Below are 223,337 nucleotides of genomic sequence, written 5' to 3' on the forward strand. Positions count from 1 at the left end.
CTCCAAGGGGCTGTTCGCCTGGATCGGGTTCGACTCGATCATCTTCGAGTACGAGAACGTCCAGCGCGAGGGCGGCGGGCGGAGCCGGTGGTCGTTCCGCAAGCTGTTCGAGTACGGGCTGGACGGGCTGCTGTCGTTCAACAACAAGCCGCTGCGGGCGGCGATCTACGTCGGCATGCTGCTCACCACGGTCGCGGTCCTCTATGCGATCTGGGTGATCGTGGTGGCGGCGACGCAGGGCGTGGAGATGCCGGGGTACGTCACGCTGATCGCGGCGATCACCGGGCTGGGCGGGTTGCAGATGGTGATGCTCGGGGTGATCGGCGAGTACATCGGGCGGATCTACTACGAGTCCAAGCAGCGGCCGCATTACCTGGTCAAGGAGAGCAACCTGACCCCGCCCGGCGTCGTACTGGGTGGGGCGAGCACTTCGACGTACAGGCTGCACAGCCGTACCGACGAAGTACGGCTTGATCGAGAGTGAAAAACGGCCCCGGGGTTGAACCCCGGGGCCGTTCTACTGTTGCTGCTGTCAGGCGGTGAGACGCTCTTCGGTCGAAGCCGAGAACAGGTGCAGCTTGTCGGTCTGCGCCTCGAGGTGGATCAGCGAGCCCTTCTCGACGTTCATCCGGGCGCCGATCTTGGCCACGATCTGCTGGTGGTTGCCGTCGTGCTCGGCGGTGCCGTAGAGGAACGCGTCAGCGCCGAGCTCCTCGATCACGGCCACCTTCACCGGCAGGCCGTTGTCGGAGACCTTGAAGGCCTCCGGGCGGACGCCGATCGACACGGTCTTGTCGTTGCCGGCCTTGGCCAGGATGGCGCGCTCGACCGGGATCGTGTAGTCGCCGACCTTGACGCCGCCGTCGACCAGGTCGCCGGTCAGCAGGTTCATCGCGGGCGAGCCGATGAAGCCGGCCACGAACAGGTTCTTCGGGTTGTCGTACAGGTTCAGCGGGGTGTCGACCTGCTGGAGCAGACCGTCCTTGAGCACCGCGACCCGGTCGCCCATCGTCATGGCCTCGACCTGGTCGTGGGTGACGTAGACGGTGGTGACGCCGAGACGCTGCTGCAGCTCGGCGATCTGGGTGCGGGTCTGGACCCGAAGCTTGGCGTCGAGGTTCGACAGCGGCTCGTCCATCAGGAAGACCTGCGGGTTACGCACGATGGCGCGGCCCATGGCGACGCGCTGACGCTGACCACCGGAGAGTGCCTTCGGCTTGCGGTCGAGGTACTCCTCGAGGCCGAGCAGCTTGGCGGCCTCCTGGACCCGCTTGGCGCGGTCCTCCTTGGAGACACCCTGCATCTTCAGCGCGAAGCCCATGTTGTCCGCGACCGACATGTGCGGGTACAGGGCGTAGTTCTGGAACACCATCGCGATGTCCCGCTCTTTCGGCGGGCGGTGGGTGACATCGCGGTCGCCGATGTAGATGGAACCCTCGTTGACCTCTTCGAGGCCCGCGAGCATCCGCAGCGAGGTGGACTTGCCGCAACCGGACGGGCCGACGAGGACCATGAACTCGCCGTCCTCGATCTCGAGGTTGAGCTTGTCGACGGCGGGCGTCTCAGAACCGGGGTAGACCCGGGTCGCCGCCTTGAACGAGACAGTAGCCATGACTGTGTACCTTCCTTCACCGGCAGGAACGTGCCGGACGATCCGAGTAAAGGCCCCCAGGCGGGGGTGCGCCCATCCTCACCTGCGGGCCAGCTCCTGACAAGGTGCAGGGTGTGTGACGTGTCCGGTTTGTTCACTTGGTGGACACTTCCGCGCAGACCCGGTCTGCAATTTCTTGCAGCTTCTTGCTGCAAGATGATTGACCGGTGGGTAAGGTGCCGCCGTGAGCAGTAGAGCGAGGCTGGCGGACATCGCGGTCAAGGCCGGCGTCAGCGAGGCGACGGTGTCCCGGGTCCTGAACGGCAAACCGGGCGTCGCGGACGAGACCAGACAGGCGGTACTGACCGCCCTCGACGTCCTCGGCTTCGAACGCCCGACCCGGCTGCGCCGCCGCTCGGCCGGCCTGATCGGGCTGGTGATGCCGGAACTGATCAACCCGATCTTCCCTGCCTTCGCCCAGGTGATCGAGTCGGCGCTGTCCCAACGCGGCTTCACCCCGGTGCTGTGCACGCAGTCCCCGTCGGGCGCGACCGAGGAGGAGTACGTCGAGATGCTGCTCGAACGCGGCGTCTCCGGCATCATCTTCGTCTCCGGCCTGCACGCGGACACCGGCGCCGACCACGCCCGCTACCAGTCCCTGGTCGACCGCAATCTCCCCGTCGTCTTCGTCAACGGCTGGCTCCCCGGCGTGGAGGCTCCATTCGTGTCCTCGGACGAGTACGCCGCGATGGAGCTGGCCGTCTCCCATTTGGTTGCCCTAGGCCACCGCCGCATCGGCTTCGCCTCCGGCCCTGAACGCTTCATCGTCGTCCAACGCAAGCTGGCCGGCTACCGCACCGCCATGAAAGCCCAACTGGGCCTGACCGATGCTGATCTGGGTGACCTCGTCCAACTCAGCATGTTCGGCGTAGAAGGCGGCCAAGCCGCAGCCCAACGCCTCCTGGACGCAGGCGTCAGCGCGATCGTCTGCGGCTCCGACATGATGGCCCTAGGCGCAATCCGAGCCACCCGCCAACGCGGCCTCGCAGTCCCCACCGACATCTCAGTAGTCGGCTACGACGACGCCCCCATGATGGAGTTCACCGACCCCCCGATGACCACGGTCCGCCAACCCGTCCAAGCGATGGGCCTGGCCGCAGTACAAGCCCTCCTGGAAGAAGTCCGCGGCCACACCACCCCCCACACCGAGTTCCTCTTCCGCCCAGAACTAGTAGTCCGCAACACCACCGGCCCCCACCACCAGTAGTAGGCGAAGCGCAAGAGCAACAACAAGTACAACAGCAAGAGCAAGAGCAAGAGCAAGAGAAAGAGCAAGAGCAAAGAGCAAGAGCAAAGAGCAAGAGCAAAGAGCAAGAGCAAAGAGCAAGAGCAAGAGCAAGAGCAAAGAGCAAGAGCAAAGAGCAAGAGCAAAGAGCAAGAGCAAGAGCAAGAGCAAAGAGCAAAGAGCAAAGAGCAAAGAGCAAAGAGCAAAGAGCAAAGAGCAAAGAGCAAAGAGCAAAGAGCAAAGAACAAGAGCAAAGAACAAGAGCAAAGAACAAGAGCAAAGAACAAGAGCAAAGAACAAGAGCAAAGAACAAGGATAATAGTGCGCCGCCCGACCTGTGGTCGGCTGAGTGCCGCGCCGCCGCTCAGCGGTCAAAACAGGAACGTAGAAGGCGCTGCCGCGCAGGGACCCACGGGTGAGCCCGCGAGCGTGCGAACGAGAACCAGGGCACGGACAAGCGCGGGACATAAGAACAAGACGAGATCAAAAGAACAAGAACAAGAAGAAATGGTGCGCCGGCTCCGTGGGTGGCCGAGGCGGTGCCGCGCTTGCAGTCAGCGGTGGATAGCAAGTGCGCCCCGTGTTGAGACTCTTCAGTTGAGCTTGCCGTCGGCAGCGTTGGGGGCCAGAGGCAGGAGAGACCTCATCGCATCGAGCGATCTATGGCGTTGAGCCGCGAGGATGCGAATAAGCGTGTGGTGCCGCGACTCGTCGAGCTGGTCTGGCGCTTCAGGACAGTCGGGTGGCCGCCGGGTGCGGGTTATCCCGTTGGTTCGCCACCCGTGCGGTGTGTGGCGGAAGAGGTTCGAGGCCACGCAACCGGCCACCCCAAGTTCCTCTTCCGCCTAGCACTCGTGATCCGCGGCTCAATGGCCGTTGAAGTAGACAGGCTCTCAGCTGGCGTGACGCTGATGGACCTCCCCGGCAGCGATTGCCGCCTTGAAGGCGGCCCACTCCGACTCGTTGAACTTCAGCGCAAGCCCGGAATCGGCAGCCAAGAAGACTGATACGTCAGTCGTTACAGCCTCGTGGGTGAGGCGTCCAGGCGCCGCGTCCCCAGCCAGCACAGCCGCTGTGAACTCATCCCACTCGAGATAAGAAACGCGAAAGGTAAGCCCCTCGGCGTCCTTGCTGTCCCCGACGTACACGCCATCCATCGCGTGAGCCCACTGAACGCAGTCACTGGTGGTGCTGAAGCTGCTCTTCCGGAACACCAGCGGGTGAAGCGACATCGTGTTTTCTCCTAGAAAGTTTGCATAATCCATCGACAATGCCCTACCTAATAACCGGTGATACTACGCGGGCATCGCCGCCATGATCGTTTCTTGCTCTGCTCGCGCCGGGCGTGTCGTAACCGCCTTGATTGACGCTTTGATGGTGCGTGGTTCCTAACCCGGCTGGGCTGGGGCGGACATCAGTCCACCTCCTGCTCAGTCCGTGAAAACCGTTGACGCCGGATATCCACGAGTTGGTCACTGAACGACGGAAAATCGCCGGCCCTCTTGTGAAGCTCGGCGAAAAGCTCGCGGTAGTACTGAACCTCGTCAGGCTTATCGATGCTGATGGTCTCGATATTGGCGCCTTCGCGGTACAGCGTGTCGGGCAGGTCGTCGTCGTCGAACTGGAGGATCGTGAAGGCGGTGCCCATGCGCGGATGAGCGCCGGCTGCCAACGGGAGCATCGACAGACTGATGTCGCTTTCCTTCGCCCGTTCGAGCAAGTGGTCGAGCTGCTCGAGCATGACCTCGTTGGTGCCGATCTTTCGGCAGAGCGCGGCCTCCTCCAGGATGAAGTTCAGTTCCGGCCGAGGGGTCGACTCGAGCACGTTGGCCTGGCGCAACATGCGCAACTCCACCTGGCCTTCGATCTGCTCCGGACTGAGTTTCAGAGCTTGCGACAGGTTGCTCGCGTAATCCTCAGTCTGAAACAGGCCGGGAATCACCGCCGGCTCGTACTTGTAGATGACCTTCGCGCCCGTCTCCAACCCCATGAGCTCTTGGTACTCGCGCGTTGCGATCTCGCTGCTGATTGCTTCATAAATCATCGGCCCGCGAGCCTGCTTCGCCATCTCGACCTGTGACTCGATCACCGCTGGGTCCGTCACCCCGTACAGAGACATGAGCGCACGGATGCCAGAAGGCGTGATCGGAGATGCCCCCTGCTCCAGTCGCAACAACTTGCTCACCGACCAACCGAGCTCTCCCGCTACTTCCTTCTGCGTCAACATGGCGCTGGCTCGGTACTTGCGAATCGTCGTCCGCAGCCTGACGCGCGCGAACTCCGCGCCACCACCTGGCACTGCTTCGGTCACGCCGGTCACCTCGCCCCCTGCATCGATCTGCTCAAACCCGGCCCGCAGTCTAAGTCCGGCGAGCACAGCATAGTGCCACATCGCTAGCTGCTCATACCCTAATTGTGACCTAGTCTAGTGCCATGCAGTCTTGTGCTACATAGCATCAAGCGAGCTAGCATGGAGATGCGGCCACCGTAGCCGGTGCGCGGCGACTCAGCGTCCTCTCGAGATCACATAACGCTGCTGGGGGCAGCCTTCCTGAAGCCAACCGCGCACCCGAATAGGGCGTAGGCCCGAGGGGAGGCGACCATGTCAGAAGCCACCCCACACGGCAGCGTCGCTCCTGCGCCGGCTGCACTTCCTGAGCGCACCCCGGGATCACGCTTGAGGGCTCTTGTCCGCAGCCTCTACGAAGCAGACGAAGAGTTCCGTTCACTCAGGACAGCGCGTCGTAAGTCCAGGATCGAATGCCGTGAAGAGATCCGGCAGGCCAAAAAGGCCGTCCGCGCCCAGCAGGACGAGATTGCCCGTCAGACCGAACTTCAGCGCGCTCGCGACAAGGCAGAACAGATCAAGCTGGACCGTCAGAGTCGTCAACCACTGATCCGCACTCACGAGCACCCGCTGTTGGTCATCGTGAGTTCGCGACACATGACCGTGAATGCCGTCCTGGCGTACCTCGGAATCTTCCTACTTCCGGTGCTCGGCATCGGGTCAGCGGCTTACGCCATCTGGGTGCACACAGGAGGTGTGGACGTCACCATCGTGCTCGGAAGCGCCGGCGGCACGGGCGCGATGCTGGCCATGGGATTCAGCGTGCTCAGCTACCGCCGACGAGCCGGGAAGAAGAATGCGGTTGGGTCCGTGCAGACGCCGAACAACGCCAAGCCGCGTCAGGATGACAAGGTGGCCGATCCGCCCGAGAGCGGGCCCTCCGGTAGTTCTGCAAAGTAGGACTACGGCCCGGAGCCGCCCCCAGTCGGACGATGCCGAGCCGAAGGCCCAGAGGCTGCTCACCACGACGATTTACAGGCGACGCGGTGCGCCTGCCGCTGCAGATCGGTGTCGGCGTTGCTGCCCTCCTGGCGGAGACTTGTGCGGTACGTGGCTCCTCGTTCAGAAAGGCTTGGTCGGCTTCGAGTGGAGTTGAGCCGACCGATCGTCAACTCGCCCGGAGTTCGATGGCGAACCCCGGATCTGTGCGTGACTCGTCTTGAGACGAGTTAGCCCGCCGTTCGCTCGGTCCGCGAGAACCGGTAACGCCGGATCTCGCCGAGTTGCTCTGCGAACGGTGGGAAGTCATCTGTCCTCTCGCGAAGCTCGGCGAAAAGCTTGCGGTAGTACTGGACGTCTTCAGGGTTGTCGTTGCTGATGGTCTCTACATTTGCACCTTCGAGGTAAAGCGTGTCAGGTAGGTCGTCGTCGAACTGGAGGATCGTGAATGCCGTACCCATCCGCGGATGGGCGCCGGCTGCCAGTGGAAAAGCCGACAAGCTGATGTCGCTGTCCCTCGCCAATTCGAGCAAGCGATTGAGCTGTTCGAGCGCGATCTCGTGGGTGCCGATTTTCCGGCAGAGCGCCGGCTCACCCAAGATGAAGTTCAGTTCTGGCCGGGGGGTCGACTCGAGCACATTGGCCTGGCGCAACATGCGCAGCTTCACTTGGCGTTCGATTCGCTCCGGACCGAGGTCCAGGGCACGCGACAGGTGGCGTGCGTAGTCCTCGGTCTGGAAGAGGCCGGGGATCACTGAAGGCTCGTATTTGTAGATGACCTTCGCGGCCCTCTCCAACCCCATGAGCTCTTGGTACTCACGCGTTGCGATGTCGCTGAACTCTTCGTAGGTCGTCTGCCCGCGAGCCTGCCTCGCCATCTCGACCTGTGAATCGATCACCTCTTGGTCGGTCACGCCGTACAGAGACATGAGGGCACGCATGTCAAGAGACGTGATCGCAGAGGTCCCCTGCTCCAGTCGCAACAACTTGCTGACCGACCAGCCAAGCTCCGACGCCGCATCCTTCTGCGTCAGTCCGGCGTTGGCTCGATATTTGCGAATCGTCGCTCGCAGCTTAACGCGCGCGAACTCCGCGCCACCCCCAGGTCCGACCTCGGTCACGCCGGTCACCTCGCCCCTGCATCGATCTACTCAAGTGCTGTCGCCGTCGATATCGAAGGAAACAACGTTGTTCCCTTTCGCTGGATGGTCTTACTTGAATTGTGACATGACCTTCTCTTGTGCGTGTTCGGCAACTAATGATGGTGAGTCGCATAACGATGCTGGGGCAGATCCGAGGGGGAGACGACGTGCCAGGGCGGCGCCGCCACCCCGTTCTGTGAACAGGCTTGAGCGCTTTCTTCCGGAACCGGGGCTGAACGTAGGACTCCGGCTCGGAGCCGTCCCCTGCCGGGCGGGTCCGAGCCGGAGGCTCAGTGGGGGTGGGTTAGCGGGAGACGTGTACCGGGGCCTTGGTGTCTAGGGTGGTTAGGCCGTTGGCCCAGAGGTTGTTTACCTGGGCGCGTTCGGTGGAGTCGGGGTTGGGGTTGGTGCAGGAGGGGCCGGGGCCGCCGCCGGACATTAGTTCGGAGCAGGGGCCTGAGTAGTGGTCGGGGAGGCCGAGCACGTGGCCGGTTTCGTGGGCGGTGATTCGGGTTGGGTCGTACTGCTGGGCCTGGGCGTAGTCGAGGAAGATGTAGCCGCTGCCGTGGCCGTCGGTTGAGGCGTACGAGCCCTGCGGGTCGTTGCCCTCGGTGTAGTAGAAGTCGTAGTTGCTGCCTTCTACCAGGGTCACGTTGCTGACCGAGGAGTTCCAGATCGAGGTGCTCGCGGCGATCTGGGAGGCGAAGCTCGGGGCGTCGACCGCGTAGGTGACGGTGACGGCGGCGAGCTTGTTGCCGGACTTGGCCTGCTTGGCCTTCACCGACTTCATCACCGCGTCGTAGAACGCCTTGGTGGCGGCCTCGTCCTGGGGTGATCCGGTGTACGTCGAAACGTGGCTGGCCTGGGCCGGCTCGGGTGCTGGGGCGGCGGCTGCTGGGCCGGCGGCGAAGGCGGGGACGGCCAGCGCGGCTGCGGCCAGGCCGGCCAGGGAAGTCAGGATACGGCGATGCGACATGGGAGGGCCTCACTCCGTGATCTGTGGCGGAAAGCGACCGGCGGATTACTGATCGCTACAGATCGGGAGCTTGCCAAGCATCCAGGAATTCCACACCAGATCGGCGGAAAGGAAGGGGTTAACCCTCGTTCACCGACGCCGACGGTATGACAGTCATAACTCGCCGGGTATGCCGACGTTCAGAATGCGGGCACCCGGTCCACGCTCGGCCAGCCGGTCGGCCTTGTTGTAGAGGTTGCAGCGCTGCAGGCTCAGGCAGCCACAGCCGATACAGCCGTCGAGATCGTCGCGCAGCCGCTCGAGCTCGGAGATCCGGTCGTCCAGCCGGGTCCGCCAGGACTTCGACAACTTGCTCCAGTCGGCGCGGGTCGGAGTACGGTCGTCAGGCAACGAATCCAGGGCCGACTTGATCTCGGCCAGCGCGAGGCCGACGCGTTGCGCGGCCTGGACGAAGGCGATCCGCCGCAACGTACTGCGTAAGTACTGTCGCTGGTTCCCCGCGGTCCGTCGGGAGGCGATCAGCCCCTGGTCCTCGTAGAACCGCAAGGCCGAGGCGGCGACACCCGATCGATGGGCGATCTCCCCGATCGAAAGCCAATGGTCCTTGCTGGGAATGGTGTCTTCCGCCATACCTTCACAGTAGATCGCCCACACAAGAGCTGAAGGACACTTGAGCCTCAGTCCTGCAACAGTGCCAGCCGATCGGTGATGGTCCGCAACAGCCCGTCCGGCCAGGGAAAGAGCGACGCGGCCGTCTGCAGCTGCGCGAAACCGTGCAGCCCGACCCAGAGCGCCGCCGCATCCGCGGTCGGATCCGTGCTTGCCGACCGACCCGCCGCGGCGCAATCAGCAACAGCTTCGACCAGTACGCCGAAAGCCCCCATCCCCAGCACTTCGAGATCCTCCGCCATTGCCGGCACCCGATCAACCGACTGCCGCGCATCCCAGGCCGCCCCGAACAGGATCCGGTACCGCCCCGGCCACCGCACAGCGAAGTCCAGGTACGTCGCACAGACCGCCCGCAACCGCTCGACCGGATCGCCGAGCCCCAAAGCCGCCTCCCGCAGCGACCCTTCCAGCGAGGCGAACTCGAACTGCGCGACCGCCAGCAGGATCGAGTCCCGGTCCGCAAAGTGCGAGTAGATGGACGGCGCCGTGATCCCCGCCTCCCGAGCCACCGCCCGCAACGTCACGCTCTGCTCGGTACCACCGTCCAGCAACCGCGTGGCCGCCGCGACGATCTCCTCCCGCAGCTGAGCGCCTTCCCCCCGCTTGTTCCGCTCCCGGCCAGTCATGCCGATCACTTTACACGCGTTTACTCAACCCGTAAGGTTACGCCCGTAAGGTTACGCAAGTTAACCCAAGGAGCCAGTCATGACCACCGCCCGCACCTCGAAGTCGGTCCTCATCTCCGCCTGCGCCGTCCCCGTCCTGGTCGTCGGCCAATTCGCGATGCTCGCCATCGTCCCCGTCGCCCTTGTGGTGTCCGGCACACTCCGCAACCAGGCCCTGCGATCGCTGCGACCCTGGGCCGCTCTGCTCGCCGCCGTCTACGCGATTCCCCTTGTCCTGTGGGCGATCGGGCCTGACCGCGCGCCGAGTCTGTCGAAGGATATGCATCCTGTTTTCGTCCCGGTGATCTCCCTCGCGGCGATCGCGGTGATCGTTGCTTTCGCAAAGCTGAGCCGCCGGTCACCGGCCGTGGTCAAGGCCTGAGCTGGTTTCGGGTATGCTTGGAGGCGTCGGTGCGCGAGTCGCGTCACCAGAGCATTTCCCAGGCGCTCCGACCCGTCGGTTTCAGCATCCCGCTGATGGACCACCGGCGACATGGGTGCAATCCGCGATAGCACCCGCAGGTCGATGCCTATCTCCTGCCCAGCACGGTTCAGTCCGGCCAAATGATTTTGGCCGGCGCTCGCGTGCGGGTCCGATCCGGCATCAGTCCGTGACGTTGAGAGAGAGATTGCGTGTCCCAGCACGACCAGGACCAGTTCGTACCCGCCGATGGCGCCAAGAAGCCGAGGCACAAGAAGTTCCAGACCCAGTCGTACGGCGAGCGGATGGCCGCTGAGCTGGACGCACCGACCACCCCCGGTACCGAGCGCAGCTCAGCCCGGGTCGAGAAGGTTGCCCCCGCTCCCGAGCGTCGCGGCGGCCCCTCCCAGTACTCCGACCGCGGCAGCCGCGGCGAGCGTCGGGACGCCCCGGTCAAGGGCTACCGCGCAGCCGAGCGGACTCCGAACCGGAGCACCTCGTCGTACCCGAAAAGCAGCTACCAGGGCTCCTCGGACAAGCCGGCCTTCCGCAGCAACGACCGTGACAGACGTGGCTTCGACCGCGACCGTCCGGCCCGTACCGACGACCGCCCGGCCCGCACGTTCAACCGTGACGACCGGCCCGTACGGAGCAACGACGACCGTCCGGCGCGCAGCTTCAACCGGGACGAGCGTCCCGCGCGCAGCTTCGACCGTGGCGAGCGGGACAACCGTGGTTTCGACCGCGACCGTCCGGCCCGCAACTATGACCGCGCCGACCGGGCGTACGACCGCCCCGAGCGCAAGTTCGACCCGATGGAGGACCTCGGCGAGGTTGCCGAGGGCAATGGCTTCGCGGCCCTCGGGCTCGCGCCGCGGCTGGTGCAGCGGATGGCCAAGGACGGCATCACCCAGCCGTTCCCGATCCAGGAAGCGACCATCCCGGACGCGATGGCCGGCAAGGACGTGCTCGGTCGCGGTCAGACCGGCTCCGGCAAGACCCTCGGGTTCGGCCTGCCGACGCTGATGCGGCTGGCCGGTGGCCACACCGAGTCGCGCCGTCCGCGCGGCATGGTGCTGGTACCGACCCGCGAGCTCGCCATGCAGGTGCACGACGCGCTCGAGCCGCTCGCCCACGTGATGGGTGTCTCGATCAAGCTGATCGCGGGCGGTCTGCCCTACCCGAAGCAGATCGAGTCGCTGCGTCGCGGCGTCGACCTGCTGATCGCCACCCCCGGCCGGCTGATCGACCTGTGTGAGCAGGGCGCTGCCGACCTGGGCGCGGTGGAGGTCGCGGTCCTCGACGAGGCCGACCACATGTGCGACATGGGCTTCATGCCGGCCGTCACCACGCTGCTGGACATGACCCCGAAGGAAGGCCAGCGGCTGCTGTTCTCGGCGACGCTGGACAACGACGTCGACAAGATCGTGAAGACCTACCTGAAGGACCCGGTCACGCACTCGACCGAGTCCGGCCAGGCCACGGTCTCCACGATGGAGCACCACCTGCTCGTCATCGAGCCGGGTCACAAGCAGTCGCTGACGGCCGAGCTGGCCAGCCGCGACGGCCGCACCATCGTCTTCGTCCGCACCAAGCTGGGCGCCGACCGCGTCGCCACCCAGCTGCGCGACCGTGGCGTGATGGCCGCGGCGCTGCACGGTGGCCTGACCCAGGGCGCGCGCAACCGCACCCTGGACCAGTTCAAGGACGGTTCGGTACCGGTGCTGGTGGCAACGGATGTCGCGGCTCGCGGTATCCACGTCGACGACGTCGGCCTGGTCGTTCAGGCTGACCCGCCGGCCGAGCACAAGGACTACCTGCACCGCGCCGGTCGTACCGCGCGCGCCGGTGGCAAGGGCGCCGTCGTCACGCTGCTCCTGCCGCACCAGCGTCGGGGCATGATGCGGATGGCCGAGTCGGCCGGTGTCGAGGCCGAGCCGGTCCGCGCCCGTCCGGGTGACGGCCTGATGACCGAGCTGACCGGTGGCACCAAGCCGTCGGGCTTCCCGGTCAAGCTCCCCGCCCCGAAGCCGGTCCGCGGTAGCGGCGGCTTCAACAAGGGTGGCAAGCGCTTCGGTGGCGGTGGCGGTGGCTACCAGGGTCGCGGCGGCAACGGCGGAAGCCGTCGTCCCGAGCGCTCCGGTAGCGGACGTTCGTTCCAGCGCTAAGTAAGCAGACAACAAACCCCGGTGGCCGAAAGGTCGCCGGGGTTTTTGTTGCTTAGTCTGCCTTCTCTGTTGCCTGCAGCTCCATGGCCAGCCGGGTCAGGATGATCTCCAGGTCATCGGAGTCGAGCGGAACCAGCTCGAGGATGAGCTGACCTTCCAGGCTCTGAGCTGTACTGACGTAGATCGCCGGCGTCCCGTGCTCGAGCTCGGCGGCCAGCGTTGTGGCATCGATTCCGCCGGAGACGGTCAAGAGCACCCGCGACAACGGCAGGCCAGTGGGATCAGCCAGTACTTCGGCAGCCAACCCAGGCAGCTCATTGGCTGCACCCACGAACGAGCTCACCTTGGCAGCCTGATCAGCCTCCCACTTGGCCCGATCCATCGCGTGCCATTCCTCCAGCGCCGCGAGCACCCCGACTGTCGCTTCCTTCGTCGGCTTCATCCCGCGCCCGATCCCCTTCTCCTGCGCGCGAACCGCCCGCACGAGCCGATGCGTCCCGACGACCAGACCAGCGGTCGGCGCAGCCAGATACTTCTGCGCGCTGACCAGTACGGCGTCCGCCCCCGTCGCGAGCAGGTCCGCGGTCCGGGGGAACTGCGCCGCGCCATCGATGATCGCGGGCACGCCTCGACGGTGCGCAGCCCGTACTGCGGCAGCCAGGTCGACCGGTTCGCCAGTGACGAGTCGGGACGACACCAGCAGCAAGCACGCGACGTCCGGACCGGCCAGTTCATCGTCCAAATCGTCAATGCTGCAACGGTTTTCGTCCCCCGCGACGGTGACACTGGCTCCCGCCAATCGCACGGCCTGCGAGATCGACTGGCCGTAGCTGACCACATGGCCGGCCGGCAGTACGACCCGGTTGTGCATGTCGCTCGTGTCGGGCAATGCGGCGATCCGCTCGGGATCGGTACCGGCCATCGCGGCGGCGACGCACAGGGTGATAGCGGCCGACGTACAGTGCGTGACCGCGCCGGCCTGGGCGCCGGTCGCGTGGGCGAGGGCCTCGCTGGCCCGGTCGGCGAGCTCGTCCATCACGAAGAACTCGGGAAGCGCCTCCGCGACGGCAGCGGCCACGCCGGCCGAGCTCCGGGAGACCCCGAGCGGTGTGTACGTTCCCCTGGCGTTGATGACCTCGGTCAACCGATGCCGCTCATGTGTGCCCATGGTGCGAATCACCATAGTGGCTGACAGCATCGATCTGCCATGCCTTCGTCACTAAAAGTTGCGACCTGACTTCAGGCCACGGGCAGGTTATGGTCGGGCGATGGGGGAGAGCCGGTGGGGACGCTCAGTACTGGTCTGTGCCGCAGTCGGTCTGGTCGCGGCCGCCGGGGTGACGGCGGTCCGGATGTCTGGTGCCGACGACGACCAGCCGGGCCGGGTCCTGTCCACGGTCCGTACTCCGCTGGCGCCGGCCGCGCCGTCCGGCGTACCGGAGACTGCTGAGCCGACCGGGCCGACCGCCGCGCCGCCGCCCAATCAGAACAAAGCGCTCGTCCTGCAGAACAAGCTGTACAAGGTCGGCCGGATCCCTGCCTCGAAGTGCAAGGAGCCGACGGTCAGGGCGACGTCGCTGGCCAAGGTGAAGCTCTACTACACGCAGTTCCTCGGCTGTCTCAACAAGGCGTGGGCTCCGGTCGTTCGCGAAGCGGGCTACCGGTTCTGGGCGCCCAAGCTGGTCGTGTACGCCGGCCGCTCGACCAACACCTTCTGCGATCTGACCAGCACCGCCGTCTACTGCGACGGCACCATCTACATGAGCGCCGACTACGACCTGAAGAACCAGGCGACTTACGACCCGCTGTGGACCAGGACGACGATGGCGTTCCTGATCGCGCATGAGTACGGGCATCACGTCCAGGCGATGACCGGCATCCTGCAGGCGTCGCACGAACGCGAAATGGTCCTCAGCAGCACCGCCATGCAACTGCTCGAGAGTCGCCGGCGCGAACTGCAGGCGTCCTGCCTGAGCGGGGTCTACCTGGGTGCCGACAAGCAGTACTTCCCCGCCCGCGGCTCCTGGCTGCTGAAGTGGAATTGGACCGTCCGCAACCGCGGCGACGAGTGGAACCCGAAGCGCACGCACGGCAACAAGACCAACCACAGCCGCTGGTCGCGGGCCGGTTTCGCCGCCGCCGACCCCGCCGCCTGCAACACCTTCACGGCCAAGCAGACCGCCGTCTCCTAGACCGCCAACCCCAGCAACTGATCGGCGAACATCTCAAGAGTCTGTACTGCGGAGGCCGTGTCCCGGTCCGCGAGCCAGCCGAGCGTCACGCCATCGGTGATGGCCAGCGTCATCCGGGCGAGCTGTTGCGCCGGGAGCTTCCACTCGCAACCGGTCGCCGCCGAGATGTCCGCGAGGATCGCCTCGATACCGGCCAACTGGCTCGCGCGTTGCTCCTTCGCCAGCGGCTCAGTCTCCGCGTTGCGCAACGCCCAGGAAGTCAGCTCATAGGTCAGCAGTTGCGCCTGCGGCGTCGCCTCGACCAACTGCCAGAAGCCGAGAAACGCGTTCCGTACGCTGGTGGCCACGTCGCCCCCGGGAACGATCGCCGCGCGCGCTGCCACTAACTGGGCTTCCGCGATCACCCGGATCACCTCGTGCAGCAGCTCTTCCTTCGAGCGGAAGCAGTAGTGCACGATGCCGACCGAGATGCCGAGCTCCTGCGCGATCCGGCGCGTGGTGGTGGCCGCCAGACCTTCCCTGGTGGCGACCTGGATCGCGGCCTGGACGAGGTCGGCGCGTCGTTCCTCAGCTGGTACCCGAGCCATCGGACTCCCTTCGGTCGCTCTCACGGTACGTGGAGTAGGTCAAGTGTCCAAGACTCTTGACCTGATGCTACTCGTGAGTCATTCTCAGTTTTTGACGACCACCCCCAGGGAGGACCAGTGACGCGCCCCCGCCCCACTCCGCTCGCCCGTGTTGTCCGTACTGCGACTGCCGCGCTCGCCGTGAGCGCAGTACTGGCCGCTGGACTGTCCAGCACCAGTCAGGCAAGACCCGCGGCCGCCGCTGCTGCCGCGCCGGTCGATTACTGCGCCGGCCAGTGTGCCGACATCGTCCCACCCGGACAGAACGGTAACGCGACCTTCACGGATCTCCTTCTGTTCAAGGGGTTCGGGACCAGGCCCGCGCACTTCAGTGACACGGTCAAGCCATACGAGCGACTGGTGTGGAACTCCCAGGGCATCACCGACGACGGACTCGATCCGTACTACGACGACTCCTCCTTCGGCGTGGCGCCTGGTGACGTCGCGTCCACCTTCAAACCGCGGGCCGACGTGACGATCGTGCGCGACAAGTCCCGCGGCATCCCGCACATCACCGGCACCACCCGCGAGGGCACGATGTTCGGCGCCGGGTACGCCGGTGCGCAGGACCGGCTCTTCGTGATGGACGTGTTCCGGCATCTCGGCCGCGGCCAGCTGACCCCGTTCGCGGGCGGCGCGGCGGCGAACCGGGCGTTCGAGCAGGAGTTCTGGCGGACCGCGCCGTACAACGAGGCCGATCTGCAGAAGCAGTTCGACGACGCCGACGATCTATACGGCGCCAACGGGCTGAAGATGCAGAAGGACATCCAGGCCTGGGTCGACGGCGTCAACTACTACATCAACACGGTCGGCATCGCCTATCCAGGTGAGTACGTCGCGCTCGGGCTGCCGACGCCGCAACCGTGGAAGGTGACCGACGTGGTCGCCACGGCCGCCGTCGTGGCCGGCATCTTCGGCAACGGCGGTGGCGGCGAGATGGCGTCGGCGCTGGCGTTGCTGGAGGCACAAGCGAAGTACGGAGTTGCCCAGGGCACCAAAGTCTGGGAGTCGTTCCGCTCCCAGAACGACCCCGAGGCGAACACGACCGTGCACAACGGAACCTCCTTCCCCTATGGGGTTGTCGGCGCGAACCCGGCCGGCCGCGCGATGCCGGATCGCGGGTCGGTGACGCCGGAGCCGGAGGTCGTGGACCAGACGGGATCGGCATCCAAAGCACTCGCGAAACCCAAGAGCAGCACGGGCGTCAAGCCGCCTAACAAAGCGCAGAGCAAGCAGGCGTTGAAGGGCATCTTCGACGGTGGCGTCTTCCCCGAGGGCTTCGGTCCGAAGGGCATGTCGAACGCGCTGATGGTCTCCGGCCAGTACACGCAGAGCGGCAACCCGGTCGCCGTCTACGGCCCGCAGACCTCGTACTTCGCCCCGCAACTCCTGATGCGCCAGGAGCTTCAGGGTCCCGGCATCAGCTCGCGCGGTGTCGCCTTCGCCGGCATCAACTTCTACACGCTGATCGGCCGCGGCGCCGACTACTCGTGGAGCGCCACGTCGGCCGGTCAGGACATCACCGACACGTACGCCGTACCGCTCTGCGAACCCGATGGGAGTACGCCGAGCAAGACCTCGACCCACTACGTCTTCCGGGGCCAATGCACGCCGATCGAGAAGCTCGAACGGCACAACGCGTGGTACTCGAGTCTGGGGTCGTCGGAGCCGGCCGGTTCCTACACGCTGGTCGCCCAGCGGACGAAGTACGGGATCGTGACGCATCGGGGCACGGTGGCGGGGAAGCCCGTACTGTTCACCAGCAACCGCTCGACGTACGGGAACGAGGCGGGGTCGGCGCTCGGGTTCATGTTGCTCAACGACCCGGATCAGATCCACTCGTCCGCCGACTTCAAGAATGCGGCCGCGAACATCGGCTACACCTTCAACTGGTTCTACACGGACAAGACCGACATCGCGTACTTCAACTCCGGCGACAACCCCGTCCGCGCTGCCGGCGCCGACCCGAACCTGCCGACCTGGAGCTCGTACGAGTGGCAGGGCTGGAACCCGGACACCAACCGGGCGACCTACACGCCGGCCGCTCAGCATCCGCAGGTCGTCAACCAGGACTACCTGACCAGCTGGAACAACAAGCAGGCACCAGGATTCTCGGCCTCCGACGGGAACTTCGGCTACAACTCCGTGTACCGGAGTCAGCCGCTCGATGATCGGATCAAGGCTGTGATCGGGTCCGGGCAGAAGTTCACCCGGGGCAAGCTGGTCGAGGCGATGGAGGACGCCGCCACGGTCGATCTGCGTGGCGACCAGGTCCTGCCGTATCTGCTCAGGGTGCTGAAGAGCGCGCCGATCACGGATCCGGCGGTGGCCGATGCAGTGGCCAAGCTGGAGGCGTGGAGGGCGGCGGGTGCGCATCGCAAGACGCCGAATGAAGCGTCCAAGACGTATGACCACGCCGACGCGATCCGGATCCTCGATGCCTGGTGGCCGATCCTCGTGCCGGCCGAGTTCCAGGGGCTCGGGCCTGATCTGTACAACGCGCTCGTGCATACCCAGAAGATCGACGAGCGGCCGAGTGCGCAAGGATCCGCTTTCCAGAACGGGTGGTGGGGTTTCGTTCAACGGGATCTGCGCAAGGTGCTCGGCGATCAGGTGAAGACGGCTCAGCCGGTGACGTTCTGCGGCGCCGGTTCGCTGGCGGCTTGCCGGACGGTGCTGTCCGACTCCTTGCTCGCGGCTACGAAGGTACCGGCGACGACGACGTATCCGGCGACTGGTGACTGTGCCGCAGGGGATCAGTTCTGTGCGGATCAGATCGTGCATCAGCCGATGGGTGGCATCACGCAGGACCGGATGGCGTGGGTCAACCGGCCGACGTACCAGCAGGTCATCGAGTTCCCGGCGAGGCGTGGGGATGACGTCAGCAACCAGGCGGTGGGGAAGACCGCTACCGCGAGCAGCTACGAGCGTGGGGTGTTCAACTCGCCGCCGGCCAATGCTGTGGATGGTGCTTTGGGGACTCGGTGGGCGAGCGACTGGTCTGATCCGCAGTGGTTGAAGGTGGATCTCGGGAGTGACAAGCCGGTTGGCCGGGTGGTGTTGCAGTGGGAGGCCGCGTACGGGTCGGCGTACAAGCTCGAGGTGTCGCGGGACAACGTGAACTGGCAGCAGGTCTACGCGACGACCACCGGCAACGGTGGGGAGGACGTGGCGCGGTTCGCCCCGGTGACGGCACGGTACGTGCGGATGACCGGGACACGCCGGGCGACTTCGTACGGGTACTCGCTTTATGAGCTGCAAGTCTTCAGGCAATGATTACGCCATGAATCAGAACTTCCCACCGAACCCGAACCAGCCCTACCCGCCGCAGCAGCAGGGGTACCAGCAGGGACCGCCGCCCGGTTACCAGCAGGGACCCCCGCCGCAGCAGTACGGGTATCAGCCGCCGCCGCAGCAGCAGAACGTGCCGCATGTGGCGCCGCAGGGATCGCCGTACCCGGTGCTCGTCTCGACGATGAACGACCTGCCGGGCTACACCGCGGAGATGGTGTTCGGCGAGGTGTTCGGGCTGACCGTGCGGAGTCGCGACTTCGGGTCGAACTTCACCGCCAGCTTCCGGTCGCTGGGTGGCGGTGAAGTGCCGGAGTACACCCAGATGCTGGCCGAGTCGCGGCACGTCGCGGTGATGCGGATGTGCCAGATGGCGCACCAGATGGGCGCGAACGCGATCCTGGCGATGCGGTTCGACTGCAACGAGATCGCCCAGACGATGAGCGAGGTGGCGGCCTACGGGACGGCCGTCATCGTCAGGCCGGTGGACAAGCCCAGGCCGCAGGACGCGGTCGACGACGACAAGGATGCCAATGACAGCTGAGCCGCTTGCCTTCGGCCCCGATTTCCTGTGGGGCGTGTCGACCTCGGCGTACCAGATCGAAGGGGCCGTGACCGAAGACGGTCGCGGGCCCTCGACCTGGGACACCTTCTGCGCCGAGCCGGGGCGGATCGCGAACGGCGACACCGGGGAGGTCGCGTGCGACCACTACCACCGGTACGCCGAGGACGTCGGGTTGATGAAGGAGCTCGGGGTCGACGTCTACCGGTTCTCGTTCTCGTGGCCGCGGGTGCAGCCGACCGGCAAGGGGCTCGCGAACGGCGCCGGGCTGGACTTCTACGACCGGCTGATCGACTCGTTGCTTGCTGCTGGCATCAAGCCGGCTCCCACCTTGTTTCATTGGGATACGCCGCAGGAGCTGGAGGATGCGGGCGGCTGGCTGAACCGGGACATCACCTATCGGTTCGCCGACTACGCGAAGATCCTGGCCGAGCGGTTCTCGGACCGGGTGCCGATGTGGATGACGATCAACGAGCCGATGGTGCTGACGCTGATCGGGTACGCCGTGGGCGGGCATGCGCCGGGCAAGCAGTTGGGGTTCGAGGCGTTGCCGGTCGCGCATCATCAACTGTTGGCGCATGGGCGCGCAGTACAGGCTCTGCGGGCGGGTGGCGCGTCGAACATCGGGATCGCGTCCAACCACTCGCCGACCTATCCGGCCAGTGACAGTGCCGAGGATGTCGAGGCGGCCGGGCTGTACGACAACCTGATCAACTGGATGTTCGTCGACCCGATCCTGCTGGGGGAGTACCCGAACGGGATCGGCGACGGGATGCCGGGGCCGGTCGCCGAGGACCTGAAGATCATCTCGACGCCGATCGACTGGTTCGGGCTGAACCACTACGCGCCGGCGCGGGTCGGCGCGCCGACCGGGAACCCGGACATCGCCGCGACCGACGGCATCCCGATTCCCGAGGGGCTGCCGTTCGAGCCGCGGGCGTTCGAAGGCGTCGAGAAGACCGACTTCGGCTGGCCGATCGTGCCGGATGCGTTCGGCGAGATCCTGCGCACTTTCCAGACCCGGTACGGCGACAAGCTGCCGCCGATCTACATCACCGAGAACGGGTGCGCGATCAACGACGGCCCGGTCGACGGCGTGGTGAACGACCAACGCCGGATCGACTACCTGGATGCGTATCTGCGGTCACTGAAGTCGGCGATCGGCGACGGGGTGGACGTCCGCGGTTACTTCCAGTGGTCGCTGCTCGACAACTTCGAATGGTCCGTCGGCTACACCCAGCGCTTCGGCCTCATCCACGTCGACTACGAAACCCTCGAACGCACCCCCAAGGCCTCGTACCACTGGTACCGCGACCTGATCGCCAAGCAGCGCCCATGACCCACCAGCCAGCTGCCACCTCCATCCCCGCACTTGCTGAGCCGTCGGTTCCTGTTCGGGGACGCTGGACGGCTGCGGTTGTGCTCGCCAACGTGGGTGTCTTCGCCGCCTTTCTCGGACCGATCCAGGTGTTGCTGGCCAAGCAGTCGGATGTGATTGCTCCTGGCAACAAGGAGTTCGTGTTCGGGTTGGTGACCGGGATCGGGGCGGCGGTCTCCGTCGTCGCCAACCCGGTCGCTGGTGCTGTCTCGGATCGGACGGCGTCGAGGTTCGGGCGGCGGGTGCCTTGGGTGCTTGGTGGCGCATTGGGTGGCGCGGCCGGCCTGCTGGTGCTCTCCGGGGCGTCGGCCGTCGCGGTGATGGTGGTCGGTTGGTGCCTGGTGCAACTGTTCTGCAATGCGTTGCTGGCGGCCATCACCGCCGCAGTACCGGATCGGGTACCGAAGGTTCAGCGCGGTGTGGTCGGCGGCTGGGTCGCGCTGGCGCAGACGATCGGCGCCCTCATCGGCGTGGGGCTCGCCACCGTCGTCGGCGGGATCACCGTCGGCTACCTCGCCTGCGCTGTCTTCTTGCTGTTGTCGGTGGTTCCGTACGTGGTGGCCAGCGGTGACCAGCGCCTGCCGTCGAAGGAGCCGCTGGTCTGGCGGGAGTTCCTGAAGAGCTTCTGGATCAGCCCACGGAAGTACCCGGACTTCGGCTGGGCCTGGCTGACCCGCTTCCTGCTCAACGTGGGCAATGCGCTCGGCACGCTCTACCTGTTCTTCTACCTCCAGGACGCGGTCGAGTACGGCGACCCGGATTCCGGCGTTCTCATTCTCACCGCCGTCTACAGCCTCTGCACGATCCTCACCGCCGTCTGGTCCGGCAGTTGGTCAGACCGGACGGGCAAGCGCAAGGTGTTCGTCACCTGGGCCGGCGTCGTGATGGCGGCCGGCGCCCTGGTGCTCGCGATCTGGCCCACGTGGATCGCCGCCATCGCCGGCGCGGTGGTGCTCGGGATCGGCTTCGGGGTCTACTTGTCCGTCGACTTCGCCCTGCTCACCGAGGTCCTGCCGAGTGCTCGTGATCGTGCCAAGGACCTCGGCGTCATCAACATCGCCAACTCGCTGCCTCAGGTGATCGCCCCGGCCATCGCGGCGCCCGTCGTCAAGGTCCTCGGGGGCTACCCGGTCCTCTACACCTTGGCCGCGGCCGTCACTCTCGCGGGCGCAGTACTGGTGAGGAAGGTTCGGTCGGTCGCCTAGTCTGGCGACCATGCCGCTGTATTCGTTCGAGGGCGTCAGCCCCACCGTGCACCCGGAAGCCTGGATCGCGCCGACCGCCACCCTGGTCGGCAACGTGATCGTCGAGAAGGACGCCTCGATCTGGTACGGCGTGGTGATCCGCGCCGACCTCGGCCAGATCATCATCCGTGAGGGCGCCAACATCCAGGACAACTCGGTGCTCCACAACAACACCGGGATCTGCGAGATCGGCAAGAACGTGACGATCGGCCACCAGTGCCTGGTCCACGACTGCACGATCGGCGAGCAGGCCCTGATCGGCAATGGGGCGATCGTGCTCGACGGCGCTGTCGTCGGTGCGCGGACTCTCGTCGCCGCCGGCGCTACTGTCACCCCTGGCTCGGTTATCCCGCCGGAATCCGTTGCCCTCGGCAGCCCGGCCAAGAAGATCATTCCGCTGGAGGGCAACGCGAAGCTCTTCGTCGACCACAACGCGACCATCTACCACGAGCTGGCCAAGCGTCACGCCGCCTCCGTCGAGCAGGTCGGCTAGGCCTGGTAGACCTCGGTGATCAGGGCGACCGCGTCCTGAGTCGCCGGGTGCGGGTCGTGGCGCGGCCAGATCACCCGTACCGCGACCGGCGGCGCATCCCGGAGCGGACGGAAGACGACTCCCGCTCGCCCGTACTGCGTGGCGGTGCTTTCCGGAGTGATGCTCACGACGCCGCCGGCCGCGATCCTGGCCAGGCAGTCGTCAACGTCGGCGGTGTCCTCGAGCTTGGGCTGGCCGCCGGCCGGCCAGAGGTCGGCTGTCGTAGTACCGGTTCTGCGGTCGCACAGCACCGTGCGGGCGCGGACCTCGTCGAGCTTGATCGAGCGGCGACGGGCCCACGGATCGTCGACGGCCATCGCGACGAAGCGATGCTCGAGGCCGACCTCGGTGACCGCGAAGTGCTTCTCGTCAGGCGGCGTTCGGACGACGGCGAGATCGCAGGCGCCCTCGGCCAGACCGCCGCTCGCAGTGTTGGTGCGGACCAGCAACAGGTCGACGTCGGGATGGAGCTCGGCCCAGCGACGCTGGAAGGTCGCGGTGTGCCGGCCGAGCGCCGACCAGGCATGGCCGACCCGGAGGCGGGCGTGGCCGGAGGTCGCTTCGCGGACCAGTTCGTTCATCTCCGCCAGTAGTCGACGGGCGCGCGGTACGAGCTGAGCGGCGGTCGGAGTGAGGGCGATCGTCCGGCTGGTCCGATGCAGCAGCCGCACCTTCAACGTCTGCTCCAACGCGGCCAGCGTCCGCGAGACGGCTGCCTGCGAGACGCCGAGATCCAGGGCGGCATCGGTGAAGCTACCGGCATCCACGATCGCCACCAGCACCCGCAACTGCTTCAGCTCGACATCCATGCCGCTAGCGTATAGATGGTTAGAAGATGCATTTTGCGTATTGCTTGCTCAGGCACATCCTGCCGGTATGACAGTTGAGGCAACCGTCCGCCCGGTGGCCGTAGCGCCCGACTCAGGTAGGGCCAGCGGGGTGCTCATGATGCTCAGCAGCGCCTTGTCCAACCAAGTTGGCGCAGCGACCGGATCGCTGGCCTTCCCAGCGCTGGGACCGGCCGGTGTGGTCGCGGTCCGCCAATGGGTGGCGGCCGTTCTGCTGGTCGGCATCACCCGCCCACCCTTCCGTTCCTTCACCCGCCGAGAGTGGTTGCCCGTACTCGGGTTGGCCGCCGTCTACGCGGTCATGAACCTCACCCTCTACACAGCGATCGACCGAATCGGCCTCGGCCTCGCGGTCACGCTGGAATTCCTCGGCCCGTTGGCGATCGCGCTGACCGCATCCCGTCGCAAGCTCGATCTCCTCTGCGCGCTCGTCGCCGGCGCGGCAGTAGCCGTCCTCATGAGACCCCAACCAACCACCGACTACCTGGGCCTGGCCCTCGGCCTCGTCGCCGCGGCCTGCTGGGCGGCGTACATCCTCCTCAACCGCACCCTGGGCACCCGACTCCCGTCAGCTCAGGGCGCCGCCGCCGCATCCACGGTCTCCGCTCTGGTGTACCTGCCGGTCGGCCTGTGGATCTTCCTCCACCATCAGCCTTCGCTCCGGTACGTCGCCTACGCGGTAGCGGCCGGCGTCCTCTCCTCAGCTGTCCCGTTCCTGGTCGACCTCGTCGCACTGCGCCGGGTCCCGGCCGGCTTCTTCGGCCTCTTCATGAGCGCCAACCCGCTGCTCGCAGTACTGGTCGGCTGGGTCGTGCTCGGCCAGACCCTCGGCCTGGTCGAGTGGCTCGCGATCGCCGCGATCGTCGCCGCCAACTCGGCCAGCGTCCTACGCGGACGGTTCCTCGAGTAGTACCAGCGGGATCTCTCGCGCCGTCCTGGTCTGGTACCCGGCGTAGTTCTTGTGGTCGGCAACGACCAGCGGCCAGAGACGGTCGCGCTCTTCCGGCGTCGCCGCTCTGGCGTGCATCCGCTGGGTCGGTGCGCCCTGAAAACTGACTTCCACCTCGGGGTTGTCGCGGAGATTGAGGAACCAGGCCGGATGGGTGTCGTCCCCACCCCGCGAGGCCACGACAACGAGAGTCGAGCCCTCCTGGATCGGCGAGGTGAGCATCACCGACCGCGGCTGGCCCGACTTACGGCCGACCGTGGTCAGCCGCAGTACGGGCATGTCCAACGCTCGCCACCCGACCTTGCCCCCGGTGAGTTTGAGGAAAACGCGGTGGACCGCGTTCATGGCTTTGAGAGAGAAGTCGCTGGGCATGTCAGCTCCGATGGTTGGGGGCGAACCGAAGATAAGGGTGGCATAAGGGAAATCCTTGATGCGCGCAATAGGTGTGATCGGGTTGAATCTGAGGAGTAGTGACGTCACTGCGTGAGCGGGCCGGGGATCGACCTCCGGGGGCGGAAGGTTCGAGCTCCGGCCCGCATTAACGCAATCGATATCCCACGCCGGGAACGGTCTCGATCAGGCCGGGCGGGCCGAGTTTTCGGCGCAGTGTCATCATCGTGACACGGACGGCATTCGTGAACGGATCGGCATTCTCGTCCCAGGCCTTCTCGAGCAGTTCCTCGGCGCTGACCACGACGCCGTCGGCGCGCATCAGGACGTCCAGTACGGCGAACTCCTTCGGCGACAGTTGGAGGAACCGGCCCTCGCGGCTGGCCTGGTGCCGGGGGAGGTCGAGCACGACGCCCTGCCATCGTCGTACCGGTGGAACCGCGCGTACCGACCGGCGGCCGAGAGCCTGGATCCTCGCCACCAGCTCAACCGTCTCGAACGGCCGGGACAGCACGTCATCGGCGCCGATCGCGAGGCCTTCGACCCGGTCCTTTGCCTCGGTCGAGTGGGTCAGCAAGAGGAGACGCGGTCCCTCCCCGGACGCGACCACCTTCCGGACCAGCTCGTCGGCGGGAACGGACGGCAGGTCGGCGTCGAGGACCACGACGTCGTAGTCGTGCAGCCCGATGCGTTCGAGCGCGCCGCCACCTTCGTGGCAGACGTCGACCGCCATCGACAGCCGGCGCAGTTCACGAGCGGTGGCGGCCACGAACGACTGGTCCACCCCTGCAATCAGTACTCGCACCGATAAAGCTCCCCCAGTTCCATATCCCCGAGTATCACCGAATTCCGGCCGCCCCGGGTCGCGTCTCAGCGCGCCACCTGGCGGTATACAAAATCACAGTGACGCAGAACACAGGAAATCATTGACGCATTAATCAAAGAATGAAAGAAGACATCAGACCTCATGCTCAGTGGTTTGTTCTAATTGCCGCAGCGCGGCCAGTACCGTGAGCACAGCGGGCCGCGGCGGCGCATCCCGGCGTACGACGGCAGTGATCGACCGCGTCACCGGTACGACGAGACCCGTCGGCCGGTCCGCTCGAGCAGCTTGGTGTGGGTCTCGAGCCGGTGCGGAAATGTGTGCTGGACGCGATGTTTCTTCGGACCCTAGCGTCGGGGGCATGGACCAGCATCTTGTGCGCTACCTGGGTCCCGGCGCCTTCAGCCCGGATCTGATCGACCATGCGGCCGGCAGCTTCCTGTTCACCGAGGACGGCCGCCGGATCCTCGACTTCACCTCCGGGCAGATGAGCGCGATCCTCGGGCATTCGCACCCGGACATCGTCGCCACCGTCCGGCGCCAGATCGGCGAGCTCGACCATCTGTTCAGCGGGATGCGCCTACGTCACCAGGCAACTTCGCCATCCCGGTGCCCGTCGGCAAGGTTGGGCCGCTCGACTGGCAACAGCAACTGGACCTCGGGTTCGAGCTGATCGACGCGCAGTCCGTCGGCAGCCTCGCCGCGTGCATCGTGGAGCCGATCCTCAGCTCCGGCGGCATCCTCGAACCACCGGTCGGGTACCTCGCCGCGCTGCAGCAGAAGTGTCGCGAGCGGGGAATGCTGCTGATCCTCGACGAGGCGCAGACCGGGTTGTGCCGGACCGGCGACTGGTACGCGTTGCAGCGCGACGGGGTAGTACCGGACATCCTCACCCTCTCCAAGACCCTCGGCGCCGGCTTTCCGCTCGCCGCCGTGATCACCACGGCCGAGATCGAATCGGCCGCCCACGACCGCGACTTCCTCTTCTTCACCACCCATGTCTCCGACCCCTTGGTCGCGGCCGTCGGCAACACCGTCCTAGACGTCCTCACCCGAGACCACCTAGACGAACAAGCCGCCAAACTCGGCGCCTACCTCCGCGCCGGCCTAGAGGAACTAGCCGGCCGCCACCCCGTCATCGCCGACATCCGCGGCCGCGGCCTCCTGCTAGGCGTGGAACTGGGCGGCCCCGAGGCCGACCAACTAGGTGCCGCCGTCACCCGCCGCTGCCTCGAACTAGGCCTTCACATGAACATCGTCCAACTCCCCGGCATGGGCGGCGTCTTCCGAATCGCCCCACCCCTAACCGCCACCGAGGAAGAACTCTCCCTAGGCCTCGAGATCCTGGATCAGGCCCTGGACAGACCTCGATAATGCTCGGCATGCCTCAGATCAGCGTTGAGTACTCCGAGTCCCTGACCGACACGTTCGACCGGCGCGGATTCGCGTTGGCTCTTCACCCGGCCGCGGCCGAGCTGATCGGTAGTGCCCTGCCTGGCTTCAAGACCCGATTCCGTACGACCGGCGAGACCGTCATCGGCGACGGCAACCCGGGCCAGGCGATGATCCACATCGAGCTGGCGATCCTCCCCGGCCGCGACGCCGAGACGAAGGCCCGCCTGGGCGAACTGACCCTGGCCCTCCTGTCCGACCACCTCAAGCCCACCAAGGACCTGAACACCCAGCTGACCGTCGAGATCCGCGACCTCGCCAGCTACCACAAAAAGGTCCTGGCCCCCTGAAGGACGGCCAGCGGTTACGGCACGTGTGGTCTTGGTGACTGCGAGGCGACCCCTTGCTGGTTAAGGGCTCTGATGCTCGCGCAGGGGCCGCGGGAAATGGTAAGACGGCGAGATGCAATTGCCCTCAGCATCCTTTCTCTCGGCTGCCGCGGAGCCGCTTTACCGTGCGGCCGTCGTGGGCGGGAGGACGAGCTTGGAGGTACTGGCCGAGCGTGCCGGTATGGACTGCGCGGCTGCTGCGGACGAGGTGAAGGCGCTGGCCGCCATCGGTCTACTCGAAGTGAGTGACGGCGGGATCGAGGCAGTCGCTCCGCGGATTCCGTTGGAGCAGGTGGCGGCTGAGCATGTGAGGGCTGCTGACGCCACTCGTCAGATCGCCTCGGTTTTTGCCGACATCTGGAGCGAGGCCGGCGACCGCTCGAGCTTCGTGGAGGTCGTCACGGACGAGGCGCGGTGCGTGGCAGTCGAGGCCAAGCTGATGGATGACACTGTCTCGACCGTCGACGGTTTGTGCATCGGCCCGGTCTCGCCGCGGAAGGCCCAGACCGGGATGGAGATCCCGCGGCCTGGCGTGGTGGTCGGATTCTTTGCGGCGATGGAACGCGGCGTGCGAGCCCGCGGGCTCTATGGCGTCTCGGTTCTCGAGGACTTCGAAGGACTTGCCGCAGTTCATCAGTGCATCGCGGTCGGCGAGCAGGCGCGGGTCTTCGCCCAGGTACCGCTCAATCTCATGCTGTACGACGACAAGCGTGCGCTGCTGTCGGTTCCTGGCCAGAAAGGGGCACGGCGGTCACTCATCATCGTCCACGAGTCCGGCCTGCTCGACTCCTTGGTGGGCCTCTTCGACGTCTTCTGGCAGATGGGTGTGCCGCTGTCGGCGGAGTCTCAGGTGGTCGACGCGTTGGGTGGTCCGGGTTCGGGCGAGCAGCAGCTATTGTCCTACCTGGCAGCCGGTCTCACCGATGAGGCGATCGCCCGCGACCTGGGCGTGAGTGCTCGTACGGTCGGCCGGCGGATCGCTCGGCTCGAAGAGGTACTCGGCGCTCACAGCCGATTCCAGCTGGCCATCCAGGCGAGCCGGCGAGGCTGGATCTGAGTCAGTACGACAGCGCCTCCCCGAGCCCGAGGGGCTCGAGGAGGCGCCACTGCTCAGCGTCGTACCAGGTCTGCGATCACTCCGCCACGGTGGCCGTGAACGCGCCCGATCCGGAGTCGGCCTTCACCACGAGGCGGTAGGTGCCCGCCGTGTTGTTGTAGGTGAACGACTCGTCCGGGTTCGGGGTGATGCCTTGGGCAACCGTCACCCAGGAGAATCCGGACAGCTTCTGCAGGTAGACGTCGAAGTCGGCGCCGGTCGGCCCGTCGAGGCAGACCTTGAGCTGGCCCGCATCGCTGTCGCTGAACGCCGGGAACGTCTTGCTGCCGCCTGCGGTGAGGCTGCCGTTGTAGCTGAGCGCGCCGGTGCACGCCCCGCCACCACTGCCGCCGGAGACGACCCACGAGAACGACACGCTGGCCGTCTTGCCCGCGGCGTCAGTGACCTTCGCCGCCACGGTGGAGGTGGCTGCGGCGGTCGGAGTACCGGAGATCAAACCCGTCGAGGCGTTGACCGTGAGGCCCGCGGGGAGACCCGTCGCCGACCACGAGTACGGAGTGGTGCCGCCCGTCGCTGCGAGCTGCAGCGTGTCAGCGGTACCTACGGTGCTCGTCTGCGCGCCGGGGTTGGTGACCGTCGGGGCGCCGGGGTCGGGGTTGCCCGTGCCACACGTCTCGGTCGTCGCCGCAACAGCGATGGCCGTGAACGCCTTTTCGACCGCAAGACACTCTGCCGAGCCTTGGCCGTAGAGGTCCTTGGCGGACTTGATCGCGCCGGTCCGGGCGTTGGAGTACTTGCTCGACGACGTCAGGTAGGTCGACAGTGTGCGGTACCAGATCTTCTCGGCCTTCGCGTGACCGATGCCGGTCACGGCCGCGGCGCCGGAACAGGTCGGGGAGTTGTAGCTGACCCCGTTGACCGTCTTGGCGCCCGAGCCCTCGGAGAGCATGTAGTACCAGTGGTTGAGTGGGCCCGAGGAGTAGTGCGGGTCGAGGGAGCCGAGGGTCGAGGACCAGCAGTCCTTCGACGCTCCGTCCTTGCTCGGCTTGTCCATGTACCGCAGCGGCGAGCCGTTGCCGTTGATGTTGATCTCTTCACCGATGAAGTAGTCCGGCACGTCGTTGGGGTTGTTCACGTAGAACTCGATCGCCGTACCGAAGATGTCGGAGTTCGCCTCGTTGAGACCGCCGGCCTCACCGGAGTACACGAGTCCCGCGGTGTTCTCAGTGACGCCATGGCTCATCTCGTGCCCGGCGACGTCCAGCTCGGTGAGCGGAGCGGCGTTGCCCGCACCGTCGCCGTACGACATCTGCGTGCCGTCCCAGAACGCGTTCACCATCGCGTTGGCGAAGTGAACCCGCGAGCGGGCCCCGCGGCCGTCGTCCCAGATCCCGTTCCGGCCGAGCTGGGTCTTGTAGTACTCGAACGTCTTCTGCGCGCCGTAGAGCGCATCGACGGCGGCCGACGCACGGTCGGAGTTCGCCCCGGTACCCCACTTGTCGTCGGAGTCGGTGAAGATGTCACCGTCCGGGCCCTCACCCGTGTTGGGGTCGCCCTGGTTGTGGACGTCGGTGGCCGTGTGGCCCGCCGCGTCCCTCATCTCGAAGCCGCCGCCCGACTTGGCGGTGGTGTTGATGGTGACGTTGCCGACGAAGATGCCGTTGCCGGTACCGGTCTTGATCTCGTCGTCGGTCAGGAGCACGGCGCCCGTACCGGCGTCGACGTACGTGTGCAGCCGGGTCGGAACCTGGTTGGCACGAATGCCGGTGGTCAGTACGTCGTACGCCAGCTTGGGACCCTGGTCGGTGACGAGGACGACCAGCTCGTTCCCGGCGGCCTTCTCGTCCTTGGTGGCCTTTGACGTGGCGAGACCCTTGGCCTGTGCTGCCGCCTTGGAGATCTTCGGCGTCCGCGACGCGGGGGCGATGCTCTTGCGGCCGAGGTTGTAGGTGACGTCGGTGACCGCGCCCTTCGCGTCCTTGTGGGTGACCAGGTCGCCACCGATCACGCGCAGTCTGTCGAGCGTGCGCTGGTACCGGACGTGCGTGCTGCCGTCCGCATCCTCGATGACCGTTTTGACGGTCAGCTTCTCGCCCGCGGCCAGGCCCAGCGCGAAGGCACTCGCCGGGGCCTGCGCCTGCTCGTCGGCAGTCGAATCGTGGGCGGCGGCGCCAGGAGTTGTCTGGTCGGCGTGGGCGGCGAAGACCGGCGTCATCACCAGCCCGGCGGCGAGTAGACCGCTGGTCGCGATCAACCTGGTTTTGGCTCGTTTCACAACTGCTCCTTGGGGCGGGGCCGACGATCTGCCGACCTGGGGTGCACCAGCCGCGTCCGGGACATGTCAGCGGCGATGGCGATTTGGGTGCTCTGAGTTTGAGCACGCCCCACCACCAACGGAAGGCGTTCTCCCTGGCGGACATCGGCACCGCCGATTTACGACATCCCCTGGGACGGATGCGGCATCGTTGCCATAAGCACCAAGCCGGCACCCAGGCGAAGCTGGTAGCGGGAGTAGCGGCGATGGCCGCCCTCGGAGCGTTGCGGGGTGATCAGCTTCGCTTCGTCCAGGCTGCGCTATGCCGAAGGGCCCCGGTGCCGAAGCACCGGGGCCCAAGGGGTTGTTGGATTGTCACCATCTACCGGCCGTGAGGCCGGCCTTGCATGTCCGCAGCGCGCCACGTGAAGGCCATCGCTACGGGGATCGCTGAATGCGTAACCGAAGACCACCTTCCTTCTTGATGGAACCACGGCACCCGCCCGGCGAAATACTGGCACTGGCGGGCGATCCGACGGCGTAATCCGTTCCCTTCTCTCTCGAACAACTGCTTCGATCCGTCAAGCCTGGAACCCCGATCGACCACTGGCTCCACAGACTCTGACCTTGGCGCGAAACCCGAGCCCCTTCACTGATCGGCCCGGCGGAGTCCGCCGTCGTACCTACTGCACAACTCCTACTGCACAAACTCTCGGACAGGTCGTTGGCTGTCCACGTCAGCTTCGCTGTTCTTCTCTGTCAACACGAGGAACATTACACACGCCACACCCCAATGTCTAACTCCGCCACGATAGGTTTTACGGGGATCTCACAACAGCTTCGCTGTCCCCTCCGCGCGCACTGAGCATCACGCTCAGACCGGCTCGCCGAGGTCTTGTGCCATCCAGCCGGGCGTGTCCAGGCGTACGGGCTCGGCACCGACCAGCTCCGTCAGTTGCGCCTCGAGTTCGGTGAGCTGAGCGGCGCCGATCTGGCGTGCCCATCGCTCGCGCAACTCGTCGAAGATGGCCTCGGCTTCCCGAAGCATGTCGAACCCCCGCGGGGTCACCTGAAGCCGTTTGCGACGGGCGTCCGCGGGATCCACGTCGCGCGCTACATAGCCACGTTCCTGCAGTACCGCGATCGTTTTGGCCGCCGCCTGCTTGGAGACCACCATGCGCCGACCCAGCTCGGAGGCGTTGTCGGCGCCGGCGGCAATCGCGCGGATCGCGAAGTCGTGGACGGGGCGGACATCGGCGTGACCGCGGCTGGCCAGCTCGGTGTGTGCCGCGTCCACCAGGCAGCGAAAACCTCCGAGTAGTAGCAGTGCGAGGTCGGCACCAGAGCGAGACATGGGCCTCAGGTTACGGTGCCCGGCTGGACAACGACAACCCAGTTGTCTATTGTAATGGACAACTAAGTTGTCGAATACGGAGGATGTCATGACTACCCCCGAGATCGCGTCACTGCCCGGGATCACGCACCACTACGTCGACGCCAACGGAACCCAGCTCCACTACGTCGAGGCCGGCACTGCCGGGTCCCCGATCCTGCTGGTTCACGGCTTCCCCGAGACATGGTGGGCGTTCCGCAAGCTCATCCCGCTGCTGGCGGCGGACCACCGCGTGTTCGCTGTGGACCTGCGTGGCTTCGGTGACTCCGGCAACGAGGCCGGTCCGTACGACAGTGCGACCTCCGCCGAGGACCTGCACCAGCTCATCGGGCACCTCGGTCTCGGTCCGGTGCACCTCGCGGGACAGGACATCAGCGGGCAGACCGTCTTCCGGCTCGCGGCCACGCACCCGCAGGACGTTCGCAGCTTCACCGCGATCGAGACGGGACTTCCCGGGTTCGGTATGGAAAAGCTGGCCGATGTCACCCACGGAGGCGTTTGGTACATCGGCATGCTGACCACCCCGGGCATCCCGGAGATGCTGCTGGCCGGTCGGGAGCGCGAGTTCCTGGCTCAGTTCGCCGGCCCGCCCATGACCGTGACGCCGGGAGCGATCACCGAGGCCGACCTCGCCGAATTCGCCAGGACCTACTCGCGGCCCGGCGGGCTCCGCGGCGCGATCGGCCTCTACCGGTCGATGCTCCAGGACGGCGCGGACATCACGGCTCTCGCCGCCGAGCGCCCGCTGGACATGCCGGTGCTGGCGGTCGGCGCCGGCGGTGGTGACTTCACCAGTGCCACCTTCACCAAGGTCGCGGCCGGCGTGGTTCGGTCCGTCTCGCTCGAGGGCGTCGGCCACTACGCCGCCCAGGAAGCCCCGGACGAGTTGGCAACCGCTGTTCTCGCCTTCCTCCGCGACGTCGATGCGGCCTGACCGGGAACGTTGTCAGCGCACCAGGAGATCGACGGCGATCTTCATCCGTTCGAGGTAGAACTCCCGCGATGGGGCCTGATGCTTGAGGCCGATCGAGGCGCTGATCATCGTCTGTGCGACAGCAGCGGCCGTCTCTTGTCCCGATTCGACGGCGATCGCGTCCGTGATCAGCTCCTCGAAACGGCGCGGCGCGGTTTCCGCGATCTGTCCGAGCAGGTCGGGGTTGTCCTCGATGACGGCCGTGACCTCGCGAGCCAAGGGGCCGGTGTAGCGGCCCGTCCACTGGTCGAATGCCTCGACGAGGCGCTTTGGAAGGGGGCGGCCGGTGTCGGCCAGGATCTGCTCGACCGCTGCGATGTCCCGCTCCAGCGACTGGGTGACCGCGGCACGGAAGAGAGTCTCCTTCGAGGAGAAGAGAAAGTAGAGCCCGGGCCGGGAGATGCGCGCCGCCCGCGCGACCTCCTCCATCGAGGTTTTCCGGTAGCCGAACCGCGCGAACGTGGCCATCGCGGAGTCCAGAACCATGCTGCGGCGATCGGTATCGGCGCCCGTGGACAGGCGCTGGCCGGAGTCGGGACTGCTCATGAGGCGAGCATACGAGCGAAAATCAAACTATACAAGTTGAGTCTAATGCGTATAGTCGATGACATGAACCAGCTCATCTCCACGCCCTTCACCGCCGCCAGTACCGCGGACGAGGTGCTGCGCGGCGCTGATCTCACCGGCGTCCGCGCGATCGTGACGGGAGCTTCCTCCGGACTCGGCATCGAGACGGCTCGGGTACTGACCGCTGCCGGGGCGGAAGTGGTCCTCGCCGTCCGGAACGCAACCGCAGGTGATGCCGTCGCCGAGGCGATCGAGAAGTCGACGGGAGCGATACGGCCCCGAGTCGCCCGGCTCGACCTCGCCGACAGGACCAGCGTCGCACGGTTCGTCGACGCGTGGAGCGGCCCTCTTCACCTGCTGATCAACAACGCGGGCGTGGTCACCAGTGGCCTCGAACGAACACGCGAGGGCTGGGAACTGCAATTCGCGACAAACCATCTCGGTCATTTCGCCCTGGCTGCCGGCCTTCATGACGCCCTGGCCCTGGGAGCGGCCGACCGCGACGGAGCACGGGTGGTGTCGGTCAGTTCGACGGCGCACATGCGTTCCGGCATCGACTTCGACGACCTTCACTTCGAGCGTCGCGACTACGACCCGCAGATCGCCTACGCCCAGTCGAAGACGGCGAACTCGCTCTTCGCCGTCGAGGCGACGCGCCGCTGGGCGTCCGATGGCATCGTCGCCAATGCGGTGAACCCCGGCGGTGTCGCGACGGGACTGCAGCGGAACTTCACACCACAACAGAAGGCGTCGCTCGACGCGGCCGAGGCCGCTGGAGTCTTCACCTATAAGACGGTTGAGCAGGGAGCCGCCACCAGCATGGTCGCGGCCGTCGCCCCCGAGTTCGCTCACTCCGGAGGGCACTACCTTGACGATTCGCAAGAGGCCTACACGGTGCCGAACGATGCCGACCTCGCGCAGCATCCGCACGGTGTCAAGGAATGGGCGCTCGATCCCACCACAGCCCAACGCCTCTGGACCGTCTCGGCCAACCTGCTCCGCGGCTGACCTAGACTCATTGAAACGGACGATCTCGTCCGGTTAGGTTGATTGGAGTCGGCAATGAGCATGGCCTATATCGCGCAACCGCAGCAGCAACAACAACTCGAATGGCTGGACGGGGGCACCCTGGCGGTGCTGCTCGACGGGCTGGCCACGAACGGCCAGTTGATGATGGGCCGCTTCGACGTCGAGGAGGGCGAGGCGCCGCCGTACCACCAGCACACCAACGAGGACGAGATCTTCCTGCTGATCAAGGGGACCGCGCTGGTCTGGTGTGACGACGAGGAGTACGAACTGGCCGAGGGGGGAGTGGTGTTCCTGCCCAAGCAGATACCGCATGCGTACCGGATCACTTCCAAGAGGGCCGACCTGCTGATGATCAACACCCCGGCCGGTATCGAAGGGATGTTCCGCGAAACCGGCCGGGACAAGTCCACACCGCGTCCGCCCGGTCACGAGGTCAAACCCGATCCGGCGATCGCCACGAAGTACGGCAACGTCATCGTCGGACCACCACGCTGATGACCGCCGACCACAACAGCCGGGTGATCGAGGAATTTCGCGCCAACAACGGCAAGGTTGGTGGGAACTTCGAAGGAGCGCCACTCCTCCTGCTGCACAGCACAGGCGCTCGTTCCGGCGAGCCGCGGATCACTCCGATGATGTATCTGCTGGACGGAGGACGCTATCTCGTATTCGCCTCCAAGGCGGGCTCCGACAGCAATCCTGCCTGGTATCACAACCTGCTCGCCCATCCCGAAGTACAGATCGAAGTCGGCGGCGACACGATCGCCGTCCAGGCTGTCGAACTGCGTGGCGACGAGCGGGACATGTACTTCGCCGAACAAGCCCGCCGCTACCCAGGCTTCGCCGGCTATCAGCAGAAGACCGATCGGATCATCCCGGTGATTGCCTTGACGCCTCTCGCCGACTCCGACAACCCGAAGGAGACGGCCCGATGAGCCGCCAGCAACGCGAGCAGCTCGACCAGATTCTGCGGCACGGCGAGTTCGACATCGGTGGAGACGTCGACGAGCAGCGGGTGATCTTTCACGAGATGATCTCCTCGGTGCCGCTGGCCGACGACATCGTCACAACGCCGGGCGAGCTCGGCGGTGTACCGGTGATCACGGTCGAGACTCCGGACAACGATCCTTCGGTCGTCGTGCTGTACTTCCACGGCGGTGGATACGCCCTCGGGTCAGCGCGGGACTCGGTCGGATTGGCGGCCGACGTTGCTCGGCGGGTCGGCGCGCGTGCGATCACCGTCGACTACCGGCTCGCTCCCGAGCATCGGTATCCCGCCGCGATCACGGACGCGGTCGCCGCGTATCAGGCACTGCTCGACAGCGGCGTGCCGAATTCCCGGGTCGCCTTCGTGGGGGAGTCGGCGGGCGGCGGTCTGGTGGTAGCGACACTTGTCGCTCTCAAGGAGGCGGGTTTGCCGCAGCCATCATCGGCAGCGGTCTTCTCGCCGTTCGTCGACCTCACCTTGTCCGGTGAGAGCATGAAGACCAAGGCCGAGGTCGACCCGGCCCTGACCCTTGACGGTCTTCGCCGCCGGGTCGGCGACTACTTGGCCGGCGGGGATCCTGCGGTCGGGACAGCGAGCCCGATCTTCGCCGACCTCACCGGTCTGCCGCCGCTGCTCATCCAGGCCGGCTCCCACGAGATCCTTCTCGACGACGCCACCCGACTTGCGGCCCGCGCCGCCGCGTACGACGTACCGGTCCAGCTGCAGGTGTGGCCGGAGGTGCCGCACGTCTTCCAAGGCTTTGCCGCACTTCTCGACGAAGGTGCCACAGCGCTCGACTCCGCTGCAGCCTTCACCAAGGCGCATTGGGTCACCGAATAGCCGAAGAACAACCGCGGCAGCCTGCGCGAGCCGAGCGCCTCGCAGGCTACGGGTCGTCGCGCTGCTGCGGGACCGGGGCTTGTTCGACGATCTGCCGTAGCGCTTGGACGTGGCGCAGGAACTGCTGCCGGCCCTCGTCGGTTGCTTGAACCGTGGTTTTGGGAACCCGTCCGAGGTAGGTGCGTCGTTGCTCGATCTTGCCGTCCGTCTTCAGGGTCGTCAGCTGCTTTGACAGTGCGGAATCCGACAAGGCCACCGCGTCACGCAGGAAACCGAAGTCGCACCATTGCGTTGCGCAGAGCACCGACATGATTGCCAGGCGCGTCGGTTCCGACAGCAGACGATCTAGCTCTGGCGGGCGACCTGACGGCACCGAAGAGGTCACAGATCCGCGCGTCGACGCGATGCCGCGGTCAGAAGATGACCAAGGCCGAACAATGCGGTGAACGCGATCCCGTAAACGATTCCGGCCGCGGTGTTCGGGTAGCGACCGAGGCCGATCGCGTTGGCAAGATCCAGGGTTACGTCGCCTCCGTACCGCGAGATCAACCAAGCCCCGACTCCGCCGGTGAACGCCACCAGACCAAACGCCCACGGGCTGATGGACCGCTGCGGCTCAACTCCCCGAAGCCTCCCGAGCAGCGAGACGTCAGCTCTGCTCGTCGCAAACACCACGGCCAGTCCCACCAGAACCAGCACCGCTGTCAACTTTGCGCCCGTGAGATCGACGAGGTCGTTGAGCGCCGACCCGGCAGCGGTCACCGCGAACACCGCCGCGTAGACCCACCACGGCAGTCGTGCGCGCCGCCGCGTCCGTTCCTGGTGAACACGAACCGCGGTTAGTGCCTCCGCGGCGCTGCGCCGTTCGTTCTGATCGCTCATGGTTGCCTCCTCGACTGTTTTCCTCTCTAGAAACTAGTCACTAGTTTCCCATAAGGCAAGTAGCGAGAGGTGCGGTCAGGGCTGAAGGCCGGCGATGAAGATGTCTGCCAGGCGGCGGGCCACCTGGGTCCAGTTTCCGGCCTGCGGGAGTTGCTGAGTCAGCAGGGCGCCGAACACGACGACATCGGCCTTGCTGATCTCGGCGCGGATCGTACCGTCGTCGCGGCCCTGCCTGAGCAGCGATTCGAGGGTGCGGTGCACCTCGGCCATCACTGCCTTGGTGGCGGGGTCGGTCAGCGGCTGACCACTCTGCATCGGGAGAACGAGCTCCCTGCCGTGCCTGATGGTCTGGTAGAGGAAGGCACGAATGGCATCGAGCGGTGGCCTGTCGCCGGCGGCAGCTGAACGCGCGGCGTCCAGGACCATCTCGGCGGAGCGGTGTGCCAGGGCTCCGAGGAGCGCATCGCGGGAAGGGAAGTGGCGGTAGACGGTCCCGACGCCGACGCCGGCGTCCGCCGCGATGGTCGCCATAGGTACAGCGGCACCTTCACGGCGGACCGCGATGGTGGCGGCCACCAAGACGCGGTCACGATTGTCGAGCGCATCGCGCCGCGGTCCGCGCCGACGTCCGGCAGCCTTCGAAACTGGCTCGCTCACGTCGCAATGATCGCAGACCAGGGCTCCGGGTCGTCGGCTATCCAGCGGCCCAACGCGCCTTGGTAAAGGCGGCAGCGGAGTCGAGCGCCGCGGCGGCAGAGCACGCAGGTCAGCTGAGCTTGAGCAGCAGTTCGGTGAGTTCGGCCGGCATTGTGATCATGCAGTCGTGACCGGTGGGCAGCTCCCAGACCTGTGCGGGGTCGCCGTTGGGCTGGAACGGGGCCACCGGCCGCCGGTCCGGCGGGGCACCGACAGTGCACTCGATGTGCGTACGGGGAATCCTCGTCGTGGCAGGGTTGTCCAGCCGGACCGGCTGCTGGAAACAGCCGACCGCGTCGTCGGAAAGCATCGTGCGCAGCCAGGCCTGATCCTCGGGGTCGGTGACGCCGAACAAGCCCGCGGGCATCTCAGGCAGCGGCGGGATGCGCCAAGGGGTGTCGGTCGTGGCGGCCTGGTCGATCAGGAATTGAGACATGGGGACGACGTCGACCGCGGACTCGCCATCCTCGGGGACCATGGCGTCCAGGTAGACCAGGTGCTTGATCCGCTCGGGGACCTCGTTGACGACGGAGGTGATGACGAGCTCGCCGTAGCTGTGACCGACCAGCACCACGTTCAGAGAGCCGACGAGGGGACCCGAACCCCTAACCACCGCTTTGCCTTCCCAGACATCTCGATGATTGCCAAAGTTGTCCGAACATGCCGTGACCTGCAAAGACTCCCCGCCAGGGGAGTCATCGATGCGCATCGCCACGCACCACTTGCCATCCAATCCGGTCAGTAAAACGGCCAGTGGCCTCCATCGGATCGGCTCGCGCTCGGCGCAGCGCACCGACGGAACCGGCCTGCGATACTCCCAACGATGACGCCTGCTCCTGGGGAAGTCGCCATGGCAAATCGAGAGAGCATCGCTTGACATGTCTCTCACAGTGGCATTGGCCGACCCGAAGAGCCCGGTCAACACCTTCTTCGACGAACACCTCCCTCACCACGAGCCGTTCATCCGCCCGTGGTTGAAGACTCTCCTACGTCGTCCACGCGGGAATCCCATGCCAGCGTCACCGGCGCCAAACATCATCGGAGCCGCCATCGAGTTCCGCATTGGATTCGACCTGGCCAAGTCCTTTCCGTACGCCGCTCTTGCGGGCGACATCTCCTTGACGGCAGGGATCGACGCGTTCAGATCCCTGGGCTACGAACCTTCGACCGGCAGCGGCGAGTTGTCGATGTGGCAAAAAGTTGCGTCAGACAACGACCGCGACACTTCCAACGATCACGACCAGCAATTTGCTGCTACAAGGCTGTGCTGGCAGATGGCCTACCTCGAATCCATCGCCTACGAACTCCCGAAAACGGAACTCAACACCCCAGAGAACCTGACCGCGTTCTGGACCCACCTTCGAACCGAACCATCTAGCGAAGCCGTCCAGGTACTACTTGAACTCTGGCGGCGGTACCTCGGCCCAGCACGATCCACGCTGACCGGATTCGGCGACCCCATAGCGATCAGACCCACCTTCGCCAATCGTTTTGCCGCAGGCGATCTACTACTCGGCCGCACCCTCATCGAAGTCAAGTGCGAGCTACGCCCTGAAAACTCACTCCCTCGAACACTCCGCCAAGTCCTGGCCTGTGCACTCGCCGACTCCGACGACGAACTGTCGATCGAAAGCATCGGCGTCTACCACGCATACGAAGGATCCATCGTCCATTGGCCCCTAGCCCGAGCTCTCGCGAGCCTCTCTGCCACTGGTCACGCCTCGCTACCCGAACTCCGCGCACGTTTCGCCGACACCGTCGCGACAGAACGCCGATCAATCGAGGAGCGCCGACGCTGATCGGCCCCGTAGAAGAGGCGTCAAGGACGGCGACACTCCCGGTTGCGGTAACAGAGAGTCGCAATTTGCGATATCAAGGAGGCGGGAGTGAACAAGCTGCGAATCGAAGCGGGCACCTGCCCGCGCCGCCCAAAGCGAGGGAATGTTGTGTGACAGATCGGGTCGGCACTGCAGAGGCCATGCGACTGCGCCTCAGCAGTGCTCAGGCCTGGCTCGAACCGCAGACAGCATCTAGATCAGATGGAAAAGTGGTGCCACTCATTGTCAAACCTCTATCGGCAGCAGATCCAAGGAAGGCAACAGTGTCGGTGGAGCGAAGTAGTCTGAGGCCTCTATGACACCGGCCGATGATCCTGGGCGGGTCGCGGCGGAGCAGCGCGCTCGCGTCCTGATCGACAGCCAGCTCGACGCTGCGGGGTGGAAGGTCCAAGACAAGAAGAACCTGAACCTGTTCGCCGGCCAGGGAATCGCAGTCCGGGAAGTAGTGATGAAACTTGGGCACGGCCGGGTCGACTATCTGCTGTACGTCGACAAGGCGGTCGTCGGTGTCATTGAAGCCAAGCCAGTGGGCACCACACTCTCTGGTGTGGAATGGCAGTCGGCTATGTACGCCGACGGACTCCCCGCCGACGTCAGGCTCGCTGCGAAGGCCAAGGACGGACGTCTACCTTTCGTCTTCGAGGCTAGCGGGATCGAGACCCACTTCACCAACGGCTTCGATCCCGAGCCGCGAGCTCGACTGATCTTCAACATTCCCAGGCCAGACACACTGGCTCGGCTACTCCGAGACGCCGACGCCGAGCCCGAGGTACCGACGTGGCGGGCCAAGGTCGCCAGGCTGCCGGAGCTCGATCACAGTCCTCTTCGTCCGGCGCAGATCGAAGCGATCAACGGGATCGAGCGAAGCCTCGCCGAGCAACGGTTCGACCGATCGCTAGTGCAGATGGCCACCGGGGCCGGCAAGACCTTCGCCGCGGTAACGCAGTCCTATCGGCTGCTCAAGCATGGCGGGTTCAACCGGATCCTTTTCCTAGTCGATCGCAACAACCTCGCCGACCAGACACTCGCGGAGTTCCAGAACTACCGCACCCCTGACGACGGCCGTCGCTTCACCGAGCTCTATAACGTCGCCAAGCTCTCCAGTGCAGGCCCGCTCGGCTCGACGAAGGTGACCATCTCGACCATCCAGCGGGTCTACAAGTTCCTGCAGGACGGCGAGGTTACCGACGCTGATGACCCCGGTCTGGACGAGTTCGTTCCGGACACCCCGGTCACCGTCTCCTACAGCGACGTGTTGCCTCCCGAGACATTCGACCTCGTGATCGTCGACGAGGCCCACCGCAGCATCTACGGCGTGTGGCGCGGCGTGCTGGAGTACTTCGATGCCCATGTCGTTGGCCTCACGGCCACTCCGGGCAAGCAGACGTTCGGATTCTTTCGGCAGAACCTGGTGTCGGAGTACACCTATCCGCAGTCGGTGGCCGATGGAGTCAACGTTGACTTCGACATCTATCGGATACGTACCAAAGTCAGTGAGCAGGGATCGACCATCGAGGCCGGCACGATCGTACCCACCGTTGACCGACGGACCAGGGTGCAGCGACTCGAAGCGCTCGACGAGGACCTGGAGTACCGCGCTCCACAGCTCGACCGTGCTGTGACCGCCACGGATCAGATCAACACTGTACTGGAGACCTTCCGCGACCGTCTCTCCAGCGAAATCTTTCCTGGCCGCACGACGGTCCCGAAAACACTGATCTTCGCCAAGGACGACAACCACGCAGAGGAGATAGTTACCCAGGTCCGGCGGGTCTTCGGAAAGGGCAACGACTTCGCAGCCAAGATCACCTACAGCGCCCGCAATGCTAAGGAGCAGCTCCAGGCGCTTCGCACGTCGCCAACCCTTCGCATCGCGGTCACTGTCGACATGATCGCCACCGGGACGGACGTAAAGCCGCTGGAGTGCGTGTTCTTCTTGCGCGACGTCCGCTCCGCGCAGTACTTCGAGCAGATGAAGGGCCGCGGCGCCCGCACCATCAGCCGCGCAGATTTCCAAGCCGTTACTCCGGACTCTGAGAACAAGACACGCTTCGTCATCGTCGATGCAATCGGCGTCACCGAGCACGGGTACGTCGAACCCCCGCTCAACCGGCAGAGGAGCGTCAGCCTCAAGAAGCTGCTCGACAAGGCTGCCGCACTCACCCTCACAGAGGATGAAGCCGCAACCCTCGCATCCCGACTAGCCAAGCTGGGACTCGACCTCACCGAATCAGAGCGCAACGAGCTCGATGCCGTGGCTGGCCAGCCCATCCACGACATCGTGCGCGGGCTCGTCGATGCCGTCGACCCGGACACCGTTGCTCGGACTGGAAGATCTGCAACGGATCTGGTGGAGACCGCCATCGAACCCCTCGCCGCTAACCCTGAGCTTCGCAACCGGATCCTCGAACTCAGACGTGCTCACGACCGAATCATCGATGAGGTCACCCGCGATGAACTGCTTGAAGCCGGCGGCGTCATCGACAAGAGCCGCGCAACGTCCATCGTGGAGTCCTGGCGCGACTACCTGAATGAGCATCGCGATCAGATCACGGCGATTCAACTGGCCTACGAGGCCGGCGAACGCCGCATCGAGTTCGCATACATCCAGGAGCTCGCCGACCGGATCGCTCGGCCGCCGTACAACTGGACCCCAGATATCATCTGGAACGCATACGTCGCGGTCGAATTCACGAACGTCCGCAACAGCTCCACCCACACCCTGACCGACCTGGTCTCCTTGATGCGCTACACCGTCGGCACCGACGACGAACTCGTTCCCTATGCTGAACGCGTGCGCGAGAAATACGTCGGATGGCTAGCCCAACAGGAGCAAGCCAGCGTCACCTTCACTGAACGCGAACGATGGTGGCTCGACCGCATGGTCTCGGTCATCGCGAACTCCGCCGGCATCCGGCGCGAAGACCTCGACGACGCCCCCTTCACCGAACGCGGAGGCACTGACGGCGCCCTGCGTGACCTCGGCGACCGTGCCGCCGACCTTATTGACGAGCTGAACGAGGAACTCACCGCGTGACTGTGCTAGGAGACATTTCTAAAGTTGTCGATTGCGAGCATCGAACGGCACCGGCGACCGAGGGAAAAACCTTTGGGTACTCGATCGGAACTCGAGCCGTGCGGAATGGGCGGATATCCCTTGATGTTGCTAAGCCAGTCGACGAGGCTACGTACCTGGATTGGACACGCCGAGCTATACCGGTGCCGGGTGACCTAATTTTTTCCCGCGAGGCGCCAATGGGTCAGGTCGGTGCCGTACCTGTGGCCGTCCCCGTCTGTCTGGGACAGCGCACCGTGCTACTTCGTCCCGATGATGAGCGCGTAGACGGCAGGTTCTTGCTGTACTTGCTCATGGCACCGCAGTCGCAGGCCTGGATCAACGCAAATGCCGCGGGCTCGACGGTTCTGCACCTCAATGTGGCCGATGTTCGACGCATACCAGTTCCGTTCGTTCCGGAACTCGATGAGCAGCGCCGCATCGTCGATCTCCTCGAAGACCATCTGTCCCGCCTCGATGCTGCGATTGGGTCGCTGCGCGCAGCACTTCGCCGCGCTAACACGATGGTGATGTCGTCACTCGCACATCAGGTAGGTAGAGGCCGTAGGCGTGGATACATGTCGACCATTGGTGAGCAGGCCGAGGTGATCCAGTATGGCTCAGGAGCGAAATGCGGACCCAGTACCGACGAAGATGACGTGCCGGTGCTCCGCATGGGCAATGTGAGGGACGGGGCGCTCGTCTGGAATTCACTGAAGTACCTACCTTCCGACCACCGCGATTTCCCCAAGCTATTTCTCGAGCCGGGGGATCTTCTCTTCAACCGTACAAACAGTGCAGAACTTGTGGGGAAGTCGGCAGTCTTCGATTCCGATCGCACTGCGTCCTTTGCCTCGTACTTAATAAGGGTTCGACTTCGCACCGGAGTACTTCCTGAATGGGCCAACATGGTGATCAACAGTCCGGTTGGTCGCGAGTACGTCGCGTCCGTGGTCTCTCAGCAAGTTGGCCAAGCCAACGTGAATGGGACGAAGCTAAAAGCTTTTCCCTTACCGGTTCCCCCACTAGAGGAACAGGCGCTGCGTGTGAGCGAACATGCCGTAGTCGTTGAAAGCCGAGAGCGGCTCGAAACGGCCCTCGGCACGGCGATAGCTCAGGAAGGGGGGCTACGTCGCTCGCTTCTTGCCGCCGCGTTCTCGGGTCGGCTGGCCGACGACCGTGGACTGTTCGCGGTTAGAGGGCTGGTCGGCGCGTGATTCCAGACTTTCAGACGTTGATGCGACCGGTGCTGGCTCATCTCTCGGATGGGGAGTCGAAGCGCTCTCGCGCGGTCAAGGACGCGATGGCCGCGGAGTTCGCTCTGACAGATGGGGAGCAGGCCGAGTTGCTCCCGAGCGGGCGCCAGCGGACTATCGACAATCGGGTCGCCTGGGCCCTGACGTATCTGTCGCAGGCAGGGTTGGTGGAGCGCCCTCAGCGTGGCATCGTCCGCATCAGTGACCTCGGCCGGCAGGCTCTCGACGCGAACCCGGAGCAAATTAGCCTGAAAGTGTTGGAGAAGTACCCGGCATACATTGCGTTCCGCAACCGGACCCGAGAGGTGGAAACTCCTGCAGAAAAAGCTCTACCGGCTGCCGAGCCGTCGGCGACACCGCAGGATCTGCTTGAACAGGCGGTGAGGGAAAACGGAGCCGTCATTGAGAACGAATTGCTCCAGCGTGCGCTGGCACTTCCCTCCATTGGGTTCGAGGACTTGGTGATGAAGCTGCTCGCCGAGATGGGATACGGTCACGCGGGTCGGGTTGAGCGCACCAGGGCGAGCGGCGACGCGGGGATCGACGGAATCATCAGCCAGGACCCGCTGGGACTGGACCGCATCTATGTGCAGGCCAAGAGGTACGCGACCGACAAGGTCATCCACCGGCCAACGATTCAGTCCTTCGTCGGCGCTCTCATGGGCGCACAGGGTGATCGGGGCGTGTTTATCACGACCAGCTCCTTCAGCTCCGGGGCACGCGAGGAAGCGGAGCGAGTGGCGTTCCGGATCGAGCTCATCGACGGCGCCAGGCTTGCCCAGCTCATGCTGCGTCACGGCGTCGGCGTTCAGGCAGAGACCACAGCAACGCTCTACCAGCTCGACGAAGACTTCTTCGAGGCACTCTGATGGCAACAACTTGGCCGACAGTCGCCAGCCAAGAAGGTCGGATCGAGTAGTGGCGAAGGAGACAACCACGTGATTTGGGGCCGGGACGAGCTCGAGTGGAGCGAGCTCATCGACGCGACTGGCGACTTCTTGGCCGAGCGGGGGCGCATCCGCCGCACCACCTCGTATTCAGAGCTGAACTCGGTCCTGCATCGGCGCACAGGTGCTCGTCCGTTCGACTTTACGAAGGACAGCGAGCGCGCCGCGATGGGAGCACTGCTAGGGGAGGTCGCAAAGAGGGATCTGTCGAAGGTGGGCGCGCTCGTCTCGTCGATCGTGCTCTACCTAAACGAGAACGACGCCGGCACTGGCTTCTATAGCCTAGCTGCACAGTTGGGCTCCTCGCTTCAAGGCCGACAGCAGACCAGCGGCTCATCTTCTGGACCAATCAAGTGAAGGCAACCTATGACTACTACTCCTGACGCACGTCGGCTCGTCGACAAGCTGTGGTCCTATTGCAACGTATTGCGCGACGACGGCGTCGGTGTCATCGAATATACCGAGCAGCTGACCTTCCTTCTGTTCCTGAAGATGGCGCACGAGCGTTCAACCCGGAGATTGAACCCGCAGCAGATCGTTCCGGACGAATACTCGTGGCAGCTGCTGCTCGATGCAGAGGGAACGGCCCTGGAGCTGGAGTACACCAGGATCCTCGTCGGCCTGGCGCAGCAGCCTGGAACGCTCGGCACCATCTTCCGCAAGGCGCAGAACCGCATTCAGGATCCTGCGAAGCTCAAGCGGCTCATCGTCGACCTCATCGATCAGGAGAACTGGTCCGCCTCTGGAACCGACCTCAAGGGGGATGCGTACGAGGAACTGCTCTCCAAGGGCGCATCAGACAAGGGCTCTGGAGCTGGTCAGTACTTCACGCCGCGCGACCTGATTCGGGCGATCGTCGATGTCGTCGACCCCAAGCCGGCAGACACCGTCGTCGACCCAGCCTGCGGCACTGGCGGCTTCCTTCTGGTTGCTCACGAGCACGCCTCAGAGGGTGCTGAAAACCTCACGCCGACGCAGCGCGAGCACCTGCGCGACCGGTTCGTCTCTGGCATCGAACTGGTTGACGGAACTGCGCGATTGGCCGCGATGAACCTCCTGCTCCATGGCATTGGTACACCGGACGGCGACTCGCTGATCGACGTCCGGGACGCGCTTATCGCGGACCCCGGCCAGCGGTGGTCCGTCGTGCTGTCCAATCCGCCGTTCGGCCGGAAGTCGTCGTTGACAATGGTCGGCGCGGACGGACGCGAGGTGCGTGAGGACCTGGAAATCGAGCGGCAGGACTTCGTCGTCACGACGGGCAACAAGCAGCTCAACTTCCTGCAGCACATCATGACGACGCTCGACATCAACGGACGCGCTGCGGTCGTGCTGCCGGACAACGTCCTCTTCGAGGGCGGAGCTGGCGAGACCCTGCGCCGCAAACTGTTGGCTGACTTCGATCTGCACACGATGCTTCGTCTGCCGACCGGGATTTTCTACGCCCAGGGCGTGAAGGCGAACGTGCTGTTCTTTGACAAGAAGCCTGCGTCAGAGCTGCCGTGGACAAAAACATTCTGGGTCTACGACCTGCGGACCAACCAACACTTCACCCTCAAGCAGAACCCGTTACGTCGTCAGCACCTCGATGAGTTCGTCGACTCCTATCTCACCGGCAAGGCTCGCGACGAGCGGGTCGAGTCTGAGCGCTGGAAGCCATTCCCGTACGACGAGCTCATCTCTCGCGACAAGGTCAATCTCGATATCACCTGGCTACGTGACGACTCGCTCGAGGACGCTGACAACCTTCCCGCGCCCGAGATCATCGCCCGCGAGATCGTCGAGGACCTTACCGCAGCGCTCGTGGAGTTCGAAGCGGTAGCGGCTGCACTCGAGAACGCGGTCCCGGAGTAGGCGGCTCCTCACCGCCATTGCCGACGTGGTCCTCGTCCAAGACTTGGCGAGGGGCACTTCGACTATGTCCAGCGCCGAACCGGCGCTCCGCGACATGCTCGCTCGCCGACCGACCCCTCTCGCCGCCGTGGCTTGGTCACTCGTAACAAGGCATTGGCTGTTGCCTCCTGATGACTTGGCTGAAGATCAGTCTGGGATCGCGCTGCGGCGGGGGCTGCTGGCCGAAACACGTCAGACAGACGGTGATCGTCGACCGGCGGCTGATCCCGCCCGATCAGACCCAAGTCCCGGCGCAACTCTGCGATCGAGAACCGTCGTGGCTCGACTAGGCGCTTGCGGGCCTGGGAGTCGGGGCTGCCCGCGATCTCCTAACCTCCCTCCAGGTCCGATGGAGGACTCTGAATCCATGAAGCATCGCTAGTCAGGTAGCTGTCGGATCTCTTGAGGATCGCCGACGACCACTGCGCGGTGGAATTCTGTCAACTGGTGAGGTGAATTGGAGTTCGCGGCCGACAGAAGGTCAGCCCGCCAGTGACGCTGCGCTGCGTGGTCGCTCATCCGTTGGCCTTGAAGATGCGCCGCGGCCGGAGGCGCGGAAATCCTGCGACGAGGTCGCGTGAGATTCGATGCGTCGGAAACCTGTGGTGGAAAGCATCCTGGCGCACGATCTTGCAGATTCAGATCGTGTCGCCCATTCTGGGGCAACGGAGTGTAGCGGTGACGACACTCGATTGGCGTCCTGCGGCGAGGGGAGCAACCAGGGTTCTGCTGGTAGTCCGCAAGGAGGGTCCGTGGGGCGTACTGACGAACGAAAACACGGCAAGGCGCGCGCTGGCGCCGACCCGGTCGACGACTTCGGGAGGCGCTTGGATGAGGCCGTGTCGAAGTTTGGTTCGCTTGTTGCGCCCAAGTTGCGTGCGGGCGTAGGTCAGTCGGAGGCAAACCTCACCTCAGCAGTAGAAGCGCTCTTGCTTGATGTCGCTCGCCTGCTCGGTTTGCAGGCACTCGTTCACAGCGAAGCTCCTGAACGTTCTTTGGGGATTCGACCCGATCTGGCTGTAGACGTGGCAGGCGCCCGGATCGGGGTCGTCGAACTGAAGGCTCCGGGTATGGGCGTGCCGGGCGGCACGCGATGGGGAAAGACGCGCGATCGCTCGCAGTGGGAACGCTTCAAAGCCTTGCCGAACGTCATGTATACCGACGGTTCCACCTGGGCTGTCTATCATTACGGGCAACCTATCGGCCTGCCGATCGTACTTGAAGGGGATCTGACTCGCGCTGGATCCAGACTCCGACCGCGCGATAGCGGATTCGCTTCCCTGATGAGCACTTTCCTGCTTTGGGAGCCCACGGCGCCGCGAGATCTACGGACGCTGATCAAGATCTCGGCGGGCCTGTGCTCCTTCCTGCGGGAAGAAGTGAGCGAATCAGTGCGCAAGGAGCGCAAGGGCGATTCGCGGCCGTTATTCACGGAGCATCTTGCGGACTGGCAGGAGTGGCTCTTCCCAGATCTCACTGACGACGAGTTCATCGACGCCTACGCTCAGACGATTACGTTCGGGCTCCTCCTTGCGAGACGAGAGGGGGTGATCTTCGAGGGCCTTGAGATCCCGGACGTTGGCGAACGCTTGGCGAAGCGCCACCTGTTGGTAGGCCGGGCCCTGTCTATCCTCACTGCCCGCCCGGATCGCGGACTTAGCGTCGAGGAACGTAGCGTTGCACTACAAACCATGAGGCGGGTAATCGGCGCAGCCGATTGGAGTCGGTGGCCCTCCGCCGGCTCGTACCACTGGCTCTACGAGGAGTTCCTCCAGGCCTACGACCCGGCGCTGCGGAAGCAGACCGGTGCCTACTACACGCCGGCCCCTATTGCCGACTTCATGGCACGCTTCGTGGACGAGGTTCTGCGGACTCAACTCCGTATAGGGACCGGCCTCTCGGACCCGGCCGTCGTCGTACTAGATCCGGCTATGGGCACCGGGACTTTCTTGCAGAGCGTTCTCGACCGGGTCGCTGAGACTACCGCCGGCGAGGGTGGTGATGTCCCGGCATCGCTGAGGGCGCTGCTCAGCAGGATGATCGGATTCGAGCGCCAGATCGGACCGTACGCGGTAGCGGAGTTGAAGCTGGACCGAGCTTTGGATACCCACAACGCCGAGGCGAAAGGCGAAGACTTCCGGCTCTACGTGGCCGACACGCTTGACGATCCGAATAAGGTTCCACTTCCCGTGCGAGCGCGGCTGTACGCACCTCTTGCCGATTCACGCCGGGCGGCAAACAAGGTGAAGGCCGAGGAACAGGTGATGGTAGTCCTCGGTAACCCTCCGTATCGCGCACGAGCGAAGAGCTACGGGAAGTGGGTACTTCACGCCGACCGGAAGGGGAGCGCGTTGCTGGACGACTTCCGCGAAGAGAGCAACGGGAAGCATGAGCACAAGCTTCATGACCTGGCCATCTACTTCTGGCGATGGGCTCTGTGGAAGGCGTTCGAGTCGACCCCGGACTCGGCGGCCGGGGTGGTCGCGTTCATCACGACCCAGGCCTATCTCGACGGACCGGCATTCGCTGGCATGCGCCGCTACCTGCGGCGGCAGGCCGACCGAGGGTGGATCATCGACCTTTCGCCGGAGGGCCATCGGTCGAGCATCAACACTCGTGTGTTTCCCGGGGTCCCCCACCCGGTGTGCATCGGAATTTTCGTAAGGCAAGCAACCGCGAATCCGACCGTACCTGCCACGATTCTGCACACGTCGGTGCAGGGCACGCAGGCGGTCAAGTTCGCAGCGCTCGACGACCTCGGCGCGTCCACCGAGGGTTGGAGTGGCTGCGCACGAGACTGGACCGCGCCACTTCGGCCAGTCAGGCAAGACTCATGGGCTCAGTACCCGCAAGTCGGAGACCTGTTCCCGGCAGGTTCCTTGGGGTTCACGACCAACAGGGCCTGGGTGCATTCGCCCAGCGCCACGATTCTTCGGGAGCGGTGGCGTCGCTTCGTGTTGGCGTCAGCGAACGAGAAGCGGGGGCTTCTCAAGGAGACCCGAGACAGGACGATAGATAAGGTTCTTCCATCTCACCTCGTCGGCAGGCATCGCGTGTCTCTGCGCAACGAGAAAACGCGTTCGACCAACTTGTCCGCTGTCGGATACCGGAGCTTTGATCGGCAGTACCTCATTTCCGATCAGCGCGTCATCGATTTTCCACGGCCGGCTTTGTGGAACTCACACAGCGAACAGCAGGTCTATTTGGTGACCCAGGTCAACGATCCGATCACCGGCGGACCAGCAGCAGTGTTCAGTCGGTACGTACCAGATGTGCACTTCTACAAAGGCCGAGGCGGCCGGGTGCACCCTCTGTATTGTGATGCGACCGCCCTGGTGCCGAATATCGCTCCCGGGCTGACGAAACTGCTTCGGAAGGTGTTGGCTACCGCCGTCTCCGATGCAGATGTCATGGCGTACGTCGCGTCTGTCATCGCGCACTCTGACTATTCGAACCGCTTCCGCGACCAACTTCAGCAAGGTGGGCCTCGGGTGCCGATGACCTCGGATCCAAAGCTGTGGCGAGAGGCAGTCGAGATCGGTCGAGAGGTCATCTGGTTGCACACCTACTTCGAGTTCTTCGAAGAAGCTGTACCCAGAGCGGCACAGGATGCACACCTGGCCCGGCGACCTGCAGTGCTCACACCGATCCCCGGCTCAGCGGAAGAGATGCCCGACACGGTCGAACACGCCGGGGATGACCGGCTTCTGAAAGTTGGCCTTGGCCGGATCGGACCTGTCAGTGAGGCAGCCTGGGATTACGAGGTCTCGGGTATGCGCGTTATCAAGCACTGGTTCGACTACCGGAAAAGGACCCCCGCTGGTCGGCGTGGTGGGTCCGACTTGGACACAATAGTCGCGGATCGATGGACTCTTGCGATGACCGAGGAGCTTCGTTCCCTTGTCGCGGTGATCGAAGGCTGTGTGGCTCTCGAATCACGTCAGGCGGATCTGCTACAACGAGTCCTGGCAGGGAGACTAATCATGATCGGAGATCTGACGGCTGCTTCTGTGCTTCCTCCACCAGCGGCGGCGCGACGGCTGACGATCGCTGGCGACGATCGCCTGTTCTGAGGACCTCAATTGCTTGCCCGTTACCCAACGCGCATGTCGTCTTTCCTGCTCACCGACCCGAGCTGTCTTGCGGTGAGCCCGGAGGCGAGCGGATCCGCGAGGCAGCGGGCGAAGACAGGTCCGCAACGTCTTGCCCTGGCGTGTAGATCAGGTTAGCCGAATGGACTCGTCAACGCTGGACTGGGCATATTGACATCTCGCGGGGCGCGCAGCTCCTCGTGGGCTTCCATAGCTCTGTGATTCGGACCTCCAGCCGATCGAGCGCTGCGCGGATAGCGTCAAAAGGCTGCTGGATGCCTGCGCCGCATACCGCCAGGCAGATATCGCAGCTTCGCCAATGGCGGAGGCGACACAGATCTGTGCAGAACTGCTAGTCAGGTCTCTCGGCGATGAAGGCCAAAGCAGTGTGCTCTCACACTCGTCTTCGTGCATCGGCGATGGCAAGATGCTTGCTCGAGGCGCGGGGGCCGAAGAGTCCAGCGGATCGTTGAGTCTGCGCCGATAGAGCCAGCCCGAATGTTTCGCCAGAGTGAAACCTGTGGGGAGAGTTGAGATGGCCAAGACATTCGAAAGCGGAGACGTGCCGCTGGCGGATCTACTGAACCAAGCGCGTCAGGGGGTACTGCAACTTCCGGACTTTCAACGCGGATGGGTGTGGGACGACGACCATATCGTCAGCTTGCTCGCGTCGGTCTCTCGGTCGTTTCCGATCGGCGCAGTGATGACGCTGGAAACTGGGAACTCTGATGTGCGTTTTCTCCCCAGGCTGTTGGAGGGGGTCGAGTCTCCCACGGCGATGACCGAACCGAAGTATCTGTTGCTCGATGGACAGCAACGTACGACGTCGCTCTACTTGGCGCTCCGTTCCGGGTTGCCGGTCCGCACCCGGGATACTCGGAAGAATGAGGTGGAGCGAAGGTACTTCGCCGACATCGACGCCTGCATCGACCCGGATGCTGACCGGAACGATGCAATCCTGTCTCTTCCGGCTGACAGACGGCGGCTCAGCTCCCGCGGGGAAGTCCTGGTTGATGCCTCGACCACCGAAGCGCAGGTAAGAGCGGGCAAAGCCGGACTTTTCCCGCTCGACATTGTGCTCGATCAGAACGCCACCCTTGATTGGCAGTATGCCTTCTTGCAGGCAGGCGACTCGATGGACAAACAGTTGCAGGTATGGAAAGGGTTCCAGGAGGCGCTGATATCGCCCTTCTTGCACTACAGCGTTCCTCGGATCGCACTTGACCAGAAGACCTCCAAGGAGGCCGTCTGCCAGGTCTTCGAGAAGGTCAACACGGGTGGTGTTGAGCTGACGGTCTTCGAGCTACTGACGGCGACGTTCGCCGCTGAGAACTTTCGGTTGCGCGACGACTGGGAACGGCGGCAGGCGACCTGGGCTGAGGAGCCGCTGCTGGCAGACCTGGACGCAACGACCTTTTTGCAGATCGTCACGTTGCTCTGGACGCGGAGCCGTTGGGAAGAACGCACGCGGGATCGTGTTCGGGGGGACCGAGTGCCGGCAGTATCCGCCAAACGCCGCGAAATGCTGTCCCTGCCGCTAAGTGGATACCGGCGCTGGGCTGATGCCGTCACCGAGTCGCTGCAGCGCGTAGTCCGTTTCCTTCAAGGCGAGCGCATCTTCAGGGCTCGTGACCTTCCCTACAGCACTCAACTCGTCCCGTTGACTGCGATCCTGACGCTGCTCGGCGATGGCGCATTCACACCCGGTCCGCGGGCGCAGCTGCGGCGGTGGTATTGGTGCGGCGTTTTCGGTGAGCTGTATGGCGGCACCACCGAGACCCGGTTCGTCAATGACCTCCAGGACATGCTTGCCTGGATCCAAGATGAGGCTGAGGAGCCGCGCACGGTTCGTGAGTCGCAGTTCCAGGCGGAGCGGCTGCTCGGCCTTCGTACCCGGAACAGTGCTGCGTACAAGGGCCTTTACGCGCTCGTGATGAAACGTGGAGGTCGCGACTTCCGCACTGGTGAGACGATCGATGCAAAGGCTTACACCGCCGACTCAATCGACATTCGCCACATCTTCCCGCAGAAGTGGTGCTCCGCGAACGGTATCGACAGCGCGTTCGCCAACTGCATCGTCAACAAAACGGCCATCGACGGTCAGACCTGGGGATACATTGGTGCAGGCGCTCCGAGCGGATACTTAGCCTCGCTCGAGAACGGTGTACCGGTGACTCCGCAAGACCTGGACGCGATTGTCACCAGCCACGACATCGACCCGGTAGCGCTGCGGCAGGACGACTTCGCTGCCGTCTTCGATGCGCGGTACGAGCGCCTGATCCGCCACATCGAGGATGCGACCGGCCGACCGGTGAACAGGGGAGACGAACGGGGCAGCCCATTCGTCTCGAACCGGGGCGGTGCTGCGCTCGCGCGGGGGATCCAGTCACTGATCAAAGCCGGCGAGAGCAAGGTCATCGAGTTCAAGTCCACTGGCCGGAAGAACTTGTCGACCGGGCAAAAGGATCGCGCAATCGAGTGGGCGGTGATCAAGACGGTCGCCGGCTTCATGAACGGTCACGGCGGGACGCTCCTTGTTGGCGTCGAGGATGACGGGTCGGTGCTGGGTCTGGAGGAGGACCTCACCATCTTCTCGAAGAAGAACACCGACGCGTGGGAACAGTGGCTGACCGAACTGCTCGTACAGGACTTCGGGAAGGCTGTGACGGCCAACGTGACGGTTAGATTCGGCAGCGTCGACGAACGCACGGTGGCCCGGATAGACATTGCGCCCGCCTCCGAACCGGTCTACACCCGCCGAACAAAGCTCGGGGCGAAGGGAGCAGTCTTCCTCGTCCGGCTGAACAACACGACGCACGAGCTCGACGGACCTGATGCCTATGCTTATCAGCACAATCGATGGTTCAAGTAATCGCGTGCGCGGTCGGTCGGCGTCGGCCGAAATCGCGCCGACGGTGACTGCGTCGTTGTTGTCAGACGCGGAGGCTGGGTGCGCTGTGCTGACGGGGGGTCGAGGACCACGATCCGTTAGGTGGTATCTGACGGCGGGTGGAAGTCTCAAGTGTGTGAGCTCGGATCAGCCGCCTGAAGAGGCGTAGTTCGCCCCGTCATCGTCTCGTCCGAAGGTCTGCGGGCATTCTCGAACCGCTTATGGCTAGGTAGTTGAGACGGTGTCGACTCCGGTCGCTATGGGCGAAGGTGGATCTTCGGCCTCAGCTGGCGCGCAGACGTCGCGGAGGGTTGCTGGCCAGTTTTGGGCAATCCAGGGCGACCGTGGATGACTACATCGACCGGCGGATGGGAATCCGGAGGTGGCGGAGCAGGTGGAGGACGCGTTGCGGAGGATCCACGAGCAGGGTCAGCCAGTGTTGGCGGAGATCGCGCCCTGGCAGTATCTCGCAACTGGGTTCGCCCAACGGCCAGTTGCTATGAGGCCGGGCTGGGCAGTGCGGTTGATGGCGCGCGGAGCGCGCAGTAGGCGGGCGCAGCCCGCAGGAGGTCGGGTGGGCGGGAGCGGGCGTAGCTGGTGCGACGGAGGAGCGCCTGCGGAGCGCGCGTGGGAAGAAGTATTTTGAGCCGACGAGGGGACTCGAACCCCTAACCACCGCTTTACAAGAGCGGTGCGCTGCCAGTTGCGCCACGTCGGCGGGTGCACCGGAGTGCGGGTCCATCGTAGTGGATGGGTGGCGGGGGGTGGGTTGGGGTTAGTTCGGGGTGTTGAGGGTGGCTATGGGGCGGCGGAGGGCTTGGGCGCCGGGGACTGCGATTAGGGCTACGGCTGCCATCACTAGGAAGGCGGGCTTTGGGTGGTTTACGAGTAGGCCTACGAGGGTGGCTACTAGTAGGCCGCCTAGGTTGCCGGACATCCAGATTAGGCCGGCGGCTGTGCCTTCTGCTTCGCCGGTTCGGCGTTCTACCAGTTCTAGGACTATGGGTAGGGCGGGGAGCAGGAGGAAGCCGATCAGGGTTATGGCTATGAAGGCCATGGCTTGGCCGGGCCAGAGGGCTAGGGCGGCGCAGGCTAGGGCGGTGAAGGAGAGGCTGGCTACCAGTAGGGCGGCTTCGGCGTGGTGGCGGACTACTAGGACTGGGACTACGGCGCTGCCCACGACTCCGGCTACTACGTTGACTAGAAGGATTGTGGAGGCGGTGCCGGCGGAGACGCCAGCCGGTTCCAGTAGGGCCTGGGAGAAGGTGGTCATGGCTACGAAGACGCCGAAGGGGAAGATCGCTAGGACGCAGAGGCGGCGGATCAGGGGGTCGGACCAGGCGATTTTCAGGGCGTTGCGGTCTGGGCGGTGGTGAAGGGGTTTGTGTTCGCCGGGGGTGCGTAGGGCAACTATTAGCCAGGCGGCGGCGATCACGGAGAAGATTGCTGTTAGCCACAGCATGGTGGGGAGGTCGTTGCTCTTGGGGAGGATTGCTGAGAGGGCGAAGGCGATGACCATGCCGGCGAAGATGCTGGCGGTGCCGGCGGCGATGCCGGTTGGGCGGTCTTTTTCGGCCAGGTAGCGGCCGGTGATGCCGGTGACGGCGTTGAGGACGAACGGCTGGGCGACGGAGGCCAGGATCTGTCCGGCCAGCAGCCAGCCGTAGTCGTCACCGACGAGTCGCAGGAGCGCGCCGAGCGCTGTCAGTACGGCGCCGAAGATAAGGCCGCTGCGGAACCATTTGTCGAGGATGAGGCCGGCGGGGATTGCCAGTACGACGTACAGGAGTGGGAAGACCTGGGCTAGCCAGCCGATCGCGCTCTCTGAGACGTCGTACCGTTCGGCGGCGACCGTTGTGACGCCGGCGAAGTTCAGCCAGACGAGTTGGGTTGCCGCTCCTACGACCGCGAATGCGGCAATCGCTCCCCAGCGACTGCGCAGCTTGACCTCCACCATTCGACTGCTCCCTCCCCAATGATTACCGCAGAGTAGCGCGCACTCGGCGGTCGATGAACCGGCGTACGACCGGTGCGAGCAGTGGACCGAGCCCGGACAGTGTGGCGATGCCGGGGTCGGAGTAGACGGCGAAACGCCGGTGTTCGATCGCGCGGACGATGTCGGAGGCAACCTTCTCGGCGGTGATCGGTTTGATCGTGCCGGAGATGGCGGCGGTCTCGGCGGGCTTGTAGAGGTTCTCCTCGGCGAGCTGCGGCGTGTCCACATCGGGCGGGAAGACGCACGCGACATGCACCCCGGCCGGTTTCAGCTCGCTGCGCAAAGCCTCCATCAAGCCCCGTACTGCGAACTTCGCCGGCGCGTACGCCGAATAGCCGAAGAAGCCGAGTAGGGCGGTACTGGAGCTGATCGCCACGATGGAGCCACGGCCCCGCGAGACCATTCCCGGCGCGACCGCGCGAATGGCATACAGCGTGCCGAAGTAGTCGACCTCGATCATGCTCCGGAACACCTCGTCGGACAGCTCGAGGAAATGGCCGGGCCGCGCCAACCCGGCCGCCGTGATCAACACATCGCATGGCCCTGCTTCAGCGACGAAACCGTCGATAGCCGCAGTCAACGCAGCCTGGTCGGCGACGTCTACGGCCGCAGTGCGGACAAGGGCCCCGCCTGAGCGCAACTCGAAAGCCGCCGACTCCAAGCGGTCGGCGCCGCGGGCGATCAGGGAGACCGAAGCACCCCGGGAAGCCAGCAGCCGGGCCGTCGCCAGCCCGATTCCGCTCGATCCGCCGGTGACGACAACATGAGCGTTGCTCACTTTTGTCATGGAGAGACCCTGCCACGGAACTCAGCCTTCTGGATAGAAGAGAAACAGAACGCAACCTTCCCGGGACTGCGGGACGTGGGACGAGCCGGCCGGGGCGTGGATGAAGGAGCCGGCGGGGTAGTCGCGGATGCCGTCGTTGAAGACCCCGCTGACGACGAAGACCTCCTCCGGGCCCGGGGCATGGACGTCGATGCCTTCCCACACTGAGCCAGGCTCCATCTCGAGCACATGGGCGGAGGCGATGTCGCCCTTCCAGAGGGTCCGGAGGTGGATGCCTGGGAAGAGCTCGCGGGCGGGCATGTCGGAGGCCAAGGCGCATTCGAAGTTCTGCATGGCCACGATTCTTCAGTTATCCACAGGGTTGTCCCCAGTGTCTGGATAGTCTCGATCAGGTACTTTTCTGCCATGGGAACTCACCGGGTTGTTGCGCTGGTGACGGCGCCGCAGGGGAGTTTTGAGTTGGGATGTGCGGCGACGGTGTTCCGGGACGAGCGGTATTCGTTCGAGGTGTGCACCGAGCGGCCGGGGGCGGTTGCGACGCTTGAAGGCTTCGACATGCTCGTCACGGCTGGGTTGGAGGCGATCGGAGGTGCGGACACGGTTGTCGTGCCGGGGTGGCTGCCGCTCAATCGTGAGCCGTCCACGGCCACGCTGGAGGCGCTCCACCGAGCGCACGGGCGTGGGGTGCGGTTGGTCAGCATCTGCTCGGGGGCGTTTCTCCTGGCGGCGACCGGGCTGCTTGATGGGCGACGGGTCGCCACCCATTGGCGGTACGCCGATGAGCTCCAGCGCAGGTTTCCCGCAGTACAGGTCGATCCGGATGTGCTCTACATCGACCACGGCGACATCGCGACGAGTGGCGGCTCGGGTACCGGGATCGACCTGTGCCTCCAGTTGGTCCGAGCCGACCACGGAGCCGCCTATGCCAGCCGGATTGCGCGGCGGATGGTGATGCCGCCGCATCGGGAGGGCGGCCAGGTCCAGTACCGGGCGGAGCCGGATGCGGCGCCAACAGAGTCTCTTGGTGAGCTGCTGGACTGGGCGGCCGAGCACCTGGAGGAGCCCATGAGCATCGATGACTTGGCAGCCAGGATCAACGTCTCCGCACGAACTCTCGCGAGACGGTTCGCAGTGCAGCTCGGCATGCCCCCGGGGCAATGGTTGCTGGCCCAGCGGATCGCCCGGACCCGCGCGTTGCTGGAGGAGACGGACCTGCCGATCGAGACGATCGCCACCAGGGTTGGGCTGTCGTCGGCAACCAACTTGCGGCGGCGGTTCTATGCCGCAGTACGGACGACTCCCAGCGCGTACCGCCGCGCCTTCAGTTGACGATGGGGAAGGCAGCAGCGAGGGTTGGGAATTGATGATGCGGCCAGGGGGATGAGTATGGGTGGAGCCCGGATCGACCTGTCTGTGGTCGATGGCGGTGGAGCGGTGGTGGCTGTGGCCGGGATCATGGACATTCCGGTCGCAATGGCCCTGCGCCGGGTGCTCCTGGAGGCCGCCGAGATGCGGGCCGGTGCATTGCGGCTCCAGCTGGACATTCCGGTCAACGGGGCTGAGTTGCTGGCGCAGATCCTGCGGGACGCGCAGGCGAGGTTCCGAGCCAAGGGCCGCAACCTGGTCGTGGCGACGCCCAACCCCGCGGTCGCGAAGCTGCTGGCCGGCGCCAACGTCGCGGCGGAGCTCGAATAACCCTGGGTACAGGACGGCGTGCGGCTGAGAAGAGTCAACGTCGACCGGCCCGGCTTCACCCGGCGCAAGCGGGGTACCGGATTCAGCTATCTCGATGCTGAGGGCAACGTGATCCGGGACGCCGAGGTGATCGAGCGGATCAAGTCCCTCGCGATCCCGCCCGCGTGGCAGGACGTCTGGATCAGCCCGCACCCCAACGGGCATATCCAGGCCGTCGGCAACGATGAGGCCGGCCGGCGCCAGTACCTGTACCACGACGAGTGGCGGACGGCTCAGGATGCGGACAAGCACGAGCGGGTACGCCGCCTAGCGCGCCGCCTGCCCACCTTCCGCAAAGCGGTCGACCGCGATCTGTGTTCGCAAGGCCTCACCCAGGAGCGCGTGCTCGCGGTGGCGCTCAGGATGCTCGACCATGGCGTGTTCCGGACCGGCAATACGCAGTACGCCGAGGAGTACGGCAGTCGGGGAGCGGCGACCCTGCTGCGAGCAGATGTGAAAGTCCGCAAAGGCCTACTGGTCTTCGACTTCACCGCGAAGGGCGGAATCCGGCGGACGCTCGAGCTGGAGGACGCCAAGCTGGTCACGGCGGTCACCGCGCTCAAGCGCAGCCGGCACGAGAGCCCACACCTGCTGGTCTATCGGGACCGTGACGGTTGGCACGATCTCGATGCCGATCAGATCAATGGGCGCTTCCAGGAGTTGGTCGGCGACGACTACACGGTCAAGGACCTCCGTACCTGGACGGCGACCGTGCACGCTGCCGTCGCGCTCGCCAACGCGGATCCGCCGGACACGAAGAAGGCGACTACCGCGGCGGTCAAGGCGATGCTCAGCGACGTCTCGGAGCATCTCGGCAATACGCCGGCGGTGGCGCGGGCGTCGTACGTCGATCCGCGGGTGATCGCGCAGTACGAGGAAGGCCGGACCATCGCCCGGGCGATCAGCCTGGCGGGCTCGGACAACCTCAACCGGGCCGCTGTTCGGCTGCGCTTGGAGCGTTCGGTCGCGCGGTTGCTGGGTACCGGGGCCGCAGGATGAGAGGAGTACCACCATGCCCGCAGGGTCGAGCAAGAAGCGTGAGCGGCAGTACGAGCACATCAAGGCCGGGCTGAAGAAGCGTGGTCGCAGCGAGGACACCGCCGAGGAGATCGCGGCGCGTACGGTGAACAAGGAGCGCGCCCGCGCCGGCGAGGCGAAGCAGAAGAGCAAGACCTCCACCGACGACATCTCCTCGAGCCGGCGCGGCGGCCTGCGATCGCACAGCGGGCCGCAGGGCCGGACCAAGGACCAGCTCTACAACGAGGCCAAGCAGAAGAACATCAAGGGCCGCTCGAAGATGAACAAGGCCCAACTGGAGAAAGCGGTCGGCCGCTAGCGCAGGAAGGTTCGCAAGCTGCGGACCAGTTCCTCGGGCGCGTTCTCCGCGATGTGGTGGGTCGAGTCGATGCCGTGGCCGACGATCTGCGGGCACCACGGGTGCCAGACCTCGAGCGGGTTGCCGTAGATCTCTTCCATGTCGTCGCGGGTCGACCACAGCATCATCGTCGGGCAGCCGATCTGGCGGCCGTCTCGGGATCGGCGCAGATGACCCGCTCGGCCGGCTTGGCGGTCTGGGCGAAGAACCACCAGTGCCACCACATCGCGGCGAACTTGTCACCGCACCGCTCCAGCGCCTCGACCACCGGCACACCGTCCATCACGACCAGCTTGCTCACTCGCTCGGGATGATCGAAGGCGGTGCGGTAGGCGACCTGCGAGCCACGGTCGTGCCCGACCACGGCGAAGCGGTCGTGCCCGAGCTCGGACATCAGACGGGCGACGTCGCCGGCCATCGCTCTCTTCGAGTACTGCGTATGCGCATCGTCCGCCGCCGGCTTGTCCGACTGCCCGTAGCCACGCAGGTCGGGGCAGACGACGGTGAAGTCAGCGGCCAGTGCAGGAGCAACCTGGTACCACGTGGTGTGCGTCCGGGGATGTCCGTGGAGCAGTACGACGGCGGGCCCGGACCCGCCGTGCCGAACCCGCAGGCTGACCTCGCCGACATCAATCCGGTCCATCGTGAATCCATCGAACATGTCAGCTGGCCACCTTCGATCGGGCGTCGGCGTTCCAGCTCGAGAGGAGCCGCTGGGCGAGGAGGTTGTCGAGGCCCAGGCAGCAGGCTGCTCCGAAGAGGATGTCGGGGATGGCATCGGGGTGGTCCGACGCGTAGTTGTCGCAGAGGTCGTGGGCGGCGATTTGTTCGTGGACTGCGTCGGCCTCGATGTGTTCGGTGAAGTAGTGGGCGGCAGCGGGGTCGGCGCCCAGGCGGGTTGCGCCGGCGGCGTAGCGGCGGTTGGGGAGGGTGGAGGTCATCTCGAGGGCGGCCAGGTGGCCGAGGAGGGCGCCGGTCCAGCGGCGGTGGAGGGCGAAGTAGGACATGACGTTCGAGAGCGCGAGAGTGACGGCCGGTACTTCGGGGACGTAGTGGCCGTAGGTGTCGTCGAGGTTCAGCCAGCGCATCGTCGTACGGAACAGCTCGGCGTGCATGCGGTCCGGGCGGCCGCCGCCGTACTCGTCGGCCTGGATCTCTACCAGGGCAGCCTTTGTGGCGCCGTCGAGGCGGGGGATGCCGAAGCTGTGGGGGTCGGCCTCTTTGAGTTGGTAGATCGATCTGTTCAGGACGAACTCCCTGAACTCTTCGAGCCCGGCGTGGCGTTGGAGGTAGGCCGCGAGCGACGGGCCGTCGTCGTTGTCGATCAGCTCTCGCAACAGCTGTGAAGGCTTGCCGTCAACGACAGGCCAGTACGTGGCGCGCAGCCAGTCGGACCAGCAAAGCTCGAGCGAGGCGCGGAAGGCCAGGACGCTGAGGTCCCACTCCGCATCCGGGTCGACCTCGTCGAAACCGCGGTAGTGGAGTTCGTAGCAGCACCACAGCGCCAGTTGGAGATCCTCGTCCGCCCACGGCTCGTCGGACGCGACCGGCGGACTGGGAGTGTCCGACTGGTCGAGCAGGTGGTCGATCAGCCAGCTGCTGAGCGGTCCACGGGGTGGGGGGAGGTACATGGTGGTTCTCCTTCACGGCTTCGCGCCGGGTGTGGCGCTGGGTACCGGTACCCCGTGCATAACTTCGATACTGCCGAGATCCAGGCCTATGCGGACGGGCCGTTGATTGTCCGAGGCAACTTCGAGCTCCGCGACGAGAACGGCGAGCTGATCGACCCCGGCCGAGCCACAATCGCCTTGTGCCGCTGCGGAAAGTCGGCCCGGAAGCCGCTGTGCGACGGCACCCATAGCCTGATCAAGAAGCGCCGTTAGGAGTAAATCCGTGGATCCGAGGAGTATCGACGCGACTTCGGGCTCTTTGTCGATGACCTCCGTGCGGCGGCCGCGTTACTTTCCTGAGCGGCGCAGCTCGGGCAGGACCTCGTCGCGGTACAGCTTCATCATGTCGACCGAGTGCGGGCCCATGTTCGCCACGTAGATCTCGTCGAAGCCGGCCTCGACGTACGGCTTGAAGGCCTCGAGATGGTCGTCCGCCTTCGGGCCGGCGGCCACCGACTTGGCGGTCTGCTCTTTGGCGACCAGGTCGCTCGCCTGTTCGAAGTGCCGTGGGGAGGGCAGGACCTGGGCCAGTTCGCCCGGCACGCCTGCGTTTCGCCAGATCCGGTGGGCCTGCTCCACGCCTTCGTCAACGGTGGGGGCGTAGCTCACCTTGAAGCCCGCCTGTGCCGGTTTGGCCCCGCCGCCGTTTGTACGGAACCGCTCAAGCAGCTCCTTGTCCGGCATCGTGGTGATGTAGCCGTCGGCGATCCGCGCGGCGACGTCGGTCGCCTCCGGCCCGAAGCCGGACATGTAGATCGGCAGCGGCGAGTCCGGCCGGGTATAGATCCGTGCGGTGTCGACCGTGTAGTGCTTGCCACGATGGTTGATGAAGCCGTCCTCGGTCCACAGTCGGCGCATGATCTCGACGGCTTCCTCGAGCATCTCCAACCGGACATCGACGGTCGGCCAGGCGTCGCCGAAGATGTGCTCGTTGAGCGCCTCGCCGGTACCGATCCCGAGCCGGAATCGTCCGTTGAGCAGGACTGCGCTGGTCGCCGCCGCCTGCGCGATGACGGCCGGATGGATCCGTACCGTCGGGCAGGTGACCGCCGTCGTCACGGGCAGCTCGCACACCTGGGAGACCGCCCCGATCGTCGACCAGACGAACGCGCTCTGCCCCTGCTCGTCGTTCCACGGATGGAAATGGTCGCTGATCCACAAGCCGTCGAAGCCGGACTCCTCGGCCAGCCGCGCCTGTTCGATCAACTGCGCCGGGGTGTACTCCTCGCTGGACAGGAAGTAGCCGATCTTCACGTCGCCTCCAAGATTTGGTCGGTACTTCCCCGGTGCCCCGCTCTATTCATGAGCACGCATAGCAGTGGGTACTGATCCCGCGTGCGACGAGTCATCGGGTGGTGCGGCGTTGGTTGCCTGACCATCGCGATTGCGGTCGGCTGCGGTGACCCGGACCAGCAGCTGCGCTCCGAAGGCGCGCGAGCGGCCCGAGAGGCGGCATCGGCAGCCGGTACTGCGGAACTGGCCGGCCAGTCGTTCCTCGACCACAAGCTCTGGTCCCAGCCGGCCACCCAGCTGGTCAGCGAGGCCGAGAAGGCGTTGGGCCAGGTCAGCAGCACCTTCGACCAGCAGCAACCCACGACCCGGGCCTCCCGCGAGACCTACGACCAGGTCTCCAAGACGCTGGATGATGCTGCGGGCAACGTCACCGACCTCCGGATCGCGCTGACGAACGGCGACGAAGGCGGCGTGGCCGAGCTGGTGAAGGAGCTGGCCGGCACCACCGAGGGACTGCGCCGGCTGGGGGAGACGGCGAAGTGAAGAAGGTCTTCGCCGTCACGCTCGGCATCCTGACCGCGATCGGCGGTTTCGTCGACATCGGCGACCTGGTCACCAACGCACTCGTCGGCGCCCGGTTCGGGATGCGGCTCAGCTGGGTCGTCATCGTCGGCGTGATCGGGATCTGCCTGTACGCCGACATGTCCGGCCGGGTCGTCGCGGTGTCCGGCCGTCCGGTGTTCGACCTGATCCGCGAGCGGCTCGGCCGGCGTACCGGCCTCGTCACGCTCGTCGCGTCGTTCCTTGTCACGCTGCTGACCCTGATCGCGGAGATCGGCGGTGTCGCGCTGGCCTTCGAGCTGGCCAGCGGGGTCAACTACCTGCTCTGGGCGCCACTCGCCGCGCTCGCGGTCTGGCTGGTCATCTGGCGGGTCAAGTTCTCCAAGCTGGAGACGGTGTTCGGCCTGATGGGACTGCTGCTGATCATCTTCGCCGTCGCGCTCTGGAAGCTCGGCCCGGACTGGGGCCAGCTCGTCCATCAGGCGGCCAACCCGCATCCGATCGGTCACGAGACCTGGGCGACCTACGCGTACTACGCCATCGCGCTGTTCGGCGCCGCGATGACACCGTACGAGGTGTTCTTCTTCTCCTCCGGTGGGGTGGAGGAGAAGTGGACGAAGCGCGATCTCTCCACCGAGCGGTCGAACGTGTTCATCGGGTTCCCGCTCGGTGGGCTGCTGTCGCTGGCGATCGCCGGGTGTGCGGCGGTGCTGTACCTGCCCGCGGGCATCCACGTCGAGACGCTCAGCCAGGTGACCCTGCCGGTGGCTGTTGCCTTCGGCAAGCTCGGGCTCGCGGTCGTGCTGATCGGGGTGTTCGCAGCGACCTTCGGGGCGGCGCTCGAGACGTCGCTGTCGTGTGGGTACACGATCGCGCAGTACTTCGGCTGGCAGTGGGGCAAGTTCGTCCGGCCGCGGCAGGCGTCGCGCTTCCACTTGGTGATGATCATCTGCCTGTTGCTGGCGATCCTGACCCTGATGACCATGGTGGATCCGGTGCTGGTGACGGAGTACTCCGTGGTGTTCGCCGCGATGGCGTTGCCGCTGACCTACCTGCCGATCCTGATCATCGCCAACGATCCCGACTACATGCGGGACCAGGTGAACGGCCGGGTGCGGAACTTCCTCGGCCTGATCTATCTCGGCTTGTTGCTGGTGGCATCGATCGCGGCGATTCCACTGATGATCATCACGAAAGCGGGGCGATGACGGTGGCCGGAAAAGTGTTGCACGCGCAGTTGCATCTACTGGATCGGCAACTGATCGACCAGGCGTCGGGAGAGTTGCTGGGCAAGGTCGACGACGTCGAGCTGGACCTGGCGGCCGACCCGCCGGTCGTCTCGGCGCTGATCGCCGGACGGGAGCGGATTCCCGCAGTACAGGTGATGGAGGTCGACACGGCCGTCAAGATCGTGCGTGGCGACCTGGACCTGACCCGCGGCGACGACTGGGTCGAGCGGCACATCATCGACAAGATCCCTGGAGCCGGCCATGCGCCTGAATGAGCTGCTCGGCAGGAGCGTGCTCGACCGCCAGGGTGAGCGGATCGGCGGCGTCGCGGATGTCCGGCTGGTCCAGGACGGACCGCTTCCCGCGGGTGGCAGTCAGGCTGCGCTGAGGGTGGACGGCCTGATCGTCGTCGAGCGGCACGTCACCCAGCTCTTCGGATACGAACGGCACGTGGGTCCGGCACTGCTCCGCGCGATCGTGCAGAGCAGGTTGGGCGAGGTCTGGTACCTGCCCTGGGCGGACATCGCGCGGATCACGGAGGAGGCGGTCGAGCTGTCGTCCGCCCGGACGGAGCTCCGGCCGCTGGCGGAGCTGGCACGCTACTGAGCACGTAGATTGAAGGCATGACAGACCGTGCGGCGATACTGGCCCGGCTGGTGCGGCTTGCCGCGGACCGAGCGCGGGAGCGGCATCTGGCCGAGCGGCTGTGCGAGGCGAGCCGGCTGATCCTGAACGTCGACGCGGCCTCCATCACGGTCAGGAACGACAGCTCCAGCCGGCTCACGCTGGCCGCGACCAACGAGGTCGCCGCGCGGCTGGAGGATCTGCAGGACGTACTGGGCGAAGGACCGTGCCGCGACGCCTACCTGACCGGTACGCCGGTCCGCACGACCCTGGACGCGGAGGCCGGCCGGCGCTGGCCGGAGTTCACCCGGGCAGCTCGCAGCTCCGTCGGGCCGGTCTCCATCTACTGCTTCGCCATGCGGCCGGGCGAGCAGGTGTTCGGCACCTTGAGCCTGTACCTCGAACAGGTACCGCAGATCGCGGAGTCCGACGAGACGGCGCAGTTCATCGCCGACGCGGTCGGAGCCGCCTTGCTCCGTGACCCGACGGCAGGCGACGGTATCGCCGACAGCGGCGCCTGGTCGTCGCGCGCGGGCATCCACCAAGCGACCGGAATGGTGATCGCCCAGCTGCGGATCGGACCGGACGACGCCCTGGCGATCCTGCGCGCGCACGCCTATGCCCACGACACCACGTTGGCTGAGATCGCCGAGCAGGTCGTCGACCGTCGGCTCGACTTCTCCCGGGAAGACTGATGACCTCGACGGCCGGGTCCGGGGTCAGTGGGGGAGTTTGCGGGTGTCGATGAGTTGCTGGGCGACGTCGCGGAGTTTGGTGTTGGTGTCTTGGGAGTAGCGCTTGAGGATGGCGAAGGCGCGGTCGCCGTCGACGTCGAAGCGTTCCATCAGGATGCCCATGGCTTGGCCGACGAGTTTGCGGGCGTCGACGGCTTGGCTCATGGTTTCTTCGTGGCGTGCTGAGGCGACTGCTACTGAGGCGTGGCGGGCGAGGATGTGGGCGATGGCTTCGTCGTCCTCGCTGAAGGCGTCGGGCTCGGCGGAGTACAGTCCGAGTACGCCGATCGTCGAGCGGGTGCCGTTGCCGGTCGCGAGGGGGACGTCGAGGACGCTGCGGACGCCCAAAGCGGCGACCTTCGCGGCCCATTTCGGCCAGCGGTCGTCGGTACCGGTGTCGCGTACCAGGACGGTGGTGCCACGCTCCAAAGCGCTGATCAGCGGGCCGGCATCGCTGTCGATCTGAAGGCTGTACGCCTCTGTGACCATGGGATCGGTGACGGCGGCAACCTCCGGAGTGCCGCGGCCTCGGAGTACGACGCCGGCGTGGCTGCAGTTCAGCGCCTGCAGGGCGAACTGGACGACGGCATCGATCGTCTCCTCCACCCCGGGCGCGTCGTGCAACTCGATGGCCAGGCGCGCGAACGTATCCGCAGCCGATTCACTGGCAGCGCCCATCCCATCGTCCTGCGGGAACTCCATGCAGAAAGTATGCCCACAAGGCGCCGCTGATTGCCGGTGGTGACCGTGGGTACCGGGGGCGCGTCAGCAATTGGAGGTACTGCGATGAGCATTGACCCCATTACCCCGGTCGGTCCGGGGAGCGATCCGAACGAGAATCCGGATCTGGTCGACCCCGGGACGGAGAACCCGGATATCGGGATCCGGCCCGGGGACGACAGTCCGTTGTCGATTCCGCAGCCGACGCCGAACGAGGATCTACTGTCCTCGTAGGGTGTCGTTTCGCGGGGTGTAGCGGAAGTACTGCGGGTCGGTGAAGGTGCCGGGGACCTTGCCGAGGTTCTTGATGACCGTGTTGGTGCCGTTGACGTGGCCCATCGAGTACAGGGTCGCCGACTTGGTGTCGCGGTCGATGCCGAGGATCAGCGTGCCGGAGCCGCACGGCGCGGCGATCAGCTGCTCGAACACCTGCCAGCTGGAGGTTCGGATCGAAGTCCCGTACGTCGACATCGGGTAGACGCCGAAGACCATCACGGTCATCAGCCGGCCCGCCCGGTTGTTCAGCAGGAACACGTCATAGCTGAACTCCCGGGCGATCAGCGTCATCGACTTGGCCGCGCTCAGGCCGCCGATCCCGCCGGTACCGTGCCAGCCGGTCTCGTCGAGCGTCCAGCGCTTGAGGATGCCGGCCGTGTCCTGGGCGTAGAGCGTGGTCCGCTTGGGCTCGAGCGGGTCCACCGGGTTGTGGATCGACTCGTCGATCCAGCGGAACGCGGACCAACCGCCACCGATCCGGCTTTCGGTGACCGGGTGGGCCGGGTCGATCTGACCGTTGGCGAGAGTGGAGAACGCCGTTGAGTACAAGGCGTTTCCGTGCACGGTCATACCGGACCGAGCGGCGCCGGTGCCGCTCGGGATGTTCCGGAAGGTGCTGATGTGCTGGACCGGACCCGGCTGGAACACGCCGGGTGTGGTGGTCACCGTGCCGACGCTGACAGGCGCCGTCGCGGAGATCGTGCGAGAAGTCTGTGCTCCCGCGGCGGTGACGGAGCCGAGGTTGAGCGAGCAGGTGGTGGCGGCTTGCGCTGGTACGACGGTCGAGCAGAGCGCGAAGGTCAGTACTACGGCCCCCGCCAGGCTAATGGTCTTGGTGCGCATGATGGATCCCCTCCCAGGTTCCACGAGAGCTCCCCTGTGGCCCTCGTCACATTAGAAGCCGCTCAGGCCCAGGAAGTTCACTTCAGCCGGCTCAAGGTTCCATCAGGCTGTACTGCGATCGTCGTGTGCAGCGTCCCGACGGTGAGGTCGATCAGGTACGTCGACCCGGTCGTGCGGGTCGTGTAGCTGACAGCGGCCTTCGAAGCGGCGGGAACGATGAGGGACAGGATCGTCGCGGACTTCCCGTTGCGGTGGAAGCCGACGGTCGGCGCGGACACCTTCTGCGTCGCCTTCGGGAAGTGCCAGCCCTGGACCGGGTCGTCCTTGCCCTGCTCGACGGTGATCGCATCACCCGGAAGATCAACGGAATAAGGGATCTGCAGCAACACCGTCTTCACCTTGTCGCCCGGCTTCTGCGCGACCGCCTGCGTCGGCGAGGAGACCGTCACCTGCTGCCCCTCCGCCAAGTGCCACAGCGTCTCGAACGGCTGGTCGTTCTCGGCGGTCGCCCGGTCGAGAGCGACGATCAGGTCCGGGTCCTTGAGCACAAGGACCGAGCGGTTGCGGGTCATGCCCGGCGCCGGCTCGTCGGCGAGCTCGTAGAACTCCGACGTCGACTTGATCTCCGACCGGAGCAGCTTCGTCTCGACCCGGTGCCCTTCCATCTCCGGGCTGGTCATCACGTTGTGCGCGGCCTGGCTGTGCACCCAGTCGCGCCACTTGTCCTTCTGGTAGCCGGAGTGCCCGCCGTCGATCAGGATCTGCCGCCCGTGCGAGGTGTAGGTGATCGACATGTGGTCGTCGTGCCCGTGCAGGGTGGGCGCCGGCCCGAACCTGATGCTGTACGTCGATTCGAGCGCGAGCGGCCGCTTCTCGCCCCACCCGGTGTGTCCGAAGATGTAGCCGGCATCGAAGATCCCGACCCGCTCCGCCGGGTGGTGACCGGGAAGCGCCTCGATCACCTCGGAGTCGCCGAGCTGGTGGAGCTTGCCGAGCGAGTCGGTTGCCATCACGAGCCACTTCGCAAGCGCTGCGCGGCGGGTGTTGATGTTCGATCCGGGGTCGGCGCCGCATTCCTTCAGCGCCTTCGCCGCCCGGCCCCAGAGCGAGTAGTTGAACTGGGCGTACCCGGTCGACTGCTCGTTGGTCGACCCCTGCTCGTCGATCGCCTCGGTGATCGCTCGCGCCAACCGCCGCTGGGCGAGCTCCTTGAGCGGTTCGCGGTCGAGCGTGCAGCCGATCCCGAACATCGCGATGCTCTCGTCGGTGCCGTGGTTGCCGGGTCCGCCGAAGTTGATCTCCATGAACCTCGCGTGATCCAGCAAAGCCTTGTCCAGCCAGGCATAGCTAGCGGGCAGCGTCTTCACTTTGAGCCCGGACAGGATCGCCTGCCGGGTGCAGATCAGTACGTTCGTGCGGTGCATCGTCGCCTCGTGCGCGCCGACGTCGACCTTCCAGTCGTACGGGTTGTCGTTCACCCAGTCGTGGATGATCGTCGTGACGCGGGCCATCGCCGCCTTGTCGCCCTTCCCGGCGGCCTGGATGCCCTGGCCGAGCCAGCGCAGCGAGTGCAGCCACATGTACCAACTCGGCTGGTTGTACGGGTTGGAGCGCCAGTTGATGTCGCCCTTCCCGTTGCCCACCTGGTACGCCGGGTAGATGCCCCACTTGAACTTGTCCTGGTAGAGCGTCGACAACGGGTTGGGAGTCTCGACGCCGCTGAAGCCAGGGCACGTGTACTTGTTCGCCTTCACCGGTGCCGGCTGGCCGGGCTTCGGCGGAGTACTGAGGTTGGTGGAACTCGGGATCGCCCTCACCACGGTCTTCGGCTCGCCGCCGGGGTGGAAGGACCGCTGGGGTGAGATCGTCACCGTGACCAGGGCGATCACCACGACGACCACCGCCGCGGTCAGGAGCGGCAGCCGCTGCCGCCGAACCTGCCGCAGGGCGTGCTGAAGTCTGTGCCGTCGGGGCGCCATTGCCGTCCTCACTTCGCTCTCGGGTCTTGACTATTCAGGTCTAGACCGGTATTGAGGGCGGGCGTTGCCCCGGATCAGGTCTGCTGGGTGTTTTCGAGCCGAAAATGTGCGGCTCTACCCGTATAGATGCCGGGAACCACCGAAAATGTTGGATCCGTTCGGGCACAAATAGAAAACGCCGCCGTGCCCCCTTGCTGGGGTATACGGCGGCGTTGGCCCGGATTCAGCTCAGCGGCTGAAGCCTGCGGTGAGGCCGCTGAGGAGCTGGCGGCGGCCGAGTGCGTAGAGGATGACGATCGGCAGGGTGGTGAGGACGACGGACGCGAGGACCGCCGGGACGTTGACGGAGTACTGGCCCTGGAAGGTCCACAGGGCCAGAGGCAGCGTCCGCTTCTCCGGGCTCTGGGTCAGGATCAGCGGGAGCAGGAAGCCGTTCCAGACGGCGAGGCCGTTGTAGATGCTGACCGTCACGAGCGCGGGCCGGGTGAGTGGCAGCGCGAGGGTGCGCAGCATGCCCCACTCGGTGGCGCCGTCGACCCGCATCGACTCGAAGAGCTCCTTGGGCACGTCGCGGATGAAGTTCGTCAGCACCAGCACGGACAGCGGGATCGAGAACGCGATCGACGGCAGGATGATTGCCAGCAGGCTGTCGTACAGGTGCATCTTGATGATCAGCAGGTAGACCGGGATGATCGTCGCCTGCAGCGGGATCGCCAGGCCCATCAGGAACAGTCCGTTCACACCCGCCAGGAATCTGCTGCCGGCGCCGCGGACGATCGCGTACGCCGCCATGAAGGCGATCGCGACGGCGGGCAGGATGGTGCCGGCCGTGACGATCACGCTGTTCATGAAGTACCGCGGGAAGTCGGACTCGATCACCAGCTTGTAGTTCTCGAAGGTCGGGTCGGCCGGTAGTGCGAACGGGTTCTGGATGAAGAACCCGGCCTGGTCCTTGAAGCTGCTGACGACGATCCAGTACAGCGGGATCATCACGATCAACAGCCACAGCCAGCCGGCCGCGCCGCCGAGCCAGTTCCGCCGGATCAACCGCATCTCAGGCACCTTCCTGCTGGCTGGCCGTGGTGCTGCCGCCGAGTCTGCGCAGGATCAGCGCCAGCGCGAGACCGATCAGGACGAGCAATACGGCGATCACGCTGGCCGGACCCATCAGGTTGGCCTGGAAACCGCGTTTGTACATGTCGAGGGCGAGCACGCGGGTGGCGTCCCCTGGGCCGCCCGCGGTGAGTACGAAGATCAGGTCGAAGAAGGTCAGCGAGCCGACCACCATCAGCGTCGACGAGGTGATGATCGTGTACTTGAGCTGCGGCAGCGTGATGGAGAAGAACTGCCGGACCCGGCCGGCGCCGTCGATCGAGGCGGCCTCGTACATGGTGGTCGGGATCTGCCGCACACCGCCTTGGTAGATCAGCGAGTGGAACGGGATGAACTGCCAGGAGACGACGAAGATCACCACGCCGATCGCGAGATTGGTCTTGCCGAGCCAGTCCTGGGCCAGGAAGTCGAGATGCAGGCCGGCGCCGAGCCCGAAGTTCGGGTCGAGCAACGCCTTGTAGGTAATGGCGATCGCGGCCGAGCTGAGCAGCAGCGGGACGAAGTAGAGGACGGCGAGAAATGCGCGATAGCGCTGCCGGCCGGCCAGGAAGACGCCGAGCAGCAGGCTCATCGGCGTCTGCACGGCCCAGGACAGGATCATGATCTCGAACGTCACGAACAACGCGTGCGGCAGGCCTGGATCGCTCAGCACCGAACGCCAGTTGGAGATTCCGGCGGGGTGGATGGCGCCGAGACCGTCCCATTGGGTGAAGCTGAGCAGCAGCACTCCAACCAGTGGGACGATCCCGAACACCAGAAAGATCGCGAGGGCGGGCAGGGCCATCCACGCGACCGATCCGCTCCGACCGGCCCGTGAGGTCGTCCGCCCTGCGACCTTGGCGACAGTCGGAGCGGCCGCCGTCACTTGCCGATCACCCCGTTCATGCTGTCCGCGAACTGCTGCGGCGAGATCGACAGCTGGAAGAGTTTGGCGATGTTGTCGAGCAGTGTCTCGGCCGCGGTCGGGCTGAGCGCCTGGTCCCAGGACTGGGCGAAGTTCTTCGCGTTCGCCGCGGTGTCGTAGACGAAGTTCAGCCACTCGGCGTCGTTCTTGTCGGTGATGGAGGAGAGCTTGTCCTTCGCGCTCTTCACAACCGGGATGCTGCCGGACTTCACCCAGGCGTCCACGGTGGCGTCGTCCAGTGTGTTGGTGGCGATGAATTTCTTCGCGGTGTCCTTCTCGGCCTGGGTCGCCTTGGCGGAGATCGACATGTACTGACCCGGGTTGCCGACCGTGTCGCTCGGGTCGCCCTTGCCGCCTTCGTACGGCGGGAAGTTCATGTAGCCGAGGTGGCCGCCGGTGACGAAGTCCTTGCCTGAGCCCTTCATGCCGCCGTAGGTCCAGGCGCCGTGCAGCATCATCGCGGCCTTGCCGGTGTAGAGCAGGGCCTGGTCGGCGTTGGAGTCGGCGGTGATCGAGGAGAAGCCCTTGATGAAGCCGTTCGCCTTGATCAGGTTCTGCATCTCCTCGAGCGCCTTCAGCGCGGACGGGTCGGACCAGCCGTCCTTCTTGCCGTCGAAGATGTTCTGGAAGACCTCGGAGCCGCCGATCCGGTCGAACAGGAACTCCAGCCACATCATGTTGGTCCAGCGCGACTGCCCGCCGAGCGAGAACGGCGCGATGCCCTTCTCGTTGAACCGGGGCACCAGCGACATGATGTCCTGCCACGACTTCGGGGGCTCGGCGCCGATCTTCTCGAACGCGCGCTTGTCGTAGAACAGCACGATCGGCGTCACGGTCTCGCCCGGCACCGCGTAGATCTTGCCGTTGACGGTCGCCGCCGTGAACGCGGACGGGAAGATCGAGCTCTTCAGCTCGGCCTGGTCCTTGTTGAGCCAGTCGGTCAGGTCCTCGACCTGGCCCGCTTCGACGTAGGCCTTCAGGCCGCCGCCGCCCCAGCCCCAGATCAGTGTCGGGCCCTGGCCGGCGCCGATCGCGGTCTTGATCTTCTGCTTGAACGCGTCGTTCTGGAACTCGTTGGTCTTGAGCTTGGTGTCCGGGTTCGCGTCGTTGAACCGCTTGACCTGCGCCTCACGGATCGCCTGCTGGGGCTGACCGGTGAGGAACCAGTAGGTCGCGCCGGAACCGGTCGCGCCTGCTTCGGAGGAGCTGCCGGAGCTCTTGGGACCGGAAGTGCCGCACGCCGAGAGCCCAGCCGCGATCGCGGCGCTGCCGGCGGTCAGGCGAAGGAAGTTGCGCCGAGATGTCGTCATGTTTCGTAACGTAGATTTCGGGAGTATTGCTGTCAAGAGCTTGAATACCTCGCATTTGTGGGTGAGATTAAGCGTTATGAACGAGCCGACATCAGCGAAACATTTCGAAACTCAGCCGTGGCGTGATGTCGTACTTCCGGCCGAGAAGCGCGCTGACTTGCTTTTGCAGGCGATGACGCTGGCCGAGAAGGTGGCGCAGCTGGGTAGCCGCTGGGTCGGCAACGACATGGCCGAGACTGAGAAGCCAGCCGAGGAACAGCTCAATGTGGCGCCGCTGCAGGACGTGTTCGCAGCGGGTGGATCGGTGTCGCTGGCCGACGCGAGCCGGGACGGACTCGGTCACCTCACCCGCGTGTGGGGCAGCGTTCCGCTGTCGGTCTACGAGGGCAAGGCGGAACTACTGCGCCAGCACCGCGTGGTGCTCGACCGGTCGCGGCTCGGCGTACCGGCTCTCGTTCATGAGGAGTGCCTGACCGGGTTCACGACGTACGGGGCGACGGTTTATCCGACCGCGCTGGCCTGGGGTGCGACGTTCGATCCCGCGCTGGTGGAGCGGATGGCGGCGGCGATCGGGCGCGACATGGCGGCGGCCGGTGTTCATCAAGGGTTGTCGCCGGTGCTCGATGTCGTGCGTGACTATCGGTGGGGCCGGGTCGAGGAGACCATGGGCGAAGACCCTTACCTGGTTGGGATGTTGGGTTCCGCGTATGTCCGTGGGCTGCAGAGCTCTGGCGTGATCGCGACCTTGAAACACTTCGCTGGGTACTCCGCCTCACGGGCTGGGCGCAACCATGGGCCCGTATCGATGGGGCGGCGGGAACTGCTCGACGTCATCCTGCCGACCTTCGAGCTGGCGATCGCCGACGCCGGGTCCGTGATGACGTCGTACGCCGACCTGGACGGGCTCCCGGCTGGAGCGGATCCGTGGTTGTTCACGCAGGTGTTGCGGGACGAATGGGGATTTGCGGGGACGGTGGTGTCGGACTACTGGGCGGTGCCGTTCCTGGCCCGGATGCATCGGGTCGCGGCCTCGGTCGAAGAGGCCGGGGCGCTGGCGCTTGCCGCGGGCACCGATGTCGAGTTGCCGGACACGATCGGGTTCGGCGCCGGCCTGATCGAGCGGGTCGAGTCGGGTGAGCTGTCGGAGGATCTGATCGACCGCGCCGCTCGCAGAGTCCTGCTGCAGAAGGTGCAACTGGGGCTGCTCGATCCGTCGTGGACTCCTGAGGGTTCGGTTGGCTCGTGCGATTTCGATTCGGCCGAGAATCGCGCGCTGGCGTTGGAGATCGCTGAGCGGTCGGTGGTGTTGCTCGACGCCGGGAGTGCGCTGCCGTTGGAACGCCTTGCTGCCAAGCGGGTTGCGGTGATCGGGCCTTGTGCTGGTGACCCCAAGACGTTCATGGGGTGTTACGCCTTCCCCAATCACGTGTTGCCGCGCTATCCGGAGCGCGGGCTGGGGATCTCGGTGCCGACGCTGTTCGATGCCTTGAGCAACGAGCTGGCCGGGGTCGAGTGCGTCTACGAGCACGGGAGCGCTGTGCTCGGAGACGATCGATCCGGGTTCGCCGCGGCCGTTGCGGCGGCCCGCGAGGCCGATGTGGTGATCGCCTGTGTGGGTGATGTGGCTGGGCTCTTCGGTCAGGGATCCTCTGGTGAAGGGTGCGATGCGGAGGATTTGCGGCTGCCCGGAGTACAGGGGGAGCTGGTCGATGCTCTGCTCGAGACCGGTACGCCGGTAGTCGTGGTGGTCGTATCTGGGCGGCCCTACGCCTTGGGTGAGATCGCCGGGCGGGCCGCTGGATTGGTACAGGCGTTCTTTCCTGGCCAGGAAGGTGGAGCCGCGATCGCCGGTGTGTTGAGTGGGCGGGTGGTCCCGAGCGGCAAGTTGCCGGTGCAGATCCCGCGGCATGTCGGTGGTCAGCCTGGTACGTACCTGCAGCCGGCCCTCGGGAGTGTGGAGAGCGCGGGGATCAGCGGGCTGGAGACGGTGCCGCTGTATCCGTTCGGCTACGGCTCGTCGTACACGACCTTCGAGGTGTCCGGGCTGGAGCTCAGCGCTGAGGAGATCGCGACCGATGGATCCTTCAGTGCGACCGTGCGGGTAAGCAACACGGGTGCTCGGCGGGGTGATGAGGTCGTGCAGCTCTACCTGCACGACTTGGTGGCGCAGGTGGCTCGGCCGTTGAAGCTGCTGACCGGGTTCGCCCGGGTGTCGTTGGAGCCCGGCGAATCGGCGGAGGTGGCGTTCGAGGTGCATGCGGACCGGGCCGCTTACAGTGGGGCCGATCTGCGCCGCATCGTCGAGGCGGGCGAACTCGAAGTACTGGTGGGGACTTCGTCGGCGGACCTGCCGTGCAGCGCGCTGGTGAGGGTAGTCGGTGCGACGCGCGCGGTGGGGCACGATCGTACGATGATCACCCCCGTTGTCGTGAGGAGATGCGCTTGACCGGTCGGGTCACGTTGGCCACCGTCGCCGCCACTGCTGGAGTGTCGGTCGCGACGGTCTCCAAGGTGCTCAACGGGCGCAGCGATGTGTCCGAGTCGACCCGTGCTCGGGTGCAGGAGATCCTCCGCGCGCACGAGTACGTCGGGCGCCGGCCGGAGCAGGTCGAGCGGATCACGGTCGAGCTGTTCTACCAGGGGTTTCTCAACAGCTACTCGGTCGAGGTCATCCAAGGGGTCGTCGAGGCGGGTCAGGCGGCTGATGTGGATGTGGTGCTCGGTTCGCGGCCGCATCCGACGGGGTCTCGCAGTACCGGCCGGGCGGCGGCTTGGATCCGGGAGTTGACCGCGACCGGGCGGCGGGCGGCCATCGGGATCACCTGTGAGCTGACCGATGCGGACCTTGCGGCGTTGTCGCGGGCCCGGTTGCCGCTGGTGGTGGTGGATCCGATCAGCATCGCGCAGCCTGACGTGACGAGCGTCGGCTCGACGAACTTCGCCGGCGGGATGGCGGCGACGGAGCACCTGCTGTCGCTCGGGCACGCGCGGATCGCATACCTGGGTGGGCCGCCGAGTTCGGGCTGCAATCAGGCTCGGTTGAACGGCTTCCGCGGCGCGATGGAAGCGGCGGGTGTTTCGGTACCGAGGGATTACGTGTGGCTTCGCGAGTTCCTGTACGAGGACGGGCTCGCGGGTGGGGCCGAGTTGCTCGACCTACCCGAGCCGCCGACGGCGATCTTCGCGGGGAGCGACGAGATCGCGCTGGGGGTGATGGAGGCTGCCCGGGCGCGTGGCCTCCGGGTTCCTCAGGACCTCAGCGTCATCGGCTTCGACGACACCCAGGTCGCGCGGCTCGCTTCGCCGCAGTTGACGACGATCCGGCAGCCGCTGCGGGAGATGGGCGCTGTCGCACTTCGTACTGCGCTTCAGTTGGCCGCCGGCGAGAAGGTCGACTCGCATCACGTCGAGCTGGCCACCCGGTTGATCGTCCGAGACTCAACCGCCGAGTTGGCCCGCATTCCCGTCAGCTGATCTCGCGTGGGGTAGCGCCGGGGCCGGGGCGGAACGCGACCTCGCGCGGTGTGGGGGTGTGGCCGGCTTCGCAGTGGAGGGTGACTTCTACGCGGCCGCCGCAGCCTCGGTGCTCGGGGAGCAGGGGTGGGCCGCCGTCGAGAGGCAGGTACTGGTCGCCCCACTGGACCAGAGCCACCATGACCGGGTACAGGTCGAGGCCTGCCTGGGTGAGGCGGTATTCGTAGCGTTCGCGCTGGCCGGGGATGCGGTAGGCCTCGCGGCGGAGCAGGCCGCGGTCGATCAGGGCGGTCAGCCGGTCGGTGAGGACCTGGCGGGGGATGTTCGCCCGGGCGCGGATGTCCTCGAACCGGCGGACCCCGACAAAAACCTCCCGCAGGACGTGGAACGTCCACTTCTCGCCGAGGATCTCCATCGTCCGGGAGATCGTGCAGTTCTCGGTCGACCAGTGCATGGCCTCCGGTACCGCCGCCTGGGTGCTCATATTTCCCAGGCTACGTCTACTTGACAGACTCAGCCAACCCAGGTGAAGCTGAATCCGTGAATCAGACTCAGGTGGGGCCGCAGCAGTTGGTACTCCGGCGAGCGGGCGATCCCGACGTCGAGTCGCTGGCCGGGATGCTCGACGGCATGCCTGACTTCAGCCTGTACATGCGGTTCCAGACCGCGATCGGCAAGCCACCGCGACCGGCGTTGGTGCAGCAGCTCGTCTGCCCGAACGGCGCCGCCTGGGTGGCCGAGCGCGACCGCGAGGTGGTCGGCCACGCGATGTGGGCCTGGGTCAAAGGCGCGACCGTTCCGACGGCCGAGCTGGCCCTGATCGTCGCCGTACCGGAGCAGCGCCGCGGTCTCGGCGTACGGATGCTGACCGAAGCCGCCCGCGATGCGCTGGCCTCAGGCGCGGCTCAGTTCGTCGTCATGGTCAGCGCCATGAACGACAAGGTCCTCCGGATGGTCCGCCGTCGCTGGCCGACCGCCGCCGCCGAGCGGGACGGCGCGCTTCTCAACTTCACCATCCCGGCCGCTGACTTCTTCGCCAGCGTCAACTAGTTCTCAGGAGAAGTGCGTGACCGGGCGATCGATGGCCACCCCGTCGATGGTGATGTCCACCTTCTCGTTGTAGAAGGCGATCAGGCCGGCGATGGGTTGCAGGGCGAGGGTGGGGAAGTCGTAGGCCCAGGCGAGGTCCTTGTGGAGGGTGGAGCCGGAGCGGACGGACCAGTAGCCGGTGGTGTTGCCCTTGTAGGGGCAGGCGGTCTGGGTGTCGGTCGGTTCCAGGTGGGTGAAGTCGACCTCGGTGCGGTTGAAGTAGTACCGGGTCGGGAGGCCGGTCTCGAAGACCATCACGGTGGATGAGGAGTCGGCGAGGACCAGGCCGTCGAGGGAGACCTGGAGGTGGCGGGTGGAGCGCAGGGAATCGACTCGGGTGTAGGGGTTGCGGGGGTGGACGAAGATCTGCTCGTCTTCCTCGAACCACGCGTCCAGGGCGTCCCACTCGAAGCGGACCATGCCGGACAGGCCGCTCATAGCGTCGTCGCCGTAGACACGGGCGGCGGCCGCGCGGTGGATCTCGCCGACTTGGAGCGCGTGGCGTCTCGCAGTACCGCGCTTCAGTTTCTGGGGATGGTCCTCGTCGACGAGTACGCCGGGCGTCACGTCGGCGACGGGGATGTAGTACTGCGGGTAGTTGGGCCATTCCCACAGGTAGACCGCTCGAGTGGTGTCCAGTACGACCTGGGACCCGAGCATCGCCCGGATCCGCCGTGGTGCCGGCTCGATGTGGTCTGTTTGAGCGATCGACGCGGGGTAGTCAGGCATACGTCCAAGCTACTGCCGAGCGGCGGCTCCACCAGCCCGTGGAAGCTTACGAGTATCGATCAGCTCCTGGGCCACGTCGCGGAGTTTGGTGTTGCTGTCCTGGGAGTAGCGGCGGAGCACCTCGAAGGCCCGGTCGCCGTCGAGGTCGAAGCGCTCCATCAGGATGCCCATCGCCTGACCGACGAGCTTTCGGGCGTCGACGGCCTGGGCCATCGTCTCCTCGTTGCGGGCGTTGGCGACCGCGATCGAGGCGTGCCGGGCCAGGATGTGCCCTACAGCCAGGTCGTCGGGGCCGAAGCCACTGCGCTGCTCACTGAAGAAGCTGAGCACCCCGACCGGTCGCTCGGCCGAAGTCAGCGGCAGGTGGAGGATGCTGCGGATGCCGATCGAGTCCGCCAGCCGCGACCACTCGGGCGACCAGCGCTCCTCGGCCGCGACGTCGTCGACCCAGACCGGCCCGCGGGTCTCGAGGCACGTCATCAGCGGACCCTCGGCGGCCTCGAGTTGCAGGTTGTAGAGCTCGCAGATCACCGGGGCGGTCACCGACGCGATCGAGAGCTTTCGGCCGTGCTCGTTGAGCACCACTCCGGCGTACCGGCAGGACAGGGCCTGGACGGCGAACTGCACGACGGCCTCGACGGTCTCGCCGACACCGTCGGTGTCATGGAGCTCCACGGCGAGCCGCGCGAACGCATCAGCCGTGGGGTGCTGCTCTGCGGTCATCGGCCTTCCTCCCCTTCCGGGCGGCGGGTCCTGCGCTGGAGGGCAATTCGTACGGCGCTAGCTTGCTCGCTCAGGTCGGAGATCAACCGGGCCAGCCGCGGATGGTCCTTGCGGAGCCCTTCGCCGGCGCTGGTCAGCGGGTCGAGCAGCGCGGTGGTGTCGTCCTCGCCGAGGGCATCGTGGATGCGCTCGACGCTCGCCCGGGTCGAGGCGTCGAGGTCGTCCAGCGCGGCGACCTGGCCGGCCAGCGCGCGCAGGTTGGCCGCGTTGTCCCGGGCCCAGTCGGCGAGGGCGCGTTCGCTCGCGCGTTCGTCGCGAGTCGCCTGGATCCGCTGCTCGCCGGTCATCCCGGGGTCGTCCTCGTTGGGTTTCAGGCGGAGGTACCGGCGTTCGGCGGCTTGACGGCTGGCGACTCCGAGCGCGGGCGCGAGCTCGGCCCAGCTGGCGCCGCTGTCGCGGGCCGCCTCGATCAGGGTCGGCTCCCAGCCGGCCAGGTCTTCGCGCAGCTCCCGCAGAGTGGTCAGCGCCTTGAGCAGGTCAGCCGGTTCGGCGCCGTTGCCGAGCCGGCTCAGCGTCGTCCGGACAGCCTCGAACGAGGCAGCGATGTCATCGTCGCTCGGCATCTGTACCTCCCCAGGCGTCACCGGTTCCCGGCAGTGTTCTAACACGTCATCGAATGGGCGACAAGTGGTGATGTCATCCAGACGATGACATTGAGATCACGACTATCCAGCCGGACGTCCGAGGGGCAAGCTGGAGTGCGTCCCGGGAGAGAGGAACCACCTGATGTCCGCCGCACTCGCACCGCACGGCCTGCACCACGTCACCGCCATCGCGGAGGATCCGCAACGCAACGTCGACTTCTACACCACCGTGCTCGGCCTGCGCCTGGTGAAGCAGACCGTCAACTTCGACGCCTCCGACCGGTACCACCTGTACTACGGCGACGAGTCCGGCAACCCGTCGACGCTGCTCACGTTCTTCGCCTGGCCCGGCGCCGAATCGGGTCAGCAGGGCACCGGCATGACGACGGCGACGGCGTTCAGCATCCCGCCGGAGGCGCTCGGCTGGTGGCAGAAGCGGCTCAAGGACCTCGGCGTGGATTCGGACGACCCGGTCGCGCGGTCCGACGAGGAGGTACTCCGGTTCCGCGACCCCGACGGGTTGGTGATCGAGCTGGTCGCGTCCGACGGTGACACGCGATCGGGGTGGGACGGGGCTGCCGCAGTACCGGCGGACAGCGCGGTTCGTGGGTTGTACTCGGTGACGATGACCGAGGCTGAGCTGGAGCCGACCGAGCAGATGCTGGCCGGGATGCTCGGGATGGAGTACGGGCACAACACGTCCGACCGCACGCGGTTGGTGATGGGCGGTGGGCAGCAAGGTACTGCGGTGGATGTCCTGCCCAGCAAGGAAGCTCGCGGGTTCCAGGCGGCCGGGACCGTGCATCACATCGCGTTCCGGGCGCCGGATCAGGAGACGCAGGCGCAGTGGCGACTGCAGCTGCTCGAGGCCGGGATTCATGTCACGGAGATCCTGGATCGGCAGTACTTCACCTCGATCTACTTCCGTGAGCCTGGTGGCGTCCTGCTGGAGATCGCCACCGACCAGCCGGGGTTCACCGTGGACGAGCCGTTGCTGGAGCTCGGGCAGCACCTCAAGCTGCCGCCGTGGCTCGAGCCGAACCGGGAGCAGATCCAGAACTCGCTGCCGGCCCTCCGGCTTCCGGCGGCTCCGCTCGATGAGTGAGCGGCCGCACGTCTGGCTGCCGGGAACCGGTACGCCGCCGTTGCTGCTCCTGCACGCCACTGGTGGCAACGAGGAGCAGTTGCTGCCGCTAGCCGACCAGATATCGCCCGGCTCGCCGGTGTTGTCGCCGCGCGGGACCGTGCTCGAGGACGGGATGCCGCGGTTCTTCCGGCGCATCCGGGAGGGCGTCTTCGACGAGGACGACCTGCGAGCGCGGGCTGATGAGTTGGCCGAGTTCCTGTCCTGGGCGGAGGGGAAGTACGGCGTACCGGCTGGGTCGTGGCTGGCGGTCGGCTTCTCCAACGGCGCGAACATGGCCTCCGCGATGCTGCTCCGGCACCCTGACGCGCTCGCAGGGGCGGTGCTGCTCGCTGCGATGGTGCCGTTCGCGGACCCAGGTCCGGAAGATGACACGTTGGCCGGCAAGCGGGTGCTGATCGTCAACGGTGACAAGGATCCGATGGCGACGGCCGGACAGACTCAGATCCTGGCCGGCAATCTGCGCCGGCGGAGTGCCGCCGTCGAAGTAGTCGGCTTCGACGGCGGCCACACCATCGATCCCCGTCAGTTGCCGAGGATCAGGCAGTTCGTCAGCCCTGGCGGGCCTTGAGGCGGGGGTTCTTGCGGTTGAGGACCAAGACCGTCTTGCCGCGCTTCACCACCTGGGCGCCGGGCTTGGACTTGAGTGCTCGCAGAGACCTTTTGACCTTCATCGTGCATCCTCCCTGTTGCGGGTTGCAGGAGACGCAACAGGGATCTGCGGCTGAGCATTCCCTACTGGTGGATGTGCTGCACCCAGTCGGCCGGTACTGCGCCCTCCGGGCCAGGGGTCGGCTGGTCGACCGGGTGGTTGCCCGGCGGGGCCAGCTCGGGGCCTTCGACGATCTGCTCGGTGGTGTAGTCCCAGAACCAGTCCTCGCCCGGCTCGTAGGACTGGATGATCGGGTGGCCCGTCTCCGCGGCATGCGCGCTGGCGTGCTGCTCGGGCGAGCTGTCGCAGCAGCCGATGTGCCCGCACTCGGCGCAGCGGCGCAGGTGGAACCACCAGCCGCCACCGTCGGTGCACTCGACACAGCCCGGCCCCGAAGGCGCGACCTCAGGCCGGATCCCGGCGTCGTTCGTCATCCCAATGTCCTTCCGTCGGTGACTCGCAGCACCAAGCCTGACACAAGGGTTTCCGGGCTCTCCGGATTGGAGATAATGACAAGAGGGCTGCCTATTAACTACCGGGTACGGTCAGCAGCTCGGCGAAGACCGTGTCGAGGGCTAGCCGGGCCGCGCCGAGGGCGACCGAGTCGGCGCCCATCGTCGAGGTGACCACCTCGAGCGGCACGAGGGTCAACTTGGCCAGCTCGCGCCGGAACGGTTCGGCGATGATCGCGCCTCCGCGCGACATACCGCCGCCCAGGACGACGACCTCGGGGTCGACGGCCAGTGCCAGGACGGCCGCGCCGCGCGCCAGTACCTCGGCAAACTCGATCAAGACGCGCAGGCTCTCGGTGTCCTGCAAGGCGGCCGAGGCGATCACGAACTCGCCTTCGCGGCCGGGTGGAGCGCCGGCCTCGGCGGCCAAAGCGGCACCGCGAGCATGCAGTCGGTCGACGGCTGCCTCCCAGCCGAGCATCGGCAGAGCGCCTATCTCACCGGCGGCTCCATGCCGACCCTGATGGACCTGTCCATCGATCAGTACTCCGGCGCCCGCGCGATGTCCGGCGAACATGTAGACGATGTCCCGATGGTCCTGCGCTGCGCCCTTCCAGTGCTCGGCCAAGGCGGCGAGCTTCACGTCATTGGCCACGGCGACGGTCTGGCCGAGGCCCTTGGAAAGGGCTTGTGCCACGTCGATCTCGGTGAAGCCAGGCAGTGAGTACGGCGCCAGCCCCGACCCGACCGGTCCGACCCGTACGTCGGACACGCCCTCCGCCGCCCGTAGCGTTCCAGTGATCCCGCAGGCGATGCCGGTGATCGCGGTCGGCTCCAGCTCGGCGTCGGTCCAGCAGGCCTTGGTGGTGTCGATCGCCGCCTGCAGTCGGTCCTTCGCCGGCAGGTCGGGGTCGAGTTCGACTCGGTGGCTGGCCAGGGTGTTGCCGCGCAGATCGGTGACGACGGCCATCGCCTTGTGGGCGCCGATGTCGATACCGCTGACGTAGCCGGACTCGGCGCGGAACTTGAAGTGGCGGGCCGGGCGGCCGGCGCTGCGGCCTGATGTCGTGCGCGGTGGCGCGGTCTCCTCGACGCGGCCTTCGGTGAGTAGCTCGGCGAGCAGGTCCTCGGCGGTCGGGCGGGAGACGCCGACCACCACGCGGAGCTCGCGCAGCGTCAGGCTCGGCGCGTTCACGAAGGCGCTCAGGGCCGCGGAGAGGTTGAGCCTGCGCAGCAACGACGAGTCGCCCAGCCGTCCGCCCGCCCTGGTGTCTTGACTCATCCGAGATCTCGTCCCTATGCTCGCCGCGTCGATATTGCTAATTGACTTGCTTATTGTATCGGCTGACCCGGAGGTCCGCTCATGGCTGCACGGTGGAGTGGCGTTGTCGCGGTGGCGACCCTTCTGACAGTAACGGTCGCTGGTTGTACGAGCGGCGGCAAGGCGAAGGACAGCGCGGCGGGTGGCGACGTCGAGCTGACCATGCTCACCTTCGAGACGCCGAACCTGCCGGCCTCGCTGTGGGACTCGGCGATCGCCCGCGTCTCGCAGAAGGTGCCGGGCGTCAAGATCAAGAAGCTCGTCACGCCGAACGTCGACCGCACGACGTATGCCAAACAGCTCGCCAGCTCGGGCCAACTGCCGGACATCATGCTCGCGGTCAACCCGCAGGGTTTCGCTGAGGGCGGCCAGCTCGCGGACTTCAGCAAGGACGAGCTGAAGGACTTCGCCAGCCCGGAGTCGGGCGCGATCAAGGGCAAGGTCTACCAGCTGCCCACCAACGCGCAGCCGCAGTCGTTGCTCTACTACAACAAGGCCGACTTCACGAAGGCCGGTATCACCGCCCCGCCTAAGACGTGGACCGAACTCCTCACGGCCTGCGCCAAGCTGAAGTCGGCCGGCATCACACCGATCGCGGTCGGCGGTGGCGGGCAGGACACCTTCGCCAGCATGTACAGCTGGGTCGGCACGGTCGGTACCGACGTCTACCTCAGCGATCCCGGGTTCTCGAAAGAGATCACCGACGGGTCGAAGACGTTCGACGACCCGCTGTTCGTGAAGGCGACCGACAAGGTCGCGCAGTTGGCCAAGCTCGGCTACCTGGACCCGAAGGGCACCAGCCGCTCGTACGCCGATCACGAGAAGGCCTTCCGGGCCGGCTCGGCCGCGATGTACCCGATGGGGTCGTGGTTCGCGACCTCGGCGGACAACGACAAGCCCAAGTTCGCGGTCGGGGTTTTCGCCTGGCCGTCCGACGACGGCAAGGCGGTGGTACCGACGCTGACCGGTGGTGGGCTGAGTGTCAGCGCGAAGGCCGAGAACGTCGACCTGGCAAAGAAGTTCGCGCTCGAGTGGACCAAGGACAAGGAGACGTCGGACGCCTTCACCAAGGCGGACGGCACCTTCAACACGGTCGCCGGGTACCAACCGCCGGCCGACATGGGTCCGCTGTTCCAGCAGACGCTGGCGATCTACAACCAGGCGGTGAAGGACAAGACGGTGACCCCGGCGCTCTCGATCGAGCAGGGCGACAACGGGTTGCCGGCCGATCTGACCGTGCCTGTCCAGCAACTCGCGGTCGAGCTGCTGACCGGCAAGTCGGATGCAAAGACCGTGATCGGCAAGCTGGACAAGGAATACGCCGCACTCAAGTGAGGGGCTGACCATGCTGCGGCGTGCTCGCGAGTTCTCCGGCTTCGCTCTGCCCGGGCTGTTCCTGTACGCCGCCCTGGTGCTGGTACCGATCGTCTGGACGGTCGTGCTCGGCTTCACCGACCGGAACCGGTTCGACCCGGCGACCAGTTTCGTGGGGTTCGGCCAGTTCCAGCGGCTGGCGCAGGACGACCAGTTCTGGCTGGTGCTGAAGAACACCTTCGTCGTCACCACGATCGTCGTGATCGTGCCGAACGTACTCGGCCTGGCGCTGGCCATGCTGCTCGACCGGGACACGCTGCTCTACCGGTTGCTGCGCTCGGTGTTCTTCACCCCGGTCATCCTCAGCGGCATCGTAGTCAGCGTCATGTGGCAGAACCTGCTCCGGCCCTGGCTGGCGGATCCGGGGATGGCGTTGTTCTCGATCAGCGGGATCCTCTGCTGGCAGCTGCTCGGGTTCTGCGTCGTGGTGTACCTCGCGGGGCTGAACGCAGTACCGAAGGAGCTGTATGAGGCGGCGACCGTGGACGGTGCCGGGCGGTGGCGGCGGTTCCGGTCGGTGACCTGGCCGATGATCGCGCCGTCGGTGACGATCAACACGGTGATGCTGCTGATCAGCGGCTTCAAGGTCTACGAGCACATCCTGGTACTGACGAACGGCGGCCCCGGTCGCAACACCACCGCGTCGATCGCCTTCGACGTGATCGAGAAAGGCGTGCGCGGCGACCGGATCGGGTTCGCCGCGGCCGAGGCGACGGTGATGCTGGCGATCATCGTGCTGCTGAGCGGTGTCGTCCTGCGGCTGCTGCAGCGTCGTGAGGTGGAGCTGTGAGGGCGGCACTGCGGCCGGTTGCCGCGATCGCCTTAGCGGCCGTGTTTTTCTTCCCGGTCTACCGTCTCGTCAACGGCATGCTCAAGCCTGCTGGCGAAATCCAGTCGTCGCCCCTCGGTCCTTTGACGGGCGCGAACTTGCAGGCGGTACTGGGTCGCGAAGACGGCCTGTACTGGTCGGCGTTGCTCAACAGCATCCAGATCACCGTGTTCTCGGTGGTGCTGTTGACGCTGTTGTCGGCGATGCTCGCGCATTATCTGGTGCGCTCGAAGGCGCGCTGGACGAAGCCGGCCATGCTGATGTTGCTGGCAGGGTTGATGATTCCGCCCGCTGTGATCCTGCAGCCGATCACCCAGGTGCTCGGTGCTCTTGGATTGATGAACTCGGTCGCGGGCGTGGTTTGCAGCAATGTCGCGTACTACCTGCCGTTCGGCGTCTTCGTCTTCGCCGGCTTCATCCGGACCGTGCCGGTGGAGATGGAGGAGGCGGCGAGCATCGACGGCGCGAGCCGGTTCCGGCTGTTCTGGCAGGTCGTCTTCCCGACTCTTCGGCCGGCCGCGGCGAGCGTGCTGATCTTCCTCGGCGTCTGGGTCTGGAACGACTTCCTCAGTCCACTCATCATCCTCGGCCCGGAAGCAGGTACCACCGTGACAGTCGGCGTCTACCGGTCGGTCGGGGAGTACTCGACGAACTTCGGCACGCTCTACGCGTTCTCGTTCCTGGCCTCGTTGCCGGTGCTGCTCTTCTTCGTGGCGCTGCAGAAGCAGTTCGTCGCCGGGCTCACGGCGGGGGCGGTCAAGTGAGCGTCAGCTTCGCCGATGGGGTGCTGGTGCTCCAGACACCCGGTACTACGTACGCGGCGTACTGCGGGGCCGATGACATTCCGCTGCATTGCTATTGGGGTCCACGGATTGCGTCGGCCGATGCTGTCGTGCTGGCGGCCGGGATGGCGGGGCGGCTGGCGGTTGAGTGGCCGAGCTTTCGGTCGGCGGCCAATGGGCATGAGGAGTACCCGTTGGAGGGACGGCTGCAGTTCGGGCGGGCTGCTTTGTCGTTGGAGTTTCCGGGGGCTGTTCGGAGTACGGAATGGACGTTGGCCGGGCATTTGGTGCATGACGAGCATCATGTGGAGTTGATGTTCGACGTACAGCGGTACGAGGTGAGCGTTAGCCTGCATTACCGGGTTTATGAGGACACGGACGTGATTGATCGGTGGGCCTCGTTGCGTAATGGGCCTGGGGTTGTCGACGTGCATCGCTTCGACTCGGCGGCGTGGGTGATGCCGGAATGGGAGCGGCATCGCCTCTCGCATCTGACCGGGCGGTGGGCCGCGGAGACTCTGCTGCGGCGGGTGGAGTTGGTTGATGGGCGGTTCGTGTTGGAGAGCCGGCGGGGGACTACTTCGCATCATGCGAATCCTTGGTTTGCCATCGACGATGGGTCTGCGACTGAGGACTTTGGCGGGGTTTACAGCGCCGCGTTGCATTGGAGTGGGTCGTGGCGGTTGCTGGCTCAGCGGGAGCTGGGGGAGCCGGCGCAGGTGCTCTTCGGGTGGGGGCATGAAGGGTTCGGGCCGCGGCGGTTGGCAGCGGGGGAGGTACTGGAGACGCCGGTGAGTTCGGGGTTGTTCAGTGCTGCTGGCTTTGGCGGGGTCAGCCGGATGTGGCATGCGTATGCGTTGGGGCAGGTGTTGCCGCGGGCTGCGGAGGACCGGCCGGTGTTGTTCAACTCTTGGGAGGCGACCGGGTTTTCTGTGGATGAGGCGGGGCAGCTTGGATTGGCTCGGCAGGCGGCTTCGTTGGGGTGCGAGTTGTTTGTGCTGGATGACGGGTGGTTCGGGCGGCGGTCCTCGGATGCGGCCGGGCTTGGGGATTGGTGGGTTTCCCGGGAGCGGTTTCCTCGCGGGTTGGAGCCGCTGATCGACGAGGTGCATGAGCTGGGGATGGGGTTCGGGTTGTGGGTCGAGCCGGAGATGGTGAATCCCGACTCGGATCTGTACCGGGCGCATCCGGACTGGGTGTATCGGTTCGAGGGACGGTCGCCGGCGTTGATGCGGAACCAGCTGGTGCTGAACTTGGCTCGGCCTGACGTGGCGCAGTGGGTTTTGCGTGAGCTGGATTCGTTGCTGTCGGCCCATGACTTGCAGTTCGTGAAATGGGATATGAACCGGCCTGTTGCTGATGCGGGGTGGCCGTCTGCTCCTGGGGCGGTGGGGCGGATTTGGTTCGATCATGTGACTGCTGTCTATTCGATTCTCGATGTGCTGCGGGAGAAGCATCCGGGGGTGGCGTTCGAGGCGTGCTCGGGTGGGGGCGGGCGGGTCGATCTCGGGATGATGGCGCGGTCGGACCAGTTCTGGGTGTCGGACAACACGGATGCGCTGGATCGACGGTCCATTCAGCACGGGTTCAGTCAGGTGTATCCGGCGCGGACGATGGCTTGCTGGGTGACGGATCAGCCTTCATTCATCAACAAGCGGGTCGGGGTGCCGTTGGAGTATCGGTTCCACGTGGCGATGGCTGGGGTGTTGGGGATCGGGGGCGACCTGGCTGCGTGGAGTGTTGATGAGCTGGCGTTGGCGCGGGAGCTTGTCGCGGAGTACAAGGTCATCCGGCCGCTGGTGCAGCACGGGACGCAGTACCGGCTGGGGGTGCCGGGGCGGGAGTTGTCTGCCGTTCAGTACGTGAGCGCGGATCGTGCGGAGTCCGTCGTACTGGCGTACCAGGAGGCCCAGCAGTTCGACAGCGTTCCACGGCCGTTGCAGCTGCGCGGGCTGGACGCTGACGCTGTCTACTCCGTGGATGGCTTGGAGCTGACCGGGGCGGCGCTGATGTCGTACGGGCTGGTTTTGCACCTCACCGGCGACTATGCGAGCCGAGTGATCCGGCTGGAAAGAGTTTTGTGAGGGTGTCGATTTCGGGGTGGGGTCTTCGACGCTGGGGTGAGGCGGGCGATCGGACCGCTCTGGCGAGAGGGTAGTGAGATGTCGTTTCAGGCGTACCTGGACAAGATCGAGGAGAAGACCGGGCTGACTCCGCGGCAGTTGGTGGAGCTGGCGCGGGAGCGGGGGTTCGAGGGGCCGTCGACCAAGGCGGGGGCGGTGTGCGACTGGCTGAAGGAGGACTACGAGCTGGGGCGCGGGCACGCGATGGCGCTGGTGTACGTGATCAAGAACGGCGCCACGATCGGCGACAAGCATGTCGGCACGACCGGCGTGCACCGCGACGAATCGAACACCCTGTGGCTGGACGGCAAGGCGACCAAGCCGGCCCTGTGACACGCTCGCCAGGCACTCTTTTGGTCAGCATGACAGGCTGCTCTCCATGATCACGTGTGTCGTGGAGTACGTCGTCGACCCGGCGAAGCTCGAGGCGTTCGAGGAGTTCGCCCAGCGATGGATCGCGCTGGTGAACGAGCACGGCGGCACGCATCACGGGTACTTCCTGCCGTCCGAGGGAGCCAGCGACAAGGCTCTGGCGCTCTTCAGCTTCCCGAGCCTGGCCGACTACGAGCAGTACCGGACCCTGTTCGGCGTACATCCCGACTTCATCGCGGCCGACCAGATCCGCGACGAAAGCGGATGCGTACTCCGGTACGACCGCAGCTTCATGCGCCCGGTCCTCGGCTGACGACCATGCGGACCTTCGTCTGGCGGTTGAGCTGGATCAGCTCGGTGGTGGTGGCGGTGTTCTCCGTCCTGATGCCGATCGTCGCGGAGCGCTCCGGCGCCGCGTACTGCGGCGCCGGAGTCTGCGACCCGAACGGCTACGCCACGATCTTCTACATCGGCGTCGGCGTCGTACTGACCGGCCTGAGCATCTCGGCGTACGCCTTCAGCAGGGCCCGCCGAGACGCCGGTCCGGCGCTCGGCCTGCTGACCTCCATCCTGCTGCTGGGCTTCATCGCCGGTGGCCGCGACGACATCCCCGGCTGGTTGACGGGACTTACCTGGGTGGTCGGCGGCTGGTTCCTGGCGGTCAGCGTCACCGGTCTCGCCCTGCTCCGCGGAGACCGGCCGCCGCACGGGTAGTGGCGCGGCGGTACGGTACGACGGTGGATCAGGAGGCGCGGGAGAAGCTCTCTCCCCGGGACAAGTGGATCACCATCTTCGGGCGTAAGCCGGTGCTCGAGGCGCTGAACGATCCCGCGTTGTCGGTGGCGAAGGTCGTGGTCGCGGACAACGCCGGCGGCGGATCGCTGGACGAGATCCTGCGCGCCGCCTCCCGAACCGGTACGCCGGTGGAGCGCGCGACAGCGTCCCGGGTGAAGTGGCTGGCCGGCAACGGCAAGCACGACCAGGGTGTCGTTGCGGATGTCGACGCACCCCGGATGACTCCGCTGGCCGACTTCGTCCGGGCGCGTGGCAAGCGGCCGACGAAGGTGTTCCTGCTGGACGGCGTCACCAACCCCGGCAACGTCGGGATGATCCTGCGCACCGCCACCGGCGCGGGCTTCGACGGCGTGATCCTGCCGCGAGCCGGTACGCCGCACGTCGGCCCGCTGGTCATCAAGGCGTCGGCCGGAATCGCCTTCCAGGCCCCGATCGTCAACGTCGCGACCGCAAAAGCCGCAGTCAACCTGCTGACCGAAGCCGGCTACCGTGTGTACGGCCTCTCGGCCCGCTCGAAGCAATCCCTCTTCAAAGCAGAACTGGCCGACCGCGCCGTCTTCGTCCTAGGCGGCGAAACCAACGGCATCACAGTCGCCACCGACGAAGACCTCCAGATCCCGCTGCACGCAGGGGTCGAGTCTTTGAACGTCGCCGTAGCCGCCGCCGTCGTAGCCTTCGAGGTCACCAACCGCGACTGAGCGCCCTGGCCGCCTCGGCGACCTCGGCGAGGCGGTGGGCTCTAGCCGACTCAGCTGGCGTGAACGGTTCGCCCGGCCGGGCGAAGACATAGAGCCCGCTCCACGGCGACGGGATTTTGAGGATCGTGCCGTCGGCCGGTAGCGGCTTGCCTTGGAATGCTTTCGGCTCGGTGATCAGCTGAGCGCCGAGCAACTCGGCGACCGCGTGCGGCAACTCCGCCGGATCCGCCACAACCTGCGCCGACAAGCTCAACGCCGTCGTCTGCCCATCAACCAACGCAAGCGTCGTAGTCGGCCAGACGTGCACCTCCCGCCCACCCGCCGTCGTGACGACCTGCAGAAGCTCATCCGGCCCGACTCCGTCTGGCGTGGAAACAACCAACTCATCCCGTACGCCGTCAAGCACCGGATGAACATGCAGCCCAAGGATGTTGGCCTCCAACTCAGCCAGCCCATAGGTGAGCTGTTCCAGCGACCCAGCCCGGTCATCCAACGTCACCCTGATCCGCCAGAGCGACCCCGCCTGCTCCAACCCAGCCTTCGTACGCCGCCGGAGCCCGTGCCCCGGAGCATGCAACCACGTCCGCAACAACCGCATAGTCGACGGCTCGATCACCCAGATAGCCAACGCCGTCGTGGTCACCGCCAGCAAACTCACCGCGACGAGATACGGCGGATGAATCGCCACGATCCCCGCATGCAACGCCAGCTCCACCGGAAAGATCGCCGCCAACTTAGCCAACGTCAACCGCAACCGAGCCGGATGCGGCATCCGCCCACACACCTCACAAGCAGTACCGGCCACGACCCGACTCCGAAGCGCCGCCACCCCATCCGACCGCCGAACTCGATCCATACCCCAACCCTGCCCCCACCACCCTCCTCCCACGTTGCCCCGCTGTTGCCACCCCGTAAATCCGCCCCACCCGACAGGAGGTACGCCCACTCCCGCCCCCCCGGCTCACGCACCGGCGGCCAACCAGCATTTAGCCCAGTACCTCCTGTCGACCGGGACCACTCTCCCCGCCTTCGGGCGGCTTGCCGACGATGCCGACGCCGATCACAACGACTCCGGCGAAGCCCCCGACGGAAACAAACTTGCACGGGGCGGCAAGTAGTTTCCGGACAAGTCGAGTCGGGCGGCAGGCAACCTGAGTAGATCCGCCAGCGCCCGCCACCACGGCGCGAGAATGCGACTCCGGCGAGCCCAGCGAGTAGGGCGGCCCGCATGAGTCGCAGACGCGTGGGGATTTGGCGATGGGTCCGCGGAAGCGCACGGCGTGGGGTTCTTCTGGCGGGCGGTCAGCGTCTAACCTGCGTCTCGTGGAAGCTGTTCGAGATGCAGCCATACGTCGAGCCTGACCCGGTCGTGGGCTGGGATGCCTTCGCAGACCCGAACTGAGGCAACACTTTGCTGATCCATGTTCCGTGGACGCGGGTCAAGGACATCCTCGAAGGCCTTGCCGCCCTCATCGTGATCCTTGGCGTTCCACCGCTCGCTTGGAGGTCGATCACGCGCGGGTGGAGGAACTCCATCGGAAGCGCACGCGCCCAGTCGCAACTGCTTGATCGGTTGGCGTGCGGTGAGTCGATCGACCGGGTCAACTCCTGGCTCGGGCTCCCGGTCCACAGCACGACGGATCGCCTTCATACCTACGAGTTGCCGGGTGCGTGGGTCCACATTGCCGCGGGCCACGGCGTTGTCACGGCCTTCGCCATCACGATTCGATCGCCGCGGATGGCCTACGCCACCAGCCGACGGACGGCGGGCCGTCTGAACGTCAAGCTGGGACAGTCGACATTCGGGGCGCTAGCGAGGCAACTTCCGGTGCAGGAGGAGAAGTATGAGGAGGGCGCTCGTCGGTTCGGGTACTCGCAGATGTACTACTTCGGCAGCCCCGGTCACTACCAGCACTACGTTCTCGCCCACAACCAGGCAGGCTGCGGAGACCTTGGCGGAGGGCTGCACCTCGCTGGGGCCGATGATCCCGGCAAGCTATCCGGACTGGCGACAACAACGGTCAATACGCTGATGGTCTACGCTCCGCACCTCGCCCCACCCAAGGAGCTGTCAGGGTTCGCTGGAGTAGACGTCGACCTCATTCGGGTACGGATGCCGCTCGACGAGTTGCCTGCTGACTGAGGCCGTCACAGGCGGGTGTCGGGAAAGCTCCGACCGCGCGCAAACGCCTGTCGCAGGCCATCGAGCCAGTGGGGGAGGCTAACCCCGCCTACGCCGCAGGCCGGCTGATGCCAGGTGGGTCGGGCGCTCGTGGTCGCACCGCGCGACGTAGGAGCGCAAACCACCGGGTGGGTGGGAGCAGCAGAACGTGGTCGCGACGCAGGAGCGGCCGTCGGAGGCTGCGTGGGGATCTTCCGGCGGTGGGGGAGGTTTCTGGGGAGTTAGGGGTTGCGGGAGGGCGGGAGTCGGGTTTACGGTCCCGGTTAACGTTTAAGTGAGCGTTAGTGACTGGTTTGCGCAGAGACAGATCATAAACGGGCAGACGTGAGGCGGCGACATGGAGAGCAACTTCGGGCGGCGGCGGTTTCTTGGGCTGGGGAGTGCGGCGGTCGGCGTCGTGGTGCTCGGGCCGACGCTTGCCGGGTGTGGTGACGGTGGATCGACCGGTGGCGGCGCGAAGGCGTCCGGTGACGTGAAGCTGCCGACGTACAAGGCGTTCGACGGGCTCCGGCCGGACCTGCCGGGAGCGGAGACGGGGCTCGAGCCGGGGTTCCTGCAGTTCCCCGAGAACGCGATCGCCAGCGTCCAGAGTCCGCCGCTCAAGTCGGCGGTGACCGCGTTGACCGAGACGTTCGCGACGCCGCCGCCTCCGATGGGGAGCAACCCCATGTGGCAGGCGCTCAACCGCGCGCTCGGTGGCGACCTCAAGCTGACCATCGGCACCGACCCGGGCTACCCGGAGAAGTTCGCCACCCTGCTGGCCGGCGACTCGCTGCCTGACCTGATGTGGCTGCCGCCGAACCAGGGCATCCCCAACATCGGCCCGATGCTCGAGGCCAAGTTCCAGGACCTCACGAAGTACCTCGCAGGCGACGCCGTACTGGAGTATCCGAACCTCGCCGCCCTCAAGCCCGCCTCCTGGCGGACCGCGGTGGTCAACGGCAAGATCTGGGGCGCACCGATCCCGTCCACCCCGTTCGGCCAGGTGATGATGGGCAACCCGAAGACCTGGGCCAAGGTCGGCGGCCTGCAGTGCAAGACCGCCGACGAGTTCTTCGCCAAGTGCAAGGAACTCACCAGCGGCACCAATTACGCGCTCGAGCCGGCGATCGTCAACATGCTGCACATGTTCGGCGAGTGGTTCGGTGCCCCGAACAGCTGGCGGGTCAACAAGGACCGTTCGCTCACGTACCTCTACGAGACCGACAACTACAAGGCCGCGGTCGAGTACGCCGCGAAGCTCTGGGCAGCCAAGGTCTTCTACCCCGACCTCAACCTCGCCGACGCGACGCCGAAGACCGTCAACGGCCAGATCGCCGCGCAGGTCACCGTCGGGCCGCGCGCCACCGCCGACTTCCGCGCGGCGGACCCGAGCTTGTTCGTCGACACGATGATCCCGTTCGGCCATGACGGCAAGGCCAAGCCGGTCTACGACATGGGCTACGGCACGGTCGGCTTCACCCCGTTCAAGAAGACCGACGAGGGCCGCATCCGCGAACTCCTTGCCCTGGTCAACTATCTCTCGGCGCCGTTCGGTACCAAGGAATACCTGCAGAAGAACTTCGGTACCGCGGGCCAGCAGTACACCCTCGACGCCAAGAAGAACCCGGTCCTCAACAACGCCGGCAACCAGCAGGCGCCCGGCCTGGTCAGCGCGCTGCAGATCATGACCGCGCCCGAGTCTGTCATCTTCAACCCGGCGTTCCCCGAGGACACCACGAAGGTCCACGCCACCGAGCAGGAGCTGCTCAAGTACGCGATGCGCAACCCGACGGCAGGCACCTACTCCGACACCAGCAGCAAGGTCGGTACCAAGCTGACGGCGGCGTTCCGCGACACCATCGTCGACATCGTCACCGGCCGGCAGAAGATGGACGCGTACGACGAGGCGCTGAAGCGCTGGAAGAGCGGCGGCGGCGACAAGATGCGTGGTGAGTTCGAAGCCGTGCTGCCCGCCGGCGTACCGGTGACAGAGTCTTGAGCCGGTCCAAACAGCAGCGGCGCAAGCAGCAGGAACTGCCGTTCGGCGTCCGGCTGCGGCGCGACTGGCAGATGCTCGTGCTGATGGTGCCGGGAGTGCTGTTCCTGCTGGTGTTCTTCTACGTGCCGGTGCTCGGCAATGTGGTCGCCTTCCAGGACTTCCAGCCGTACCTCGGCATCATGCACAGCGAGTGGAACGGCGTACAGAACTTCATCAATCTGTACGACAACCCCGACTTCTGGGATGCGCTGCGCAACACGCTCATCCTGGCCGCCGTGCAGCTGGTGCTGTTCTTTCCGGTGCCGTTGGCAATGGCTTTGATCGTGGATTCCCTGGTCAGCAACAGGATCCGGCGCGCGTTCCAGACGATCGCGTACCTCCCGCACTTCCTGTCCTGGGTCCTGGTCATCACGCTGTTCCAGCAATCGCTCGGTGGCGCCGGGTTCGTCAACAACCTGCTCCGGCAGGCCGGGTTCGACCCGATCCCGTTCATGACGAACCCGGACACCTTCCCGCTGCTCGTCGTCGGCCAGCTGATCTGGAAGGACGCCGGCTGGGCGATGATCATCTTCCTCGCGGCACTCTCGGCCGTCGATGTTTCCCTGTACGAGGCTGCCGCGGCGGATGGAGCGGGACGCTGGCGGCGGCTCTGGCACATCACCCTGCCGTCGATGCGTACCGTCATCGTCCTGCTGCTGATCCTGCGCATCGGCGACATCCTCAGCGTCGGGTTCGAGCAGTTCATCCTGCAACGTGACTCGGTCGGGCCGGGCGCTGCCGAAGTACTGGACACCTTCACGTACTACGCCGGCGTGGTCGGCGGTGACTGGAGCAGCGGGGCCGCGGCCGGGCTGGCCAAGGGAGTGATCGGCGCGCTGCTGCTGTGGGGCGCGAACACGATCGCCCATCGACTCGGCGAACCAGGCATCTTCCAGAAGCGAGGCGACTCATGAGCCGGCCGATCTGGAAGGAGCGCTCGAACCCGGCGTACCAGACCATCAAAACCCTGGTACTCGGTGGATTCGCACTCGCGATCATCATCCCGATCATGGTGGTGATCTCGACCTCGCTAGCCAGCGACCAGGACATCATCGAGGCCGGCGGCTATGTGCTGTGGCCGTCGCATCCGACCTTCAAGGCGTACGACACCTTGTTCAGCGGTGGGTTGATGGCGCGGGCGATCGGGGTCAGCGTGTTCGTCACGGTGATCGGTACGGTGATCGCGTTGTTCACCACGATCGCGCTCGCCTACGCGACTTCACGGCCGGTACTGTTCGGCCGCCCGGTGTTGCTGCTGGTGCTGTTCACGCTGCTGTTCGCGCCGGGCATCATCCCGATGTTCCTGATCGTCAAGCAGCTCGGGCTGATCGACAGCCTCTGGTCGCTGATCCTGCCCGGCGCGCTCGGGGCGTTCAACTTCGTCGTGATGCGGACGTTCTTCATGAACGTGCCGGCCGAGATCCTTGAGAGCGCGCGGATCGACGGCGCGAGCGACTTCACCATCCTGCGCCGGATCGTGATGCCGTTGTCGAAGGCGGTGATCGCGGTGGTCGGGCTGTTCTACGCGGTCGGTTTCTGGAACGCCTTCTTCAACGCGCTGCTCTACATCAACGACACCTCCAAATGGCCGGTCCAGGTGATCCTGCGGACGTACGTGCTGCAGGGCAAGTCGCTGTCGGCCGACCAGCTCGGGGTGACGCCGTTGCCGCAGCCGCAGTCCTTGCAGATGGCGGTGGTCGTGGTCGCGCTGGTGCCGATCGCGATGGTCTACCCGTTCCTGCAGCGGCACTTCAACAAGGGCGTCATCACCGGAGCGGTCAAAGGCTGAGAGAATCGCTCCTATGACCACGGGGATGACCGACAAACCGACGCTGCGGACAGTTGCCGCCGCGGCGGGAGTCTCGATCGCCACGGTGTCCTACGTGCTGTCCGGGCACCCGCGCAGCCAGACGATCTCGGAGAACACCGCGGATCGGGTACGTGAGGCAGCCGCGCGGTTGGGCTACCGCCGCAACGACGCAGCCCGGGCGATCCGGACGGGCAAGTCGGATCTGGTGCTGCTCTCGTTGAGCGTGCTCGCCGATCCGTGGGCGCAGGCGGTCGCGGCGGATGTCAGCAACGCGGTGCAGCCGCTGGGCAAGACCGCGCTGATCGTCGCCGACGGTGACTGGCGGACGGTACTTGCGAACCGGACGCCGGACGTCATCTTCATTGATCACGTCCGGGATGACCCATCACTGGTGGCGGATCTCGAGGCGTTCGCCGCGCAGGGCGTGCAGATGGTCGTCTTCAGCGAGGTGCTCGAACCGCGGGGTTTCGACGTCATCCGGTCCGGCGCCGAGCCGCGTTGCCACCTGGCCGTCGAGCACCTGCTGGAGCGGCACACGCGGATCGGCGCGCTGACCTCGAAGCTGGCCGGCTGGCCGCGGTACGACGCCTATCTGCGTACGATGGCGGCGGCCGGAGTACCGGTGCTGGACGAGTTGGTGGCGACGTACGAGCCGCATCCCGAGGGGGCCTATCGCGCGGCGATGACGGTGCTCAACCGGCCCGACCGGCCGACGGCGCTTTACTGTACGACGGACTTCGCCGCGATCGCCGCGATCCGGGCGGCTCATCGGTTGCGCATCGACGTACCGGGGGATCTGGCCGTGATCGGGGTCGGGAACACGCCTGAGGGCGAGCATCTCGATCCGTCGCTGTCGACGGTCGGACCCGTCGGGTTCAACGCCGCGCTGTGCCGGATCATGGTCGCCCGCCTCACCGACCGCGAGGGCGCGGACGGCAAGGTGTACGACTTCCCGTGGCAGTTGATCGCGCGCGAGTCGACTGCCTAGAAGAGCCGGGTCTCCTTGACGAGAGCCAGCTCTTCGAGGTCGAGCAGGAACTGCTTGCGCTTGAGGCCGCCGGCGTACCCGGTGAGTTTGCCGTCCTTCCCGACGACGCGGTGGCACGGGACGATGATGGAGAGCGGGTTGCTGCCTACGGCCTTGCCGACCAGTTGGGCTAGTTGCTTGTCGCCGAGTTGCTCCGCGAGTTCCCCGTACGTCGTGGTCGCGCCGCGCGGGATGTCGTCGAGCAGGGCCCAGACCTTCTGCTGGAACGCGTCGCCGCCTCGGAGCTCTGTCTTGAGGTCGAAATCGTCGCGCTCGCCGGCGAGGTACTGGGTCAGCTGGCGGGTCGCTTCCGTTAGTACCGGGTCTGTCGCTGCGTCGACCTCGTCGCCGAGGGTGCCGCGCTCGGGCTTCACCCAGTGGTGCGGGAAGTAGACCCCGGTGACAGGGTCGTCCGAGGCTACGAGCGTCAGGTCGCCGAGCTGGGTGCTGACGATTGCGTGCCGGTTGTTCATTTCTCCTCCAATGGTTCCGTTGATGGAACGGTGGGAGGCGTTGTTGTGTGAGGGGACTGCTGCCAGGGCCAGCGGCCGCTGATCTCGACCTCGAGGGCGAAGCTGAGCACGGTACGGATCACCACGATCAGGCCGAGCACGAGCACGCTCTGGACCGAGGCCTCGACGATGATCGTCCGGACGATGTCGCCGATGATCAGGATCTCGAGGCCGAGCAGGATCACCCGGCCGATGTTGACCCGGAGGCGTTCGTAGCTGCCGGTGCGGGTGCGGTCGGAGGCGGCCGCGTAGGCGTAGCGCACCAGGACGGACACCAGGCCGACGGTCATGATCACCACGCCGACGCCCTCGATCACCCGGGCCACATCGGCGAACAGCTCCTCGAAGCTCATGGCTCAGGACTACCAGAAACTACTTGCTGAGCCTGTGAGGATGGCTGGATGAGTTTGTTTGCATCCTGGTTGCCGGGGGACGGGTGGGAGCCGGTCACGGGTGGGGAGTCGGGCGCGGAGGTGTACCGACGAGGCGAAGTCTTCGCCAAGTGCTGCGGGGTTTCCGGGGTGGGCGAGTTGGCCGCCGAGCGAGGCCGGGTGGAATGGCTCGCCCGTACTTCGGTACCTGGAGCGCGCGTCCTCGATTGGATTGAGTGGGCTGGCGGTGCTGCGCTGCTGACCTCTGCGGTGCCGGGGGTTGCGGCGGTCGACCTGCCGTGGTCGGACAAGCTGGTGGCGAGCTTCGCACGTGGGTTGCGGGCGTTGCATGAGTTGCCGGTGGAGGAGTGTCCGTTCGAGCGGCCGTTGGCTCAGGTGGTCGAGCAGGCGGCGGACGTCGTACGCCGGAGTGCGGTGACCGTGGACTTCCTCCGCGAGGACTGGCGGGCGACACCGCCGGACGAGTTGCTGGCACGGGTGCGCGCCGAGCAGGACGAGTTCGCCGCGAAGGCTGCCGGGGATCTCGTCGTCTGTCACGGGGACGCCTGCCTACCCAACTTCCTCTTCGACCCGGACACTCTGGAACTGGCTGGCGTGATCGACGTCGGCCGCCTCGGAGCCGCCGATCGCTACACCGACTTGGCGCTGGTCCCAGCTCAGCTCGATGACGTGTGGTCGGTGGACGCGCGCGCCTTCTTCACGGCATACGGCCACCCCGACCCCGACGCCAAACGACTGGACTTCTATCTCCTGTTGGACCCGCTCACTTGGGGCTGAGCCCGACCTCAGCCGGGAACCACTGCGATCGATCCTTCGGATCAGCGACCCGGATCCCCTTCGCGATCGCGAGCACCATGGCGGACTGGTCGACCCCTGTCGAGCTCGATGCAGTCACCACGAGATCGAAGGGCCCGTACGGGATCAGCAACTGTCCGTCGGCGCGCACCCGGCCGGCGTGGCCGTTGACCTGGACCGGCCGCTCGCCGGTGAAGACATGTCTCTGCGGCGGCCAGTTGAGCGAGACCAGGATCGACTCCGTCGGGCCCTTGGTGATCCCGAAGGAGATGAAGTCGGCAGTGGCCTCGATCGACTGGACCCGGGCACCGGACGGCAGATACCCGAAGTCGATCGGCGCCCGGAGCTGTTGCCGCCCGAAGTCGAGGCTGTCGGCGAAGCTCTGGACCCGCTGTTCGGCCGTGTCGAGATCAACGAGATCCGGCGAACAGTTGGCCAGCGCCCAACGGCCGGCCTGGTGGCTCCACGCGATCATGAGGTGCGTCTTCGGGTCGGGGGTGGACGTGGGCTTGGGTGTGGTCCCGGGCGCGACCAGGACCGGCATCCGGGGTTGTGTCTCGGGGACCTGGATCAGGTCGGCCGGATGGCCGTCGACCGTCGTCTTCTTCCGGAGTTTGCCGAGCTTGGCCAGGTTGTAGCTGCCGGCCTGGTCGGTCACCGAGCAGGCCGAATCGTCCGACCCGGAGTACGCCCGAGTGGTGTCGGTCGGGTAGACGCTCATCTGCTGCTGAGTCCAATTGAGTGGTGCGGTTGTCTTCGTCGCCGGTGGCGGTGCGGTGTTGCGGTGTAGTGCAGCCGGTACGAGGACCGCGGCGGCGGCTGTTGCCGCGACGGTGGCGAGGACGACGTAGCGGCGGACTCGGCGTACCGGCGTACGGGCTGGTTCTGGCTCTAGCTGGGCGGCTTGGTCGGCGAAGAATTCTAGGGCTTCGCGGAGGGAATCCTCAGTACGCATGGTCGGCCACCTCCGCGGTGAGCTGGATCTTGAGAGTGGCCAGCGCGCGGGATGAGTAGCCGCGCACGGTGCCTTCGGTACAGCCGAGGGTTTCGGCGATCTGGGCGTCGCTCTGGCCCACCAGGTAACGCAGTACGACGACTGCGCGCTGCCGTTTGGGCAGGGCGCACAGTTCGGTCAGCAGCTCCATCCGTTCGGCGATCAGCCCGGCCGGATCGGGGACCGAGCCGACCACCTCGATCAGACCGCTCGGCTCGATCCGGGCCCATTTGCGGCGCCAGGAGAGGAACTCGTTGACGACCATCTTGCGGATGTAGCTGTCCGGGTGGTCCAGGGCGCTGATCGAGTCCCACTTGCGGTGAACCCGGACCAGCACCTCCTGGACGACGTCCTCGGCCAGGTGCCGCCCGCCGCAGAGCACGGTCGCGAAAGCGAGCAGCCGCCCGCGTCCGTCCCGCACCCATTGATCGAAGGTCATACCTCTGAAACGCCTCCCGGACCGGATTCGTTGTGCGGCATCATTGCCGGTTGTCATCTAAGCGTTTGTTTGCGGGGGTGAGGGTGGCCTATGTTCTGCTGGATGAGTTTCACGCTGCGTGGTGCTGTGCTGGTGGCTTGTGGGCTGCTGATGGTGGTTGGGTCGTCCAGTTCGGCCTCTACCGGCTCGACGGTTCCGCCGGTTAGTGCTGCCGACAAGGTCTTGTTGCGGGGGGCCGAGGAGCGGCTGATTCACGACTGCATGGCTGGTGCTGGTTTCGCGTACTTCGAGAAGCCGGCGGTCTCGGGAGCTGGGCAGCCTGACTTCCCGTACGTCGTGGACGATGTCGCGTGGGCACGGGCCAACGGTTATGGAGCCGCTCCGGTGGCGCCGCCGGCGGATCCGACTGGGCAGTACTTCGCTCGGCTGTCGAAGGAAAAGCAGGATGCCTGGCGTACGGCGCTGGTCGGCTCGGGCAAGCAGCTCTCGGTGGAGTTGGAGCCGGGTAGGCGGCTGTCCGCGAGTGACAAGGGGTGTATCGCCTCTGCGCGGCGGACGCTCTATGGCGATCTGCCGCGTTGGTACAAGGCTCGGCGGCTGACCGACAATCTTGGGTTCCTGGTGCAGGACAGGGTTCGTCGGGATGGGCGGTACCTCGCGGCGATGGCTGAGTGGGCGGGGTGCGTCAAGGGGCTCGGGTACGACGCCGACGACCCGGGCGAGTTGCGCGAAGTGGTTGCCGAGCGCAATGAAGGGGCGGCGGCTTCCGCAGTACGGGCGGCTGAGGTCGAGGCGACCGTGGCTGAGGCGACGTGTGCTCAGTCGACCTCGCTGGCGCGGACTTTGCGGGAGGTCGAGCCCGGGCATCGGGCCGCGGTGATCGCTGAGCGGCGGAGTGAGCTGGCGGGGCTGAACGGCCTCGAGCAGGCCGCGGTGCCGCGGGCGAAGGTTGTCCTCGGCAACCACTGAATGGATTTGTCTCCTCGATTGATTTGTCCCCTCGAAAGAATGGAATGGAAGATGCGTTCGCTCACCTGGAAGACCGCGGCGTTCGCTGCCGCGACGCTGGTTGCCACCGCGGCACCCGTAGTACCGGCGTCGGCCGCGCTCGGAGACTGCCCGTCGGGCTACTTCTGCGCCTGGGCCGACGACAACGCGCAGGGTCATCGCGCGCAGTGGGCCGGTGACGACAGCAACTGGGGCGATGACGGCATGCACGACAACGACGAGACCGTCTACAACAACGGCACGCCGGGCGGGTACGACCACGTCTGGCTGTACTACGACGTCAACTACGGGCGGTACAACATGTGCGTCGAGCCCGGCGAGTGGTACGACGCTCAGCTTGACGACAACGACCACGACTCGCACCAATGGCAGACCGGCTGCAAGTTCGGCTGAGTAGGCGAGCGGCGCATCCTTTGAGTAGCTTGGGTGCGTGGCTGATGCCTTCGCGGTCGAGATTGTCGGGCTGGTTGTGTCTGCGGTGCATGCGTATGTGGGGCGGCCGCAGGATGGCGCGCAGGTGGATCCGGAGCCGGTGTCGCGGGGTTCGATCGAGGTGCGGGCCGGGCTGGGGATCGTGGGGGATCGGTACTTCAACCAGTCGGCACATCGTCGGGCGGCGGTGACAGTGTTTGACGCTGGGGCGCTGGATGAGTTGGCGGCTGAGCTGGGATTGGATCAGGTGCCGGATCCGGCGTTGACCAGGCGGAATATCCTTATTCGTGGGTATCCGATCGACCAGTTGGCGGTACGGCGTACCGGGTCTGGGGAGCGGGTGCCGGGGCGGGCGTTCAGTTTGGACAGCGGGCTGGGAGCGGTGGAGTTTCAGGCGCATCGGCCGGCCAATCCGTGTGCGTGGATGGATCAGATGGTCGCGCCGGGCGCGTTCAAGGGGTTGCGCGGGCATGGCGGGGTGCGGTGTGAGCCGTTGGGATCGGGGACGCTGCGGTTGGGGCCGGCGACGCTGTCCGTCGACTAGCTCTTGACCGTCGGGAGTGCCCGGCGGAGGCTGGCTGCGGAGGTGGTGGCGATGGCCAAGGTCCTGATGATCACCGGAGACGCGGCGGAGACGCTGGAGGTTTTCTACCCGTACCAACGGTTGCAGGAGGAGGGGTACGAGGTCCATCTGGCGGCGCCGGCCGCGAAGAAGTTGCAGTTCGTGGTGCACGACTTCGTGGACGGGTTCGACACCTATACCGAGAAGCTGGGGCATACCTGGCAGGCCGATGTGGCGTTCGCGGACGTGAATCCATCGGACTATGTTGCGTTGGTGATTCCCGGTGGGCGGGCGCCGGAGTACATCCGCAACGACGAGGACTGCCTGCGGATCGTGCAGCACTTCTACGGTGAGGGGAAGCCGGTTGCACAGTTGTGTCATGGGCCGCTCGTCGCTGCGGCGGCCGGAGTGCTGAAGGGACGTAAGACGTCGGCGTATCCCGCGTGCGCGCCGGACGTACGGGCGGGTGGTGGTGAGTGGGTCGATGGTGACTCGGTCGTCGACGGCAATGTGGTGAGCGGGCGGGCTTGGCCGGATCATCCGGCGTGGATGCGCGCGTTCATGGCGCTGCTGAAGGAGAAGGCGCCGGCTTAGGTTTTCGGCCGGCTTTCGGTAGTACGGGTTACGGTCCGACGATGGTCGGACGATGGGCGGTTGCGGTGTTGCTCGCGGCCGCCCTGGTTGGCTGCGCCGACACAGCACCCGGTACTACGGAATCGCAGCCCAACCCGACATCCCCGCCGGGGAGCTCCAGCCCGACGACGTCGCCTTCAGCCAAGCCGTCGACGCCGGCGACCTCTTCGACACCCGCGACCCCTTCAGTGAAGCCGGCCACGATCGTGACGCTCGCGATCCCGTCGATCGGCGTACAGGCAAGGCGGGTGATCAGCTACCCCGGCACCGCCGACGACAAGCCCGGAACCGTCATCCAGGACCGCGGCCTCTTCGCATCCCCTCGCGGCCCCGCAGGCGGCGTCGGCCCCGGCGAAATCGGCAACTTCATCATCACCGGCCACCGAACCGCCCACGGCAAACCTCTGGCCCGCCTACCGGACCTCAAAACCGGCGCCCACATCCTCGTCACCGCCAACGGCACCGTCTACGACTACGTGGTCACCCGAACGATGACGATCTCCTTCCGCAAACCCGCCGAAAAGGCCCAGCAGAACGCCCCGGTCCCAGGCCGTCCCGGCGTCACCCCCACCCACCCCATGCTCACCCTCTCAACCTGCGCCACCCCCGAAGACCACGCCGCAGGCAACTACTGGCACGACCCCCTCAACAACCCAGAACACCGAATCAACAAAATCGCCACCCTCATCACCACCCACCCAACCACCTGACGAGCCCCACGAACCCGAGGGGGCAGGCCATCAGTGGTGGGCTTGAACACCAAGTGGTTACCTCGGACATGGTGTGGGGTGTTCAAGCCCGCCGGATGGTGTTCAAGGTGACCGGATTGGGCTGGCTGGTTAGCTGCGGCCGAATTTCCACCATTTGGGTTTGTTGTCTTTGATTTCTTCGGGGGTCAGCGGCGGTGGTACCGGCGGGCGGGACTCCTCGGTGAGGAAGTCGCCGGATTCCGTGTCGTACGCCGTGACGCCGAGTTTGGCGGCGATGTTCATCACCAGCGGGATCGAGCGGGGACCGTCGTTGAGGTAGAAGGTGATGTCGCGGACCTCGACGCTCTTGCCGATCGACATCTCGACGTCGTAGTCGTCGCTCTTCAGCACCAGCCACGAGCGGTTGGTCGCGTCGACGCCGGGCGCCAGTTCGCGGACCTGGTCGAGTACCGACTCCGCAGTACCGACCGGCGGTGGTGCGTAGCCGTCCGGAATGTCGTCGAGACGGCGGACGCCGCCCGGTCCTCGCATCGCGTAGATAGCCCAACTCATGCCAACAGCATTGCTCAGTACCGGTCGAACACGAAACCCGGGGCCGTCAGCGGGGTTTGCGCGCGGTGACGAGGGCGAAGCCGAGGTACTCGCCCTGGTCGGCGTGGAGCATCTCCAGGTGGCCATTCGGTATGCCGGTGTGCTCGGTCAGGGCTTCGGCCCAGGCGAGCCAGTCGCGCCAGCCTGACTCCTGCATCCGCGCCGACACGTCCTCGACCAGCTCGGTGATCTCCCACTGGAAGCGCCACCAGTCGGCGGTGTGCCAGGCGAGCGCCTCCCAGCCGACGACCTTCTTGATGTGGGCGGGGATGTGGCCGAGGTTGCGGACCTCCTGCGTCATCCCGGGGGTGGCGATGGCAAGTTGGCCGCCCGGTTTGAGGAAGGTGGTGAGGTACGCGAGGTAGTTGTCGGCGGTACCGAAGTACTCGTAGGCATCGATGCAGACGATCGCGTCGAAGAACTCGCGCGCGAACGGGAGCGTGTGGGCTTCGGCCTTGAGCGCGGTGACCTCGACGCCCTGAGCGGTGAAGTTGGCGGCGGCGTCGGTCGGGTCGATCCAGAGATCGGCGGCCCAGACCTGTACTCCGTACTCCTTCGCGAGGAAGACCGAGGTCGCGCCCTTGCCGGAGCCTAGGTCGAGGACCTTCATCCCCGGTTCGAACTGGAGGTTGAGGCCTTCGAGCAGCCAGAGCGGATTGGGACCCATGTCGCAGTCGAGCAGCCAGGCGGCGTCGTACTTCGAGGAGCGCGGGTACTCGGCGCGGTTCAGGTCGACCATGCGGCCCAGCCAACCGATTCGGCGGTGTCGCCGCAACAGGATTGCGAATTGTCGGTGGCGGCAGGCAGAGTGCTGGAACGCGGAGGAGGTGGCTGGATGCAGGTGTGGGCGATCGATCAGGACGGGCTGCGGCAGGTCGAGCAGTGGCTGGCGGCGGATCCGGTCGGTGGCGCGATCTTCGGCGGGTTCTACGGCCATGCCGTCGACCGCTGGACGCCGTTGCTCCAGGCACCGAGCCGGCACGGCTGGATCACCTTCGACGAGACCGGCCCGATCGGTTTCATCGACCTCGAGGTCCTCGACGACGAAGCCGAGATCACGTACTACGTGAGCCCAGCGCACCGTGGTCGGGGGCTCGGGCACGCAACTGTCGATCAGGTGGTGCAGTTGGCGACGGCGGTGGGCGCCCGTCAGGTCCACGCCTCTGTGGACCCGGACAACGCCGCCAGCATCGCCACCCTCCGCGCTGCCGCATTCACGGACGAAGGCACCAACGAGTTCAACGAAGCCGAATTCACCTTGGACCTCCCCGATCCGGCAGACCCGCCGGGGGCGGTGGGGACTGCTGGCTCGGCGGGGACGTCCGGGGGCGGGGTCGATGACTGACTACGCCGGGGTGCTTGCGTTTCGGGATGGGCGGGTGGTGCTTGTTCGGGAGCGGTACGAGGAGTGGGAGGACGAGCAATGGTCCTTGCCGAGTGGTGCTGTTGAGGCTGGTGAATCGCCGGAGGAGGCGGCCGTCCGGGAGCTGCTCGAGGAGACGGGGTTGCGCGTCCGGGTCGACCAGTTGCGTCTGGTCTCCGAGGTGGTGGTGGAGAGCAGAGGCGGGGCGTCCCGTAGTACGGCGTACAACTACCGGGCTGAGGTGCCGGACGGCGACTTCGCCATCGACGACCCGGACGCCTCGGTGCAGGAAGCTCGCTGGTTCCTGCCCGTTGAGGCGATCCCGCTGGTCAGCGCCGTCCCCTATCCACCGCTCAGCCGTCCGGTCGCAGCCCATCTCGAAGGCGCCGCCCCCACACGCTGGATCTTCACCTACGACGACCCGGCCGTCGCCTTCCTCGAGCGCGTCTACGAGGTCAGCAGCTCGGCGCTCTAGTGCAGGGTGGGGTGGTAGGTGAGTTCTTGGAGGTTGCCGTCCAGGGTGCGGCTTTCGAGGAGGGTGAGGTCGAAGTCGGGGACGCCGTCGAAGATGCGGGTTGCGCCGGTCTTGCCGGTGATGACCGGGATGACGGTGACCTGGATGCGGTCCACCAGGCCGGCGGCGAGTAGGGCGCGGTTCAGGGCGACGCTGCCGTGGGAGCGCAGGGGTACGTCGGATTCCTGCTTGAGGCGGGTGATGATCTCGACGGCGTCGCCGGTGGCGATGGTCGCGTCCGGCCAGTCGACCGGGCCTTCGAGGGTGTTCGACACGACGGTCGCCGGCAGGTTCCTCAGCTGGGTGATCCAGGAGCCGGACTCCTCGAACGCTGCGGGGAACGCCGCCGCCATCTCCATGTTGTCGCGGAAGGTCGTGGCTCCGAACACCAGCCGCTGCTGCTCGGAGTACTGCGCGAAGCGGTGCTCGAGAAACTCGGGCCCTTGCTTGCCCCAGTAACCGCCCCAGTCACCGTTGTGGTTCCCGTAACCGTCGAGAGTGGAGAAGACGTCGAAGGTGTAGATCGCGCTCATGTTGCTCTCCTCGAGCTCAGGTGGCCGACCCCATCCGGGCGGCCTCTCGCAGCTTCTACGATCACCCGGTCACCGATCCGACATCGGGCGCAGAGGTTTTTTTCGAGGTCTAGTAGACCGAGTAGCCGCCGTCGATTAGGAGTACTGAGCCGGTCATGAAGGACGAGGCGGGGGAGGCCAGGTAGACGACTGACGGGGCGATTTCGGTGGGGGTGGCGTAGCGCTGGAGAGGGGCGTCGAGGATCCAGTTCTGCTGGAACTCGGGGCGGTCGACGGGGGCCATGTCGGTTTTCACGTAGCCGGGGGCGATGGCGTTGACGCGGATGTTGTGCGGGGCCCACTCGGCGGCGAGGCTGCGGGTCAGGTGGTGGACGGCGGCTTTGGAGGCGTTGTACGACGCCTGGTGCTGCGGCCGGTTGACGATCTGCGCGGACATGCTGCCCACGTTGACGATCACCCCGCCGCCCGCGGCGATCATGCCGCGCGCTACGGCAGTACTGGTGTTCCACAGCGCCGTGACGTTGAGGTCGAGCACCTGCTGCCACTCGTCGTCGGGGACCTCCAGGGCCGGCCGGTGGATCGCGATGCCGGCGTTGTTGACCAGGATGTCGATCCCGCCGAGCGCCTCGGTCACCTCCGCAACCATGCGCGTCACGTCCGCCCGTACGGTGATGTCGGCCTGTACTGCGAACCCGCGCCGCCCGATCGCCTCGAGCTCCGCCACCACCGCCGCGTTCCGCTCGGCGTCGCGCGCGGCGATCGCCACGTCGGCACCCGCCTCGGCCAGCGCCAGCGCGAAGGCCCGCCCGAGCCCGCGATTGCCGCCGGTCACCAGCGCCCGCTTGCCGTTCAGCGCAAAACTCTCCAGCACGCTCATTCAGTACTCCTACCAGTACGCAGAGTGATCTCAGGTCGCGAAGCGATGTCAATAACTGCAATCCAGTACAGCCACCCAGCGTGCGCCACGTAGCATCGTGCCGCGATTCGCGCCGGGGGTGGTGGCGGATCGCGACCGAAACTGTGGGTCCTGTCGAGGACTGGGGAGAAGCGAACCATGGCCGAGGAGCCGGGGCCCAAGCCCGGACATTTCCTGCCGCAGGGCGACCAGCCGGCGAGCACTTCGACGTACCGGCGCCCGCCTGTACCGGCGTACGGCGACCCGTCCGAGCCGCTCGCTCCGCCGACCCGGCCGCTGCTGACCGGTTCGCGACTCGGCCCGCCGCCGCCCGGTGATCGCGCTGCGGCCGCGTTCAAGGCCCGGTACCACCCGGACCCGATCGCCTTCGAGCCGAGGAAGCGCTCCAAGGCGCTGATCGCTGCCGTAGTCGGCGGTGCCCTGGTCCTCATCGCCGGTGGCGCCGTCGCTGCGACCATGGTGCTGTCCTGATGGTTGCCCAGGGGCTTTGCGGCCGTCGGTTGAGCGCCCTGCGACACTTTCGGTGCAGCGGCCAGCGGATCACCGACGGACTGAGGTAGATGGATGGCGGACGACGAGCGGGTGCCCGAGCCGGGGCATTTTCTGCCCAGCGGTGCTGAGTCAGACGCGACCGGTACTGCGGGCGAGATGACCCCGCTGACGCCCGCCGACACCGGCAACCGTCGGCCGCAAGGGCTGGGTGAGGCCCGGCCGGTCAGCATTTCGCACGACCCCGTCCGGAAGAAGGCGGCCCCGCTGCCGGACGACCCGGAGTACCAGGGCTTCTACAGCGGTCCGCCGGCCGCGCCCAGGCCGGGTGCGCCGACCGGGGCGCTGCAGGGGACTCGGCAGTTCGGCCGGGTGCGGTACGACGGGTGGAAGACGACGTCTCCGCGGACGGGCGTGCAGCAGTTCGCGACCCATTCGGCATACCGGAAGCCGGTACGCCAGTTCTCGCAGCGCTTCGTCGGGCTGATCTCCGCCCTGGCCCTGGTCATCGTGGCCGGCGGCACCATCGCGGCGTACGCCAAGATCGACAGCTTCGGCAACGAGGTCACCAACCCCCTCGCCGACCCATCCGTGAAGCCGTCCGAGGGCCCGCAATCGGTCGCCCCCAACCCGACCGTCACGGTGACGATCCCGCCGGTGCCGGATCTGGTGCGCTTGCAGAAGAACGAGCTCTACCAGGTCGGCAAGGTGCCCACCGTCAAGTGCGCGGTCCCGAAGGTCAAGCCGGACACCAAGGCCAACGTTCTGCGTTTCTACCAGGCGTTGCTGCCCTGCCTGCATGAAACCTGGGAGCCGTTGGTGCTGAAGGCGAACTATCCGTTCCGGCAGCCCAAGCTCGTGCTCGCCGGGAAGACCTCCGCGACGCCTTGTACCGGCGAGAGCACCAACTCGTTCTACTGCGGTGTCGACGAGACGATCACCATCAAGTGGGAGCAGGATCTCAAGGACTACAAGGCGCACCCCGAAGTGGTCGTGGTGATGATGGACACGCTGGCGCACGAGTACGGCCACCACGTGCAGCGCCTGACCGAGATGGTGGCTGCCGTCGCATCGCGCCGGGGCTTCGCCAAGACCAAGGCGGAGAACCTGGAGTGGAGCCGGCGCGAGGAGCTGCAGGCGACCTGCCTCGGCGCGGCCTTCCTCGGCGCGAACAAGAACACGCTCGGCCTGACCGGTCAGCGGCTGGACCTGTGGGAACGCCTCAAGAAGAACAGCGGCGACGAGTACAACCCGAAGAAGGTCCGCGACCACGGCTCGAAGAAGAGCCAGTGGCTGTGGGCCGGGCCGGCTTTCAAGACCATGAACCCCGCCTCCTGCAACACCTTCACCGCGCCTTCTGCGAAGGTCAGCTGAGCTGGTACTTGAAGCCCTCGTGGCTTTGGGTGAAGCCGAGGTTGAGGTAGAAGCGGTGGGCGTCGGTGCGGGCCTTGTCGGAGGTCAGTTGGAGGATGGCGCAGTCGCGGGCGCGGGCCTCTTCGATCGACCACTCCATCAACGTGGTGCCGAGGCCGGAGCCGCGGGCTGAGGAGGCGACGCGAACGGCTTCGACCAAGGCTCGGGTGGCGCCTTGGCGGCTCAGGCCCGGGACGATCGTCAACTGGAGCGTGCCGACCAGGTCGCCGTTGCGCTCGGCAACGACCAGGACCTGGTTCGGGTCGGCCTCGATCGCGGTGAAGGCGGCGGCGTACGGCGTCAGGTCGGCGGGGTTCTCCCGGGTGGCGCCGATCTCGTCATCGGCGAGCATCGCGACGATGCCGGGAACGTCGGTGGCGGTGGCACGGCGGATCACGACAGCGGTCATTTGCCTTATGCAATCACATTACTTTAGGTGAGGACCGTTTACTCCCCGTCGCGGCGGGCACGGGTGGGCAGACACCACTGCAACCCGCCCGTAGCCGGAGTCGCGCGGAGCGGGTGCGTGGCGGCGGTACGGGCCAGTCCGGAAGGAACGCCGATGTCAGCACTGGCCATCGACTTCACCCAACCCTTCGAAGATGCCTTCAGCAAGCTTCTCGGGTTCATCCCCAACCTGCTCGGCGGCATCGTCATCCTGGTGATCGGCTACTTCGTCGCCAAGGTGCTCGGCAAGCTGGTCGGGACCCTGCTCGGCAAGGTCGGCTTCGACCAATGGATGGAACGAGCCGGCGTGTCCGGCGTCCTGCAGCGGTCCGGCACGGGGCTGACCGCTTCCACGATGCTCGGCAAGGTCGTGTTCTGGTTCGTGTTCCTGATCAGCTTCACGATGTTCGCCTCCGCGCTCGGCGTACCGGAGATCTCGAACTTCATGTCCGACATGCTCGGCTACATCCCGCGGATCTTCGCCGCGATCGTGATCGTCTGCCTGGCGGCGCTGTTCGCGAACTTCCTCGCGATGGTGATCCGCGGCGCCACCGGCAACGAGACGCTCGCCAAGGTCGGCCGGTACGCCGTACTGGTCTACGCCGCGTTCGCCGCGCTGACCCAGCTGGGCATCGCCGTCCAGCTGACCGGCAACACGCTGCTCATCGTGCTCGGTGGTGCTGCGTTGGCGCTCGGTCTCGCTTTCGGCCTCGGGGGCCGCGAGATGGCCGGCGAAGCGCTGCGCACTGTGTTCGACCGCAGCACGATCAACCGCCCGGACGCTACTGCCGGCTCGAACGGCATGACCGGCTCGAACGGGACGGGCTCGAACGGACTGGGCTCGAACGGCAACGGCACCGTCGGCCAGGCGGGCTACCCGCAGGAGCCCGCTCACCACGGCGCTCCGCAGTCCAACGGCAACTGGCCGGGCAGCGACAACGGCTGGAGCACCGAACCGCCGCGGCACAGCTGACCGTAGTACCAGAACAGGTGGGTGTGATCGGATCGGATCACACCCACCTGTTGGTTCTAGTCCCGGAAGCTAGTCCTCGGACGTGTCCGAGCCGGTCGCGTCCGGTCCGGCCCGGCGGACGTCCTCCACCTTGGCCATGGCCTCGCGGAGGTCACCCAACCAGCTCTCGCTGTGCTGAGCGACAAGCTTCACGCACCAACCCAGCGCATCGCTGCGAGACCGTGCGACCCCGGCGTCGACCAACGTGTCGAGCACCTGCCGCTCCGGCTGCCGCAGCCGTGTCATCACCGGCGCGGAGAGCGAGGTGAAGACGGTCCGCGTCTCCCCGGCCCGCACACCCCAGGCAACCTTCCGCCGAGTCGCGTGCTCGAGCTCCCGCGCGATCTCGATCCGCTTCTCCCGGGTGTCCTCCCGGAACTGCTTGATCCGGCCTTCCTCCGCCGCCGACCGCTCGGCCGCACTGACCCCGTCACCCTGCTCAGGCGCCGCAATCTTCCCGACCACGAGAATCTCATCGCGATCGATGCTCACCTCAGGCTCACCCTCGAACCACCCCGCCGGAAGCCGACCCGTAAGCCAACCCCTGACGCGCTCACCCTCTGACTGTGTACTCATGTAATCATGATTACACCCAACACAAGCCCGGGGAAAGAGACGGGCGGTTCGGTCCAGTCACGGGGTCTGGGCCGAACCGCCTGTGGTCGCCTACGCGGCAGGGGATGTCGCGTAGGCGGATCTGAGGGTTAGGTGGGCTGCGGGGGCTGCGCCTGTGTGGTCTAGGCCCAGCAACGCCGCGCCGACGACGGGTGGGACGTCTACTACTCGGGCGATCGCCTTGGGGGCGGCTGCGGCTAGTAGGCGGACTACGGTTTCCATCAGTAGGGGGTGGCCGGCTGTTAGGACGCCGCCGCCTAGGACTACGTCGGTGGGTTCGTCCAGGAGGTCGAGGCGGCTCATGGCGACCACTGCCATGGAGACGACCTCTTCGGCCTGGTGCTGGACGATGGAGCGGGCGATCGGGTCGCCAGAGGCTGCTACCTGGAAGAGGAGAGGAGTCGCTTCCAGGCGGCGGGAGACGGGGATGTCGCCCAGGTGGAGGGCTTCGATGAGGGCTGGCATCGAGGAGACGCCGTAGTGGGCGGGGAGGGCAGTGGTCAGCGCGGTGGCTGGGCCTCGGCCGTCGTCGGCTCGTGCGGCGGACCAGAAGGCTTCGTCGGCTAGTTGCTGGCCGCCGCCCCAGTCGCCGGAGATCTTGCCGACCGCCGCGAAGCGCGCAGTACGGCCGTCAGGCAGGAGCCCGGCGCAGTTGATGCCGGCGCCGCAGACGACCGCTACGCCGCGCGGCTCGTCCACGCCCGCGCGCAGTAGGGCGAAGGTGTCGTTGGCGACGTGCACCGAGGTCGCCCAGCCGAAGGACTCGAAGGCCTCGGCCAGGCGCTCCTCCTCGATCGGCAGGTCCGCGTTCGCCAGGCACGCGGAGATCTGCTGGACCAGCGGTACTTCACCGACCGCCAGCCCGGCCTCCGCAGCCGCGGCGGCGACCAGCGGGGCCAGGCCCTCCACGGCGGCGTAAGCGCCGACTATGTGCGGCTCGAAGCCGCCGCCGCGCGCAGTACCGAGGACTGTGCCGTCCGCGGACACCAGCGCCACATCGGTCTTGCTATTGCCCGCGTCGAAGGCCAGTACGCCGCCAGGCACCAGCGGTCTCATCAGGCGAACCCCGTCAGTCATGGTCACGCCCACGGCAGGTACTCGCGGTTGTGCGCGAGCAACTTGTCGGTGAGCTGGTTGGCGTAGTCGATCTGCCCGATCAGCGGGTGCGCCAGCAGTGCGGTGAACACCCGGTCCGCACCACCCTTCAGAGCCGCTTCGAGAGCAAGATTCTCGTACGCCGTGACGTTGGCGACCAGCCCCGCGTACAACGGCTCAAGCGGTGAGATCGGCAACGGCGTAGTACCGGATGCCCCGACCGTCGCGGGCACCTCGATGACCGCGTCGTCGGGGAGGAACGGCAAAGCCCCGTTGTTCAACGTGTTGACCACCTGCACGTCACCAGTGTCGTTCAACAGCGACGACGCCAAAGCGACAGCGGCTTCCGAGTAGTAGGCGCCACCACGTTGCTCCAGCAGCGCGGGCTTCTCGTCCAGCGAAGGATCGGCGTACAGGTCGAGCAGTTCCTTCTCGATCGCCGCGACCTCCGACGCCCGCGACGGCTTCTCCAGCATCTCGCGGACGACCTCGTCATGTGCGTAGAAGTAGCGCAGGTAGTACGACGGTACGACGCCCAGCTGCAGCAGCAACTCAGCCGGCAGGTGGAGGTCGTCCGCCAACTCCGCCGAGTGCGACGCGAGCAGTTGCGGTAGGACATTGGCGCCGTTGACCCGCACACCCCGCTCCCAGGTCAGGTGGTTCAGCCCGACGTGGTCGAGCGCGACCTCCTCCGGCGTCACCCCCAGCATGCGAGCGAACCGCCGCTGGAACCCGATCGCCACGTTGCACAGCCCGACGGCCTTGTGACCCTCCGACAGCAGCGCCCGGGTGACGATCCCGACCGGGTTGGTGAAGTCGATGATCCACGCGTCAGGGTTCGTACGCCGTACCCGCTCAGCGATGTCCAGTACGACGGGAACCGTCCGCAGCGCCTTGGCCAGGCCGCCGGCGCCGGTCGTCTCCTGGCCGACGCAACCGCATTCGAGCGGCCACGTCTCGTCCTGGTTGCGAGCAGCCTGCCCACCGACGCGCAGCTGGAGCAGTACCGCGTCCGCGCCCTCGATCCCCTCGTCCAGGTTCGACGTGGTGGTGACGCGCCCCGGATGCCCTTGTTTCGCGAAGATCCGCTGCGCCAGCCCGCCGACCAGCTCGAGCCGGTCAGCGGCAGGGTCGACGAGGACCAGCTCGGAGACGGGCAGCGAGTCGCGCAGCCGGGCGAATCCGTCGATGAGTTCAGGCGTGTAGGTGGATCCGCCACCGACGACTGTGAGTTTCAACCTTTGACCCCTGTGAGTGTGACGCCTTCGATGAAGGCCTTTTGGGCGAAGAAGAACAGGATGATCACCGGCGCCATCACCAGCAGGGTCGCTGCCATCGTGAGGTTCCAGTTGGTGTGGTGGGCGCCCTTGAAGGATTCCAGGCCGTAGCTGAGCGTCCAGGCGGCCGGGTTCTCGGAGGCGTAGATCTGCGGGCCGAAGTAGTCGTTCCAGCAGTAGAAGAACTGGAACAGCGCGACCGCCGCGATGGCCGGCTTGGCCATCGGCAGGATGACCCGGACCAGCGCCCGGAAGTCACCGCAGCCGTCGACCTTCGCCGCATCCACGTACTCCTTGGGGATGGTCAGCAGGAACTGCCGCAGCAGGAAGATCGAGAACGCGTCGGTGAACGCCAGCGGGATGATCAGCGGCCACAGCGTCCCGGACAGGTGCAGTTGCTTGGCCCAGAACAGGTACATCGGCACGATCACGACCTGCGGCGGCAGCATCATGGTCGAGATGACCAGCATCATCGCCAGGTTGCGGCCGCGGAACTTGAAGCGGGCCAGGGCGTACGCGACCGGGATGCTCGACACCAAGGTGAGCACTGTGCCGAGTACGGCGTACACGAGGGTGTTCTTCCACCAGGTCAGGAATCCTGGCGTCTCCCAGACCGTGCGCAGGTTCTCCCAGTGCCAGCTGTCCGGCCACAGGTCGCGGGTCAGCGCCTGCTGGTCGCTCATCAGCGCGGTCAGGAAGACGAACACGAACGGCAGCACGAAGAACAGCGCCGCCGCGATCGCCAGCGTGTGCACGGCGACCCAGTTCAGGAACCTCGTACGCCGGGCCTCGCGGCCGGCCGTCGTCAGCCCAGGGGTAGCAGCCGGGGAGTCAACCCGGGATGTCGTCAAGGTACTCATGCAGGCCTCCTAGTCGTCCGTGGCCAGGAAGCCACTGCCGCGGCGCATCAGGAACGCCGTGAACACCATCGCCAGCGCGAACAGCACCAGCGCGATCACCGAGGCTCCACCGGTGTCGAACCGCTGGAAGCCGAGGTTGTAGACCAGTTGCGGCAGGGTCAGCGTCGACTTCTCCGGATAGCCCGGCTCGAACTGTTGCCCTGAGCCACCGATCACCCCGCTCGCGACCTTCCCGGCGATCAGTGGCTGGGTGTAGTACTGCATGGTCTGGATCACGCCGGTGATGACCGCGAACAGCACGATCGGCTGGATGTTCGGCAGCGTGACGTGGCGGAACCGCTTCCACGCCCCGGCGCCGTCCAGCGAGGCCGCCTCGTACTGCTCCATCGGCACGTCGAGCAGCGAGGCCATGAAGATGACCATCAGGTCCCCGATGCCCCAGATCGCCAGCAAAGTAAGGGCTGGTTTGGACCAGGACGGATCGTTGAACCAGCCCGGCTGCGGCAACCCGATCTTGCCGAGGATGTTGTTGACCGGCCCGGTGCCGGGGTTGAGCAGGAACGCGAACGCCATCGTCGCGGCCACCGGCGGGGCCAGGTACGGCAGGTAGAACAGGGTCCGGAAGATGCCGGCGCCGGTCTTCACCTTGGTGATCAGCAGGCCGATGCCGAGCCCGAAGATCACCCGCAGGGTGACCATCACGATCACCAGCCACAGTGTGTTGCGCAGGGCCGGCCAGAAGAACGGGTAGTCGGTGAAGACGTACTTCCAGTTCTTCAGGCCGGTCCAGACCGGCGGGGTGAAGCCGTCGTACTTCATGAAGCTGAAGTAGACGGTCGAGATCAGCGGGTACAGGAAGAAGACGCTGACCCCGATCAGCCACGGGGAGAGGAAGGCGAGGTTGCGCAGCCGCTCGCGCCGCCGCTTGTGTCTGAGGCCTACCGAGATGGTCGCCATCATTTGGCCTGCGCGATGTCCTTGTTGATCTGGGCGTCGGTCTTCGCCAGACCGGCGGCCAGATCGGTCTGCTTGCCGGCCTCGAAGGCGTAGCCGAAGTCCTGCAGGGTGAGCTGGTAGGCGCCGCCGTTCGGGCTGGCCGGCGTGGTGCTGCTCTTCGGGTGCTGGGCGATCTCCAGGAAGACCTTGAAGTTGTCGTCCGCGACCAGCTTGTCCGACTTGAGCGCGTCCAGCGTGGACGGCACGTTGTGGATCGCGTTGGCGAAGCTGACCACGGCGTCGGTGTCGGTGGTCATGAACTTGACCAGCTCCCAGGCGGCGTTCTGCTTCTCGCTGGTGTTCGCGATCCCGATGATGGTGCCGGACAGGTAGCCCTTGCCGTAGCTGTCGGCCTGGTCGTCCGGTACCGGGAACGGCGCGACGCCGATGTCGAACTTGGCGCCGGCCTCCTTGGCCATCCCGAGCCGCCACTCACCGTCGATCGACATCGCGACCTGGCCGGTGTGGAAGGGGTTCTTGGCGCCGAACTCGTCACCGAAGGTGGCCCGGTACTTCTCCAGCTTGGCGAAGCCGCCGAGCTCCTTGACCAGGTTCGACTGCCAGGTCAGCATCTTGCCGAACGCCGGGTCGGCGGCCAGGTTCGACTTGCCGTCGGCGGTGAAGTACGTCGGGTTCCACTGCGCGGCGAAGTGTGTGGTGGTCGACTCGAAGCCGTGGAAGTTCGGCATGAAGCCGAGCTGGGAGAAGGAGTCGCCCTTCGCCTTGGTCAGCTTCTTCGCGTCGGCGTCGAACTCGGACAGCGTCTTCGGCGGGCCGGCGATCCCGGCCGCCTTGAACGCGTCCTTGTTGTAGTACAGGCCGTACGCGTCGTTGAGCAGCGGCAGCGTGCAGCGCTTGCCCTCGAACTGGGTGTAGTCCTGCAGCGGCTTCGGGAAGGTCTTGTCCAGGTCGACGCCGGACTTGTCCAGGAACGGCTTCAGGTCCGCGAACACGTTCGAGGCGCAGAAGGTGCCGACGTTGTCGGTGGTGAACGAGGAGACCACGTCCGGCGAGTTCGGGCCACCCGCGCGCAGCGCCTGCTTGATCTTGTCGTCGTTGATGTTGCCGACGACCTTCACGTGGATGTTCGGGTGGGCGGTCTCGAACGCCTTCACGTTGGCGGCGATCGCGGCCACCTCGCTGGGTGCGCTCCAGCCGTGCCAGAAGGTGATCGTGGTGTCCTTGGTGGCGTCGTCGCTCGCCTTGGGGGCGCTCGACGTACCGGTGCACGCGGTACCGAGCAGCGCGATCGCCGCCGCGGCGATCACTGCTTTGTGGACTCGACGCATTTTCCGTTTCTCCTGATCCTGGGTGGAGCCGGCCTGCATTTTGGGTGTACGGATCCACCGGGCCAGGTGTGTTCCCGGTCCGGGGATGTGTGTGGCGGTGGGTCTCGGCGCTAGTCGGCACTGCCTCCGGTCGTCGTGCCGGCAGTGTCGAAGACAGCGTCGCGGGTGTAGCTGAGGGCAGATTGAAGGGCGCCGGAGAGCACCGGGTCGGTATGGATGGCGGTCATCAGCAGCCGCGGTCGCGGTACTGCGAGCTCGGCCAGTTCGTCCTGGATCAGGCCGCGCAGCCGCTCGCCGCCCGCGGTGATGACGCCACCCGCGAGGACGATCAGCTCGGGGTCGACGACGGAGACGATCGCGGCCAGACCGACTGCGAGCCGATGGGCGAACTCGTTGAGGACGATGTCGCCGGCGCCGGGTGTCTGCAGGGCGGCGGTGATCGCGGCTTCCGGAGTACGGGCCTTGAGGCCGTTGGCGCGGGCCAACTCGAGGACGGGTTCGCCACCGGCGAGTTCCTGGAAGCCGCCGGCGTTGTTGCGGCCGACGTTGCGGACCAGCGGCGTACCGGGCAGGGGCATGAAGGCGACCTCACCGGCACCGCCGGTCGCGCCGCGGACGAGGTGGCCCCCGATCACTATCGCGGCGCCGATGCCCTCGTCGCCCCAGAGCATGATGAAGTTGTCGCTGCTGTTCGCGTGGCCGACCTGCTGCTCGGCGACCGCGGCGAGGTTGACGTCGTTCTCGACCTCTAGCGGTACTGCGATGGCCGCGGCCAACTCGTCGAGCAGGTGCGGCGCGTGCCAGCCGGGAAGGTGGGTCGCGTACCGGAGTCGGCCGGTCGTCGGGTCGAAACCACCGGGTGTGCCGATCGAGACGCGGTGCAAGCGGTCACGGGTCAGCCCCGCCTCGCCGAGAGCGCCGTCGATGGTCTTGACCACCCGCTCGACCGTGCCCTTGGCGCTGCGGCCCGGGGTGGGCAGCTCGAAGCGGCCGACCACCTTGCCGGTCAGGTCGGCGACGGCGGAGCGGATCCGGGTCGGGGTGACGTCCAGACCGGCCACATAGGCGATGCCGCCGTTGATCTCGTACAGCTGGGCGTTCGGGCCGGGGCGGCCTGCGCTGGTGCCGCTGGCCCGTACCAGGCCGGCGCTTTCCAGTCGGGCGAGCAGCTGGGACGCGGTCGGCTTGGACAGCCCGGTGAGGTTGCCGAGCGTGGTGCGTGACAGCGGGCCCTGCGCGAGCAGCAGGTCGAGGGCGGCGCGGTCGTTCATCGCGCGGAGCAGGCGGGGAGTACCGGGTGTGCTGGCCATGTGCTAACCCTGCCCTTCCTTCGCTCTCGCGTCTTCGAACCACGCTGCGGATCGTGCAACTGGATCAACTGTTAGGAAAGTTTCCTATTACCGCGAGACCGTACGGGGGAGTCACCGTAGGTGTCAATCGATCAGCGCGTTCGGCTTCCGCCCGCCTCAAGTTAGGGTGGGCTTACTTGTCGGGGCAGTGAGGCTGGGGAAGGGCTTTCCGTGGAGTTCACAGCAGGGAGCGTGCTGCGCCGGGCGGTACGCCGGCACCGCGCGCGGCTGACCGTCGGGGTGCTCGTCCTGTCGTTGCACCAGGCCACCGAGGCGGCGGTGCCAGTGGTGATCGGCATCTTCGTCGACCGGGCCGTCTCGACCGGGCGGCTGACGCCTTTGCTGTGGTGTGTGCTGATGATCTTCGCGCTGTTCGTGGTGCTGTCGACCGCTTGGAAGACCGGTGCCCGCCAGGTGGTCCGCGCCATCGAGTACGAGACGCACCAGCTGCGCCTGGAGATCTCCCGCCGGGTGCTCGATCCGCGGGGACACCAGACCGGTCTGCGGTCGGGTGAACTCCTGCTGATCGCCACTTCCGATGCAGAGCGGGCAGCACTGGTACTACGTGCCGTCTCGCTGGGCTTTGCTGGCAGCACAGCGCTTGCGGTGTCATCGGTGGCCTTGCTGCTGATCGACGTGCCGCTGGGGCTCGGCGTGATGATCGGCGTTCCCCTGCTAGTGCTGGGGATTCAGGCGCTGTCGCCACTGCTGACACGTCGTACCTCGTCGCAGCAGGAGGCTGTGGCGAGTACTACCGCCCTCGCTACCGACCTTGTCGGGGGCCTGCGCACACTGCGGGGTATCGGTGCGCAGCACAACGCTGCCGAGCGGTACCGACGATCCAGTCAGGCGACGTTGAAGGCGACACTTCGCGCCGCGTCCACCAATGGACTGCAGGACGGTGTGACGACTGCACTGAGCGGCCTGCTGCTGGCTGCGGTGGCAGGTGTGGCCGGATGGTTCGCACTGAACGGACGGATCAGCATCGGTGAGTTGATCACGGTGGTCGGCCTGGCCCAGTTCGCCGCCGAGCCTGTGGGGCTACTCGGCTACAGCGGGCAGGTCCTGGCCATGGCCCGCGCCTCCGCCGGGCGCTTGGCATCTGTCCTCGGCTCGCCGCCGGAGATCACCACCGGCACCTCCACCGCCGTAGACCCCGCTAAGCCGCTGCTGTCGTTGGAAGCTGTTGGCTACAAGACCCTGTCCTCGCTGGACCTCGCTCTGCAGCCCGGTGAGCTTGTAGGCGTTCTCTGCTACGACCCACGCGACGCCGACGCTCTGCTGACCGTCGTGGCCGGTCGTGCTGCCTCGCATGAAGGCCGGGTGCTGGTCGGCGGTACTGAGGTCGAGGAGCTGGACATTGACCTGGTGCGCCGGTCTGTGCTGGTCGAGCAGCATGACACCGACCTGTTCGAGGGGACGCTACGGACCAACCTGCTGGCTGGGTCTGGAGACGCCTCTCAGCTGGACCGCGTAGTGGTAGCTGCTGCCGCCACTGATGTGATCGAGGCGCATCCGTTGGGCCTCGAACATCCATTGGCTGACCGGGGTCGCACGCTGTCGGGCGGTCAACGCCAACGACTCGGCCTGGCCCGGGCCTTGCTGGCCGAGCCGCCAGTACTGGTGCTGCACGACCCCAGTACCGCGGTGGACGCCGCCACCGAGGAGCTACTGGCCGAGGGCCTTGCCGAGGTCCGTGGGGCGCCCGGGCTCGCGACTCTCGTGCTGACGAGCAGCCCGGCCCTGCTGGGCAAGATGCACCGAGTACTGGTGCTGTCGGACGGGGTGCTGGTGGCCGAGGGGCTGCACGCGGAGTTGGCCGAGACGGACTCGGCGTACCAGGAAGCGGTGCTGCGATGAGTGCGTCCGAGCTGCTGCCGATCAGTGGGCCGCGGGCTACGTGGAGTGTGCTGTGGCAGGAGATTCGTCGACTGCGGGGGATGTCGCTGCTGGCTGCTGTGGTGGTGACCGTGGGGAGTGCGGCGGGCCTGGTCGCGCCCTGGGCACTTGGCGTGCTGATTGACGACGTCTCCGTCGATGATGCGCACGGGTCGGCCGTAGTGCGCGTGGTTGTGCTGATTGGTGGGGCGGCGCTGATCTCTGGTCTGCTGACCGCGCTTGGCGTGACGCTGATCGCGCGGGTCGGCGAGACCGTGCTCGCGCGGATCCGTGAGCAGGTGCTGGATCGCGTACTGCACCTGCCGGCGCCGGTGCTCGACAAGATCCGCACCGGCGACTTGTTGTCGCGGGTCGGTGATGATGTCGCCGCGGTGGCGGCCGCGTTGACCGAGGTCGGGCCGGTACTGCTGTCGGCCTCGCTGACGGTCCTGCTGACCGCGGTCGGGATGTTCGCGCTGGACTGGCGACTCGGCCTGGCCGGGTTGCTCGCCTTGCCGATGTACCTGCTCGCACTGCGGTGGTACCTGCCTCGCTCGGCGCCCTTCTACCGCAAGGAACGGCTTGCGATGGGTGAGCGGTCCGAGGCGATCATCACCTCGCTGCGGGGCAGCGCGACGGTCCGGGCGTACCAGCTCGAGGAGACGCAACTGGAGCGGATCGCGGACAAGTCGGCGACCGCGCGGGACCTGTCGCTGAACGTCTTCAAGCTGTTCAGCTTCTTCTCGTCGCGGATCAACCATGCCGAGTTCGTGGGCCTCACCTCGATCCTGGTCGCCGGCTTCTTCCTGGTCCGCGCGGATGCGGTGACGGTCGGCGCGACGACGGCGGCAGCGTTGTACTTCCACCGGTTGTTCAACCCGATCGGCTCGCTGTTGATGCAGTTCGACGAGGTCCAGACGGCCGCGGCCGGGTTGGCGCGGCTGGCCGGAGTACTGACGCTGGAGGCCGCGGTTGAGCCGCCTGCCGGGCCTGCTCCTGCCGATGCGTCGGTGGAGCTGGAGGGCATCGGACACTCGTACGGTGGGCCGCTGGTACTCGATGGGGTGTCATTGCGGCTCGAGCCTGGGGAGCGCGTTGCGCTGGTCGGGGCGAGCGGCGCTGGGAAGACGACCTTGGCGGCCATCGCGGCCGGGGTGCTGATGCCCACTGCTGGGACCGTGCGGCTAGGTGGGGTGGACATCAAGGCGCTGGGCGAGGCTCGTACGCAGCGGCAGGTCGCCCTGTTGAGCCAGGAGGTCCACGTGTTCTCCGGGCCTCTGCTGGAGGACATTCGGCTTGCCAAGGCCTCGGCGACTGTTGAAGAGGTGGAGGCGGCGCTGGAGCGCGTCGGTGCGCTGGCCTGGGTGCGGGCGCTGCCGGATGGGCTGGAGTGTCAGGTGGGTGAGAACGCGCATCAGTTGACGGGTGCGCAGGCGCAGCAGGTCGCACTGGCACGGCTGGTGCTGGCGGACCCGGCGGTCGCAGTACTGGATGAGGCGACGGCTGAGGCGGGTAGTGCCGGGGCCCGGGAGCTGGAGCGGGCTAGTGCGGCGGCTACTGAGGGGCGTACGACGCTGGTGGTGGCTCACCGGCTTACGCAGGCGCAGCAGGCCGATCGGATCGTCGTACTGGACCACGGGCGGGTGATGGAGTCAGGCACGCACGACGAGCTGCTGGCTGCAGGCGGTCGCTACAGCCAGCTCTGGCACAGCTGGACTGGTACAGGGACTTCTAGGGAAGGCGCCAGTCGATAGGGGTGCCGCCCTGCTGCACCAGTAGCTCGTTGACGCGGCTGAACGGCTTGGAGCCGAAGAAGCCGCGGTCAGCGGACATGGGGCTCGGGTGGGCGCTCTCGATGTACGGCGTACTGCCGAGCATCGGCTTGAGCGTCTGCGCGTCACGGCCCCACAGGATCGCCACCAGCGGGCCGCCACGCTTCACGAGGGCGTGGATGGCCTGCTCGGTGACAGCCTCCCAGCCCTTGCCCTTGTGCGAGGCGGACTTGCCTGGCTGCACAGTGAGCACTCTGTTGAGCATCAGCACGCCCTGCTCGGCCCACGGCGTCAGGTCGCCGTTGCTGGGAGCCGGTACGCCGACGTCGGACATCAGCTCGCGGTAGATGTTCTGCAGGCTGCGCGGGATCGGGCGCACGTCCGGCGCTACCGAGAAGCTCAGCCCGACCGGATGCCCGGGCGTCGGGTACGGATCCTGGCCGACGACCAGCACCTTCACGTCGTTCAGCGGCTGGCGGAAGGCGCGCAACACGTTCTCGCCGGCGGGCAGATAGGGCCGCCCGGCTGCGATCTCACCGCGCAGGAACTCGCCCATCCGCGACACGGTCTCCTCGACCGGAGCCAACGCCTCGGCCCAGTCGGCCGCCACCAGATCGTTCAATGCCTTGGGACTCACCCGGACATGATGTCACCCAGTGTTCGCGTGTCGGTCAGGCCGTTGGCCGAACACTCCCGGTAAAAATATCCCCGGCCCCGCAAAAGGTATGAGCTCTTGCGGGGCCTTTGCGTTCCCTCAGCTGGTTTGCCAGCCGAAGTTCAGCGAGTGGCTGGTCGGGTTGTGGCGGTTGTAGAAGCGATGCGCGTCGGTGCGAGCCGTTCCCGAGTCGAGTTCTAGGTGGGTGGCGCCGTTCTCCTTGGCCCACTTGCGAGCAGCCGCCAGGAGAGCCGCCCCGATGCCACTCGAGCGCTGATCCGGATCCACGGCCAGGTCCTCCACCCAGCACCGCTGCCCGAATCGGACCGACTCCAGGTCGAGGTACGTCGTACCGAAGCCGACGATCGTTTCGCCGTCCACCGCCACCAGTACTCCGCTGCGCGGCCCGGCGATGGCACGCTCCAGCCGCTCGGCCGCGACGACGGGATGCCAGTCGGCCGGCTTCGTACCGGGTGGTGCGAAGAGCCAGGCATAGGCGTCGACCAGTTCCGGGATGTCGGCGGTGGTAGCTGCGCGAACGGTGCTCATGTCATCGACCCTAGAGAGCTGGTTGACTGCGGCGACAGATCCAATCCGGCGCCGTTCCACCAGTCCACTCAGGCCTTGTTGGCGAGGCGCTCCACGGCCTTGGCGTACTGCTTGGCGACCTGCAGTTGGGCGGCTCGGCTGACGGGTCCGCCAAGTCGGGTGTACCAGCTGCCGGGGCGGCTGTAGGCGAGGATCGTGTAGTAGATGCCGTCTGGCTCGCGGGTGACGACCAAGGACTCCTCGCCTGATTCCGGATGCCCCTGCAGCGTGCCGTAGGCGAAGCCGGTGCGGTCTGGCTCGTCTACGACCCAGACGACTCGGCAGGGGATCGGTAGGCCGACCGGGCCGACCCCTAGACGGCCTAGTGAGTTCGTACCGATCACCAGCGGAGTGTCCGTGGCCACGACGTGGATGCCGGCCGCGGCGTGGGCCCTCCAGGTCATCACGGCTTCACCCGCGCGACGGAACACCTCGTCGCCGGTGCCGATCCGGTGCCGGTACTCCAGGCGGTGGTAGCCGGGTGGCGTTTCGGCGTACTGGGTGGAACCGACCACGTCGTAGCTGAACCGCTTGTCACGCAGGTCGTCGAGTTTCATCCCACTCCTTCAGCCGGCGCCAGGCCAGCAGTCCGGTGATCACTCAGGTGCTCTTCAGACCGCTGGTCTTGTCTTCCTTGAGGGCCTGGAAGAGCGCCGTCGCCTTCTTGTTGTCCCACTTCACGGCCGAGCCGTTCGGGGTGCTGAGGTTGGTGTCGGAGACCGGCACGGTGAGCGTGACGCCGCTACCGCCGGCCGCCACCGCCTTCATCCCGCGGGCGAACTTGAAGAGGGTGAGCGGGCCCATGTCCTGGTCGATCGAGAGCGCCTCGGCGCCTGCCGTGCTGAGCTTGTAGAACTTGAACGGGTTCAGGAAGGTGCCCGGCCCGACGGCCTTGTCGGCGATCGCGCCGATCATCTCGCGCTGCCGCTCGACCCGGCCGAGGTCGCCCTTCGGGTCGAAGTGCCGGGCCCGGACGTAGCCGAGCGCGGTCGGCCCGTTGAGGTCCTGGCAGCCCTTCGGCAGGTCGATGTGCGCGTCCTTGTCTTTGATTGCCTTAGGCAAGCACATGTTGATCCCGCCGACCGCGTCGACGATCGAGGCGAAGCCGCCGAAGCCGATCTCGACGTAGTGGTCGACGCGCAGCCCGGTGACGCCCTCCACGGTCTTGATCAGCAGCTGCGGGCCGCCGAACGCGAACGCGGCGTTGATCTTGTTCTTGCCGTGGCCCGGGATCGGCACGTAGCTGTCCCGCGGCAGGCTGATCAGCGCGGTCGGGCCGGACTCCGGCACGTGCAGCAGCATGATCGAGTCGGTCCGCTGACCGGACGCCTTGCCGGTGTGCAGCTTGGCCCGCTCGGCCCGGGACAGACCCGCCCGGCTGTCGGACCCGACCAGCAGGTACGTCGTACCAGGGGTGTCGGCCGGGCGCTCGCCGGACGGCATCGCGTCGACCTTGTTGATCTTGCCCCAGGCGAGCATCGGGATGCAGATCAGGCTCAGCACGAACAGCAGGACGATCAGTCCGATGATCCGGGCGAACCAGTTGCGCCGCTTCTTGGGTCGCGCCGGCGGCCTGTTCGCGTACCGCGGGTCGATGGACTGGGATTGGCTCATGGCACGACGCTATCGGGATCGGGGGCTGTCGTGCGTCAGTCGCGAGAAGGGTCTTCACGAATACTTTCAGACCGTGGACTGCGGAGGCGTCGATCAAAAGGATGATCTTGGGCCGGTGATCGAACCAATCCGCCGGAACGTGCGCGGCGCCTGGCCGACGCGGGTGCTGAACAGCCGGCTGAAGTAGGCCGGGTCGTCGTACCCGACCTCGCGGGCGATCACTGCGACGGAGAGGTCGGATTCGGCCAGTAATGCCTTCGCCTGGTTGATCCTGGTGGTCAAGATCACCTCCTGCGGCGTGGTTCCGGCCGCATTCCGGACTGCTGTCCGCAACTCGTCGACGGTCACTCCGAGTGCTTCGGCGAACTGCGGGATCGACAGTGGTTGGCAGGCGATGGCTCGCAGTTGGGTGACTAGTTCGGTGCCCGGGTCCTCTTGGGCTGCGGTGGCAATGAGGTCGTAGAGGGCTGCAGTCGCTTGTACTTCACTGGTCTGGGCCACTCGGAGCAGCTTGGCGAACGCTCGTTGGATCGGGCGGGGGTCGGCGTACCGGCGTACGGGCTGGTGTGGGGTCAGGTGGCCTAGGTGGGTGAGGGCGTTAGTTGCGGTACCGCTGAAGAGGACCCAGGACTGTCGCCACTGGGTAGTGGGGCGGTAGCCGTGCAGTACGCCGGGGAAGAGCCAGAGGAGGGCGGGAGCCTCTACTGGGTGGAGTGTGCGGTCGGGGCCGTGCAGTAGGTGGCCTCTGCCTTGATGGAGGAAGACAGCGGCATGGCAGCCGAGGGCGCGCTCCGGAGGCTCGCCGGGTGGGTTGCGCTGGGCGCCGACGCCTAGGCAGAAGAGTCCAAGTTCTCTTTCGATCTGCCCTGGCGTCAGGTAGATCGACCAATCGCTCATGGGTACAAGAGTCCAAGAAGTGGGTGCGCTAGTCCATTCCGGTTCGCTGGGGTGGGCGGTTGCAATGGTGGGGTGCTGACTTCTAATGGGTACGTGTTGCCGCCTGAGCGGCTTGGGGCGTTGCGTGAGGTGCCGCGGCACGAGCGTGGGGACAGGGAGGCGCTGCGGGCTCGGCTGGCGCGGGACGGGTATCTGTTCTTGCGTGGGTTGCTGGATCCGGCTGTAGTGCTGGGGTTTCGGCAGTACTACTTCGCGGCGACCGGGGTGGCTGACAGTCATGGCGTACCGGTTGAGGTGGAGCGGGGTGAGCTTCGGCGGGTGCTGTTCGGCGAGGTGGTGCCGGGGGCGGAGTACGGGGCCTTCTGTGCGCAGCCTGCGTTGCGGGGGTGGTACGAGTGGTTCCTGGGTGGGGAGACGTTCCTGCATCGGCGCAAGATCATCCGGCACATCGCACCTGGTGAGGCGGGCATCGGTACGGCGACCCAGGCGCACTACGACCTCGTGTACCTGCGTGAGGGCACTGACCAGGTGCTGTCCGCGTGGATCCCACTAGGCGATTGCCCGGTATCCCTGGGCGGCCTCACCTACCTAGAGGGCAGCCACCACCGCGTACTGCGGGAGGAGGCGGCCGGGACGCTCAAGAGGCCCGCAGCGTCGATCACTGCCGACCTGCCGGCGCTTGCCGAGGAGTACGACGCCCAGCGGCTCGTCGCCGACTACGAGGCCGGTGATGTGGTCATCCACACGGCCCACACGGTGCATGCCGCGCTGGACAACGTGTCGTCGACGATGCGGCTCTCGACCGACATCCGCTACCAACTGGCGGCCACCCCCATCGACCCCCGCTGGCAGTCCGATTGGCACGATCGCGACGGCCTCTAGAGGGCGTTTACGCGGGATTTCCCCCGAATCTGAGATCGCTCTCGCTAACGACATTCATTTCGGTTAAGGTTTTCGAGGACCGACCGGAGCGGCGCATGGGGTGCCGATCCGGCGGCGAGAGTCTGAGGAGAACCGTGAACCGCAACGAGCTGGTCGCCGGCGTGGCGACGAAGGCGGGCATCCCGCGCAACCAGGCCGAGAAGGTGCTCGACGCGCTGGGCGACGTCGTCACCGAGGCCGTGCGCAAGGGGGACAAGGTCTCGCTGACCGGCCTGCTGAGCATCGAGCGGGTGATGCGCGCGCCCCGGACCGGCCGCAACCCGCAGACCGGCGAGCCGCTCTCCATCCCCGCCGCCTACTCCGTCCGGCTGTCGTGCGGAAGCCGCCTCAAGGCTGCTGCCCGGGGCGACCTCCGCACCGTCTCCTGATCAGCGCGCACTGTCATCGCTGGACGGCTGTTGCCCAGTACTCCGTTTCCGGCATCGGCGGAGTGCTGAACCGGGCGTTCGGCAGGTAGATCCGCGAGCCGAAGAAGGCCGCCGTGGTCGGTACGTCGAAGTCGGCGCTGGTGATCTCCCTGACCAGCCGGCCCTTGGTACCCGAGCTGTTGAGGTCCAGTACCGCGATCTTGTTCAGCCGGTTCTGTACGGCGTACAGGGTGTGGTTGGAGCGCAGTAGTCCGTCCCCGGCGGTCAGTACCGTGGCGCCGAGGTCGATCTTCCGGGTGACGCCGGTGCGCGGGTCCACCCGGAACAGGAAGCCGGTGGACGACTGCACGAAGATCAGGGCGCGGTCGTCCGGGGTGAGTGAGATCCCGTTGGCGTTGTTGACTCCTGGGACATCCACGTAGTCGCCGCTGAGCGGGATCGTCTGCACGGCTGACTGGCTCGGCAGCTTGCCGTTGTGTCCCAGCGGGACCTTGTAGAGGACCGGCTGGCGCGAGTCGGTGAACCAGGCGGCGTCCTTGCTGAGGATGACGTCGTTGACGAACGTGGTCGCTGTGGCGAACGTGTAGCTGGCCAGCACCTCGCCGGAGTGGGTGTCGATCACGCGGCCGTCGCCGCCGAGCCCGCCGGCCACGAAGAGGCGGTCGCGCTCGTCGAGCTTCATGCCCAGCGAGGGGGTCCCCGGGCCTTGGCTGACCACGGTGCCCGTGCCGGTCCGCAGGTTGGCGGCGTAGATGTCGCCGTCCGCGCGTGAGCCGAAGTACGCGATGCCGGAGTGGTCGATCGCGATGCCCTCGGGCTGGAAGCCTGCGGGCAGGTTGATGCGCTTGGGGAAGGCCGCAACGGCGCGTTCTGTGGCGGCAAGCGTGTTGGCCGGGTTGGTCCCGAAACGGATCTTGTCGCAGAGACCCTCGTCCAGGAACGTGCTGGAGGTCTGCTGCTTGACGGCGGTCGTGGCAGCCGGCGTCCCGGTGACAGCGGATGCGGTGAGGCTGCCGAGGAGAAGTACGGGGAGGCCGAGAGTCGCGGCGAGAACGCGGCCCAGCTGTCTCGGCTGTGAGCGTGACATGGCGGAGTGCCCTCCTGGCTCGTTGTGCTTTCAACAATAGGTGCACGGTTGCCTGGGCAGAACGGTTCAGCGGCTGTGGATATCGGTCCCGGTGGTTGGGCCCGAACGGGTAATGTCACGGTGAGTGGCAGCCACCAGCAGAGGAGCGGTGCAGGGATGACAGCAGGGATCGACAGCTCGGATCTGTCCACGACGGTCCGGCCGCAGGACGACCTGTACCAGTATGCGAACGGGCCGTGGCTGGACCGCACCGAGATCCCCGCGGACAAAGCGATCTACGGCGCCTTCCATGCGCTGCTGGACGACGCCGAGCGGGACGTGCGGGCGATCGTCGAGAAGACCGCGGCCGCGGAGCACCCGGCCGGCAGTGAGGCGCGCAAGATCGGCGACCTGTTCGCCAGCTTCATGGACACCGAGGCGATCGAGCGGCTCGGGGCGGACCCGATCGCGGACCAGCTCGAACTGGTGGCCTCGATCAAGGACGTCGACGGCCTGGTCGCGGCGCTCGGCAAGCTGGAGCTGCAGGGCGTGCCCGGCGTCTTCTACTACGGCGCGGACATCGACGCGAAGAAGTCCGACGAGTACATCATCTACGCGAGCCAGGGCGGCATCACCCTGCCCGACGAGTCGTACTACCGCGAGGACAACTTCGCGGACATCCGTACGGCGTATGTCGCCCACCTGGCCCGGATGCTCGAACTCGCCGGGTTGCCCGATGCCGGCGGTGCCGCCGAGCGGATCATGGCGCTCGAGACGCGACTGGCCGCTGGGCACTGGGACAGGGTGCGCAATCGGGACGTCACGGCGACGTACAACAAGGTGGACCGGGCCGGGCTCGAGGCGCTCACGCCGGGATTCGACTGGGCCACGTGGCTGTCCAACGCCGGCGTGCCCGAGTCGGCATTCGAGCAGCTGGTCGTGCGGCAGCCGGAGTACCTGACCGCAGCCGCGGCGGCGCTGCAGGAGATCGACCTCGAGCAGTGGAAGGAGTGGCTGAGCTGGCGCATCGTGCACGCCGCCGCGCCGCTGCTGAGCAAGGCCTTCGTCGACGAGAACTTCGACTTCTACGGCAAGACGCTGACCGGTGCGCCCGAGCTGCGCGAGCGGTGGAAGCGCGGGCTGGGCGTTGTCGACTCGGCCCTTGGTGAGGCGGTCGGCCAGCTGTACGTCGCCGAGCACTTCCCGCCGGCCGCCAAGGCGCGGATGGTCGAGCTGGTCGCCAACCTGGTCGAGGCCTACCGGCAACGGATCGAGGCGCTCGACTGGATGGGGCCCGAGACCCGTCAGCGGGCGCTGGACAAGCTCGGCACCTTCACGCCGAAGATCGGCTACCCGGACAAGTGGAAGGACTACAGCGGCCTGGAGATCAAGGCCGACGACCTGGTCGGCAACGTCCGCCGCTCGGTCGCGGTGGAGACCGCCCGGGACCTGGCCAAGCTCGGCCAGCCGATCGACAAGACCGAGTGGCTGATGACGCCGCAGACGGTGAACGCCTACTACAACCCGCGGATGAACGAGATCGTCTTCCCGGCCGCGATCCTGCACCCGCCGTTCTTCGACCTGGACGCCGACGACGCGGTCAACTACGGCTCGATCGGCGCGGTGATCGGTCACGAGATCGGCCACGGCTTCGACGACCAGGGCTCGAAGTATGACGGCGCCGGCAACCTGCTCGACTGGTGGACCGATGCCGACCGGGCCGCCTTCGAGCAACGCACGGCGAAGCTCGTCGCGCAGTACAACGTGCTCGAGCCGACCGATGCGCCCGGCCACACGGTGAACGGCGAACTCACCCTGGGCGAGAACATCGGCGACCTCGGCGGCCTCTCGATCGCCTACGTCGCCTACACCCTCTCGCTGGCCGGCGGCGAGGAGCCTGCGCCGATCGACGACCTCACCGGATCGCAACGCTTCTTCCTCGCCTGGGCCCTCGGCTGGTCCAGCAAAGCCCGGCAGGCAGAAGCCATCCGCCGCCTGGCGATCGACCCGCACTCCCCGCCGGAGTTCAGGTGCAACGCGGTGGTCCGCAACATCGACGCCTTCCACCAGGCCTTCGACGTCAAGGACTCCGACACCATGTGGCTGTCCCCCGAGGACCGCGTCCGCATCTGGTGACCTCGCACAGGTGCCGCTTGGTGGCCGGTGGACGGTGGCGGCGGCGTTGCTTAGAGTGGTGGTACTCGACTGGACGTGGCTAGGGTTCCGTCGGTGACTGTGGGTGGGTCGCCGGGCTGGTCCGAGCGCCGCGACCCACTGTGTAGGTGGGCATCTCAAGGGACAAAAGCCTGGTAGGGCGAGGTCGGTGCGCTGTGGCGTGCCCGACGACTCGCGAGGTGTCAGATGTCCCGCTTCCCGTTCGACCGTTCGATTCTCCCGCTGGTGCTGAGCTCCTTCCTGGCCCGGGTACCGAAGGGAATGGTGCCGCTGGCAACGATTCTGGTGATGAACGAGCGAACAGGTTCCTACCTGATCGCCGGCACGGTGGCCGGGCTGATCGCCTTGAGCGATGCGATCACGACACCCGTCCAGGGCCGGCTGGTCGACCGCTTGGGGCTCGCTCGGGTTGTGCTCCCCGCCGTGCTTGTTCACGTCCTGGGGGTCGGCCTTCTGCTCGGCGCCCCCAGCCAGGCCGGCGTGGGCATCCCGCTACTGGCCGCGGGCCTGATCGGCAGCGGAAATCCACCGATCTCCGCCGGTATGAAGACGACCTGGCCGCGACTGGTGACCCAGGACGCGCTACCTGCCGCCTACACGCTCGAATCGCTGGTGCAGCAGTTGGTCTTCCTGTCCGGTCCGTTGCTGATCGCGCTGATCACCGCGATCGGCTCACCCGGTAGCGCGTTGGCGCTGTCCGCCGGATTGCTGGTCACAGGCTCAACCTTGTTCGTGCTGGCGATCCCACGCGGCGCCGCCGACGCAGAGCGAGGCAGTCACCCGCGTTCAGGCGCTTTGCGGAAGGCGTCCGTACGAGTGCTGACCGGTGGCACCTCCAGGCCACCCTCACCCTGGGCGGCCTGGTGGGCACGTTCGTACCAGCCAATCGCACCGACAAGGCGCGCTATGTCCGGCTGGTCGGCGGATTCGCGCTGTCGCTCGTGCCTGTCGCCGTCGCCGGTAGTGGATCCCTGCCGGCTTCAGGCTGGCTGATCGGGCTGTTCCTCGGTGTCGCCGGTCTCTTCCTCACCCCGATCGCGGCGGCTTGTTACGTCCTGCTGCAACGGTCAACCGACCCGACCAACCGGACCGAGGCCTTCGCCTGGCTCTCGACAGGCCAAGCAGCAGGCAGCGCAGCCGGCGCTGCGCTTGCCGGACTACTTGTCGACCAAGCCGGGACCTTCGCTGCTCTGGCGATGATCCCGATCCCAGTCGCCCTCGCCGCAGGCGTCACTCGCTGGCGCCTGCGCTGATCGGCTTCCAGAGTTGGCGGGGTGCGTAGCCTTCGCGGCGGAGCCAGTGTTCGGTGTAGACGATCCGGTGCGGCTCGACGACGACGAGTGCGCCGGTCGGCGGCTCGTCCAGGGAGTTGCCCCGCTCAACATGGTCGGACTGCCAGCGGTAGGCCTCGAAGTACCGGTCGAAGTCGGTGGTGCCTGGTTGGACGACGGTGGCGGTGCCGAAGAGCTGGGCGCCGCGGCTGCTGGCTTGTCCGACCAGTGGGGCGAAGACGCCGATCGAGATCCGCGGGTCGGCGGCGAGGTTCCGCATCTTCGGTGAGCGGCCGGATGCGGTGAAGACGATGGTGAAGTCGAGGTGGTAGTACCGCACCGGCGTGGCCAGTGGTCCGGCCGGGCCGGTCGTCGCGAGGACGCACATGTTCTGACTCGACAGCAGGTTCAGGATGCGTTCGGAGAGCCGCTCGTGATCGAGCTGCTCGGTGGGAGCGGGACCGGACAACCAGGGATTCGTCAGCGCCATGGCCGATGGTCGCATTGGCTGCGCTCACCTGGTACTTCCGCCACCGGCGCGGCGGAGGAAGTACCAGGTGGGGTGGCTAGCCGGCCATCCAGGACTGGATGGCGTCGATCTCGCGGGGCATGGCGTCCGACAGGTTCTCGGTGCCGTCGGCGGTGATGAGGATGTCGTCCTCGATCCGGATGCCGATGCCTCGGAGGTCCTCGGGGACGGTCAGGTCCTCGGCCTGGAAGTACAGGCCGGGCTCGACCGTGAGGACGTAGCCGGCCTCGACGTTGCCCTTGTTGTACTTCTCGTTGCGGGCGGCGGCGCAGTCGTGCACGTCGATGCCGAGCATGTGGCTGACGCCGTGCAACGTGTAGCGCTGGTAGATGCCGCTGCTCGGATCCAGGGCCTCATCGGCGGTGACCGGGAGCAGCTCCATCGCCTCGAGGCCGCGCACGATGACCTCCATCGCCGCGTTGTGGCCGGAACGGAACGGCACACCGGGCTTGAGCGCCGCGATGCCGGCCTTCTGCGAGTCCAGGACCAGCTGGTAGAGCTCGCGCTGGCGCGGGGTGAACTCGCCGTTGACCGGCAGCGTGCGGGTGATGTCCGCGGTGTACAGGTTGCGGTTCTCCACACCCATGTCGAGCAGCATCAGGGTGCCGTCGTTGACCGGGCCGTCGTTCTCGATCCAGTGCAGCGTGGTCGCGTGCGGTCCGGCGGCGGCGATCGACGTGTAGCCGACGTCGTTGCCCTCCGCGCGGGCCCGGCGCCAGAAGGTGCCCTCGATCCAGCGCTCGCCGTACTTGCGGACGGAGGCCATGTCGGACAGCACGTCGGAGAAGCCGCGGTGGGTGATCGCGCACGCCTCGCGCAGCTGCTCGATCTCGAACGCGTCCTTGACCAGCCGCAGCTCCGACAGCACGAAGGCGAGCTCGCCGTCGCGCTCCTCGTCGGTCTTCGCGCCGCTGAGCAGCGAGCCGATCGAGCTCTCCTCGCCGCGCCGGACGCGGGTCGGCACGTCGCTCTTGAGCACGTCGGCGAGCGCGTCGACGTGCCGCGTCTCGATCCCGAACTCCTTCGCGGTCTCGGTCAGCGACGGACGCCGGCCGGCCCACAGCTCGCCGTACATCCGGTCGCGCCAGAACTCCTCGCCCTCGCTGCGGTCCGCGCGGGGCCGGAAGTAGAGCACCGAGTCGTGGCCGCTGGTGCCGTTCGGTTCCAGCACCAGGACTGCGTCGGAGGTCTGGTCGCCGACCAGCCAGACGTAGTCGGTGTGCGGGCGGAACGCGTAGTCGGTGTCGTTCGAGCGGACCTTGTAGGTGCCGGCCGGGATCACCAGCCGTTCGCCGGGGAACGCCTGTGACAGGGCGTCGCGCCGCTTCGCCGCCCAGGTGCCGACGTCGCTGAGAGTGACGTCGTCACGCTCGATCGAGCCCCAGCCGGAGTTCATGAACTCCCGCAGTTTCTCGCCCGAGGCGCTGTCGTGGCTGGCGGTCTTGGGGGCCTTGTCCGTGCTGTCGCTCATCGTCGAGCCATCCTCATCTCAGCGCGCGGTGTGCAGTTGGTCGCCGCGGAGCGTGCCGCTGTCCGGCAGCACCTCGGCGGGGTCCGAGCCGATGCGGGTGATCGCATTGTGCCCGTCCACGAAGACTACGCTCGGCTCGAAGGTCTTCGCCTCCATGGTGTCGAACATCCCGTAGGCGATCAGGATGACCAGATCGCCGGGGTGGATCAGGTGCGCGGCGGCGCCGTTGATACCGACGATGCCGGTGTCGCGCGGTCCCTCGATCAGGTACGTGGTCAGCCGGTTGCCGTTGGTGATGTCGACGATGTCGACCTGCTCACCGGGCAGCAGGTCCGCCGCGTCCATCAGCGTCGCGTCCAGCGTGCACGACCCCACATAGTCCAGATCGGCCTGGGTGACGGTGGCCCGGTGGACCTTGGACTTCATCATCGAGCGCAGCATGGCGCTCATCATCCAGCCCACGCCCACTACTGTCAGTGGCCGCCGTCACCTCCGACCTCCAGGTTCAGCGGGAGGCGAGTTCGGGCTCTCGTTCCGGTACTTCGGGTTCGAACGTCTTGCGGAGTTTCTCGCCCTCGACGTCCACGTCGGGGAGTAGGCGGTCGAGCCACCGGGGGAGCCACCAGGCTGAGCGGCCCAGGAGGGCCATCACGGCGGGGACGATGGTCATCCGGACGATGAAGGCGTCGATCGCGACCGCCATCGCCAGCCCGAAGCCGATCTCGCGGATCAGGGTTTCGCTGGAGAGGATGAAGCCGGAGAAGACGGCGATCATGATGACCGCGGCGGCGGTGACGACCCGAGCACTGTGGCTGAAGCCGTCGACGACCGCTGCTCGTGAGGCCGCGCCGTGGACATGCTCCTCGCGCATCCGGGTGACCAGGAAGACCTGGTAGTCCATCGCGAGCCCGAACACGATCCCGACCAGGAACACCGGCAGCATGCTGATGATGGGTCCGGTCTGGCCCTCGATCCCGAGCAGGCCGGCGAACCAACCCCACTGGAACACCGCGACCAAGGCACCGAAGGTCGCCGCGACCGTCAGCAGGAAGCCCAGCGTCGCCTTCAGCGGCACGAGCACCGAACGGAACACCAGCATCAGCAGCAGGAACGCCAGCCCGACGATCAGCGACAGATAGGGCAGCAGCGCGCTGCTCAGCTTGGCCGAGATGTCGATGTTGAAGGCGGTCGCACCAGTCACCGACACCTCGGCGCCGCCAGCCGACGGGAGGTCCCTGATCGCCTTGACCAGTGCTTTGGTCTCGGCCGTCGCCGGCCCGCTCACCGGGATCACCGTCATCAGCGCGGTGTCGCCCTGTGGGTTCAAGGTCGGCGGCGTCACCACAGCGACGTCCGGAAGCTTGCGTACTGCGTCCGCGGTACCCGCCGCCGCAGCCTTCGGGTCGGCGGAGCCGGCCGCGTCGACCACGATCATCAGCGGGCCGTTGAAGCCAGGACCGAAGCCTTCCGACAACAGCTCATAGGCCTTGCGCTGCGTCGAGGCAGGCGCGGCCGTGCTGTCATCGGGCAGCCCGAGCTCGAGTTGAGTCGCGGGGATCGCCAGGGCACCAAGGCCGATCACCGTCACCAGCAGAACAGCGACCGGCCGCCGAGTGACGAAACCGGCCCACCGGCGACCGACGGAAGGCTTGCTGCTCGAACCTTCCGTGTCGCCGCCGCGCAGCCCAGGAATCTTGCCTCCGAGCACCCGGCGCCCCGCCATGCCGAGCACCGCCGGCAGCAAGGTGAGCGCGATGGCTACCGCGATCACGACCGTGAAGGCAGCCGCGAAGCCCATCTGGGTCAGGAACGGAATACCCACCACGAACAGGCCACCCAGGGCGATCACGACGGTCAGCCCTGCGAAGACCACCGCTGAGCCGGCGGTCCCGACCGCCCGGCCGACGGCTTCCTCGGGTTCCAGGCCGGCGCTCAGTTCATGCCGGTACCGCGACATGATGAACAAGGCGTAGTCGATGGAGACCGCGAGCCCGATCATCACCGCGAGGATCGGCGTCCCGGAGCCGATGTCGATGAAGCCGGTCGCCGCGGTGATCACGGTCGCGCCGATGCCGACCCCGATGATTGCCGAGAGCAACGGCAGGCCGGCCGCGATCAGCGAGCCGAAGGTGATCAGCAGGACCACCGCGGCCACCGCGACACCGATCACCTCGGTCGCGCTCTGCGCTCCTTGAGCCTGCAGGGCGTCACCGCCGAGCTCGACCGTGAGGCCGGCGTCCCGAGCAGGCCCTACCGCATCGGCCACCGCATCCTGCGCCTCTGGCGTCACCTCCTGCGCGGGGACGTCGTACGTGACTTGGGCGTACCCGATCCTCCCGTCGGCTGAGATCGCCTTTGCTGCAAAGGGATCCACCACCTTGGCCACCTGCGGCGCGGACTGGATCCGGTCCAGGGTGCTCTTCACCAGGGCGGTGCTGCCCGGATCGGCGAGCTTCGTGCCTGGTGGCGCCTGGAAGACGATGCGCGCGGTGGCGCCGTCCGCGCCCGCCTGCGGGAACCGTTGGTCGAGCAGGTCGATCGCCCGCTGCGACTCGGTACCGGGGATGGAGAAGCCGTTGGCGGTCGGCCCGGACAAGGTGGCGGCGCCGGTGATGCCCGCGGCAAGCAGGCCCAGCCAGATGAACACGACGAGTCGGCGGCGCCGGAACGCGAACCGGCCGAGGCGGTAGAGGTAGGTAGCCATGGTGACGATCGTTCCGTCCGGACCTTGTAGTCCGCGTCCGGTGACTGCGGTCTCCTTGCCGTACTGCGCCCGTCGTACTGCCTACTGCAGCGGCTGTACTCCCGGCTGGTCAACTGCTCCGGCGCGGACCAGGCCGGACCGGTAGGCGATCACTACGAGTTGAGCCCGGTCACGAGCGTCGAGCTTCATCATCGCGCGGTTCACGTGTGTCTTGGCGGTCAACGGCGAGAGCACCAGCTGGTCGGCAATCTCCTCGTTCGACAGCCCGAGCGCCACCAGGCCGACCACCTCACGCTCGCGGTCGGTGAGGACGGCCAGGTCAGTGGAGCCGGCCCCGGAGTCGAGCTCGGGCTGGGCCAGGAAGCGGTTCAGCAGTCCACGCAGGGCTATCGGCGACAGCAACGCGTCCCCGCGAGCGACCGTGTGGATCGCGGCGATCAGCTCCTCCGGCTCGGCGCCCTTGCCGAGGAACCCGCTCGCGCCGGCCCGGATCGCCTCGAAGACGTACTCGTCGACCTCGAACGTGGTCAGGATCAGCACCTTGACCCCGGCCAGCGACTCATCGGCGGTGAGCTGCCGGGTCGCGGCCAGACCGTCGAGCTCGGGCATCCGGATGTCCATCAGGATTACGTCAGCGCGCTCGCTGCGGGCCAGCTCGAGCGCCTCCCGGCCGTTCGCCGCCTCAGCAACGACCTCTAGCCCCGGTGCTGAGTTCACCAGCACTCGGAACCCGCTGCGGATCAGCTTCTGATCGTCGGCCAGCAGTACCCGGATCGTCACCAGTTGCTCCAGTTTCCAGAGGAAGGACGGCACGGACGCGGAATCCGCCGTGCGGTTGCGGCCCGGCGGTCAGGTCTCCGCCGACGGCAGCGACGCGCTCTCGCATGCCCAGCAACCCGTGACCGGAGCCGGGCGGACCAGCAGCGGCACCGGCGTCGCGGTACGGCGTACCGGGGTGGCCGCCGTCGTCGGTGACCTCGATCGTGAGCGACCCGCGCCGTTCCTCGAACCGGACCCGGACGGCCGCACCAGGGGCGTGTTTGACCACGTTCGTGAGGGACTCCTGCAGGATGCGATAGGTGGTCAGCTCGAGCACGTCCGGGAGAGACGTGGGCACGGGCGGCTGCCAGTCGATGGTGATTCCGGCCGCGGTGGACGACTCGATCAGAGCACTCAGTTCCTGCAGAGAGGGTGTGGGAGCCGTCGGCAACGAGTCGACGCCTGAGCGGCGGAGCACGCCGAGCAGCACGGTCAGCTCCTGCAGCACTGTCCGGCCGCCGTCACGGACCAGCGCGAGGGCCCGGTCGGCCTCGTCCGGTTGCTCGCGGAGCAGGTGCGAGGCGACGCCGGCCTGTACGTTCATCAAGGCGATGTGATGGGCGATCACGTCGTGCAACTCGTGCGCGATCCGCAGCCGCTCCTCGATCACCCGCCGCTCGGCCTCCTCCTCGCGGGACTGTTCAGCCCGGCGGACCCGATCCTCCAGCTCGTCCAGGTAAGCCCGCCGGTACCGCACCGCCTCGCCGATGGCAGCGGCGAACAGTACGAAGATCGCGACCGAGAGGTTGGCAAGCAGGTCACCGTCCGTGAACAGTGCAGCCGTGACGACCATCACGACGACGACTGACACGCACGCGATCGAGCGGGTCCGCCGGTCCTTCTGGATCACCACGGTGTAGATCGCGCAGGCCAGCGCGAGGCCGATCGGGCTCTTCACCTGCGCGGTGGCCGCGTAACCGATCGTCGCCAGCGTGCTGATCGTCAGCACGACGAGCGGAGCCTTCCGGCGGAAGGCCAGCGGCAGGCAGGCGATCAGGATCAGGATCGTGCCGGTGACGGTCAGATGGATCTGGCGGCCGTCGTGCCTGGTGCCTGGTTGCAGCAGATTGATGGCGAGCAGCAGCAGCACGATGGCGTGGTCGTACGCCAACGGATGCCCCTTGAATCGGGACTGCCACGGACTTGCTGCCATTCCCTCACTCTACGTGCGCACGGCCGGCGGACGCGTCGTCCACCGGCCGTATCCACGCAGTACTGCGTACGCAGTACCTACTCGAACGGAGTCCGCAGGTCCGGCTTGCTGACCTTGGCTGCCACAGCGGCTGGCGTCGGTACCGGCAGCGGGTGGCCCGCCACCGACGTGTCGGCGGCCGGCAGCTCACCGGTCAGCAAGTACTTCGTGCCGATCGCGTTCGCGGCCGGGTTGACCAGGGCGCGCGTGTTCGAGAAGACGGTGTGCTTGCCCGAGTCCTTCTCGGTGACCAGGACCGAGGACGGCAGCGACGCATGCATCTTGAGCGCACCGGCGTACGGCGTGGCCGGGTCGCCGATCGTGTTGAACATCAGTACGCCGGGCAGGCCCTTGCCGGTGATCTTGACCCGGCCCGGGCTGTCGAACGCCCAGCTCTGGCAGGCGCTGCCGCTGGTCCAGATGTTGTACCAGGAGAACTGCGAGGTCTTCGCCAGCCGGGCCGCGTCCCGCTCGTACGTCTTCCGGTCGCGCGACCACTTCGAGTCGACACAGATCACCGAGTTGAAGATGGCGTTGAACTGCTCGGCGTCCGCGCTGGTGTCCGGCGTGGCGAAGCCGACCAGGGCGGCGTCGTCACCGCCGACGGCGTACGCGCTGAGCGCCTGGGTGAACGGGATCCAGGCCGACTCGGAGAACAGCACCCCGTACGCCGTGCCGAGCAGCTCGCTGCCGCCGACCACACCGTGTGGCGTGGTGCGGAAGTCGGTCAGCGTCTTGTTCCAGGCGGCTCGCACGGTGGCGACGTCCTTGCCCAGGTGGAAGACGTTGTCGTACTTCGCCACCCACGGCAGGTAGTACTCCTCGAGCCGCTTCTGCAGCGCCGGGCCCTGGGTGAGGCCGGCCTGGTACCACATGTCCTTCGGGGTCGGGTCGATGTTGCCGTCGATGATCATCCGGCCGACCCGCTGCGGGAACAGCTGCCCGTAGACGGCGCCGAGGTACGTACCGTAGGAGAAGCCGACGTAGTTGAGCTTCTGCTCGCCCAGGGCCGCGCGGATGGAGTCCATGTCGCGGGCCACGTCGACAGTGCCGAGGTGCGGGAGGACAGCCTTGTTCTGGTCGTTGCAGCCCTTCGCGTAGCTGCTCCAGAGCTTCCACAGCTCGGACCGGCTCGCCTTGGCATCCGGGTCCGGCTGCGGCGGGGTGAAGTGGTCCGGGGCGGCACAGCTGACCGGCGAGCTGTGCCAGACGCCACGCGGGTCGAAGCCGATCACGTCGTACGCGTCCAGCACGCCCTTGTCGAGCCGGGTGAATCCGGTGGGGTCCGGCCTGGTCAGCGATCCTGCGAGCGTCGATCCACCGCCACCGGGGCCGCCCGGGTTGACCAGTAGCGAGCCGAGCCGCTTGGCCGGGTCGTTCGCCGCGTGCTTCGTGACCAGGACGGACAGTGTGGCGCCGTACGGGCGGGAGTATTCCAGCGGGACCTTCAGGGTGGCGCAGGTGAGCGCCGGGTACGGCGTCGCGATGTCGTCGGGGCAGGCGCCGAAGACCAGTGCCTGAGGGTGCTTGCCCTCAGCAACTGTCGGGGTGGCGGCGACGGCTGAGACGGCAGGAGCGATCAGGGCCAGGCTTGCGGTGGCAGTGAGGGCCACACGGAGACGCATCGGCGAACTACCTCCAGGAGGAGTGGACGGGTGCGTTTCGCAACGTACCGCGCGGGGAGGTCGCCCTGGGTGGTCGTTCGGTTGCAGGAAGCTGCAACGGACAGAGGAGGTCAGAGGAGGTCAGAGGAGTTCGCGGAGAGCGGCTACCGGGTCCGGGGCGGCTAGTAGTTGGAGACCGCGGGGTAGGAGCATCAGTTGGCCGCTGGCGTCCCTGGAGGCGATCCGGGCGCGCTCGTAGATCAGCTCGATCTCGGCCGTCAGTGCGTCGAAGGCGTAGGTGTTGCCCTCGGTCCAGCGGGGCTTGCCGAACTCCTGGCGCAACCACTTGCGGAGCTTGCCGCTGCCGAGGTGCTTGCCGAGCTGGACGCCGGGGAACAGCGCCACGAAGCTCTGCGCGGCCAGCACAACGATGTCGGTCGCGAGCATCCGCTGGATCTCGGCCTCGAGGTTCAGCGCGTACTCACTGCTCACCAGCTGCTCGTCTCCTTCGAGGCCTGGACCGCGAGTCCGCGGAGGGTCTCGTAGCGGGGGCGCAGGGTTCTGACTCGCTCGACCTCGGCGGCGACCGGCTCGAGGTGCTCACCGCCGGGTGACGGCGACAGGCCGAGGGCGACCGCCGCCGCGCCGCGGGCGCCGACCTCGGGCTCGGAGCAGACGTCGGTGGGACGGTCGAAGGTCGCGGTCAGGCAGCGCCGCCACCAGGCTGATGCGTCGATGCCGCCACCACCCAGGACGACCTGGAGCGGACGGCCGAAGAGTTCGTCGAGCATGCGCAGGCCGCGATCAATCTCGAGCGAGGCACCCTGCAGGGACGCGGCGAGCAGGTCAGCGGCGGAGTCGTCGAACGACAGTCCGAAGTACACGCCGGAACCGCTCGGGACCGTGTCCGGCGGCCGGGTGCCGGCGTGGAACGGGATCGCGATCACGCGGGACGAGCCGATCTCCACGTCGGTGGGTTCAGGGGCGTCGAGATTCAGTACGCCGGTGAGCCACGCATGCAGGTTTCCCGCGGCAGAGAAGGCCATCCCGGTCACCGCATGCTGGTCGTCGACCCGGTACCGCCACAGCTCCCACGGCAATTCGGGTGCGCCCTCGATCGGGTGCACGACGCGGACGGCGGCCGAAGTACCGACCGTCACTGCTGCTGTCCTGGCGTCATACGCGCCGGTACCGACGTTGGAGGCCGCGCCGTCGCCGGTCGGCGGATGAATCGGTACTCCGACCAGCCCCGGCCACCGTCTCGCGTACTCACTGGAAAGCGCGCCGGTCCACCCGGTAGGCACAATCGGCGGAAGCTGGCCGGCCGTCACCCCTGCGACGGCCAGCGCCTCGTCGTCGTACCCGCCGCTGGCGAGGTTGAGCGTGCCGGTGCCCGAGGCAACCGAGACCGAGGTGACGCGCTCGCCGGTCAGGCGCTCGAGTACAAGATCGGGAAGCCCCGCATAGCCGGCCGGTGACGTGATCGACCGCAGCCACGGGATGCGGCGGGTCCAGTAGAGCCGGTGCAGCCAGGCGCCGGTCCTCGCGTGGAAGGCGCGCTCGTCGAAAGCCGGGTCCAGCGCGAGGTCGACCGACCGGGTGTCGACCCAGGGGATGACCGGAGTGAGCGCCACGCCTTTGTTGTCCAGAGCAACGATCGAGTGCCACTGCGAGGACAGCACGATCGCGGTGATGTCGACCAGATGCCCGTTCTGCTGTAACTCGTCGAGGCAGCCGAGCAGCCCCTCGATGTAGTCGTGAAGCTCAAGGGTCGCTTCACCAAGAGGACCGTAGACGGCGCCGATCTTGTGCCGGGCAAGGGCTCCGGGCAGCGGCGACGCGTCGGCCGACAGCACCAACGCGCGCGCGGACGAAGTACCTAGATCGAGAGCAAGGATCCGGCCATCAGTCTTCTGCATGGAGCGCCTTGAGGAACGACGCGGCCCAGACGTTGACGTCGTGTGCTGCCAAATGTTTGCGCATCGCCTTCATGCGGCGGCCCAGTTGGCGGTCGTCGGTGTTCATGGCGTCGACGATGGTGTCCTTCATGCCATTGATGTCGTGCGGGTTCACCAAGAAGGCCTGGCGGAACTCGTCGGCGGCTCCGGCGAACTCCGAGAGCACCAGCGCACCCGTGTCGTCGTACCGGCAGGCCACGTACTCCTTGGCGACGAGGTTCATGCCATCGCGCAACGGCGTCACGACGGCGACATCGGCCGCCCGGAAGAGCGCTGCCATCTCGGTGCGTGAGTAGGAGGTGTGCAAATAGTTGATCGCCGGCGTCCCGATCCGGCCGTGCTCGCCGTTGATCCGCCCGACGAGCAGTTCGATCTCGTCCCGTAGTACGCGGTACTGCTCCACGCGCTCCCGCGAAGGCGTCGCCACCTGGATGAACACCGCGTCGTCGACCGACACCCGGCCCTCGTCGAGCAGCTCGCCGAAGGCACGCAACCGCTGCCGGATGCCCTTCGTGTAGTCGAGCCGGTCCACGCCGAGCAGGATGTGCGCCGGGTTGCCGACCTCCTGGCGCATCTCCGCGGCCCGCGCCTCGGTCTCGGGCTGCCGCGCGAGCTGCTCCAGCTCACCGACATCGATCGAGATCGGGAACGCCTTCGCCCGTACGACGCGATCGTCCGGCAGATGAATCCGGTCGCCGCGGGTCCGCAACCCCATCCGGTTGCGCGCGAGCCGGGCGAAGTTCGACGCAGCCCCCGGCCGCTGGAAACCGACCAGGTCGGCGCCCATCAGCCCGTCGAGGATCTGCCGGCGCCACGGCATCTGCGCGAACAGCTCGGTCGGCGGGAACGGGATGTGCAGGAAGAAGCCGATCCGTACGTCGGGACGCAACCGGCGCAGCATCGCCGGTACGAGCTGCAGTTGGTAGTCGTGCACCCAGACCACCGCGTTGTCGTCGGCTGCCTCCGCGGCCGCCTCGGCGAACCGGCGGTTGACCGCGACGTACGACTCCCACCACTCCCGGTGGAACTCGGGCGCCACGATCACGTCGTGGTAGAGCGGCCAGAGCGTCGCGTTGGAGAAGCCTTCGTAGTACAGCTGGATGTCCTCGGCCGACAGCGTCACCGGGACGAGGTGCATCCCGCCCTCGTCGAACGGGTCCAGCTTCTCGTCCGCGCCACCGGTCCAGCCGATCCAGGCGCCGTGGTGGCGCTGCATCACCGGCGCCAGCGCGGTCACCAGGCCACCGGGGCTGCGGCGCCAGGCAGTGGTGCCGTCGGGCATCTCGATCCGGTCGACAGGCAGCCGGTTGGCCACCACTACGAAGGAACTGCGTCCGCTCGGCATCAGTTGTTATCCACCCAGGTATTCGTCGTCGCCGGGGTAGCTGACCCCGATCTGTCTACGCGTCTCGTCCAGCAGCTCGAGGATCTCGATCGTCGCGGCATGCGGAAGGGCCGGGCACTCGATCTGCCCGGCGCGCAGCGCACGCATCACTTCGGCTGCTTCGTAGTGGTACCCAAGGCCATGCGCCGGTACGTCCACGCGCTCCTGGCCGCTGGCCGTACTGCGGACGTAGTACTCGGGGTTGTGGAAGCGGTGCGGGAGCAGCAGGCTGCCCTCGGGACCGCTGACCGAGGCAGTCCACGGGTTCTGCGAACGGAGCCCGCAGGTCAGCGCGGCGACCGCGCCGGAGTCGTAGCGCCAGGCCATCGCGACGTTCAGGTCGACGCCGTCGTCGTTGAGCGAGCCGACCGCCTTGACCTCGGCGGGCTTGCCGAGCGCCATGTAGACGAACGTCATCGGGTAGATGCCGCCGTCCATCAGCGAGCCGCCGCCCAGGGCGTGATCGAGCAGCCGGGCCGGGAGTTGCGGCTTGTGGAAGCCGAAGTCGGCCAGCGCCTCCATCGGCTCACCGATGGTGCCCTTGGCCAGGTCCTCGAAGAACGCCTGGACGACGGGGTTGGTGCGCATCCACATCGCCTCGGCGAAGAGCGTGTTGTTCTCGTGGGCGACGGCAACGAGGTCGCGGGCCTGCTTCGCGGTCAGCGTGACCGGCTTCTCGCAGAGTACGGCGATCTTGGCCTGCAGCGCGGCGCGGGCGATCGCGTAGTGCTGCGGGTGCGGAGTACCGATGTAGAGGACGTCGACGTGGCCGTCGTCGATCAGCCGGCGCCAGTCGTCGTACCGGTGCTCGATGCCGAACTCGTCGGCGAACTTGTTCGCGGACTCCAGTGAGCGTGACGCGACGGCCGTCACCACCGCCTCGTCTTCGAGGACGGCGAGGTCTTTGGTGAACGAGGTGGAGATGTTGCCAGTAGCAACAACTCCCCAGCGGACGCGATCTACACCCATGGTGTGAACTCCGGGGTCGGGAACGGGCCGTGAGCCTTGATTCTCGCGGTTTCGAAGGCGTGCGCCAAGCGAATGAGGGTGGCGTCACTGCGGCCGGTGCCGTGGAAGGTGATCCCGACAGGCAGGCCTTCGACCAGGCCGGACGGCACCGCGAGCAGCGGATAGCCGGCCAATGCGGCATGTGAGGACGAACTGCCGAGCACGTGATCTCCGTTGAGCAGGTCGATCGCCCAAGCAGGTGAGTACGACGGTGTGACCAGTGCGTCTAGCTGATTGTCGCGCAACAGGTTGTCGATCCCGTCGCGACCGGCTCGCAGCCCGGACAGCCGGGCGGCGACGTAGACGGCCGAGTCGAGGCCGTCGGTCTGCTCGGAGCGCTCGAAGAGTTCTTGGCCGAAGTACCGGAGCTCCGTGTCGGCGTGGGCCTTGTTGAAGGCGATCACGTCGGCGACGGTGCGCGGGCCGCCGGGGTGGCGGGTGGCCAGGTACGCGGCGAGGTCGACCTTCATCTCGTACGCGAGGATCGCGAGCTGGTCCTCCTCGCTGCCCGGCGACGGCAGCGACAGCCGGTCGACGAGCGTCGCGCCGGCCGCCGACAGCAGCGTCAGTGCCTGCTCGGTGACCTGGTCGAGGCTGTTCGAGTACCCCCACAACGGGCCACGCGGTACTCCGATGCGAACGCCGGTGAGGTCCTCCGATGCGCAGCTGGCCTCGTAGTCGATGCCACCGCCGGTCATCACGGTGAGCAGGGCGGCGGCCTGACGGACGGTCCTGGTCATCGGACCGGCCGTGTCCTGCGAGTGGCTGAGCGGGATGATGCCCTGCTGCGGGATCAGGCCGACCGTCGGTTTGAGGCCGACGATGCCGTTGAGGGCCGCTGGGCAGACGATCGAGCCGTTGGTCTCGGTACCGATCGCGAGGTCGGCCAGCCCGGCGGCGACTGCTGCGCCGGAGCCGCTCGAGGAGCCGCCGGCGGAGCGGTTGAGGGCGTACGGGTTGCGGGTCAGGCCGCCGTACGCGCTCCAGCCGGATGACGAGGCCGAGCCGCGGAAGTTGGCCCACTCGCTCAGATTCGTCTTGCCCAGGATGATGCAGCCGGCCTCACGCAGGCGGCGGACCAGCGGGGCGTCGTACGGGGGAGGCGGCTGGTCGGCCAGCGCCAGTGAGCCCGCCGTGGTGGGGAGGTCGGCGGTGTCGATGTTGTCCTTGACCAGCACGGGCAGGCCGTGGAGTGGTCCACGGATCCGGCCGTCGTCACGTTCCGTGTCCAGTCGGACGGCTTCGGTCAGGGCGGCTGGGTTGGGGGTGCAGACGGCGTTCACGAGCGGATTCAGCTCGGAGTACCGGAACTGCAGCTCCTCGACCGCCGCGACGGCGGTTCGCGGACCGGGCGACACGTCGCCGGGGCCTTGTCGAGTTGAGCTCACACCGTCGATCCTGCCAGAGTTGAGCGCGCCCGGCCGTCCGCCTGGGTGTCCGTGGGATCCACCCTGCTCCGTCCCGCGACACAACGCTAAGTAGCTGCGCGGTGAATGACATTGCTGTCGTTCTCCGCGTAGGGTGGAACGCGGACGGACGATCACCGACCGCACGGGAGTCACCAGCAGATGGACAGCGCCAACGCCAGCACCTCCGGCCCCGCCGAGGCGGGCCTGCCGGCCGTCGCTGGGTTGTCCGACCGGGACGGTGCCATCCTCGGCTTCGAGCGGCACTGGTGGAAGTACGCCGGTGCCAAGGAGCAGGCGATCCGGGACCAGTTCCAGATGTCGGCGACCCGGTACTACCAGGTGCTCAACGCCCTGATCGACCGGCCCGAGGCCCTCGCGCACGACCCACTGCTGGTCAAGCGCCTGCGCCGGCTGCGAGCCGCCCGCCAACGGGCCCGATCCGCCCGTCGGCTGGGCATCGAGGTCTGAAGTCTTGAACCGCCGTTCGCGCGACGACAGGGGCCAGGTCCTCTCGTCTCTGGTCGCCGTGCTCGCCGTGGTCGCGATCGTCGGTGGGTTGCTGGTGCTGTTCGGGACGCGGGGCAACGACTCGGTGGCGGACTCCGGGAAGCCCGCGGCCTCGCCGACCCCGAAGCCCTCGCCTAAGCCGAGTGCGCCGGTGTCTTCGGCACCACCTGCCGAGCCGTCCTCTACTCCGCCGCCTGTCGAGCCCTCTGCGCCGACCTCCGTGACGCCTTCCGGGCAGCCGTCCGCGCCCCCGAGTGCTCCGGCATCGATCCCAGTGACCGAGCGGCCGGCCGTCGAGGTCTACAACAACACTCCGCGCAAGGGACTGGCCGAGGACGTCTCGGTCCGGGCCCGGCAGGCCGGCTGGATCGTCACCGGCAAGGACAACTGGCACGGCAAGATCGTCGCCAGCACGGTGTACTTCCCGGCCGGGATGCAGGCCGAGGCGAACCAGCTCGCCCGGGATCTCGGGATCGGCCGCACCAAGGACGCCCTCGACAACATGAAGAAGGACCGGCTCACGGTCATTCTCACCACGGACTACGCCGGATGAGTACTCCCGAACTGGTGACTGCGGCCGGGCGGGAGGGCTGGGAGGCGCTCGTCGCGGATCCGGCCAGTGCGGTGATCGCGTCGGACTTCGACGGCACGCTGTCGCCGTTGGTGGAGGATCCGTCGATGTCGCGGGCGGCCGATGGGGCGCTCGACGCACTGGCCCGGCTGGCCCGGTCGGTGGGGCAGGTGGCCATCGTGACCGGCCGGCCCGCATTGGTCGCTACCGAGCTGTCTGGGGTTACTGGGCATCCGGGGTTGGGGCGTCTCGTAGTACTGGGTCACTACGGGCTGGAGCGGTGGGAGGCGTCCACTGGTGCCGTCACTAGCGACCCTGTACCGCCTGGGGTCGAGGTAGCCCGTGAGAAGCTCCCTGCTCTGCTGCAGGAGCTCGGCTTCGGTGACGCGTTCGTAGAAGACAAGGGCAGCTCGCTCGCGGTTCACACGCGCCGCCTGCCCGACCCAGTGCCTGCACTAGAGGTACTACGCCAGCCCCTGACTGACCTGGCCGAGTCGGTGGACCTCCGCCTGGAGCCCGGCAACCTGGTTCTCGAACTCCGCCCACCCGGCATCGACAAGGGCGTAGCCCTCCGCCGCCTGATCGAGTCCACCGGCGCCCGCACCGTCCTCTACGCCGGCGACGACCTCGGCGACCTGGCCGCCTTCGAAGCCCTCGACATCCTTCGCCGTGATGGCCTGCACGCAGTACTGGTAGCCGCCCGCTCCTCCGGCGCCACCGCCCTCACCGATGCCGCCGACATCGTCGTAGACGACCCCTCCGGCGTAGTCACAGTCCTCACCGCCCTGGCCGACGCCATCGCAACCCGCTGACGTTGTCGCTGCCGCACCTTGCCGATTCCGCCTTCACCTTCACTGAGGTTGGGCTCGTTGTTGTGCTTCGTGCGTGGCATCAGTTGCGTCTGAACGTCTGGCTGAGGATCTGCCCGAGCGGCCGCACCGGCTTCTCGTCGTAGTTGCCGTCGGTGAGGCTGGCGAGCCGCTCGAACGGGTTGCGGGAGGCCGGGCATCCGGTCCGGAGGAACGACCAGGCGACCGCCAGTACGTACAACGGCAGCATCGGCAGCCCGAACAGGCAGAAGTACTGCCACGAATGCCGCTCCTCATGCTTGACGAGCACCGGCCGCTCATCGAAGTACGCACGATCGTGCTTACTCACAATCACGTTCCCGATCGTGAACGCACTCGCCACCGGAAACCCCAGCCGATACCCGTTCGCATAAAACAACCCCCGAGGCCCCCGACTGAACCGCGCCCGCCCGATCACCCCCACGACCGCCCCCATGACCGTCGACAGATTGACCGTGTTCCACACCAACTTCAGCACCTGCCACCCAGACATCGCCCCACCTCCAGACTCAGTATCAACCGCCTCTCACCCCGATGTCCCAATGTCGCAATTCTTAGGACATCCGGTCGGTTCAGGCGTTGTCGGTGGGGTGGGCGAGACTGGGGGAGTGACTTCGGTGGTGCGGCGGTGGCGGGCGGGGCGGGTGGTGGATCCGCATGTGGTTATTGGGGGGTTGCGGAAGGGGCCGGGGGATCCGGCGTATGTGTTTGAGGCGGGGCGGCGGACTGTTTGGCGGGCTACTCGGACGCCGGATGGGGCGGTGTTGATCAGGCTTACGCCGTACTCCGGGCTGGGTGAAGTTGAGGCGGAGGCGTGGGGGCCGGGGGCGGGGTGGGCGCTGGACGGGGTGCCGGAGTTGTTGGGGGAGGCGGATAGCTGGGACGGGTTCGAGCCGTTGGCTGAGCATCGGGCGTTGGTGGATGCGGCTCGGCGGTTCTCGGACTTTCGGGTGCCTCGGACTCGGGCTGTGTTCGAGGCGATGGCTGCGGCTGGGATCGAGCAGGTGGTGACGGGGAAGGAGGCGTTCGCCGGGTGGCGGATGCTGCTGCGAGAGTACGGGGAACCGGCGCCGGGGCCGGGGTCGCCTGATGGGCGGAAGATGATGGTGCCGCCGTCGCCGGAGGAGTGGCGGATGATTCCGTCGTGGCAGTGGTTGCGTGCCGGGGTCGAGGGGCGCCGGTCGCGGGTGGTGATCACCGCGGCGACGCGGGCGGCGGCGTTGGAGCGGACGCTGGAGCTGACCGACGGGGCTGAGGTCGAGCGCCGGCTCAGGTCCCTGCCAGGCGTGGGAGTCTGGACCGCCGCGGAGGTCCGGCAGCGCGCCCACGGGGATGCCGATGCCTTCTCGTTCGCCGACTACCACGTCTCGCGCGACGTCTCGTACGCCCTCACCGGCGAAGAACTCGACGACGACGGCTGCGCCGAACTCATCGAGCCCTACCGAGGCCACCGCTACCGAGTCCAAGCCCTCCTAGGCCTGGCCGGCCACCATCACCCCCGCTACGGCCCCCGCAAATCCCTCCCCACCCACACCCCCGGCGCCACCCACCGCCTTCGCTAACCGACCGACCCATCCCGCGTTCCGCGCCCCCGGTGGTGAAAAGGGTGGGAGTTGGGCACTAGGAGCGGATATGAAGATCGACGGGGATGGGCTCTACCTGGTTGCCGGGTTGGCTCTGCTGGTTGGCGCGGTGTTGCCGCGACTCTTGCGGCGGTATGCGATTTCGGCGCCGATGGCGTTTGTGGCGGCTGGGTTGGTGTTGGGGGTGTTTGTCGAGCGGGGGCGGGTTAGTCCGATCGCTGAGTCGGGGGTGACTGAGCATCTGGCCGAGTTGACGATTTTGATTGCGTTGATGGGGGTCGGGCTGGCGATCGATCGGCCGATCGGGTGGAAGCGGTGGGCTGTGACGTGGCGCCTGTTGCTGGTGGCGATGCCTGCTTGTATCGCGGCAGTGGCCGGCGTGGGGTGGCTGGTGGGGTTGGCGCCGGCTACGGCCTTGCTGCTGGGCGCAGTACTGGCTCCTACCGACCCGGTGCTCGCGTCGGACGTACAGGTGCAAGGACCGACGACCGGGGAGGGCGCCGAGCCGGAGGAGGACGATGAGGTGCGGTTCGCGCTCACCTCGGAGGCGGGGCTCAACGACGGGCTGGCCTTCCCGTTCATCTACGCGGCTGTGTTCGCGGCGACGAAGGGAGCGGTCGGGAACTGGGCGCTGGAGTGGTTCGCCTGGGACCTGATCGGCAAGACCGTGATCGGTGTCGCCATCGGGATCGGGGCCGGCTGGTTGCTCGGCAAGATGGCGTTCTCCGCGCCGTCGCGCACTTTCCGGCTGGCCGATTCACGCGAGCCGGTACTGGCGTTGGCGATGACGCTCGGCGTGTACGGCCTCGCCCAGGTACTGCATGGCTATGGATTCATCGCCGTCTTCGTCGCCGCCCTGACGCTAAGGGCCGCCGAGCGCAGCCATGACTTCCACGAGGACCTACACGGCTTCATCGAGCAGCTGGAACACATCCTCACCTGGGGCATCCTGCTGCTGCTCGGCGTCGCGATCACCGGCGGCCTGCTCAAGCCACTGACCTGGGCAGGCGCCGCGATCGGCCTGCTCCTCGTGCTGGTACTACGTCCGCTCACCGCCTGGCTATCCCTGGCCAAGACGCCGATGCGCCGGTCCGAGCGCTGGGTCGCGGCGGCGTTCGGCGTACGGGGTGTGGGGTCGGTGTTCTACCTGGCCTACGCAGGCGCCGACTTCAGCACCGACCTGCCGTGGCTGTGGGCAACCGTCGGCTTCACCGTCGTACTAAGCGTCGCGGTCCACGGTGTCGCCGCCACCCCACTCATGCGCATGCTCGACCTCCGCCGCGACCGAGCCGCCTGAGCTTGAGCCGATCAGGGTCAAAATCTCACGATGAGATCAGGCGTCTCGTATGCTGGGAACGAAAGACACGATCCGGACCCGATTGGGTAGCCTCGTCAGTGCTCATCCAGAGGGACTGAGGGAAACGGCCCGTTGAAGTCCCGGCAACCCTCCCCGTGCGGCGGCTCGATCCGAGGCGCTCGGCGGCGGAACGGTGCCAAATCCGTCCTGTGCCGAGATCCGGTGCGGGGAAGATGAGGAGGGAAAACTCCGTCATGAGCCTGAGCACCGCGCCGACCACCCACACCATCCGTGAAGGTGCCTTCGGCAACGGCACGCATCTGAGCTGTCGCGCGTGCGGCGCCAAATCCGAGCTCGGCCCGTTCTACGCCTGTATGGAGTGCTTCGGCCCGCTCGAGGTCGGGTACGAGTTCCCGACCATCACGCGTGCGCAGATCGAAGCCGGACCCAAGAACATCTGGCGGTACCAGCCGCTGCTGCCCGTCCCGGTCGACGTGGCCAGCTTCCCGAACACCGAGCCCGGCTACACCCGGCTGATCGACGCCGGCAACCTGGCCCGCGAGCTCGGCCTGCGCAAGCTGTGGGTGAAGGACGACTCGGGCAACCCGACGCACTCGTTCAAGGACCGGGTCGTCGCCTCCGCCCTGAGCGCCACCCGCGAGCTCGGCATGAAGGTCTTCGCCTGCCCCTCCACCGGCAACCTCGCGAACGCCGTCGCCGCGGCCGCCGCCCGGGCCGGCATCCGCTCGGTCGTGTTCATCCCGCAGGACCTCGAGCGCCCCAAGATCATCACCACTGCCGTGTACGGCGGCACGCTGGTGGCCGTCGAGGGCAACTACGACGACGTGAACAAGCTCGCCTCCGAGATCGCCGGTGAGGAGGAGGGCTGGGCGTTCGTCAACGTCAACGTCCGCCCGTACTACTCCGAGGGCTCCAAGACGCTCGCCTTCGAGATCGCCGAGCAGCTCGGCTGGCGGATCCCGCAGCAGGTGGTGATCCCGGTCGCGTCCGGCTCGCAGCTGACCAAGATCGACAAGGGCTTCACCGAGCTCGGCAAGCTGGGCCTGGTCGACGCGACCGACTACAAGATCTACGGCGCCCAGGCGACCGGGTGCTCGCCGGTCGCGCAGGCGTTCCGGGACGGCCACGATGTGGTGAAGCCGGTCAAGCCGGACACCATCGCGAAGTCGCTGGCGATCGGCAACCCGGCCGACGGACCGTACGTGCTCGACGTGGCCCGGCGTACCGGCGGGGTGATCGAGGACGTCAGCGACGAAGAGGTCATCCAGGGCATCCAGTTGCTCGCCCGGACCGAGGGCATCTTCACCGAGACCGCGGGCGGGGTGACCGTCGCGACGCTGAAGAAGCTGATCGAGACGGGGCAGATCGACCCCGACGCCGAGACCGTGATCATCAACTCCGGCGACGGGCTCAAGACGCTCGACGCCGTGGCCGACCGGGTCGGCCCGAAGGTCACCATCCCCGCGTCGTACGACGCCTTCGTGAAGGCGGGTCTGCAGTGAGTGTCAGCGTCCGTGTCCCGACCATCCTGCGCCCCTACACCCAGGGTGCCTCCGAGGTCTCCGTCGAGGGGGCGACCCTGAGCGAGGTGCTCGAGTCCCTCGATACGTCGTACCCCGGCATCAAGGGCCGGGTGCTCGACGAGTCCGGCGAGCTCCGCCGGTTCGTCAACATCTACGTCGACAACGACGACGTCCGCTTCTCCGAGGGCCTGCAGACCCCCATCAAGGACGGCGGCCAGATCTCCATCATCCCCGCCGTCGCCGGCGGCTGATCCTGCGACCTTGAACACCGAACGGCGACCTTGAACAAGTAATAACTTGTTCAAGGTCGCCGTTTGCTGTCCGAGCCCACCGGTTGTGGGCTGGCGTTAGTCGGTGCCGGACTCCATTGCGGCGTTGTCGAGCAGGGCGTCCTCGGGGTTGGGCTCGCCCCGGGAGGCGATGTCGTCGGCGCCGCCCGTCGTCATCTCGCCGATCAGGGTGGTCTCGCCGAGCTGGTTGGTGTCGGCGCCCAGCAGCTGGGCGTGGGCGGTACCGATCATGCCCAGGCCGGCGTACTGCTCGAGCTTGGCGCGCGAGTCGGCGATGTCCAGGTTCCGCATGGTCAGCTGGCCGATCCGGTCGACCGGGCCGAACGCGGAGTCCTCGGTCCGCTCCATCGACAGCTTGTCCGGGTGGTAGCTGAACGCCGGGCCGGTCGTGTCGATGATCGAGTAGTCCTCGCCCCGCCGCAGCCGCAGCGTGACCTCACCGGTGATCGCCGAGCCGACCCAGCGCTGGAGCGACTCCCGGATCATCAGCGCCTGCGGGTCGAGCCAGCGGCCCTCGTACATCAGCCGGCCGAGCTTGCGGCCCTCGTTGTGGTACGCCGCGATGGTGTCCTCGTTGTGGATCGCGTTCACCAGCCGCTCGTACGCCGCGTGCAGCAAGGCCATCCCAGGCGCCTCGTAGATGCCACGGCTCTTCGCCTCGATGATCCGGTTCTCGATCTGGTCGGACATCCCCAGCCCGTGCCGGCCGCCGATCGCGTTGGCCTCCAGCACCAGGTCGACCGCGGAGCCGAACTCCTTGCCGTTGATCGTCACCGGCCGGCCCTGGACGAAGCCGATCGTCACGTCCTCGGTGGCGATCTCGACCTCGGGGTCCCAGAACTTGACGCCCATGATCGGCTCGACCGTCTCGATCCCGGTGTCCAGGTGCTCGAGCGTCTTCGCCTCGTGGGTGGCGCCCCAGATGTTCGCGTCGGTCGAGTACGCCTTCTCGGTACTGTCCCGGTACGGCAGGTCGTGGGCGACCAACCACTCGCTCATCTCCTTGCGGCCCCCGAGCTCGACCACGAAGGCGGCGTCCAGCCACGGCTTGTAGATCCGCAGCTTCGGGTTGGTCAGCAGACCGTACCGGTAGAACCGCTCGATGTCGTTGCCCTTGTAGGTCGAGCCGTCGCCCCAGATCTGGACGTTGTCCTCGAGCATCGCCCGGACCAGCAGGGTGCCGGTCACCGCCCGGCCCAGCGGGGTGGTGTTGAAGTACGCCCGGCCGCCGGTGCGGATGTGGAACGCGCCGCAGGTCAGCGCGGCCAGCCCCTCCTCGACGAGCGCCGCGCGGCAGTCGACCAGCCGGGAGATCTCGGCGCCGTACGCCTTCGCGCGACCGGGGACCGAGTCGATGTCGGGCTCGTCGTACTGCCCGATGTCGGCGGTGTACGTGCACGGGACCGCGCCCTTGTCGCGCATCCACGCGACCGCGACCGACGTGTCGAGCCCTCCGGAGAAGGCGATGCCGACCCGTTCGCCGACGGGCAGAGAGGTGATGACCTTGGACATGAGAATAAGTATGCATTGGTCTGCATGATCATGCAAGCCGGGTGGATAGGATGACCGGCATGCGCGCTGTTGTGATCCGCCAGTACGGCGTACTGCCGGTCGTCGAGGAAGTCGCTCCGCCGGTGGTCGAGCCGGGCGGGGTGGTGTTGAAGGTCGAGGCCACCGGGCTGTGCCGGAGCGACTGGCATGGGTGGCAGGGGCATGATCCCGACATCGTGCTGCCGCATGTGCCCGGGCATGAGCTGGCTGGGACGATCGCCGCCGTTGGGGCTGGGGTATCTGGCTGGGCGGTCGGGGATCGGGTGACGTCGCCGTTCATCTGCGCTTGTGGTTCTTGCGAGCAGTGTCTGGCTGGCAATCAGCAGGTCTGTCTTCGCCAGCTGCAGCCAGGCTTCAACTACTGGGGATCTTTCGCCGAGTACGTCGCTCTGCCGTTCGCAGCCGTGAACCTCATCCGCCTGCCCGACTCGCTGGACTTCGGTACTGCGGCTGGGTTGGGGTGCCGCTTCGCCACCTCCTTCCGCGCAATCCGCCAGGTCGGGCGGGTGGTCGCCGGGGAGAGCGTGGTGGTGTTCGGGTGTGGCGGGGTGGGGTTGTCCGCGGTGATGATCGCGGCCGGGGTTGGCGCCCGGGTCATCGCCGTCGACACAAACCCCGCCGCTCTGGAGCTGGCCCGCTCCTACGGTGCCGCTCATGTGGTGCTGTCGTCGGCTGACGTAGTACCGGAGTTGTTGGACCTAACTGATGGTGGGGCGCAGGTGACGATGGACGCCCTCGGGTCCGCTGCCATCGTCCAATCAGCATTGGCCGCCTTGCGGCCGCGAGGACGGCACATCCAGGTGGGCTTGTTGCCAGGCGGCGTCCAGCTCGATGTGGGCCGGTTGATCGGCCAGGAGCTGGAATGGCTAGGCAGCCACGGCATGCCCGCCCACGCCTACCCCGAGATGCTCGCCCTCGTTGCCTCCGGCAACCTAGCCCCCGAGAAGTTGATCACCCGCACAATCACCCTCGACGAAACCCCCGCAGCCCTAGCCGCCCTAACCAACGGCACCCCAGCCGGCGTCACCGTCATCACCCCCTGACCCCCTGACCCGCTGACCCCCTGACGCCCCTGCCCCGCCGCCCCTCGCCGTCCGCCCGCTCGGTCGGCATCTCGGGGGTTAACTCCTCAATTGGTGGGTTGCCACCTGGTATTCAAGGGTGGCAACCCACAGTCTGAGGGGTTAACCCCCGAAATGGCGGGGAGGCCTTCGCTGGAGGGCGGAGGGATGGAGGGGGGCGGGTTAGAGGCGGATTAGGTAGACCGTTGGGGGGCGGCCGGTTCGGCCGTGTTGTTGGCTGCCTATGGGGTCGGCTAGGCCGGCTCGTTCCAAGCGTTTGAGGACTCGGCGGGCGGTGCGGAGTTGGACTGCTAGGTGTTCTGCGACGTCTTGGGTGGTTAGGCCGTCGGGGAGGGTGGCTACCAGCTCGCGCATGCGGGAGAGGGTTTGGGTGTTGAGGCCTACTCGGCGGGCCAGCAGGGGGAGGGACTCGGGGCCGCGGTCGGGGGCCGGCTGGTCCTGGTCGCTGGAGGGTTCGATGACTATTTCTACGTCGTCGGACATGGAGACGACGCCGGCGACCGGGCCCATGGAGGCTGCTCGGCTGACTGCTCGGCGGGCTAGGGCTTCGGCCTCGGCGGCAGTACGGCCTACTCCGAAGCCGACTCGGGCAGTGGCGTGCCGGGCGGCTAGGGCGTCCAGCAGTGGCATGCGGCTGAACTCTTCGGTTGCCTGCTCCAGGAGGCCGCGGGTGGTGACTACTAGGTTCCGGCCGTCCGGTAGTACGGCGAGGCTGCCGCCCAGGGTGATCAGGTCGCGGGCGAGCGCCTGGTCCGGCTCGGGCAGCTCGATGATGCCTAGCGCGACCTGGGCGTCGCCGACGTGCTGGCCGGTGGTGGTCAGTACAAGCGCCTGCAGCGTCGACTGGATCGAGTAGCGCGACGGGGCGAGGCGTACCGACGGCATCTCGTTCTCGAGCAGGTGGAAGGCCGAGCCGAGGCAGCTGATCGCGATCTTGGTCTCGTGCTGCTCGCGGGCGTTGCGGTGGAAGGCGACGATGTCGTTGGAGGTGAGGCCGGCCCGGTACGGAAGTACCTGGATGTCGTCCGTCGGCAGCTTCGCCTCGATCAGCGTCTCGAACACCTCGCTGCGGCGCAGGGTGTCGATCGACAGCCGGGTGACGTCGTGGCCGAGCCGGAGCAGCTCGACGAGCGCGCGCAGCAGGGTGGCGCCGTCGTACGAGACGTACATCGCCGGCCGGTCGATCACACCGGCCTCGGTGGCGATCGTGAACGGCACCACGCCGGTGAAGAGGATCGCGTCGACCCGCTCGCGGACCTGCTCGACCAGCTGGACGGCCTCGGTCTCGTGCCGGTAGGGCAGCGGGACGAGGGTCGCCGGGTGGTTCGCGGTACCGACGGCGAGGACGCGCTGGACCAGGTCCTCCGGGCCGATGATCCCGACGCTGATCACTGCGCTGCGCTCCTCAGGCGGCCGGTTTCGATTCAGGTCCGGCCCTCAAATCGGCACAATAGCGCACCGCTTGCGCGATGTGAGACAACTTGACGCCATCTGATGCGATCTCCTACCTTTCGGTCAGGACCTAAATTGCCGCAGACCCCGGGAGGCGCTCGTGACAGATGCGCCAGTACGCCGTACGCCGCTGCCCGGAGTGCTCGAACCGGCGGGCCGGACCATCGGTGCGGAAGAGCGCGCGGCGGTGCTGAGGGTGCTCGATTCCGCTGTGCTGTGCAGCACGTTCGGCGGCGAGGCTCGGGCGCTCGAGGCGGAGATGTCGGAGCTGTACGGGCGTGATGCGGTGACCTGCAGTTCCGGTACTGCGGCGTTGCACCTGGCCGTCGCGGCCGTTGGGTTCGACCCGGGGGACGAGGTCATCACGACGCCGATCTCCGATTTCGGGACGGTGGCGCCGATCCTCGCGCAGAACGGCGTACCGGTGTTCGCTGATGTTGATCCGGTCACGGGGAACCTGGATCCGGCGGCGGTCGAGGCGGCCATCACGCCGCGGACTCGGGCGATCATCGTGGTGCATCTGTTCGGTGGGGCTGCTGATGTGGTGGCGCTGCGTTCGATCGCTGACCGGCATGGGCTGGTGCTGATCGAGGACTGCGCGCAGGCGTGGATGGGGACTACGGCCGGCGGGGAGTTGCTGGGGACGTTCGGGGATATCGCTTGTTTCAGCCTGCAGCAGTACAAGCACATCACCGCGGGTGATGGCGGGCTGGCGATCACCGCCGACGCCGAGCTGGCGACGCGGATGCGGCTGTTCATGGACAAGGGCTGGGACCGCTCGGGCGGGCGCATGCATCTCATGCTCGGCCTCAACTACCGGATGACGGAGTTGGTCGCCGCCGTCGCCCGAGCCCAGCTGGCAAAGGTGGGCGACGTGGTGAAGCGCCGACGCGAATCGGCGGAGCAGTTGACCGCAGCACTTGATGGGCTGGTCGGCGTCTCACTGCCTTCATTGGCGGGGCACGCATTCTGGCTGTTCCCATTGGTTGTTGCTGATGGCAACCGTATATGGGCCGACGCGCTGACTGCTGAAGGCGTACCTGCCTCAGCCGGCTACCTCGACCGCACCCTGTATGCGAACCCGGTCTTCAGTGGGCCCGTCTACGGCACCTCCCGCTATCCACTGGAGGGCAGGGAGTACCCGACCGGCCTGTGCCCGAACGCCGAACGCCTGATCGAGCACACGCTGGTTGTCCTGCCCTGGAACGAGGCGTATACCGAGACTGACGTGGACGACATCGCCCGCGCGATCCGGAAGGTGCACCCCGATGGCTGACTGGCTCACCCCATCGCCCGAGGAGCACATCCAGTACGACGTAGACGTCCTCTTCGGCCCCTGGCCCAGCCACCCGACGGACATGGACCTGGCCGGCCTCAAGAAGCACCTCGCTCATCACCACATCAAGAACGCCTTGGCGCTCTCGACCCGAGGCGCTCTCTTCTCCGACCAGGCAGGCAACACCGAGACGCTCGCCGCCACCAGCCAAACACCAGACTCGCCGGCTGATGGGGGCTCGGGGGTGCGGTTGATTCCTGTGGGGACTGTTGACCTTCGGGACGCGGTCGGGGCTGCGGCGCAGTTGGATGGGTTGATCGCCGACGGCGTCCGGTGCCTCCGCCTCTTCACCGGGTCGCAGGGCGTGCTGGGTGAGACGCCGTCGTACCGGCACGTGGTGGGTGAGGCGGTCGAGCGGGGCATGGTGATCTTGCAGGACGGGGATCCGCGGAAGTTCGGGGCGGTACTGGCTGGGCGTGGGGCCGACGTGATCTTTCTGGATCTGCACGTCTATCTGCTGGCCGACTTCCTGCTGATGGCGCGGGAGGAACCTGGGTTCAAGGCGACCACCCGGATGTTGTCGAGTCCGGATGGGATTGAGCGGGTGGTGGACAGTGTCGGGGCGAGGCATCTGGTGTTTGGGTCGCGGACGCCGTTTATGGATGTTTCGCCGCAGACGTTGCGGTTGCGGTATGCGCGGATCAGTGTTGAGGATCGGGCATTGATTGCTGGGGGCAACGTCCAGGAACTGGTGGGCTGAGATGCGGATCATTGATGTGCATGGGCATTGGGGGCCTTGGCCGTTTCATCTGGAGGTGGGGGATGTTGCGCTCAATCTCGAGTTGATGGATCGGTACGGGATCGAGCGGCAGATCGTGTCGGGGGCCGAGGCGGTGGTGTACGACGCGGTGGCGGGGAACGCGAAGTTGGCTGAGGTGTTGCTGGAGCAGCCTCGGCTGCACGGGTATGCGGTCGTGAACGCCAATCGGCTGGAGCGCAGTGCGCAGGATCTCAAGGACTGTCTGAGCACCGGGCGGTTTGTCGGGGCGAAGATTCACACGACTTATCCGGGGGTGCCGATCGGGTCGCCGTTGATGGCGGATGCGTTCGACATGCTGGATGAGGTCGGGGTGCCGTTGCTGTTGCATACCTGGGGGGCTGATGTGGCGTTGCTGCCGGGGCTGTTGGAGACGAGGCCCAATCTGCAGGTGATCGCGGGGCATGCGGGTGGGCATGCCTGGCGGGAGGCGGCCAGGGCTGCCAAGCAGTGCGATCGGATTTATCTGGAGCACTGCCGCACGGTGACGGACGCCGGCCGCATCACCTTTGCTCGCGCTGTCGGCGTACCGATGGAGCAGTTCTTGTTCGGGACGGACTCGACGTTGATCGATCCGTGCGTGTCGCTCGGGGTGATCCGCGACGCGGGCTTCACCGAAGAAGAACTTCAGCAGGTGCTGTCGAGCAATGCGGAGCGACTGTTCAAAGGTTTTCCAGACAATGGATGACGAGGTCGCGCTCCGACGCAGGCAGCGGGGGGCCGTAGGGGTCGTGCGCGGCTTCCTCCGGGATGAGCCCTTCCCACACCGCGGCCCAAAGCATGCGCTGGATGTAGCCCTCGATCGGGGCGTAGAAGGTGGCAGCAGCGAACCGGTCAAGCCGCTCCGACGCGTCCAGGAAGTCTGACGAGCGCCCAGCCGTCCAAGCATCCAGTACCGCCGCCGACAACTCGACCTGAGCCGCAGCGATCCCCACCAGAGCCGTGTCAGCGCCCCACATCATCGACGGGCCGTACATCCGGTCCTCGCCCGTGATCAACAGCTTGCCCGTACTACGTCCCGCCCAGATCGCGTCCTGACAATCGACTGCCCGGTCAAGCGTCGCCGTCTTGACACCAAGCATCTCCGGAAGCGACAGCAACTCCTTGATCAGCGAAGGCGGGTACGGATACCCACCAGCCTCGCCATGCAGGTAGAAGCCGACCAGCGGCAGCCCACTCTCGGCAGCAACCCGCTGATGCAGCCGCACGGCAGCTGCCTCGCCATCCGCCAACTCCCCATAGGCAGCCAGCGGATAGACCATGACCGCATCAGCCCCGAAGCCCGCTGCGCCCACGGCCATCGCCACAGTGGCGTCCTCCGCCTCCTGCAACCCCACAACCCCCGTACTCCGGGGAACACCAACCCCCGCCACCAGCGGAGCCGTAGTAGCGGCCCGCCAGGTCGCCAGGACCTTCCCGCGATCCGCCTCACTCAGGTACAGCCCCCGTCCGGTATGAGCCCACACAGCGACCCCACCGATAGGCCCGGCCGCGATAGCGGAGGCATAGGCGGCCAGAGCGTCGTAGGCCACGACCCCAGAGCTGTTCATCGGTGTGACGACAGCAGGGAGCAGTGTGCCGCGGAGTTGCTCAACCAGTGCGTGCATCAGAGGTCATGCCCCAGTCCCGGCCGAGTAGGCACTTCCACCCAGCCATTGACGTCAGTGAAGGTCTTAGGAGCCAGCGGCTCTTCACGGACGAGCAGCGGCCCGACCAGGTCGGCCGGGACGGTAGCACCCGGCACAGCCGCCGCCAGGTGTACTGCCGCCAGCGTCGCCACCCCCAGCTCCGGCATAGAACCTACCTTGACCGCTAACCCAGCTGCCTCCGCCAGGTGAGCGATCTGCAGGGCACGATGCAGCCCACCCACCTTGAGGATCTTGATGTTCAGTACGTCCGCAGCACCCCGCCGCACGATCTCCAGCGCGTCCTGCAGCGACTGCATGCTCTCGTCGACCATCAGCCGCAGATCCAGCCGCTCGCGCAGCCGCACCAGCCCAGCGAGGTCCCACCGAGGCAGCGGCTGCTCAACCAGCGCCAGACCTGCGTCGGCCATCTTGGAGAGCACCGGCAGCGCAGTAGCCGCGTCGTACCCCTCATTGGCGTCCAGACACAGCTCTGCCCCGGCAGGGAGGGCAGCAAGAACTGCCCGGACCAGGTCGAGGTCCCGCGCCGGGTCCTCGCCGCCCTTGACCTTCAGATGCCGGAACCCGCGCTCTGCGTACTCCGCAGCCTCCGCCGCCATCTCGTCCAGCGTGCCGAGCCCTACGACCCAGGCGGTCTCCACCCGCGACCGGATGCTGCCGCCCAGCAGCACATGCACCGGCCAGCCGCTCAGTACCCCAGCAAGGTCGTACAGGGCGATGTCGAGCCCCGACTTGGCCACATGCTGGCCACGCAGTGCGGAGTCCATCAGTAGGTGGGCGCCGGCCCGGTCGAGCGGGTCGTGGCCGATCAGAGCCGGTGCGAGGTGCTCCTCGATCGCAGTACGGACCCCTGCCAGCGTTTCACCCGTATATGCCGTCATCGGTGACGTCTCGCCGATGCCGACGACGCCGTCGGTAGTCTCGACCTCCACCACCAGGCTGACCAGTTCGTTGCTGACCCCGCTGCTGATCCGGAATGGCCGCCGGTACGCGGCGCGCACCACCCGAGTGCGAATGTGGACGATGGAACCGGCGGCCGCAGTGGCCGGTAGACCGACAGGCTGCGATGCGACACTCACGAGATCCACTCCTTGGGGTCGCGCCACGCGGGAAAAGGACTTACGGTCAAGACCGTAAATAGGTTGGATGGTTGCTGTCAATGGACGGAAAGGCGAAGTACTTATGCGGCTGGGCCTCTATCTGAACCTGTACGGCGACGCGGCGGATCGACCCTCCCTGGAAGACGGCGTCGAGCAGGCTCGCCTGGCTGAGCAGGCGGGCTTCGAGTGGGTCGTCCTCGGCGAACGCCACCTCCATCGTCCTGGCTATCACGAGATCCTCACCTCCGCGACCTGGCTGGCCGCCAAGACCGAGCGGATCGGCATCGCCACCGCTGGCATCGTCGCGCCGCTGTACCAGCCTGTCGTACTGGCCGAGGCGCTCGCGCATCTCGACGTGCTGTCGGGCGGGCGGCTCACCGCCGGCTTCGTGCTCGGCTACCGGCCGGAGGAGTTCGCCCTGTACGGCGTGACGCAGGCCGAACGGGTCGCACGGTTCGAGGAGTGCGTCGAGATCATCACCCGGCTGTGGACCGAGGACGAGGTGACGTACGACGGCAAGTTCACCAGCATCAACGAGGCGTTCCTGTCGCCGAAGCCGGTGCAGAACCCACGGCCGCGGATCTGGAACGGCGGCCGGGTCTCCGCGATGCTCGAACGCACCGCCCGGATGTGCGACGGCTGGACCACGTCCTTCAACGAGCTGGACGCGGACCTGCCGGCCAAGATGGCGGAGTACAGGTCATACCCCAGAGGCGAAGGTACGCTCGGCGCCGAGGTCATCCTCTGCCGGGAAGGCTTCGCAGCCCCAACCTCACAAAAGGCGAGGCAGGTGCTGGAGGAGCCGCTGCGCGACTTGTACGACGCCTACACCGGCTGGAAGCGCACCTCCGCCGACGCCTCGCGCTACACCCAGGGCTGGGACGACATCGTTGCCCGCAGCATCATCGGCTCCCCGGCCGAGTGTGCCGAGCGGATCCAGCACTACGAGGAAATGGGCGCCGACGGCATCATCCTCCGGGTCCAGGCGCCGGGCATGCCGCAGGCCGATGCGCTCAAGGCGATCGAGGCCTTCGGGAACCTCTAGACCGATCAGGCCTTGAGGCCCGTCATTGCGATGCTGTCCGTGAGGTACCGCTGCAGCAGCCCGAAGACGAGCAGGCTCGGCACGACGGTGATGGTCGCGCCGGCCATCACCTGGTTGATCGGGACCGCCTCGGTCTGCAGGCTCGCCAACCCGACAGTCAGCGTCTGCATCTGAGCCGACTGGCCGATCACCAGCGGCCAGAGGAAGTCGTTCCAGTGCCAGAGGAAGACGAAGATGCCGAGCGTCGCCAAGGCCGGCCGGACCAGCGGCAGCACGATCGTGGTGAACGTCCGCCACTCCGACGCGCCGTCGAGCTCGGCCGCCTCGAACAGCTCGTCCGGCAGCTGGCCGATGAACTGGCGCATCAGGAAGACGGCCTGCGAGTTCGCCAGCGTCGGCACGATCAGGCCCCAGTACCCGTCCACCCAGCCGAGCTTCGCGACCAGGATGTACGACGGGATCAGGGTCGCCTGGAACGGCACCATCAGCGTCGCCAGGAAGGCCCAGAACATCAGCTCCCGGCCCGGGAACCGCTTCTTCGCGAACGCATAGCCGGCCATCGCCGCGAACAGCAGGATGAAGAACACCGAGACGAGCGAGTAGACCAGCGAGTTGATCGTCCAGCGTGGGATGTCCGAGCTGGACAGCACGTTGGAGAAGTTCTGCCAGGTCCAGCGCGACGGATCGAGTGCGCCCGGGAAGGTCTGGCCGCTCGGCGGCGCGAAGGCGACCAGCACCATCGCGGCGAACGGCACGATCGTCACGATGGCGGTCAATGCGAGCAAGGTCGGCAGGGTCAGTCGAGCCGGGCGCACAAGCATCAGTCGTCCCTCCCGACGAAGCGGCGCTGGATCAGCGATACGACCAGCACGATCAGGAACAGCACCAGCCCGATCGCGCTCGCATACCCGAAGTCGAAGAACTTGAAGCCCGAGTCGTACAGGAAGTACACGAGCGAATAGCTGGATCGGACCGGGCCGCCGGCCGTCATCACGTACATCGCGTCGAAGACCTGGAACGCGCCGATCGTCTCGATCACCAGTACGAAGAACAGGATCGGCCGCAGCTGCGGAAGCGTGATGTAGCGGAACCGCTGCCAACGGCCGGCGCCGTCGATCGTCGCCGCCTCCAGATAGGACTGCGGTACCGCCTGCAACCCGGCCAGCAGGATCAGCATCGAGTAGCCGAAACCCTTCCAGGCCGACGTCACCGCGATCGACGGCAGCACCGATCCGGAATTGCCGAGGAAGTCGTACGGGCCGAGGGAGGCCAGTCCGAGGACGCCGTTGAGCAGGCCGTCCTCGGCGTTGTAGATCCACTTCCAGAGCACCGCGGCGAGCACGATGCTGGTCACGTACGGGAGGAAGAAGACGCCCCGGAAGAAGCCGCGGCTCCAGACCACCTGGTGGAGCAGCAGCGCGGTACCGAGCGAGAGCAGCACGGTGAGCGGGACGAAGATGAGCGCGTACGTGAGCGTGACGAGCAGGCTGTCGCGGAAGAGCTGGTCGCCGAACAGCCGCGAGTAGTTGTCGAAGGCAATGAATGACCACTGCCCGTTGAGCCGGTAGTCGGTCAGTGACAACAGGAACGCGCCGACCACCGGGACAAACCGGAAGACCACGAACAGCACCAGCATCGGCGCCACGAACAACAAGCCCGCCAGCGATCGGCGCCGCGACCACCGGTTCCGGAATCCCAACGGCGACAGGTCCCGGCGCACCGCCCCTGCGGCCGGGCCTGTCGCCTGGTTCTGCGGGGATGCCGCGCGGCCTCCCTCCGTCATTGCCGCGCGACCTCCCCGCGAGTTCACCGTTGTCGCGACAGCAGGTCGTTCGCCTGCTTCGCTGCGTCGTCCAAGGCTTGCTGAGGTGTCTTCTTACCAGTCAAGGCGGCCTGCAGCTCGACCGCGAGCAGCCCGTTCACCTGCCGGGCGACCGGGTTCGGCTGGCCGGGGTAGGCGTACTGCAGAGCGTCGGCGAACTTGGCCGCCTCGGCATCCTTGGCCGGCACCTTCGCATCGGTCCGCGGCGACAGGAAGCCGGACGCCGTACCGAGGCTGACCACCTGCTTGGGATCGATCATGAAGGAGAGGAACTTCTCCGCGCCGGCGACGTTCTTCGACGCCGCGTTGACGCCCAGCCCGCCGGGCAGCCCGAAACCGACCTGCTTCTTGTCCTTGAGCGGCTGGCCGATGATGACGTTGCCCGCGCCCCAGGTGGTGGCGGCCGTCTGGGCGTCGGCCTGCGAGTTGGCGAAGCCCATCGCGACCTGCTGCTTGCCGAGCGGCGCGTCGGCGATCAGGTTGGCATTCGTCAGCGCACCCTTCGGGATCGCGCCGTCGTTGAACAGGCTGGTCAGGAAGGTCAATGCCTCGACGCCGGGACCTTCGTTGAAGGTCGCCTTCTTGCCGTCCTCGGAGAAGACCGAACCGCCGGCCTGCCAGAGCAGCGGGTAGAAGTTCAGGTTCATCGTCGCGCTCGGCGAGGCCGAGTAGTCCAGCGTCGCGACGCCGGCCGCCTTGAGCTTCGGCGCGGCCGCCTTGATCTCGTCCCAGGTCTGCGGCGGGGTGGTGATACCGGCCTTGTCGAGCAGCTTCTTGTTGTAGATCGTCGTGGTGACCGTGTGGTAGATCGGCGCCGCATAGAGCTTGCCGTCGACGGTCAGTGCGTTGAGCGCGCCCGGCAGGAAGTTGCTCTTGGCCGGCTCGATCACCTTGTCGACCGGGGCGAGCGATCCGTTCGCCACGTACTGCGGGATCTGGTCCGGGTTCAGCACCACGACGTCCGGACCCTTGCCGCCGGAGAACGCGGTGGCGAGCTTCTGGTCACGCTCGGCCCACGGCTGCTGCTCGATCTTCAGGTCCGTACCGGCGTTGGCCGCCTCGAAGTCCTTCTCGACCTGCGCCCAGTAGGCGTCGCCGGCCTTCTGGTCGCCGATCACCGGGTACATCCAGACGGTGACGGTGCTTGACGACGACGACGGCTTGTCGGATCCGCCGCACGACGTGATCGAGGCCGCCACCGCCAGCACGGCGAGCGGTGCCAGGATGCGGTTGACGCTGGTTCTCATCGGAACCCCCTCTAATAACGGTCCGGGCCGAAACTACTGGTTGTGAATTTCCGCTGTCAACGATTTAGGTCGATCCTGAAGAGCTGTGCTCCTGTTGTGACCAGTAACCGGCTGTCACCCTGTACTGCGAGCCGCCGGTTGGCCTGCGTCAGCCAGACGGCCGGTGGAGTGCGTTGCCAGGGGGCGAGCTTGTAGAGCTTGGTGCCGTCGATTCCGGCGTACAGGGCGTCGCGGGTGGCCACGATGTCGCCGCTGGCCGTGGTGCTGCCCAGGTCGAAGCGGCGCTTGAGTCGGCCGCGCAGGGTGTCGACGGCGAAGATCGTCTTGCCGGCCACGCCCCAGAGCAGCCCGTCGGGACCGATCGCGACCGAGCTGACCGTGGCGGCGCCCGCGATCGGGGTCTCCCAGAGCTTGCGGGAGTGCCGGACGTCCCAGGCGAAGACGGTGCCCTCGGCCCGGGTCGGGGGAGTCGTGGTGAGACCGCCGGTGATCGACGTACCGCCGTACACGATGCCGTGGTCGGCGGCGAGGCCGAAGATGCTCTCGTCCTGGACGACGTTGCGGAAGGTCTGGGTGGTACCGGTCTTCGGGTCGTGGATCGCCAGTGCGCCGCCGAGCCGGTCGCCCTCGGGGACGGTGCCGATCGCGATCTTGCCGTCCACCTCGGCGAAAGCGCGGGCCCGCATCTGCTGGTCGGCCTTCATGTTGACCTCGAGCCGCGGGTTGTCCGGCGTACCGGGTGGTCCGGGCGAGTATTCCGGGCTGCTCCACGGCTGGCGTGGATCGTAGGAGTAGACGCGGGCCTCGGGGTAGTTGCCGATCCAGACCCGGCCGTCGGAGGCCTCCATCAACGCTTCGGTCTGCGAGAAGCGGTTGAAGGTCGCCGCGCCGGTCATTGGGTTGACGATCGAGACGCCGCCGTTGAGGAAGCCGCCGACGTACGCCGACTGCTTGCCACCGGCAACCGACAGGATCTCGATCGGCTCCCGGCGTACGGCCGACTGGATGATCTCGGACTTGCCGGTCTGCGGGTTGTAGCGGAAGAGCTCGCCGCGCCACAGCGTGCCGACGATGCTCTTGCCGGGGTAGTCGGGCAGGCCGAGCTCGGCCCAGCCGATCGCGCGGGCGTTCTGGATCCGGCCGGTGAAGGTCAGGCCGGTGCCGGTCAGCGCCTTCGTGGCTGGGTCGTAGCGCTTGAGCTCGCTCTGCTGGATCAGATAGATCTCGCCCTGGTCTCCGACCGGCGAGATGTCGAGGCCGTGAGCAGCGGGGATCTGGTCGGTCCAGGTGCGGGTGGCGAGGTCATAGACGCAGAGCGGTGCCGGGTACGCCGTGCTGAAGCGCGCGTAGAGCTTGCCGGCGCGGGCGGCGAGATCGTAGATGGCGAGGTTCTTGATGTCCGGAATCCCTGGTGGGGAAGGGATTTCGGCGACCGCGCCGGTGACCGGGTCGAGCTCGGCGAGGTGGGCATCGGGGTTGGTGCCGGCGTAGACCTTGCCTCCTGCGTAGGCGATGCTCCTGATGTACGGCTGGCCGGGGATGGCCTGGCCGTAGTCGCGGACCGCGCCGCTGGCGGCGTCGTACCGGAAGATCTTGCCGCCGGGGAAGGTGCCGCCGTAGACGTTGCCTTGCTCGTCGGAGGTCAGGCTCCAGATGTAGTTCTCGCTGGCGACCGGGCGGCCGAGGTCCTCGACGGTGTCGCCCATACCGGGGCGCCAGCGGTAGAGGTGGCCGTTGCTGTAGGTGCCGGCGTAGATGGAGCCGTCCGGGGTCGCGGTGACCGCGTAGCCGGAGTCGGCGCCCTCTAGCGGGGCTGAGACGAGGCTGGCGCCGGTGGCTGGGTCCATGGCGTTCAGGTAGCCGGGTTTGCCGGTGGAGACGTTCCAGATGGCCGCCTTGCCGGCGTCCGGGCCGGGGGCAATGGTGCCGCCGAGCAGGAGTACGTCGGACAGTGGCGTGCCGAGTGGCACCACGGTCGGCGGGTCACTTGCTTGGGCGGTCGCCAGTGGAGTCAGGAGCAGGACGGCAAGAGTAGTGGTCAGCAGCGCACGCATCTTTGGAGACCTCCCAGGGGCGGGGGCAATAACGGTCCTGTCCGAAAGTGTAGAGGCTTAGGGGGTCGGGAGGCGGTCGAGCAGGGTTTCGAGCATCTCGCGGGTGGCGGCGAAGTAGCTGTTCTCGCGGGTCAGGGCGCGGTGGAAGGCGGCCAGCTCGGCGGCGGAGATGGTGTTGGAGAAGGTGCTGATCTCGGTCAGGTCGAGCCGCCGGTTGAACAGGTGGACGGTGTCGCGCCAGCGGTGCAGGAGGGTGACGAGCTCGGCGTCGCGGTGCCGGCCGAGCGCGCCCGAGACGAGCGCCAGGTCGACGGCGGAGACGACGAGTCTGGGGTAGACCTGCCGCTGGGTGGGGGTCTTCGGGGAGAAGCGCTCGTCGGACAGCAGGCGGGTGTTCTCCTGCAGTTCGTCGGCGACGGCCCGTAGTACGCCGGTACGCCGCTCCGCCTCCGCACTGAGCCGCTCGACGAAGATGCCGGTCAGCCCGGCGACCAGCGTCAGCGAGTTGACCGCCGGCTCCCACCGACTGTTGTCCGGCCAGAAGAACCAGATCACCCCCAGCACGAACGCCAACGCCAGCAACCCATAGCTGACCCAAGTGACGATGACCCGCCGATACCCCGCCCACCGAGCGTCCCCTCGGGACACCCGCAAAGCCCCAAGCACCAACCGCAACCGCGCAAGCACCCGCCAGCGGGCCCGGCGCACTTGCTGAACATCAGCAGCCGTGCCCCCGCCAGCTGCGTCTCCGGCGCCCGCCCCGCCCCCAGCGCTCCCCTTACCAACCGCAGTACCGGCGGGGTCTTCCGTCACTGGGACCAGATGTCTTCGGCGAGGAGGTTGGGGACCTCGGCGCCTTCGGGGGCCAGCAGCAGGAGGTCGAGGCCGAAGGGACTGGGGCGGCGGGTGTAGCGGAAGCCGGAGTGGGCGTGCTCGATCGCGGTCAGGCCGCATTCGGCGGTGAGCTTCTTCAGGCGTTCGGTGGAGAACTTGCGGGTGGTGTAGAGCAGGATCGTGTCGTTGGGCTTGAGCGTGACCTCGGTGTGGTCGGGCAGCCCCATCGTCATCGACTCCGAGGTGTTGTTCTGCCAGACGATCTTGACCAGCAGCGCGTCGTTGGTCTCCACCTCGCCGCGGTAGTCGATCAGCCCGTCCTCGATCCGCAGATCGGTGTTGTACCGGAGCGCGCTGGTGACGAACTCGGCGAACGCACGGGTCTGCTGGTACTCATCAGCCGCCGCATCCGCAGCCGTCTGGTCGAGGCTGCTGGTGCTCGCGACCTCGAGCAGCAGCCGGTCCTGCGGGCGTAGTACCCGGGTGATCGTGCCGAGCAGCTCCAGATCGCTCTCGAAGTTGGCCAGCGTGTTGCCGGTCAGTGTGAACAGGATCGGCTCGTCGCCGACCAGCCTTGCGAGCATCTGGCCGAGCTCGCCCATGTTGTCGGCGATCGAGAAGTCGAGCTGGACGGGCAGCACCTGCGACATCGGGAAGCCGAGCCCACGGACCGGCTCCAGCGTGCCCATCCGGAGCATCTCGGAGCTCATGTCGACCGGGATGTAGAACATGTCCCGGTTCTTCCGGTACATGTCGGCGAGGATCGTCCGGTCCTTCACGCCGGTACCGACGCCGAGGCTGACGAAGTGGAAGCCGGTCTTGTCGGTGTGCGGCCGGACCTTGCGCCAGTGCCGCAGGAACGACTCGGCGCCGGCCTTCATCACCAGGTAGAACGGGTCGTTGGTCGCGTTCGCCCAGGCGATCGTCGGGCCGATCCCCCAGTAGGAGAAGCCGGAGGTGATCTGCTTGCCGTCGCCGGTCTCCGAGTGCGGACCGCGCAGGTCGCCGGTCAGCGTCGCGAGCTTGTCGGTCTGGTCCTCGCCGACCAGCATCAGCGACCAGGCGAAGTCGTCGTCGCGCAACGCCTGCTCGAGCTTCCGGATCACGTGCACCGGCTCGTCGGTCACTTCGCCACCCCTCAGACAGTGAGAGGTCAGGTTACCGGCTGCCCACGCTCAGCGCAGGTGTGGAAAAGCACTGTCGCGCCGTCCGGGTCAGACAGACTTGACCGCGTCGGCCTCGCGGCCCTTGGGCCCGTCCACCACCTCGAACTCGACCTGCTGGCCGTCCTCGAGCGTCTTGTACCCGTCGGTGACGATCTTGCTCCAGTGGACGAACACGTCGTCCAGGCCGTCCACGGCGAGAAAGCCGTAGCCCTTGTCGGCGTTGAACCACTTCACGGTGCCGCGCACCATCACAACTCCTGTTGACCTTCAACGGAACCCGCTCACCGGGCCCCTCGGGTGCCCGGCCACCGGTGAACCGGTTGATCGAGCGGTCAACAAGACTAACCCAGCATCTGTTGGAGCCGTGTGAGGATCAGCAGGGGTGGACTGATCAGCCGCGGTGCGAGGCGGCAAGGCCGATGATGCCGGCGGCGACCAGGAGCAGGGCGGCGGTGAGGCCGACGTCGTCGGTCTGCACCACGCCGTTGTCGTTCAGGATCCAGATCCCGGCGCCGCCGGTCAGGATGGTGCCGGCGATGATGCCCGGGACGTCCGGCTTGATCTTCCTCATCAGCGCTCCACCCTGATGCTGCCCAGCTTGACGTGCAGGTCCAGGGTGACGGTCTGCGGACTCGCCTTGCCGTCAGCGCCCAGGTCGGTCACTGCCATCTTCGCACTGTGGCCGCCCTTGACCTTGCCGAAGGCATCGACCTGGCCGGTGTCGGCGGCCAGGTTGCCGGTGACATCGACGTTCGGTGGCAGCTTGACGACGACCTCGCCCGCGCCGCCGTCGACGAACACCTTGGCGCCGGGCTTGAAGACCGCCTTGGTCAGGTCCAGCTTCACCGAACCGGCATCGAACCGGTACGCCGTACTGCCGGCGTCGATCGAGTCGCTTGGGGTGGCGACGAAGTCCACGCTCGCGATGTCGCGGGGGATGTGTGGGAAGACGGTGCTGGCCGCGATGCCGAGCGCCAGCAGGATCCCGAGTGGCAGCAGGCCAATGGTCTTGCCCAGGAATCCACCGAGCAGCATGCCCAGGCCGAGGGTGGCCAGGCCGATCACGAGCATCGTGGTGGTCGGTGCGCCGGCCAGCCAGGCGATGGCGATCGCGATGCCCGACAGCAGGACGACCGTGGGCTTCACTCCGCGGTACCCCCTGACCGGGGGTGCAGCGGGCGGGCGGGTGGCCGCGGTGGTGGGCTGCGGGGGCTCATCGACGTACAGGCCGAGGGGGTCGTCCTCGGTCCAGACGGGCTGGACCGGCTCGGTTACCCGGTCCTGGGGACGCTGCTGGGCGGCTGAGGCCGGCTGGGTCGGCGGGGGAGTTGGCTGGTCGGTCGGGCGGTTGGCTGCACTCCACTGGGCTGCCTGCTGGGCCCACTGACTGCCGTGGTGCCCGTGCTGGTGCGCCCGCTGGATGTGCCGCTCGGCGTGGCGCTGGACGCGGTCCACGGTGCGCTGGGCCCGCTCGGCGCTGCGCTCGCCCCACTGGACGTTGCGGCGGCCCCAGTGATCGCGGCCCTTGCGGCGGAACACGAACAGCCAGAGCAGCCCGAGCACCACCAGTGGCCCGGGGATCAGCTTGCCGAAGTTGAAGGAGGACATCAGCGCGATGGCGGAGAACACGCAGACACCGATCACCCCCGGCCACAGCCACGGGTGGTCCGGCCGGACCCGGTCACCGAGCACACCCTGCGCGGCAGAGCGGTCGCTGCCCTCGTCGGGCATCAGCATCCAGGCGGCGATGTAGAAGATGATGCCGGGGCCGCTGAGGATCAGTACCGCCATCACTACCCGGATCAGCACGGGGTCGACGTTCAGCGCGCGGCCCATCCCGCCGCAGACACCGGCGAGCATCCGGTCCGACCGGCTGCGACGCCAGCTCTGCACGTCCTTCAGCTGATCGCGGTCGAATCCCCCGCTCGAGTTCTGCTCCATGGCACCGATACTGTCCCCTCGCGGGCGGCTGCAACATCGGGGATCCCCCTTTGCGGACCCCGGCCCGCCGCTCGGCCGCAGTCGGCTAGGGGTTCTCCCCGGGCCGACCCTGAGTGCAGTGAGTGACCGTTGAGGAGTCAGCCGGGGGGAAGCCCGCTGGTGCGGGGCCTGTTGGCATGTGACGATCGTGGTGATGACACAACCAGCTGCTACTGCGCCTCCGGGCGGGTCCTCGGGCCCGGTCGCGGGTCCGTATGCCCCGGGGCCGCAATACAGCGCCCCTGGAGCCCAGCAGCAGCCCCCGCCCGGCAACGAGCCCCCGCCGGTACGCCGCGCCTACCGGCGAGCAGAAGGCCGCGTAGTGAGCGGTGTGGCCGGCGGCATTGCTGATCACCTCAACGTGTCCGACACCGTGGTCCGCCTGGTGTTCATCGGCGCGACCGTGTTCGGCGGGTTCGGCGTACTGATCTATGCGGCTCTCTGGTTCCTGATGCCTCTCGAGGTGTCGACCGGTCCCAACGCGCCTGGACTGGCTGCGGCGACCCGGAGCGGAATGCGGCCGGAGACCCCCGCGCCGCCGATCGCATCGCCGGGCAAGGAGCGGCGCAAGGAGAAGAGCCGCGGCCAGCTGACAGCGCTCGTCGTGGTCGGCGTCGGGGTGCTCCTGCTGCTCAACGTCGCCGGGTTCGGTGTGGCCGGCAAGATGTTCTGGCCGCTGGTGTTCGCCGGTACCGGTCTGGCGCTGATCTGGCGGCAGGCCGACGAGGGGCAGCGCAACGCCTGGGTGGGCAAGGCACCGACCCTCAACACGTTGTTCGGCAAGGGCGGGTGGAAGTCGGTCATCCGGGTCGCTGTCGGGCTGATCCTGATCGGGACCGCAGTCACCGTGTTCCTGGTGCAGAACGGCCGGCTGTCGATGGTGGGCGACGTACTGGTCGCTCTGCTGCTGGCAGTGGTCGGTATCGGGGTCATCGCGGGGCCGTGGGTGCACCGGCTCAGCCGTGACCTCAACAACGAGCGTGCTGAGCGCGTGCGGTCGCAGGAGCGCGCCGACATGGCCGCGCACCTGCATGACTCGGTGCTGCAGACGCTGGCCCTCATCCAGAAGCAGGCGAACGATCCGCGGGCCGTAGTACGGCTGGCTCGGTCGCAGGAGCGCGACTTGCGGTCCTGGCTGTACGACGAGGACGACAACACCGACCAGACGCTGGCCGGTGCGGCGAAGCGGGCCGCTGCCGAGGTGGAGGACTCCCACGGCGTACCGGTGGAGGTCGTCACGGTGGGCGACTGCGATCTGACCGAGGGGCTGTCGGCGATGGTCCGGGCCGCGCGCGAGTCGATGGTGAACGCCGCCAAGCACTCCGGAGCTGACAAGATCGACGTGTTCGTCGAGGTGGACGGGGACCGGGCCGAGATGTTCGTCCGGGACCGTGGCAAGGGCTTCGACACCGACGGGGTGCCGGAGGACCGGCTCGGGCTGCGGCACAGCGTGATGGGCAGGATGGAACGGCACGGCGGCCGCGCAACAGTGCGGTCGAGCCCGGAAACAGGCACCGAAGTGCGACTGGAGATGGACAGATGACACAGCGGCGAGTGGTCGTTATCGATGATCACGACATGTTCCGGGCAGGCGTCCGCAGCGAGATCGGCGCCTCGGTGGAGATCGTCGGCGAGGGTGCCGACGTGGAGTCCGCGGTGAAGGCGATCGTCGGGACCGAGCCGGACGTGGTGCTGCTCGACGTGCACCTGCCCGGCGGCGGTGGTATCGAGGTGATGAAGCAGGTGCACCAGCGGCACCCGGAGATCAAGTTCCTGGCACTGTCGGTCTCCGACGCGGCCGAGGACGTGATCGGCGTGATCCGGGCCGGCGCCCGCGGCTACGTCACCAAGAACATCAGCGGCACCGAACTGGTCGACGCGATCGGCCGGGTCGCCGACGGCGATGCGGTCTTCTCCCCGCGGTTGGCAGGTTTCGTCCTGGACGCGTTCTCCGGCGCGATCGACATCGCCTCGGTGGACGAGGACCTGGACCGCCTCTCCCAGCGCGAGCGCGAGGTCCTCCGCCTGATCGCCCGCGGCTACGCCTACAAGGAAGTGGCCCGCGAACTCTTCATCTCTGTCAAGACCGTCGAGACCCACGTCTCCTCGGTCCTGCGCAAACTCCAGCTCTCCAACCGCCACGAACTGACCCGCTGGGCGACAGACCGCCGCCTGGTCTGAGGTACTAGCGGGTGTTTGACGTGTAGGGCAGCAGGGCCATCTCGCGGGCGTTCTTGATCGCCCGCGAGACCTGCTTCTGTTGCTGGACCGTCAGGCCGGTCACCCGGCGGGAGCGGATCTTGCCGCGGTCGGAGATGAACTTGCGGAGCAGAGCGGTGTCCTTGTAGTCGACGAACTCGACCTTGTGCAGCGGATTCTGCTTCGGCTTGCGGGGACCGGCCGGCTTTCCACGTTGTGCCATCGTCACACCTTACATACTATTGACAATCGTTTTCAACTAGCTTGGCGAGTTGTGGACAGGGCACATATTCGCCACCCCGACAGGGGCGCAGCGGGCTTTGGGACTGTTATACCGTCGACTCTCATGGAGCGGAATCTCACAGCCGAACAGCTCGCGCTCTTCGAGAAGGAGTTCGCGTCGAACCCGCAGTACCGGGTGATGCAGAACGCCGTCACGGAGACGCCGATCGCCAAGATCGCCCTGGATCGCCAGATCGTCACCTCGATCGACCATTCCGTGTCGAACCTGCTCGACGACTGGAAGGTGACGAACCAGAAGAAGAGCGGGCGGTGCTGGCTGTTCGCCGGCCTGAACCTGCTCCGGGCCGGTACCGCCGAGAAGCTCGGCGTGAAGGACTTCGAGTTCTCCCAGAACTACCTGCTGTTCTGGGACAAGTTCGAGCGGGCCAACTTCTTCCTCGAGGCGATGATCGACACCGCCGAGCGCGACGTCGACGACCGGACCGTGGCGCACCTGCTGTCCGACCCGATCGGTGACGGCGGCCAGTGGAACATGTTCGTCGCGCTGGTCCGCAAGCACGGCCTGGTGCCGAAGACCGCGATGCCGGAGACGGAGAGCTCGTCGGCCACCGCGCAGATGAACGACTCGCTCCGCAAGCTGCTCCGCCAGGGCGCGCGCGACCTGCGCAAGCTCGACGGCGCCGAGGCGCAGCGGGCGCACAAGCAGGAGCTGCTGACCACGATCCACCGGGTGCTGAGCATCCACCTCGGTACGCCGCCGCAGAAGTTCCTGTGGCAGTGGAAAGACAGCGACAAGGGCTTCCACCGCGACGGCTGGACGACGCCGGCCGAGTTCGCCGCCGCGTACGTGACGCTGCCGGTCGACGAGTACGTCTGCATCGTGCACGACCCGCGCGAGTCGAGCCCGACCGGCAAGACCTTCACCGTCGACTACCTCGGCAACGTCATCGACGCCCCGCCGGTGGTCTACCTGAACGTCGAGATCGACCTGATGAAGCAGCTCACCCAGGACGCCATCGTCGGTGGCGAGCCGGTCTGGTTCGGCTGTGACGTCGGCAAGCAGATGTCGGCCGACCTCGGCTACTGGGACGCCGGGCTGTACGACTTCGGCGCCGTCTACGACACCGAGTTCTCGCTGGACAAGGCCGAGCGGCTGCTGCACCACGAGACGCTGATGACGCACGCGATGCTGTTCACCGGCGTCGACCTGGTCGACGGCAAGCCGCGCCGCTGGCGGGTGGAGAACAGCTGGGGCGACGAGAAGGCCGACAACGGCTTCTGGACGATGAACGACTCCTGGTACGCCGAGCACGTCTTCGAGATCGCCGTCCGCAAGTCGTCCCTCCCGGCCGACCTGCAGGCCCGCTTCGACGAGGCCCCGATCGTGCTCCCGGCCTGGGACCCGATGGGCGCCCTCGCCGACTGACAACTAGTACTTCCTGTACTCCCGAACGGCCGGCGCGGATCCCGCGCCGGCCGTTTCAGCTTGCTAGCCGAGCGAAGCGCGAATGAGCGCGGTCATCTCGTCCGGCCGTTCCAGCGACGGCAGATGCCCCGCCCAGGAAAGCTCGGTGTGCTCGACATCCGGCAGCAGCTCCACCAGGTACTCCGCGCAGGCGCCGAAGAACTTCAGCTCGTGCGCCCCGGTGAAGAGCTTGATCGGCGCCGTGATGCCACCGACCTCCCACTCGTCGGCGTCCACGTCACCCGCCGCCAGCTGCACCTCGAACGCGTGCTTCTGCATCACCCGCACCAGCTCACGCGCCGCGTCGTCAGCCTCAGGCCCAACCGACGTCCGCACGTTCAGCTCCGTCGCCCCGTCGATGTCCCCGGCTTCCAGCAGCCGGTTCTCCTCAGCCGCGAACGCCCGGAAATCATCGGTAGGCACCACGTTGTCCGCCGGCGGCGACATCAGCACCAGTCGCTCGAACCGCTCCGGCGCCCGGCTGGCCGCCTGCAACACGATGTACGCCCCGTACGACGACCCGACAGCCTTCGTACTCGACACTCCCAGCTCGTCGAGCACCTCGAGCACATCCGCGGCATCGGCGTACTTCGCCCCCGCCTCGAGCGGCGTCTCGCCGTACCCGCGCAGATCCACCGTGATCACCCGATGATCCCTCCGCAGGTCCTCGACCTGCCGGGCCCACATCCGCGCATCACAGACTCCCGCATGAACCAACAACACTGCCGGCCCGTCGCCGACCACCTGATGAGAAATCGTCATGGCGAGAGCCTCGCGCTCGTGCGTGAAACCCGCAAATGCTTTAGCTCCGGGCAACGAGGCCCTTCTGGTACGCGGGTTGCGGCGCCCCCCATGGACAGGCGGTCAGCCGAGGCGGATGACCGTAAAGGCTTCGGCGAAGTGGGTGTCGGGGAAGCCGGCCCGGGTGGCGTTGTGGTTGAGCATGGTGCGGACCCGGGGGATCAGGGTGTCGAGATCGGCGTGCTGGCTAGTGTGGGCCATCACGGCGGCCAGCTTCTGGTCGACGGTGTCGGTGATGTCGACGTAGTGGTTGAACTCCGGGTGTGCGACCAGCCAGAGCTCGCCGACCGTCCACGCCTCCTCGGTCAGCTCGGGGTACGCGAACGGGTTGCCGGCGGCCGGGAAGAACGCCCGCACGGTGGCCTCGCCGGCCGCGAGGTGGTCGGGGTGCGAGGCCGGCAGCCGGGACCAGTTGCGCTCGGGCGACTGGCAGACCAGCCGCTGCGGGCGAACCTGGCGGATCACCCGGCTGATGTCCCGGATCACGTCCTGGGTCGGTTCGAGGTAGCCGTCCTGGTAGCCGAGGAAGTGCAGGTCGTGGACCCCCACCTGCTCGGCCGCCGCGGTCTGTTCGGCCCGGCGTACTGCGGGCATCTCGGCGCGATCGCGATCGGCCTCGAACCCGCCGGCCTGGCCGTCGGTCACCATGCAGTAGCTGACCTCGATCCCCGCCTTGGTCCACAGCGCGACCGTTCCGGCGACGCCGAAGTCGACGTCGTCGGGATGCGCGGAGACCACCAGGACGCGCTCGATCTCACTGTCAGGACGGGGATTCGCAGGGGGCACAGTCACGCCGTGACCTTAACTCCTGACGCCGTCAGTGCGGGGACGCGCTTGAGGTTGCGGTGCTGGATCACCTCGTCGGCGATGCCGTAGTCGCAGGCCTCCTGGGCGGTGAGGACGTGGTCGCGGTCGGTGTCGTGGCGGAGCCGTTCGATCGACTGCCCGGTATGGGCCGCCAGGATCGCCTCTTGCTGACTGCGTACGCGCACCAACTCGTCGGCCTGCAGGATCAGGTCGGGGATGGTGCCCCGGCCACTCGCACCCGGCTGGTGCAGTACGACGCGAGCATGCGGCAGGATCGCCCGCTCGCCAGGTGCTCCAGCGGCGAGCAGTACTGCGCCTGCTGCGATCGCCTGGCCGACGCAGAACGTGGCGACCGGGGCGCTGATCACCTGCATGGTGTCGTAGATCGCGAGCATGGCCGTCATGTCACCGCCCTCGCAGTTGATGTAGAGGTTGATCGGGCTCTCCGGCCGGTCCGCCTCCAGATGCAGGAGCTGGGCGATCAACGCGTTCGCGACGCCGGCGTCGATCGCAGTACCGAGGTAGATGATGCGCTCGGTCAGCAGATGCGAGTAGACGTCCATGATCCGGTCGCCGCGCGGATGCGGGCTGACCACGTTGGGAATCATGTAGCTCATCGGATCACTCCTGCCTGTGCGGTCTGTTGTGGCATCACCTGGTCGAAGGTCTCCACGATGTGGTCGATGAACCCGTACGTCCGGGCCTCCTCGGCCGTGTACCACCGGTCGTGCAGCGAGTCGTCGAAGACCGTCTCGATCGGCTGCCCGGTATCGGCCGCGACCAGCCCGAGCACGGTGTCGCGGATGTGCCTCAGGTCGTTCGCCTGGATCTCGATCTCCACCGCCGAGCCGCCGATCCCGGCCGACCCCTGGTGCATCAGGACCCGCGCATGCCGGAGCGCGAAGCGCTTGCCCGGCGTACCGGCCGACAGCAGGAACTGCCCCGCACTGCAGGCCAGCCCGAGCGCCAGCGTCGACACGTCACACGGCACCAGCCGCATCACGTCCCGGATCGCCAGCATCGACGGCACCGACCCCCCGATCGAATGGATCCACAAGGACACATCCGCCTCCGGGTCCTCAGCCGCCAACGTCAGCAACTGGGTAGCCAGCAACGTCCCGTTGTCATCGTCCAACTGCCCGTCCAGCACCACCACCCGCCGCCGCAACAACCCCAGCCGAGTCTGCTCACTGAACATCGGAACTTTCGTTTCATCCGCCATGCCTCCACCATGACCACCCGCGGACCCCCGACCCCAGGTTTTCTGCCCACAGCAGGTCTGCTGACAGGCGACGAACCGGCCGCCGTCCAGCGAGTCGGCGTTTGTCGGGAGGGGTGTCTAAGGTGGTGGGCGATGACGACGCTCTTTTCTCCAGATGAACTGCCGGTACCGCTCGAGGCGCCCAAGAAGCACCGGGCGGATCCGGCCGAGCTGCTCGAGGGGTTGAACCCGCAGCAGCGGGCTGCTGTGGTGCATGCGGGCAAGCCGTTGCTGGTGGTGGCCGGTGCGGGGTCGGGCAAGACGCGGGTGCTGACCCGGCGGATCGCGTATCTGCTGGCGGCGCGGGACGCGCATCCGGGGTCGATCCTGGCGATCACCTTCACCAACAAGGCGGCCGCCGAGATGCGCGAGCGCGTCGTCGACCTGGTCGGGCCGCGGGCGAAGCTGATGTGGGTCTCCACCTTCCACTCCTCCTGCGTGCGGATCCTGCGCCGCGACATCAAGCGGTTCGGGATCAGCTCGACGTTCTCGATCTACGACAGCACCGACTCGCGCCGGCTGATGACGCTGGTCTGCCGCGAGCTCGACCTGGACGTCAAGCGGTACAACCCGCGCGCGATCCTGAACTGGATCAGCACCCAGAAGAACGAGCTGATCGACCACGAGTCGGCCGCTTCCAAGACCGAGAACCACCTGGAAGAGACGTACGCCGAGTGCTACCGGATCTACCAGGAGCGGCTGGCCCAGGCCAACGCGCTGGACTTCGACGACCTGCTGATGACCACGGTCAACCTGCTGCAGGCCTTCCCCGAGGTCCGGGAGTACTACCGCCGCCGGTTCCGCCACGTGCTCGTCGACGAGTACCAGGACACCAACCACGCGCAGTACACGCTGATCCGTGAGCTCTGTGCGCAACTGGAGCCGGGCCCGAACGACGGCCCGATCAGTCCGCCGGCCGAGCTGATGGTGGTCGGCGACTCCGACCAGTCCATCTACGCCTTCCGCGGCGCGACGATCCGCAACATCCTCGCGTTCGAGGAGGACTTCGCCGGCGCCGAGACGATCCTGCTGGAGCAGAACTACCGCTCCACCCAGACGATCCTGTCCGCGGCCAACGCGGTGATCAGCCGGAACGAGGGCCGTCCGGCGAAGAACCTGTGGTCGGACTCCGGCCAGGGTGAGCAGATCGCGGTCTATGTGGCCGACAACGAGCACGACGAGGCACAGTTCGTCGCCGACGAGATCGACCGGCTGGCCGACGCCGACGGGGTCAAGCCGTCCGACGTCGCGGTGTTCTACCGGACCAACGCGCAGTCACGGGTGTTCGAGGAGGTCTTCATCCGTACCGGCCATCCCTACAAGGTGGTCGGCGGCGTCCGGTTCTACGAGCGCAAGGAGGTCCGCGACGCGCTCGCGTACCTGCGGGTGCTGACCAACCCCGAGGACACCGTCTCGCTGCGCCGGATCCTCAACGTGCCCAAGCGCGGCATCGGCGAGCGCGCCGAGGCGGCGATCGAGGCGCTGGCTCTCCGCGACCGGATCACCTTCTCGGCGGCCCTGCGGCGGGCTCACGACGCCCCGGCGATGGCTAGCCGTAGCGCCAACGCAGTACAGGCCTTCATCGACATCCTCGACGAGCTGACCGCGATGGTCGACTCGGGCGCCCCGCCGGACGACATCCTGGACGTCGCACTGCACCGCTCCGGGTACTACGAGGAGCTGCAGAAGTCGCCGGACCCGCAGGACGAGACCAGGGTGGAGAACCTGGACGAGTTCATCTCGGTCGCCCGGGAGTTCGTCGAGGAGCGCACCGCTGCCAACGAGCCGGCCGATCTGCAGGCGTTCCTGGAGCGGGTCGCGCTGGTCGCCGACGCGGACCAGATCCCCGACGCCGCCGACGACGGTGGCGTGGTCACGCTGATGACCCTGCACACCGCGAAGGGCCTCGAGTTCCCGGTCGTCTTCCTGACCGGGATGGAGGACGGCATCTTCCCGCACTCCCGGTCGCTGAACGACATGAAGGAACTGGAGGAGGAGCGGCGGCTCGCGTACGTCGGGATCACCCGCGCCCGGCAGCGGCTGGCGATCTCGCGGGCAGCGGTCCGCAGCGCGTTCGGCGCCCCGCAGCACAACCCGCCCTCGCGCTTTCTGGAGGAGATCCCCGGCGAGCTGCTCGACTGGCGCCGCGACGAGTCCGCGATCACCCGCTGGTCCGGGACCGGTACGTCGTCCGGCGGCTCCAGTGGGGTCCAATCGCGGTGGGAGCCGGCCCGGCGGACGGCGTCCGACAAGCCCATCGTCAGCCTCAACCCGGGCGACCGGGTGGTGCACGACAGCTTCGGCATGGGCACCGTCGTGGTGGTCCGCGGAGAGGGTCAGCAGGCCCAGGCGGATATCGACTTCGGCTCCGAGGGCGTCAAGCGCCTCCTGCTCCGCTACGCCCCTGTGGAAAAGATTTAACAGACCACGACGTGCCGAAAAGCAGGCTGGCTGCGACAATTGAGGTTCGGCCCCTCCCGGACGAAGGTCCAGCCCCATGCCCAAGGCACCAGACGCGAGCAACCGCCGGATCATCCTGGCGGGGGCGAACCCTGGGCTGAGGCTGTTCGACAAGGACGGCAAGGTCACCGCGTTCGCCTCGATCTGGATGGTCGACTGGTCGATCTGCGGAGCCGGTACGGCGGTAGTGCTCTGGTTCGACGGGATCGTCCGGGTGGTCTCCGAGGACGTCGACCTGGCCTCCTGGCTGGAGCGGTACTTCGTCCGCTCGTTCCTCGAGGTGCAAGGCCTGCCGTGGCACGAGCCGGCCGTCGAGCGCGACCTGGTCCAGGTCTCGATGAACCTCGCCGACGGGCTGAGCGCCAAGGCCGCCGACATCCAGATCGAGATGGGCGGCGTGCTCGACCGGCGGCTGTTCGCGACCGACAACTTCCAGCTCGCCGAGGGCGCCCACAGCCTCAGCCTGGTGATCGCCCCGGTCCGCTCCGCGACGGTGTCGATCGGCGGCGCGTCCGTACCGGGCTTCGTCCAGGTGGACGGCTCGGCCGACCGCCCGGGATCGTCCGCCTTCCTCACCACTGCCGAGGTTTGGCGCCGCTAGCCCAACTCCAACGTGGTGACCTCTTGACCTGCGGCGATCCTTAGATACTAATGCTTCTTAATTATCTAACTTCATCGCTCGGAGGCGACCATGACCCGCCCCAGGTCACGCATGCTCACTCCTGTTCTCGCCCTCCTCACTCTGCTCGCCGCCTTCGCCGTCGCGGCTCCCGCGACGGCGGCCGGTTCGGTCACCGCGACGTACGCGCTGACCGGCGAGTGGAGCGGCAACTTCCAGGCCGCCTACACCGTCACCAACGGCACGGCTTCCACCATCAGCAGCTGGAAGGTCGAGTTCGACCTCGCCACCGGCACGAACATCACCAGCTCCTGGGATTCCGTCATCACCCGCACCGGCAATCACATCGTCGCCGGGAACGCGAGCTGGAACGCTCCGCTCGCGGCCGGCCAGTCGGCCACGTTCGGATTCATCGCGAACGGCCCGGCCCGCCCGACGAACTGCCGGGTCAACGGCGGCCTCTGCGAAGGCGGCTCGGGTGACACCAGTGCACCGACCGCACCCGGCAATCTCAGGGTCACGGCGACGAGCAACAGCATCGTGGCACTGGCCTGGAACGCCTCCACCGACAACATCGGGGTGACCGGCTACGACGTCTACTCCGGTAGCACGCCGGTGATCAGCACGGACGCGACCACCGGCACCGTTGGCGGACTCAACCCAGGGACCGCCTACACCTTCTCGGTGCGTGCGCACGATGCGGCCGGGAACTCCTCGCCGGCGAGCAACACGGTCACCGCGAGCACCTTGCCCGGCCCGGCCGGGTCACTGGTACCGGTCGCGCCGTACGTCGACATGGGTGCCTGGCCGACGCCTTCGCTCACCACGATGGCCACCGCCGGAAACCTCCGATCCTTCACCCTCGGATTCATCACCGGAGCCGGCGGCTGCCACGCGAGCTGGTTCGGCGCGTACGACCCCCGGACCGGCTGGGGCAAGGATCAGATCGACGCGATCCGGGCCCGTGGCGGCGACGTCAAGATCTCCCTCGGCGGCGCCGCAGGCAGCGAACTCGCCCAGGTGTGCCCGACACCGCAGGCGACCGCTACCGAGTACCAGGCTGTCGTCGACGCCTACCAGCTGCGCTACCTGGATATCGACATCGAGGGCGGGGCGGTGGCCGACCCGGTCTCGGTCGCCAGGCGCTCCCAGGCCCTCGCCATCCTGCAGGCCAACCGGCCCGCGCTGAAGATCTCGCTCACCCTGCCAGTACTGCCCGAAGGCCTCGACGCGAACGGGTTCGCGACCCTCAAGTCGGCCCGCGACAACGGCGTCAACGTCGACGTGGTGAACGTGATGGCCATGGACTACAACCGGTCCTCCGGCAACTACGGGGACTTCGCCGTCCAGGCCGCACAGTCCACGTTCGGTCAGATCAAGTCGCTGTGGCCGGCCCTCACCGACGCCCAGGCGTGGCTCAAGGTCGGCGTCACGCCGATGCTCGGCAAGAACGACGACGGCGGCACCTTCAACCAGAGCCACTCGACCCAGCTGGTGAACTTCGCCCGCACCAAGCACCTCGGGATGCTGGCCTTCTGGGAGATGACCCGGGACCGCAACGCCTGCAACGGCTCACTCACGAACTGCACCAACGTGCCGCAGACGCCCTACGAGTTCAGCAAGATCTTCGCGGGCTACACCGGGTGAGGTAAGGACGCCCACCAGTTCTCCATCCGGAGGGCGGGGATAGCGGCACGGCCCTGGTCGACCACCCGGGCCGCCCTGAAGAGGTACGCCGCTATCCCCGCGGCCCCCTGCATCCAGCCGACCCCTGGGGGCAGGAGTGGGACCTCGTCGCGGTGCTCGATGAACTGCCAGTAGGCGTGCTCGCCGTCGCGGACCGCGCGCTCGACCAGCGTGTCAGCCAGGGACAGTGCGAAGTCCAAGTCGACCTGGTCGCCCGTGGACTGCCACGAGTCGAGCAGCACGTCGGCGACTCCCGTAGTACCGCAGCAGCGGCCGTCGTTGTCCCAGAAGCCTGGGTAGAGCCGCTCTGGGAGTCCAGACGTCCGAACACTGTGGGAGCAGCGCCGCCGCCAGGTCACTGGCGACTCACCGGCTACCTGCTCGACACCGGCGTGCTCCAGTGCGGCGAAGAGCAGCGACGTCCCGGCTGGGCCGTGGCACCAGTTGTAGGTGACCGGGTCGAGATCCGAGTCCTCTTTGACCGGTACCAGCCTCGGGATCAGCAGGCCCTTGTCGTCGCCGACCGTGAGAGTTACTAGATGCTCCGCCCCGCCCTGGGCCGCCGCCACCAGATCTGGCAGGCCGAGCTCAGTACCGGCGATGGCTAGTGTCGCCGCGATCCCGGCGAGTCCGTGCGACAGGTTCGGCATCGATGAGCGCGGCTCGGTCAGGAAGCGCTCCGGTATGAACGGCCAGTCCAGGCCGGTGGGCCGTGAGACCGCTTCGGCGCGCAGTACCGCCAGTGCCTGCTCTGCGAGCCGGGTAGCGCCCTCTACGCCGCTCCTGCGGGCCCACAGCGCACCCAGGAGCACCCCGGCGGTACCGAGCGTCATGTCGTTGATCCGCGCGCCTGGCAGGTATCTGTCCGGGTCGACAAAGCTGGACGGCCACCCGTCAGGCTCAGCCAGCTCCAGCAGCCGCTCAACCGCAGCAGCCGAGCCAGGCATGCCCAACGACGTCAGTACGCCGATGTGGCTGACCAACCCATCAAAGAAGGTGCAGTTGGTCTCCGCCGCGATGCCAGCGTTGACCTGCTCGGCAATCGCCTCCGCCAGCGTCTGCTCCTCGGCCGTCCAGGCCCGGCTGAGCCTGATCTCAGCCAGCCCATGCGCCAGCCCCCCAAGCCCACTGTGCATCCCGTTGTCCCGGTACTCCGGTACCTCCGCCGCCCCCGGCCCACCCACCGACTCAGGAATCCACGGCCCGTCATTCCACCGAACCTGCCCAAGCACCCACCCCCAGGCAGCCTCACCCACCTCGCGATAGGAGTCCGAGGACCAGGCCATCAGCGGGCGATCGCGTTGCGCAGCCGGATCCCACTGAACTCGAGCGTGCTCGCGACCACAGCGTCCCAGAACTCGTGCAGCCGGGGCAGTACGCGCAACTGGATACCGGCTTCCTCATGCAGCTCGAAGAGATCGCCGACCCGCTCAGGCGGACCCAGCGGCGTCACCTCGGTTGTCGCCACGAAAGCCGCCTCAGCAGGCTGGAACGGCTCGGCGGGCAGCCGGTACGCGTACAACTCGACCGTGCGCATCGCTTCCAGCCAGCCGTACTCGACTGCGTGCACCCGCATGCCACTTCCGTCGCCGATGATGCGGGAGCGGTCCTCTGATGACGTCCCGGGGCCCACCCATGCCATCGCGCGGGGGCACTGCCGGGGGAACCAGTAGTCGGGCGCACGATCGTGGCCGACGGCCCAGACGTACTCACCGGTCTTGGTCGACGTGGCGGCGATGTGGGGCCGGAAGATCTGGATCGCCGGATCTTCGGAGAAATGGAGGACCTCACCAGGCCGCGGGCGCATGCGCGGCAGCCTAGTACCGCGGATCAGCGCTGAGCCAAGCCTTATTCAACAGCGTGGATCAGGGGTTGAGGCCGCAGTGGTTGCGCAGCCACGGCATCGGGTCGATCGGGTCGCCACCGTTCGGGCGGACCTCGAAGTGCAGGTGCGGGCCGGTGGTGTTGCCGGTGACGCCGACCGCGCCGACCTGGTCGCCGGCGTACACGGTCTCGCCGACCGAGACGCTGAACTTCGACATGTGGTTGTACCAGGTCTCGGTACCGTCCTCGTGCCGGACCCGGACCTGGCGGCCGTACGGGCCGGCGAACTCGGCGCTGACCACGACGCCCTTCATCACGCTGCGGATCGGGGTGCCGATCGGGGCGGCGAAGTCGGTGCCGGTGTGGTTGCGGGCCCAGCGGCCGCCGGCCTGACCGAAGCCGGCGGTGATGTGGTAGCCGGAGATCATCATCTCGCAGCGGGTGGCCGACTCGCGGGCGGTCTTCTCGGCCAGCTCGGCCTTCGCCTTGGCGCTCGCGAGGGCGCTGGCGCGCTTCACGGTGAGGGCGCGGGTGGCGTCGAGCTTGGCGGCGCGGGCCTTCGAGATCCGGTCGGCCGCGGCCTGCTTCTTGGTCAGGTCGGCGCCGGTGAGCTCGACCCGGGAGGAGTCACGGGTGGCCAGTTGGCGGCGCTCGATCCGCGCGGTGGTCAGCGCGTTCATCTGCCCGTCGCCGATGCTCAGCGCGGCGATGTTGACGGCGGAGTTGGCCGACGTCGGGTTCGCGAGCGCGCTGTGGCTGAAGCCGACGGCGCCGGCTGCGGCCGCAAGTGCTGCGGTCAGTCCTACTACCTGCGTACTGCTCGGGGTGTTACGCCTGGCGACTCGATGCTTGCCACTGTGACGACCTGCGCCGGTCTTGCGCGCAGCGCTGGCAGCTTTGCCTGGCGTGACGCGGCTGGCCGCGGCACGGTGCTGGGACACAACGTGGCCTTTCGGTCACAGGGGAGGGGGGCTGTCCTGTTGGTTCACTCCCGGGAGGTTTTATTCCCCTCGGGGGCTCATGCACCATAACGGAACCGCAACGAGCCGACAAACCCCGCCACCCCATTTCGGGCCCTAGCTTCACGAAACTTTTGCATGCGCGGCTGCACGTGCATCGGCCTGAGCGCTCAGAAGGCTGCTATGTCAGGAAGAACTTTCACGCGACTGTGTGCTGTTCGTCGTCGAGATGCGACAACATTCCGGTGATCTGATGGACCACATCGCCGTGGAACGGCAGTGACAGGTGACCGACCCCGTCGACCCGGACGTTGCGGGCGATCAGGTCGGGGTGCCGGATCCGGGCCCGCCGCTGCGGCACGATCAGCTGGTCGACGTCGCTGTAGAACGCGACGAAGCGGGTCTGGCAGTCCGGCGCCGGCTCGGCGAGCTCGGCCATCAGGTCGCTGTCCGGCCGGAGCTGCTTGACCAGCGGCCAGGGAAAGAGTCGTGCGGCGAACGTGCCCTGGTGCGGGGTGCCGAGCGTGACGCAGGTGTGGACGCGTTCGGAGCCGCCTAGCCGCTGCACGTAGTACCGGGCGATCAGGCCGCCCAGGCTGTGGCCGACGATGTGGATCTGGTCCGAACCGGATTCCTCGCAGAGCCGCTCGATCTCGGCGCCCATCCGCTCGGCGGTACTCCGGACATCGAGCGTCAATGGGGAGTACGAGAAGGTCTGGATCCGGGTGAAGCCGCGGCGGAGCAGCTGGCGGCGCATCAGGGCGAACACCGTGTGGTTGTCGATGATGCCGTGAGCGAGCAGGATCGGCGTACCGGCCGCCCGGACGTCGCCGACCAGGAGGCTGCGCTGGGCCGGCGTCAGGCCGCTCAGGGTGAGTCGCTCGGCGCGGTTGCCGGAGGCGCCGACCAAGCCGAGCGGGTACATCGCGAGGTGGGTGGTGATCCAGCCGAGCTCGACGGCGGCACCCTGCAGCACGCGGGGCGACAGCACCGAGCGGGCGCCGTACTTGAGTCCTTGGAGAGCTTCCCGGATGTCCTCGGCGCTCATCGCGTCTCCTCACTCCCAATCAGACCCCCCGTACAACTGGTCCGATCACTTTCAACGGTAACCGGTTCCCCGTTCGCGTGGCCGGGAACACACGCCGCTGTGTCTGATCCGTGAGGTAGCTTCTGCATATGTCTGCCACGAGCCCACTGCGAGTAGTTGTTGCCAAGCCAGGACTGGACGGCCACGACCGCGGCGCGAAGGTGGTCGCCCGGGCCCTGCGGGACGCCGGTATGGAGGTCATCTACACCGGTCTGCACCAGACGCCCGAGCAGATCGTCGAGACCGCGATCGCCGAGGACGCCGACGCGATCGGTCTGTCGGTGCTCTCGGGTGCGCACATGACCCTGTTCAAGAAGGTCCGCGAGCTGCTCACCGAGCGGGACGCCGACGACATCGTCGTGTTCGGCGGCGGGATCATCCCCGAGGCCGACATGCAGCCGCTGGCCGAGCTCGGCGTGCACAAGATCTTCACTCCCGGCGCGACCACCACCGAGATCGTCGAGTGGGTCCGCGGCCATGTCGGCGACGCCTCAGCGACTGCCTGACCACTGTGTGCAGCCGATTGGCATGTTACTAATCGGTAATACCTAATCGTTAAGAAATACCTGGTTGTGCACGGTGTGGAATCGCGGTCGCATACAGCCATGCGTTAGTTAGTCCGGGCAACCACCGGGACCGGGAAGATGTGTGGCTCAGGACACATCGGCCCCGATCTCGGTTACTGTCCGGAGAGGCCGGCTCGCAGCGTGGTGGGGGTCTGCGGACGACCGACGCAGGACCATGTGACATCCCATCGGGAGAGGGCAGGTACACGATGAGGTTTGAACGATCACATACGCGCAAGGCGGTCGCTCTGGCCGTGGCCGGCAGCTTGGCGCTGCTCGCCTCCGCGTGTGGCGGTGACGACGGAAGCAAGAGCGACACGGGTGGCGCGGCGGCGGGGGCACTGGAAGGCCGCGGGCCGATTACGTTTGCCACCGGCAAGGACACCTCCGGCAACCTCGGGGCCCAGGTCGCGGCCTGGAACTCGCAGCACCCGGACCAGAAGGTGACCGTCTCGGAGCTACCCGAGTCGGCCGATGCCCAGCGCAGCCAGATGATCCAGAACGCGCAGGCGAAGTCGGACACCTTCACGGTGCTCAACCTCGATGTCGTCTGGACCGCCGAGTTCGCGGCCAACCGGTGGATCACCCAGCTGCCCGAGGACAAGTTCCCCGACCTCGGCAAGTTGCTGCCGTCAACGGTCGACACGGCGAAGTACCGGGACAAGCTGTACGCCGTACCGGTCACGTCCGATGGTGGATTGCTCTACTACCGCAAGGACCTGCTGGACAAGGCGGGTGTGAAGCCGCCGACCACGTGGGCCGAGATGAAGGCCGCCTGCGACAAGGTCAAGGCGCTGCCCGAGGGCAAGACGATCAGCTGCTACGCCGGTCAGTTCGAGAAGTACGAAGGCCTGACGGTGAACTTCTCCGAGGCTGTCAACGGTGCGGGCGGTGTGGTCGTCGGCGACGACGGCAAGCCGAACGTGGACACCCCGGAGGCGCTGGCCGGTCTGCAGTTCCTGGTCGACGGTTTCAAGTCGGGTGAGATCCCGAAGGCCGCCATCACGTACCAGGAGGAGCCGGGTCGCCGGGCCTTCCAGGAAGGCAACCTGGTCTTCCACCGCAACTGGCCGTACATGTACGCGCTGGCCAACAAGACCGACGGCTCGTCCAAGGTGGCCGGCAAGTTCGCGGTCGCGCCGCTGCCGGGCAAGGACGGCGCCGGGGTCTCGACCCTGGGCGGTCACAACTACGGCATCAACGAGTTCGCCAAGAACAAGGCGACCGCGGTCGACTTCATCAACTTCATGGCCAGCGAGGAACGCCAGCGGGCCAACATCGAGAAGACGTCGCAGGCGCCGACCTGGGCCTCGCTGTACGACGACGCCGCGCTGAACAAGCAGTTCCCGTACCTCGCACCGCTGAAGGCCTCGATCGGGTCCGCCAAGTCGCGGCCCAAGGTGGTCAAGTACGGCGATGTCACCACTGCCATCCAGGAAGCCGCGTACGGCGCCCTGACCGGCACGACACCACCCAAGGATGCGCTGGCCGGTCTGCAGACCAAGCTGAGCTCACTCATCACCCCATGATCGAAACGGCGGGGCCGGTACTCGACGAACTGTCGACGTGCCGGCCCTGGCCTGTCCCTGCCCGGCTCCGCCGGGTGGAGAGAAGGAGGCAAAGGTGAGTGCATCCGCCGCCCCGGTCAAGGCCGGACCAGGCAAGCAGACCACCAAGGCCGACCGGGTCACCTCGTTCAACGAGGGCACCGGCCGGCTCGCAGCCACGCTGTTGTCACCGACCCTGATCGTCTTGGTCCTGGTCGTCGTCTATCCGATCATCGCCGCGTTGCGCGAGTCGCTCTACACCAGCGGCGACCGCGTCGACGCCGACGGCTTCATCGTCCAGGGCTCGCAGTTCGTCGGCCTGGACAACTTCACCGCGATCTTCAGCGGCGAGGTCGGCGACCGTTTCTGGAACGCCTTCTACAACACCACGTTCTTCACCGTCACCTGTGTGGTCCTGGAGACCATTCTCGGGATGGCGATGGCCATGGTGATGCACAAGGCGTTCAAGGGTCGCAGTGTCGTCCGCGCCGCCATCCTGGTGCCGTGGGCGATCCCGACGGTCGTCTCGGCGCTGCTCTGGAAGTGGATCTTCCAGGCCGACGGTGCCGCGAACGCGTTGCTCGGCCAGCAGATCCTCTGGTCGACCGAAGGCTGGCAGTCGGTCCTGTCGGTCATCATCGCCGACACCTGGAAGACCGCACCGTTCATCGGGCTGCTGGTACTGGCGGGCCTGCAGACGATTCCGGACGAGGTCTACGAGGCCGCCAAGGTGGACGGGGCGAGCCCGTTCAACACCTTCATCCGGATCACGTTGCCGCTGGTCAAACCGGCTCTGCTGGTTGCGGTGCTGTTCCGCATTCTCGACACGCTGCGGATCTTCGACCTGCCGTTCGTGCTGGTCGGAGCCAACAAGTCCTCGGTGGAGACGTTGTCGATCCTGGCCTATCTGGAGTCGAACCAGAACCGGTACGGGCCGGCCGCGGCGTACGCGACGCTGCTGTTCATCTACGTCGCGGTGACCGCCTTCGTGTTCGTCAAACTGCTCGGCGCCGACGTGCTCGGAGACGCCGTGCAGAAGAAGAAGGGCAAGAAGAACGGCAAGAGCAAGAACAAGCTTGACGCGCCGCCCGGGGTCGGGCCGGCGGCTGCCGCTGGTGGCGGAGGAGGGTTCTGATGGCCGTAGCTGAGAAGGCTCCCGCGAAGATCGATGTCAAGGCCGCCGAGGCCGGGCCGCTGCGCCGGTGGGCGCCGTTGCTGGGTGTCGCGCTGATCGTGCTCTACTGCCTGGCGCCGTTCTACTGGATGGTCGTGTCGGCGCTGCGCCGGCCGTCCGACCAGTTCAGCAACTCGATCATCCCGACAACCTGGTCGGTGCAGAACATCAAGGACGTCTTCAAGCCAGGAACAGGCTTCGGCAGAGGTTTGCTGAACAGCCTGATCGTGGCCGGCACAGTGACGATCCTGACCCTGGTCATCGGGATGGTCGCGGCCTACACGCTGGCCCGGCTGGAGTTCCGGTTCAAGAACTTCGTGCTGGCGATCATCATCACCACCTCGATGTTCCCCGGCATCTCGCTGGTGATCCCGCTGAAGAAGCTGTTCGTCGACATCAGCTGGATCAACACCTACCAGGCGATGATCGTGCCCAGCCTGTCGTTCGCGCTGCCACTGGCGGTGTGGAACCTGACCACGTTCTTCCGGCAGATGCCCAGAGAACTGGAACAGGCGGCGATGGTGGACGGCTGCACACCGGCCCAGGCGTTCCGCAAGGTGATCATCCCGCTGGCGGCACCAGGCGTGTTCACCACCGCGATCATCACCTTCATCGCGGCCTGGAACGAGTTCCTGATCGCGCTGAGCATGGTCAACCGCAAGGAGATCCAGACCGCCAACGTGGTGATCTCGCAGTTCACCGGCGCGTCCGGCCGGGACCAGCCGTTCGGCAGCCAGATGGCGGCCGGGGTGGTCGTCACCATCCCGCTGGTGATCGCGGTCCTGATCTTCCAGCGCCGGATCGTCGCAGGCCTCACCGCCGGCGGCGTGAAGTAGGCACCTTCAACCGGCGTATGGTCAGAGGCCTAGCCGCTGGAGGTGGCAGATGAGCTACGGAGACAACCGGAACAAGCGCGACCAAGAGGACCGGGACCGCAGGGACCGCGAAGAGCAGGAGCGTCGCGCCCGTGATGAGCGGGACCGGCGGGATCGCGACGAGAAGCGCTGACAGCAACTGATACCGAGGGGCTGGATCCGATCAGGGTCCAGCCCCTCGGCTTGTCTCAGACCTTGAGCCAGACGGTGGCGTCCACCGGGAGCTGCCCGCCGGTGACGGGCTCGCTGGCCAGCAGTACTTCGCCGGTCGGCAGGTCGATCGGTGCCTCGCCCAGGTTGACCACGCAGCGGAAGCCCGGGTCGCGGGTGAAGGACAGGACGCCGTCGGGGGCGTCGAGGTCCCAGGTGAGACGGCCTTCGCCCAGGGCTTCCTCGGAGCGGCGGATGCGGAGTGCTGCCTTGTAGAGGGCCAGGTGGCTGTTGGGGTCGGCTGCCTCGGCCTCTGCCGTCAGGGGAGCCCAGTCGGCCGGTTGGGGGAGCCAGGGCTGGCTGTCGCCAGTACCGAAGCCGTACGGCGGTTCGCTGCCGCTCCACGGGATCGGCACGCGGCAGCCGTCGCGCCCACGGACGGTGTGGCCCGAGCGCTCCCAGGTGGGATCGTCCAGTACCTCCTCCGGCAGGTCCTCGACCTCAGGCAGACCCAACTCGTCGCCCTGGTAGATGTACGCGCCACCGGGCAGCGCCAACTCGAGCAGAGCAGCCGCCCTGGCCCGCCGAAGCCCCAGTGCCAGATCAACCGGTACTACGCCCGCACCCTCCAACGCATCCCGTTGATCCCGTCCATACCGGGTGCGGTGCCGAACGGTGTCGTGGTTGCTGAGTACCCACGTCGCCGGCGCCCCGACGGCCCAGAGGCTCTCGGTGGTGTAGTCGATGACCTGGCGAAGCTCCTTCGCGTCCCACGCGGCCCGGAGTACGTCGAAGTTGAACGCGGAGTGCAACTCGTTCGACCTTACGTACTGCGCGAGCCGCTCGGCCGGGGACAGCCATGCCTCGGCAACGAACACCCGCGGACCCTGCGGGCTGTCGGCGTACTCGTCCGCGATGGCCCGCCAGCGCTGGTGGATGGGGTGCACGCCGGGCTGGTCGTAGAACGGGTTGCCGACGTACTTGTCCCTGGTCGGGTGACCGTCGGGGTCGAGCGGTACGTCCGGCAGCGACGCGTCCTTCGCCATCGAGTCGGCGACGTCGATCCGGAAGCCGTCGATGCCCCGGTCGAACCAGAACCGCAGGATCGAGTCGAACTCCTCGATCACCGTGGGGTTGTCCCAGTTCCAGTCCGGCTGCGAGATGTCGAACATGTGCAGGTACCACTGGCCGTCCTCGATCTGTTGCCAGGCGCCCCCACCGAAGGCGGCCGGCCAGTTCGTCGGCGGCAGGCCACCGTCCTTGCCGTCGCGGAACCAGAACAGGTCGCGCTCGGGCGAGCCCTTCTCCGCGGCCAACGCGGCCTTGAACCACGGGTGCTCCCAGGAGCAGTGGTTCGGGACCAGGTCGATCAGGATCCGGATCCCCAGCGCGTGCGCCTCGGCGATCAGCGCGTCGGCGTCCGCCAGGGTGCCGAACTCCGGGTTGATGTCGCGGTAGTCGGCCACGTCGTAGCCGCCGTCGAGCAGCGGGGACGGGTACCACGGGCTGATCCAGATCGCGTCGATGCCGAGCTCGGCCAGGTACGGCAGCTTCGAGCGGATGCCGTTCACGTCACCGGTTCCGTCACCGTCCGCATCGGCGAACGACCGAGGGTAAACCTGGTAGACGACGGCGCTACGCCACCAGTCGTCAGCTGGTCTGGTCGCTTGTTCTGTCATGGCAACCAGCCTTTCACGCGGGCGCAAGAGACCTGTGACGGTCGTCTCAGCGTGTACCCCGACTGTCGCAGCAAGGCATGAGGTGGCTAGTCTCAGGCCGACGGAACGCGCCGGCGACCGTGCCTCTCTAGCACCGCAGCCTGCCGCGGCCTAACTCGAACAGGCGAGAGAGGGACCACACTCGTGGATCTGATGGAGTACCAGGCGAAGACTGTCTTCGCCAAGCACGGTGTAGGGACGACGGTGGGTGAAGTCGTCACCACGCCCGAGGAAGCACGCGCTGCGGCCGAGAAGCTCGGTGGCGGCACGGTGGTCGTGAAGGCCCAGGTGCTGACCGGTGGCCGCGGTAAGGCAGGCGGCGTGAAGCTGGCCGCCAACCCGGACGAGGCCGAGGAGCGCGCCCGCGAGATCCTGGGCCTGGACATCAAGGGTCACATCGTCAAGATCCTGAACATCGTCCCGGCCGCGGCGATCGCGGAGGAGTACTACTTCTCCTTCCTGATCGACCGGGCCAACCGCAACTACCTCTGCATCGCCTCCGCCGCCGGCGGGATGGAGATCGAGGAGGTCGCGCACACGAACCCGGACGCGGTCGCCAAGATCTCGATCGACCCGGCCCAGGGTGTCGACGAGGCCAAGGCCCGGGAGATCGCGACGGCAGCCGGCTACCCGGCCGACATCATCGACGCGGTCGCGCCGGAGATCGTCAAGCTGTACGAGGTCTTCTTGAGCGAGGACGCGACGCTGGTCGAGGTCAACCCGCTGGTCAAGCTCAAGGACGGCCGGGTCGAGGCGCTCGACGGCAAGGTCTCGCTGGACGAGAACGCCGAGTTCCGGCACCCGGAGTTCGCGGACTACGCCGACAGCTCGGCGCAGGACCCGCTGGAGGCCGCGGCCAAGGCCAAGGGCCTGAACTACGTGAAGCTCGACGGCTCCGTCGGCATCATCGGCAACGGCGCGGGTCTCGTGATGAGCACCCTCGACGTGGTCGCCTACGCCGGTGAGGAGTTCGGTGGCGTCAAGCCCGCCAACTTCCTCGACATCGGTGGCGGCGCGTCCGCCGAGGTGATGGCGAACGGGCTGGAGATCATCATCTCCGACGCCCAGGTGAAGAGCGTCTTCGTCAACGTCTTCGGCGGTATCACCGCCTGTGACGCGGTCGCCAACGGCATCGTCCAGGCGTTCGAGCTGCTGGCCGCCCGCGGCGAGGCCGTGAGCAAGCCGCTGGTCGTCCGGCTGGACGGCAACAACGCCGAGGAGGGCCGCCGGATCCTCGACGAGGCCGGCCTGGCCGGACTCGAGCGGGTCGACACGATGGACGGCGCCGCCAAGCGGGCCGCCGAGCTGGCAGCGGAGTAAGGGAAAAGCTGAAATGTCTATCTTCCTGACCAAGGACAGCAAGGTCATCGTGCAGGGCATGACCGGCTCGGAAGGCACCAAGCACACCACCCGGATGCTTGCCTCGGGCACCAACATCGTCGGCGGCGTGAACCCGCGCAAGGCCGGCCAGTCGGTCGACTTCGACGGCAAGGCGGTGGCCGTCTTCGGTACCGTCGCCGACGCGATCAAGGAGACCGGCGCCGACGTGTCGGTCATCTTCGTGCCGCCGAAGTTCACCAAGGACGCCGTGATGGAGGCGATCGAGGCCGGCATGCCGCTGGTCGTGGTGATCACCGAGGGCGTGCCGGTGCACGACACCGCCGCGTTCTTCGCCGCCGCGCAGGCCTCCGGGACCACCCGGATCATCGGCCCGAACTGCCCCGGCATCATCACGCCGGGCGAGTCCAACGCGGGCATCATCCCGGCCAGCATCGCCGGCGCCGGCCGGATCGGCCTGGTGTCGAAGTCGGGCACGCTGACCTACCAGATGATGTACGAGCTGAGCGACTTCGGCTTCTCCACCGCGATCGGCATCGGCGGCGACCCGATCGTGGGCACCACCCACATCGACGCGCTGCAGGCCTTCCAGGACGACCCGGAGACCGACGCGATCGTGATGATCGGCGAGATCGGCGGCGACGCCGAGGAGCGGGCGGCGGCGTTCATCAAGGAGAACGTCACCAAGCCGGTCGTCGGCTACGTGGCCGGCTTCACCGCCCCGGAGGGCAAGACGATGGGCCACGCCGGCGCCATCGTCTCCGGCTCGTCGGGCACCGCGGCCGCGAAGAAGGAGGCCCTCGAGGCCGTCGGCGTGAAGGTCGGCAAGACGCCGAGCGAGACCGCCAACCTGATGCGCGGCATCATGCAGGAGCTCACCAAGTAACAACGCAAGTAATCAAAAAGAATTCGCCCCGCCGGGCCCGGCGGGGCGAATTCTTTTTGATCAGCGGTAAAGGACGTACAGGTACCAGGTGGTCCAGCCGCTCTGCTGGCAGTAGTAGTTCGAGATGACGCCGCGGACCTGCAGCTTGGCGCCCTCGCTCTCGCAGGTGTCCCGCGCCCAGTACCACGTGTAGTACTCGTATCCCTGTACCGTGCTCGGGCTCTGGGAGACGGTCTGCTGGACCGCGGCCGCCGGTGCGGCCGACAAGGCGGGCGCGGCAGAGGCGGGGGCTGCGCCGGCCAACAGCGCACCACCCAGGGCAGCCGTCGTGAGTCCTGCGGCGACGAATTTGTTCATCGATTTTCCTCACATATTGATCAATGGCCATTTTCGACGTGCTGGCACTAATCGGCGACGGCCGGCCAGGAAAACCTTCGCCTAATAGAACGGTACGGCGGGCTTTTTGCCCTGCCTAGCCTTTCGACTAAAAACGAAGTGTTCCGGTCCGCGGCGAGGAACCGGAGCTACTTGTACGCCGCGGACCGTTCGGCTGCCCGGATCAGTACTTCGTTGAAACCGGAGTTGGTGATGTCCAGGTCCTCCAGCACCGGGTAGAGCACGTAGATCGCGCGGGATCCGGACACCGCGATCCCGACCCGGTAGGTGAAGGTCTTGTTGTTGCCGGTCTCGTACGACGCGCGCCAGCTCTCGCCCTTGATGCTGGTGCCCAGGGCGACGTCGCCGGTCGCCTTCACGGTCGCGTTCGACTGGGTCTTCTTGCAGGTGTCGACCGCCTTGCGGATCGCGGCGACGTAGGTGTTCGCCGCGGCCGGGCTGGCGAAGTTCGCCACCATGGTGTCCAGCCCGAACTCGGCCGGCACCTTGGCCTCCGGTACGACGTACGTCTGCGACTTGTACGACTTGGGCTTGGCCTTCTTGATGTCGAGCTTCTCGGTCTCGCAGCCGCTGCCCTTGGGTGCCGCACCGGCCGTGCTGACCCAGGGCTTGTCGATGCTCGGCAGTACCGGCAGGTCGATCGGCGCCATGAAGCCGGCCGGCTCGGTGGTCGGCAGCAGGCCCGGCTTGGCGGTCGGCGTACCGGTCGTGCACTTCGCCTCGGCGCAGATTCGCTTCAGCCCGGCGCCGGCGGTCGCGATGACGGTGTCCGGCTTCGGCGGGGTCTTGGCGGTGGTGTCGTACTCGACCACCATCGTCGCCTGGCCCGCGGTGCTCACGCTGATCGTGCGGTACTTGTTCGACTTGTCGCCGGGCTGGCCGAAGACGGCCACCACGCCCTTGCTGCCGAGGCCGTCGGTCGTGTAGCTGGCGACCAACCGGATCTGCGGGGTGTTGCAGGCGCTGAGCCAGCCGGTGATCGTGCTGTACGCCTTGCCGGCCGCCGCCTCGTCGTTGGAGACCTCGACGTACTGGACCGCGGTCTCCTTGGTCGACGGGTTGCGGAAGTTGCGGATCCAGGTCCGGATGCCGGCCGGGTCGGCGAACCGCTGCGACTGGCAGACGAAGGCCTTGTCGGGGGCGCTGCTGCCGTCGTCGGTGCTGGCCACGGCCCAGGCTCCCGATGCGGGCGCGAGCTGCTTGGCCGCGTAGCCGTCGAGCAGCGTCTTGGTGGCGTCGCCGAGCAGGCCCGAGTCGCCGCCGCCCGAACCGTCGTCCTGGCCCTTGCCGGACTTCGCGTCGCCGGGGGAGTCGCTGCCACCGAAGGCGTTCACCGCCGCGATACCGCCGCCGCCGATGACGAGCAGCGCGGCCGCTCCGGCACCGATCAACTGGTTCCGTCGGCGCGTTTGCTGACGGCGTGCCTCCCGGGCGGCGGCACGACTGCCGCCCCGCGAGGCGCGGTGGGAACCGGTCACTAGTTCTTGACCTCCAGACTGATTCCACCCGACGGTACCTGGTGGTCCGTCGTCATCCACCCCGAGTCCAAGCAATTAACAGAGAGCGAGCAGGGCCGAAGTCTTCCATATCCGGCGTGTCAGAACGAGCGGCGTCCAGGCAGCGAGTGACGATGGAGGCAGATGACCGACATGATGAGCCGTCCGGGCGCCCGTGACGGCGGATCTCACCAGGCGCCCGGGCCCGCCCAGCCCGACGCCATCGCACCGACGAAGCCGGTGATCGTCTCGGCGGTGATAGGAGCAGGTGCTTGCCTGCTCACCGGTCTACTGGCCTGCGCTGCCGTCGCAGTGGTCGGCTGGCTTGCCGCGGCCTTCGGTGGCGCGGCCGGTGCGGTCCGGGCCGGTGCCACTGTGTGGTTGGTCGCTCACAAGGCCGGTGCCACTCTCGGTGACGCACGGCTCAGCGTTGCTCCGCTTGGCCTGACCCTGTTCCTCGCCTGGTGCCTGTACCGCGGTGGCCGGTTCACTGCCCGGGTCAGCGGGGCGGACCAGACCAAGGACCTCGCAACGGCTGCCGGAGTGCTCGCTGTCACCTACGGGCTCGGTGCGCTCATCATCGCGCTCCTGACCTCCGACGGCGCTGTGAAGGTCTCCCCGGCGTCAGCGTTCCTTGGTGCCGCCACACTGGCGCTCGTCGCGGGCACTGCCGGGATACTGGTCGAGTCCGGAGCCGCTAGGGACATAGCCGACGCCACCCCGCCGGGACTGCGTGACGTGGTCCCTGCCGCCATGGCCGCGGTACTGACGATCGTGGCCGTGGCCAGCCTCCTGTACGCCGTACTGCTGGCAGTCCACTTCTCCCGCGTCACCTCGATGCTGGAGCTGCTCGACGCCGGTGTGGTCGGCTCAGTGGTCCTCTTCGCGATCTGCCTGATGCTGCTCCCCAACGTGATCCTGTACGTCGTGGCGTTCCTCGCCGGCCCTGGCTTCCAACTCGGAGTCGGTACGACGATCGCCCCCACCGGGGTGGATGTCGGCAATCTGCCCGCGCTGCCGTTGCTGGCCGCAGTACCGGCGGATGGCGCGACACCGACGTACCTGCTCGTGCTGACGGCCCTCGTGCCGCTGCTGGCCGGGGTGATGGCCGGGTTCGTGGTCGCCCGTCGTGGAATGGCTGCGGCGGACTCGGACGTGCTGGGCTGGGATGCCTTCGCTCTGCGCGGTGCCATCGCTGCCCTGCTGGCCGGGATCGTGCTGCTGGTGCTGATGACGCTGTCGGGTGGCGCCGCCGGGCCGGGCCGGATGGCTCAGGTCGGCGTCTCGGGCGCGATCCCTGCGGCCGGCGTGCTCGTCGCGGGAATGGCGATCGGAGCGGCGATCACCGCGGCCATCGTCACGGCCCGGCGCCCGCAGCCGGCCGAGTAGCTCTACCGGATTCTCGTCCGGGCGGGCTCGGACGATATGGTTTGCCGAGTGACAGATCCGGTTGCGCCCACCCCCGAGCCCGCGCGCCTCGTCGTGCTCATCTCGGGCTCCGGCTCGAACCTGCAGGCCCTGCTGGACGCCTCCGCGGATCCGGCCTACGGCGCCCAGGTGGTGGCGGTCGGCGCGGATCGGGACGGTATCGCCGGGCTCGAGCGCGCCGAGGCGGCCGGGGTGCCGACATTCGTGCACAAGGTCAAGGACCACGCCGAGCGGGCCGACTGGGATCGCGCCCTGACGGCGTCCGTCGCGCAGTACAAGCCCGACCTGGTCGTCTCGGCCGGGTTCCTCAAGCTGGTCGGTGACGACTTCCTGGCCGGCTTCGGAGATCGCTACATCAACACCCACAACGCGCTGCTGCCCGCCTTTCCCGGCATTCACGGACCGCGCGACGCGCTCGCGTACGGCGTCAAGGTGGCCGGGGCGACGCTCTTCTTCGTCGACGGCGGCGTCGACACCGGGCCGATCATCAGCCAGGTCGTCGTACCGGTTCTCGATGACGACACCGAAGAAACCCTGACCGAGCGGATCAAGGACGACGAACGCCGCCAGCTGGTGGAGTGGGTCGGCAAGCTGGTCCGCAACGGCTGGACCATCACCGGACGAAAGGTTCGACTGAAGTGAGCACCGACCGCAGGCCGATCCGCCGGGCGCTGATCAGCGTCTACGACAAGACCGGTCTGGAGGAGCTCGCGAAGGCGCTGTCCGAAGCCGGGGTCCAGATCGTCTCGACCGGCTCCACCGCTTCCCGGATCGCGGCGGCCGGCGTACCGGTCACCAAGGTCGAGGACCTGACCGGCTTCCCCGAGTGCCTGGACGGGCGGGTCAAGACGCTGCACCCGAAGGTGCACGCCGGGCTGCTCGCCGATGTCCGCAAGCCCGACCACGTCGAGCAGCTGGCCGAGATGCGGGTCGAGCCGTTCGACCTGCTGGTCAGCAACCTGTACCCGTTCAGCGAGACGGTCGCGTCCGGCGCCTCGGTCGACGAGTGCGTCGAGCAGATCGACATCGGCGGTCCGTCGATGGTCCGCGGTGCGGCCAAGAACCACGCGAACGTGGCCGTGGTGACGTCGCCGGAGCAGTACGCCGACGTCTACACCGTGCTGGACGAGGGCGGCTTCTCGCTGGACGAGCGGAAGAAGCTTGCTGCGGCGGCCTTCGTGCACACCGCGGAGTACGACGTGGCCGTCGCCTCCTGGATGGGCAACGTGCTCACCGACAGCAGCGAGGGCTCGGGCTTCCCGGCCTGGATCGGTGCTGCCTGGGACAAGAAGGCGGTACTTCGCTACGGCGAGAACCCGCACCAGCCGGCCGCGCTCTACACCAACGGCCGCACGGGTCTGGCGTCCGCCGAGCAGCTGCACGGCAAGGAGATGTCGTACAACAACTACGTCGACGCGGACGCGGCCCGGCGTACGGCCTATGACTTCAGCGAGCCGGCCGTCGCGATCATCAAGCACGCGAACCCGTGTGGCATCGCGGTCGGCAAGGACATCGCCGAGGCGCACCGGCGCGCGCACGAGTGCGACCCGGTCTCGGCGTACGGCGGCGTGATCGCCACTAACCGCCCGGTCACGGTCGAGCTGGCCAAGCAGGTCGCGGAGATCTTCACCGAGGTGCTCGTCGCCCCGGCGTACGAGGACGGCGCGGTCGAGATCCTGCAGGCCAAGAAGAACATCCGGCTGCTGGTCTGCCCGCCGATGAGCTTCGACCAGCCGGTCGAGATCCGGGCCGTCAGCGGCGGTCTGCTGATGCAGGCGCGGGACGCCTTCCAGGCCGACGGCGACAGCCCGTCGAAGTGGACGCTGGCGGCCGGCGAGGCCGTCTCCGACGAGGTGCTGGCCGACCTCGACTTCGCCTGGAAGGCCTGCCGCGCGGTCAAGTCCAACGCGATCCTGCTCGCCTCCGACGGCGCCTCGGTCGGCGTCGGCATGGGCCAGGTCAACCGGGTCGACTCCTGCAAGCTGGCCGTCTCCCGGGCCGGCGAGCGCGCGGCCGGCTCGGTAGCCGCCTCGGACGCCTTCTTCCCGTTCCCGGACGGGCTCGAGGTGCTGCTGGAGGCCGGCGTGAAGGCCGTCGTCCAGCCCGGTGGCTCGATCCGTGACGACCTCGCCATCGAGGCCGCGAACAAGGCCGGCGTCACCATGTACTTCACCGGAACCCGCCACTTCTTCCACTAGTCCCAGAGTTAGACCCGGAGTTCGTCCAGGGACTGGGGTAAGAAAGCGCTCTCTCAGGCGGCGCGGGTGGTAGGAAATTGCTTTCGCAGGGACATTGCCTAAATAACTCGGGCCGACCTAGGGTGAGGCAACTGTCCCTCCACCCGCCCGTTGGGGAGAAGCATGTCGGTGAAACGTCGGAGTCTCGCGCTGCTCGTGGCAGCCGCGGTCGTGGTCCCTGTGGCCCTGACCGCGGTGCCCGCCGAGGCCCACAGTCAGAAGCGTGTTGTCGGTTACTACACCCAGTGGAGCGGTTACGACCGCAACTTCCTGGTCAGTGACCTGGTCAAGAACGGTACGGCCGCCAAACTCACCCACCTGAACTACGCGTTCGGCTTCCTGGATGCCTCCGGCAACTGCATCAGCAGCGACCCGTGGGCCGACTACCAGCGGCCGTTCACCGCGGAGCAGAGCGTCAACGGCACGGCGGATGTCGCCGGCCAGCCGCTGTCCGGCAACCTGAACCAGCTCAAGCAGCTGAAGAAGAAGTTCCCGAAGCTGCGGATCAGCATCTCGATCGGCGGCTGGACCGGCTCGAAGTACTTCTCCGACGCCGCGCTCCCGGCCAACCGGGCCGCGAGCGTGAAGTCCTGCCTGGACATGTGGATCAAGGGCAACCTGCCGGGCGCTCCGGCCGGTGCCGCCAAGGGCATCTTCGACGGCGTCGACCTGGACTGGGAGTGGCCGGCCAGCGAGGGCAACCCGGGCAACGTCATCCGGCCCGAGGACAAGCAGAACTTCACCGGTTTCGTGCACGAGTACCGCAAGCAGCTCGACCGCGCCTCGTGGCCGTTCAGCGGCCGGTACACGCTGAGCGCCTTCCTGCCGGCCAACCCGGCGATGATCGACCGCGGCTTCGAGGTCTCCAAGATCTTCAGGGACCTCACCTTCGGTACGACGCAGGGCTACGACTACCACGGCACGTGGGAGCCGCTGACCAACCAGCAGTCCGCGATCGACGGTCCGAAGGGCGATCCGACCACGCCGGAGTTCAGCTCGCAGGTGACGATCGACTCGTACCTCACCCGCGGCGCCCCACGGAACAAGCTGGTGATGGGCGTGCCGTTCTACTCGCACGGCTGGACCGGCGTCACCAACCAGAACGACGGCCTCTTCCAGCCCGCGACCGGCCCGGCGCCGTCGCGGTTCGAGGCCGGCACCGAGGACTACCGCGACCTCAAGGTGAAGCTGCCCGGCTTCACCGTCCACCGCGACACCAAGGCCGGGTTCGCCTGGCTGTTCGACGGTACGACGTTCTGGACCTGGGACGACCCGATCGAGATGAAGCGCAAGGCCAAGTACATCTCCGACCGCAACCTCGGCGGCGCGATGATCTGGTCGCTCGACGGCGACACCTCGAACGGTGAGCTGATCACCGCTCTGCACCGCAACCTTCGCTGACACACAAAAGGACCAGCCCGGCGCTCAAGAGCGTCGGGCCGGTCCTTTTTTGTGTCGAGGGTCAGTTGGACTCGTGCAGGTCGGTGCCGAGGCCGTGGACGGCCGGGATCGAGCCGAGCTTTCCGGCCTGGAAGTCCTCGAAGGCCTGGATGACCTCTTCGCGGGTGTTCATCACGAACGGGCCGGCCATCGCGATCGGTTCGCGGATCGGGCGGCCGCCGAGGATCAGTACGTCGAGGTTCGGCTCGGCCGACGGCTGCGAGAGGGCGGCGGCGGTACGGATGGTGTCGCCGGGGCCGAAGAGCGCGAGCTGACCCTTGCGGATCGGGCGGTGCTCGGCGCCGACCGTGCCCTGGCCGGCAAGTACGTAGACGAGGGCGTTGTAGTCGGGCTGCCAGGGGAGCACCATCTCGGCGCCCGGGCTGACCGTCGCGTGCACCAGCGTGATGGGGGTGTTGGTCGAGCCGGGGCCTTCGTGGCCGTCGACGGAGCCCGCGATCACGCGGATCAGCGCGCCGCCGTCAGCGGTCGACAGCAGTGCCGAGTCGCCACCACGGATGTCCTGGTACTTCGGTGCCGCCCACTTCTGCGCCTTGGGCAGGTTCACCCAGAGCTGGATGCCGTGGAAGAGTCCACCGCTCAGTACGAGGTGCTCAGGCGGCGTCTCGATGTGCAGCAGCCCGCTACCGGCAGTCATCCACTGGGTGTCGCCGTTGGAGATGACACCACCGCCACCCTGCGAGTCCTGGTGCTCCATGATCCCGTCGAGCATGTACGTGACGGTCTCAAACCCACGGTGCGGATGCCACGGGGTGCCCTTCGGCTCACCCGGCGCGTACTCGACCTCACCCATCTGGTCCATGTGGATGAACGGATCCAGATCCTTCATATCCACACCCGCGAACGCGCGACGTACCGGGAACCCCTCACCCTCATACCCGCTAGGCGCCGAGGTGACCGACCGAACCTTCCGCTCATTCGCGACGGCCGGATCGGGCTGATGCACCCGCGGCAGAACGGTGATGTCACTGACGGTCACGGCAGGCATGAGGTCTCCTCGGTCGGAATAGTTAAAGAATAAACTACCCACCCCAACCCCAGCAACCCCCAAGGCATTCCAGCCGCAACGAACTGGCGACCTTGACCACAAAGTGGCGACCTTGAACAGGTAATAACTTGTTCAAGGTCGCCACTGGGTGGTCAAGGTCGCCAGTTCTGGCCGGGGTCAGTCGACGAGGACCAACTGCTTCTCCGCTGGCTTTACCTGGAGAGAGTCGCCTTCGATGTCTACCTTCGGGGTGATTCGGTCCAGCCACTTGGGGAAGTACCAGGCTCGGCCGCCCAGGAGGGAGAGGACGGCGGGGACGATCGACATCCGGACTACGAAGGCGTCGATCAGGACGCCGATGGTGAGGCCGAAGCCGATGGTTTTGATGATCGGGTCGTCGACCAGGATGAAGCCGGCGAAGACGGCGGCCATGATCAGGGCGGCGGCGGTGACGACGCGGGCACCGTGGCCGACGCCCTGGACGGTCGCCTCGGTGGCGTGCTTGCCGTGCACGAACTCCTCCCGGACCCGGGACACGATGAACACCTCGTAGTCCATCGCCAGCCCGAACAGGATGCCCATCATGATGATCGGCAGGAAGCTGACCAGCGGCCCCGGCGAGTCGACGCCGAGCAGTGACGCGCCCCAGCCCTTCTGGAACACCCCGACGGTGATGCCGAAGGTCGCGCCGATCGTCAGCAAGAAGCCGAGCGTCGCCTTCAGCGGCACCAGGATCGACCGGAACGCCAGCAGCAACAGCAGGAACGACAGCCCGATCACCACGAGCAGATAGACCGGCAGCGCGTTGGTCAGCTTGTTGGACACATCCACCCCGACCGCGGTGTTTCCGGTGACAGACACCGTCGTACCACCGGTCTCCAGCGGATGGATCGCGGTCCGCAGGTCCTTCACCAGTTCGGCCGTCTGCTCCGATGCCGGCCCGCTCTTCGGGATCACGCTGACCAGCCGCGTCGACCCGTCCTTGCTACCCGGCCCAGGCTGTACTGCGATCACGTCGGCCAACCCCTTGGCCTTACCCATCACCTGCTCGACCGCCGCAGCAGACGTCGCAGCGCTGTCGCTCTTCACCACAACCACCAGCGGCCCGTTCGACCCCGGTCCAAAAGCCGAAGCAGCCAAGTCATACGCGACCCGTTGGTTCGTACCGGCCGCAGCCGACGCCCCATCCGGCAGAGCCAATCGCATGTCCTGCGTGGGAATCGCCAGCACCCCGAGTCCAATGATGCCCACGGCAACAATCGGAACGCGGAACCGCGTCACCAACCGCGCCCACCGGAAGCCGAAGCCCTCGACCACCGGAGCCACAGCGACCTTGCGAGTCTTCCGCGGCAGCACCCGACGACCCATGAACCCAAGCAACGCAGGCCCGAGCGTCAAAGCAACCAGTACTGCGGTAAGCACCGTCGCGGCAGCAGCCAACCCCATCGCCGTCAGGAACGGAACGCCCACAACACTCAACCCAGCAAGCGCAATCACCACCGTCGCCCCGGCGAACATCACCGCCGACCCGGCCGTCGCAGTCGCCCGGCCAACGGATTCCTCGATCTCCATCCCCGCCGCCAACTGCGAGCGATGCCGCGAGCTGATGAACAACGCGTAGTCGATCCCGACCGCAAGCCCCAGCATCAACGCCAGGATCGGCGCAGTCGACGAGACGTCAACAAAGGAGGTGACGATGAACAACCCGGCCATCCCGGCCAGTACGCCGAGCAGCGCGGTCAGCAGCGTCATCCCAGCGGCCACCAGCGACCCGAACGTGATGACCAGGACCAGCGCCGCCACCGCGACCCCGATCGCCTCGGTCGAGCCGATCTCCGGCGGCCCACCGACGATCTGGCCACCCGGCACCACCTGCAGGTCACCCGAACTGAGCGACGCCAGGTTGTCGTAGGCCTCCGTACTCTCCTTGGACAGCTCATCAGCGGCCTTGTCGAACTGCACGCTGATCAGAGCCGTCGTGCCGTCCGGGCTGATCGCCTTGCTGGTGAACGGATCGATCGCCGCGATCACCTCGGGCACCTTGGCGACCTTCGCCACGGTCGCACCGACTGCCGCCTTCACGGCCGGGTCCGTCAGCTTCTTGCCCTCGGGCGCCTTGACGACCACCGACGACGAGGCGCCGCTCGCGGCCGGCAGGTCCTTCTGCAACGCGTCCAGCGCCCGCTGCGACTCGGTCCCGGGGATCGAGAAGGCGTTCGTCGTCCCGCCGCCGAGCGTCAGCGCGCCGACGCCGAGCAGGACCAGGACGAAGGTCCAGATCGCCGCGACGAGCCGCCGCCGCTGGTAGGAGAACCGGCCGAGCCGGTACAGGAGATTGGCCATCAGAATGCTTCCGTTTCGCTGGTACGGGCAGGCAGGGGAGAACTGGTGCGTCGGTCAGCTGGCTGGCCGGAGCAATCGCTGCAGTGCTGTGTCGCAGAGAGCCTGCAACTCGGCATCGGTGCGCTCGACCGAGTACCGGCACTCGGTAAGCAGTCCGTTGACGGCGAACTTCGTCAGGTCGAGCTCGAGTTGGTCGTCCGGGCCACCGGCCATGATCACGGTGAGCTGGAGGCCTTTGCTGATCAGATCAGCGAACTCAGGCATCTCCTTGATCGTCGGCAGGATGTCCTGCAGCACGCTGATCACGCCACGGAACTCGACGTTGAGCTCGACGAACCGCTTGATCGCGACCCGCTGCGCCTCGGCGGCGGGCAGCCCCGACGCCTCGTCGAGCAGCTTCACCAGCCCGGCGTGCGACGGCTCGAGGACCGCGACGAGCACGGCGGCCTTGCCGTTGAAGTGGTAGAGCACGGTGGCCTTCGAGCAGCCGGCCGCGGTGGCGATGTCCTGCAGAGAGGTGGCGTTGTAGCCCTTCTCCTGGAACAGGGTCATCGCCTGCTGGACGATCTCGCGCCGGGTGCGCTCGCGGACCGGGGTGTTCGTTGCCATGCCTCCCATAGTTCCTGACCGCTCGGCCAGTTTTCAACCGATCGGTCAGGATTGTGCGCCAGTTCACGTCCGCCGCGCCGGGCCTGGCAGACTCCGGTGTTGTGACGGCGGAGATTCTGGACGGAAAAGCGACTGCGGCGGCGATCAAGAGCGAGCTGGCGGTCCGGGTGGCCAAACTCGCCGAGCAGGGCGTCGTGCCCGGGCTCGGCACGATCCTGGTCGGCGACGACCCGGGCAGCCGGGCCTATGTGGCCGGCAAGCACCGCGACTGCGCGGCGGTCGGGATCTCCTCGATCCAGGTCGAGCTGCCCGACACGGCGACGCAGGACGAGATCGCGGCGAAGGTGGTCGAGCTCAACGAGAACCCGGAGTGCACCGGTTTCATCGTCCAGCTCCCGCTGCCCAAGCACGTCGACACCAACGAGATCCTCGGCCTGATCGACCCGGCCAAGGACGCCGACGGCCTGCACCCGATGAGCCTCGGCAAGCTGGTACTCGGCCAGGACGGCCCGCTGCCGTGCACCCCCAAGGGTTGCGTCGAGATCCTCCGGCGGTACGACGTACCGATCGCCGGCGCGCACGTGGTGGTCGTCGGCCGTGGTGTCACGGCGGGCCGGCCGATGGGGCTGCTCTTCACCCGGCGGTCCGAGAACGCGACCGTGACCCAGTGCCACACCGGTACCAAGGACCTGGCCGCCGTCGTCAAGACCGGTGACATCGTGATCGCCGCCGCCGGCTCGGCCGGGCTGATCACCGCCGACATGGTCAAGCCGGGCGCGGTCCTGCTGGACGTCGGTACCAGCCGCAACGCCGAGGGCAAGATCGTCGGCGACGTCGACAACGCCGCCCGCGAGGTGGCCAGCTGGATCGCGCCGATGCCGGGTGGGATCGGCCCGATGACCCGGGCGATGCTGCTCACCAACGTCGTCGAGGCAGCTGAAGCGGCCCAAGCGGCCAGCGCCGGGTGATGGCTGCCCAGGCAGAGCGGCGCTCCGAGTGGCCGCTGGTGCTGTCCGGGCTGGTCGCACTGACCGGCCTGATCACCCTCACCTTCTACAACTGGCGCAACGGCGTACTGATCTTCGCCGGCGGCGTCCTGTTCGCGGCCTTGCTCCGGGTCAGCCTGAGCGACAGCGCGGCCGGCCTGCTGCGGGTCCGCGGCCGGATGTTCGACATCTTCCTGCTGACCGGCGTCGGCGCCGCGATCGGCATCCTCGGCCTGATCGTCCCCAACTGATCGTCCCGCACTGGCCCGCTGACGATCTGAGGCATTGGTCTGGCTGGGATTGACCTGATCGGGTCAATGTCGGCTGCCGAGCAACGTTGCACGGGGGTCTTTGCGTCTCACCCTATGTGTCGTCCTGCATCCGCACTGTGAGGTCACAGGCGGCACCTGTTGAGGACAACCAAATGGGAGGGACTCATCGTGAGATCCAGAACCAGATCGCGGCGACTCGGGCTGACCGCTGTCGCCTCGCTGGCCGTGCTGAGCCTGGGCGTCACCGCCATCGGGCAGGCACAAGCGAGCAGCACCGCAACGAGCACCGCAGAAGCAGGTAAGGGCAGGGCGGCCAAGGTGGCTGCCCCCGACCAGGTCGTCACGCTGATCACGGGTGACAAGGTCACCCTACACGGCGGCGACCAGGCCAAGGCGTCGATCCAGCCGGGACCTGGGCGGCGTGGCGTGACGTTCCAGGCCACCCGGCAGAAGGACCGCCTGTTGGTGATTCCGTCCGACGTCAGTGCGGCGGTGACGTCGGGCCGGATCGACAGCCGGCTGTTCGACGTCACCGGGCTGATCAAGGCCGGGTACGACGACAAGTCGAGCAAGGTGATCCCGCTCGTCGTCACCTACCAGGGCAAGGCGAAACGGTCCGCTCCCGCCGGTACGACCGTCAGCCGGAACCTGCCGGTGATCAACGGCGCGGCGCTCAAGGTGGACAAGAACACCACCGCAAGCTTCCTGGCCGAGGCGCAAACGGCCAGGTCGGCCAGTGGGATCGACAAGATCTGGCTGGACGGCAAGCGGCACATCTCGCTGGACCAGTCCGTCCCGCAGATCGGCGCCCCGGAGGCGTGGAAGGCCGGCTACACCGGCAAGGGTGTCTCGGTCGCGGTGCTCGACACCGGGATCGACGCCACCCACCCGGACCTGGCCACTCAGGTCGCCGGCGCGAAGAACTTCACTGACGGCCCGGCCGGTGACGACGTCGGTCACGGCACCCACGTCGCGTCGACGATCGCCGGTACCGCCGCAGCGTCGGCAGGCAAGTACAAGGGCGTCGCGCCGGACGCGAAGCTCTACGACGGCAAGGTCTGCCAGCTGGACGGCTGCCCCGACTCCGCGATCCTGGCCGGGATGGAGTGGGCCGCGACCGAGGTGAAGGCGAAGGTGGTCAACATCAGCCTCGGCGGTCAGGACACCCCGGAGCTCGACCCGATCGAGGAGGCCGTCAACCGGCTGACCGCGCAGACCGGCACCCTGTTCGTAGTGGCCGCAGGCAACAGCGGCCCGGGCGAAGGGTCGATCGAGTCGCCTGGCAGCGCGGATGCCGCGCTGACCGTCGGTGCGGTCGACAAGCAGAACCAGCTCGCCGACTTCTCCAGCCGCGGACCGCGGATCGGTGACGGCGCGCTCAAGCCGGACGTGACCGCTCCCGGCGTCGACATCGTCGCCGCCAGGGCGAAGGACGGCGTGATCGGCGAACCGGTCGGTGACAAGTACCTACGTCTCTCCGGTACTTCGATGGCGACCCCGCACACCGTCGGGGCGGCCGCGATCCTGGCGCAGCAACACCCGAGCTGGAAGGCGACCGAGCTCAAGGGCGCGCTGATGGCATCGGCCAAGGTCGCCGCCAACCAGTCCGCGTTCGAGCAGGGCGCCGGCCGGATCGACGTCGCGAAGGCGATCACCCAGTCCGTCATCGCCGAACCGGGCAGTGTCTCGTTCGGGACTGCGCAGTGGCCGCACACCGACGACGCCCCGGTGACCAAGACGATCACCTATCGCAATCTCGGCGACCAGGCCGTGACGCTCGCTCTCAGCGCGTCGCTGTCCGACTCGACCGGAGCCTCGGCTCCTGCCGATTCCATCAAGCTGAGCGCGTCCTCGGTGACCGTGCCGGCCGGTGGTACCGCGAGTGTCGAGGCCACCTCGAACACCAAGCACAGTGGGCCGGACGGCCTGTACTCGGGCCGGGTCACCGCAACCGCGGCCGGTACTTCCGTGGTCTCCCCGGTCGGGGTGAACAAGGAGGTCGAGAGCTACACGCTGACCATGAAGCAGGTCGGTACCGACGGCAAGCCGACCGCCGACGGTGGTTCCCTGGTCTTCGGTCTCACGAAGCCCTGGTTCGACTTCTACGGCGACCCGAGCGGTACGTCGACGGTCAGGCTGCCCAAGGGCGACTACCTGCTGCAGGGCGACCAGACGGTCGAGCGGCCGAACTCCGAGGGGTACGACAGCTACTCGGTCGTCCAGCCGTTGCTGCAGCTGACCAGCGACAAGACGGTCGTGTTCGACGCTCGGACGGCCAAACCGGTGAAGGTCACGGTCCCGGACAAGAACGCGAAGGTGGTCCTGGCCGACGTCGGCTACGACCGCGAAGGCTCGCCGGAGACGGGCAGCCTGACCTCGAGCATCCTGGTCTTCGACTTCGACGGGGTGCACACCGCCAACCTGGGCGGACCGGCTCCGGCCGGTCAGATGGCCTCACACGTCATCTCCAATTGGGGCCTGCCGACCACCGACAACGGCTTCACCAACACGCCGTACCTGTACGGGCTGGTGAACACGAAGCCGAACGTCTTCTACGACGGGTTCCAGCGCGCGGTCCGGGCCAAGGACCTGGCGACGGTGACGCAGTCGATCAACGCGACCGCCGACCGGCAGGTCGAGCGGGGCGTGTTCCCCTACGCGCCAGGTCTTGGCGGCGCCTGGACACCGATCCTGACCTATGACCTGCCGGCCAAGACGAAGCTGTACGTCGATCCGGCGCCGGCGGGCTGGAACACCGAGGTGTCCGAGATCATGCCGAGCACGGATCCGCAGGACCCGTTCCCGATCACGGTGAGCCGGTTGACCTCGCCGCAGCGCACGTACCGGGCGGGCAAGTCGTACCAGGAGCGGTACAACGCGGCGGTGTTCGCGCCGACGCCGCTCTACACGACGCGCACCGGCAACGAGCTGGAGCTCGGGCTCTTCTCGACCACCGATGCCGACGGCAACGACGGGGCGACCGCCGCGGACAGCCAGAGCAGCAAGCTCTACCGGGACGGCCAGCTGGCCGGCGAGTCCGAGTGGTTCGGCGATCTCGTGGTAGGCGACCTGCCGGCGGGCAAGGCGTCGTACAAGTACGTGACCTCGCTGGACCGGTCGTCGCTGCTGAAGCAGTCGAGCAAGATCGATCTGACCTTCACCTTCAAGTCGGCCGGCTCCGGTAAGGATCAGCTGATCCCGCTGCGCACTGTGGGCTACCAGCCCGCGGTGGACAGCAAGAACACGGTCAGGCGGTCGCCGGTGACGGTGCTGCCGATCCATCTGACGGCGCAGCCCGGAAGTACTGCGCTGCCGGCCGTGAAGAAGCTGGAGCTGAAGGTGTCCGGCGACGACGGCAAGACCTGGAAATCGGCCACTGTGGTGCGGACCGGGTCTGGGTACCGAGCAATCTTCGTCACGCCCAAGGGCGGCGCGGTTTCGCTGCGGGCGCACCTGGTCGACGCGGCCGGAAACACGACGGATCAGACCACGATCGGGGCGTACCAATTTCGCTGAGAATGCTACTCGGTGAACTGAGCTGATCACTGCGAGAGACCCCCGGAAGTGTCCGGGGGTCTCTTCGTGTATTCCAGGCGAAATTTGCACCTTCTTGCAGTCCAGGGGCATAACTTTCGCCCGGCAGTGCTCCATCGAGAGGGCAGAATGGCCAACCGGTCTGGACCGTAAGACGATGGAACCGAGGATTCAGTGGCAACGGCAGAACACGTCGTGATGATGGTGGCGAACGCCGTCGACAACGACAGCAGGGTGCTGAAGGAAGCGATGGCGATCTCCCGCACCGGGGTGCGGGTCACGCTGCTCGGGGTGTCTCCTGACGGCGTGCTGTCGATGAAGTGCCTGGACGGCAACACCGTCATGGCCAGGCTGCCCAGCGCGTTCACCCTTCGCGACGACCTCAGGCGCCGGCGTGCCCGCCGACGCGCCCGCCGGTTGCCCCTGGTGGGCTACAAGTCGGCCGTCGACGCTGCTGCCCGGGAGGCCCGGATCGCGGCCAGGCAGGCCGACCTGAAGGCTGAGTCGGGCGACGCGGTCGGCGCTCGCCGGGCCGGCGCCGCGGGCCCGATCCCGTTCCGGGTGGGGGTCGTCAGCCGGGTGATCCGGCAACGCTGGCTGGGAGCCGCCTCGGTCGGGGTGCGGATCCGGCGGGACTTCATGCTCAGCCAGAACAACATGTTCGCCAAGAGTTGGGCCTGGTACGACGGCCGGGTGAACCGGCTGGAACGGCCGGTCTCCTGGCGTGGGGTCGTTCCCGAGGCCTGGGACTACGAGCAGATCTTCGGCCAGGTCCTCGACGAGTTGGCCCCGGACGTGCTGCACGCGCACGACATGCACCTGGTCGGCGTGGCCGCCCGTGCCTCGAGCCGGGCCAAGCTGCGTGGCCGGAACCTCAAGATCGTCTACGACGCGCACGAGTACGTGCCCGGCATCGCGCAGTACGGGCACCGCACGCCGCGGTGGATCGCGGCCTGGGCCGATCACGAGAAGGAGTACCTCGGTGCGGCCGACCGGGTGATCACGGTCAGCTCCGCGATCGCCGAGCGGCTGAAAGAGGAGAACAACCTCGATCACCTGCCGCAGGTCATTCTCAACACCCCGGACATTCCCCGCGAGATCGAGCTCACGCAGGACATCCGGACGGTCACCGGGCTGTCCGCCGACGTCCCGTTGCTGGTCTACAGCGGCGGCATCACGGCGGTACGAGGGGTCGAGACCGCGATCAGGGCGATGCCGAACATGCCTGACGTGCACCTCGCCGTGGTCGCCGTGCCGTCGCCGGACCAGCCTGCGGTCGCAGTACTACGCAAGCTCGCCATCCGGATCGGCGTCGAGGACCGGATGCACTACTTGCACCCGGTCGCGCCGCACGAGGTGACTGCCTTCCTCTCGACCGCGGACGCCGGCATCATCCCGATGCTGCGCGCGCCCAACCACGAGATGGCGATGCCGAACAAGCTGTTCGAGTACAGCCTGGGTGGATTGCCGGTGCTGGTCAGCGACATGTCCAGCATGAAGGAGTTCGTGGCCCAGTTCGGGATCGGCGAGTCCTTCGAGGCCGGGAACCCCGAAGACCTTGCGGAGAAGGCGAAACTGCTGCTCGGCCGGACCAACAAGTACCGCGAGCGGCTGGCCTCGCCGACGTTCAAGCAGGAAGCCGCGTGGAGTGGGCAGGCGGACAAGCTGCGCACCCTCTACAGCGAGCTGCTCGGCCGGGAGCTGGCCGTCCAGCCGCAGGCTTCGACCGTCCGGTCCCGGCTGCTGATCGGGCCGACCAACACGGACGGCCAGGCCTGGGCCTGGGCGCGCGCTGTCGAGCGGCACCAGCCGGGCTTCGAAGGCGAGTCGCTGCAGGTGGGTGGGGTCGCCGACGAGTTCGGAGTCGATCGGGTCGCCGGCTCGGCGGAGTACAAGAAGAGTGTCGGCTGGCGGATCGAGCATGCCGACCAGATGCTGGAGAACGGGGTCAGCCACGTTCTGTTCGAGTCCGGCCATGCGCTGCTCGGGCAGACCGCGCTGCAGTGGTTCACGAAGGATCTGGAGTTCCTCGAGTCGTCCGGTATCGCGCACGGCGTCGTCTTCCACGCGGCGGACGTCCGCAGTCGTCGGTGGCAGGTGACTTCGGAGCGGCTCGCGGAGTACGAGGGGCCGCGGTTCGTGACGGCGCCTGATCTGGTGGATTCGGTCGAGTACAGCGTCTGGCTGCCGTTCGTGATCGAGGCTGCCGACCCGGCGGCGGCCCTGCCGGTGCTGGACCGGGACACCCCGGTCGTTCTGCACCTCGGGATGGTCGATCCGGTGCTCACCGATCTGCACGACCTGGGGCTGATCGAGTACCAGACGATCGAGAACCGCTCGCGCGCCGAGCTGCTGGCGCTGGCCCGGACCGCGGACATCGTGGTCGACGACCTGCGGAACGGCTCGTACGGCGTACTGGCGGCCGAGGCGATGGCGGCCGGCCGCGTGGTGGTCGGGCGGATCCCGCAGCGGGTGCGGGACCGGTTGCCGATGGAGGTACCGATCGTGCAGGCGGATCCGGGGGAGCTGCGCAACGTCGTCGAGCGGCTCATCGCGGACCGCGAGGCGGCGCGCAAGGCGGCCGGTGCCGGGCCGGTCTACATCAGCGAGGTGCACGACGGCCGCCGGTCGGCCGAAGCCTTGTCGTCGTTCCTCGGCAAGTCCTGAAGAACTGAAAACCCCACGGGCCCTCTCGGCGCCCGTGGGGTTTCTGCTGTTCGGGGGAGATCAGCCGATCAGGCCGAGCGCCTTGACCGCGTCGCGCTCCTCGCCGAGCTCCTTGGTGCTGGCGTCGATCCGGGCGCGGGAGAAGTCGTTGATCTCCAGGCCTTGGACGATCTCGTAGTCGCCGTCCTTGGTGGTCACCGGGAACGAGGAGATCAGGCCCTCCGGGACGTCGTACGAGCCGTCGGAGACGACTGCCATCGACAGCCAGTCGCCGTCGGCCGAGCCCTGGACCCAGTCGCGCACGTGGTCGACGGTGGCCGCCGCGGCCGAGGCGGCCGAGGATGCGCCGCGGGCCTCGATGATCGCCGCGCCGCGCTTCTGCACGGTCGGGATGAAGTCGTTCTCCAGCCAGGCAGTGCCTTCAGCGTCGTTCGCCACCAATTCGGCGGCGTTCTTGCCGGCCACCTCGGCGTGGAAGATGTCCGGGTACTGGGTGGCGCTGTGGTTGCCCCAGATGGTCAGCTTCTTGAGGTCGGTGACGTGCGTGCCGGTCTTCCTGGCCAGCTGGGCCAGCGCGCGGTTGTGGTCCAGCCGGGTCAGCGCGGAGAACCGCTCGGCCGGGATGTCCGGCGCGTTCGACTTGGCGATCAGCGCGTTGGTGTTGGCCGGGTTGCCGGTGACGGTGATCCGGATGTCGTCGGCGGCGTGCTCGTTCAGCGCCTTGCCCTGGACGGTGAAGATCGCGCCGTTGGCCTCGAGCAGGTCACCGCGCTCCATCCCCTTGGTACGGGGGCGGGCGCCGACCAGCAGGGCCAGGTTCGCGCCGTCGAAGATCTTGTTCGCGTCGTCGCCGATCTCGACCCCGGCCAGCGTCGGGAACGCGCTGTCGTCGAGCTCCATCACGACCCCTTCGAGCGCCTTCAGCGCCGGGGTGACCTCCAGCAGCCGCAGCTCGACCGGCGTGTCCGGCCCGAGCAGCGCGCCGCTCGCGATCCGGAACAGCAGGCTGTATCCGATCTGACCGGCGCCGCCGGTGATGGCGACCTTCACTGGGGTTTTGCTCACGACACGCTCCTCAAAGGGATTAACGACGGACTCCCTTCGGACGCTAGCAAGTCCGGCGCAGACAGGCGACGGTGGGTCAGGTGATCCACACCACCCGTTCACGGCCAGGACTCCGTCCCGCCTTCTACCGAACCCACTGTGTGCTCAGTCCCTGACTTGTTAGGAGAAAGTTCGATGATTTCGGTGCCCCGCCGGTTCGTCGCCGTCGCCGCCTCGGCTGTTGCCGTCGGCGCGTCGGTCTTCGTCCCGCAGCTGTCCAGCTCGTCCCCGCAGACCACCGCCCAGCCGGCTGCCCAGGCCTCGAACGCACAGGCTTCGGCCGAGCTGGCCCCGGCCGCCCGGCTGGCGGCGGCGAAGAAGCACGACGACTTCGTCATCGTCGGCCACCGGGGCGCCTCCGGGTACCGGCCCGAGCACACGCTGGCGTCGTACGAGCTGGCTGCCCGGATGGGCGCCGACTACATCGAGCCCGACCTGGTGACCACCAAGGACCACGTCCTGGTCACCCGGCACGAGCCGGAGATCAGCGGTACGACGGACGTCGCGGCGCACCCGGAGTTCGCCGACCGCAAGAAGACCAAGAACCTCGACGGCGTCGCCACCACCGGCTGGTTCACCGAGGACTTCACGCTGAAGGAGCTGAAGACGCTCCGCGCGAAGGAACGGATCCCGGCGGTCCGGCAGCACAACACGGTCTTCGACGGGCACTACCAGATCCCGACCTTCCAAGAGGTCATCGATCTGACCAAGCGGCTGTCCCGCGAGCTCGGCCGGCCGATCGGGATCTACCCCGAGACCAAGCACCCGACCTACTTCCGGCAGCAGGGGCTGGCGCTCGAGCCGGAGCTGATCAAGGCGCTCAACCGCAACAACCTGAACCGCCCGGACGCCAAGGTGTTCGTCCAGTCCTTCGAGGTGGCGAATCTGAAGGCGCTCGACAAGCAGCTCCGCGTCCCGCTGGTCCAGCTGACCAGCTCGGCCGGCGCGCCGTACGACTTCGTGGTGAGCGGTGACAAGCGCACCTACGCCGACATCGTGTCCGCCAAGGGGCTCCGCGAGGTCGCGACCTACGCCGACGGTGTCGGCCCGTCGAAAGACCAGATCATCCCGCTCGACGCGGCCGGCAAGCTCGGCAAGCCGACCGACCTGGTCCGCGACGCGCACCGGGCCGGCCTGGTCGTGCACCCGTACACGTTCCGGGTCGAGAACACCTTCCTGCCGGCCGACTTCGACTCCGACGCGGTGCCGTCGGACTCCGGCAACCTGTTCGGCGAGATCGCGGCGTACCGCAAGGTCGGCATCGACGGCCTGTTCTCCGACAACACCGACATCGCGGTCGCGGCCGAGGCGGAGTCCCGCTGATCTGCCTGGCAAGATGACCGGGTGGAACGAAAGGTAGGCACCGGGACTGCGACGGTCGAGGCGGAGCCGGACGGTACTTTCCTGCTCCGCGTCGACGGGTCGTTGCAGTCCCAGGTCGACCTGGCCGATCCGTCGAACCTCGCGTTCGAGTACGTCCGGCGGATCGGCGACGTGCTCGACCTGGTCGCCGCCCGCAAGCAGCCGATCTCGGTCGTGCACGTCGGCGGCGCCGGGCTGACGCTCGCCCGGTACGTCGCCGTCACCCGGCCGCGGTCCCGGCAGATCGTGCTGGAGCCCGACGAGGACCTGACCGAGTTCGTCCGCGAGACGCTTCCGCTGCCGAAGCGCTCCGGGATCAAGGTCCGCGGCGTCACCGGGCGGGCCGGCATCACCGAGATCTACGAGGACTCGACCGACGTGGTGATCGTGGACGCGTTCGTCCGCGAGGCTGTCCCGGCGAACCTCGTCACAGCCGAGTTCGTCGCCTTGTGTGCGCGGATCCTGCGTCCGGGCGGCGTGCTGGTGTTCAACCTGATCGACGGCACCGCTGGGTTGGGCTTCGTCCGCCGGGTGGCGGCAACGCTGCAGGCGGGGCTGGGCGACGGCGTCGTACTGGCTGAGCGCAAAGTGCTGCGGGGCAAGGGGTTCGGGAACGTCGTCCTGGTCGGGTCGCGGCAGCCGGTACCGGACCTGGTGCCGTTGGGGCGGCGGGCGCAACCGCCGTACGAGGTGCTGCCACTGGGCGAGCTCGCGGGCAAGGCGGCGCCGTTGACGGATGCGGAAGGGTTCGCGTCCCCAGCGGCTCCGGCCGGCACGTTCGGCCGCTGAACTGGACAAAACGCTGTCAACCTAGGCCAAAGCCTGGCTGGCTGGAGCTGGGCGGCAGGTAACTTTGGGCGGGTGTCTGCTGCCAGGGTTGCCGAGCTGAGGTATTACCCCGTGAAGGGTCTTGCCGGGGTGTCCGTCGAGCGGGCCGACGTGCTCGCGACCGGGCTGCGGCATGACCGGAACTTCATGCTGGTGGATCCTTCGGACGGCACCTTCCTCAGCCAGCGCGTGTTGCCGGCGATGGCGCCGCTGCATGTTGAGGTACTGGCCGACGGCGACTCGCTGCGGCTGAGCGCTGACGGCGCCGACGACCTCGTCGTACCGGTCGCGTACGACGGGAAGCGCCGCGACGTGAGCCTGTTCGGCAAATGGTTCGGGGCTGGGGTGGTGCAGGACGCGGCCGCCGAGGAGTGGTTCTCCGAGCGGCTGCAGCGGCCGGTCGGATTCGTCCGGGTCACGCCCGAGCACGAGCGGCCCGGCTGGGGTGTGCACAAGGGACTCTCCAGCTTCGGGGACGCGCACGCGCTGATGATCACGTCGCTGTCCTCGCTCGACGGGCTCAACGAGCGGATCGTGGCGGGCGGTGGGGACGCGATCCCGATGAACCGCTTCCGTCCGAACATCGTCATCGAGGGCTGGCCCGAGGCGCATACGGAGGATCACGTACTGCGGGCATCGGCGGGCGCGCTCGAATTCGGCTACTCGGCCCGGGGGATCCGATGTGCGGTGCCGACCGTGGACCAGGTGACGGGGGAGAAGCGTGGGCCTGAGCCGACCCGCACGCTGGCGAAGTACCGGCGGCAGCCGGACTACGGCGGCGGCGTGAGCTTCGGCATCAAGGGTGCCGTGCTGACCCCGGGAGTAGTTGCCGTGGGCGATGAGATCTTGGTACACGAATGGTTGCCGGAAGGCGTCGATCCGGCGCCCTCGGCTCGCTAACCTGCGAAGCTCCACCACCTGTGGGGAGCTGCCGTGCGCCGGATCGTTGTCCTCCTGCTCAGCTGTCTCTTGCTCTCGGCAACCGTTGCCGTCAGCCCTGCCGTTGCGGTAGGCAAGGAAGAGCGCGGGCCGGGATCGCTGCGGTACGACGTCACGCTGACCAGCGACGCGACCGGGCGGAGCTGGACAGGGCGCGAGAGTGCCGGTTTCACGAATACGACAGGCAAGCCGCTGGGTGAGGTCTATCTGCGGTTGTGGGGCAATGCATGGGACGGCTGCAAGCAGCCGGTGAAGGTGAGCAATCTCAGCGGTGGCGTGGCGGGGCCGTTGACGGTCAACTGCACCGTCCTCAAGGTCGAGCTGGCCAACGTGGTTGCTGTTGGCAAGCATGCGGTGATCTCTTTCGATCTGACGATGACGGCGCCGGAGCGGCTGGAGCAGTTCGGGCGCTCGGGTGCGTACAGCTTCTTCGGCAATGCGCTGCCGGTGCTGGCTGTGCATGACGTCGGTGGTTGGCATCTCGAGCCGGATGTCGGGATCGGTGAGAGCTACTACACGCTGGCCGCCGACTTCGCAGTAAGACTTCAGCATCCGGCCACGATCCAGGTGCCCGCCACTGGAATCACGTCCGCAGGGACAGTGAGTATCGCCAAGCAGGTCAGGGATTTCGCCTTCGCTGCTGGTCCGTTCCGGCAGTCGACGGCTACGTCGCCGGGTGGTGTCAAGGTCCGCACTTGGTCGACGAACACGGTGACTGCTGCCGCTGTAGCCGATGCGCAGACCACTGGGCTAGCGGCGATCGATGAGTTCGGCCGCCGCTTCGGCGCCTATCCCTACGGCGAGATCGACCTCGTCCTGAACGACAGATGGACCTCGTTCAGCGGCATGGAGTACCCGGGCTTCGTACTCCTCATCGCTCCGGGGGGCCCGGTCGTTCACGAACTCGCGCACCAATGGTGGTACGGCATCATCGGCAACAACGAGTACGCCGACCCGTGGCTCGACGAAGCCTTCGCCGTCTACGCCACCGACCTCCACGACGGCGATCCCGCCGACGGCTGCTGGCCCGGCACCCTGACGGCATCGATCACCAACAACATGGGTTACTGGAAGTCCCACGGTCTCAACTGGGGCGTCTACGTCTACACCTACGGCGCCTGCCTACTCCACGACCTGGACCGCGTCCTCGGTACTGAGGCGATGGCCACCATGCTCCGCACCTACGCTAAAACCCATTGGTACGGCGTCTCCACAGTTCTAGACTTCAAGTCCGCCGTCCAGGCCGCGACAACCGTCGATCTGACCTCCTTCTGGAAGGCTCATACGATCGGAGCCTGAGGTGTCGCTGCGGCGCAACCGGCCGTTCGCGTTCTTCTGGGTCGCGCAACTGTTGTCCAACGCCGGTACGCAGGTCAGCGAACTCGCGATTCCGTTGATCGCGGTGCTGACCCTGTCGGCCGGGCCGACCGCCATGGGTGTCCTGACCGCCCTGGAAGCCCTGCCCAGCTTGGTGCTTGCCTTGTTCCTCGGGGTGATCGTGGACCGGATCCGCCGCGGACGCTTGCTGTTCTGGTGCAACATCGGCCAGGGCGTGCTGATCGGCACCGTGCCCGTAGCCGCCGCCTTCGACGTGCTCACGATGGCGCAGCTCTACCTGGTGACCTTCGCGGTCGGCGCCCTCGCATTGGCCTACGGTCTCGCCCACACCGCCTACATCCCAGCACTGGTCCCCGACCGCCGCCAGCTGACCGCCGCGAACAGCAGCATCGCACTGACCGACTCGGTCACCGCAGTAGCCGGCCCAGGCCTCGGCGGCCTGCTGGTGCAGCTGCTGACAGCTCCCGTCGCGATCGCCGTCGACAGTGCGTCCTTCCTCGTCGCCGCACTCCTCCAAGCCAGCGGACGAGGTCCCGACCCCGAGCCAACGGCCGAGAAGACGCGGTTCCTGCCATCTGTGCGCGCGGGCTTCGCGGCGTTCCGCGGCCAACCAGGGATCGTCGCCATCACGGCAGGCAAGGGAAGTTTCGACTTCTTCCAGTGGGGTGTGATCGCCCTCTACATCCTGTACGCCGTACGCGAGCTGGGACTGTCTCCCGCGGCGATCGGCGCCATCGCAGTACTGGGATCGCTCGGCCCGCTGCTCGCAGGCGTGATCACGACGCCGGTGAGCCGACGGTACGGAACGGCCTGGACCTCGGTCGTAGCGGCGATCCTGCTCAGTGGAAACCTGCTGATCCCGCTGGCTGGCGGCCCGGACCTGCTGGTGATCGCGACCATCGGTCTCGGGCAGTTCCTGCTCGGCCTCGGGGTGGTCTTCCTGATCATCGTCAGATCGACCATGTTGCAACGATCAGTCGATCCCGAACTGCTCGGCCGGGCCGGCTCCGTGATTCGCCTGGTCGAGTGGGGTGCCGGTCCGCTGGGCGGGCTGTTCGGAGGCCTGCTCGGCGCCGTACTCGGGCTGCGGCCGGGGTTGGTTGTGCTGGCAATCGGTACCTTGTCCGCCGTCCCCTGGGTGGCGACCGCCGCTGCCCGCGGGCACCTCACGATGCCCGACGAGCAGGATCGGACGAGCTAGCAGGCGACGCGGGCGCGGCCTGTGACCGCCTTGTAGGTGCAGGTGTCGAAGGTCTTGCCGGCCGGGGTCTGGAATCGGGCGGTATCGCCGGTGTTGTTCCAGATGTAGTTGCCCTGGTTCCAGTACAGCTGGACCGCGGTGTTGCGGTTCTTGCCGGTGTGGACGACGGCCGTCGTCCGGCCCTTGAGGACATAGCCGCGCGGGAAGACGTAGGTGTGGTTGGCGACGTCCTTCACCCGGTACCCGCTCAGGTTGATCGCCCGCGTGCTGACGTTGCGGATGCTGAAGTACTCCAGGTTGAGATGAGCGTTGGTCCGGGTGTCCTTACCGGCCGGGTCGTACTGGATCCCGGTCAGGACCACCGAACTCGCCGCCATCGCGGGCAGCGGTACGGCGAGGCCGACCACGGCGGTGATGACGGCGGCGGCGATGGGCAGGCTGAAGCGACGTACGAACACGGATTTCCCTCCGGCTGTGGGCCGATTTCCCCCCCGGCCCGATGAACTGCTGACTGCCGGTTCCCCCCGGCGCGACGAACCTAGTGGTCACCCTCCGTGTCCGTCAAGGGGTGAGGCCACTCAGAGTGACAATCGGCTAGAGCAACAGGAAGAGGGTGTAGAGCGCGGGCGTGGCGAAGGTGACCAGGAGGATCCAGGCCATCATCTTGTGGCCGGGTTTGGCCCGGTCGAGGTTGGCGACGAAGTGGACGACGGCGCCTTCCTCGGTGTGCCGGCTCAGGCCGATCCGCTTGGCGTCCTCGGGCCGGCGGTCCGGGCGCTCGTCCTCGATCGCGTCGGGCGGGATGCCGTACAACGCGGGCCGGGCCGGATCGAGATCATCGCGCTCGCCGTACATCCGGCCTCCCGCAGGATCGGTGGAGGCTCAAGCTAACCCCGCGCTGGAGGCCGACTCAAGCACCTCGCCCCATCGTCCCACCCAGAGACCACAAACGGCGGCCCGCAGTCCGCGAGCCGCCGTCCTGGGTAGTTCCGCAGTTACTGAAAGTCGACAACCCAGGCGTACCGGGTCGCGGTGTTCAGACAGACCAATACCTGCGTCGTGCAGTACTCCGCATCGCCCTGCCCTACCCCGAGTTCGTCCAGCCCGCAGTTGAGTACTGTCCTGGAGCTGGAGCTCATCAGCCGGTCGAATGCAGCCTTGGCGCTCATGTCCTTGCCACCGGTGGAAGCGCCGGACGAACCGCCCGATGCCATCTGACCGGTCCGGGCACGGTCCGCTGCTTCCGCCCGCGCGCCGCCGGTGAGGTTGCTGTTGCGGCGCAACGGCGAGCAGCCGCTCTCGACCCGCTGGTTGTCGACCAGCGCGAACAGCTCTTGCTCTTCGGCCGACATGCTGCCGCCATCAGCGGGAGGCGGCGGGGTGGTGGTGCTCGGCGTACTCGACGGGGTGCTGCTCGGCGAGTGCGTCGGTGTCGTGTTCGGGTTGTCCGGCGCCTTCGTCGTCGGGTCGTCGGTCGGCCCATCGGTGGTACCGGTGGTCGGGCCATCGGTCGGCCCATCCGTCGATCCGTCGGTGGGACCGTCCGTCGGTGTCGTGCTCGGCCTGTCGGTGGGCTTCTGGCCCGGGGTCGACGGGGTGTCGCTCGGTGACGGCGTACCGGCTGTCGGCGTACCGGATGGTGTGCCCGGTGTCGTCGCCGACGGCCTCGCCACGACCGGCTTGGTCGAGGCCTTGAGATAGGTGTCGTCGTCCCTGCTGACGTAAGGGACGGAGGCGTCGGCCTCGTTGGACTGTGGCTGGTGGAGCAGGATCCAGGAGATCGGCGTGATCACCAGGATGACGGTGCCCATCGCTACCGTGATCCGCTTGATGCGGGACTCCGGCCGAGCCGTTGCCGGCTTGCTCCGTCGCCGCCGCGCGGCAGCTGATCGCTGTGACATTTAAGTGCTTGTTCCCTTCACGGTCGCGCCCCCAAGACGTGCCTCATTCGTCTCACCGTGGCGCCGTGAGGGGCGCCCGATGGCATAGCAAGGACGGATCTACCCGCGCTGATCGGCGGACAACCGGGCATCCGTTGTCGGTTCGCCACAGTGAGTGCGGCGAACACGGTGCCCGGCGGACAATGCTGAGTGCAACCGGTCAGTTACGACCGAAGTCCTGCACCCAGCTGCCCGGTCCCCAGTCGGACTTGACCTGGCCCGGGTCGTACCCGATGCCGATCAAGGTGAACTTGCAGTTCAGGATGTTGGCCCGGTGACCGTCGCTGTTCATCCAGGCGTTGAAGACCTTCTGCGCACTGCTGTAGCCGGCCGCGATGTTCTCGCCCCAGCCCGAGCCGTGGTACCCCGCCTTGGCCATCCGGTCGCCCGGGTCCTGGCCGTCGGGGTTGGTGTGGTCCATGTAGTGCCGGCGGACCATGTCGGACGCGTGCGAACCAGCTGCCTCGACCAGAGAGTCGCTCAGCTGCAACGGACGGCATCCCTGGCTGCGTCGAGCCTGGTTGGTGAGGTCGAGCACGTCGCGCTCGATCGAGCTGGTGCCGCCGCCACCCGGCGGGGGCGGCGGGTTGTCCGGAGTCGGCTCGGTGGTGGTGACCGTCTTGGTCGGCGTCTTCGTCGGCTGGGTCGCCGTCTTGGTCGGCCGCGTCGGCTTCGGCTTCTGCGACGGCTTGCCTTGAGCGTCCTTGGTGACGGCCGGGCCGGTCGGCGTGACGGTGACCGTCTCCACGCCACCGGTCGGGCCGGTGGTGAGGACGGTGGTGAGGACGGTGGTCGGGGCACCGGGCGTTGCCGAAGTACTGGTGCTCATGGTCGACTCGGCCGACCCGAGGGCCGGCGTACCGGTCGAGATCACTGTCTTGCCGTTCGGCAGCGTCTTGGTCACGGTGACCTTCGGCTTGCCGGCTCCGGCGCTCTCACCCTCGACAGCCGCGGGGCCTGAGTTGTCCTCGGAGACGTTGAGGACCTTGGTGGCATCGTCGTCGGCAACAGCTGAGCCATTGTGCGCCGACATCACCCAGATCACGGGGCCGATGGCGAGGAGCACGGACAGGGCACTGACGATCGGGCCGATCAGGCCTCTGCGTCGCCGTGCCTTTTTTCTGCTGCGGTGCCGCCCAGGGGTAGGCGAGTCCGTCATGGGTGGGCGAGTCCTCTTCAGTTCGTCGTACTACCGGAAGTTCGTCGTTCCCCGTGGTGTTCGTTGCCAGGCCCCCCTGGTTACCGAACAGTGACCTTAACGGACACGCAAGGTCACTGTTACGGCTCGGCGTTTCGTCTTAACGAACCCCTTAGATTCGGAGCGTTCCGGGTCAGCCGCCGAAGTCCTGGACCCAACTTCCGTTGCCCCAGTCGGGCTTGACCTGGCCGCTGTCGTAGCCGATGCCGATCATCGTGTAGTCGCAGTTCAGGATGTTCTTGCGGTGGCCCTCGCTGTGCATCCAGCCGTCCACCACGGCGGCCGCGTTTTTGTAGC

Annotated in this window: 224 protein-coding genes, 1 tRNA gene and 1 riboswitch (2 of these 226 running past the window's edge); of the genes, 114 read left to right on the forward strand and 111 right to left on the reverse strand. The window is 66.9% G+C overall.

Going from position 1 to position 223,337, the window contains the following annotated elements:
- Positions 1-484: the final stretch of a glycosyltransferase family 2 protein gene (locus tag OHA70_RS17615; RefSeq protein ID WP_328333847.1), read on the forward strand. It extends 524 nt beyond the left edge of the window; the window shows 484 of its 1,008 coding nt (coding positions 525-1,008); its start codon lies beyond the left edge, outside the window; its stop codon occupies positions 482-484.
- A 48-nt stretch (positions 485-532) separates the two neighbouring features.
- Here the strand turns inward: OHA70_RS17615 and OHA70_RS17620 are convergent, their stop codons facing one another.
- Positions 533-1,612 (reverse strand): ABC transporter ATP-binding protein, encoded by a 1,080-nt coding sequence (locus tag OHA70_RS17620; RefSeq protein ID WP_328333849.1) that lies wholly within the window; start codon positions 1,610-1,612, stop codon positions 533-535.
- Positions 1,613-1,835: 223 nt separating this feature from the next.
- Here OHA70_RS17620 and OHA70_RS17625 point away from each other — a divergent pair, with 223 nt between their 5' ends.
- A complete protein-coding gene (locus OHA70_RS17625; protein WP_328333851.1) occupies positions 1,836-2,858 on the forward strand; it encodes a LacI family DNA-binding transcriptional regulator in 1,023 nt (340 codons plus the stop codon).
- A 911-nt stretch (positions 2,859-3,769) separates the two neighbouring features.
- Here the strand turns inward: OHA70_RS17625 and OHA70_RS17630 are convergent.
- Entirely contained in the window at positions 3,770-4,108 is a 339-nt protein-coding gene (locus tag OHA70_RS17630) for a DUF397 domain-containing protein (RefSeq protein WP_328333853.1), read from the reverse strand.
- Positions 4,109-4,290: 182 nt separating this feature from the next.
- Positions 4,291-5,187, reverse strand: a complete 897-nt coding sequence (locus tag OHA70_RS17635) for a helix-turn-helix domain-containing protein (RefSeq protein WP_328333855.1) — start codon at positions 5,185-5,187, stop codon at positions 4,291-4,293.
- 291 nt (positions 5,188-5,478) lie between these two features.
- Between OHA70_RS17635 and OHA70_RS17640 the strand changes: the two genes are divergently transcribed.
- The gene (locus tag OHA70_RS17640; RefSeq protein ID WP_328333857.1) at positions 5,479-6,123 is read left to right on the forward strand and encodes a hypothetical protein; all 645 of its coding nucleotides are present in this window, start codon (positions 5,479-5,481) and stop codon (positions 6,121-6,123) included.
- Between the two features lie 269 nt (positions 6,124-6,392).
- Here the strand turns inward: OHA70_RS17640 and OHA70_RS17645 are convergent, their stop codons facing one another.
- The 4 genes from OHA70_RS17645 to OHA70_RS17660 all read right to left on the reverse strand — a co-directional run bounded on the left by OHA70_RS17645 (position 6,393) and on the right by OHA70_RS17660 (position 9,575).
- Complete coding sequence (locus OHA70_RS17645) at positions 6,393-7,283, reverse strand: helix-turn-helix domain-containing protein (protein ID WP_328333859.1); 891 nt, start codon at positions 7,281-7,283, stop codon at positions 6,393-6,395.
- Positions 7,284-7,608: 325 nt separating this feature from the next.
- On the reverse strand, positions 7,609-8,280 hold the full coding sequence (gene snpA, locus OHA70_RS17650) for a snapalysin (RefSeq protein ID WP_328333861.1): 672 nt from the start codon (positions 8,278-8,280) through the stop codon (positions 7,609-7,611).
- Positions 8,281-8,433: 153 nt separating this feature from the next.
- A complete protein-coding gene (gene soxR / locus OHA70_RS17655; RefSeq protein WP_328333863.1) occupies positions 8,434-8,910 on the reverse strand; it encodes a redox-sensitive transcriptional activator SoxR in 477 nt (158 codons plus the stop codon).
- 47 nt (positions 8,911-8,957) lie between these two features.
- Entirely contained in the window at positions 8,958-9,575 is a 618-nt protein-coding gene (locus tag OHA70_RS17660; RefSeq protein ID WP_328333865.1) for a TetR/AcrR family transcriptional regulator, read from the reverse strand.
- A gap of 79 nt (positions 9,576-9,654) precedes the next feature.
- Here OHA70_RS17660 and OHA70_RS17665 point away from each other — a divergent pair, with 79 nt between their 5' ends.
- Together OHA70_RS17665 and OHA70_RS17670 are read left to right on the forward strand one after the other, a co-directional pair.
- Entirely contained in the window at positions 9,655-9,996 is a 342-nt protein-coding gene (locus OHA70_RS17665; RefSeq protein ID WP_328333867.1) for a hypothetical protein, read from the forward strand.
- Positions 9,997-10,247: 251 nt separating this feature from the next.
- Positions 10,248-12,203, forward strand: coding sequence for a DEAD/DEAH box helicase (locus tag OHA70_RS17670; RefSeq protein WP_328333869.1), 1,956 nt, complete (start codon positions 10,248-10,250; stop codon positions 12,201-12,203).
- A 52-nt stretch (positions 12,204-12,255) separates the two neighbouring features.
- Here the strand turns inward: OHA70_RS17670 and OHA70_RS17675 are convergent, their stop codons facing one another.
- Positions 12,256-13,371 carry an aminotransferase class V-fold PLP-dependent enzyme gene (locus tag OHA70_RS17675; protein WP_328333870.1) on the reverse strand — a complete coding sequence of 372 codons (1,116 nt, stop codon included), beginning with the start codon at positions 13,369-13,371 and terminating at the stop codon, positions 12,256-12,258.
- A 100-nt stretch (positions 13,372-13,471) separates the two neighbouring features.
- Here OHA70_RS17675 and OHA70_RS17680 point away from each other — a divergent pair, with 100 nt between their 5' ends.
- A complete protein-coding gene (locus OHA70_RS17680; protein WP_328333872.1) occupies positions 13,472-14,395 on the forward strand; it encodes a neutral zinc metallopeptidase in 924 nt (307 codons plus the stop codon).
- On the opposite strand, the gene OHA70_RS17685 is transcribed toward OHA70_RS17680, so the two are convergent.
- Positions 14,392-14,982, reverse strand: a complete 591-nt coding sequence (locus OHA70_RS17685; protein ID WP_328333874.1) for a TetR/AcrR family transcriptional regulator — start codon at positions 14,980-14,982, stop codon at positions 14,392-14,394. The two genes, OHA70_RS17680 and OHA70_RS17685, sit on opposite strands and share 4 nt — an antisense overlap.
- A 117-nt stretch (positions 14,983-15,099) precedes the next feature.
- Here OHA70_RS17685 and OHA70_RS17690 point away from each other — a divergent pair, with 117 nt between their 5' ends.
- Genes OHA70_RS17690 through OHA70_RS17710 form a run of 5 tightly spaced genes read left to right on the forward strand, consistent with a single transcriptional unit; the run spans position 15,100 to position 21,989 of the window.
- Positions 15,100-18,297, forward strand: a complete 3,198-nt coding sequence (locus tag OHA70_RS17690; RefSeq protein ID WP_328333876.1) for a penicillin acylase family protein — start codon at positions 15,100-15,102, stop codon at positions 18,295-18,297.
- A 7-nt stretch (positions 18,298-18,304) separates the two neighbouring features.
- Complete coding sequence (locus tag OHA70_RS17695; RefSeq protein WP_328333878.1) at positions 18,305-18,856, forward strand: YbjQ family protein; 552 nt, start codon at positions 18,305-18,307, stop codon at positions 18,854-18,856.
- Complete coding sequence (locus tag OHA70_RS17700; RefSeq protein ID WP_328333880.1) at positions 18,846-20,213, forward strand: GH1 family beta-glucosidase; 1,368 nt, start codon at positions 18,846-18,848, stop codon at positions 20,211-20,213. Before OHA70_RS17695 ends, OHA70_RS17700 begins: the two co-directional genes overlap by 11 nt.
- Entirely contained in the window at positions 20,210-21,457 is a 1,248-nt protein-coding gene (locus OHA70_RS17705; protein WP_328333882.1) for an MFS transporter, read from the forward strand. Before OHA70_RS17700 ends, OHA70_RS17705 begins: the two co-directional genes overlap by 4 nt.
- Before the next feature lie 10 nt (positions 21,458-21,467).
- Positions 21,468-21,989 carry a gamma carbonic anhydrase family protein gene (locus tag OHA70_RS17710; protein WP_328333884.1) on the forward strand — a complete coding sequence of 174 codons (522 nt, stop codon included), beginning with the start codon at positions 21,468-21,470 and terminating at the stop codon, positions 21,987-21,989.
- Here the strand turns inward: OHA70_RS17710 and OHA70_RS17715 are convergent.
- Positions 21,986-22,837, reverse strand: a complete 852-nt coding sequence (locus OHA70_RS17715) for a LysR family transcriptional regulator (protein WP_328333886.1) — start codon at positions 22,835-22,837, stop codon at positions 21,986-21,988. The two genes, OHA70_RS17710 and OHA70_RS17715, sit on opposite strands and share 4 nt — an antisense overlap.
- Positions 22,838-22,904: 67 nt before the next feature.
- On the opposite strand from OHA70_RS17715, the gene OHA70_RS17720 reads away from it, so the two are divergent.
- Positions 22,905-23,786, forward strand: a complete 882-nt coding sequence (locus OHA70_RS17720; protein ID WP_328333888.1) for an EamA family transporter — start codon at positions 22,905-22,907, stop codon at positions 23,784-23,786.
- On the opposite strand, the gene OHA70_RS17725 is transcribed toward OHA70_RS17720, so the two are convergent.
- Positions 23,763-24,197 (reverse strand): nitroreductase/quinone reductase family protein, encoded by a 435-nt coding sequence (locus tag OHA70_RS17725; protein WP_328333890.1) that lies wholly within the window; start codon positions 24,195-24,197, stop codon positions 23,763-23,765. The two genes, OHA70_RS17720 and OHA70_RS17725, sit on opposite strands and share 24 nt — an antisense overlap.
- A 166-nt stretch (positions 24,198-24,363) precedes the next feature.
- Positions 24,364-25,020, reverse strand: coding sequence for a response regulator transcription factor (locus OHA70_RS17730; RefSeq protein WP_328333892.1), 657 nt, complete (start codon positions 25,018-25,020; stop codon positions 24,364-24,366).
- Positions 25,021-25,399: 379 nt separating this feature from the next.
- Here OHA70_RS17730 and OHA70_RS17735 point away from each other — a divergent pair, with 379 nt between their 5' ends.
- The 4 genes from OHA70_RS17735 to OHA70_RS17750 all read left to right on the forward strand — a co-directional run bounded on the left by OHA70_RS17735 (position 25,400) and on the right by OHA70_RS17750 (position 27,876).
- Entirely contained in the window at positions 25,400-25,711 is a 312-nt protein-coding gene (locus OHA70_RS17735) for an aminotransferase class III-fold pyridoxal phosphate-dependent enzyme (protein ID WP_328333894.1), read from the forward strand.
- Positions 25,648-26,412 (forward strand): aminotransferase class III-fold pyridoxal phosphate-dependent enzyme, encoded by a 765-nt coding sequence (locus OHA70_RS17740; RefSeq protein WP_328333896.1) that lies wholly within the window; start codon positions 25,648-25,650, stop codon positions 26,410-26,412. The genes OHA70_RS17735 and OHA70_RS17740 overlap by 64 nt, the downstream gene beginning before the upstream one ends.
- 8 nt (positions 26,413-26,420) lie before the next feature.
- A complete protein-coding gene (locus OHA70_RS17745; RefSeq protein WP_328333898.1) occupies positions 26,421-26,780 on the forward strand; it encodes a 5-carboxymethyl-2-hydroxymuconate Delta-isomerase in 360 nt (119 codons plus the stop codon).
- Between the two features lie 175 nt (positions 26,781-26,955).
- The gene (locus OHA70_RS17750; RefSeq protein WP_328333900.1) at positions 26,956-27,876 is read left to right on the forward strand and encodes a helix-turn-helix transcriptional regulator; all 921 of its coding nucleotides are present in this window, start codon (positions 26,956-26,958) and stop codon (positions 27,874-27,876) included.
- A 76-nt stretch (positions 27,877-27,952) separates the two neighbouring features.
- Here the strand turns inward: OHA70_RS17750 and OHA70_RS17755 are convergent, their stop codons facing one another.
- Positions 27,953-30,151, reverse strand: coding sequence for a M4 family metallopeptidase (locus tag OHA70_RS17755; protein ID WP_328333902.1), 2,199 nt, complete (start codon positions 30,149-30,151; stop codon positions 27,953-27,955).
- An 853-nt stretch (positions 30,152-31,004) separates the two neighbouring features.
- Complete coding sequence (locus tag OHA70_RS17760) at positions 31,005-31,484, reverse strand: MarR family winged helix-turn-helix transcriptional regulator (protein WP_328333904.1); 480 nt, start codon at positions 31,482-31,484, stop codon at positions 31,005-31,007.
- 88 nt (positions 31,485-31,572) lie between these two features.
- Here OHA70_RS17760 and OHA70_RS17765 point away from each other — a divergent pair, with 88 nt between their 5' ends.
- A complete protein-coding gene (locus OHA70_RS17765; protein WP_328333906.1) occupies positions 31,573-32,457 on the forward strand; it encodes an alpha/beta fold hydrolase in 885 nt (294 codons plus the stop codon).
- A gap of 12 nt (positions 32,458-32,469) precedes the next feature.
- Here OHA70_RS17765 and OHA70_RS17770 read toward each other — a convergent pair whose 3' ends face one another.
- Entirely contained in the window at positions 32,470-33,042 is a 573-nt protein-coding gene (locus OHA70_RS17770; RefSeq protein ID WP_328333908.1) for a TetR/AcrR family transcriptional regulator, read from the reverse strand.
- A gap of 63 nt (positions 33,043-33,105) precedes the next feature.
- On the opposite strand from OHA70_RS17770, the gene OHA70_RS17775 reads away from it, so the two are divergent.
- From OHA70_RS17775 to OHA70_RS17790, 4 genes are read left to right on the forward strand one after another with little or no spacing between them, the layout of a single operon-like run.
- Positions 33,106-34,071, forward strand: a complete 966-nt coding sequence (locus tag OHA70_RS17775; protein ID WP_328333910.1) for an SDR family NAD(P)-dependent oxidoreductase — start codon at positions 33,106-33,108, stop codon at positions 34,069-34,071.
- Positions 34,072-34,125: 54 nt separating this feature from the next.
- The gene (locus tag OHA70_RS17780; protein WP_328333912.1) at positions 34,126-34,587 is read left to right on the forward strand and encodes a cupin domain-containing protein; all 462 of its coding nucleotides are present in this window, start codon (positions 34,126-34,128) and stop codon (positions 34,585-34,587) included.
- Positions 34,587-35,027, forward strand: coding sequence for a nitroreductase family deazaflavin-dependent oxidoreductase (locus OHA70_RS17785; RefSeq protein WP_328333914.1), 441 nt, complete (start codon positions 34,587-34,589; stop codon positions 35,025-35,027). The genes OHA70_RS17780 and OHA70_RS17785 overlap by 1 nt, the downstream gene beginning before the upstream one ends.
- Complete coding sequence (locus OHA70_RS17790) at positions 35,024-35,920, forward strand: alpha/beta hydrolase (RefSeq protein ID WP_328333916.1); 897 nt, start codon at positions 35,024-35,026, stop codon at positions 35,918-35,920. The genes OHA70_RS17785 and OHA70_RS17790 overlap by 4 nt, the downstream gene beginning before the upstream one ends.
- A gap of 46 nt (positions 35,921-35,966) precedes the next feature.
- Here OHA70_RS17790 and OHA70_RS17795 read toward each other — a convergent pair whose 3' ends face one another.
- From OHA70_RS17795 to OHA70_RS17810, 4 genes are all read right to left on the reverse strand, one after another.
- Complete coding sequence (locus OHA70_RS17795) at positions 35,967-36,305, reverse strand: winged helix-turn-helix domain-containing protein (RefSeq protein ID WP_328333918.1); 339 nt, start codon at positions 36,303-36,305, stop codon at positions 35,967-35,969.
- On the reverse strand, positions 36,302-36,802 hold the full coding sequence (locus OHA70_RS17800) for a hypothetical protein (RefSeq protein ID WP_328333920.1): 501 nt from the start codon (positions 36,800-36,802) through the stop codon (positions 36,302-36,304). Before OHA70_RS17800 ends, OHA70_RS17795 begins: the two co-directional genes overlap by 4 nt.
- A 75-nt stretch (positions 36,803-36,877) precedes the next feature.
- A complete protein-coding gene (locus tag OHA70_RS17805) occupies positions 36,878-37,459 on the reverse strand; it encodes a TetR/AcrR family transcriptional regulator (protein WP_328333922.1) in 582 nt (193 codons plus the stop codon).
- A 109-nt stretch (positions 37,460-37,568) separates the two neighbouring features.
- Positions 37,569-38,378: an alpha/beta hydrolase gene (locus tag OHA70_RS17810; RefSeq protein ID WP_328333924.1), complete on the reverse strand. Its 810-nt coding sequence runs from the start codon at positions 38,376-38,378 to the stop codon at positions 37,569-37,571.
- A 10-nt stretch (positions 38,379-38,388) separates the two neighbouring features.
- Between OHA70_RS17810 and OHA70_RS17815 the strand changes: the two genes are divergently transcribed.
- The 8 genes from OHA70_RS17815 (at position 38,389) to OHA70_RS17850 (ending at position 53,450) form a co-directional block, all read left to right on the forward strand.
- Positions 38,389-39,297, forward strand: coding sequence for a hypothetical protein (locus tag OHA70_RS17815; RefSeq protein WP_328333925.1), 909 nt, complete (start codon positions 38,389-38,391; stop codon positions 39,295-39,297).
- A gap of 334 nt (positions 39,298-39,631) precedes the next feature.
- Positions 39,632-42,373, forward strand: coding sequence for a type I restriction endonuclease subunit R (locus OHA70_RS17820; protein ID WP_328333927.1), 2,742 nt, complete (start codon positions 39,632-39,634; stop codon positions 42,371-42,373).
- Between the two features lie 182 nt (positions 42,374-42,555).
- Positions 42,556-43,608 (forward strand): restriction endonuclease subunit S, encoded by a 1,053-nt coding sequence (locus tag OHA70_RS17825; RefSeq protein ID WP_328333929.1) that lies wholly within the window; start codon positions 42,556-42,558, stop codon positions 43,606-43,608.
- Between the two features lie 20 nt (positions 43,609-43,628).
- Entirely contained in the window at positions 43,629-44,516 is an 888-nt protein-coding gene (locus OHA70_RS17830) for a restriction endonuclease (protein ID WP_328333931.1), read from the forward strand.
- Positions 44,517-44,585: 69 nt separating this feature from the next.
- Positions 44,586-44,951: a hypothetical protein gene (locus tag OHA70_RS17835; RefSeq protein ID WP_328333933.1), complete on the forward strand. Its 366-nt coding sequence runs from the start codon at positions 44,586-44,588 to the stop codon at positions 44,949-44,951.
- A gap of 9 nt (positions 44,952-44,960) precedes the next feature.
- On the forward strand, positions 44,961-46,448 hold the full coding sequence (locus OHA70_RS17840; RefSeq protein WP_328333935.1) for a class I SAM-dependent DNA methyltransferase: 1,488 nt from the start codon (positions 44,961-44,963) through the stop codon (positions 46,446-46,448).
- A 791-nt stretch (positions 46,449-47,239) separates the two neighbouring features.
- Positions 47,240-50,560 carry a type ISP restriction/modification enzyme gene (locus OHA70_RS17845; RefSeq protein WP_328333937.1) on the forward strand — a complete coding sequence of 1,107 codons (3,321 nt, stop codon included), beginning with the start codon at positions 47,240-47,242 and terminating at the stop codon, positions 50,558-50,560.
- 553 nt (positions 50,561-51,113) lie between these two features.
- On the forward strand, positions 51,114-53,450 hold the full coding sequence (locus OHA70_RS17850) for a GmrSD restriction endonuclease domain-containing protein (RefSeq protein WP_328333939.1): 2,337 nt from the start codon (positions 51,114-51,116) through the stop codon (positions 53,448-53,450).
- Between the two features lie 663 nt (positions 53,451-54,113).
- Here OHA70_RS17850 and OHA70_RS17855 read toward each other — a convergent pair.
- The 4 genes from OHA70_RS17855 to OHA70_RS17870 form a co-directional block, all read right to left on the reverse strand.
- Positions 54,114-54,186, reverse strand: a tRNA-Thr gene (locus OHA70_RS17855).
- A gap of 57 nt (positions 54,187-54,243) precedes the next feature.
- Positions 54,244-55,425 (reverse strand): MFS transporter, encoded by a 1,182-nt coding sequence (locus OHA70_RS17860; protein ID WP_328333941.1) that lies wholly within the window; start codon positions 55,423-55,425, stop codon positions 54,244-54,246.
- Between the two features lie 22 nt (positions 55,426-55,447).
- Entirely contained in the window at positions 55,448-56,251 is an 804-nt protein-coding gene (locus OHA70_RS17865) for an SDR family oxidoreductase (RefSeq protein WP_328333943.1), read from the reverse strand.
- Positions 56,252-56,272: 21 nt separating this feature from the next.
- Entirely contained in the window at positions 56,273-56,584 is a 312-nt protein-coding gene (locus OHA70_RS17870; protein ID WP_328333945.1) for a cupin domain-containing protein, read from the reverse strand.
- A 72-nt stretch (positions 56,585-56,656) separates the two neighbouring features.
- Here OHA70_RS17870 and OHA70_RS17875 point away from each other — a divergent pair, with 72 nt between their 5' ends.
- From OHA70_RS17875 to OHA70_RS17890, 4 genes are read left to right on the forward strand one after another with little or no spacing between them, the layout of a single operon-like run.
- Positions 56,657-57,580 (forward strand): helix-turn-helix domain-containing protein, encoded by a 924-nt coding sequence (locus tag OHA70_RS17875; RefSeq protein WP_328333947.1) that lies wholly within the window; start codon positions 56,657-56,659, stop codon positions 57,578-57,580.
- Positions 57,581-57,637: 57 nt separating this feature from the next.
- On the forward strand, positions 57,638-57,946 hold the full coding sequence (locus OHA70_RS17880) for a hypothetical protein (RefSeq protein WP_328333949.1): 309 nt from the start codon (positions 57,638-57,640) through the stop codon (positions 57,944-57,946).
- 18 nt (positions 57,947-57,964) lie between these two features.
- Complete coding sequence (locus OHA70_RS17885; protein ID WP_328333951.1) at positions 57,965-58,984, forward strand: DNA topoisomerase IB; 1,020 nt, start codon at positions 57,965-57,967, stop codon at positions 58,982-58,984.
- A 13-nt stretch (positions 58,985-58,997) separates the two neighbouring features.
- Positions 58,998-59,321: a plasmid stabilization protein gene (locus OHA70_RS17890; protein WP_328333953.1), complete on the forward strand. Its 324-nt coding sequence runs from the start codon at positions 58,998-59,000 to the stop codon at positions 59,319-59,321.
- Here the strand turns inward: OHA70_RS17890 and OHA70_RS17895 are convergent.
- Genes OHA70_RS17895 through OHA70_RS17905 form a run of 3 tightly spaced genes read right to left on the reverse strand, consistent with a single transcriptional unit; the run spans position 59,318 to position 60,991 of the window.
- A complete protein-coding gene (locus OHA70_RS17895) occupies positions 59,318-59,488 on the reverse strand; it encodes a hypothetical protein (RefSeq protein ID WP_328333955.1) in 171 nt (56 codons plus the stop codon). The two genes, OHA70_RS17890 and OHA70_RS17895, sit on opposite strands and share 4 nt — an antisense overlap.
- Positions 59,485-60,021, reverse strand: coding sequence for an alpha/beta fold hydrolase (locus tag OHA70_RS17900; RefSeq protein WP_328333957.1), 537 nt, complete (start codon positions 60,019-60,021; stop codon positions 59,485-59,487). The genes OHA70_RS17895 and OHA70_RS17900 overlap by 4 nt, the downstream gene beginning before the upstream one ends.
- 1 nt (position 60,022) lies before the next feature.
- Positions 60,023-60,991 carry an iron-containing redox enzyme family protein gene (locus tag OHA70_RS17905; protein ID WP_328333959.1) on the reverse strand — a complete coding sequence of 323 codons (969 nt, stop codon included), beginning with the start codon at positions 60,989-60,991 and terminating at the stop codon, positions 60,023-60,025.
- Between the two features lie 54 nt (positions 60,992-61,045).
- On the opposite strand from OHA70_RS17905, the gene OHA70_RS17910 reads away from it, so the two are divergent.
- On the forward strand, positions 61,046-61,243 hold the full coding sequence (locus OHA70_RS17910) for a CDGSH iron-sulfur domain-containing protein (RefSeq protein ID WP_328333961.1): 198 nt from the start codon (positions 61,046-61,048) through the stop codon (positions 61,241-61,243).
- A 75-nt stretch (positions 61,244-61,318) separates the two neighbouring features.
- Here OHA70_RS17910 and OHA70_RS17915 read toward each other — a convergent pair whose 3' ends face one another.
- Positions 61,319-62,284, reverse strand: a complete 966-nt coding sequence (locus tag OHA70_RS17915; RefSeq protein ID WP_328333963.1) for a TIGR03557 family F420-dependent LLM class oxidoreductase — start codon at positions 62,282-62,284, stop codon at positions 61,319-61,321.
- Between the two features lie 81 nt (positions 62,285-62,365).
- Between OHA70_RS17915 and OHA70_RS17920 the strand changes: the two genes are divergently transcribed.
- From OHA70_RS17920 to OHA70_RS17940, 5 genes are read left to right on the forward strand one after another with little or no spacing between them, the layout of a single operon-like run.
- Complete coding sequence (locus OHA70_RS17920) at positions 62,366-62,806, forward strand: hypothetical protein (RefSeq protein ID WP_328333965.1); 441 nt, start codon at positions 62,366-62,368, stop codon at positions 62,804-62,806.
- Positions 62,803-64,032, forward strand: coding sequence for an NRAMP family divalent metal transporter (locus OHA70_RS17925; protein ID WP_328333967.1), 1,230 nt, complete (start codon positions 62,803-62,805; stop codon positions 64,030-64,032). The genes OHA70_RS17920 and OHA70_RS17925 overlap by 4 nt, the downstream gene beginning before the upstream one ends.
- Positions 64,033-64,034: 2 nt before the next feature.
- On the forward strand, positions 64,035-64,328 hold the full coding sequence (locus tag OHA70_RS17930; protein ID WP_328333969.1) for a hypothetical protein: 294 nt from the start codon (positions 64,035-64,037) through the stop codon (positions 64,326-64,328).
- A complete protein-coding gene (locus OHA70_RS17935; protein ID WP_328333971.1) occupies positions 64,315-64,659 on the forward strand; it encodes a hypothetical protein in 345 nt (114 codons plus the stop codon). The genes OHA70_RS17930 and OHA70_RS17935 overlap by 14 nt, the downstream gene beginning before the upstream one ends.
- Before the next feature lie 17 nt (positions 64,660-64,676).
- On the forward strand, positions 64,677-65,372 hold the full coding sequence (locus OHA70_RS17940; RefSeq protein WP_328333973.1) for a GAF and ANTAR domain-containing protein: 696 nt from the start codon (positions 64,677-64,679) through the stop codon (positions 65,370-65,372).
- Positions 65,373-65,396: 24 nt separating this feature from the next.
- On the opposite strand, the gene OHA70_RS17945 is transcribed toward OHA70_RS17940, so the two are convergent.
- Entirely contained in the window at positions 65,397-66,113 is a 717-nt protein-coding gene (locus OHA70_RS17945) for a GAF and ANTAR domain-containing protein (RefSeq protein WP_328333975.1), read from the reverse strand.
- Positions 66,114-66,197: 84 nt separating this feature from the next.
- On the opposite strand from OHA70_RS17945, the gene OHA70_RS17950 reads away from it, so the two are divergent.
- Positions 66,198-66,365 (forward strand): hypothetical protein, encoded by a 168-nt coding sequence (locus tag OHA70_RS17950; RefSeq protein ID WP_328333977.1) that lies wholly within the window; start codon positions 66,198-66,200, stop codon positions 66,363-66,365.
- Here OHA70_RS17950 and OHA70_RS17955 read toward each other — a convergent pair.
- The 5 genes from OHA70_RS17955 to OHA70_RS17975 all read right to left on the reverse strand — a co-directional run bounded on the left by OHA70_RS17955 (position 66,351) and on the right by OHA70_RS17975 (position 72,556).
- On the reverse strand, positions 66,351-67,250 hold the full coding sequence (locus tag OHA70_RS17955) for a hypothetical protein (RefSeq protein ID WP_328333979.1): 900 nt from the start codon (positions 67,248-67,250) through the stop codon (positions 66,351-66,353). The two genes, OHA70_RS17950 and OHA70_RS17955, sit on opposite strands and share 15 nt — an antisense overlap.
- Positions 67,251-67,327: 77 nt before the next feature.
- The gene (locus tag OHA70_RS17960; RefSeq protein ID WP_328333981.1) at positions 67,328-69,229 is read right to left on the reverse strand and encodes a heparinase II/III domain-containing protein; all 1,902 of its coding nucleotides are present in this window, start codon (positions 69,227-69,229) and stop codon (positions 67,328-67,330) included.
- A gap of 228 nt (positions 69,230-69,457) precedes the next feature.
- Entirely contained in the window at positions 69,458-70,282 is an 825-nt protein-coding gene (locus tag OHA70_RS17965) for a carbohydrate ABC transporter permease (RefSeq protein WP_328333983.1), read from the reverse strand.
- 1 nt (position 70,283) lies between these two features.
- On the reverse strand, positions 70,284-71,207 hold the full coding sequence (locus OHA70_RS17970; RefSeq protein ID WP_328333985.1) for a carbohydrate ABC transporter permease: 924 nt from the start codon (positions 71,205-71,207) through the stop codon (positions 70,284-70,286).
- A complete protein-coding gene (locus tag OHA70_RS17975) occupies positions 71,204-72,556 on the reverse strand; it encodes an extracellular solute-binding protein (RefSeq protein WP_328333987.1) in 1,353 nt (450 codons plus the stop codon). The genes OHA70_RS17970 and OHA70_RS17975 overlap by 4 nt, the downstream gene beginning before the upstream one ends.
- A gap of 76 nt (positions 72,557-72,632) precedes the next feature.
- Here OHA70_RS17975 and OHA70_RS17980 point away from each other — a divergent pair, with 76 nt between their 5' ends.
- On the forward strand, positions 72,633-75,002 hold the full coding sequence (locus OHA70_RS17980) for a glycoside hydrolase family 3 N-terminal domain-containing protein (protein WP_328333988.1): 2,370 nt from the start codon (positions 72,633-72,635) through the stop codon (positions 75,000-75,002).
- On the forward strand, positions 74,993-76,030 hold the full coding sequence (locus OHA70_RS17985) for a LacI family DNA-binding transcriptional regulator (RefSeq protein ID WP_328333990.1): 1,038 nt from the start codon (positions 74,993-74,995) through the stop codon (positions 76,028-76,030). Before OHA70_RS17980 ends, OHA70_RS17985 begins: the two co-directional genes overlap by 10 nt.
- Here the strand turns inward: OHA70_RS17985 and OHA70_RS17990 are convergent.
- Positions 76,023-76,514: a winged helix-turn-helix transcriptional regulator gene (locus OHA70_RS17990; protein ID WP_328333992.1), complete on the reverse strand. Its 492-nt coding sequence runs from the start codon at positions 76,512-76,514 to the stop codon at positions 76,023-76,025. The two genes, OHA70_RS17985 and OHA70_RS17990, sit on opposite strands and share 8 nt — an antisense overlap.
- Positions 76,515-76,570: 56 nt before the next feature.
- On the opposite strand from OHA70_RS17990, the gene OHA70_RS17995 reads away from it, so the two are divergent.
- Positions 76,571-77,080 (forward strand): GNAT family N-acetyltransferase, encoded by a 510-nt coding sequence (locus tag OHA70_RS17995; protein ID WP_328333994.1) that lies wholly within the window; start codon positions 76,571-76,573, stop codon positions 77,078-77,080.
- Positions 77,081-77,083: 3 nt separating this feature from the next.
- Here the strand turns inward: OHA70_RS17995 and OHA70_RS18000 are convergent, their stop codons facing one another.
- The 3 genes from OHA70_RS18000 to OHA70_RS18010 are packed head-to-tail and all read right to left on the reverse strand — an operon-like array spanning position 77,084 to position 79,194.
- Positions 77,084-77,848 carry a DUF427 domain-containing protein gene (locus OHA70_RS18000; RefSeq protein ID WP_328333996.1) on the reverse strand — a complete coding sequence of 255 codons (765 nt, stop codon included), beginning with the start codon at positions 77,846-77,848 and terminating at the stop codon, positions 77,084-77,086.
- Between the two features lie 9 nt (positions 77,849-77,857).
- On the reverse strand, positions 77,858-78,571 hold the full coding sequence (locus tag OHA70_RS18005) for a GAF and ANTAR domain-containing protein (protein ID WP_328333998.1): 714 nt from the start codon (positions 78,569-78,571) through the stop codon (positions 77,858-77,860).
- Complete coding sequence (locus OHA70_RS18010) at positions 78,568-79,194, reverse strand: hypothetical protein (RefSeq protein WP_328334000.1); 627 nt, start codon at positions 79,192-79,194, stop codon at positions 78,568-78,570. Before OHA70_RS18010 ends, OHA70_RS18005 begins: the two co-directional genes overlap by 4 nt.
- Before the next feature lie 163 nt (positions 79,195-79,357).
- Here OHA70_RS18010 and OHA70_RS18015 point away from each other — a divergent pair, with 163 nt between their 5' ends.
- Together OHA70_RS18015 and OHA70_RS18020 are read left to right on the forward strand one after the other, a co-directional pair.
- Positions 79,358-80,320 (forward strand): ring-cleaving dioxygenase, encoded by a 963-nt coding sequence (locus OHA70_RS18015; protein WP_328334002.1) that lies wholly within the window; start codon positions 79,358-79,360, stop codon positions 80,318-80,320.
- Entirely contained in the window at positions 80,313-80,930 is a 618-nt protein-coding gene (locus OHA70_RS18020; RefSeq protein ID WP_328334004.1) for an alpha/beta hydrolase, read from the forward strand. The genes OHA70_RS18015 and OHA70_RS18020 overlap by 8 nt, the downstream gene beginning before the upstream one ends.
- Here OHA70_RS18020 and OHA70_RS18025 read toward each other — a convergent pair.
- The 3 genes from OHA70_RS18025 to OHA70_RS18035 form a co-directional block, all read right to left on the reverse strand.
- Positions 80,911-81,033, reverse strand: coding sequence for a ribosomal protein bL36 (locus tag OHA70_RS18025; RefSeq protein WP_328334006.1), 123 nt, complete (start codon positions 81,031-81,033; stop codon positions 80,911-80,913). The genes OHA70_RS18020 and OHA70_RS18025 overlap by 20 nt on opposite strands.
- 61 nt (positions 81,034-81,094) lie before the next feature.
- Positions 81,095-81,445: a UBP-type zinc finger domain-containing protein gene (locus tag OHA70_RS18030; protein ID WP_328334008.1), complete on the reverse strand. Its 351-nt coding sequence runs from the start codon at positions 81,443-81,445 to the stop codon at positions 81,095-81,097.
- A 94-nt stretch (positions 81,446-81,539) separates the two neighbouring features.
- Positions 81,540-82,745, reverse strand: coding sequence for an ROK family protein (locus OHA70_RS18035; RefSeq protein WP_328334010.1), 1,206 nt, complete (start codon positions 82,743-82,745; stop codon positions 81,540-81,542).
- A gap of 81 nt (positions 82,746-82,826) precedes the next feature.
- Between OHA70_RS18035 and OHA70_RS18040 the strand changes: the two genes are divergently transcribed.
- The 8 genes from OHA70_RS18040 to OHA70_RS18075 all read left to right on the forward strand — a co-directional run bounded on the left by OHA70_RS18040 (position 82,827) and on the right by OHA70_RS18075 (position 89,757).
- Positions 82,827-84,119 carry an ABC transporter substrate-binding protein gene (locus tag OHA70_RS18040; protein ID WP_328334012.1) on the forward strand — a complete coding sequence of 431 codons (1,293 nt, stop codon included), beginning with the start codon at positions 82,827-82,829 and terminating at the stop codon, positions 84,117-84,119.
- A 10-nt stretch (positions 84,120-84,129) separates the two neighbouring features.
- On the forward strand, positions 84,130-84,948 hold the full coding sequence (locus tag OHA70_RS18045; RefSeq protein WP_328334014.1) for a carbohydrate ABC transporter permease: 819 nt from the start codon (positions 84,130-84,132) through the stop codon (positions 84,946-84,948).
- Positions 84,945-85,751 (forward strand): carbohydrate ABC transporter permease, encoded by an 807-nt coding sequence (locus tag OHA70_RS18050; RefSeq protein WP_328334015.1) that lies wholly within the window; start codon positions 84,945-84,947, stop codon positions 85,749-85,751. Before OHA70_RS18045 ends, OHA70_RS18050 begins: the two co-directional genes overlap by 4 nt.
- Positions 85,748-87,853: an alpha-galactosidase gene (locus tag OHA70_RS18055; protein ID WP_328334017.1), complete on the forward strand. Its 2,106-nt coding sequence runs from the start codon at positions 85,748-85,750 to the stop codon at positions 87,851-87,853. Before OHA70_RS18050 ends, OHA70_RS18055 begins: the two co-directional genes overlap by 4 nt.
- Positions 87,854-87,931: 78 nt before the next feature.
- Entirely contained in the window at positions 87,932-88,225 is a 294-nt protein-coding gene (locus OHA70_RS18060; RefSeq protein WP_328334019.1) for a DUF4287 domain-containing protein, read from the forward strand.
- 46 nt (positions 88,226-88,271) lie between these two features.
- A complete protein-coding gene (locus tag OHA70_RS18065) occupies positions 88,272-88,577 on the forward strand; it encodes an NIPSNAP family protein (protein WP_328334021.1) in 306 nt (101 codons plus the stop codon).
- Positions 88,578-88,582: 5 nt separating this feature from the next.
- Positions 88,583-88,978 carry a hypothetical protein gene (locus OHA70_RS18070; protein ID WP_328334023.1) on the forward strand — a complete coding sequence of 132 codons (396 nt, stop codon included), beginning with the start codon at positions 88,583-88,585 and terminating at the stop codon, positions 88,976-88,978.
- Positions 88,979-89,001: 23 nt separating this feature from the next.
- Positions 89,002-89,757 carry a TrmH family RNA methyltransferase gene (locus tag OHA70_RS18075; protein WP_328334025.1) on the forward strand — a complete coding sequence of 252 codons (756 nt, stop codon included), beginning with the start codon at positions 89,002-89,004 and terminating at the stop codon, positions 89,755-89,757.
- Here OHA70_RS18075 and OHA70_RS18080 read toward each other — a convergent pair.
- Positions 89,741-90,613, reverse strand: coding sequence for an amino acid-binding protein (locus OHA70_RS18080; protein ID WP_328334027.1), 873 nt, complete (start codon positions 90,611-90,613; stop codon positions 89,741-89,743). The two genes, OHA70_RS18075 and OHA70_RS18080, sit on opposite strands and share 17 nt — an antisense overlap.
- A gap of 618 nt (positions 90,614-91,231) precedes the next feature.
- On the opposite strand from OHA70_RS18080, the gene OHA70_RS18085 reads away from it, so the two are divergent.
- The 5 genes from OHA70_RS18085 to OHA70_RS18105 all read left to right on the forward strand — a co-directional run bounded on the left by OHA70_RS18085 (position 91,232) and on the right by OHA70_RS18105 (position 96,757).
- Positions 91,232-91,900, forward strand: coding sequence for an ETEC_3214 domain-containing protein (locus tag OHA70_RS18085; protein ID WP_328334028.1), 669 nt, complete (start codon positions 91,232-91,234; stop codon positions 91,898-91,900).
- A 376-nt stretch (positions 91,901-92,276) separates the two neighbouring features.
- Positions 92,277-93,920, forward strand: coding sequence for a sugar ABC transporter substrate-binding protein (locus tag OHA70_RS18090; RefSeq protein ID WP_328334030.1), 1,644 nt, complete (start codon positions 92,277-92,279; stop codon positions 93,918-93,920).
- A complete protein-coding gene (locus OHA70_RS18095) occupies positions 93,917-94,873 on the forward strand; it encodes an ABC transporter permease (RefSeq protein WP_328334032.1) in 957 nt (318 codons plus the stop codon). Before OHA70_RS18090 ends, OHA70_RS18095 begins: the two co-directional genes overlap by 4 nt.
- Positions 94,870-95,748, forward strand: a complete 879-nt coding sequence (locus OHA70_RS18100; protein WP_328334034.1) for a carbohydrate ABC transporter permease — start codon at positions 94,870-94,872, stop codon at positions 95,746-95,748. Before OHA70_RS18095 ends, OHA70_RS18100 begins: the two co-directional genes overlap by 4 nt.
- A 13-nt stretch (positions 95,749-95,761) precedes the next feature.
- Positions 95,762-96,757 carry a LacI family DNA-binding transcriptional regulator gene (locus tag OHA70_RS18105; RefSeq protein WP_328334036.1) on the forward strand — a complete coding sequence of 332 codons (996 nt, stop codon included), beginning with the start codon at positions 95,762-95,764 and terminating at the stop codon, positions 96,755-96,757.
- Here the strand turns inward: OHA70_RS18105 and OHA70_RS18110 are convergent.
- Positions 96,754-97,269, reverse strand: coding sequence for a methylated-DNA--[protein]-cysteine S-methyltransferase (locus tag OHA70_RS18110; RefSeq protein WP_328334038.1), 516 nt, complete (start codon positions 97,267-97,269; stop codon positions 96,754-96,756). The genes OHA70_RS18105 and OHA70_RS18110 overlap by 4 nt on opposite strands.
- A complete protein-coding gene (locus OHA70_RS18115; protein ID WP_328334040.1) occupies positions 97,266-97,661 on the reverse strand; it encodes a DUF1622 domain-containing protein in 396 nt (131 codons plus the stop codon). The genes OHA70_RS18110 and OHA70_RS18115 overlap by 4 nt, the downstream gene beginning before the upstream one ends.
- A 48-nt stretch (positions 97,662-97,709) precedes the next feature.
- Here OHA70_RS18115 and OHA70_RS18120 point away from each other — a divergent pair, with 48 nt between their 5' ends.
- A complete protein-coding gene (locus OHA70_RS18120; RefSeq protein WP_328334041.1) occupies positions 97,710-98,477 on the forward strand; it encodes an aminoglycoside 3'-phosphotransferase in 768 nt (255 codons plus the stop codon).
- On the opposite strand, the gene OHA70_RS18125 is transcribed toward OHA70_RS18120, so the two are convergent.
- Both OHA70_RS18125 and OHA70_RS18130 read right to left on the reverse strand, forming a co-directional pair.
- A complete protein-coding gene (locus OHA70_RS18125) occupies positions 98,464-99,450 on the reverse strand; it encodes a hypothetical protein (RefSeq protein WP_328334043.1) in 987 nt (328 codons plus the stop codon). The genes OHA70_RS18120 and OHA70_RS18125 overlap by 14 nt on opposite strands.
- Entirely contained in the window at positions 99,440-99,928 is a 489-nt protein-coding gene (locus tag OHA70_RS18130) for a SigE family RNA polymerase sigma factor (protein ID WP_328334045.1), read from the reverse strand. The genes OHA70_RS18125 and OHA70_RS18130 overlap by 11 nt, the downstream gene beginning before the upstream one ends.
- Positions 99,929-100,030: 102 nt before the next feature.
- On the opposite strand from OHA70_RS18130, the gene OHA70_RS18135 reads away from it, so the two are divergent.
- From OHA70_RS18135 to OHA70_RS18150, 4 genes are read left to right on the forward strand one after another with little or no spacing between them, the layout of a single operon-like run.
- The gene (locus OHA70_RS18135) at positions 100,031-100,897 is read left to right on the forward strand and encodes a hypothetical protein (protein WP_328334047.1); all 867 of its coding nucleotides are present in this window, start codon (positions 100,031-100,033) and stop codon (positions 100,895-100,897) included.
- Between the two features lie 51 nt (positions 100,898-100,948).
- Positions 100,949-101,329: a peptidase inhibitor family I36 protein gene (locus OHA70_RS18140; RefSeq protein ID WP_328334049.1), complete on the forward strand. Its 381-nt coding sequence runs from the start codon at positions 100,949-100,951 to the stop codon at positions 101,327-101,329.
- 37 nt (positions 101,330-101,366) lie between these two features.
- The gene (locus OHA70_RS18145; protein WP_328334051.1) at positions 101,367-101,912 is read left to right on the forward strand and encodes a molybdenum cofactor biosysynthesis protein; all 546 of its coding nucleotides are present in this window, start codon (positions 101,367-101,369) and stop codon (positions 101,910-101,912) included.
- Positions 101,913-101,963: 51 nt separating this feature from the next.
- Entirely contained in the window at positions 101,964-102,524 is a 561-nt protein-coding gene (locus OHA70_RS18150; RefSeq protein ID WP_328334053.1) for a DJ-1/PfpI family protein, read from the forward strand.
- Positions 102,525-102,552: 28 nt separating this feature from the next.
- Here OHA70_RS18150 and OHA70_RS18155 read toward each other — a convergent pair whose 3' ends face one another.
- The gene (locus tag OHA70_RS18155) at positions 102,553-102,765 is read right to left on the reverse strand and encodes a hypothetical protein (RefSeq protein ID WP_328334055.1); all 213 of its coding nucleotides are present in this window, start codon (positions 102,763-102,765) and stop codon (positions 102,553-102,555) included.
- 4 nt (positions 102,766-102,769) lie between these two features.
- Here OHA70_RS18155 and OHA70_RS18160 point away from each other — a divergent pair, with 4 nt between their 5' ends.
- On the forward strand, positions 102,770-103,273 hold the full coding sequence (locus OHA70_RS18160) for a class E sortase (protein WP_328334057.1): 504 nt from the start codon (positions 102,770-102,772) through the stop codon (positions 103,271-103,273).
- Positions 103,274-103,402: 129 nt separating this feature from the next.
- On the opposite strand, the gene OHA70_RS18165 is transcribed toward OHA70_RS18160, so the two are convergent.
- Positions 103,403-103,825, reverse strand: coding sequence for a hypothetical protein (locus tag OHA70_RS18165; RefSeq protein WP_328334059.1), 423 nt, complete (start codon positions 103,823-103,825; stop codon positions 103,403-103,405).
- A gap of 46 nt (positions 103,826-103,871) precedes the next feature.
- Positions 103,872-104,603, reverse strand: coding sequence for an SAM-dependent methyltransferase (locus tag OHA70_RS18170; protein WP_328334061.1), 732 nt, complete (start codon positions 104,601-104,603; stop codon positions 103,872-103,874).
- Between the two features lie 96 nt (positions 104,604-104,699).
- Here OHA70_RS18170 and OHA70_RS18175 point away from each other — a divergent pair, with 96 nt between their 5' ends.
- Positions 104,700-105,209, forward strand: coding sequence for a GNAT family N-acetyltransferase (locus tag OHA70_RS18175; RefSeq protein WP_328334063.1), 510 nt, complete (start codon positions 104,700-104,702; stop codon positions 105,207-105,209).
- Entirely contained in the window at positions 105,202-105,702 is a 501-nt protein-coding gene (locus OHA70_RS18180) for an NUDIX hydrolase (protein ID WP_328334065.1), read from the forward strand. The genes OHA70_RS18175 and OHA70_RS18180 overlap by 8 nt, the downstream gene beginning before the upstream one ends.
- Here OHA70_RS18180 and OHA70_RS18185 read toward each other — a convergent pair.
- Together OHA70_RS18185 and OHA70_RS18190 are read right to left on the reverse strand one after the other, a co-directional pair.
- Positions 105,699-106,274, reverse strand: a complete 576-nt coding sequence (locus OHA70_RS18185) for a dihydrofolate reductase family protein (RefSeq protein WP_328334067.1) — start codon at positions 106,272-106,274, stop codon at positions 105,699-105,701. The two genes, OHA70_RS18180 and OHA70_RS18185, sit on opposite strands and share 4 nt — an antisense overlap.
- 109 nt (positions 106,275-106,383) lie before the next feature.
- The gene (locus OHA70_RS18190; protein WP_328334070.1) at positions 106,384-107,151 is read right to left on the reverse strand and encodes an SDR family NAD(P)-dependent oxidoreductase; all 768 of its coding nucleotides are present in this window, start codon (positions 107,149-107,151) and stop codon (positions 106,384-106,386) included.
- Between the two features lie 177 nt (positions 107,152-107,328).
- On the opposite strand from OHA70_RS18190, the gene OHA70_RS18195 reads away from it, so the two are divergent.
- Positions 107,329-107,661 (forward strand): hypothetical protein, encoded by a 333-nt coding sequence (locus OHA70_RS18195; RefSeq protein WP_328334072.1) that lies wholly within the window; start codon positions 107,329-107,331, stop codon positions 107,659-107,661.
- 93 nt (positions 107,662-107,754) lie between these two features.
- Positions 107,755-109,053: a neutral zinc metallopeptidase gene (locus OHA70_RS18200; RefSeq protein ID WP_328334074.1), complete on the forward strand. Its 1,299-nt coding sequence runs from the start codon at positions 107,755-107,757 to the stop codon at positions 109,051-109,053.
- On the opposite strand, the gene OHA70_RS18205 is transcribed toward OHA70_RS18200, so the two are convergent.
- Entirely contained in the window at positions 109,046-109,501 is a 456-nt protein-coding gene (locus tag OHA70_RS18205; RefSeq protein ID WP_328334076.1) for a GNAT family N-acetyltransferase, read from the reverse strand. The two genes, OHA70_RS18200 and OHA70_RS18205, sit on opposite strands and share 8 nt — an antisense overlap.
- A 153-nt stretch (positions 109,502-109,654) precedes the next feature.
- On the opposite strand from OHA70_RS18205, the gene OHA70_RS18210 reads away from it, so the two are divergent.
- A complete protein-coding gene (locus OHA70_RS18210) occupies positions 109,655-110,512 on the forward strand; it encodes a mechanosensitive ion channel family protein (protein ID WP_328334078.1) in 858 nt (285 codons plus the stop codon).
- A 69-nt stretch (positions 110,513-110,581) separates the two neighbouring features.
- Here the strand turns inward: OHA70_RS18210 and OHA70_RS18215 are convergent, their stop codons facing one another.
- From OHA70_RS18215 to OHA70_RS18245, 7 genes are all read right to left on the reverse strand, one after another.
- Entirely contained in the window at positions 110,582-111,043 is a 462-nt protein-coding gene (locus OHA70_RS18215) for a hypothetical protein (RefSeq protein WP_328334080.1), read from the reverse strand.
- Positions 111,044-111,217: 174 nt separating this feature from the next.
- Complete coding sequence (locus OHA70_RS18220; protein ID WP_328334082.1) at positions 111,218-112,222, reverse strand: N-acetylglucosamine kinase; 1,005 nt, start codon at positions 112,220-112,222, stop codon at positions 111,218-111,220.
- A 23-nt stretch (positions 112,223-112,245) separates the two neighbouring features.
- Entirely contained in the window at positions 112,246-113,499 is a 1,254-nt protein-coding gene (locus tag OHA70_RS18225; protein WP_328334084.1) for a 6-phospho-beta-glucosidase, read from the reverse strand.
- A complete protein-coding gene (locus tag OHA70_RS18230) occupies positions 113,496-114,398 on the reverse strand; it encodes a carbohydrate ABC transporter permease (RefSeq protein ID WP_328334086.1) in 903 nt (300 codons plus the stop codon). The genes OHA70_RS18225 and OHA70_RS18230 overlap by 4 nt, the downstream gene beginning before the upstream one ends.
- Positions 114,399-114,407: 9 nt before the next feature.
- Positions 114,408-115,358, reverse strand: coding sequence for a carbohydrate ABC transporter permease (locus OHA70_RS18235; protein WP_328334088.1), 951 nt, complete (start codon positions 115,356-115,358; stop codon positions 114,408-114,410).
- Complete coding sequence (locus OHA70_RS18240; RefSeq protein ID WP_328334090.1) at positions 115,355-116,683, reverse strand: ABC transporter substrate-binding protein; 1,329 nt, start codon at positions 116,681-116,683, stop codon at positions 115,355-115,357. Before OHA70_RS18240 ends, OHA70_RS18235 begins: the two co-directional genes overlap by 4 nt.
- 110 nt (positions 116,684-116,793) lie before the next feature.
- Positions 116,794-117,993, reverse strand: coding sequence for an ROK family transcriptional regulator (locus tag OHA70_RS18245; protein ID WP_328334092.1), 1,200 nt, complete (start codon positions 117,991-117,993; stop codon positions 116,794-116,796).
- A gap of 210 nt (positions 117,994-118,203) precedes the next feature.
- Between OHA70_RS18245 and OHA70_RS18250 the strand changes: the two genes are divergently transcribed.
- A complete protein-coding gene (locus OHA70_RS18250; protein WP_328334094.1) occupies positions 118,204-119,892 on the forward strand; it encodes an ABC transporter ATP-binding protein in 1,689 nt (562 codons plus the stop codon).
- Positions 119,889-121,664 carry an ABC transporter ATP-binding protein gene (locus OHA70_RS18255; RefSeq protein ID WP_328334096.1) on the forward strand — a complete coding sequence of 592 codons (1,776 nt, stop codon included), beginning with the start codon at positions 119,889-119,891 and terminating at the stop codon, positions 121,662-121,664. The genes OHA70_RS18250 and OHA70_RS18255 overlap by 4 nt, the downstream gene beginning before the upstream one ends.
- Here the strand turns inward: OHA70_RS18255 and OHA70_RS18260 are convergent.
- The 5 genes from OHA70_RS18260 to OHA70_RS18280 form a co-directional block, all read right to left on the reverse strand.
- Positions 121,642-122,319, reverse strand: coding sequence for a uracil-DNA glycosylase (locus OHA70_RS18260; protein ID WP_328334098.1), 678 nt, complete (start codon positions 122,317-122,319; stop codon positions 121,642-121,644). The genes OHA70_RS18255 and OHA70_RS18260 overlap by 23 nt on opposite strands.
- Before the next feature lie 117 nt (positions 122,320-122,436).
- On the reverse strand, positions 122,437-122,886 hold the full coding sequence (locus OHA70_RS18265; RefSeq protein ID WP_328334100.1) for a GNAT family N-acetyltransferase: 450 nt from the start codon (positions 122,884-122,886) through the stop codon (positions 122,437-122,439).
- 68 nt (positions 122,887-122,954) lie between these two features.
- The gene (locus OHA70_RS18270) at positions 122,955-123,482 is read right to left on the reverse strand and encodes a DUF1990 family protein (protein ID WP_328334102.1); all 528 of its coding nucleotides are present in this window, start codon (positions 123,480-123,482) and stop codon (positions 122,955-122,957) included.
- A 43-nt stretch (positions 123,483-123,525) separates the two neighbouring features.
- Positions 123,526-124,539, reverse strand: a complete 1,014-nt coding sequence (locus OHA70_RS18275; protein ID WP_328334104.1) for an LCP family protein — start codon at positions 124,537-124,539, stop codon at positions 123,526-123,528.
- 93 nt (positions 124,540-124,632) lie between these two features.
- Complete coding sequence (locus OHA70_RS18280) at positions 124,633-125,436, reverse strand: helix-turn-helix transcriptional regulator (protein ID WP_328334106.1); 804 nt, start codon at positions 125,434-125,436, stop codon at positions 124,633-124,635.
- A gap of 72 nt (positions 125,437-125,508) precedes the next feature.
- On the opposite strand from OHA70_RS18280, the gene OHA70_RS18285 reads away from it, so the two are divergent.
- Together OHA70_RS18285 and OHA70_RS18290 are read left to right on the forward strand one after the other, a co-directional pair.
- Complete coding sequence (locus OHA70_RS18285) at positions 125,509-126,318, forward strand: phytanoyl-CoA dioxygenase family protein (RefSeq protein ID WP_328334108.1); 810 nt, start codon at positions 125,509-125,511, stop codon at positions 126,316-126,318.
- A gap of 134 nt (positions 126,319-126,452) precedes the next feature.
- Positions 126,453-126,746 (forward strand): HU family DNA-binding protein, encoded by a 294-nt coding sequence (locus OHA70_RS18290; protein WP_328334110.1) that lies wholly within the window; start codon positions 126,453-126,455, stop codon positions 126,744-126,746.
- Between the two features lie 13 nt (positions 126,747-126,759).
- Here OHA70_RS18290 and OHA70_RS18295 read toward each other — a convergent pair whose 3' ends face one another.
- Positions 126,760-127,833: an SMP-30/gluconolactonase/LRE family protein gene (locus tag OHA70_RS18295; RefSeq protein WP_328334112.1), complete on the reverse strand. Its 1,074-nt coding sequence runs from the start codon at positions 127,831-127,833 to the stop codon at positions 126,760-126,762.
- Positions 127,834-127,989: 156 nt separating this feature from the next.
- Here OHA70_RS18295 and OHA70_RS18300 point away from each other — a divergent pair, with 156 nt between their 5' ends.
- From OHA70_RS18300 to OHA70_RS18310, 3 genes are all read left to right on the forward strand, one after another.
- Complete coding sequence (locus OHA70_RS18300; protein WP_328334114.1) at positions 127,990-129,948, forward strand: M13 family metallopeptidase; 1,959 nt, start codon at positions 127,990-127,992, stop codon at positions 129,946-129,948.
- Between the two features lie 225 nt (positions 129,949-130,173).
- Complete coding sequence (locus tag OHA70_RS18305) at positions 130,174-130,980, forward strand: MFS transporter (RefSeq protein WP_328334116.1); 807 nt, start codon at positions 130,174-130,176, stop codon at positions 130,978-130,980.
- On the forward strand, positions 130,929-131,240 hold the full coding sequence (locus OHA70_RS18310) for a hypothetical protein (RefSeq protein WP_328334118.1): 312 nt from the start codon (positions 130,929-130,931) through the stop codon (positions 131,238-131,240). Before OHA70_RS18305 ends, OHA70_RS18310 begins: the two co-directional genes overlap by 52 nt.
- Here the strand turns inward: OHA70_RS18310 and OHA70_RS18315 are convergent.
- From OHA70_RS18315 to OHA70_RS18370, 12 genes are all read right to left on the reverse strand, one after another.
- A complete protein-coding gene (locus tag OHA70_RS18315; RefSeq protein ID WP_328334120.1) occupies positions 131,218-131,748 on the reverse strand; it encodes a pyridoxamine 5'-phosphate oxidase family protein in 531 nt (176 codons plus the stop codon). The two genes, OHA70_RS18310 and OHA70_RS18315, sit on opposite strands and share 23 nt — an antisense overlap.
- 76 nt (positions 131,749-131,824) lie before the next feature.
- Positions 131,825-133,258 (reverse strand): aminopeptidase P family protein, encoded by a 1,434-nt coding sequence (locus OHA70_RS18320; protein WP_328334122.1) that lies wholly within the window; start codon positions 133,256-133,258, stop codon positions 131,825-131,827.
- A gap of 18 nt (positions 133,259-133,276) precedes the next feature.
- Positions 133,277-133,699, reverse strand: coding sequence for an aspartate 1-decarboxylase (gene panD, locus OHA70_RS18325; RefSeq protein ID WP_328335155.1), 423 nt, complete (start codon positions 133,697-133,699; stop codon positions 133,277-133,279).
- A gap of 64 nt (positions 133,700-133,763) precedes the next feature.
- Positions 133,764-135,962 carry an MMPL family transporter gene (locus OHA70_RS18330; protein ID WP_328334124.1) on the reverse strand — a complete coding sequence of 733 codons (2,199 nt, stop codon included), beginning with the start codon at positions 135,960-135,962 and terminating at the stop codon, positions 133,764-133,766.
- An 81-nt stretch (positions 135,963-136,043) separates the two neighbouring features.
- Complete coding sequence (locus tag OHA70_RS18335; RefSeq protein WP_328334126.1) at positions 136,044-136,742, reverse strand: response regulator transcription factor; 699 nt, start codon at positions 136,740-136,742, stop codon at positions 136,044-136,046.
- Positions 136,645-137,934: a sensor histidine kinase gene (locus tag OHA70_RS18340; RefSeq protein ID WP_328334128.1), complete on the reverse strand. Its 1,290-nt coding sequence runs from the start codon at positions 137,932-137,934 to the stop codon at positions 136,645-136,647. Before OHA70_RS18340 ends, OHA70_RS18335 begins: the two co-directional genes overlap by 98 nt.
- A gap of 77 nt (positions 137,935-138,011) precedes the next feature.
- The gene (locus OHA70_RS18345; protein ID WP_328334130.1) at positions 138,012-139,598 is read right to left on the reverse strand and encodes an alpha/beta hydrolase; all 1,587 of its coding nucleotides are present in this window, start codon (positions 139,596-139,598) and stop codon (positions 138,012-138,014) included.
- A 120-nt stretch (positions 139,599-139,718) separates the two neighbouring features.
- Positions 139,719-140,069: a hypothetical protein gene (locus OHA70_RS18350; protein WP_328334132.1), complete on the reverse strand. Its 351-nt coding sequence runs from the start codon at positions 140,067-140,069 to the stop codon at positions 139,719-139,721.
- Complete coding sequence (locus OHA70_RS18355) at positions 140,066-141,496, reverse strand: FGGY family carbohydrate kinase (RefSeq protein WP_328334134.1); 1,431 nt, start codon at positions 141,494-141,496, stop codon at positions 140,066-140,068. Before OHA70_RS18355 ends, OHA70_RS18350 begins: the two co-directional genes overlap by 4 nt.
- Positions 141,483-142,880 (reverse strand): alpha,alpha-trehalose-phosphate synthase (UDP-forming), encoded by a 1,398-nt coding sequence (locus tag OHA70_RS18360; RefSeq protein ID WP_328334136.1) that lies wholly within the window; start codon positions 142,878-142,880, stop codon positions 141,483-141,485. The genes OHA70_RS18355 and OHA70_RS18360 overlap by 14 nt, the downstream gene beginning before the upstream one ends.
- Before the next feature lie 6 nt (positions 142,881-142,886).
- Positions 142,887-143,888 carry a Gfo/Idh/MocA family protein gene (locus tag OHA70_RS18365; protein WP_328334138.1) on the reverse strand — a complete coding sequence of 334 codons (1,002 nt, stop codon included), beginning with the start codon at positions 143,886-143,888 and terminating at the stop codon, positions 142,887-142,889.
- Entirely contained in the window at positions 143,879-145,315 is a 1,437-nt protein-coding gene (locus tag OHA70_RS18370; RefSeq protein WP_328334140.1) for an amidase, read from the reverse strand. Before OHA70_RS18370 ends, OHA70_RS18365 begins: the two co-directional genes overlap by 10 nt.
- A 180-nt stretch (positions 145,316-145,495) precedes the next feature.
- On the opposite strand from OHA70_RS18370, the gene OHA70_RS18375 reads away from it, so the two are divergent.
- From OHA70_RS18375 to otsB, 3 genes are read left to right on the forward strand one after another with little or no spacing between them, the layout of a single operon-like run.
- Positions 145,496-145,804, forward strand: a complete 309-nt coding sequence (locus OHA70_RS18375) for a DUF3263 domain-containing protein (RefSeq protein WP_328334142.1) — start codon at positions 145,496-145,498, stop codon at positions 145,802-145,804.
- A gap of 4 nt (positions 145,805-145,808) precedes the next feature.
- Entirely contained in the window at positions 145,809-146,396 is a 588-nt protein-coding gene (locus OHA70_RS18380) for a LytR C-terminal domain-containing protein (RefSeq protein ID WP_328334144.1), read from the forward strand.
- Entirely contained in the window at positions 146,393-147,226 is an 834-nt protein-coding gene (otsB, locus tag OHA70_RS18385; RefSeq protein WP_328334146.1) for a trehalose-phosphatase, read from the forward strand. Before OHA70_RS18380 ends, otsB begins: the two co-directional genes overlap by 4 nt.
- A gap of 79 nt (positions 147,227-147,305) precedes the next feature.
- Here the strand turns inward: otsB and OHA70_RS18390 are convergent, their stop codons facing one another.
- Positions 147,306-147,755 (reverse strand): hypothetical protein, encoded by a 450-nt coding sequence (locus OHA70_RS18390; protein WP_328334148.1) that lies wholly within the window; start codon positions 147,753-147,755, stop codon positions 147,306-147,308.
- Between the two features lie 268 nt (positions 147,756-148,023).
- Between OHA70_RS18390 and OHA70_RS18395 the strand changes: the two genes are divergently transcribed.
- The 4 genes from OHA70_RS18395 to OHA70_RS18410 all read left to right on the forward strand — a co-directional run bounded on the left by OHA70_RS18395 (position 148,024) and on the right by OHA70_RS18410 (position 151,937).
- Positions 148,024-148,824 (forward strand): DNA-3-methyladenine glycosylase family protein, encoded by an 801-nt coding sequence (locus OHA70_RS18395; protein ID WP_328334150.1) that lies wholly within the window; start codon positions 148,024-148,026, stop codon positions 148,822-148,824.
- A gap of 70 nt (positions 148,825-148,894) precedes the next feature.
- Positions 148,895-150,142 (forward strand): cation:proton antiporter, encoded by a 1,248-nt coding sequence (locus tag OHA70_RS18400; protein ID WP_328334152.1) that lies wholly within the window; start codon positions 148,895-148,897, stop codon positions 150,140-150,142.
- A 99-nt stretch (positions 150,143-150,241) separates the two neighbouring features.
- Positions 150,242-150,382: riboswitch (SAM riboswitch) on the forward strand.
- Positions 150,383-150,396: 14 nt separating this feature from the next.
- Positions 150,397-151,665, forward strand: coding sequence for a threonine synthase (gene thrC, locus OHA70_RS18405; protein ID WP_328334154.1), 1,269 nt, complete (start codon positions 150,397-150,399; stop codon positions 151,663-151,665).
- A complete protein-coding gene (locus OHA70_RS18410; protein ID WP_328334156.1) occupies positions 151,662-151,937 on the forward strand; it encodes a ubiquitin-like small modifier protein 1 in 276 nt (91 codons plus the stop codon). Before thrC ends, OHA70_RS18410 begins: the two co-directional genes overlap by 4 nt.
- A gap of 96 nt (positions 151,938-152,033) precedes the next feature.
- On the opposite strand, the gene argG is transcribed toward OHA70_RS18410, so the two are convergent.
- Complete coding sequence (argG, locus tag OHA70_RS18415) at positions 152,034-153,488, reverse strand: argininosuccinate synthase (protein ID WP_328334158.1); 1,455 nt, start codon at positions 153,486-153,488, stop codon at positions 152,034-152,036.
- Positions 153,489-153,547: 59 nt separating this feature from the next.
- Here argG and OHA70_RS18420 point away from each other — a divergent pair, with 59 nt between their 5' ends.
- A complete protein-coding gene (locus tag OHA70_RS18420) occupies positions 153,548-154,570 on the forward strand; it encodes a zinc-binding dehydrogenase (protein WP_328334160.1) in 1,023 nt (340 codons plus the stop codon).
- Positions 154,571-154,771: 201 nt separating this feature from the next.
- Here the strand turns inward: OHA70_RS18420 and OHA70_RS18425 are convergent, their stop codons facing one another.
- The gene (locus tag OHA70_RS18425; protein WP_328334162.1) at positions 154,772-156,001 is read right to left on the reverse strand and encodes a helix-turn-helix domain-containing protein; all 1,230 of its coding nucleotides are present in this window, start codon (positions 155,999-156,001) and stop codon (positions 154,772-154,774) included.
- 160 nt (positions 156,002-156,161) lie between these two features.
- On the opposite strand from OHA70_RS18425, the gene OHA70_RS18430 reads away from it, so the two are divergent.
- The 3 genes from OHA70_RS18430 to OHA70_RS18440 are packed head-to-tail and all read left to right on the forward strand — an operon-like array spanning position 156,162 to position 158,842.
- Entirely contained in the window at positions 156,162-157,337 is a 1,176-nt protein-coding gene (locus OHA70_RS18430) for a DegT/DnrJ/EryC1/StrS family aminotransferase (RefSeq protein WP_328334164.1), read from the forward strand.
- The gene (locus OHA70_RS18435) at positions 157,330-158,097 is read left to right on the forward strand and encodes a hypothetical protein (RefSeq protein ID WP_328334166.1); all 768 of its coding nucleotides are present in this window, start codon (positions 157,330-157,332) and stop codon (positions 158,095-158,097) included. Before OHA70_RS18430 ends, OHA70_RS18435 begins: the two co-directional genes overlap by 8 nt.
- A 1-nt stretch (position 158,098) precedes the next feature.
- The gene (locus OHA70_RS18440; RefSeq protein WP_328334168.1) at positions 158,099-158,842 is read left to right on the forward strand and encodes an amidohydrolase family protein; all 744 of its coding nucleotides are present in this window, start codon (positions 158,099-158,101) and stop codon (positions 158,840-158,842) included.
- On the opposite strand, the gene OHA70_RS18445 is transcribed toward OHA70_RS18440, so the two are convergent.
- Together OHA70_RS18445 and OHA70_RS18450 are read right to left on the reverse strand one after the other, a co-directional pair.
- Complete coding sequence (locus OHA70_RS18445) at positions 158,817-159,761, reverse strand: dihydrodipicolinate synthase family protein (RefSeq protein WP_328334170.1); 945 nt, start codon at positions 159,759-159,761, stop codon at positions 158,817-158,819. The genes OHA70_RS18440 and OHA70_RS18445 overlap by 26 nt on opposite strands.
- Positions 159,761-160,879, reverse strand: a complete 1,119-nt coding sequence (locus tag OHA70_RS18450; protein WP_328334172.1) for a mandelate racemase/muconate lactonizing enzyme family protein — start codon at positions 160,877-160,879, stop codon at positions 159,761-159,763. The genes OHA70_RS18445 and OHA70_RS18450 overlap by 1 nt, the downstream gene beginning before the upstream one ends.
- Before the next feature lie 103 nt (positions 160,880-160,982).
- On the opposite strand from OHA70_RS18450, the gene OHA70_RS18455 reads away from it, so the two are divergent.
- Positions 160,983-161,945, forward strand: a complete 963-nt coding sequence (locus tag OHA70_RS18455) for an LLM class flavin-dependent oxidoreductase (RefSeq protein WP_328334174.1) — start codon at positions 160,983-160,985, stop codon at positions 161,943-161,945.
- 5 nt (positions 161,946-161,950) lie between these two features.
- Here OHA70_RS18455 and OHA70_RS18460 read toward each other — a convergent pair whose 3' ends face one another.
- The 9 genes from OHA70_RS18460 to OHA70_RS18500 form a co-directional block, all read right to left on the reverse strand.
- On the reverse strand, positions 161,951-162,766 hold the full coding sequence (locus OHA70_RS18460) for a carbohydrate ABC transporter permease (protein WP_328334176.1): 816 nt from the start codon (positions 162,764-162,766) through the stop codon (positions 161,951-161,953).
- Positions 162,766-163,728, reverse strand: coding sequence for a carbohydrate ABC transporter permease (locus OHA70_RS18465; protein ID WP_328334178.1), 963 nt, complete (start codon positions 163,726-163,728; stop codon positions 162,766-162,768). Before OHA70_RS18465 ends, OHA70_RS18460 begins: the two co-directional genes overlap by 1 nt.
- A 23-nt stretch (positions 163,729-163,751) precedes the next feature.
- Positions 163,752-165,014, reverse strand: coding sequence for an ABC transporter substrate-binding protein (locus tag OHA70_RS18470; RefSeq protein WP_328334179.1), 1,263 nt, complete (start codon positions 165,012-165,014; stop codon positions 163,752-163,754).
- Between the two features lie 56 nt (positions 165,015-165,070).
- Positions 165,071-167,068, reverse strand: a complete 1,998-nt coding sequence (locus tag OHA70_RS18475) for a hypothetical protein (RefSeq protein WP_328334181.1) — start codon at positions 167,066-167,068, stop codon at positions 165,071-165,073.
- A 57-nt stretch (positions 167,069-167,125) separates the two neighbouring features.
- Positions 167,126-167,776: a hypothetical protein gene (locus tag OHA70_RS18480; RefSeq protein ID WP_328334183.1), complete on the reverse strand. Its 651-nt coding sequence runs from the start codon at positions 167,774-167,776 to the stop codon at positions 167,126-167,128.
- A 101-nt stretch (positions 167,777-167,877) separates the two neighbouring features.
- A complete protein-coding gene (locus tag OHA70_RS18485; RefSeq protein ID WP_328334185.1) occupies positions 167,878-169,029 on the reverse strand; it encodes an L-histidine N(alpha)-methyltransferase in 1,152 nt (383 codons plus the stop codon).
- An 87-nt stretch (positions 169,030-169,116) separates the two neighbouring features.
- Positions 169,117-169,317, reverse strand: coding sequence for a cold-shock protein (locus OHA70_RS18490; protein WP_328334187.1), 201 nt, complete (start codon positions 169,315-169,317; stop codon positions 169,117-169,119).
- A 142-nt stretch (positions 169,318-169,459) separates the two neighbouring features.
- The gene (locus tag OHA70_RS18495; protein ID WP_328334189.1) at positions 169,460-169,639 is read right to left on the reverse strand and encodes a hypothetical protein; all 180 of its coding nucleotides are present in this window, start codon (positions 169,637-169,639) and stop codon (positions 169,460-169,462) included.
- Entirely contained in the window at positions 169,639-171,009 is a 1,371-nt protein-coding gene (locus tag OHA70_RS18500; protein ID WP_328334191.1) for a PspC domain-containing protein, read from the reverse strand. The genes OHA70_RS18495 and OHA70_RS18500 overlap by 1 nt, the downstream gene beginning before the upstream one ends.
- Before the next feature lie 193 nt (positions 171,010-171,202).
- Between OHA70_RS18500 and OHA70_RS18505 the strand changes: the two genes are divergently transcribed.
- Positions 171,203-172,591 (forward strand): ATP-binding protein, encoded by a 1,389-nt coding sequence (locus tag OHA70_RS18505; protein ID WP_328334193.1) that lies wholly within the window; start codon positions 171,203-171,205, stop codon positions 172,589-172,591.
- Positions 172,588-173,229 (forward strand): response regulator transcription factor, encoded by a 642-nt coding sequence (locus OHA70_RS18510; protein WP_328334195.1) that lies wholly within the window; start codon positions 172,588-172,590, stop codon positions 173,227-173,229. Before OHA70_RS18505 ends, OHA70_RS18510 begins: the two co-directional genes overlap by 4 nt.
- A gap of 4 nt (positions 173,230-173,233) precedes the next feature.
- Here OHA70_RS18510 and rpsR read toward each other — a convergent pair whose 3' ends face one another.
- Entirely contained in the window at positions 173,234-173,470 is a 237-nt protein-coding gene (gene rpsR, locus OHA70_RS18515; protein ID WP_328334197.1) for a 30S ribosomal protein S18, read from the reverse strand.
- Between the two features lie 123 nt (positions 173,471-173,593).
- On the opposite strand from rpsR, the gene OHA70_RS18520 reads away from it, so the two are divergent.
- Positions 173,594-174,916, forward strand: a complete 1,323-nt coding sequence (locus OHA70_RS18520) for an aminopeptidase C (RefSeq protein ID WP_328334199.1) — start codon at positions 173,594-173,596, stop codon at positions 174,914-174,916.
- Between the two features lie 63 nt (positions 174,917-174,979).
- Here OHA70_RS18520 and OHA70_RS18525 read toward each other — a convergent pair whose 3' ends face one another.
- The 4 genes from OHA70_RS18525 to OHA70_RS18540 form a co-directional block, all read right to left on the reverse strand.
- Positions 174,980-175,717, reverse strand: a complete 738-nt coding sequence (locus OHA70_RS18525; RefSeq protein ID WP_328334201.1) for an alpha/beta fold hydrolase — start codon at positions 175,715-175,717, stop codon at positions 174,980-174,982.
- Between the two features lie 102 nt (positions 175,718-175,819).
- Entirely contained in the window at positions 175,820-176,548 is a 729-nt protein-coding gene (locus tag OHA70_RS18530) for a PIG-L deacetylase family protein (RefSeq protein ID WP_328334203.1), read from the reverse strand.
- On the reverse strand, positions 176,545-177,180 hold the full coding sequence (locus tag OHA70_RS18535) for a ClpP family protease (RefSeq protein WP_328334205.1): 636 nt from the start codon (positions 177,178-177,180) through the stop codon (positions 176,545-176,547). Before OHA70_RS18535 ends, OHA70_RS18530 begins: the two co-directional genes overlap by 4 nt.
- Positions 177,177-177,785 (reverse strand): ClpP family protease, encoded by a 609-nt coding sequence (locus OHA70_RS18540; RefSeq protein WP_328334207.1) that lies wholly within the window; start codon positions 177,783-177,785, stop codon positions 177,177-177,179. The genes OHA70_RS18535 and OHA70_RS18540 overlap by 4 nt, the downstream gene beginning before the upstream one ends.
- 132 nt (positions 177,786-177,917) lie before the next feature.
- Between OHA70_RS18540 and pcrA the strand changes: the two genes are divergently transcribed.
- The 3 genes from pcrA to OHA70_RS18555 all read left to right on the forward strand — a co-directional run bounded on the left by pcrA (position 177,918) and on the right by OHA70_RS18555 (position 182,550).
- The gene (gene pcrA, locus OHA70_RS18545) at positions 177,918-180,245 is read left to right on the forward strand and encodes a DNA helicase PcrA (protein ID WP_328334209.1); all 2,328 of its coding nucleotides are present in this window, start codon (positions 177,918-177,920) and stop codon (positions 180,243-180,245) included.
- Positions 180,246-180,321: 76 nt separating this feature from the next.
- A complete protein-coding gene (locus OHA70_RS18550; RefSeq protein WP_328334211.1) occupies positions 180,322-180,885 on the forward strand; it encodes a hypothetical protein in 564 nt (187 codons plus the stop codon).
- 111 nt (positions 180,886-180,996) lie between these two features.
- Complete coding sequence (locus tag OHA70_RS18555; protein WP_328334213.1) at positions 180,997-182,550, forward strand: cellulose binding domain-containing protein; 1,554 nt, start codon at positions 180,997-180,999, stop codon at positions 182,548-182,550.
- On the opposite strand, the gene OHA70_RS18560 is transcribed toward OHA70_RS18555, so the two are convergent.
- The 4 genes from OHA70_RS18560 to OHA70_RS18575 form a co-directional block, all read right to left on the reverse strand.
- Entirely contained in the window at positions 182,538-183,875 is a 1,338-nt protein-coding gene (locus OHA70_RS18560) for a lanthionine synthetase LanC family protein (RefSeq protein ID WP_328334215.1), read from the reverse strand. The genes OHA70_RS18555 and OHA70_RS18560 overlap by 13 nt on opposite strands.
- Positions 183,875-184,396, reverse strand: a complete 522-nt coding sequence (locus OHA70_RS18565) for a DUF6886 family protein (RefSeq protein WP_328334217.1) — start codon at positions 184,394-184,396, stop codon at positions 183,875-183,877. Before OHA70_RS18565 ends, OHA70_RS18560 begins: the two co-directional genes overlap by 1 nt.
- Positions 184,397-184,454: 58 nt before the next feature.
- Positions 184,455-185,354, reverse strand: coding sequence for a M23 family metallopeptidase (locus OHA70_RS18570; protein WP_328334219.1), 900 nt, complete (start codon positions 185,352-185,354; stop codon positions 184,455-184,457).
- 217 nt (positions 185,355-185,571) lie between these two features.
- On the reverse strand, positions 185,572-186,420 hold the full coding sequence (locus tag OHA70_RS18575; RefSeq protein ID WP_328334221.1) for an esterase/lipase family protein: 849 nt from the start codon (positions 186,418-186,420) through the stop codon (positions 185,572-185,574).
- 128 nt (positions 186,421-186,548) lie between these two features.
- Between OHA70_RS18575 and OHA70_RS18580 the strand changes: the two genes are divergently transcribed.
- From OHA70_RS18580 to OHA70_RS18600, 5 genes are all read left to right on the forward strand, one after another.
- Positions 186,549-186,965, forward strand: coding sequence for a cobalamin B12-binding domain-containing protein (locus OHA70_RS18580; protein ID WP_328334223.1), 417 nt, complete (start codon positions 186,549-186,551; stop codon positions 186,963-186,965).
- 269 nt (positions 186,966-187,234) lie between these two features.
- Positions 187,235-188,554, forward strand: coding sequence for an ABC transporter substrate-binding protein (locus OHA70_RS18585; RefSeq protein ID WP_328334225.1), 1,320 nt, complete (start codon positions 187,235-187,237; stop codon positions 188,552-188,554).
- 94 nt (positions 188,555-188,648) lie between these two features.
- Positions 188,649-189,707: a carbohydrate ABC transporter permease gene (locus tag OHA70_RS18590; protein WP_328334227.1), complete on the forward strand. Its 1,059-nt coding sequence runs from the start codon at positions 188,649-188,651 to the stop codon at positions 189,705-189,707.
- Entirely contained in the window at positions 189,704-190,582 is an 879-nt protein-coding gene (locus OHA70_RS18595; protein ID WP_442913907.1) for a carbohydrate ABC transporter permease, read from the forward strand. Before OHA70_RS18590 ends, OHA70_RS18595 begins: the two co-directional genes overlap by 4 nt.
- 49 nt (positions 190,583-190,631) lie before the next feature.
- Complete coding sequence (locus OHA70_RS18600; protein ID WP_328334229.1) at positions 190,632-190,754, forward strand: hypothetical protein; 123 nt, start codon at positions 190,632-190,634, stop codon at positions 190,752-190,754.
- A gap of 55 nt (positions 190,755-190,809) precedes the next feature.
- On the opposite strand, the gene OHA70_RS18605 is transcribed toward OHA70_RS18600, so the two are convergent.
- Positions 190,810-192,450: a glycoside hydrolase family 13 protein gene (locus tag OHA70_RS18605; protein ID WP_328334230.1), complete on the reverse strand. Its 1,641-nt coding sequence runs from the start codon at positions 192,448-192,450 to the stop codon at positions 190,810-190,812.
- Positions 192,451-192,633: 183 nt separating this feature from the next.
- On the opposite strand from OHA70_RS18605, the gene sucC reads away from it, so the two are divergent.
- The gene (sucC, locus tag OHA70_RS18610; protein ID WP_328334232.1) at positions 192,634-193,809 is read left to right on the forward strand and encodes an ADP-forming succinate--CoA ligase subunit beta; all 1,176 of its coding nucleotides are present in this window, start codon (positions 192,634-192,636) and stop codon (positions 193,807-193,809) included.
- A gap of 13 nt (positions 193,810-193,822) precedes the next feature.
- Positions 193,823-194,713 (forward strand): succinate--CoA ligase subunit alpha, encoded by an 891-nt coding sequence (gene sucD, locus OHA70_RS18615; RefSeq protein ID WP_328334234.1) that lies wholly within the window; start codon positions 193,823-193,825, stop codon positions 194,711-194,713.
- A gap of 60 nt (positions 194,714-194,773) precedes the next feature.
- Here the strand turns inward: sucD and OHA70_RS18620 are convergent, their stop codons facing one another.
- Positions 194,774-195,070 (reverse strand): hypothetical protein, encoded by a 297-nt coding sequence (locus tag OHA70_RS18620; protein WP_328334236.1) that lies wholly within the window; start codon positions 195,068-195,070, stop codon positions 194,774-194,776.
- Positions 195,071-195,237: 167 nt separating this feature from the next.
- Positions 195,238-196,587 (reverse strand): hypothetical protein, encoded by a 1,350-nt coding sequence (locus tag OHA70_RS18625; RefSeq protein ID WP_328334237.1) that lies wholly within the window; start codon positions 196,585-196,587, stop codon positions 195,238-195,240.
- A gap of 162 nt (positions 196,588-196,749) precedes the next feature.
- Between OHA70_RS18625 and OHA70_RS18630 the strand changes: the two genes are divergently transcribed.
- The 4 genes from OHA70_RS18630 to OHA70_RS18645 all read left to right on the forward strand — a co-directional run bounded on the left by OHA70_RS18630 (position 196,750) and on the right by OHA70_RS18645 (position 201,671).
- The gene (locus tag OHA70_RS18630; RefSeq protein WP_328334239.1) at positions 196,750-197,994 is read left to right on the forward strand and encodes a cell division protein PerM; all 1,245 of its coding nucleotides are present in this window, start codon (positions 196,750-196,752) and stop codon (positions 197,992-197,994) included.
- Between the two features lie 36 nt (positions 197,995-198,030).
- Positions 198,031-198,675: a phosphoribosylglycinamide formyltransferase gene (gene purN, locus OHA70_RS18635; protein WP_328334241.1), complete on the forward strand. Its 645-nt coding sequence runs from the start codon at positions 198,031-198,033 to the stop codon at positions 198,673-198,675.
- Entirely contained in the window at positions 198,672-200,231 is a 1,560-nt protein-coding gene (purH, locus tag OHA70_RS18640; RefSeq protein ID WP_328334243.1) for a bifunctional phosphoribosylaminoimidazolecarboxamide formyltransferase/IMP cyclohydrolase, read from the forward strand. The genes purN and purH overlap by 4 nt, the downstream gene beginning before the upstream one ends.
- A gap of 162 nt (positions 200,232-200,393) precedes the next feature.
- Entirely contained in the window at positions 200,394-201,671 is a 1,278-nt protein-coding gene (locus OHA70_RS18645; RefSeq protein ID WP_328334245.1) for a glycoside hydrolase family 18 protein, read from the forward strand.
- 61 nt (positions 201,672-201,732) lie between these two features.
- On the opposite strand, the gene OHA70_RS18650 is transcribed toward OHA70_RS18645, so the two are convergent.
- From OHA70_RS18650 to OHA70_RS18660, 3 genes are all read right to left on the reverse strand, one after another.
- Complete coding sequence (locus tag OHA70_RS18650) at positions 201,733-202,719, reverse strand: pirin family protein (RefSeq protein ID WP_328334247.1); 987 nt, start codon at positions 202,717-202,719, stop codon at positions 201,733-201,735.
- A gap of 177 nt (positions 202,720-202,896) precedes the next feature.
- The gene (locus OHA70_RS18655) at positions 202,897-205,062 is read right to left on the reverse strand and encodes an MMPL family transporter (protein ID WP_328334249.1); all 2,166 of its coding nucleotides are present in this window, start codon (positions 205,060-205,062) and stop codon (positions 202,897-202,899) included.
- Between the two features lie 54 nt (positions 205,063-205,116).
- Complete coding sequence (locus tag OHA70_RS18660; RefSeq protein ID WP_328334251.1) at positions 205,117-205,671, reverse strand: TetR/AcrR family transcriptional regulator; 555 nt, start codon at positions 205,669-205,671, stop codon at positions 205,117-205,119.
- Positions 205,672-205,772: 101 nt separating this feature from the next.
- Here OHA70_RS18660 and OHA70_RS18665 point away from each other — a divergent pair, with 101 nt between their 5' ends.
- The 4 genes from OHA70_RS18665 (at position 205,773) to OHA70_RS18680 (ending at position 213,130) form a co-directional block, all read left to right on the forward strand.
- Entirely contained in the window at positions 205,773-206,639 is an 867-nt protein-coding gene (locus tag OHA70_RS18665; protein WP_328334253.1) for a bifunctional methylenetetrahydrofolate dehydrogenase/methenyltetrahydrofolate cyclohydrolase, read from the forward strand.
- Entirely contained in the window at positions 206,639-206,908 is a 270-nt protein-coding gene (locus tag OHA70_RS18670) for a DUF3017 domain-containing protein (protein WP_328334255.1), read from the forward strand. The genes OHA70_RS18665 and OHA70_RS18670 overlap by 1 nt, the downstream gene beginning before the upstream one ends.
- A gap of 189 nt (positions 206,909-207,097) precedes the next feature.
- Entirely contained in the window at positions 207,098-210,445 is a 3,348-nt protein-coding gene (locus tag OHA70_RS18675; protein ID WP_328334257.1) for a S8 family serine peptidase, read from the forward strand.
- Between the two features lie 192 nt (positions 210,446-210,637).
- Positions 210,638-213,130 carry a glycosyltransferase gene (locus OHA70_RS18680; protein WP_328334259.1) on the forward strand — a complete coding sequence of 831 codons (2,493 nt, stop codon included), beginning with the start codon at positions 210,638-210,640 and terminating at the stop codon, positions 213,128-213,130.
- Between the two features lie 60 nt (positions 213,131-213,190).
- Here OHA70_RS18680 and OHA70_RS18685 read toward each other — a convergent pair whose 3' ends face one another.
- The gene (locus OHA70_RS18685; protein ID WP_328334260.1) at positions 213,191-214,195 is read right to left on the reverse strand and encodes a malate dehydrogenase; all 1,005 of its coding nucleotides are present in this window, start codon (positions 214,193-214,195) and stop codon (positions 213,191-213,193) included.
- Positions 214,196-214,369: 174 nt separating this feature from the next.
- Between OHA70_RS18685 and OHA70_RS18690 the strand changes: the two genes are divergently transcribed.
- From OHA70_RS18690 to OHA70_RS18710, 5 genes are all read left to right on the forward strand, one after another.
- The gene (locus OHA70_RS18690; protein WP_328334262.1) at positions 214,370-215,557 is read left to right on the forward strand and encodes a glycerophosphodiester phosphodiesterase; all 1,188 of its coding nucleotides are present in this window, start codon (positions 214,370-214,372) and stop codon (positions 215,555-215,557) included.
- A gap of 21 nt (positions 215,558-215,578) precedes the next feature.
- Positions 215,579-216,385 carry a spermidine synthase gene (locus OHA70_RS18695; RefSeq protein ID WP_328334264.1) on the forward strand — a complete coding sequence of 269 codons (807 nt, stop codon included), beginning with the start codon at positions 215,579-215,581 and terminating at the stop codon, positions 216,383-216,385.
- A gap of 72 nt (positions 216,386-216,457) precedes the next feature.
- A complete protein-coding gene (locus OHA70_RS18700; RefSeq protein WP_328334266.1) occupies positions 216,458-217,324 on the forward strand; it encodes an MOSC domain-containing protein in 867 nt (288 codons plus the stop codon).
- 33 nt (positions 217,325-217,357) lie between these two features.
- Positions 217,358-218,662 (forward strand): M1 family metallopeptidase, encoded by a 1,305-nt coding sequence (locus tag OHA70_RS18705; RefSeq protein ID WP_328334268.1) that lies wholly within the window; start codon positions 217,358-217,360, stop codon positions 218,660-218,662.
- Between the two features lies 1 nt (position 218,663).
- Positions 218,664-219,902, forward strand: coding sequence for an MFS transporter (locus OHA70_RS18710; protein WP_328334270.1), 1,239 nt, complete (start codon positions 218,664-218,666; stop codon positions 219,900-219,902).
- Here OHA70_RS18710 and OHA70_RS18715 read toward each other — a convergent pair.
- From OHA70_RS18715 to OHA70_RS18735, 5 genes are all read right to left on the reverse strand, one after another.
- Positions 219,899-220,360: a lamin tail domain-containing protein gene (locus tag OHA70_RS18715; RefSeq protein WP_328334272.1), complete on the reverse strand. Its 462-nt coding sequence runs from the start codon at positions 220,358-220,360 to the stop codon at positions 219,899-219,901. The genes OHA70_RS18710 and OHA70_RS18715 overlap by 4 nt on opposite strands.
- Positions 220,361-220,496: 136 nt before the next feature.
- Positions 220,497-220,757: a hypothetical protein gene (locus OHA70_RS18720; protein ID WP_328334274.1), complete on the reverse strand. Its 261-nt coding sequence runs from the start codon at positions 220,755-220,757 to the stop codon at positions 220,497-220,499.
- A 140-nt stretch (positions 220,758-220,897) separates the two neighbouring features.
- Positions 220,898-221,803, reverse strand: a complete 906-nt coding sequence (locus OHA70_RS18725; protein WP_328334276.1) for a hypothetical protein — start codon at positions 221,801-221,803, stop codon at positions 220,898-220,900.
- A 199-nt stretch (positions 221,804-222,002) separates the two neighbouring features.
- On the reverse strand, positions 222,003-223,001 hold the full coding sequence (locus tag OHA70_RS18730; protein WP_328334278.1) for a CAP domain-containing protein: 999 nt from the start codon (positions 222,999-223,001) through the stop codon (positions 222,003-222,005).
- Between the two features lie 172 nt (positions 223,002-223,173).
- Positions 223,174-223,337, reverse strand: partial view of a CAP domain-containing protein gene (locus tag OHA70_RS18735; protein ID WP_328334280.1) — the 3' end only. Its footprint extends 694 nt past the window's final position; 164 of the gene's 858 nt are visible here — the last part of the coding sequence; the start codon falls outside the window, past its right edge — the gene reads right to left on this strand; the stop codon is at positions 223,174-223,176.

Origin of the sequence: Kribbella sp. NBC_00382, from assembly GCF_036067295.1 — a bacterium.
Taxonomy (GTDB): domain Bacteria; phylum Actinomycetota; class Actinomycetes; order Propionibacteriales; family Kribbellaceae; genus Kribbella.

Excerpts from the sequence above, each read along its gene's own strand:
- OHA70_RS17975 (WP_328333987.1), bottom strand. The coding sequence starts at position 72,556 with ATGACGACATCTCGGCGCAACTTCCTTCGCCTGACCGCCGGCAGCGCC.
- OHA70_RS18210 (WP_328334078.1), top strand. The coding sequence starts at position 109,655 with ATGTCAGCACTGGCCATCGACTTCACCCAACCCTTCGAAGATGCCTTC.
- OHA70_RS18100 (WP_328334034.1), top strand. The coding sequence starts at position 94,870 with ATGAGCCGGCCGATCTGGAAGGAGCGCTCGAACCCGGCGTACCAGACC.
- OHA70_RS18330 (WP_328334124.1), bottom strand. The coding sequence starts at position 135,962 with ATGGCTACCTACCTCTACCGCCTCGGCCGGTTCGCGTTCCGGCGCCGC.
- OHA70_RS18165 (WP_328334059.1), bottom strand. The coding sequence starts at position 103,825 with ATGAGTTGGGCTATCTACGCGATGCGAGGACCGGGCGGCGTCCGCCGT.
- OHA70_RS18650 (WP_328334247.1), bottom strand. The coding sequence starts at position 202,719 with ATGCCTGCCGTGACCGTCAGTGACATCACCGTTCTGCCGCGGGTGCAT.
- OHA70_RS18090 (WP_328334030.1), top strand. The coding sequence starts at position 92,277 with ATGGAGAGCAACTTCGGGCGGCGGCGGTTTCTTGGGCTGGGGAGTGCG.
- OHA70_RS17725 (WP_328333890.1), bottom strand. The coding sequence starts at position 24,197 with ATGCCCAGCGACTTCTCTCTCAAAGCCATGAACGCGGTCCACCGCGTT.
- OHA70_RS18300 (WP_328334114.1), top strand. The coding sequence starts at position 127,990 with ATGACAGCAGGGATCGACAGCTCGGATCTGTCCACGACGGTCCGGCCG.
- OHA70_RS17715 (WP_328333886.1), bottom strand. The coding sequence starts at position 22,837 with ATGGATGTCGAGCTGAAGCAGTTGCGGGTGCTGGTGGCGATCGTGGAT.
- OHA70_RS18035 (WP_328334010.1), bottom strand. The coding sequence starts at position 82,745 with ATGAGTCAAGACACCAGGGCGGGCGGACGGCTGGGCGACTCGTCGTTG.
- OHA70_RS17695 (WP_328333878.1), top strand. The coding sequence starts at position 18,305 with ATGAATCAGAACTTCCCACCGAACCCGAACCAGCCCTACCCGCCGCAG.
- OHA70_RS18725 (WP_328334276.1), bottom strand. The coding sequence starts at position 221,803 with ATGTCACAGCGATCAGCTGCCGCGCGGCGGCGACGGAGCAAGCCGGCA.
- OHA70_RS18420 (WP_328334160.1), top strand. The coding sequence starts at position 153,548 with ATGCGCGCTGTTGTGATCCGCCAGTACGGCGTACTGCCGGTCGTCGAG.
- OHA70_RS17720 (WP_328333888.1), top strand. The coding sequence starts at position 22,905 with ATGACAGTTGAGGCAACCGTCCGCCCGGTGGCCGTAGCGCCCGACTCA.
- OHA70_RS17770 (WP_328333908.1), bottom strand. The coding sequence starts at position 33,042 with ATGAGCAGTCCCGACTCCGGCCAGCGCCTGTCCACGGGCGCCGATACC.
- OHA70_RS18230 (WP_328334086.1), bottom strand. The coding sequence starts at position 114,398 with ATGAGTACCTTGACGACATCCCGGGTTGACTCCCCGGCTGCTACCCCT.
- OHA70_RS17660 (WP_328333865.1), bottom strand. The coding sequence starts at position 9,575 with ATGACTGGCCGGGAGCGGAACAAGCGGGGGGAAGGCGCTCAGCTGCGG.
- OHA70_RS18270 (WP_328334102.1), bottom strand. The coding sequence starts at position 123,482 with ATGAAACTCGACGACCTGCGTGACAAGCGGTTCAGCTACGACGTGGTC.
- OHA70_RS18390 (WP_328334148.1), bottom strand. The coding sequence starts at position 147,755 with ATGTCTGGGTGGCAGGTGCTGAAGTTGGTGTGGAACACGGTCAATCTG.
- OHA70_RS18190 (WP_328334070.1), bottom strand. The coding sequence starts at position 107,151 with ATGAGCGTGCTGGAGAGTTTTGCGCTGAACGGCAAGCGGGCGCTGGTG.
- OHA70_RS18240 (WP_328334090.1), bottom strand. The coding sequence starts at position 116,683 with ATGCGTCGAGTCCACAAAGCAGTGATCGCCGCGGCGGCGATCGCGCTG.
- OHA70_RS18150 (WP_328334053.1), top strand. The coding sequence starts at position 101,964 with ATGGCCAAGGTCCTGATGATCACCGGAGACGCGGCGGAGACGCTGGAG.
- OHA70_RS18620 (WP_328334236.1), bottom strand. The coding sequence starts at position 195,070 with ATGAACAAATTCGTCGCCGCAGGACTCACGACGGCTGCCCTGGGTGGT.
- OHA70_RS18360 (WP_328334136.1), bottom strand. The coding sequence starts at position 142,880 with ATGCCGAGCGGACGCAGTTCCTTCGTAGTGGTGGCCAACCGGCTGCCT.
- OHA70_RS18540 (WP_328334207.1), bottom strand. The coding sequence starts at position 177,785 with ATGGCGGATGAAACGAAAGTTCCGATGTTCAGTGAGCAGACTCGGCTG.
- argG (WP_328334158.1), bottom strand. The coding sequence starts at position 153,488 with ATGTCCAAGGTCATCACCTCTCTGCCCGTCGGCGAACGGGTCGGCATC.
- OHA70_RS17700 (WP_328333880.1), top strand. The coding sequence starts at position 18,846 with ATGACAGCTGAGCCGCTTGCCTTCGGCCCCGATTTCCTGTGGGGCGTG.
- OHA70_RS17980 (WP_328333988.1), top strand. The coding sequence starts at position 72,633 with ATGAACGAGCCGACATCAGCGAAACATTTCGAAACTCAGCCGTGGCGT.
- OHA70_RS18460 (WP_328334176.1), bottom strand. The coding sequence starts at position 162,766 with ATGCTTGTGCGCCCGGCTCGACTGACCCTGCCGACCTTGCTCGCATTG.
- OHA70_RS18020 (WP_328334004.1), top strand. The coding sequence starts at position 80,313 with ATGAGTGAGCGGCCGCACGTCTGGCTGCCGGGAACCGGTACGCCGCCG.
- OHA70_RS17810 (WP_328333924.1), bottom strand. The coding sequence starts at position 38,378 with ATGTCAAGCGATGCTCTCTCGATTTGCCATGGCGACTTCCCCAGGAGC.
- OHA70_RS18630 (WP_328334239.1), top strand. The coding sequence starts at position 196,750 with ATGACCGACATGATGAGCCGTCCGGGCGCCCGTGACGGCGGATCTCAC.
- OHA70_RS17685 (WP_328333874.1), bottom strand. The coding sequence starts at position 14,982 with ATGGCTCGGGTACCAGCTGAGGAACGACGCGCCGACCTCGTCCAGGCC.
- OHA70_RS18305 (WP_328334116.1), top strand. The coding sequence starts at position 130,174 with ATGTCCCGCTTCCCGTTCGACCGTTCGATTCTCCCGCTGGTGCTGAGC.
- OHA70_RS18455 (WP_328334174.1), top strand. The coding sequence starts at position 160,983 with ATGCGGCTGGGCCTCTATCTGAACCTGTACGGCGACGCGGCGGATCGA.
- panD (WP_328335155.1), bottom strand. The coding sequence starts at position 133,699 with ATGCTGCGCTCGATGATGAAGTCCAAGGTCCACCGGGCCACCGTCACC.
- OHA70_RS18125 (WP_328334043.1), bottom strand. The coding sequence starts at position 99,450 with ATGCGTACTGAGGATTCCCTCCGCGAAGCCCTAGAATTCTTCGCCGAC.
- OHA70_RS17955 (WP_328333979.1), bottom strand. The coding sequence starts at position 67,250 with ATGCGCACCAAGACCATTAGCCTGGCGGGGGCCGTAGTACTGACCTTC.
- OHA70_RS18170 (WP_328334061.1), bottom strand. The coding sequence starts at position 104,603 with ATGGTCGACCTGAACCGCGCCGAGTACCCGCGCTCCTCGAAGTACGAC.
- OHA70_RS18585 (WP_328334225.1), top strand. The coding sequence starts at position 187,235 with ATGAGGTTTGAACGATCACATACGCGCAAGGCGGTCGCTCTGGCCGTG.
- OHA70_RS17890 (WP_328333953.1), top strand. The coding sequence starts at position 58,998 with ATGCCCGCAGGGTCGAGCAAGAAGCGTGAGCGGCAGTACGAGCACATC.
- OHA70_RS18010 (WP_328334000.1), bottom strand. The coding sequence starts at position 79,194 with ATGCCGAGCGACGATGACATCGCTGCCTCGTTCGAGGCTGTCCGGACG.
- OHA70_RS17935 (WP_328333971.1), top strand. The coding sequence starts at position 64,315 with ATGCGCCTGAATGAGCTGCTCGGCAGGAGCGTGCTCGACCGCCAGGGT.
- OHA70_RS17940 (WP_328333973.1), top strand. The coding sequence starts at position 64,677 with ATGACAGACCGTGCGGCGATACTGGCCCGGCTGGTGCGGCTTGCCGCG.
- OHA70_RS17965 (WP_328333983.1), bottom strand. The coding sequence starts at position 70,282 with ATGCGGTTGATCCGGCGGAACTGGCTCGGCGGCGCGGCCGGCTGGCTG.
- OHA70_RS18295 (WP_328334112.1), bottom strand. The coding sequence starts at position 127,833 with ATGTCACGCTCACAGCCGAGACAGCTGGGCCGCGTTCTCGCCGCGACT.
- OHA70_RS18200 (WP_328334074.1), top strand. The coding sequence starts at position 107,755 with ATGGCGGACGACGAGCGGGTGCCCGAGCCGGGGCATTTTCTGCCCAGC.
- OHA70_RS18180 (WP_328334065.1), top strand. The coding sequence starts at position 105,202 with ATGACTGACTACGCCGGGGTGCTTGCGTTTCGGGATGGGCGGGTGGTG.
- OHA70_RS18030 (WP_328334008.1), bottom strand. The coding sequence starts at position 81,445 with ATGACGAACGACGCCGGGATCCGGCCTGAGGTCGCGCCTTCGGGGCCG.
- OHA70_RS17745 (WP_328333898.1), top strand. The coding sequence starts at position 26,421 with ATGCCTCAGATCAGCGTTGAGTACTCCGAGTCCCTGACCGACACGTTC.
- OHA70_RS18140 (WP_328334049.1), top strand. The coding sequence starts at position 100,949 with ATGCGTTCGCTCACCTGGAAGACCGCGGCGTTCGCTGCCGCGACGCTG.
- rpsR (WP_328334197.1), bottom strand. The coding sequence starts at position 173,470 with ATGGCACAACGTGGAAAGCCGGCCGGTCCCCGCAAGCCGAAGCAGAAT.
- OHA70_RS18470 (WP_328334179.1), bottom strand. The coding sequence starts at position 165,014 with ATGAGAACCAGCGTCAACCGCATCCTGGCACCGCTCGCCGTGCTGGCG.
- OHA70_RS18135 (WP_328334047.1), top strand. The coding sequence starts at position 100,031 with ATGAGTTTCACGCTGCGTGGTGCTGTGCTGGTGGCTTGTGGGCTGCTG.
- OHA70_RS18000 (WP_328333996.1), bottom strand. The coding sequence starts at position 77,848 with ATGCCTGACTACCCCGCGTCGATCGCTCAAACAGACCACATCGAGCCG.
- OHA70_RS18320 (WP_328334122.1), bottom strand. The coding sequence starts at position 133,258 with ATGAGCGACAGCACGGACAAGGCCCCCAAGACCGCCAGCCACGACAGC.
- OHA70_RS17905 (WP_328333959.1), bottom strand. The coding sequence starts at position 60,991 with ATGTACCTCCCCCCACCCCGTGGACCGCTCAGCAGCTGGCTGATCGAC.
- OHA70_RS18365 (WP_328334138.1), bottom strand. The coding sequence starts at position 143,888 with ATGGGTGTAGATCGCGTCCGCTGGGGAGTTGTTGCTACTGGCAACATC.
- OHA70_RS17705 (WP_328333882.1), top strand. The coding sequence starts at position 20,210 with ATGACCCACCAGCCAGCTGCCACCTCCATCCCCGCACTTGCTGAGCCG.
- snpA (WP_328333861.1), bottom strand. The coding sequence starts at position 8,280 with ATGTCGCATCGCCGTATCCTGACTTCCCTGGCCGGCCTGGCCGCAGCC.
- OHA70_RS18340 (WP_328334128.1), bottom strand. The coding sequence starts at position 137,934 with ATGGCAGCAAGTCCGTGGCAGTCCCGATTCAAGGGGCATCCGTTGGCG.
- OHA70_RS18080 (WP_328334027.1), bottom strand. The coding sequence starts at position 90,613 with ATGGATCGAGTTCGGCGGTCGGATGGGGTGGCGGCGCTTCGGAGTCGG.
- OHA70_RS18475 (WP_328334181.1), bottom strand. The coding sequence starts at position 167,068 with ATGCGTGCGCTGCTGACCACTACTCTTGCCGTCCTGCTCCTGACTCCA.
- OHA70_RS17800 (WP_328333920.1), bottom strand. The coding sequence starts at position 36,802 with ATGAGCGATCAGAACGAACGGCGCAGCGCCGCGGAGGCACTAACCGCG.
- OHA70_RS18255 (WP_328334096.1), top strand. The coding sequence starts at position 119,889 with ATGAGTGCGTCCGAGCTGCTGCCGATCAGTGGGCCGCGGGCTACGTGG.
- OHA70_RS18280 (WP_328334106.1), bottom strand. The coding sequence starts at position 125,436 with ATGAGCGATTGGTCGATCTACCTGACGCCAGGGCAGATCGAAAGAGAA.
- soxR (WP_328333863.1), bottom strand. The coding sequence starts at position 8,910 with ATGGCGGAAGACACCATTCCCAGCAAGGACCATTGGCTTTCGATCGGG.
- OHA70_RS18505 (WP_328334193.1), top strand. The coding sequence starts at position 171,203 with ATGACACAACCAGCTGCTACTGCGCCTCCGGGCGGGTCCTCGGGCCCG.
- OHA70_RS17785 (WP_328333914.1), top strand. The coding sequence starts at position 34,587 with ATGACCGCCGACCACAACAGCCGGGTGATCGAGGAATTTCGCGCCAAC.
- OHA70_RS18105 (WP_328334036.1), top strand. The coding sequence starts at position 95,762 with ATGACCACGGGGATGACCGACAAACCGACGCTGCGGACAGTTGCCGCC.
- OHA70_RS18605 (WP_328334230.1), bottom strand. The coding sequence starts at position 192,450 with ATGACAGAACAAGCGACCAGACCAGCTGACGACTGGTGGCGTAGCGCC.
- OHA70_RS17950 (WP_328333977.1), top strand. The coding sequence starts at position 66,198 with ATGAGCATTGACCCCATTACCCCGGTCGGTCCGGGGAGCGATCCGAAC.
- OHA70_RS17880 (WP_328333949.1), top strand. The coding sequence starts at position 57,638 with ATGGGTGGAGCCCGGATCGACCTGTCTGTGGTCGATGGCGGTGGAGCG.
- OHA70_RS17990 (WP_328333992.1), bottom strand. The coding sequence starts at position 76,514 with ATGAGCACCCAGGCGGCGGTACCGGAGGCCATGCACTGGTCGACCGAG.
- OHA70_RS17640 (WP_328333857.1), top strand. The coding sequence starts at position 5,479 with ATGTCAGAAGCCACCCCACACGGCAGCGTCGCTCCTGCGCCGGCTGCA.
- OHA70_RS18435 (WP_328334166.1), top strand. The coding sequence starts at position 157,330 with ATGGCTGACTGGCTCACCCCATCGCCCGAGGAGCACATCCAGTACGAC.
- OHA70_RS18560 (WP_328334215.1), bottom strand. The coding sequence starts at position 183,875 with ATGGCCTGGTCCTCGGACTCCTATCGCGAGGTGGGTGAGGCTGCCTGG.
- OHA70_RS18580 (WP_328334223.1), top strand. The coding sequence starts at position 186,549 with ATGTCTGCCACGAGCCCACTGCGAGTAGTTGTTGCCAAGCCAGGACTG.
- OHA70_RS18720 (WP_328334274.1), bottom strand. The coding sequence starts at position 220,757 with ATGTACGGCGAGCGCGATGATCTCGATCCGGCCCGGCCCGCGTTGTAC.
- OHA70_RS17900 (WP_328333957.1), bottom strand. The coding sequence starts at position 60,021 with ATGTTCGATGGATTCACGATGGACCGGATTGATGTCGGCGAGGTCAGC.
- OHA70_RS18375 (WP_328334142.1), top strand. The coding sequence starts at position 145,496 with ATGGACAGCGCCAACGCCAGCACCTCCGGCCCCGCCGAGGCGGGCCTG.
- OHA70_RS17865 (WP_328333943.1), bottom strand. The coding sequence starts at position 56,251 with ATGACAAAAGTGAGCAACGCTCATGTTGTCGTCACCGGCGGATCGAGC.
- OHA70_RS17630 (WP_328333853.1), bottom strand. The coding sequence starts at position 4,108 with ATGTCGCTTCACCCGCTGGTGTTCCGGAAGAGCAGCTTCAGCACCACC.
- OHA70_RS17895 (WP_328333955.1), bottom strand. The coding sequence starts at position 59,488 with ATGATGCTGTGGTCGACCCGCGACGACATGGAAGAGATCTACGGCAAC.
- OHA70_RS18040 (WP_328334012.1), top strand. The coding sequence starts at position 82,827 with ATGGCTGCACGGTGGAGTGGCGTTGTCGCGGTGGCGACCCTTCTGACA.
- OHA70_RS18245 (WP_328334092.1), bottom strand. The coding sequence starts at position 117,993 with ATGGCCAGCACACCCGGTACTCCCCGCCTGCTCCGCGCGATGAACGAC.
- OHA70_RS17945 (WP_328333975.1), bottom strand. The coding sequence starts at position 66,113 with ATGGAGTTCCCGCAGGACGATGGGATGGGCGCTGCCAGTGAATCGGCT.
- OHA70_RS17620 (WP_328333849.1), bottom strand. The coding sequence starts at position 1,612 with ATGGCTACTGTCTCGTTCAAGGCGGCGACCCGGGTCTACCCCGGTTCT.
- OHA70_RS18575 (WP_328334221.1), bottom strand. The coding sequence starts at position 186,420 with ATGAGCGCCGAGGACATCCGGGAAGCTCTCCAAGGACTCAAGTACGGC.
- OHA70_RS18015 (WP_328334002.1), top strand. The coding sequence starts at position 79,358 with ATGTCCGCCGCACTCGCACCGCACGGCCTGCACCACGTCACCGCCATC.
- OHA70_RS18465 (WP_328334178.1), bottom strand. The coding sequence starts at position 163,728 with ATGACGGAGGGAGGCCGCGCGGCATCCCCGCAGAACCAGGCGACAGGC.
- OHA70_RS17830 (WP_328333931.1), top strand. The coding sequence starts at position 43,629 with ATGCGACCGGTGCTGGCTCATCTCTCGGATGGGGAGTCGAAGCGCTCT.
- OHA70_RS18655 (WP_328334249.1), bottom strand. The coding sequence starts at position 205,062 with ATGGCCAATCTCCTGTACCGGCTCGGCCGGTTCTCCTACCAGCGGCGG.
- OHA70_RS17860 (WP_328333941.1), bottom strand. The coding sequence starts at position 55,425 with ATGGTGGAGGTCAAGCTGCGCAGTCGCTGGGGAGCGATTGCCGCATTC.
- OHA70_RS18550 (WP_328334211.1), top strand. The coding sequence starts at position 180,322 with ATGCCCAAGGCACCAGACGCGAGCAACCGCCGGATCATCCTGGCGGGG.
- OHA70_RS17710 (WP_328333884.1), top strand. The coding sequence starts at position 21,468 with ATGCCGCTGTATTCGTTCGAGGGCGTCAGCCCCACCGTGCACCCGGAA.
- OHA70_RS18345 (WP_328334130.1), bottom strand. The coding sequence starts at position 139,598 with ATGCGTCTCCGTGTGGCCCTCACTGCCACCGCAAGCCTGGCCCTGATC.
- thrC (WP_328334154.1), top strand. The coding sequence starts at position 150,397 with ATGAGCCTGAGCACCGCGCCGACCACCCACACCATCCGTGAAGGTGCC.
- OHA70_RS17775 (WP_328333910.1), top strand. The coding sequence starts at position 33,106 with ATGAACCAGCTCATCTCCACGCCCTTCACCGCCGCCAGTACCGCGGAC.
- OHA70_RS18445 (WP_328334170.1), bottom strand. The coding sequence starts at position 159,761 with ATGCACGCACTGGTTGAGCAACTCCGCGGCACACTGCTCCCTGCTGTC.
- OHA70_RS17985 (WP_328333990.1), top strand. The coding sequence starts at position 74,993 with ATGCGCTTGACCGGTCGGGTCACGTTGGCCACCGTCGCCGCCACTGCT.
- OHA70_RS18520 (WP_328334199.1), top strand. The coding sequence starts at position 173,594 with ATGGAGCGGAATCTCACAGCCGAACAGCTCGCGCTCTTCGAGAAGGAG.
- OHA70_RS18400 (WP_328334152.1), top strand. The coding sequence starts at position 148,895 with ATGAAGATCGACGGGGATGGGCTCTACCTGGTTGCCGGGTTGGCTCTG.
- OHA70_RS18500 (WP_328334191.1), bottom strand. The coding sequence starts at position 171,009 with ATGGAGCAGAACTCGAGCGGGGGATTCGACCGCGATCAGCTGAAGGAC.
- OHA70_RS18065 (WP_328334021.1), top strand. The coding sequence starts at position 88,272 with ATGATCACGTGTGTCGTGGAGTACGTCGTCGACCCGGCGAAGCTCGAG.
- OHA70_RS17680 (WP_328333872.1), top strand. The coding sequence starts at position 13,472 with ATGGGGGAGAGCCGGTGGGGACGCTCAGTACTGGTCTGTGCCGCAGTC.
- OHA70_RS18205 (WP_328334076.1), bottom strand. The coding sequence starts at position 109,501 with ATGACCGCTGTCGTGATCCGCCGTGCCACCGCCACCGACGTTCCCGGC.
- OHA70_RS17850 (WP_328333939.1), top strand. The coding sequence starts at position 51,114 with ATGGCCAAGACATTCGAAAGCGGAGACGTGCCGCTGGCGGATCTACTG.
- OHA70_RS18130 (WP_328334045.1), bottom strand. The coding sequence starts at position 99,928 with ATGACCTTCGATCAATGGGTGCGGGACGGACGCGGGCGGCTGCTCGCT.
- OHA70_RS18535 (WP_328334205.1), bottom strand. The coding sequence starts at position 177,180 with ATGAGCTACATGATTCCCAACGTGGTCAGCCCGCATCCGCGCGGCGAC.
- OHA70_RS18195 (WP_328334072.1), top strand. The coding sequence starts at position 107,329 with ATGGCCGAGGAGCCGGGGCCCAAGCCCGGACATTTCCTGCCGCAGGGC.
- OHA70_RS18115 (WP_328334040.1), bottom strand. The coding sequence starts at position 97,661 with ATGAGCTTCGAGGAGCTGTTCGCCGATGTGGCCCGGGTGATCGAGGGC.
- OHA70_RS18660 (WP_328334251.1), bottom strand. The coding sequence starts at position 205,671 with ATGGCAACGAACACCCCGGTCCGCGAGCGCACCCGGCGCGAGATCGTC.
- OHA70_RS18525 (WP_328334201.1), bottom strand. The coding sequence starts at position 175,717 with ATGACGATTTCTCATCAGGTGGTCGGCGACGGGCCGGCAGTGTTGTTG.
- OHA70_RS18495 (WP_328334189.1), bottom strand. The coding sequence starts at position 169,639 with ATGAGGAAGATCAAGCCGGACGTCCCGGGCATCATCGCCGGCACCATC.
- OHA70_RS17675 (WP_328333870.1), bottom strand. The coding sequence starts at position 13,371 with ATGGGCACACATGAGCGGCATCGGTTGACCGAGGTCATCAACGCCAGG.
- OHA70_RS17840 (WP_328333935.1), top strand. The coding sequence starts at position 44,961 with ATGACTACTACTCCTGACGCACGTCGGCTCGTCGACAAGCTGTGGTCC.
- OHA70_RS18600 (WP_328334229.1), top strand. The coding sequence starts at position 190,632 with ATGAGCTACGGAGACAACCGGAACAAGCGCGACCAAGAGGACCGGGAC.
- OHA70_RS18235 (WP_328334088.1), bottom strand. The coding sequence starts at position 115,358 with ATGATGGCGACCATCTCGGTAGGCCTCAGACACAAGCGGCGGCGCGAG.
- OHA70_RS18730 (WP_328334278.1), bottom strand. The coding sequence starts at position 223,001 with ATGACGGACTCGCCTACCCCTGGGCGGCACCGCAGCAGAAAAAAGGCA.
- OHA70_RS18645 (WP_328334245.1), top strand. The coding sequence starts at position 200,394 with ATGTCGGTGAAACGTCGGAGTCTCGCGCTGCTCGTGGCAGCCGCGGTC.
- OHA70_RS18555 (WP_328334213.1), top strand. The coding sequence starts at position 180,997 with ATGCTCACTCCTGTTCTCGCCCTCCTCACTCTGCTCGCCGCCTTCGCC.
- OHA70_RS18060 (WP_328334019.1), top strand. The coding sequence starts at position 87,932 with ATGTCGTTTCAGGCGTACCTGGACAAGATCGAGGAGAAGACCGGGCTG.
- OHA70_RS18490 (WP_328334187.1), bottom strand. The coding sequence starts at position 169,317 with ATGGTGCGCGGCACCGTGAAGTGGTTCAACGCCGACAAGGGCTACGGC.
- OHA70_RS17875 (WP_328333947.1), top strand. The coding sequence starts at position 56,657 with ATGGGAACTCACCGGGTTGTTGCGCTGGTGACGGCGCCGCAGGGGAGT.
- OHA70_RS17665 (WP_328333867.1), top strand. The coding sequence starts at position 9,655 with ATGACCACCGCCCGCACCTCGAAGTCGGTCCTCATCTCCGCCTGCGCC.
- OHA70_RS18265 (WP_328334100.1), bottom strand. The coding sequence starts at position 122,886 with ATGAGCACCGTTCGCGCAGCTACCACCGCCGACATCCCGGAACTGGTC.
- OHA70_RS17735 (WP_328333894.1), top strand. The coding sequence starts at position 25,400 with ATGGACCAGCATCTTGTGCGCTACCTGGGTCCCGGCGCCTTCAGCCCG.
- OHA70_RS18110 (WP_328334038.1), bottom strand. The coding sequence starts at position 97,269 with ATGAACAACCGGCACGCAATCGTCAGCACCCAGCTCGGCGACCTGACG.
- OHA70_RS18220 (WP_328334082.1), bottom strand. The coding sequence starts at position 112,222 with ATGAGACCGCTGGTGCCTGGCGGCGTACTGGCCTTCGACGCGGGCAAT.
- OHA70_RS18275 (WP_328334104.1), bottom strand. The coding sequence starts at position 124,539 with ATGAGCCAATCCCAGTCCATCGACCCGCGGTACGCGAACAGGCCGCCG.
- OHA70_RS18315 (WP_328334120.1), bottom strand. The coding sequence starts at position 131,748 with ATGGCGCTGACGAATCCCTGGTTGTCCGGTCCCGCTCCCACCGAGCAG.
- OHA70_RS18120 (WP_328334041.1), top strand. The coding sequence starts at position 97,710 with ATGAGTTTGTTTGCATCCTGGTTGCCGGGGGACGGGTGGGAGCCGGTC.
- OHA70_RS18440 (WP_328334168.1), top strand. The coding sequence starts at position 158,099 with ATGCGGATCATTGATGTGCATGGGCATTGGGGGCCTTGGCCGTTTCAT.
- OHA70_RS18690 (WP_328334262.1), top strand. The coding sequence starts at position 214,370 with ATGATTTCGGTGCCCCGCCGGTTCGTCGCCGTCGCCGCCTCGGCTGTT.
- OHA70_RS18025 (WP_328334006.1), bottom strand. The coding sequence starts at position 81,033 with ATGAAGGTCAAAAGGTCTCTGCGAGCACTCAAGTCCAAGCCCGGCGCC.
- OHA70_RS17765 (WP_328333906.1), top strand. The coding sequence starts at position 31,573 with ATGACTACCCCCGAGATCGCGTCACTGCCCGGGATCACGCACCACTAC.
- OHA70_RS18185 (WP_328334067.1), bottom strand. The coding sequence starts at position 106,274 with ATGAGCGCGATCTACACCTTCGACGTCTTCTCCACTCTCGACGGTTAC.
- OHA70_RS18565 (WP_328334217.1), bottom strand. The coding sequence starts at position 184,396 with ATGCGCCCGCGGCCTGGTGAGGTCCTCCATTTCTCCGAAGATCCGGCG.
- pcrA (WP_328334209.1), top strand. The coding sequence starts at position 177,918 with ATGACGACGCTCTTTTCTCCAGATGAACTGCCGGTACCGCTCGAGGCG.
- OHA70_RS18045 (WP_328334014.1), top strand. The coding sequence starts at position 84,130 with ATGCTGCGGCGTGCTCGCGAGTTCTCCGGCTTCGCTCTGCCCGGGCTG.
- OHA70_RS18670 (WP_328334255.1), top strand. The coding sequence starts at position 206,639 with ATGGCTGCCCAGGCAGAGCGGCGCTCCGAGTGGCCGCTGGTGCTGTCC.
- OHA70_RS17760 (WP_328333904.1), bottom strand. The coding sequence starts at position 31,484 with ATGTCTCGCTCTGGTGCCGACCTCGCACTGCTACTACTCGGAGGTTTT.
- OHA70_RS17790 (WP_328333916.1), top strand. The coding sequence starts at position 35,024 with ATGAGCCGCCAGCAACGCGAGCAGCTCGACCAGATTCTGCGGCACGGC.
- otsB (WP_328334146.1), top strand. The coding sequence starts at position 146,393 with ATGAGTACTCCCGAACTGGTGACTGCGGCCGGGCGGGAGGGCTGGGAG.
- purN (WP_328334241.1), top strand. The coding sequence starts at position 198,031 with ATGGTTTGCCGAGTGACAGATCCGGTTGCGCCCACCCCCGAGCCCGCG.
- OHA70_RS18005 (WP_328333998.1), bottom strand. The coding sequence starts at position 78,571 with ATGACCGCAGAGCAGCACCCCACGGCTGATGCGTTCGCGCGGCTCGCC.
- OHA70_RS18355 (WP_328334134.1), bottom strand. The coding sequence starts at position 141,496 with ATGCAGAAGACTGATGGCCGGATCCTTGCTCTCGATCTAGGTACTTCG.
- OHA70_RS17960 (WP_328333981.1), bottom strand. The coding sequence starts at position 69,229 with ATGGCGCCCCGACGGCACAGACTTCAGCACGCCCTGCGGCAGGTTCGG.
- sucD (WP_328334234.1), top strand. The coding sequence starts at position 193,823 with ATGTCTATCTTCCTGACCAAGGACAGCAAGGTCATCGTGCAGGGCATG.
- OHA70_RS18175 (WP_328334063.1), top strand. The coding sequence starts at position 104,700 with ATGCAGGTGTGGGCGATCGATCAGGACGGGCTGCGGCAGGTCGAGCAG.
- OHA70_RS17820 (WP_328333927.1), top strand. The coding sequence starts at position 39,632 with ATGACACCGGCCGATGATCCTGGGCGGGTCGCGGCGGAGCAGCGCGCT.
- OHA70_RS18070 (WP_328334023.1), top strand. The coding sequence starts at position 88,583 with ATGCGGACCTTCGTCTGGCGGTTGAGCTGGATCAGCTCGGTGGTGGTG.
- OHA70_RS18510 (WP_328334195.1), top strand. The coding sequence starts at position 172,588 with ATGACACAGCGGCGAGTGGTCGTTATCGATGATCACGACATGTTCCGG.
- OHA70_RS17870 (WP_328333945.1), bottom strand. The coding sequence starts at position 56,584 with ATGCAGAACTTCGAATGCGCCTTGGCCTCCGACATGCCCGCCCGCGAG.
- OHA70_RS17780 (WP_328333912.1), top strand. The coding sequence starts at position 34,126 with ATGAGCATGGCCTATATCGCGCAACCGCAGCAGCAACAACAACTCGAA.